The organism is Flavihumibacter fluminis (genome assembly GCF_021491375.1).
Taxonomy (GTDB): Bacteria; Bacteroidota; Bacteroidia; order Chitinophagales; family Chitinophagaceae; genus Flavihumibacter; species Flavihumibacter fluminis.
The window spans coordinates 288,356-519,041 of record NZ_JAKEVY010000004.1 but is presented as its reverse complement, the minus strand read 5'-3'; the positions used below and the strand labels follow the sequence as shown (position 1 = coordinate 519,041).

Here is a 230,686-nt window from a genome sequence, read left to right as displayed (position 1 = left end):
ATTCCGTTGGGCGTCCGGTTTCTCACACGCAGTGAACTGGTTTGAGGAATCGGCGCCTTATCTTTACGTATGCGAATTACAATTCAGAATGAACGCGTACGGGCAGTGATTCATCCGATTGGGGCCGAATTACAGGAGTTAAAAGACCTGCAGTCAGGAGTTAATTACCTATGGAGCGGTGACCCTGCCTATTGGGGCAAGTATTCACCCGTGCTGTTTCCGATAGTTGGAGCGCTAAAAGAGAATACCTATTTCTATAAGGGGCATCAGTATTCCTTGCCCCGTCATGGATTTGCACGCGAAAGAAGTTTTGAATGCATTGATCAGTCGCCCGAGAGTGCCAGTTTTTTGTTAATAGCTGATGCTACAACACGGGAAGTATATCCATTCGACTTTCAATTGGTGATCCGGTATAGTTTATTGGATAACCTGTTATCCTGCACCTATATGGTAACGAATCCGGGTAAGGAAGACTGCTATTTTTCGTTAGGTGCACATCCGGCTTTTGCGGTTCCTTTCGGGACTTCGGTTGCCGATCAGCGATATGAAGATTATTATTTGGAGTTTTCAGACTCTGATTCGCTTCTGCGATATACATTGGACAAAGGTTTGATTGGTAAAGGGACTACTGAAATACCGTTGCGGGATAAAAAACTGCAACTGCAAAAAGAATTATTCCGGCAGGATGCGATTGTCCTGAAAAATCTGCCTGATACGGAAATCCGGTTGCGGTCTGATAAGCATGCACATGGGCTTGATTTCGGGTTTCGGGATTTTCCCTTTTTCGGAATCTGGGCAGCACCGGATGCGCCTTTTGTTTGTCTGGAACCCTGGTGTGGTATTGCGGATAGTGTTGACCATAACCAGCAACTGACAGAAAAGGAAGGCATCATTCGTCTGCCTCCGAATGAAATTTTCGAACGTCAATGGACGGTGCGCATTTATTGAACCTTGCTAACGGCAATGGACCAGTTGGATCCGGAAAATTTTGCGTTCTGTGTTAATTCGTGACTGTTCATTTCTAAAGTTTCAATTTTTTAAGGTGTCTTTGCACTTCACGTTCTACCTGGTCAAAGTTGGGAAGGTCTTTTATTTGCTCACTCATGGAGCTTTTCCACCTGCCTTTGTATTGCGGTAATCTTTCATCTAATTTTTTTGGAAAATCGGTGTGCAGTAAATCTTTGCATTTGCATTTGGCTTCAAATTCACTCACATAAAAATCTACATCCATTTTATGTACTTCAAGCAAATACCAGATGTCGTAGAAATCTCTTGCTTGCATGCGTTGCATTACCGAACGCATTTTTTCAACTAACACTTCCTCTAATAGATAACACAATAATTGATGTTCTTCCAAATCAGAATAGTCAATAAAAACGTCTTTCATTATCGGTTCAAAAACCAGTTGTTCACTACGTGAAATATCAACTTTTACTTTTTTGTTGTTTCCTTGTCCGCCAAGCGGACCAATGTAATTAATGTAAAAGTTGATGCTGCCGTCTTCATGTTCATTGTTATCAATAATGTCAAGCGGAATGTTGGCTTCATCTTTTATGAATTCAAAAACCTCTTTGAACCATGCGAAAATTTGTTCATTCGATATTTCGGCATTCAGTAATGTGAAATCTAAGTCCTCCGAAAAACGGTAATCTTCAAAATAGACTTTCTTTAATACTGTTCCTCCTTTGAAAACGATTACTTCAGAAAGTTGCTCATGTTTTGAAATTCCAAACAGAATCCAAGAAAGAATATAATCCTTTTCGATTTGCTGGTCACGAACACCAATGGTATTTGCTTTTAGCTGTATTTCTCCCGGTTTAATCATGTGTAAAAAGCAGATTTAATAGTTTCGGTTTCCAAATTTTGTTGAATACTCCACCGGCTTATTCGCTTTCCCGTTTTAGGCAATTCGGTATCAAGCACCACATACGAAGTGGTTTTCATTTGTTGTAGTTCCTTAATAATAGGGGTATTGATGTCTAATATTTCCAAAAGAAACCCCAATCGTTTAATTACTGCTTGCGAATCAAATTTCTTGGCGTATTCAAGAAGTGTATCGTATTTTATTTTGTCTTTAGAAGCGTAGATTGCTCTTGCCACTTCAACAATTCCCCCCGCATAATCGGGTTTGAATAAGCAATCAATAAAAGTTTTTTCTAAATCTGAACACAGCACTTTATGAAAGCTGTCAATCCAGATTTTCTTTGAACCAAAAAAATGCTTGTCGTTGTGATAGATAAATTGAAAGAGAACTTCTTTAATTTTTATTTCCGATGGTCGTATTTGTTTAGAAACAACGATTTGTTCCTTTAATGATGGCTGTGTAATTAGGTTGTGTATTTGCAAAGCAGAATAATAGCCGATGTAATGTCTGGCATCATTCACCAGATGTTCAGCTATCAAATGCCAGTCTGGCATAAAGGTTTCCGCATTTTGCTCATAAGGTATAATGTAATAAACACCATTTTTCAAACGCATCAACAAACCTCTTTTTGTCATGTTGCTAAGTAGCTCTCTCACCGTGCTTGCGTTAGAGTCAGGTAGGGCTTTGTATGCCAAAGAATAGTCAAAGCAATTTCTGTTCTGTCTGTTGAAATAGGACAGAATCTCGTTTGATTGTGTTGAGATGTATTTATTTTTCATAGTAATACTGTCAGGATAAACCTGACATAAATGATACGAAAGATAATTAATTAATGGTCATGAATTGTTAAAATAATTATTATTTATAGTTTAATTGTCAGGATAAACCTGACATATATGATATGAAACATAATTAATCCCATTAATCTGTCTACTACAGAAACCACTACCGTTCCGGCGGGCCAGAAAGGAATTGTTTGTCTCAGGCGGTAGGCGGCTGTCCAGATATAATAGGCCGGGATTTCATGCGTCAGATCGTACTGTGCCAGTTTGGGTGAAACGCCGAAGGCAACGCCTTTCATCGCAGCAACAGCCCCGTCTTTCAATCAGAAATCAGTCTGGTGAAAAGGAGAACGGATAAAAGGAGGAAAGGAGGAAACGATACATAAGCATGGGTTCAGCCATCTAAAGGTAGGAGAAAGCTCGCCCCAATTGCACTATCTTTACGACTTAACGAAATGAGATTTATAAGTGAAGTTTACTGATTTGAACCTTGATCCGGGACTGATGGAAGGAATCGAAGCATCCGGATACATTACCCTAACACCTGTACAGGAACAGGTTATGCCGGCCATTTTAGAAGGAAGAGACCTGATCGCTTCTGCGCAGACCGGCACCGGCAAAACCGCTGCTTTTTTATTACCGATACTAAGCCGATTGATCGAACATCGCCACGAAGGGCATACCAGCGGGGTGATCATCGTGCCAACCCGCGAGCTGGCTGTGCAGATTGCGCAGCATGTAGAGGGACTATCCTATTTTACGCCAATCAGTTCATTGGCCATTTATGGTGGTGGTGATGGAGGGGCTTTTGTGCAGGAGAAACAGGCATTGCGCAACGGCGTTGACCTGGTGATCTGTACGCCTGGCAAACTGATCGCTCACCTGAATATGGGTTATGTGGATTTCAGCCAGGTACAGTTCCTGGTGCTGGATGAAGCAGATCGCATGCTGGATATGGGATTTCATGATGATATCATGCGCATCATACGGCATCTTCCAGAAAAGCGACAGAGTCTGCTGTTTTCGGCTACCATGCCGGAAAAAATCCGCAGCCTGGCGAAAAAGATCCTGAAACAACCGGTGGAAGTGAACATTGCCATTTCAAGGCCACCGGAAAAGATAGTTCAGCGCGCTTACGTGGTATATGAACCTCAGAAAAAAGCCCTGATTCAAAAGATTATTCAGGATACACCGCATCGAAGCCTGATCATATTCTGCAGTCGCAAGCATACGGTAAAAGAACTAACGCAAACCCTTAAGCGAGCTAAGTTCACCGTAGCTGAAATTCATTCTGATCTGGAACAGTCGGAACGGGAAGATATACTGGGCGGCTTTAAAAGTGGCCGTATTCCGGTAGTGGTGGCAACCGATGTATTGAGCCGTGGGATTGATATCGATACCATTGATGTGGTAGTCAATTACGATGTGCCGCATGATGGAGAAGATTATGTTCACCGGATCGGAAGAACTGCCAGGGCGGAAAAAGATGGGAAAGCGTTTACGCTTGTCAGTGAGGCGGAGATGCATCGCTTTGGCCGCATTGAACAATTGATTGGGAATGAAGTGCCAAAGCTGGAAATTCCTGCTGAACTGGGACCTGGTCCGGAGTATAAGCCCGGTGGGGGGAAGAAGGGAGAACGGAGAAAAGGAGACGGGAAGCATGGACAAGGGAAACGGGGGGAAAGGAGGCAGGGGGAAAGGAAGATGGAGGAAAGGAAGAAGGGGAACCAGCCTGTGTCTAACGGAGAACCTAAAGCGAAGATTAAGCTGGAAAAGAAAAGCAACAATCCTGGTCCTACAGAATAATAGCATGCATACTTTGAATCGAAATTCCTGGCTGGCTGTACTTGTTTCAATAGCCTTGATCTGGGCCTGTAGTCCGAATCCTTATAAGGTTACCAATCGTGTTCATAAAAAGCAGGTTCGGCAGTTTGCGAAGCACCTCAAACAATTTCCTCCGGCTCAATCCATGTCTACTGCTCCGTATTGGGTAGGTACTACTAATTTTGGAATGCGCAAGCCGAATTTTGTGATTATCCATCATACGGCTCAAAATAGTTGTGATCAAACGCTGCGAACCTTTACTTTGCCTCGTACCAAAGTGAGTTCCCATTATGTGATTTGTAAAGATGGAACCATTCATCATATGCTGAATGATTACCTGCGTGCGCAGCATGCCGGAGTGGGAAGCTGGGGTTATGATGCAGATCTGAATTCATCCAGTATTGGTATCGAGCTCGATAACAATGGCTTTGAATACTTCGATGATCGGCAGTTGAACAGTTTACTAACGTTGCTGGACACACTAAAAAAGCGTCACAATATTCCTGCAGGTAATTTTATTGGCCATGGTGATATTGCTCCAACCAGGAAAAATGATCCGAACTGGCGTTTTCCCTGGAAACAATTGGCAGATCGCGGGTTTGGAAAATGGTTTGCAGATACCACGGGAGTTGAAGTACCTGAAGCATTTGATAAGGTTATGGCTTTGCGTTTGGTAGGGTATAGTGTAAGTGATTCGGTTGCTGCCAGACAGTCGTTTAAGCGGCATTGGTTGCAGGATACCACAGCAGGGTGGACGCCCGAGGCAATAAAGATACTTTACCAATTGAGCAGATAATCTCCAGGAGCCTGGATTTAAGAGCTGAGCCGTTGTGATAACTTAACCAGGTGTTCTTCTTCTGCTACGATTCGTGTTGGCATTCCGTCTTTTTTTGACCACTTCACCAGTCGGATATAGCCGTCGGCAATTTCGAGTCCGGTTATGGTGCCATCATCAAAACAGCAACATCCTGCATTGAAATAACTGGGTCGCATGGTGTGGTACAGGTGACTCACATGATCATATTCCCGCTTCCTTCTTGGAATTTCAGCTTTGATTTCCTGGATTTTTTGGTGATCCTGGTTTTGTTGTGCTTCTTCCAATTGGAGGTACAATCGTTCCAGGTGGGTTAAAGAATTGAACACAGGCTGGTGGGTATGTCCTGTTATCAATACCAGGTTTTGCTGAGCCGCACTCCATTCGTACATATATTGATTGTGCAGTGATTTGAGATTGGAGTTGGAAGAGGGAGAATTGGTATTGACTTCAAGGAAAGCCTGCAGGGGACCCCAGATATAACTGACAAACCATTTGGAAAATGCGTTGCCATCACTCTGTGCATCACCCTGGTGCCCATGGGTGCAGAAAAAATCAAGGTGACCATAAGGCAGTTCTGCTCTTAAAACCGCGCCGGCAAAGGCTTTTACAGGCAGGCCGTAAATGGATTTAAGAAAACTCGGAGCAAGGGGATCGTTTCCCCAATAAAGATCGTGGTTGCCAAAAATCTTGACAAAAGCGTTGCGATTTGCGAATTGGATTTCCTTTTCAAAATTGGTTTTATTGTATTTGATAACATTGGGCAGTATATTTTCCCATAGTTCTTCACTATCGCCCAAATTGATATAGTAAAAATTTCGTTGCAGGTAATAATCGAGTGCTGCCAGGTAATTGTCTTCACAGATAGCAAAATCATCTGCACCATCGCGGGTGCCTTTGTGCAGGTCGGTAAAAATGATGACAGGATGTTCATCGGGACGGAAACCAACCAGGGGGCCCATTTTGCCAGGCTCCGTTATGATGGAACGATATAACTCTGATAGTGCCAGGTTAACATTGGTCTGTTTGGGTGCGGAGCTGAACCTGGCAACCGCCCAAAGGACCGGTTTTTTCAAGATGAATTGAAGGATCAGCCGGATCCACTCAAAAATGGCCAGGAAAATTTTTCGCATATGGAAAGTTACAAACTGGCGTGGAATCCATGCAAGGCTCTTTATCTTGCTGTAAAAAGAAATGGATTTCGGACGGGTATTACCGGAACAATTGGAGCGCGTGGATTTTACATTGCCACCTGATCCATTCCTTACACAACAGGTTTTGCCAGGGAAACGGGCGACTGATCCTAAATTATTCCTGGGTGCAACAAGATGGACAGTAGCTGAATGGGCAGGTAACCTGTATCCGCGTACTACAAAGCCACCCGGATTTTTAACTGCCTATGCCCGACAATTGAATACGGTGGAGTTGAATGCTACGCATTATAAAATTTATTCGAGGGAAGAGTTGCGGAAATGGGTTCAGCAGGTTGATGATGCCGGTAATTCGGTTAATCATCCAGGTGAATTTGTGTTTTGTCCGAAGCTTTACCAGGGAATCAGTCATCGCGGAGCATTAAAAGGAAAAGAGAATTTGGTGCAGGAATTCAGCTCGGCTGTCCAGGTTTTTAATGAAGGAAAGTTTACAAAACTGGGACCAATATTCATTCAGTTCTCAGATTCGTTTGCGCCTGGCCGACAGGTTGAATTGCTGGAGTTTCTGGCATCGCTCCCGGCTTCGGTTCAATGGATGATTGAATTAAGGCATCCTGCCTGGTTTGAGGCAAGCTCAAGAATGCAGGATTTTTTTGGGATGCTGGCTCAATTGAAAATCGGATTGGTGATTACGGATGTGGCAGGCCGCCGCGATGTGAACCCGATGTTGCTGACAGTCCCCAACGTGATGATCCGGTTTGTGGGCAACCAGGGGCATTCGACTGATTATAGCCGGATGGAGGCCTGGGCGAAACGGTTGGGACAATGGTTTGCATGCGGACTTGAAACTGCGTATTTTTTTCTGCACCTGGGAGAGGAGGCATTGGTTCCGAAATTTTCGGTGTATGCAGGGCAGTTGTTGAAGCAGAAAACAGGAGTGGGAACAGCGGTTCCGGTGTTGGAAGAGGAGCCGAAGCAGGGAAGTTTGTTCTGATGCATGGAAAGGGAGACAAAGGAGGCAAAGGAGGCGGGAGACATGGAAGAGGGAACAATGGAGGATGGAAGATGGAGGAAAGGAAGAAGGCTGGGGAAAATTGGGAATTCTTCTCAGGTTTGACATCTCACATCTGACGTCTCACTTCTCACATCTGACGTCTCACGTCTCACGTTTGACGTCTCACATCTCACATCTGACGTCTCAAGACACTTGCGGGAGGTCTTTCCAGGAGGTAGTATAACGGGGGCTCATTTGATCCTGACGCATAGTCCAGGTTGGTTGGAGACCGGTAGCCCCGAAATGAATAGTGTTGGCTCCCTGGCTGAAATTGATATTATCCAGCGCTTTCATGAGATTTTTAGTTGTTGGTTCATGAACCTCATTGTTTTCAGCGGAGTGTATAAACAGGTTTTCCTGTAAACTGGAAGCAGGAACCAAGCCAGATAGTTGCACACCCGCTTTCAGGTATTTTCTTTTTCCCTGGTAGATCAGCGGCAGGAGCGGTAGCGCATAGGTCAGTAGTTCATTGGTACCTGAGCAGGGTTTGGGCAAGCGCAGAGCGGTGCTGAATTTTTTCGGATTATAGGTAAACTTATTTTCATCTGCGGCTACAATATAGAGACCAATTTCAGTGGCGGCACTGTCCTGCCTGCGAAGTTTTTCGGCTGCCCTTGCCAGGTAGGTCGCAACAGCTTCGCGGATCTCTTCCAGTTCATAGACTGGTCGGCCAAACATGCGACTGCTGCCGATCATTTTTTTCTTTTCCAGAGGATCTTTCAGATCAATGCAGGGAATTCCATTCAACTCTTTGTGCAATCGTACCCCAACTACGCCACCCATGTTTTTTTGCACCCAGTTAATAGGGAGGCGGCTGAATTTCAGGGCATCGGTAATGCCTAAGCGGCGCAATTTTTCCGCATATTGGTGGCCGATACCCCATACCTCTCCGATTTCTGTTTCTCTTAAGGCCATTTCAAGTTCGGCAGGTTTTTGAAGAACGAGTGCACCCCTGGTTTCCTGTTTATTTTTTTTAGCCAGTCGGTTGGCCAGTTTGGCGAGGACTTTAGTAGGTGCTATACCTACTGAAACCCGGATGCCTGTCCAGGTTTCTACCCTTTGTTTTAATCCGGATGCTATTGACGTAAGCAGCTCAGTGGGAACCTGTGCAAGTTGCAGGAAAGCCTCATCTACGGAATATACTTCCACTTTTTCAGCACCCACGAAGTTGCGCAGGGTGTCCATCACCCGCATGCTGAGTTCGCCATAAAGCTGGTAATTGGAGGAGAAAACCGCCACCCTGTTTTCATTAATCTGGGATTTGTACTGAAAATAGGGGGCACCCATTTTGATGCCAATGGCTTTTGCTTCATCACTGCGTGCGATGATGCAACCATCGTTATTGCTTAACACAACCACGGGCTGGTTCTCCAGATCCGGCCGGAACAGCCGTTCACAGGAGCAATAAAATGAATTACAATCTACCAGTGCAAACATCTCTTTGGAATTTTGTCATTTCTCATCTTCCCTTCCTCCCTCCTCCCTCCTCCTTGTCTCCTTTCTCCCTTGTCTCCTTTCTCCCTTGTCTCCTTTCTCCCTTGTCTCCCGTCTCCCTTGTCTCCTCTTCCATACCTTAAAAGCTGTGAATTGTATGCGTCACCACTCCCCAAATTGAAAAACTCTCGCATGCGGGGTCAATATCAATCGGTGCGAGGCGATTTGTTTCGGGAATCAATCGCATTTTATTGAATTGTTTTTCGTACCGGCGAATCAGCATTTCACCATTGAGATTGGCGATTACGATATGGCCATTGCGCGGGGTGATAGATCGGTCTACAATTACCAGGTCGCCCTGGTGAATGCCGGCACCTTCCATTGATTCTCCCCGAATGCGGAGAAAAAAAGTGGCCGGTTTATTCCGGATCAGAAAATCATTCAGGTCGAGCGCGCGGGTTGCATAGTCGTCGGCAGCAGCTCCGAAACCGGTGGCATTTGCATTTCGAACATCCTGTTGTTCAAAAGATTTGGTACCGGTATAAGCCGCGGCATAAGCATTATCGAGTTCCATAAAAATGATTGTGGTTAAAAATTAGTAAGCAGACAACAAAAATATTTGTTTTTGCTAAATTAATTAGTATTTTTATGCTAAATAAGTTGGTTTAAAATCCGAAGCGATGAGCAAACCTGAAATCTTCAACAAACCGGCTGGACAAGAAGGTGCGGCCAGCAAGGGGGAAGCAGCCTGGAACGAGGCATCCTCGGCAAGGAAGGAGGCAGCGGCCAGCAAGGGGGAAGCAGCCATGGGTGTGGGCGGCGGATCCTATGCAAAGAACTATGAATTGAATGTAAAGCTGCCGGAGACGATTCTGTGTGCGGTGGCAGAAACGGCTGCAGAGCTGGAGGGCCTCAGAAAAGCACAGTTAGTTAAGCTATCAAGGTCGGTCCTTACAATTGCACGTTTCCAGGCAAGGGAAGAGATGGAAGGCACGCTGTTGCGCTGGATCAACCGCATACTGAGCAGTCAATCGGGTTTCCGATTTGCATTCAATAATTATGGAAGCATGCCGGGTAAACCGTTGTATTGGCGTGTACAAAATGCGGAACCTTTCCGGCGACTAACGGATAGTTTCCGGGTGCTGGAAGGTTGGTTGCAGGGAAATGGATGCCATGGACTTGAATTATTTTCTCACCCAAGGCTCCATTTGCTGGATGAACTGGATAGTAGTATTGAGCGGGAGGTACTAATGGCTTTTTCAGCCTCCACTTTTTATGAAGTTGTTGAATTGCAGGAAGTAGAGTTATTGGTAACCGAGCAGTGGGCGAATGAATACCGGTTGGTTTCGAGGTTCTCCCTGCTGCCTGAGGGATTTAAACAAGCGAGTAGTAATCATTAAAATTCTGGATATGCAAGTGCATCAGTCGATTGGTGAAAAAAGACAGGAAGGTTTTTTTCGGTATTCATCAATGCCGGGGTACCAGGAGCATGAATACCAATTGGTATGGTCTATTCCGGATGCGGTGAAGGAGAAAATCAGAAAAATCCGAATGGGTTTACAGGAGAAATATCCGATGCCCTATGGCGCTGGACAACAGGTTTTGTTGCCATTGGTGAAATTCAGGCAACGGCAATTATTGGAAGAACGGGTAAAGCAATCCATTTATCAATTAGCTACTGGTTGGCGACCATTTCAAATCCGGCTCCAGGATTTTGCGGCGCAACCTTCCCACAGTATTTATGTTCCGGTTGCTACGCGGGCGAGTAGTTACGGTAATGCAGGATTCGCAGGAATAACACGTGATTTGAAATCAATTCAATTGCTGTTACGGCTTGACAAGGAACATACCCCCTTCTTCATAACAGAGCACAAAATCCTGGTTGCGGGGAAACTGCCCTCTCATGTATTTGACAAAGCCTGGCTGGAATATTCTCAAAAATCATTTTCAGCCCAGTTCCTGGCAGATGCCTGTCTGCTGTTAAAACGATCGGCAGGAAACCCCAACTGGCAAATCATCCAACGGGTGGAATTAAGAAATCTTCCTGTGGGTGTGAGGCAACAATCCTTATTTGAGGCCTGATTCAAAAGAAGTAAATAATCAAGCGGTTCATGAAGAAAGTAGCAGAAAAAGAAGACGGGAGCTTGCCGAAAATGCGGGGAAGAGGAGCCCAGATCAATCCATCGAACCGTTTTGATGCCACTCATACTGCACGTTTGGAGGAAACTGCCATTGATGAATGGGTGGATGCCGATAGTGCCACAAAATACCTTGAACAGGAAGCCAAAAGCCTGGTCAATAAAGTGGATAGTCCGGATGTAAACATGTTTTACAGCATGAATCCCTACCAGGGTTGTGAGCATGGTTGCATTTATTGTTATGCGCGCAATTCACACGAGTATTGGGGGTATAGTGCAGGATTAGATTTTGAGCGAAAGATCATCGTGAAGCGAAATGCGGCGGAATTGCTGCGGAAGTTTTTGATGCGACCTGCCTGGGAATGCCAACCTATATCAATAAGCGGCAATACAGATTGCTACCAGCCTGCAGAACAACGTTTCCGATTGACCAGAAAGTTATTGGAGGTGTGCAGGGAATTCAATCAGCCCGTAGGTATTATCACAAAAAATGCGGGTGTTTTAAGGGACGCTGATTTGCTGGCATCGATGGGAGAAAAACGCATGGCATCTGTGCTGGTTTCAATCAATAGCCTGGATGAATCCTTACGCAGGCAAATGGAACCCCGCACTACTATTGCAGAGCAACGACTAAGAGTAATTCGTGAATTAAGCCGGAAAGGAGTACATACAGGGGTAATGATTGGGCCGGTAATTCCGGGTTTAAATGATCATGAACTGCCCTCTATTCTTGAGCGTGCAGCAGCGGAAGGAGCAACATTTGCTGCCTATACGTTTGTCAGATTAAACGGTGCAGCTAAGTTGATCTTCCATGATTGGTTATACGCCAATTTTCCGGATCGTGCCAACAAAGTATGGCATAGTATTGAGGAAGGGCATGGAGGAAAAGTGAATGATAGCCGGTTTGGAACCCGGATGCGGGGAGAAGGACAACAGGCAGCCATCATCAACCAGCAATTTAAAAAGTTCCGTCAGTTGTATGGATTGGATGGAGAAAGATGGAGCCTTGATACCACCCAGTTTTCGCGTCCCGGCCAACAAATGAAACTTTTTTGATAGCAGCGTTCTTATATTTGACGCCTACTATGGAACAAATAATTGAACGCATTGATCAGCTCTGGCAGCAGTTTTCAGGGCAAGCGGCTGCTGACATCAGCAAATTGCCACAGTCGGGGAGCGACCGCATGTATTTCAGAGTGAAAGGCGCAGAGGATGCAGTTGTTAATTCAGCGATTGCTACCTATAATCCGCATATCAAAGAAAACGAAACCTTTCTTTCTTTTACCGAATCACTGAAAGCGGCGGGTGCACCGGTGGCCAATGTGTTTGCAGTAAATGAGGAGCATGATATCTATCTGCAGGAAGATTTTGGAGATCGTTCACTTTTGAATGAACTGGAAGAAAAAGGATTTACAGCCGATGTATTTGCGTTGTTTCAGCAAAGCCTTTCCAAACTGGCACACCTTCAGATAAAGGGAGGAGAAAATATTGATTATTCAAAATGTCTGACGGCCCGGGAGTTTGGAAAACAGGCAATCCTGAGTGACCTGTTGTATTTCAAATATTATTTTCTTGACACGCTCAAGTTTCCTTACGATAAACAGGCCTTGCTGGATGATTTTGATGCCCTGAGCACTTATCTCACGCATACTGAAAACAAACATTTCATGTTCCGGGATTTTCAAAGCCGGAATATCATGGTGAAAGACGGACAGGTGCATTTCATCGATTACCAGGGCGGTATGCTTGGAGCCCTGCAATACGATGTGGCATCCATGTTGTGGCAGGCAAGGGCCAACCTGCCTGAAGAATGGAAAAACAGCCTGCTCGAATATTATATCGGAGAGGTAAATAAAATTTTACCAAATCCGGTCGATCCGGTTATGTTTACCATTCAATACAATGGATATGTCCTGATCCGGTTATTACAGGTGCTGGGTGCATATGGTTTCAGGGGCTTCTTCCAGCGAAAAGCACAATTTCTGACAAGCATTCCGCAAGCCTTGAAAAACCTGAGCGCATTTACAGGCAATAGGAAGATGGGTATCGCTGTTCCCGAATTTGATAAATGTCTTCAATTCTGTACCAGTGCAGAAGTGATGTCAAGATTTGAACCCTTACGGGCGGATGAATCAACTCCGCTTATTGTCAACATTCATAGTTTCTCCTATAAAAAAGGAATTCCATCAGACCCAACTGAAAACGGTGGCGGATTTGTATTTGATTGCCGTGGAATTTTTAATCCGGGTCGTTTCGAAGAATACAAAACTCAAACAGGCAGAGACAAGGCGGTTAAGGATTTCCTGGAGCAACGTACTGCCATGCCCGATTTTCTAAACAGTGTATTTGACCTGGTGGATATCAGTGTGGCTGAATACATCAGGAGAGGATTTGCGAGCCTGCAGGTAAATTTTGGTTGTACCGGCGGACAACACCGTTCCGTATATGCAGCCGATGCACTGGCTCGTCACCTGCGGAATAAATTCAAGGTAAGAGTAGAAGTGAAACATATCGAACAGGAAGCTAAAAATTGGATCAACCCATGAAAGCAATGATTTTCGCAGCCGGATTGGGAACCCGTTTCAAACCCTGGACTGATCAGCATCCCAAGGCACTTGCCCCTGTGAATGGGAAGTCGTTACTACAACGGAATATCGAGTATCTCCAACGGTATGGCATAATCGAAGTAGTCGTGAATGTGCATCATTTCGCCAACCAGATCCTGGAAGCCGTGGAAGAGGCAAATGGCTGGGGTAGTAAAATTCTGATCAGTGATGAGCGCGATGAAGTGCTGGAAACGGGAGGTGGTTTGCTTAAAGCAGCGCCTCTTCTTGGAAACGAACCATTTGTTACCATCAACGCGGACGTGTTAACGGATCTGAACCTGGATGCGCTTCTACAGTTTCATCAACAGGAAAAAGCCCTGATTAGTTTTGGCGTCAGCAACAGAATAAGTACGCGAAACATCCTCTTTGATAAACAGAACCGGATGCAGGGTTGGGTTAACCTGGCAACCAATGAATTCCGATTCCCCCCGGAATCGGCATACTCAGCAGACAATGCTTTACAGGAATTGACTCCAAAGGCTTACAGCACCGTGGTGGTGTTTTCTCCGGAGATATTTTCGCTGATCTCCAGGACTGGAAAATTTTCGCTGATTGATGTTTACCTCGACCTGGCAGGAACGCATAAAATCATGGGGTTTGATCATAGCGGAGATCGGTTCATTGATGTAGGCAAGCCGGAAAGTGTGGCCCAGGCGGAAGCGCTTTTTGATTGACCTCTTTTCTTTCTGGATTTACGCAAAATCTTATACTATTTTGGCATGGCTTGAAAGGGTGTTCTTTTTGGCGTGGGAATAAGTTAACTTCAGTAAGATTAGTAGACGATTCCTGCCATGCAACGATTGATCCGATCAAATAAAAAAGCGTTTATCCTGGCTGCGGCGCTCGTAGTCATTCTCAGCCTATCCTGGGTGATCAGCCGCTCTGCCCGCGACCGGGGTGCCCCGGTTGATTTCAGTACGGAAGTCAAACCCATCCTTAATAAACATTGTATTTCCTGTCACGGTGGTGTGAAAGCCAAAGCCGGTTTCAGTGTGCTTTTTGAAGAAGAGGCATTTAGTCCGACTGAATCCGGCAAACCAGCCATCATCAAGGGTGATCCCGATGCCAGTGAGATGATTCGTCGGCTTACCCTGGACGACCCTGAAGAGCGCATGCCCTATGAGCACGATCCGCTTTCACCGGATGAGATTGCGTTGTTGCGCCGCTGGATCAAACAAGGTGCGCCCTGGGGAGATCACTGGGCTTACCTGCCGGTAAAGGAGCCAAAGGAAAAGAAAAGCATTGATCAGCATATTCAACAAGAGCTCGAAAAACAAGGCATGAAAGGATCGCAGCGTGCGGAAGCACCCGTATTGCTTCGAAGAGTAAGCCTGGATCTGATCGGTCTCTATCCTGAAAAAGAGCAGACGGAAAAGTTTTTAAAAGCCGGTGGGTCACCTGCAGCATATGAAGAGCTGGTAGATAGTTTGCTGGCATCGCCCAGGTTTGGAGAGAAATGGGCCAGTATGTGGCTCGACCTTGCCAGGTATGCAGATACCAAGGGCTATGAATCGGATGGACATAGGGATGCCTGGCCCTATCGCGACTGGGTGATCAAGGCCTTTAATCAGAACATGCCCTATGATCAGTTCATTAAGGAACAAATGGCGGGCGATTTGCTGCCAAACCCCACCGATGACAATTATATCGCCACTGGTTTCCATCGCAATTCCATGACCAACGATGAGGGTGGAACGGATAATGAGGAATTCAGGGTAGCTGCAGTAATGGATCGCATCAACACCAGTTGGGAAGCGATCATGAGTACGACTTTTTCCTGCGTTCAATGCCATAGTCACCCGTACGATCCATTCAAACACGATGAATATTACAAGTTCCTGGCTTATTTCAACAATACCCGAGACGAAGATGTACCGGGCGAATACCCGCTGTTGCGGAGGCTGACTCCGGAGATGGATAAGGAGTTGGAGTATGTGATGGGGTGGATGCAGGAAGGGGGGAATGGAAGAAAGGAAAATGGAGGAAAGGAAGAGGGGGTAAAGGAAGATGGAGAGTGGGTGAGGGATATGATCAAGTTTTATCAGCCGGCGGTGAACTCCACTACAGCCGATAAACTCGACAACGCTGTAATTGCCAATATGAACGGCGGACTGATTTTTAAGAATAAATCCACTGCAAGATTTAAGAACATTGACATGGAGGGGACTGAACAGATGATCTGGCAGTTTTATTGCAACAAGCCAGGAGGTACCCTAACGCTTCGGTTGGACACACCTGATGGGCCGGTTATTGCGAAAACTCCTGTTCAGGCAAAAGATCAGTGGCGTTTTGAAAGTATTTCATTTGCAAAGCAGCAGGGCGTACACGATCTCTATATTCAATATGAAAGAACTCCGCTTGCTTCCGAAAAAGATGATTTTACCATCAGCTTCAACTGGGTCTCCTGTGTGCCTGCCTTCCCGGGAAAAGACCGTCCGGGTTATGCAGATGCATACCAGCGGTATTGGAAACTCCTGACAACCTATGTTCCGGGCATGCCGATTTTGTATGAGAATCCGGCCAGCCTCAAAAGATCCACCCATGTATTTGAACGGGGTAACCGCCTCACTTTAGGTGCTGAAGTGAAACCTGCAGTGCCGGCATCACTCCTTCACAATATGCAGGTCAAGGAAACGGATATGCCCAAAAACCGGCTGGAGTTGGCCGCCTGGATGACGGATCCCCGCAATCCGCTGGTATCCCGCACATTGGTGAATCGCTTATGGGAGCAACTCTTCGGAACCGGCCTGGTGGAAACACTGGAAGATATGGGTACACAAGGGGCTAATCCTACTCATCATCAACTGCTGGATGAATTGTCGTGGAAGCTGATGCACGACTACAAATGGAATATCAAAAAACTATTGAAAGAACTGGTGTTGAGCGCCACCTATCAGCAGGATAGCCGGGTAACAAAAGAGCAGTTGGATAAGGACGCAGCCAACAAATACTATTCGCGTGGACCGCGGATCCGCCTGAGTGCAGAGCAATTGCGCGACCAGCACCTGCAGGTGAGTGGAAAGCTGAGTACTAAAATGTATGGTCCGGGGGTAATGCCCTGGCAGCCGGAAGGCATTTGGTTATCTCCGTATAATGGTGCCCGTTGGACAACGAGTGAAGGGGAAGACAGGTACCGCCGGGCGGTTTATACGTATTGGAAACGTACTGCGCCCTATCCGAGTATGATCAATTTTGATGGGGCGCAGCGGGTCGTTTGTAATGCTCGCAGGATCCGGACGAATACGCCGCTTCAGGCACTGGTGACGCTGAATGATTCGGTGTACGTGGATCTGGCTGCGCATTTTGCGAAGAGAATGGAGAATGGAGACAAAGGAGACGAAGGAGAAAGGAGACGGCATGGACCAGGAGACAAGGGAGACAAAGGGGGCATGGAAGATGGAGGAAAGGAAGAAAGGAAGGTGGAAGAACAAATTAAATGGGGATACCGGCAATTGTTGTTCAGTGAAATAAAAGAGGAGCAATTGAAGGCGATGATGGGGCTGTATGCGAAAGCGCGCGCGACATATGAGGCCAACCCGAAGGAGCTGGAAGCATTTAGGCAGCCAACAGCCCATGCCGCGGCGATGGTAGTGGTGGCGAATGCCCTGCTGAACCTGGATGAAGTAATCGTAAAAAATTAAATGCAACCAATAGTGAGCTTATGACAAGAGATGAATTGCATGCACAGAAACTGTTGAAGGAAGCCGAGCAGGCGCATCTTCAACTGCATACCCGCCGGCATTTTCTGAAAGAAAGTGCAATGGGACTTGGCGCACTGGCAATCGGTTCGCTGTTAGGGAGCTGCGGCCAGTCGGCTTTGGATAAAATGGCCAAAGAGGCTGCCAATACTGGTTTTGATCCGCTTCGCGATTTTGATCCCGCGCGACCCTTGTTGCCTAAGGCGCCACCCTTCGCAGCCCGTGCTAAGAGTGTGATTTATTTGCACATGGCGGGAGCGCCATCGCAACTGGAATTATTTGATTACAAACCCGAGTTGATGAAAATGGACGGGCAGGATTGTCCGCCTTCTCTGCTCGAGGGTAAGCAGTTTGCTTTTATCACCGGGGTGCCAAAAATGCTTGGACCCCAGGCTACGTTTAAGCAAAGGGGTGAGTCTGGTGCCTGGATCAGCGATCACCTGCCGCATTTTTCTACCATGGCCGATGAAGTGAGTTTTCTGAAAGCAGTAACCACCGACCAGTTCAACCATGCACCGGCGCAACTGCTGATGCATACGGGTACTCCGCGTTTGGGCCGTCCGTCTATGGGATCTTGGGTGACTTATGGATTGGGTACCGAAAACCAGAATCTCCCCGGGTTTGTGGTGCTGACCAGTGGGGGAAGTTTTCCGGATGCTGGTAAAAGCGTTTGGGGAAGCGGATTCCTGCCATCGGTATACCAGGGCGTGCAATGCAGAAGTGAAGGCGATCCGGTATTGTTTATTAATGATCCAAAGGGGATGAGTCGCGATTTGCGCAAGGCCAGCATTGAAGCGATCAACCAGGCCAATGCTGCCACCTATAAAGAATATCAGGATCCTGAGACACTGAGCCGGATATCACAATATGAAATGGCATTCCGGATGCAGATTACAGCGCCGGAAGTGATGAATATCAATGATGAGCCGGATTATATTCATGAGATGTATGGCACACAGCCAGGCAAATCCTGTTTTGCGAACAATGCCTTACTGGCGCGGAAGCTGGTGGAAAAAGGAGTTCGGTATGTGCAGTTGTTTGATTGGGGATGGGATGCGCACGGTGATCATGCGGGTAATAGTTTGAACCTGGGTATCATCAATAAATATCGGAGCGTGGATAAAGCGATGACAGCACTGTTGCTGGATCTCAAACAACGTGGTTTACTGGATGAGACACTGGTGGTTTGGGGCGGCGAATTCGGTAGAACACCCATGATGGAAAACCGGAATGGGGTACAGAATCCATATAAGGGTCGGGATCATCATACCGATGCATTTACCCTCTGGATGGCTGGCGGCGGCATCAAAAAAGGCTTTACTTATGGCGAGACGGATGAGATCGGTTATAGTCCGGTTAGCGGTAAAGTAGAAGCTTTCGATATCCAGGCCACCATTCTGCATTTGATGGGCATCAATCACGAAGAGTTTACCTATCCCTTCCAGGGTCGTCCGTTCAGATTGACGGATGTTGGAGGAAGGGTGATAGAGGAGGTGGTGGCATAGTATGGAAGATGGAGGAATGGAAGAGGGAACGAAGGAGAATGGAGACAAGGGAGACGGGAGAATGGAAGATGCGCATCTGACCTGATTATAAAATGTATAATTGCAATATATGAGAGATCCATAATTTTAGTGTGAGCGTTGCGGTTTTTAGTCTTCTCACATCTCACATCTCACGTCTCACTTTTCACCATTTTTCACCTTTCACTTTTCACTTCCATGCTTGGCAACTTCCATCCCGTCATCGTCCACCTTCCCATTGGTTTTTTATTATTGGCGATCCTGTTTCAATGGATTGGACGAAGGGCTTCCTATGCACATCTGCGGTTATCGGTACCTGTTATATTGGTGTTGGGAATGATTAGTGCGCTGCTTGCCTGCGTAACCGGATTGGCGATTTCAGGATCCGCAGACTACCCGGAGGAGTTGCTGGGTTGGCACCAGTGGATGGGGATCGGTACTACTCTTTTGTCGCTGGGGATGTTCTGGGCTGTGCAGCGTAAAGAGGCAAAGATGACCAACTTGTTTTCTGTTTTACTGCTTGCGGGTGTAACGGTGACCGGGCACCTGGGAGGTACACTTACTCACGGTGAAGATTTTCTGTCCTTTGGAAAGGCGGAAGCAAAGCCAACCCTGGCGCCGATTGCAGATATTCAATCGGCCCATGCCTATAACGATCTGGTACAACCGATTTTTGAAGCTCGTTGCGTGAGCTGTCATGGTTCCGGAAAACAAAAGGGTAAACTGCGACTGGATCAACCTGATTATATTTTAAAAGGAGGGGAAGACGGAGCGGTAGTGAAGGCCGGCGATGCGGAAAACAGTGAACTAATTAAACGCTTATTGCTGCCGGGCGATGCTAAAAAACACATGCCTCCAATCCAGGAAGCACAGTTGACCGATACGGAAATCAGTTTCCTGCATTGGTGGATACAATCCGGATTAGGGTTCAAGCAGTTGGTGAAGGATTTGCGTCAAACGGAGGCTGACAAGGCAGTTTTGCTGGCTCTTCAACAGCAATCGCAGCAAACGGAGGACGATGCAGCAACTGCCGGGAAAGGAAATTCCAGTGGCTCGGGAAAACTCAGTGCCACAAGCAAAACTGCAGCTTCGGGGGCTGGAGTTAAACCGGTGTTTACATTGGCGGCATCCATTCCGGCAGAAGCAGTAAAACCGGCAGATCCCGCGCTGGTTGACCGATTAAAAGCCAATGGAGTGGTGGTTTTACCTGTGAATGCGTCCTCTAATTATTTATCGTTGAATTTTGTGACAGTTGACAAACAGGTGCCTGATAGCCTGCTGAACCTGCTGGCAGGCATCCGCGAACAATTGATCTGGCTGAAGCTGGATGAGGTGGAGGTTACGAAAGCAGGATATGCAGCAATCGGGAAACTGGACAAATTAACCCGGCTGCAAATCAGTCGCGGGAACCTATCGGATGAAACGATTAGCGCTCTATCCGGGTTAAAAAATCTTCAATGGCTGAATATCGCCGGTTCCAGTGTTTCGCTTGAAGGCTTTCGGCAATTGGGTAGTCTTACGAACCTGAAACAACTATTTCTGTATAAAGGCGGCCTCACGGACAGTGAGTGGTCCGCACTTCAGCAACTATTCCCGAAGGTGCAAATCGATACCGGCAATTACCGCCTACCCTTACTTCCCGGTGATACTTCTCTTGTAAAATAATCACCGGTGGTACCCGGCTGGTGGAGGTTATACCCTGACGTACCAGCGGCGTTTGTTCATGTACCAGGCAATGGCCCAGAGCAGGAATACCAGTGAGACTGAATACAAAAGGGAGGCTGTTTCGGGGCGACTGGTAATTGGTTTACAGATATTTTGAAAGTACCAGCCAAGCGGATGGGTGTATTTGATTTCACCAGCCTCATTGAGACCATTTGGAATGCGGATTAGCCAAAGGGTTTTGGGCAGCACTCCACTCAATACATAAATGAACAGCGGGTTTTTACCAAAGGCGTCAAAGAAATTGGGCACCACCCCTTTCCAGCCACGGAATTCAATGAGTTGCACCAGGGTAGCCAGCAGCATGGTTGCCAGTCCAACTGTATATAAAACATAGGAACTAGTCCAGATTTTCTTGTTGATCGGGAAACTGAGTCCCCATGCCATTCCCGCCAGCCAGAGCACCACTCCGGCCATAAACAGGTTGGCTACCATTTCAGCATTTTTCCCTTTCTGCCGGATGTAATCGCCAATCAGAAAGCCTAAAATCACCTGTGCGATGGAGGGTATGGTACTGGCTATGCCTTCCGGATCAAATGCGACACCTTCCCCTTTGTACATATGCGCTTCCCCAAGGATTACACGGTCCAACTCTGTACCCCAGAATCCTTCCAGGCTATAGGGGTCTGCGGGGTTGCCGGCCATTGCAGTAATGACCCAATAACCCAGCAGTAATAAAGCGGCAATATAGAAGGCCATTCGGGCTTTAAAAAAATAGATGATCAGGGCGCCAAAGAGATAAGCAAGTGCGATTCGTTGCAGCACTCCAAAGATTCGAAGGGTTTCAAAAGGCTTTCCGACCAGTTCATTGTTTTCCCATTTAACAAAAGGAAACCAGTTCAGCAAGAGGCCGATCAAAAAGATCAGTAATCCGCGTTTTACAATTTTCCAGACAGCAGCGGATCGGTCCATGGCTTCCAGCCGGGGTAAAACAAAGGCGATTGCATTACCAACCGCAAAGAGAAAAAACGGAAAGACAAGATCCGTTGGCGTGCAACCATGCCAGGAGGCATGTTGAAGCGGTGCAAAGGCCTTACCTGCCTGGTTGTTCACCAGGATCATAAAGGCTACGGTGGCACCTCTGAAGACATCTAATGAAAAAAAACGCTGTGATGAACCTGCAGCAGCAGAGAGTTGGTTGGCTGTCAATGTGCTTGATTTAGGGTGAAAATTAGCATATTTGTTAAAATCCACCACATGGAAGAAGCTCAAATGTATCCGGGAGTCAGCATTCATGCCACCGCTGTTGTAGATAGTGGGGCTAAAATTGGCGCAGGTACCCGGATCTGGCATTTTTGCCACCTAATGCCGAAAGCCAGGGTGGGTGAAAACTGCATCCTGGGGCAGAATGTATTTGTAGATAATCAGGTCAGCATTGGGAAGGGGTGCAAGATTCAGAACAATGTATCGCTTTACAATGGAGTGCAACTGGAAGAAGAGGTTTTCATCGGCCCTTCGGTGGTATTTACCAATGTGATCAATCCCCGGGCATTTATAGAACGTAAGCAGGAATTTAAACCCACTATTATAGGAAAAGGAGCCAGTATCGGGGCGAATGCCACCATCGTATGTGGGATACGGATTGGTGCATTTGCATTGGTGGGTGCGGGGGCGGTAGTAACCCGGGATGTGCCTGCATATGCGAAAGTAGTCGGCAATCCGGCAAGGCAGATCGGATGGGTTGATAAAGAAGGGAATAGCGTTGACAATCAACCGGTCTAATAATAGTTTTCCCCTATATTTGTTGATAAATGGTGAAGTACCCACCACCATTGCGAGGACCCTTAAAATTCAACCTGTGAATCAAGTGCTGGCATTGTTGGCGGTAGTTCTGATTACAACATATTTTTGTTGAAGGCAAGGAGGTCGAAATATGGGCTCCCTTGCCTTTTTTATTGCATGTGGGTAAGGAAAATTTCAGTCCGATGGGACTGAGGAGGCGAAGCTATGCCTAAATTGCAGGGTTGAAAAACCTGATACCTATGACCAAGCAGAAAAACTGGTACGCACTTTACACTAAACCGCGCTGGGAGAAGAAGGTGCATGAATTGCTTCTTCAGAAGGGGTGGCAGTCGTATTGCCCGTTGAACAAGGTCCGTAAAAAATGGAGCGATCGGTATAAAGTAGTGGAGGAGCCCTTGTTCAAAAGTTATGTTTTTGTGCGGGTAACAGACGAAGACAGAGCAGATGTGCGTTTTGTTGACGGTGTGGTAAATTTTGTTTACTGGCTGGGAAAGCCGGCTCAGGTAAAAGAAATTGAAATCGAGCGGATCAAACGTTTCCTGAATGAGTTCGAAGATGTGGAGGTGGAGCAACTGCCGGAACCGAAACCGGGTGACCAGGTGATCATCACTTCCGGGGTATTCATGGAGCAGCAGGGGCGAATTCTGTCGGCTGATAAAAAACGCGTGGAAGTGCTGATTGAGAGCCTGGGCTGTAAGCTGGTAGCTACGCTGGATAAAGAGAAGGTGGTTGTAAAGTGATGCAGACAATTTTGATACTTAACCAATACTATACATGCTGAGAATGCTATACCAGGGTGCAGCAATGGTTACTGCACTTTTTTTGTTAATTGCTTGTGGTGCCTCGCAGAAAAATCACCAGCAACGAATTATACTGCAGGGAATTGATACGGCGGAAGAGTTAAGTTTAAAAATCCCGAATCCGGTAATAAAAAAGGGAGACCTCTTAACGATTTTGATTTATAGTGACAACAAAGAAGCTACAGAACAATTCAATCAGGCACAATCAGGTGGGAGTACAAGTGCTACAATGGCAAATGGTTCTCAGATTTCTGCAATGGGAAGAGGGTATTTTGTTGATAATAATGGGGAGATACTAATTCATAAAATTGGTCAGATAAAATCGGCGGGGCTGACCTGTCAGGGATTAGCTGATGAACTCCAAAAGCAACTCAGTTTATATCTGCTTAACCCGTATGTAATTGTTCGATTTGCCAATGCACGAATTACTGTTTTGGGGGAAGTTACCCGTCCGGGTGTAATTGACATGCCCGGAGTAAAAGTATCGGTGTTTGATGCAATTGGATTCGCAGGTGATTTTACCAATTTTAGCAGAAGGGATAATATTCTTGTGGTTAGAGAAATTGATGGTAAAAGGGTATCAAAAAGACTTGATCTTAGAAGTCCGGATGTTTACAGTTCAGATTTTTTCTATCTGGCTTCAAATGACCTGGTATATGTTGAACCTACCAGAAGAAAGCCGACCGGTAATGAACAGGTTTTATTGCGTAATGTGACTATCGGAAGTAGTATCGTGTCTGTGCTTGTATTAATAATATCTATCATCAGACGTTAATAAGTAAGATGGAATTTAATACGGATCAATTTTACAACAACAAATCGGATATTTCCCCGTATGAGTTATTGCAGCGAAATCTGAAGTATCTACCCTGGATTATTTTATCCGTTTTACTGAGTATTCTTATTGCATTTATATATCTACGTTACACGCCAGAAGTATATTCTGCTGATGGGCAAATGATAATCCGTAATGAAAATCCTATCAATTCCGAAGATGAAAAATTTAACCGGCTGTTTCTCAATGATGCAGGACCTAACCTGACCAATGAAATGGCAATCCTCAAATCCACTTCCTTTATTCAGCGTGTTATTGAAAGAAAAAACTGGAATATTATTTATGAGGGAATAGGAAAAGTTAGGTCTGCGCAACTGTATGAAGATAATCCCCTGCAAATGGAGGTTCTGGGGAAAAAAGATTCGGTTGTTTATGTGTTAGATATAACTGTACTAGATACAATTAGTTTTCAATTGAGCAATGGTGAAAAATATAAGTTTGGGGAAACATTTACGTTGCCAAATCAGGGTGTTTTTCGTTTACATCTTGTTAATAAACATATTAACGACTTTGAGACATTGAATTTCAAAATAAAGATTTATCCACTGGATTTGGCGGCAGAACTCATGGTGCCACATCTTGACGTGAAATTAGTTACCGATATGGGTAGTATCATCAGTATCTCATTTCAATCCATGAATAAGCTACTAGCATCGGATTTTGTTAATGAATTAATGGTAGAATATCAGCGGTTGACAGTAGAAGATAAAAGTTCAATTGCAAAAAATACAATTGAGTTTATAGATGAAAGATTAGATTCTCTCAAGTCTGAACTATCGGGAGTTGAAATGGCCATTCAGCGTTTTCAGGAGAAATCGGAATCGCTCTCCCCTGTTGAAAGTTCTACTTTCCTGGCTACAAGTAGTAGGGAACTTGAAACCAGGTATGCAGAGATGCAAAATCGAAAGCAGATTCTGCAATGGTTACAAGATTATATATCAAAAGCGGAAAACAATAATTCAACCGTTCCGGTAAATTTGGGTGTTGACGAACCTACTCTTGGACCATTGATTACTGCATATAACGACCTTCAACTTAAAAGAGCTACCCTGTTGAAGTCGACTACTGAATTGAACCCAATCGTGACAGATCTTAATGCAAGTATAGAAAAATTAAGAAGGGATATACAGGAGGCGTTAAAAAGCGTTGGTAGCTCATATGATATTACTGGCTCTCAGATAGCTCGGGAACTCACTTCAACGAAAAAGAAGGCGATTGGTATACCCGGGCAGGCAAGGCAGTTATTAAATATCGAACGTCAGCAAAAAATTAAAGAGGAGTTATACCTGTTCCTTTTATCCAAAAAGGAGGAAGTGGCAATTGGGGCATCCGCTGTTGTTACAAATGCAAGCATTCTTGAAAAAGCAACGATCCGTGCAAAACTGGTTGCTCCCTTACCTAAATCTGTGTTTATTAAATTTTTGTTAGGAGGTTTGTTTCTGCCTGTTTTTATTATTGCAGTTATCAATTTGTTAAATGATAAAATTAAATTCAGGAGCGATATAGAGAAAGTTTTGGACGTGCCTATTGTTGGAGAAGTGTCAAGATCAGATGATCCAAATCCGTTACTTGTCAATTTGCAAAATCGAACATTTATTACCGAACAGTTCAGGACTATAAGAACCAATATGTCCTACATGCTATCAAGTTCTACAAAACCGGTATTGCTTGTTACTTCTTCCATGAGTGGTGAAGGCAAATCCTTTCTGAGTACAAATATTGCTGCTGCATTCGCACTTGCGAGCCGCAAGACGCTCATACTGGAATTTGATATCCGAAAGCCTAAGATTGCATCAAATTTGGGTTTGGGTACCCATAAAGGACTTACATCATTTCTGATAGGTCATGGTGAATTAAGCAGCCTTGTTAAGAAAGTTGATGGGCTGGACAATCTTTATATATTGCCTTGTGGATTAATTCCCCCTAATCCGGCGGAACTCATGTTATTGCCAGCAATGGAAGAGTTGTTTTCCTGGGCTAAAGTAAATTTTGATTTAATTATTATTGATTCAGCTCCGGTTGGAGTTGTAAGTGACAGTATTACATTAGGAAAATTTGCCGATGCAACAATTTTCGTTGTAAGACAGGGTTATACAGTAAAAAAATCACTGGATTATATCAAGGCGTTGAAACAAGAAAAAAAACTGCCGAATCTTTCAGTCGTTTTAAATGATGTAAAAGAATCTTCAGGTTATGGATATGGATATGGTTATGGATATGGACATAAAAAAAATATCGAAGTTTACTTTAATGAAGAAACTAAAGGTAAAAAAGGAATATGGAGTCGTTTATTTGGTTCCAAAAGTTAATGATTAGTAGAAGTAATATCCATGAAAACTTTCAGGCTGGCTATCGTTTCACCCAATCAACAGCAATATTCAGAAACATTCATTCAGTTTCACAGAAGCAGAATTCCCGCATCTGTTTATTATCTGTTTGGTGGATTTTTGCCAGTTGAATCAGAAGATGGACAATATTGCTACAAGCTAAACAACTGGACATCCAAGCTGAACAGGTTTTGGCAAACGTTATTTCCGGGTCTATTATGTCCCCACGAAAAAGCCTTGGCGAGATATCTAAAAAGAAATCAGATTCAGGCAGTACTTGCTGAGTATGGAATGACAGGCGTTGCGGTTCAAAAGGTTTGTGAACGGTTGGATATTCCCCTTTTCGTACATTTTCATGGATATGATGCTACCAATCGATTGGTGGTTGAACCGCTGCGTGAAAAGTATAAAAAGATGTTCCATTTTGCCAGTGGTATTTTTGTCGTCTCGAATCATATGAAAAATGTGCTGGAACGCATGGGATGTCCTCCGGAGAAAATGATTCTGAACCATTATGGACCAGCTGATCACTACTTCCAGGTAAAACCGGATTACAACTGTCAGGCATTTCTCGCAGTTGGAAGATTTGTTGAGAAAAAAGCACCTGAGCTAACTATAAAAGCATTTTTCGAGGTATCTAAAGAATATCCAAATTCAACACTATATATGGTTGGATCCGGTGAGCGATATTCATCCTGTGTTGCACTTGTCAATTCATTAGGAATTTCAGATAAGGTCCATTTTTGTGGAGTTCTGAGCAGTGAGCAGATTGCAGAACAGATGCAACATGTCAGAGCCTTTGTGCAGCATTCCGTTACTGCTGAAAATGGCGATTCCGAAGGAACTCCGGTAGCGATACTGGAAGCGTCAGCAGCGGCATTGCCTGTTGTTTCAACCTTGCATGCAGGAATTCCGGATATCATCGTGCATGGAGAAACCGGTTTGTTGTGTGAAGAACATGATGTGAATTCCATGGTTCTGAATATGAAAACCATTCTTGAAGATGCATCATTGGCAAGGCAGATGGGGGAGCGGTCCAGATCCAGAATTGCAGCCAATTTTTCATTGGAACGTCATATTCAATGCATCTATAAAACCATTGAATCAGTTGTGAATGTGAAACCAGGTAATACGCCGTGAGCTTATCTGAAACAGTGTTTAAAGGGGTTAAATGGACGGGGTTGGCTTCCTTCGCCGGCGTTCTTTTTCAACTTATTCAAACCTCCATCCTTGCCAGGATGCTGACTACTTCAGATTTTGGCATTATGGGACTGGCCCTGGTGGTGATAGGTTTTTCCCAGCTGTTTCTGGACGCTGGTTTTTCTGCAGTAATTATTCAAAAAAAAGATATCAGCCAGGAGCAATTGTCTTCTTTATTTTGGCTGAGTCTTTTTATTGGGATTTTCCTCTTTGCACTATTAATGGTGATTGCACCGGTTGTGGCTGCTTTCTACGAAGAGCCCAGGCTGGTGCCTGTAATTCGGATTGTTTCATCCGGCTTTCTTTTAATTCCGGTTGAAAGTCTTTATCTCAGCCTGATCCAAAAACAGTTAGAGTTTAAAAGAATTGCTCAGCGTGATATTCTGGCCAGATCTGTGTCCTTTTTGGTTGGGATTTGGGCCGCATACAATGGTTGGGGAGTATACTCACTAGTACTACTTCATATGGCAGGAATCGTTATTTCCTGCTTTTTTATTTTCCGGATGGGAAGTCGCTATTTCAGGCCTACCGGCTTTTTTGCAATAAAGTCAATCCGTCCCTTCTTTTCATTCGGATTATTTGTTATGGGGGATAACCTGATCAATTTTATAAACCGCCAGGTGGATGTATTACTGGTTGGAAATTTTTTGGGTATTCAATTATTGGGCGTATACAACCAGGGTAAAAACCTGATCATGCGACCTTATATGGTCATTAATCCAATTTTGACACAGGTTAATTTTCCTTTGTTAGCAAAATACAAAGAAGAAGTTCCTATCATGAGATCACTGTATCTGAAAACCTTGCGCTACCTGTCTCTCGTCAATTTTCCTGTTTACGCATTTTTGTCTGTGTTTGCCAGTGATATCGTATTGGTGCTGTTTGGTGCCAAATGGACTGCCGCAATTCCGGTAGTACAAGTACTTTCCCTGTATATTTTAATACGCTCAATTGTAAATCCTATGGGTGGCCTGTTGCTGGCAACGGGTAAACCTAAATGGGCATTTTTCTGGAATTTAACTATCCTCTGTATTACGCCGGTAATCTTGTTGCTGGCAATGCCTGGGGGGATGTTCTGGGTTTGTCTGGTTCAGTTTATTTTTGGATTATTTTTAATTGTGGCGCATGTTCACTGGCTGGTTGGCCCAATTCTTTCTATCAATCTAATTCAGTTTTTGAAACCGCTGTTACCATCAATACTCTATTCGGCTTTAGCAACATCGGGTTGGCTGGTTATTCATCAGTTGAGTGAACTGAACCCATTTGCCCGCTTGCTATTGGCAGGTGTTCTTTTTTTCGGTATTTATGCGCTTGCTTTATTGGTTTTCTCAAAAGATATCGTGAGAGAGTTATTATCTGTATTTAAAAAGAAATCAGCTGCATGAGAATCGGAATTGTGTATACTAAATTCTACCCGCTTTCCAGCAGCGCGTCTGTTCATGGCTACCATCTTTTTCAATCATTAAAGGATCAGTCTGTAGAACTGCATTCAATTGGGCTTGGCCCCAATTCCATTACCATTGATCACCCGAAATCAATTAGGGGACTCATTCGGTTCATACGATCCATTGATGTTATTTATATAAGAATAAATCCCTGGTTGTGGAATGATTGGTTCACCCTGTTGAAACTGGTTTCATTTGGACGTATAAAGGTGATATGGGAGTTGAACGCGCCAGTTGAAGAAAGACTGGTTGACTATCAGCAATCAGTACCGAAAAAAGTGAGCCGATGGATTCGATTTCAGCACCGTAAAAGAAAATGGCTGGCAAAATTCTGTGATGGATGCATCGGAGTGAGTTCCATTCTTGAAAATTATGCACAAACGGCCCTTTCAATAAAAAATACAACCACTATCCCCAATGCTGCCGATCCTGAAACATTCCGGCGTATGGAGCCGAACAGGAATAACCCATTGCGCGAAATTGTCAGGGGTAAATTTGTGGTGAGCTGGGCTGGAAATGGCGCCATCGCATGGCAGGGAACCAATATGCTGATGAAACTGGCTGCCCATTATGCCGAGCGGGATCCGGACTTGCTGTTTCTCGTATTTAGTAACCGGTCAGTTTATAACCAGGAATATTTACCGAATGTATTATCGATGGGGGAAGTGAGTCATGATCGTTTGCCTGAATTGTTGCAGCTTAGTCATGTTGGTTTGTGTTTATACAATAGTTACGACTGGTGTAAATATGGCTTTTACGGATCTTCTTTAAAACTTTTTGATTACCTGAGCCTTGAATTGATTGTGCTTGCCAATAATATGGGACAATTGGCTGAGATTGTTGAAAATGGCAAAACAGGATTCCTGGTTAATAATAACCTGGATGAACTTATTGAGAAAATTGACTATTGCAAGAACAACTACGAAAAATTACAGGAGCTCAGAAAAAATGCCCGGCAATTGATTGTGGAAGAATACAATTGGGTGAATGTGGGCCGAAAAACAAAAGTATTTATTGAACAAGTCTGAAATGGTTGAGGTTTCAGTTATTATCCCTTGTTACAATAGTCTGCAGTTTGTAGCAGATGCCATCGATTCCGTTTTACAATCAACTTTTACTTCCCATGAAATACTGGTTGTTGATGACGGAAGTGCTGAACCGGTAGCGCCGTATCTTAAAAATAAATACCCCGATGTTCAAAATCTCCATTGCATACGGCAGGACAATCGGGGACTTTCCGGCGCCCGAAATACCGGGATAGCCCATGCTTCAGGCAAGTACCTGGTATTCCTGGATGCGGATGATGTTATTTTACCCGATAAACTATCGGCTCAACTGGACTACCTGCGTTCCAATCCGGAAACTGATATCGTATACAGCTACTCTGAATGGTTTGAAGCAGGTAATTTTCAGGCAACATTCCCGGTCCAATTCCCGATTTATGAAGGGCAAATTCTCCGGCATCTTTTATTTGGAAATTTTATTCACGTTAATACCATTTTGATTCCAAAAGAAATTGTTCTTGAGCAGGGTGGTTTTGATGAATCCCTGCGCGAACTCGAAGATTGGGATCTTTGGCTCCGCTTGTCTCTATCTGATAAAACATTCGGATGTCTTCCCAGGGTATTATCGAAAGTTCGTGTGCATTTCGGAAGCATGACCAGTAACCAGTACAAAATGAATGCTACAATGGTCAGGGTATTATTGAAAAACAAACCCTTGATTCTGCATAAAAGCAAAACAGTTCATGGTCTCAATAAAGAATATTATACCTCCCTGTTGAATTATTGCATCCTGGCAAAGCAGTCAAAGGAGTTTCGTAAAAACATTTATGAAGCATTTTCTGCCCTGGGTTTTGGATTTTTTTACCATGGGAGTAAACTATTGCTAAAAAAAGCCCGTTCGTTCTTTTTCACGCCGGTAAACCAAACAACTAAAGCCTTAGAGCATGTCTGGAAAGACAAAAAGACCGTCCGTTAGTTTTGTGATCGTTAGTTATAATTGTGCTGACTTAATAGTTGATTGTGTTAAGAGCGTACTGCAATATGGGGAAGGCAACATTATTGTTATCGATAATGCTTCAACCGATACTACCAGAGAATCTCTCCTGCCATTTGCTGACAAAATCAAGTTGCTACTGAACGACAGGAATCTGGGTTATACCATTGCCTGCAATCAGGGCATTCGGGCTGCGGAAGCTGATTATATTTTTTTATTGAATCCGGATGCTTTTCTGAAGGATGAAAGCTGGAAAAAGCTGATTGATATTCTTGGGTCGGATCCATCGGTTGGTGCCATAGCTCCCAACCTGTATTATCCGGATGGTGGCATTCAAAATTATATTCGTCGTTTTCCTTCCATTACTGCCTTGCTGGTTGAGTTTTTTGTACCGGCAAAATGGTGGACCCGGTTTAGCTCCTATCGAAGCTATACCTGCATGGACCTCGATCTTTCAAAAGCACAGCCCTTAGAGCAGCCGGCCGGAGCAGCGCTTCTGTTTCGCTCCGATTACCAGATGGATGAACGTTTTTTTATTTATGGTTCTGACCTCGAATTGTGTCGGCGAATCTGGAAGGATGGTCGGAAAATTTTATTAGAACCATCAGCAGCCGTATTTCATCATCAGTCAAAAGGTGGTACAGGAACAGGCAACCCGGCTGTCAGAATGTGGTTGCAATTGGATGCCTTGTATGGTTATGGACTTTTTTTCAAACAATACACGGGGTATGTCTATTATTTAGCTTACAAAATAATATTTGCGTTTTGTTTAGGCATCGTAGCCATGCAATACTGGCTATTGCGGAAACCAGCCCGAAAAATTAAATGGGCACGTTTTACCGGTTTTTTATTCAACCGGAATTTCCGGCATTTTAACGTGTAATCAGGTGAAACTTTATTCAGTTATTGTTCATTATAACACATCGGAGGATGTCATTCGACTGGCATCTGAACTGGTGAATTGCACTATCAGGGAGCATTCGATTCTGGTAGTGGATAACCTTTCTGAAGCACCGGCTTTGGAATTACTTCAGAAAGAACTAACTAAACTGCCTGGTGTTCAAGTCTTGCCCCAGCAAAAAAACGGCGGCTTCGGGTATGGTGTCAACCGGGCAGTAGAATATATAGCAGCAAAAGAGGAAGAAGCCCTGGTTCATGTCATTAATAGTGATGCCGGAATTTTGAACCGCGACTATCTGACGGTGTTAGCCGAATTTTTAAGTTCCAATCCGGCCGCTGCCATGGTAGGCCCCAGGGTATTGGAGCAGGACGGAAAAACGGTCCAGAACACCATTTTGCCCATTACAACGGTATCGGGAGTTTTTTCCTTCCGAAAAAAATATTCAGCTATAAATCAGAGCGCAGTTGCCAACAAACCTGTGCAGGTTGATTGCCTGAATGGTGTTTGCTTTATGATACGCCTATCTGCCTATTTGAAGGTTGGTGGGTTTGATGAGCAATATTTTATGTACAATGAAGAGCAGGATCTATGTTTTAAACTCAACCAATCCGACCAGGCTATTTATTTTTTGCCAGTAGACAGTATCGTTCATGAAGGCGCAAGTTTAGATGCTCTGGAAAAAACAGATTGGCGATTTCTCTATAAACGCAGAAATATTGTTTTGTTTTTAAAGAAGCACCAGTCAAGACTGGCTTCCATTTTTATTGCATTCGTTTTTTCAGTTAGTTCCATTCCGAAATTTCTTAAACGGAATGGATCCATTCGCTGGATAGATTTTGTAAAAGCCATATGGTCGGTCGCGTAATTATTCTGGTTGTACTTTTTGGGTTAAGCATTTCTTGTCTGGCGCAGGTAAAAAAACCTGTAGCTCAATTTGACTTTAGTAAAGCAGACTATAAGAAAGGTCGGCCAGCATCGCTGGTGCTGCGTTCTGCCGGTGGTGCCTGTACTATGGAACCTGTAACTGACAGTAATAGGGAAGCTATCCGGATTGAGGGCGCTAACTGCCTGGTATCAACGAATATGCTCAAGGCAATAAAAGGCGATGCATTTGCACTGGTTATTAGTTTTCGGGGAAAAAGTTTCGAGTTTATCAGTTATCCCAGGCAAGATTTTTCAGTCACTTTCAACTATCCTTATTTCAGTTTCACTACCAGTGCTCTTAAAGAAGGGAAAAATATCCGTTCCTATTACCGGGCCAATCTTACCGGTAGCGGACCTTATGGGTACGACTATTATAATGATGGCAACTGGCATACGGTTGTTTTTAATTTCAGCAGTCGCCTGGGAAGAAGAGAAATATGGGCGGATGGCGTATTAATTAATCCGAAGGAAGCTGCTATTCCTTCCGGCAACAGCGCTTTATTGGAGGCTTCAGATGGATTTAAAGGGAGTATTGAGCTGGATGAAGTTAGTTTGTACGACCAATACCTGGATAGTTTTACGATACGAAAGCTGACTCAATCATTGAATGGGACTAATAGCAAACGTTCAACTGATTTCAAATCAAGTTTTGCGCTTGATACAATGCAGTTCGCGCCTGGTTTTCCGCGTTATACGGTTTCTTTACCGGACCAGTTAAAACAGTTTCCTTCTCCCCGATATGCCAGGGGGCATAAACTTTCCCGCAATGTTTCCTGGATGGATATTAATTATCTGAGTGAGCGGTCGGCCCCTGCTGCTGTTGAAATAGAAACGGAGATGTATAAACGCTGGAATTATTGGCTGGATATACCCTTGTTAAGAGAGAATGCCCAAACTGCCGGCCGTATATATGGTGATGCCAATACTGTTCCGGGTGCACTACTTAAATTGGCACAACAAGAGCCGGGATGGGGATATTCTGTAATATCGATGCAGGCTCAAATTCAGCCTCGTCATGCGGGTTATAACTCAGATAAACCGTATGTGTTTTCCCAGCAGCTGGCTTCAAAAAATTACCTGTCAAAAAAACAGGGGCAACCCATTCTCGTAAACGGGAAGAAGCAACTCTCTCCTTTGATGGACCCGCAGATCATGGAGCAGGATGCAGAAACTGTTCGGTTTTATCTGTCTCAGTTAACCAGTAGGTTAAAACGCGCTCCTGCGCTCATCAACGAGAATGGAGAAGTATTTGGTACTGCTTACAGGGAAACGCTGCTAAAGCAAGATCCTGTAGTATGGAAAGATTTTCAACGCAGCGGACTGAACAGAACACAGTACTTCGGAAGATTTCAAACTAAAATGGAAGAAAGATTCAGATCCATTGTCTTAAAAGACCTGCCAGCTTCAACGATTTTTTCTTTCTTCCAGGTATCTGCTGTTCAGCCTGATTTTTGGGGGGCCTATGAATACCGTAAAAAAGTAAATCGTATGCCTGATGGCAGTATCCGGTCTACGCCGGATTTTTATCCATTTACTCCTTCCAACTGGCAACTCGCAAATGGGCCTTACAATGGGTATGGCATGATTGCAAAAGGACGTGCAACCGAAATCCCGGCAGGGGATAAAAATTTTTCACCCTTTGTTGCTGCTGGCTGGCAGGAGGAAAAGGAGAATATTCGTCCCGCTCAATGGCTGGCACTTTTAAAATCAATGGTCATGCTGGGAGCTGATTTTTTTTACGTGGGATATTTTAATGTTACTGGTCCGGGTGGCAAATGGCCCAATGGAATCGGTCCGTATGATCCAAAAGGCTACGCATACCAGGTTGCCATCCCCGCTTATGCACAGGCTATCCGAACCCATGCTCCGCATTTTTTTGAACAGGGAGAATTACTGAATGCTGCTTCGCTGTTTCGGTTTGAAGCTTCTGCCCCAAATGATCTGGTAATAGTGAGGAAATGGAAGAATGAATGGCTGATATATGGAAGTATCCAACCGAATAGCAACCAGGCGGGAAATGTACCTGATAAGAGAACTACCAGCATTCTGTTGGACCAAAAAAGAATCAGTTTCCCGATTACGAGACAGGGAAGTCTTTACATACTTAAAGGGTTAGATAAAGACAATCCCGTATTTTATCAACTCGATGCCTGGCATCAGGTAGAACATCCTTTTTTCTGGTCTTCTGCATTGAGTGTTGAAGCAGAACTATTGAAAGTTGAAGAAGGCACAGCAGAAATCATAACCCAGGCGCATAAGCCGCTTGATTATTCGCGGTTCACCAGTTTTCGCAGGCTATTACCAGGGGCGCGACTGAGTTATGATTTTGAAGGATTGGAGCAGCAAAAAATCAGCGCTGTGGAATTGGTAGTAGTTGAAAAGAACAATGCTCCTGTTGAACTGGAATGGAAACAGGGTGATGTAACAGGGCGTTGGAAAGGCTTGCCAATCGGTAGTATACAATTAAAGCTGGAGGGTAGCGGAAAGTTTGAAATCAAAGTAAAGAGTGGAGAATTGAAACTGGATAAAATCGTTCTGAAACCATGAAAAGATCCTATCTGTTTCTATATACGGAGCTTGCCGGATATACAATCGCCTGCCTGAAGGCATTAAGGAAATTGGATCCGGATGCCAGGATAACGGTGGTACATTTTCCCATCAATAAAGAAGCTCCGTTTCAGTTTGATTTTGCTGCTATTGGGAGTTTTCGGCCGGTACAGGAGTTTGTCTCCTACGCCGACTTAAAAGGATTTTCCAACGAAATTCAGCCTACTCACATAATATGCTCAGGCTGGATCAATAAGGACTATGTGCGGCTTTGCTATGCCTGGAGAAAAAAAGCCATTACGGTACTTTGTTTTGATAATCACCTCCTGGGAAACCTGAAGCAGTGGATATGGAAATTTACCGGAGCCCCTGTTTTAAAAAGGAGCTTTCGATACCTTTGGTTACCAGGCGAAAGACAGGCCGCGTATGCAAGGTTTCTTGGTTTTCGGAAAGAGCAGATCCGGAACCATTTTTATTCCTGCGATCTGCCGGTATTTATGGAAAAAGGAAAGTGGGGATTAGCGTTAAAAGCAAACCGGTTTCCAAAAGTATTTTTATGTGTAGCCCGCTATATTCCTGAAAAAGCCTACACAGAACTCTGGGATGCTTTTGTTAAATGGCAGGAGCTAGAGCCCTCCGAATGGGAGCTTTGGTGTGTGGGAACGGGCCCGGGTTTTGAAAGCAGAATACTACATCCTAAAATCAAACATCTTGGTTTTATTCAGCCCGATCAATTGGATGCTGTTATTGAGCAGGCCGGTGTGTTTGTATTGATAAGTAAATTTGAACCCTGGGGTGTAGCGGTTCATGAGTTTGCTGCGGCAGGTTTCCCACTTCTGCTTAGCCCGCAGGTGGGAGCAGCTGATGCCTTTCTGAACGAAAGCAATGGCTGGCTGATTTCCTCTCATCAGCAATCCGATATCCTTTCAGCATTTCGTTTAATAGCGGCACAATCAGATGAGGCATTGCTGGATAAAGCAACTAACAGTATGCAACTGGCAGCACGTATTTCACCCCAAACCTGGACTCAAGCGCTGCTTGATATGTAGTACCGGATTGTTTACGAGTAATCTGTTGGAAATATAATACATGAAGAAAAAGAAAAAGAAACCAACATTGATGTAGTTGCCATTTCGAATCAACCCCAACAGAATATAAATGAAGATGGCATAATTAATAGCTGCGATTTCTTTTCCTGCAGCAGACCGGATAGCTGATTTAGGCGCGAAGAAAATAATCACGAAAAGCAAGAACAATACGGTGCCCATAAGTCCGGTTTCAGATAACAGTCGTAAGAAACGTGAATTGGCATCCTGCTGGTTCTGGGCTCCGTAACCTTTCAGGTAGTTCGGAGGAAAGTATTTCAAAAAAGTGTTTTCATAAATGAGCGGGTGCGATCCAAGACCCGATCCGAATAGTGGATTTTCAAGAAAAGAATCCCGCGCAATAATGAAATTGGAATAAAGCGCGAACGTACTGGAGTTGGATTTGCCTGCTTCTTTAACATCAATATCTTTTGACAAAAAGAGAGAAGTAGTATCATAGTACCGTTTGTTGAACAAGCTGATGGTATCAATCAGGTTCACAATCAATAATACGATCGGAACTATGATTAAAGGGGCAAATACAAAGCGGTTGCTTCGGGCATTGAAAAAATTATTCAGATAAAGCGCAAAAAACACCGACAGGCCAATACCCATCAGTGCAGTGGATGAATAGGTGACAAGATAACAGGCCAGTAAGACCAGGTACCTGAATTTTAACTGCTTCCAGGTTCGTTGAAAATAACAGGTGTAATATGCAAGGGCTGGGGTAATGGCCATTGCCAGGTAGAAAGGTTCCCCCATGATTCCATATTCCCGGATAATTAAAGGGCTAACTACTGAATAAGGTGTCAGGTGTATGCCAGCGATGTGTAAGAGATTATCTAACACAGCATGAAGCGCAACCAGGAAAGCAAAAAACAGGTAATACTCGAAAATTCGCTGAATATCGAATCTGAAAACCACAAAAATATTATAGGATACAAGACTCGTGAATACAATGCCAAGGAGTTGTTTCAGGTATTCAAACCCCAGCAATCCGTTGTAAATTGTTACAAATAAACTTGCGATGGCCACTGCACCAAACCCCAGGTTAAACCATTTTGGAGGAAGAAAAATCTTCCGGTTCTGATAAACAAGAGATACCAGAAAGGCAATAAAAGCGATATAGTAATAGTAAAAGTCAAAGGGTAGCCCTGCTCCCCGAATAGCTTTATCCAGGAAGACAGAAAAAATACAAAGCACTGCCAGCTTTTGAGTCAGATCCAGTTTTTGTGATGCTTGTTTCATGCCTGGCTTGCAAATTAAACCTAATTAGTATTCAAATTTCCAGTAAATGTGTGGCATAGCAGGCATTCTTTCTTTCACTGATTCGAATCCATTGGAGGAGCAAATCCACTCTATGACGGATGCTATCGCCCACCGGGGGCCGGATGCGGATGGGCATTTTGTAGAAGGCCGTATTGCCCTTGGACACCGCCGCCTGTCGATCATTGATCTGAGCCCATCCGGCAACCAGCCGTTTAGCAGTGCCAACAATCGCTACCAGCTTGTATTTAATGGTGAGCTCTATAATTTCCAGGAAGTAAAAGCGACGATAACAGATCATTCCTTCAAAAGTACCGGCGATACTGAAGTGCTGGTGGAAGCCTGGAGCCGCTGGGGATTAGCGGCCCTTCCCAAATTCAAAGGAATGTTTGCTTTCGCCATCTGGGACCGCCAGGAGGAAACACTCTGGTTGGTGCGTGACCGCCTCGGGGTGAAACCTCTCTATTTTGCTGAACAATCTAACTGCCTCCTTTTTGCTTCGGAAATTCGATCTATACTCGCAAGCGGATTGGTAAAAAAAGAATTGAATACCGATGCGCTGGCCGGTTATTTTCGCTACCAGTCAGTTCCCGGCCCAAATACGATTATTAAAGGCATCCAGGAATTAAAAGCCGGTTGCTGGATGAAAATCAAGGCAGGTAAAATTGAAACTGGCAGCTGGTGGGATATACAATCCCGAACTGCTTTTACCCCACCTGAATCAAGACAGCAGGCACAATCGGAAATCCTACGCCTTCTTCGCTCAGCAGTGGAACAGCGCTTGGTGAGTGATGTACCTGTTGGTGCTTTTTTATCTGGTGGCATTGATTCCAGTGCAGTGGTCGCGCTAATGGCAGAGGTGAGCAGTCGCCCTCCTGAAACCTTCAATATCAGCTTCAGTGAAAAAGGCTTTGATGAAAGCGGTTATGCAGAACTGGTAGCAAAAAAATTCAATTCCCGGCATCACACCATTTTACAAAAGCCGGAATATATGCTGGACAACCTGCTGCCGGCGCTTGCTGCTATGGATACACCCAGTGGCGATGGTATTAACAGTTATGTGGTTTCCAAAGCTATCCGGGAGGCTGGAATCACGGTAGCACTCTCTGGAATAGGGGGAGATGAATTGTTTGCAGGTTATCCGTTTTTCCGGCAGTTCAGACAGGTACAAAAATATAAAAGCGCCTGGGCATTGACGACTCCTGTTCGTACCTTGATGGCATCCCTGTTGGGCAGTGGGTCCAGCCGCAAAGACCGCCTGAAACAACTGCTGCAGGTTCCATCACCGCAAATTGAAAACCTTTATCCCATATTCAGGCAGATCATTACGCCCGCTGGCCATCATAAATTTATTCGCATCGGGTTACCTGCCGCAGATCCCGTTCAACGGGCGCTTCAAAACCTGGAACGGCTGCACGATTTTCCGGAATACTCACAGGTATCTATAGCCGAATACCTGGGCTATACGCAATATACCTTACTGAAAGATACGGATCAGATGAGCATGGCCGTTAGCCTGGAAGTGAGGGAACCATTTTTTGATCACGAATTGATTGAATATGTATTGCAGATTCCCGATCAGCTGAAAGAACCTGCATTTCCAAAGCAGTTGCTGGTAGAATCACTGGGGGAACGCCTGCCCCATGAGGTTGTTCATCGCCGTAAACAGGGATTTGTTTTTCCCTGGGAACAGTGGATGAAAACGGAGTTGCGCAGTTTCTGTGATGCGGAAATCCAGGAGTTGTCGAAACGCGATTTTATCAATGGGCCGGCACTTCAAGTGCAATGGCAACAGTTTCTGAAAGGAGACCCTTCGATCCGGTGGATCGAAGTTTGGTTATTTATTATTTTATCGCACTGGCTGAAAAAAAATGAACTCTGACAGGCCCGTTGTGCTTTTATTTACCGACTGGTATTACCCTGGTTATAAAGCCGGGGGGCCTATCCAGTCCTGTGTCAACCTGGTGCAGGCGATGTCATCTGCCTATCAGTTTTATGTGATCACATCTGACAGGGATTTGGACAGCGAAACAGCTTACGACCAGGTTCCATTGAATCAATGGACCAGTGGCATTTTTGGTGAACAGGTATTTTATGCATCGCCAGGTTTTATCAGCCGGAAATGGTTGAAACAACTCTTTGAACAATATCCTACCTGTAGGATTTATTTGAATAGCATGTTTTCTTTTCCTTTTACCCTTCTGCCATTGTTGGTTTCCCGTTCGTTCAGGAATCAAAAAATAATTCTTGCGCCACGGGGGATGTTACATCCAGGTGCATTAGGACTCAAATCAGGCAAAAAGAAAATCTTTCTGACCCTTTTTCGCTGGATGGGTTGGCAGAAGCGAATTATTTTTCAGGCAACAACAGAAGAGGAGGCTGGATACATAAAGCAACATTTCCCAGGTGCGGACATAAGGGTGGTAGGTAACATTCCGGCATTCAGAGAACAAAAGCCTGCTACGCTATCGAAATCACCGGGGGAATTAAAACTGATATTCCTGGGTAGGCTCCATCCCACCAAAAACCTGGATTATGTATTGGACCTGCTGAAGCAAAACCGGAAGAGACAAATTGAATTGCACCTGATTGGAGAACCGGGGCCATCCGGATATGTTGAAAAATGCAGGGAGATGATAAAGGAACTTCCTTCTAGTGTACAGGTCAGGGAATACGGGGCGCTACCTCAGCAGGAATCCTTTGAAAAAATGCTGGATGCCCATGCGTTGGTATTACCCAGCCGGGGTGAAAACTTCGGTCATGCTATCTTTGAAGCCCTGATCAGTGGGAAGCCGGTACTGATCAGTGATCGTACGCCGTGGAGAAAGCTGGAAAGCCAACAGGCGGGCTGGGATCTTCCATTGGAGTTGCCGGAGCAATTTGCTGCAGCTATCGGACGATTGCTGGAGATGGACCAGGAAACCTATAATCAGTGGTCGGAAGGTGCATACCGGCTCGCAAACAATTATTTTGAGAATGCAGCGTATAATACAAACTATCGCGAACTATTTAAATGAGCAGGACAGATCTTTCCCGGTATAATAATGACTGGTATCCGCCTACCATCGGTGCCCCCGCCTGGAAGCGCCTGCTTTGGTATTATACAAGTCTTGTTTTCTTTGAATCGGCCTGGCTACCGCTGAATAGCTTGAAAATTGTGCTGCTCCGGGCATTTGGTGCGCAGATTGGAAAAGGGGTTGTTATCAAGCCCCGGGTTCAGATCAAGTACCCCTGGCTGCTTAGCATTGGCGATTACAGCTGGATTGGTGAAGGCGCGTGGATTGATAACCTCTGCCGGGTGCAGATTGGTGCACATGCCTGTTTGTCGCAGGGAGCCTATCTGTTAACCGGCAATCATAATTATAAAAAGGCTTCCTTCGATCTGATGGTGGCACCCATTACTCTCGAAGACGGGGTTTGGATTGGAGCGAAGGCTGTTGTTTGTCCGGGTATTACCTGCTACAGTCACAGCGTTTTAAGCGTCGGTTCCATAGCCACCACCAACCTGGAAGCTTACACGATTTACCAGGGAAACCCTGCATTGCCTGTAAAAAAAAGAACGATCGAATAGTGAAGATGGAACCACTCGTAACGATTATTACAGCAACCTATAACAGCGCGGCTACCCTGGCCGACACCCTGGAAAGCGTTGCCAGTCAAACCTATCCGAGGATTGAACACCTCATTATTGATGGAGTATCTATAGATGATACAGCAGCTATTATAGCCCGATATCCCCATGTGGCCCGGTTTGTTTCCGAGCCGGATAAAGGCCTGTATGATGCTATGAATAAGGGTATAAAGCTGGCGTCAGGTGATATCATCGGTATTTTGAATTCAGATGATTTTTACGCGGATAACCGGGTTATTGAAAAAATCGTGGAGCTTTTCCAGAATCCCGATACCCTGGCAGTTTATGCTGATCTTCAATACGTTGATGCGGAGGATACCAGCAAGGTTATTCGATACTGGAAAGCCGGTACCTACGACCAGCAGGCCTTTTACTATGGCTGGATGCCTCCCCACCCAAGTTTTTTTGTTCGTAAACAATTGTATGAGCAATGCGGCGTTTTTAATACCAGTTTTCGGCATTCGGCTGATTATGAACTGATGTTGCGCTTCCTCCTGCGTTACAATGCTCCGGCTGCTTACCTGCCGCAAGTGGTGGTGAAAATGAGAATGGGTGGACAAAGCAATGCCAGTTTCAGAAATCGCTGGAAAGCCAACCGGGAAGACCGGAGAGCCTGGACTGTCAACGGTTTGACCCCGTATTTTTTTACCATACCTTTGAAACCGTTTAGAAAAATTGGACAATTCCTTATCAAATAAACTATAATGTCGAAAGTTGCTTTAGTTACCGGCATCACCGGACAGGACGGTGCCTACCTCGCGGAACTCTTATTAAGTAAAGGTTATATCGTGCATGGCATTAAGCGCCGTGCATCCCTCTTCAATACTGACCGGATAGATCACCTTTACCAGGATCCCCACGAAAAAAATGTGAAGTTGCACCTGCATTATGGTGATCTGACCGATAGTACCAACCTGATTCGAATCATCCAGGAGACTCAGCCGGATGAGATTTATAACCTGGCTGCGATGAGCCATGTGCATGTGAGTTTTGAAACGCCTGAATATACTGCCAATGCCGATGGTATTGGTACCCTGCGGATACTGGAAGCGGTTCGATTGTTGGGATTAACCAAAAAAACCAAGGTATACCAGGCATCCACTTCTGAATTATACGGGCTGGTGCAGGCAGTACCCCAAAGTGAAACGACGCCATTTTATCCCCGTTCGCCTTATGCAGTAGCAAAGATGTACGCCTACTGGATTACAGTGAACTACCGTGAAGCTTATGGCATGTTTGCGGTGAATGGGATCCTCTTTAACCATGAATCTCCGCTGAGAGGGGAAACTTTTGTGACGCGCAAGATCACCCGTGGTGTAGCAAAGATTGCCCTTGGAATGCAGGATAAGATTTACCTGGGTAACCTGAATGCGCGGCGCGACTGGGGTCATGCAAAGGATTATGTGGAAGCCATGTGGCGGATCCTGCAGCAGGATACTCCGGAGGATTATGTCATTGCAACTGGTGTAACTACTCCGGTTCGGGAATTTGTACGGATGGCATTTGCGGAAGTAGGCATTGAAATTGAGTTCAGCGGATCTGAAGCCGGTGAAGTAGCCAAAGTGGTAAGCTGTTCCAATCCTGAATTCCAGCTGGAAGCGGGTAAGGAAGTGGTAGCTGTGGATCCAAGATATTATCGTCCGACTGAAGTGGACCTGCTGATTGGTGACCCCACTAAGGCGCAGACCAAACTGGGATGGAAACCGAAATATGACCTGGCCGGACTGGTAAGTGAAATGGTAGCCGCGGATGTGGACAGCTTTAGAAAGGAGAAGCTGCTGAAGGAGAGTGGGTATTATGTGAAGAATCAGTATGAATAGGTGAGACGTCAGACGTGAGATGTGAGATGTGAGACGAAGAAAAATAATGAAAAAATGGAGTTAACAAGTAAGATTTATATAGCGGGGCATAGAGGGATGGTAGGATCGGCGATTCAGAGAAGACTGCAAGCCGCAGGCTTTACTAATTTTATAACCCGTACCTCGGCGCAGCTGGATTTAAGGAATCAGCAGGCAGTGGCAGATTTTTTCGCGGCAGAGAAACCGGATTATGTGTTTTTGGCAGCCGCAAAAGTGGGCGGTATTCATGCAAACAATACCTTTCGCGGAGAGTTTCTGTATGATAACCTGATGATCCAGAACAATGTGATCCATCAGAGTTATGTAAACGGCGTGAAGAAATTACTGTTCCTGGGCTCTTCCTGTATTTATCCTAAACTGGCGCCTCAGCCATTGAAGGAGGAATACCTGCTGACCGGGGAGCTGGAGCCTACGAATGAACCATATGCCATTGCCAAAATTGCGGGTATAAAATTATGTGATGCCTACCGCAGCCAGTATGGTTGCAATTTTATTTCGGTGATGCCTACCAATTTATATGGCCCGAATGACAACTATGATTTGAATAACAGCCACGTATTACCGGCACTGATCCGGAAGTTTCATGAGGCAAAGGTGGCGGACGCACCCTCGGTAACTATGTGGGGTACGGGAACACCCAGAAGGGAATTTCTGCATGCGGATGATCTGGCAGATGCCTGTTATTACCTGATGGAAAACTACAATGAACCCGGACTGGTAAATATTGGGGTGGGGGATGATATCCCTATCAAGGAGCTGGCCTTGTTAATTAAAAAAGTGGTGGGTTATGAAGGAGAAATCGAGCATGATTTGACCAAGCCTGATGGAACACCGCGTAAATTAATGGATGTCAGCAAGTTGCATGGGTTTGGATGGAAGCATAAAATCGAACTGGAAGAGGGGCTTCAAAAAGTTTATGCAGAATTCGTTGCAGATTACGGTAAATAACCAAAAAATAATGGTAGCCAGCCCAGTTCTTTAAAGATTGGCCCGATTCTCCCTTATTTTAGTGATATGAATAGGGACCTTATCCGAATTGGAATTATTGAAGACAATAATTACCTATTAGAAAATTACCGGGAATTTTTCTCGCATTACAATGATATTGAGTTGCTCTTCAGTTTTCAGAGCCTGGAGGAATGGGAGGTGAACGGGAAACAGGAAGATAATCCAGATGTGATTTTATTGGACCTGGTATTACCAGGTAAAGATGGTATGGAAGGAATAGGCCTGCTTCGGCGGGCCTTTCCATTGGTGAAAATCCTGGTAATATCCGGAGACGACCGACAGGAAGCAGTGGTTGAAAGCCTCAAACTGGGGGCAAATGGCTTCCTGGTAAAGCCTGGGCAGTTAGCGGAAGTTTACCGGGCGGTGGTAGATGTTTGCCGCGATGGAGCTTATTTATCCCCAAAAGCGGCATTGCGGGTAGTAACACATATTGGTAGAAGGGTGGAGGACCAACTGGCTAAACGACTGACCAAAAGAGAATTGGAGCTGGTTTTGTTATTACAAGAAGGATTAACATATAAAGAACTGGCAGAGAAGATGTTTGTCTCTGTTTATACCGTTAATCACCACCTGAAAAAAATCTATCAGAAACTAAACGTCGAAAGTAAGAGTCAATTAATAAGCAAAGTGTTGAATAAGAATTTTTAGATAGTATTTTTGTTCAATATTACTTGAATGAGTAGTAATTGAAGGGATATGTGGCAATACTTTTGCACGGTCGAAAAACGCATGCCGGAACCTGTTGATTATCACCAGATTTAAGGGGGAACTAGCATTGCTGGCTACCTTGGTAGCCAATTGAAAATCTATTGTTTATACTTTACCCTGGTTGCACCTGATGTGACTGAGGAGGCGAAGCTATACTTAAACCAACCATGAATACAGACAGAAAAATTGCGGTTATCGGCCTGGGTTATGTGGGCCTTCCGCTGGCTGTGGAGTTTGCCAAAAAATTCCCTACCGTAGGTTTCGACATTAACGAAAAAAGGGTGAACGAGTTAAATGAAGGCAAGGATTTTACCCTGGAAGTATCCGATGAGGATCTGGCTGCGGTAAAAGGGAAATTGCAAATTTCCTGCAACCTGGATGACCTCAAGGATTGTACCCGCTTTATTGTTACAGTACCTACGCCGGTGGATCGGTATAACCAGCCGGATCTGACTCCATTGAAAAAAGCCAGTGAAACTGTGGGGAAAGTATTGAAGAAGGGCGATATCGTTATTTATGAATCAACCGTTTACCCGGGAGTAACGGAGGACTATTGTGTTCCCGTTCTCGAGAAGGTAAGCGGTTTGTCATTTAATAAAGATTTTTTTGCGGGTTATTCTCCTGAGCGGATCAACCCCGGTGATAAAGAGCGTACACTGACTAAAATCCGTAAGATCACATCCGGTTCTACTCCGGAAGTGGCGGCCGAAGTAAATGATTTGTATTGCTCCATCATTACAGCAGGAACCTTCCAGGCGGCATCCATCAGGGTTGCGGAAGCTGCCAAGGTAATAGAGAATGCCCAGCGTGATATCAATATTGCCTTTGTAAATGAGCTGGCCAAGATTTTCAACCGGTTGAATATTGATACCCGTGCGGTACTGGAAGCGGCGGGTACCAAGTGGAATTTTCTGCCATTCCAACCCGGATTGGTAGGTGGCCATTGCATTGGGGTGGATCCTTATTATTTGGCGCAAAAGGCACAGGAAACGGGGTATCATCCGGAGATTATATTGGCGGGTCGCAGAATCAATGATGGGATGGGAGAGTATGTAGTATTACAGGTGATACGCCATTTAAACCGCAGGGGGTTACCGGTTGTAGGAGGAAAAGTGCTGATTTTGGGACTGACATTTAAAGAGAATTGTCCGGATATCCGGAATACCAAAGTGGTGGATATTGTTTATCATTTAAGGGATCAGGGAGTGGATGTTGACATTTACGATCCATGGGCAAGCAAGGAGGAAGTGGTGCATGAGTATGGATACGATATCTTTACGGATGCTGCCGAATTGGGTCAGGATTACGATGGTGTTATCCTTGCGGTAGCTCATAAGCAATTCCTGAACGGAACCGATTGGCGCTCGAAATTGAAGTCGAATGGTGTCTTGTACGATGTAAAAGCTGTGTTGCCACTTGGAGTAGCAGATGCGAGATTGTAATAAATAAGATTAAGAATAAAGAATGAAGTTATTAGTAACAGGAGGAGCCGGCTTTATCGGGAGTCATATAGTGGAAGGCCTGTTAAAGCGGAGAGATGTTACAGGTGTTCGGGTGTTGGATAATTTAAGTACGGGGTATTTAAAAAATATTGAAGCCTTTAAGGAGGATGATCGTTTCGAATTTATTGAAGGCGATATCAGGTCGGTAGCTGATTGTACGAAAGCTGCAACCGGAATGGACATGATAAGCCACCAGGCTGCATTAGGATCTGTACCGAGAAGTATCAAGGACCCAGCGACCACCCACGATGTAAATGTGAATGGTTTTTTGAATATCCTGGATGCTGCACGGGGGGGTGGTATAAAAAAGATGACATATGCTTCTTCATCATCGGTTTATGGGGATTTGCCTGATAGTCCAAAGGTGGAAACAAAAACAGGGCGTGTATTATCGCCGTATGCTGCAGGAAAAATGGCGAATGAATTATATGCAGAGGCTTATGCACGTCAATATGGAATTCAGTTAGTTGGATTTCGTTATTTCAATGTGTTCGGTCCGCGCCAGGATCCAAACGGGGCCTATGCTGCAGTAATTCCTTTATTTGTAAAAGCGGCGTTGGAAGGAAAAGCTCCAGTAATAAATGGAGATGGAAGTATTACAAGAGATTTCACTTATGTTGAAAACGTAGTCAATGCTAACCTGAATGCGTTATTCGAATTTGAACAGCCTGGCACGCATGAGGTTTTCAATATTGCCTGCGGACAAACAACGAGTTTGAATGAATTGTGGCGGTTGATTTGTAAGTTATGTGAGATTGAAATACAACCGATATATGGTCCTGTGCGCAATGGTGATATTTTACAAAGTCTTGCTGAGATAAGCAAAGCAAAAATGAAATTAAAGTATACTATTTTGAAAACCTTAGAACAAGGAATTGAGCAGACGATAAATTGGAGTCATGCTATTCAAGTTAAATCATGAAAAATGAATAGAATAGCTTTTTTACTAATAATTGTTTTCATCAGCTTAGTTGGCTGTACTTCTTCGCGAGATATTGTCTATCTGAATAACACGAAGGGTGATACTGCGAATTTGAGCAGTTTGCTAAATTCTAAGTTGGAATTTGAAACCCCAATTCAAAAAAATGATCAATTGTGGATAACCGTTGGTGGGCCAAATGCGGCTGATTTAATTGCATTGAATTCAGCTATGGGTATGGTAGGTGCTGGTGGCGGAGCAATGATGCAACAGGGCGGCGCTCAAATATTGGGTTATTTGGTAGAAGCAGATGGTACAATAAAAATGCCTTATGTTGGTAAAATTAAGGCAGTTGGTTTAACAAGAATTCAGTTAGAAGAATATTTGCAAAAAGCATTTTCTGATTATACAAAAGATCCGATTGTTAATGTTAGGTTCATGAATTATCGGGTTACTGTATTAGGAGAGGTTTCAAAACCTGGCACATATACAATACCTACAGAAAGAATGACGATTCTTGAAGCTATTGGAATGGCTGGAGATTTAACAATCTTTGGCAGGAGGAATGAGGTTTTGGTTTTAAGGGAAATTGAAGGCAAACGAGAGTTTGGCAGGGTTGATCTATTGTCTCGGGAAATCGTGAATTCACCATATTATTATTTAAGAACCAATGATGTGGTTTATGTAGAGCCAGCACCTGCAAGGTTTTTTGCCAGAGAGAGATTGCCTCAATTTTTGACGGTGGCAAGTGGAGCTTTATCTATTGTTGCCATAATTATTAGTCTTACAAAATAAAATAATTTGACAAAAGAGCACTTGGGACCGATAAATAGATCTCAAAATAAAGGTCTTTCACTTGATGTAATAATTAGGAGGTCAATTCCATATTGGCTATTGCTGATTCTTGCGGCAGCATTGAGTTATTTTGCATCTTACTTGTATTTGAGGTATACCCCTAAAGTATATAGAATACAGTCAAGGGTAATTGTTAATGATGATGATCAAGAAAAGAGTAATAGTAATTTACTTAGGTTTCAATTAGATGGATCAGGGTTATACAATGAAATAGAAAAGGAAGTTGAGATACTAAAATCTAGAGATTTAATTGGCCAGGTTGTAAAAAAAATATCACTCTGTGCGAATTTTTCCAAGTCTGGAAAAGTGCGCGTGTCTGATGTTTATGGAAGCCAATCTCCAATAAAGTTGGAAATTTTCGAACCTGAAAAAATTAAGGATACTTACTTAGGAAATGTCAATCTAACAACTCAAGGAGAAATTGAGTATTTAGGAAAAGTGTATCCGGTTGATAGTATAGTAATGAGTCCTTTTGGAAGAATCCGCTGGACTTTAACGGGGACAGTTTCTTCTGAATCAACTATTACATTAGAGGTATCTACAATAAATAAGAGCATATCAAAATTCAAATCAAAGCTATCTGTTAATCCAATAACATCACAATCCTCCATAGTAGACATAACTATGATGGAAACACAGCCTGAGCGTGCAATTGATATCTTAAATACGCTCCTAGAAGAATACAGCAAAAACTATGTTGGATTTAAAAGAAGAATTGGGCAAAATACCCTTGACTTTGTTGATGAGAGACTATCTCTTGTTGCCTCTGAATTGACAAATGTTGAAAAAGATCTGGAATCGTTTAAGCGTAAAGAAGGAGTTGTTGATTTATCAGCAGAAGGACAAATATTCTTAAACCAGGTAAGCGAATTAGATCAACAAGCAGCACAAATTGATGTCCAATTATTGGTATTAAAAGATTTAAGAAAGTATGTAACAAAGCGAAATGACGAGAAAGCCCCCGCGCCCGCTACTTTGGGATTATCTGATCCGGTTTTAATAGAATTGTTGAATCAGTTGTTTCAAGCTGAATTTGAATTAGAGAGCGCTAAGCAGATGACTGGGATAAAAAATCCCAAAATTGAAATTATTGAAAGTTCAATAGCAAAACTTAAGCCAAGTATATTAGAAAGCATTAATAATCTTGAGTCATCATTGCAAAAGACTCGTGCAGGAATCAGGTCAAGCGCTTTAAACAGAGAAATGGCGCTTAAAAGAATTCCGCAAAAAGAACGCATGCTGCTTGATATTAGCAGGCAACAATCTATAAAGAATACTATTTATACTTTTTTGTTACAAAAGAGAGAGGAGGCTGCTATTCAATATGCTTCAGTTGTTCCAAATAATAGGATAATTGATCAGCCAATAACCTTTGGCATTGAAAAACCAAAAGCATTATTAGCTCATTTGATAAGTTGGTCATTCTTTTTTGCAATTGTTCTAGCTTATGTTTACTTAATGGAGTTTGCAAATCCGCGCTATTTGTATAGAAAAGAAATTGAGGAAGATTTGCTAATGCCGGTTGTTGGAGAGTTGATTTTTATTCCAGATGCTGATCGCGAAGAAGGTATAGTAGTCAAAGAGAATAAACGGGATATCATAAATGAACAGTTTAGAGAATTAAGAACAAATATTTCATTTTTGAAAAAAGGCGATTCGAGTCAGACAATTTTATTTACTTCATCAAAGAGTGGAGAAGGCAAAAGTTTTGTTTCGGTTAATCTAGCTATCAGTTTAGCTCAAACTGGAAAAAGTGTTGTAATTGTTGAACTCGATTTAAGAAAACCAAAAGTGATTCAATATTTGGGTCTCAATAGAGAAAATGGAATCAGTAACTATTTATCAGGAAATATTGAGAAGGAGCAGATTGTTCGGGTAGTAAAGAAAATTCCTAATTTGTTCGTAATTGGTGCTGGTCCACTTCCTCCAAATCCTGCAGAACTGATTCTGAATGAAAGAATGGAGATTTTATTCAATTATCTGAAGAGCAATTTTGATTATGTATTAATTGATGCACCTCCCGTTGGAATGGTTACTGATGCCAGATTATTAGGACAATATGCTGATACTTGCCTGTATATAATACGATCAAACTATACTGAAAGAAGCTATGGTGATTTAATCAGTGGTTTGAATGAGAAGGGTGGTCTGCCAACTATTAATATCGTGTTTAATGGTATTCCATTAAAAAGGCTTGTAGGTTATGGATATGGATACGGTTATGGCTATGGTTATGGATACGGATATGGTTATCATTCAGATCAAAAGAAAATAACTTCCACTTTTTATACCAAAATGTTGCGCTTTTTTAAGCGATCTTAATTTATTATCGTGATAAGAATTATTGAATTACCTAAAATTGCTGATCCAAGAGGTAATCTTACATTTATACAGAATCCGGATCAATTACCTTTTCCAGTTAAAAGGGTTTTCTGGATGTATGATGTGCCCGGAGGTGAAATCAGAGGTGGACATGCGTACAAAACACAACATGAATTGATTATTGCTTTGAGTGGTAGTTTTGATGTAGTTATCACTGAAAAAAATAGTACTCAAAAAAAGTATCATTTAAACAGGTCTTATTTTGGTCTGTATTTGCCTCCTAATACATGGAGGCATATGGAAAACTTCTCCACTAATTCTATTTCTTTACACTTGTCGTCTTCATTTTATAATGCAGATGATTACATACGTCAATTTGATGAGTATAGAAAGATCTGAAATAATGGGTACATCAACTGTATTTGATTGTACAATTTTGGAGTTACCCAAGATTTCTATGGATTCCGGTTCAATAACTTCAATTAATAATAAAATCGATATACCATTTAATGTTGAGCGGGTTTATTATTTGTATGATGTCCCAGCGGGTGTTGAAAGAGGAGGGCATGCACATAGAAATTTATATCAATTAATTATTCCAATTGCAGGTTCATTTGATATAGTTCTTTCTGATTCAAAACACAGACGTACTTTTTCAATTAATCGTCCAAACTATGGATTATTGATTATACCTGGAATCTGGAGAGAACTTAATAATTTTTCTTCTGGATCTATTTGTATTGTATTAGCATCAGCTGCATACGATGAAAATGATTACATACGATCTTATGAAGAGTTTTTGAATATTAAGAGTAAAATATGAAAATTCATCCATTATCTGATGTCCAATCAACGCAAATAGGTGCAAACACAACAGTATGGCAATATGCTATTATTTTAAAAGAGGCGAGAATTGGTAAAAACTGTAATATTAACTGTCATACATTCATAGAAAATGATGTTATAATTGGCGACAATGTAACTATTAAAGCCGGGGTATATCTTTGGGATGGCATTAGAATTGATGATAATGTTTTTATAGGTCCAAATGTTTCTTTTACTAATGATAAATATCCCAGGTCTAAAGTATATCCATCAAGTTTTCAAAACACTATAATTGGAAGGTGCGCATCGATAGGAGCTGGAGCTATAATTTTAGGTGGAGTTACGATTGGAGAGTACGCCATGGTTGGTGCGGGAAGTTTGGTAACTAAAGATGTACCACCGTATGCTGTAGTTTACGGGTCGCCAGCTAAAGTTGTTAGATATATTAATCAGTAATAGTTATTACGCGGAAAAAGTTTTAAATGAAAATACCATTTCTTGATTTCACTTATATGCATTCAGGTTTAAGGGAGGAAATGATTGATGCATTTGCTGAAGTTTATGATAGTAATTGGTTTATTCTGGGTAAGAAGGTTGATGCATTTGAATCTGAATTTGCAAGATTTTGCGGTTCGCGATTTTGTGCTGGAGTAAGTAATGGATTGGATGCACTTAAGTTGGCTTTAATGGCATTAGGCATTAAGGAAGGTGACGAAGTAATCGTTCCATCCAACACCTATATTGCAACGCCATTAGCGGTTTCATTTGTAGGCGCAAAACCTGTTTTTGTAGAACCCAGCCTAAAGACTTATAATATAGATCCTGATTTAATATCAGATATAATAACCGAACGTACAAAAGCTATTATACCCGTCCATTTGTATGGGCAAGCTTGTGAAATGGAGCAAATCATGGATATTGCCCATAAATATAAATTGTTCATTATTGAAGATAATGCGCAGGCGCAAGGGGCAATGTTTAATGAATGTTTAACTGGTAATTGGGGTGATATTAATGCTACTAGCTTTTATCCAGGGAAAAATCTTGGTGCATTAGGCGACGCGGGGGCGATAACAACAAATAATTCAGAACATTATGAAAAAATTCTAGCATTACGTAATTATGGATCAAAAGCCAAGTATGTTCATGATTTTATAGGTTATAACATGAGGCTAGATGAAATTCAAGCTAGTTTTCTATCTGTAAAACTGAAAAAACTTAATGATTGGAATAAGCAACGAAGTGAAATAGCTCAACGCTATAATGAAATGCTTGACGGTGTAGGCGATGTAGTGCTTCCTAAATTAGCCAATAAGGCTACCCATGTTTATCATTTATATGTTATCAGAACAAAGTATCGTAACAAGTTACAAAAATATTTATCAGATCAGGGTGTTTGTACGCTAATACATTATCCAATTCCACCGCACTTGCAAAATGCATATTCCCATCTTAATTATTCAAAGGGTGCATTTCCTATTGCCGAAGAATTGGCAGATACATCTTTGAGTTTACCTATTTGGCCTGGTTTGAATTTAAAGCAAATAGAAACCATTTCCATGCATATTAAAGCTTTCTTTTCTGCCCAATAGCAACTTAAATGGATAACAATAGAACCGTTCAAGCTTTATGGGTAGGCCTCGGATCTTTAAGCACATTTGCATTGAGTTTTGTAAGTGCCGCTATTTTATCTCGATATTTTAATAAACACGATTATGGTACGTATAAACAAATATTATTTGTTTACAATTCGTTATTGATATTTTTTTCTGCTGGACTTCCTCGTGTATATAGTTACTTTTTACCTAAGTATTCTGTCGAGGAAGGTAAATCGATAGTCAATAAAATTGGAGTGGCCCTAGCAATTTCAGGTCTGCTGTTTGGTGTTGTTTTATTTTCATGTGCCGAAGTAATTGGTTATGCGCTACGCAATCCAGATATTTCAATTGGCTTAAAATATTTCTCTTTAGTGCCGGTTTTTATGTTTCCTACATTTGGCGTAGAGGGTATATTTGCAACCTATCAAAAAACAAAATACATAGCTGTTTATCAAACGCTAACGCGTTTCTTGATGCTTTTCTTTATTGTAGGGGCCGTTGTGTTTTTTGAAGGCACTTATTTAAACGCAATCTATGGTTGGGTTATTGTTTCAATTCTCTCTTTGATTATAGCGTTATATTTTAAATCAATACCTTTTAAGGGTGTAAAAAGTGTTTCTACTAATTTAACCTATAAAGACTTATACACGTATAGCCTTCCGATTGTACTAGCTAGTATTGCTGGAGTTGCTATTAAATCTGCTGATCAATTTTATATTAGTCGTTTTTTTGGTTCAGAAATATTTGCAGAATTTTCAAACGGATTTATTGAACTTCCTTTGGTAACTATGATTACCGGGGCTACATCCGCCGTTTTAATGCCACTATTTTCAAGAATCAAAAGTAAACAGGTTGATTATAATGAGATATGCGTTGTGTGGAAAAGTGCTTTGTATAAATCTGCTACTATAATTTATCCATTAGTGATTTTTTTCATGTGGTTTGCTCAAGATATTGTAGTCTTATTGTATTCAAATGTTTATAGCAATTCTTCACTTTATTTTCAGTTGGCACTAGTTATCAATTTTTTTAATCTGATTATTTTTGCTCCACTTTTATTTGCTTTTGGAGAAACCCAATACTACTTCAAGCTTCACTTAATAATTGCTTTATTAGCGTGGATAGGTGGTGCAATTGTGTTATTTATTTTTAATAGCCCAATTGCTATATCTATTTTTTCTGTTTGCCTTAGCATATTTAAAATAGTTTTGGGAATGATTAAATCTTCTGAATTGTTGGATACAAAAGTTTGGAATTTATTCCCTTTTCGAACTTTGATACCTATACTAATTCAAAGTATATGTGTCATTCTTCTTGTATCATTTACAAGGCAGATCTATTTTGGTGATCTGCATATTGTTATTCGTTTGCTGGTTTGTTTTATACTATATTCTGGATTAGTTTTAATTACTTCGCGCTTTTTTGGAATAGATTATTTGACAGTTATTTCCCCCATAATCAAGCGTTTGATTTAATTGATTATTAAACGAAACTGTTTAATCTACCTAATTGTCAAATAAAATATATTTAATTTAATGATGTTCGAGTATAGATTTACAGTATTTACACCTTGTTTTAATTCAGAAAAATTCTTACACAGAGTTTTTGAAAGCTTGCAAAATCAGACTTTTTTAAACTTTGAATGGCTTGTTATTAATGATGCTTCTACCGATGGTACAGATGATTTGATAAAAAGATACATTGACGAGGCAAAATTTCCTGTTCGGTATTTTAATTTGACGAAGAATCAAATGATCGCTGCTAATTATAATTTGGCCATCAAGGAGAGTAATGGTGAATTTTTGATTCCCTTTGGGCATGATGATAGAATTTTTCCAAATGCATTAGAAAGATTTGATGAAATATTGAGACAATACGATGGCCCGAACATTAGTGCGGTATATTGTTTGTGTGAAAATCAGCATGGTCGGCTTGTTTCTGACAAGTACCCTGAAGATTTTCAAATATCTGATTATTTTACAATGTTTTTTAGCTTAGGGAATGAGGCTGAAAAATTTCAGTGTTTCAAAACTTCAGTATTAAGGCAGTATCCTCCTTTGAGAGTGGATATAGGTAGTGGCATTCCTGCAGCATGGTTATGGGGTATGGTGGGTTGTGACTTTAAGGCAATTTTTGTAAACGAAATTTTGCGGGTTTATTATATTGAAGACAATAACCCCAATTCACTATCAAAGTCAAAAAGAACCAAAAACCCAGAGGCTATTTGGTACTATTATTTGTATTGGGTCAATAAATTTCAATACAAGATTAATAGTAATTATAAAAGAAGGCTTAGAGGCATTTTGGGTTATGCGTCTTATGGGTTGTATGCAAGAAAAAGTATTGCTCAGATGTTAGAACCAATTACAAGACTGGAAAATAAACTCATAATCCTTTTGTTAGTTCCACTTGCTTATATATTGAATTGGAAAAATTCATAAAATAGTATTTTGAAAATTTGTATAGTTTCCAGGTTTTTTTTTCCAGAAATTAGTCCAAGGGCATTTAGGACTACGGAGTTAGCAATAGAGCTTGCACAACAAGGGCACGATGTCCTTGTTGTGTTACCAGATTTAGGAGTCGACTTGTCTTTTTTTAGTAGAGAATATAATATCACTTTTAAATATTACGGTAAGCTGTCTTGGAAAGGATTTCAATTCGGAAATGGAGTAATAGGCTCCCTTTTGCAACGAATTCAATTTCGTATACTGAATAGTGCAATTGATTTCCCTCATACGGAGTTATTTTTTAAAGTAAAAGATTTTTTAAAAGATAAAAACGGATTCGATATTTTAATTTCTATTGCTAGGCCTCATCCAATTCATTGGGGTGTTGCAAGAGCGATAACTAAAAATCCTACTTTGTCAAAAACATGGATTGCTGATTGCGGCGATCCATTTACTGGTGCAACAGTTGATAAGTTCAAAAAATGGTTCTATTTACGATGGATTGAAAACTGGGCATTTAAAAAAGCTACATTCATTACAATTCCAATTCACTCATCAATTACTGCCTATAGCCATCGATTTCGTAATAAAATTCGAATAATACCACAAGGCTTTAGGATGGATGAAAATATTTCAACATTATTAAGGCCTGAGAAAGTTGTTCCTTCATTTGCTTATGCCGGATCTTTTATTCCTGGTTTAAGAGATCCAAGATTGTTTATGAATTTTTTGCTAAAACAAAATATTGATTTTCGATTTTATGTTTTTACAAATTCGAAAGAAATTTTAGCTGATTATATAACAAAGTCCAATGGTCGAATTAAGCTGATGAAAATATTGCCAAGAGATGAATTGTTGCAATTTCTTAAGGGTATGGATTTTTTGGTAAATTTTGATAATAATACAGCAGTTCATTCACCTAGTAAATTGATAGATTACGCTATTACACAACTCCCAATACTGAATATTACAAATAAATTGGAAGAAGAAATTATTGCTGAGTTTCTGCATGGTAATTATCATAACAGATATGTTGTAGAAAATTTGGATCAGTTTAATATAAAAAATGTTGCAAAGCAATTTTTGGAATTGCATACAAAAAATTGAACCTAGGTAACGATGTATTGGATTTCAAGTAAACGAGCACCAATCCTAGCATTTTTAATTTCACCTTTTTTGTTGTTATTATATGTATTTAACAACAAGGAAATGGTGTGGGCAAAAAATGCTGTTTGGTTGTTTGTAATATATTACGGGGCAACATTTGTTATCTCAAATCCTGGTATGGATGCCTATTATTATGCAAATCAATTGGAAAATATGCATAATAGTGGGTTGTCTTTTTCAGAATTAATTAAATATGATTATGGGCAAAGTTCTTCTACTTTTGATATTATTCAGCCAACCATTACTTATATAGTTTCCAGATTTACATCCAATTATTCAATACTATACGCTGTATTTGGTATAATATTTGGTTTTTTTTATTCCCGCAATATTTGGTTTGTATTAGATAAAATAGAGACATCAAAATCAAAAATATTTATATTACTAATTGCGCTTCTTGTTCTGATTATTCCTTTTTGGTCATTGAACGGTGTGAGAATGTGGACTGCTGCGCATATGTTTGTATATGGATTATTTAATTTCCTTTACTCCAAAAAGTGGAAATATGCTTTAATCATTTTTTTGACAATATTTATGCATTTTTCATTTGCATTTGTCGTTTTAATTTTTGGATTATATCTTCTTTTGGGTAATAGGGTGCATTTCTATTTTATTTTATTTTTGCTATCTATTCTTGTTTTTCAAATAGATTTGGATTTCTTTAATCAGTTTATAACTTCAAATCTTCCGGAAAAACTAAAAGTAAAAGCTGGTGCTTACACAAATGAAGATTACATAAAGGCACAGGCAATTAATACTTCAAAAACAAATTGGTATGTACAATACTATGCTCTTTTATTAAAGTGGAGCATATCTGCAATTCTAATTGGAATATATTTCAGATTTAGATCCTTTTTGGTAGAGGATAAGTTTTTAAAGTCTTTATTTAGTTTTACTCTTTTATTTTATTCCTTTTCAAATTTCACTGCATCACTTCCATCTTTTGAAAGATTTATTACCATAGCTAATTTAATATCAATTTCACTCATTTTATTAATATTGTCAAATAATATAAATGATAGATATATTCGTAGATTATTGTATGTTTTCCCTCCGATTATTATTATCTACTTATTAGTTACATTTCGAATTGGTCTTGATACAATTTCATTATTAACAATTTTTGGAAATCCAATAGTTACTTTGATTGCTGGGGATGATATTGCATTAATTAGTTTAATTAAATGAGTGAGTTATTTAAATCTGTTCAAGCCGATCTTTTTAGGATAAATGGCGAACATTTTAGTTTAGGTGCTCTTTATCGGGGATTAAAATCAAAGGGGTTTAGATTTTTGCTATGCTACAGATTTGCAAGTCTTTCCAATAATTTTGTGATTAAATTAGTTTCGCGAATACTTATTAGGCACTATACATTTAAGTTTGGTTTTCAAATTCCTTTGCAAACTAAAATTGGTAAAGGTTTTTTTATTGGACATTTTGGAACAATTGTTATAAGTGCGAACGCCACAATAGGAAATAATTGCAACATTGCCCACAATGTTACAATTGGTAGTGCAAGAGGTAAAAGATCTGGTGCGCCAATTATTGGCAATACTGTATGGATAGGTACAGGTGCTGTATTGGTAGGTAAAATTACTATTGGCGATAATGTATTAATTGCACCAAATGCTTTTGTGAATTTTGACGTACCTGCACATTCAATAGTTTTGGGTAATCCTGGAAAAATTATTCCTCGAAATGATCCTACTGAATTCTATATAAATAATATTATGAATTTCTCATGATTTTGCAGTATTTTTTTCAGAAATATCAGGATTATTTTAGTTGGAAAACTAAATGTAAAATTGTGGTGTTTGAATCTGATGATTGGGGGACAATAAGGATGCCTAGTACAGAGGCAATTAAAGTTTTGGGTCAAAAAAATAAAAAGCTTTATAATGATCCATATTCTCTATATGATTCTTTAGAGAATAGCTTAGACTTAGAATCTTTGTTTGATGTATTACAAAAGCATAAAACTAAGAATAATCAAAGACCTATTTTTACTTTTAATACAATTGTTGCTAATCCCGATTTCGAAATGATAAGAAATTCTAATTTTAATTCTTATCATTTTGAGAGATTTACTGACACTATTTCCCGACTAAACAGTAATGATAATGTATTGAGGTTATGGAAAGAAGGGGTTGATCAAAACTTTATTTTTCCTCAGTTTCACGGTCGAGAACATGTTAATGTATTAAGGTGGTTATCTGAATTGAGGAATGGGAATAAAAATCTACTTGAAGCATTTGATTGGTCGTGTTTTTCAGTGCCTTATTTTTCTGAAAAAAATTTTAGAAAAAATTTAATGGCCTCTTTAGATCATAATGGCATTGAAAGTGATTATTATTTTCAAGAGAGGTTTATTAACGAGGGCCAAGCTTTATTTAAATCAATATTTGGTTTTAATTCAAAATCTTTTATCGCACCTGCTTATATATGGGATTCTTTGTTGCATCAAACAATGTATAATGCAGATATTCGATACCTGCAAGGAATAGCATTTCAGTACATTCCTTCACGCGGCTCTAATTTTAAACGTGTCCTTCATTATAATGGTCAATCATTAAGTAAAGGACTTAAAGCATTAGTAAGAAATGTTTTTTTTGAGCCTTCATTGCATAAGAATTTAGATGTTGTTGGAACTTGTTTAAAAAGGATTAATAAATTATTTAATCATAATAGACCTGTAATTATTGGATCCCATCGTCTTAACTACATAGGGAGTTTAAATGAAAAAAACAGAATAAATAACTTAAATAAGTTAGATGAATTACTTGGGGAAATATTAAAAAGATGGCCAGACGTATTGTTTTTATCTTCTGATCAGCTTGGTGATTTGATTTCAAATAAGAATATCGATTCAGAATATTTTAGAAATGCAATTTGAAAGTTGGTTCAAAATAATGTTAATTTCTAATAAGAATAATTATTGAAATACGTGAAGTATTTATTTGTTACAGGATCTCTTAACCAGGGTGGTGCAGAATATCAGATTATTGCTTTAGCAAAACTATTAAAGGACAATTATTGTGATGTATTAATTGTATCATTGACTGATCACTCATTCTTCAAACAATTTTTAATTGAAAATGATTTAAAATTTATTCAGTTTTCCAATGAAGATTCAAAATTAATTAGGTTTAAAAAATTAATAAAGGTCATAAAAAAATATCGTCCTCATTATATAGTAAGTTATCTAAAAATACCAAGTCAATTCACCTTATTTGCTAAGCTAGTTTCAAATCACAGATGTAAATTTATATCGGGTGATAGAACTTCTGCTGAACTTGGAATCCATGATTTAGTATATTTTAATTTAATGAGATTTTCTGATCATGTTACAGTCAACTCTTTAAGAAAGCTGGATTATATTAATAGGCGTTTCTCTTTTTTGAAAGATAAAGTTTCATTTTTTCCAAATATTATTGATACAATTAAATTTTCACCTTCTAATTCAATAGATAATAAACTGGAGTTAAACGTATGCTATGTAGGTAGGATTTCTCCTGAAAAAAATTTGGAAAGTTTAATTTATGCTGTTAACTCTTCATTATTGAAGGGTTATAAATTTAAATTCACTATCTATGGGGATCAAAGAAATTTAAGCTATTATCAAAAATTATTATCACTCGTAAACGATTTGGAATTAAATCAAGCTATTTTATTTAAAGGAAAATCAAATAATGTATTGTCTATTTATCATGAAGCTGATTTAATTTGCTTAGTTTCTTTTTATGAAGGATTTTCCAATGTTATTTCTGAAGCTATGGCTTGTGGTGTACCTATACTTGCCAGTGACTTAATTGAAAATGAATATTTAATTACGCATGGAGAAAATGGCTTTTTAGCTAATCCAAATTCTATTGAATCGATAAGTGATTGTTTAGACAAGTTTTTTAGCCTTTCACCAAATGAAAGAGCAAAAATCGGCATTAAAAATAGGGCAAAAGCAATTGAAATTTTCGATTCAAAATCCATCTTCAAAGATTATATGAAGCTTTTTAAATCATTATGAAAATTGCACGAGTTTTTCCAACATTTCAAACAGATTTTAAATACACAGAACATTACCTTGCTAAAGAGTTAAAGAAAGAGGGGCATCAAACAATTTTTGTAACTTCTGATAGATACCTGAGCTCCTGGAAGAAGTATTTAAAATCTGTTAATCCTGCCGGGGTGTACTCTTATGAAGATTATATTGTTTATAGGCTTAAGTCTTTTTTTCCGGGGGAAAAAGCAATATTTAAAGAGATATCGAAGTGTTATAATTTAATTTTCAAGAATAGTGTTGATGTAATTCACATATTAGGAATTGGGACCTTTACAACTGCCCTGGTACTTTTTCTATCAAAATTCAAACATGGAAGTAATGCAAGAATTTTAATTAGTGATCACACTGATGTAAGAACGCATACTAGGGAAGGATTGTTTGCTAATATCTATTATAAAGTGCTTCGTCTTCTATTTAATTTATTAGGAGGTAAGGTTTATAAAATTATCACATTTAGTAATGGTAGCGTTGAGGTATTATCAAAGAGATTTGGTATTCCTAAGAATAGATTTTCAGTAATTCCATTAGGTTATGATCAGGACAAATTTTATTTGAAGCGTAACAATTCAAAATCTAATAAATTTACTATTGGTTTTGCTGGTAAAATAGACCCTAAAAAACGAATTGACTTTCTTTTGAATTGTGTCAATGAACTTCCATTTGCACACGATGTTCATATAATTATAGCAGGTATAACAAGTGACTCTTATTCTCAAAAAATCAGATCAATCAGTAAAAAATCAATATTTAGCTCTGAGTTAGTTCCTTTTTTTGAAACGGAACAGTTAGCTGATTTTTACAATAGTATTGACTTGGCGGTTTATCCTGGCGGTATAAGCATTACAACTATTGAAGCGAGTGCATGCGGCACTCCTGTGATTATATTTAAATCCATTGAGGGACTCGAGGAGAGAGTAAGTTTCGGTCGGGGCTTATTATTTGAATCTGAAGATGAATTAAAAAATGCTATTTCACATTATTATCAATTATGGAAAAATAGTGAGATTGACAATAAGAGAATTTCGGAAATAACAAAGGAATTTTATTCTTGGAGTAACATTAAAAATAAATATTTGGAATTTTATGGATAACGGTTTAAATAAAAAAGTAAGATTTGGAATCATTGGATGTGGACGAATTGCACAAAGACATGCAAAGCATATTCGTAAGGTTGGTGAATTAGTTGCTGTATGTGATATAATTCCAGAGAAAGCTATTTCTTTAGCCAAGGACCCTGCTTCCGTTGCGTATTTTGATATAGAAGACTTCTTAGTAAAAAATGCCGGAGAAATTGACGTTGTTTCAATCTGTTCTCCAAATGGTTTGCATGCAAGCCATGCAATTATGGCTCTGAATGCAGGTTTTAATGTTCTTGTGGAAAAACCAATGGCAATAAAGGTTAGTGATTGTGGTGAAATGATAAAGGCGGCTGAAAGAGCTAATAAAAGGTTATTTGCCATTAAACAAAATCGATTCAACCCTCCAGTGGCCGCTGTAAAAAAGGCAATTGATGATGGTGTGTTTGGAAAGATTTATAGTGTACAATTGAGTTGTTTTTGGAATAGAAATGCGGATTATTATGAAAATTCATGGAAAGGTTCATTAGATCTTGATGGTGGAACTCTTTATACTCAATTCAGTCATTTTATAGATTTATTATATTGGATTGTTGGAGATGTGAGAAGAGCATTTGCATTAACAAATAACTTTGCACATATTGATATCATAGATTTTGAAGATACAGGGGTTGTTGCACTTGAATTCTATAACGGCGCCTTGGGTACTATTAATTATACTGTAAATAGTTATGGCAAAAATATGGAAGGTTCATTAACGATTTTTGCTGAGAATGGAACCGTCAAGATAGGGGGCCAATATTTAAATGAACTGGAGTATCAATCTATCAAGGATTTTGAATTCACAAATTTGCCTAAGGGAAATACTGCAAATAATTATGGTACTTATATGGGATCTATGAGCAATCATGATAAGGTGTATGAAAATCTTGTTGAAGTTTTACTTGAGGGAAAAGCAATCTCTACCAGCTCTTTTGAAGCTTTGAAAACAGTTGAAATAATTGATAAAATATATCAATCTGCATTAAATAATAATTAATCAATTTGTCTTGAAGATTCTTAGTGTTAGTTTACGTGATGTCCAACTTGGAAATAATGTAACAATAATTGAACCTTGTAACATATATGAGTGCCAAATAGGAAATGACAGCTTTGTGGGACCATTTACAGAAATTCAGCGCAATGTTACAATTGGAGAAAAGTGCAAAATTCAATCACATTCTTTTATTTGTGAGTTTGTAACAATAGGTAATCAATGTTTTGTTGGACATGGTGTAATGTTTGTGAATGATTTGTTTAAAGAGGGTAAACCCGCAGGTGGTGATAAATCTAAGTGGAAATCAACTCGTATAGGTAATAATGTTTCAATAGGAAGTAATGCTACAATATTGCCAGTTGAAATTTGTGATAATGTTGTCATTGGTGCCGGATCTGTAGTTACTAAGAGTATAACAGTACCTGGTATTTATGCTGGTAACCCGGCATCTTTAATTAGAACAATTTAAATTTTATTGTGTGAAAGTTCCTTTTGTGGATTTAAAAAGACAATATCTGTCAATAAAAGATTCAATTGATTTGGCGATTGAATCTGTAATTGACAATACTGCATTCATAGGTGGAAAATACGTGAATGAATTTGAAGCTGAATTTGCAAAAATGTATGGCGTAAAGCATTGTATTAGTTGTGCTAATGGAACCGATAGTCTATACATTATTATGAAAATGCTTGGAATTGGTACTGGTGATGAAGTTATTACTGCTGCAAATAGTTGGATTAGTAGTAGTGAAACAATATCACAAACAGGGGCAAATCCTGTTTTTGCGGATGTTGATTATAACTTTCTTACCATAAATATTCAAGATTTAGAAGCAAAAATAACTAATAGAACAAAGGCAATCATACCTGTTCATTTAACTGGTCAGGTTTGTGATATGGATAAAATATTAGAACTCGGAAAAAAATATTCTATCCATGTGATTGAGGATTGTGCTCAAAGTCATTTTAGTGAATTTAAAGGGCATAAGGCAGGGACAATGGGTATAGCAGGCTCTTTTAGTTTTTATCCTGGTAAAAATCTTGGAGCTTATGGAGATGCTGGTTGCATTATTACCAACGATAATCAACTTGCTGAAAAATGTAGAATGTATGCGAGGCATGGAGCTTTAATAAAGCACCAACATAAAATGGAGGGTATAAATAGTAGGTTAGATGGGCTACAAGCAGCAATTCTTCTGGCTAAATTACCTCATATTTTAAAATGGACAGATGATAGAATTAGAGTGGCCGCACTTTATGAAAGGTATCTTCAAGAAATTAAACAAATTAAAACTCCGGTTGTTCGTGCAGACTCAAAACATACATTTCATTTGTATGTAATAGTTACAGAAGATCGAAATAATCTTATGCAATATTTAAAGCAGAAGAATATAGAAACTGCAATTCATTATCCAACAGCCTTGCCTTATATGGAGGCTTATCAGTATCTGGGTTATAACAGGGAAGATTTTCCAGTTGCAAGCGATCTGGAATCTAAAATATTAAGTTTACCCATTTTTCCAGAAATAACTGAATCTGAAGTTCAGTATGTTGCTCAATCAATAGCCGAATATTTTGAAAGTACTACAGGTTAACACTACGATAAATTCTGGAAGCACTGGGCGGATAGCTGAGGGAATTGGAGAAGTTATAAGAAAAAGTGGTGGAGATAGTTATATTGCTGGTTCTGTGGGGAGTAGTGTATCGTCACAATCAAAAATTGTTGGCAATAAATTAGATAAAACAACACATATCCTTCGGTCTTTATTTTTGGATCAACATGGATTGGGTTCTCAAAATTCGACAAAAGAGTTTGTAAAGTATATTGAACAAGTTCAACCTGATATCATACATCTCCATAATGTTCATGGATATTATTTAAATATTCAGATATTATTTAATTTCTTAAAAACTTATAATAGGCCGTTAGTATGGACATTTCATGATTGTTGGCCTTTTACCGGACATTGTGCCTATTTTGATAGAGTCAACTGCAATAAATGGATAACCGGGTGTAATAGGTGTCCGTTGATTCATAAGTATCCTGCTAGCTTTTTCTATGACCGTTCAGAGAAAAATTACATGTTAAAAAAACAACTCTTTCAAGGGGTTAATAATTTAACAGTGGTTACTCCATCTAAGTGGTTAAAGAATTTTGTTGAACAATCCTTTTTTAAAGAGAATAAAGTTATAGTTATTCCAAATGGTATTGATACTGTCCAGTTTTCTCCAAAGGAAGAATTACACGATTCATTGGTAAAAAAGTATAGGCTGCCTTCAAAAAGAATTGTTTTGGGGGTGGCAAATGTTTGGGATGACAGAAAAGGGTTAAATGATTTTATAGAATTGTCTGCATTAATAGATTTAACGTATGTTATTGTTTTAGTGGGGTTAAATGACAAGCAAATAAAATCACTTCCACATAACATAATTGGAATAAAACGAACAGAGAGTATTTCAGAGTTAGCGGGTCTATATTCGATAGCGGATGTGTTCATAAATCCTACTAAAATTGACAATTTCCCAACTACTAATCTTGAAGCAATGTCCTGTGGTACACCAGTTATTACTTATGATACAGGTGGTTGTAAAGAGGCCATTAATGCTGAAACAGGTTATGTTATTCAAAAAGGAAATATAGATCAGCTATTGGAGTCGATTCATAAAATAAGTGATGTAGGAAAAAAGGCGTACTCTGAAAATTGTATTTCACACATTCATAGCAATTATAATAAACACGATAGATTTAGAGATTATTTTCATTTGTATGAATCTTTAACTTAAAGAAAGTAGCAGAATATAGAATGATCTTTTCAGACTTACAGTTTAAATTAAATTCCAATCTTAAAAATATTTTAGGAAAACGGGTTTCCGATAAATATGTAATTATAGAATGCGATGATTGGGGTAGCCAACGTATGCCATCGAGTGATACGTTTGATTACCTTACTAAAAAGGGTTTAGACATTAATGATGGTCGCTATAATTTATATGATTCATTGGAAAATCCTGAAGATCTTGAAGCCTTGTTCTTTACTTTAAAGAAATACCAGGGTTCTGATGGTTCTTCTCCTGTATTCACGGCATTTACCAGCTTGACAAATCCAGATTTTATTAAGATAAAAATGGATAATTTTAATAATTACCACTATTATAACTTAGATAAATCTTATGATTTGTTTTCAAATTCTAAACGGATGCGTGAATTATGGAGACAAGGAGTATCTGATGGAATTTTTGTACCTCAGCTTCATGGTAGAGAACATATTGCTGTTCAGTTTTGGTTGAAGCAATTAAAAAAGAATAACCAAGATTTGCTTGATGGTTTTGAGAAAGGTTTTGTTTTTGTAAAAGATAAAACGGTTTCGCAAACTATTCGAAACTTTCGTGCCGAATTGTATTACGAAAATGATCAGCAAAAGGAATTTATTAGAAAAAAATTGTTTGATGCGATAGTACTTTTTAAAGAATATTTTGGGTTTAATGCAACGGCTTTTGCAGCGACTAATGGGATTTTTGATTCTGATTTTGAGCAAGTTCTAGTAGAATCTGGAGTCTCATATCTTGCTTCTCCATTATTTCCAAAAAAGGAGACAGGAAAAAGCAGATATGATGGTTTGATTAGGAAATTCGGCCAGATAGGTGCATCAGGAATGATTTATTATTTAAGAAATTGTGCATTTGAACCAAATGGACCCGAGTATAAAGGTATTGAGCAAACTTTGCAACAGGTTGAAGCAGCCTTTAGGTGGGATAAACCAGCTGTAATTAGTACTCATAGAGTTAATTTTGTAGGTGGACTTTCAGTAAAAAATAGAGAATCTGGTTTGAATGAATTAAAAAAATTGTTATCGGCTATTTTGATTACTTGGCCAGATGTAAAATTTACCACTGTTGAATTATTGTGCAAAAAGGAATCTATAGGAAGTTGATTGGTTTATGAAAAGAATTGTTTTTGTTAATCAGGCGACTGGATATTTAACTATTGATATAATAAATGATTATTGCAACTATTATGATGAAGTTGTTTTGATTGCTGGTAGTATTAGAGTGCAAGATATTCCATTAGATAAGAAAGTGAAATGGCAACGAATTTGCCTCTATAATCGTGGTACTCCAGTAAAGAAGTTTATTTCTTGGTTATGGGGCTCAATTCAAATTTTATTTTTGCTTTTACTAAAATATAGAAAGCATGAAATATTCTATTTTACTATCCCGCCATTTTCATATCTCAGTTCATTAATATTAAAAAGAAAATTCAGTATTCTGGTTTATGACATTTATCCTGATGTTTTGACTATTTATGGAATCAGTTCCAAAAATATAATATATCGGATTTGGTCTAAATGGAACAAAATTGTTTTTAATAAAGCATTTCGTGTATTTACTATTAGTGAAGATATGAAGCGAGCTCTTAGTAAATATATTGACGATTCAAGAATCTATTTTATTCCTCTTTGGAGCGGTTTACATAATATTACTCCTATTAATAAGGAAGATAATAGTTGGTTAAATAGGTTTGATTTTAGTGAAAAATTTATAGTTCAATACTCAGGCAATATTGGGTATACACACAATGTAGAAATTATAACAACTATTGCGAGATGTCTCTTACATGAGATAGATGTCCATTTTCTTATTATCGGGCGAGGGGAAAGGTTCAATGCAATTCAACAAATAATAATTGAAGGTAATTTGACAAATGTCACTTTACTTCCCTTTCAGCCTGATGATGTTTTAAACCTATCGCTCGCTGCTTCTGACTTAAGTGTTGTTATTCAGGATGAAAAGGTCGCAAGTGGAAGCTTGCCAAGTAAAATATTTAATATACAGGCAGTTGGTAATCCAGTACTTGGTATTTCAAGTGAAAGTTCTTCGTTAAATGAACATTTAGCAAAATACGATATTGGTAAATGCTTTCATAAAGATCAAGTTAACGAGATTGTGAGCTTTATTTTAGAATTAAAGAATAATAAATCTAATCATAATCAATTGAAAGAGAATTCTAAAATTGCCTCTACTTATTTCACGAGTAAAAATGCAACACTTTACTACTCAAGTTGAAATTTTTGATGATAAGGACAGATTTTTACAATAAATACGGCAAAAGACTAATAGACATTTCCGTTTCATTTTTTCTTTTGATTATTTTTTCTCCCCTTTTTCTAATTGTATCCATATTGCTTTATTTTCAGAATGATGGATATGTATTCTTTTTTCAAGAGAGACCAGGAATCAACGCAACTCCCTTTAGGATTATTAAGTTTAAATCGATGAATGATAAACGAGATAAAAATGGGAATTTGTTGCCTGATAATATTCGATTGACCAGACTTGGAAGAGTTTTGAGAAAATTATCTATTGATGAACTACCACAACTAGTTAATGTCTTTGTTGGGGATATGAGTTTGGTCGGTCCCAGGCCTTTATTATTTAAATATTTAGAACTTTATAATGAGGAACAGAGAAAACGACATAATGTCAAACCAGGTATAACAGGTTGGGCTCAGGTAAATGGTCGAAACGCGATTTCGTGGAAGAGGAAATTTGAATTAGATGTTTTTTACGTCAACAACTGCAGCTTTAGATTGGATTTTCAAATTCTTTATTTGACTTTTTTAAAAGTAATTAGGAGGGAAGGAATAAATCAATCTGAATCAAGACCAATGATGCCTTTTACTGGAAATGAAAATGATTAAAGAATTATGAAAAGAATATTGTATTTGATTTATTATCTGAAGGATTCAGATTATAAAAAATTGTTTGAATTTCTAAATTATGCAAGTATTAATACTGGTAAGAATAAGTTTAGTTTATTGATTGATTGTGTTTATTCTTCAATAAAATACAATATTTCTTTGATGGATTATTTTTATTTCAAATTTTATAATTCAACAAATAATATCAGAAAACAGTATGCGGGAACCGGTTTTATGTATGAGTATCAACTCAAAATGAATCCTTTAAAAGTTCGAGATATTCTGGAGAATAAGATTTTATTCCTTAATCATTTTTCTGAGTTTATAAACAGGAAATATTCTACTTATTCTAATTTGAAAAGAAATAATTCAGAATTTAATAAAATTTTGAATCCTTTTTCTGATTATATCGTCATAAAAGGTTCAAAAGGACAGACCGGTAAACAGGTAAGTGTAATAGAGACGAAAGGATTGACGAGAGATGGTTTATTAAAAATTATGCAGGATTCAAATTATGATCTTGTTGAAGAATTTGTTGTCCAACACAGGTCTTTAATGGAGTTGTCACCTTCCGGGTTAAATACAATTCGTTTATTTACTCAGTTAACTAACGAAAACCAAGTTGAATTTCTGGGGGCTCGATTAAGAATAACTATCAACTCTAAAGTTGATAATATGGCAGCAGGAAATCCAGCTGCAGAAGTTGATTTGAAAACTGGTAAGGTTATTGGTTCTGCTTATTTTAGTGATATACGCAAGGATCCAGTTTCTGTACATCCAATTACTAAAGTCTCTATTGATGGATTTGAAATACCGTATTGGTCACAGGTTATTGAAATGGTGACCATGGCTTCTTTGAAGGCAGCTGGAAACAAATCAATTGGTTGGGATATTGCAATTACTGAGAAGGGACCTGAATTAATTGAGGGCAATCATAACTGGTGTAAAATTTTGTGGCAAATCCCAGTGGAACGAGGGTTAAAACATCATCTTTTGAATTATTTATGAATGATTTAGTGTATATAATTGGAGCAGGTAGTGTGGGAGGTTTCATTGCAAATAGCATTGATGAATTTAACGTACCCCTTAAAATTGGTGGTTTTTTTGATGATGATACCTCAAAAGCTGGTTTAGAATTATTTGGTTATAAAGTTTTAGGTTCAACTATGGATTTAATGAACCTACCTGAAAAAGCCAACTTGATTTTTGGTATAGCTTTTCCTGAAGTAAAAATGAATATTTATAAGAAGGTTACGAATTTTAAAGATTTTAGGTTTCCAAGTTTAATACATCAAAGGGCATGGATATCTAAAAATGTTAAAATAGGCAATGGTTCAATTATTTATCCAGGATGTTCAATTAACTATGGTTCAATAGTTGATGATTTTGTTGTAATGAATATGAATTGTTCAGTAGGGCATGATTGTTATATTGATAAATTTACAAGTCTTGCCCCTGGTGTTAACCTCGGTGGTCACACAAAAATTGGCAAATTAACACAAGTAGGTATTGGAGCATCTTCACGCCAGTTTGCAATAGTTGGAGATAACGTTATTATCGGTGGACAGTCTATGTTCTTTGGTAATATTCCAGATTACGCGAAAGTTAAAGGGGTACCTGGAAAAATCTATCAATGAAACGAAAGCATTATTTCTTTATTGGTTTTCTGTTTGGTATTATAATTTTTTTATTATCAATTGGTTCATTACTAGTAGCTAAAAATGAGCCAGTAAAGGCTGATGCAATTGTTATACTTATGGGGGATTTGGAAGAGCGCGGGAAGTTTGCGGCTGATCTTTATAATAGGAAATATGGAAATAAGATATTTATTGCAACTCCTTCAAGCTATAAAAAAGATTTCTTAAATAAATATGGAATACATGTTGAAGATGATATTGATGTAATGAAGAAATTATTAATTAATCTTGGTGTTGGGCAAAATGATATTTATTGCTTAGATCAGATTACTGAGAATACAATTGGTGAAGCTAGAGTATTACTTGATCATCTTCATAATGATACTTCTATAAAATCTGTTTTAGTTGCTACTTCTTCTTATCATAGTGCAAGAGCTAAACACATCTTTAATAGCTATGCCAAATCAAAAAATAATGAAATAGAAGTATGCGTTCCATTAAATAAGTATAGCACTTATAATTTTAAGTATTGGTTTTATTCTAAAAAGGATATTCAGATTACTTTTTTAGAATCCACTAAATGGCTTGTATATATTTTATATTATCAATGGACATTATAAAATATTGAAATGAAAAAAATATGGTTATCCTCCCCTCACATGGGCGGAAAAGAAATGGACTTTATTAAGGAAGCTTTTGATACGAATTGGATTGCTCCTTTAGGACCCAATGTTGATGGGTTTGAAAAAGATGTCAGTGAGTATTTGGGTAATCAACATGTTGCAGCTTTATCTTCTGGAACCGCTGCACTTCATTTAGCATTAATACTTCTTGGTGTTGGAAGTGAGGACTATGTAATTTGTCAAAGTTTGACATTTTCTGCTTCCGCAAACCCAATTTTGTATCAAAATGCCACACCCGTCTTTATTGATAGTGAGCCAGATACCTGGAATATGGATCCTGAGCAACTAGAAGCTGGTATTAAATATTGTTTGTCGCATGGTAAACTTCCCAAAGCTATAATTGTTGTCCATCTGTATGGAATGCCAGCTAAAATGAGAGAAATTAATTTAGTGGCATCAAAATATGGCATACCAATTATTGAAGATGCAGCAGAAGCACTAGGGTCCCGTTTTGATGGTATTAAATGCGGTGAATTTGGAGTTATGTCGATTCTTTCTTTTAATGGAAATAAAATTATAACAACAAGTGGTGGAGGCGCGCTTGTAAGTAGAGTTGAGGATTATATAGTAAAGGCTAGATTTCTTTCAACTCAAGCTAGAGATCCGGCACCTCATTATGAACATAGTTCTGTTGGTTATAATTATAGAATGAGTAATATATCAGCTGGAATTGGCAGAGGCCAAATGCTTGTTCTTGAAGAACGAATTAAAAAGCGTCGAAGTATTTTTGATTTTTATAAATCTGAATTTTCTGATTTGGAGTCAATTTCTTTTCAGAATGAGGATATCAATTCCTTTAGTAATCGCTGGTTGACTTGTATAACAGTTGATGATAAATCTTGTAAAACAACTAACGAATCTATTCGGATTGCTCTTAATAATGGGAATATTGAATCTCGCCCTATTTGGAAACCTATGCATCTTCAGCCCGTCTTTCGTGGATTTGCAAGTTTTTTAAATGGTACCAGTGAATATTTATTTAAACATGGTTTATGCCTTCCATCTGGAAGTAATCTGGATGAAGCTGACCTAAGGAGAATTTCTTCTATAACCAAGCGGCAATTTATTAAATGACGAAACGGTTATTTTTAATAGGCATATACTATTTGTTTGCCTTTTTGGTAATCCCAAACATTCTTTTTTCCCAGAATAAAGTCTATTCAATTGCTGATCTAGTATCAGTAAAGGATACAAATAGTCTTGTTTATGTGGCGGAAGCAAAACGTGGTGGTTTATTTTATTATAGGGGATTAGCAGAATTTGAAGATGGAGGGACAGTTTTCAAATCCAAATTTGAAGGCTATTGGATTAGGGTTGATAGAGAATCTAATGAAGCGAGTCCCTTATGGTGGGGTGCAATGGGTGACGGTATAAATGATGATATACAAGCAATTGAAAATGCTACTGATTATTGTCTTAGAAATAATAAAGTTCTAAAATTTTCTTCCGGAATATTTCGGATAAGCCGTCAATGGATTATTGGAGGAAAGCCTGTACATGAAAGGGATATTTTTTCACGACAGCTTGCAACTGCACCCAGCTGGAATATCCGGCAATATGAAAAAAGTAGATTTTCAAACCCAATTAAGATTGTTGGTAGTAGTCAAACTTTTATTTACGGAGATTTTGATAATTCAACCATAGAAGCCATATTGTATTTTGGAGTAATAAGTAATGGAAATTCAAATCGACCGAATCCTCAATTCTATACTTCAGAAATATCCGATATAGGTTTTTATGGACGAGGATCATTTAATAAAGGGAAGTTTAATCAGACTGCTTTATCATCAATATCAAATCAACAAATCGGATTATTAGTTTACCGATCACAAAGTATCAGAATAAGTGGTTGCAAATTCTATGGTTTAAAGTTTGGAATTGTTGCACAGGATGTGTATTTCTCTGAAATAAGTAATACAACATTTTCTACTTGTTTATTTGGCTTTCAAGGCATAGGATTCAATGCTAATAAATTAGATAATGTATTAGCTGATAATTGTAAAGTTGGAATCAAAATTCTTGGCAGTGTTGTTGTATGCCGATTATTAAATTTTGAATTTTGTGAGACTGGAATAGAGTTTTCTGGAGAGGGTTTGGTAATAAATGGAATGTATTGCGAGAATGATAATCTTAAAAAGCCAAACAAATTTCAAATAATTTTTAATAATGCATCTGGAGTTCAGGTTAATTCCGCCAATTTGACTTCTGGAAATAGAGATATTATTTTTTTGGATGAAAAGACGAAAGATGTTACCATAACTTCTTCAGCCCTATATGGTCCAATAAAAACAAGTCATCCTGACAACATATTGACTATAAAATCAACAAAAGGCAATTATCGTAAGTCGGGACCTGGTAAAACAGGCGGTTTCAGTAATTAATTCTTTTATTACTCTATATTTCTTACGTAAATCTTGCATTTTTCATTTTTTTTATTCTTGGATTAAGTCAGATTATTTTAAAGTTTTGTCATTTATTTCGAAATAGCAATATATTTCGTATATAAAATATCATTATCTTAAAACTCATTATTTTAGTTTTAAACTTTATCTATATCAAATAATGCCAATTATAAAATTTGCTAGGTTTCTTCCTTTCAGTTGGAGGCGATGGGTTCTTAATTCAATTAATAGATATCATTTTAGAAAATCAATCTCTGAATTTTCACAATTGGAGGATCCCTTTACGGTTAGCGATGAATTACTAAAAAAATTGATAGTTGGATGGAGTAATCAGGGTTATTCCGGTCAAATAACATATTTGAAAACCTGTCTTCAATTTGCAAAGACAAATAGTGGTTCATACCTGGAATGCGGATCTGGACTTAGTACTTTATTACTTGGAATAGCCCTAAAAAAATCAGGCGTAAATTATATTGCTTTTGAGAATAATGATTTTTGGTTCAATAAAATGAAGGAAGTCCTTTTTAAGTTCCAATTAAAAAATGTAAACCTGTATCACACTCCATTGGTTCAAAAGGAAGGTTATGATTGGTATGATCATACCAATGTCCCGCTACCGGAGACATTTTCTCTAATAATATGTGATGGACCTCCTGGCCAAACGAAAGGTGGCCGGCTGGGGCTCGTTCCCGAAATGAATAGCAAACTTCTACCAGGTACAGTAATTCTTTTGGACGATACCGTGAGAGAGGAAGAAAGGTCGGTTATTGAAAAATGGAAATCATATAAAAAATTTACTGTGCTTTTTAATGATTTACAAGATCAACATGCAATTATTACAATTCAAGCTTAATGTAATATGACAGTTCTCTTCATTTCTTAGGCGAATCAAAAAATGTATGCACTTTGGCCGCAATTTTGCATTCACCCTAGTTCCCTGGACTTTAGTAGAATTACGATACCTAATTTTAGTTACGCCGCCTCAAAATAAAAAATCTTTTATTTGACATTTATTACTACTTATTTAAGTAGATTTAATACGTAAAGGATTGTTATTTTTGCTGTGGCTTTCCGTGAAACCTTATTATGCAAAATCAACTACTTAAAGAGCTGACACCGAGGTGGATCCTGTTCCTTATTGAAACTTTTTTCCTCGTGTTTGCTTTCTGGAGTGCAATCTATCTCTCCAACAGATTAAGTATTTCCCTTAGTACCCTTTGGGAGTATAAATATGCTTTCCTATTCAATGCAGCGATTGGTATTACCGGTATGTGCCTCTTTCATACCTTCTCAGGTATTGTCCGTTTCTCAGGTATCCGGGATATTACCAGGGTTGTGAGTTTTGCCCTTTTCCAGCTCGTTTCCTGGCTGATTATCAGTGCTTTAACTGCCTCCGTTGGCATCTTTGATAATGTGCGGTTGGAGCTTCTACTGATCAATTGCTGCCTGGTTACCTTCCTCTTTACCGCTTTTCGCATCTTCGTAAGAGAGGTTTTCCATATTTCCGGCAACTTTCACAAAAGCAAACAACGCAAGCGTCGTATTATGATTTATGGCGCTGGTGATATCGGTCTGGCTACCAAGAAAGCACTTGAAATTGACCAGGATACCAAAATGCAGATCATTGGATTCCTAGACGATAGCTATTCCAAAGTGGGTAAAAGTCTGGACGGTATCAAAATTTATTCCCCAGAGCTGGCTTTTCGTAAGCTAATGGCACACCACAAAGTGGATGAAATGATTCTGGCTATCCGCAGCCTGCCTGCTGAACGCAAAGAAAAACTATTTGAATTCTGTTCTGCCCGTGGAGTAAAAGTTACTGTAATCCCACCCCTGCAGGAGTGGATCAATGGTATTTTCCGCATCAATCAGTTAAAAGAACTTACCATCGAATCCCTGCTCGAGCGAGATGAAATAAGTATTGATAACATCAGCGCCAAGCGGACTTATAATGAAGCTGTAATGCTGGTTACCGGTGCTGCAGGGTCTATCGGGAGCGAAATCTGTCGCCAATTGCTGAACTACCCGGTGGTTCAGCTCGTATTGCTTGACCAGGCTGAATCTGCCCTTCACGATCTCAAACTCGAACTGGAATGTCTCAATAAGAATGTCGATATCTGTGTTGAAGTGGCTTCCGTTCGTGATAAATACCGGATTGATAGCATTTTTGATCGCTATCGTCCAACTTTTGTATTTCATGCTGCGGCCTATAAGCATGTTCCTATCATGGAATATTTCCCCAGCGAATCAGTGTTGACCAATGTGAAAGGGACCCGTATAGTTGCCGACGCCGCGGTCAAATATGAGGTGAAGAAATTTATTATGGTATCCACCGACAAGGCAGTAAATCCCACAAATATCATGGGAGCCTGTAAACGTGTGGCGGAAATGTATATTCAGAGCCTTTCCGATCGTTCCAAAACTACCAAATTCGTTACCACCCGGTTTGGAAATGTGTTGGGCTCCAACGGCTCAGTAGTGCCATTGTTCAAAAAACAAATTCTGCAGGGTGGCCCTGTTACGGTTACGCACCCCGATGTTACACGTTACTTCATGACTATTCCCGAGGCCTGCCGTCTGGTACTGGAAGCTAGTGTAATGGGGCAGGGAGGCGATATTTTTGTATTTGATATGGGCAAACCGGTTAAGATTATTGACCTGGCCCGTAAAATGATCCGCCTCGCAGGCTATACACCCGGAAAGGATATGGAGATCAAATTCACCGGCCTGCGACCAGGTGAAAAGATGTACGAGGAATTGTTCAAGGAGTCTGAAGAACTCCTGGCAACCCATCATCCGTTGATCATGAAGGCTCGTAAAACCAGTATTGATCAGGTTTGGTTGGAAAAAGAGATCAACGATTTGATAGAATCAGCTATTCATCACCGCCAACAACGGATCCGCCAGCAGATTAAAGCCCTATTGCCAGAATACCAGGAGCAGGAGTTAATTACTACGGCTTAATCATAAAAGCAATCTTCTTACGAATAATAAAGGACGGAAAATCTCCGTCTTTTTTTATTTATATCATGTTAGCTTTACAGGAGTTGAATTAAAATTTGAAGATGAACTCAGTCAAAGACTTCTATAATAATTTCGATAATCGCTTACTCAAAGATTTTATTTCCAATAATCCGAGAGTCGTTGCTGCTCTGGAATTCGTGAGAGATTACTTCGGTCCAAATCCGCCACAAGCTATATTGGATATTGGTTGCGGCATTGGCTGGTCTTCCTATGAATTCAGCCGGCTTTATAAAAATGGCAGGGTAAAAGGAATCGATCTGAGTGATCGGCTGATCACTGTTGCAAAACAGATTTTTACCGCTCCAAATCTTAGCTTTTCCGAAAAAGATCTTACGGATAGCAGTATGATCGCCAATGAACAATACGATGCCGTTGTAATGATTGACGTGTTCGAACACATTCCTGCAGATAGCAGATCTAATTTTTACCAGGATCTTAAAAAAGTACTCAGCAAAGAGTTCAGTATTCTTCTCACCTGTCCAACTAAAAAACACCAGGAGTTTCTTCGTTCAAATAATCCGCAGGGTTTACAACCCGTAGATGAAGATATCGATGCCCGGGTTCTTCAGGATTTTGCATCTTCTCTTGGAGCTGAACTGGTATTTTATACGCATCGTTCCATCTGGCGGACCAATGATTACCTTCACGCAGTTATTTCCAACAAAATTACCTACCAGGATATCCCTGCAGCTGATAAAAAAATGAGCCTGATGAATCAAAGTGAGAAGAAAGCCTTACTTGTTAGAAAAAGAATTCCTTTGGAAGGGGTTACTGAATTTTTCGGACAATCTTTCATAAAAAGGATTAAAAAATCACTCCGCTAACCGTATGTTTTCCTTTTTCAAACGCAACAAAACAAATGCTGCTGTAGATCTCTCCGGGATTTGTACCGATATGCATTCCCATCTCCTGCCAGGCATTGATGATGGCTCGCCAGACCTGGCCACCAGTTTGCATTTATTGAAAGGATTGCAGGATCTCGGATTCCAAAACTTCATTACCACCCCACATATTCTCTGGGATCTCTATAAGAATACCAATGCCACCATCGAACCAGCCAGACTGGAGTTGCAACGCGCGCTGGATGTAGATGCCAACCAGGCCAAATTATCAGCTGCCGCGGAATACATGATTGATGATTATTTTTCAGGCCTGCTTCAGCAAAAAGCTCCGCTGCGATGCCTTAAGGGAAATTATGTGCTGGTGGAATTTTCCTTTATCAACCTGCCATTCGACTGGAAACAGGTTTTCTTTGATATGCAGATCCAGGGTTATCAACCTGTGCTGGCACACCCCGAGCGCTATCCCTACTTATTTCAAAAAAACACCATCCTGGATGAAATCCTGGATATGGGAGTATTGTTGCAGGTCAACCTAAACTCACTGACCGGTTATTATGGAAAAGCTATCCTGCAGCAGGCACAGGTGCTGACGGCTAAAGGAATTGTTTCCTTCCTGGGTTCTGATCTGCACCATGAGCGGCATTTGACAGCCTTAAGAACCTCTTCCACGCTGATGCCCCTGGTAAATAAACTGCTCGATTCAGGCAAACTGCTGAACCCCTCCCTCTGATCATTTCCTTCATTTTTGATCGCACAGCTGATGGAAACCCAGGAGTTGTGTTTAACCTGTTACGCACATTTCTTCAACATTTTTTTGAGAAAACCGAACATTTATTAGTTTGTTTCTGTTTAATTATTTATCTTTAAAATTAAACAAGGAAACCCCAAGGTTATGAATGCGTTTACCATTAAAGACCTTGAAAATTTATCAGGAATCAAGGCTCACACCATCCGGATCTGGGAACAGCGGTATAATTTTTTAAAGCCTGACCGCACCGAAACCAATATCCGGAAATATTCCAGTGAGGAATTAAAAGCTGTACTGAACATCGCTTTGTTGAACAAGTACGGCTACAAAATCTCACATATTGATAAAATGAGCCCTGATGAGATCCGGGACCGGATCGTATCCCTGGGTAATATCCAGGCACAGCAGGAGCGGATCGTGAATGAACTGATTCAGCACATGGTAGATATGAACCTGGAAGCGTTTGAGCAGGTGCTGGATGAGCATATCAGAGCTCGCACGATTGACAAAACCATCACGCAGATCATCTTTCCGTTCCTGGAGAAAATCGGCATTCTTTGGATGACCAATCATATTAATCCGGCCCAGGAACACCTGGTAACCAATATCATCAGGCAGAAACTGATCGTGGGCATTGAGGGAGCTTTCTCGCACATAAAATCCAGCCAAACCGGACTCCTGTTCCTGCCCGAAGGGGAGTACCATGAAGTAGGACTCTTATACATGTATTACCTGTTGAAGGGAAGGGGGATCAATGTTCTGTACCTGGGGGCAAATGTGCCGCTGAAGGATGTGGAATTTGTAGCCAATCTCAAAAAGCCCGATTTCCTTTATACCCACCTCACATCGGTGGCCAATAATTTCAATTTTGAGAAGTTTCTGAACAATTACCAGCTGCGTTGTTCCGCCCATACCCTGGTTGTTTCCGGACTCCTGGCACAACAATATAAAAAGAAAGTTCCCGAGAGCGTGCGCTTCAAAAAATCACTTTCCGAAGTGATGGAATTCATAGCCGCTATTAAATAAGTTTTAACAAAAATTCGTGCCCAAATTCGTTGGCGAAACAATGAATTCTGTTTAAATTTGGATACCTAACAATTAAACATACAACCATGTCTAACGTAGATTTTAATGAGATGCTGGTGGACAATGCGGAGTTTCTGCGCCCTTTCGCAATCACGTTAACGAGGGATAATGAAGCGGCACAGGACCTGTTTCAGGAAACCATGTACCGGGCAATTGCCAACCGCGAGAAATACAATGTGGGAACGAATATCAAAGCATGGTTATATACTATCATGCGGAATATTTTCATCAATAATTACCGCAGGAAAGCTAAACAGAACACCATTTTTGACCATACACCCAACGATTTTCTGCTCGACTACAACCAGGTTACAACAGCCAATGCTGCCGAAGCCAACCTGAAGATGAAGGAAATCCACGGATACATCCATAAACTGCCGGAAATTTTCCGGAACCCCTTCCTGCTTTATTTTGATGGGTTCAAATACCATGAAATCGCCGACATGCTGGGCGAACCTCTGGGTACCATCAAAAGCCGGATTCACTTTGCGAGGAAATTGCTGAAAGCGCAGATAGAGAGGTGAGACGTCAGACGTCAGACGTGAGATGTGAGACGTGAAACGTAGCACATTGGATTCCGGATTATTAGGGTATATTCAACAAAATTTATTTTCTAACTGCCATTCAAATTATTTTGACGTGAGCGTTATGACGTGATGTTTTTCTTCTTTTCACGTCTCACGTCTCACGTCTCACATTATGCCTCATGTAATCATCATCGGTGCCGGTTTCGCCGGCTTGTCCGCAGCAAGTTTTATGGCGAAAGCTGGCTGGAAAGTTACCGTGCTGGAAAAAAACGATCAGCCCGGTGGTAGAGCCAGGCAGTGGAAAACCGATGGTTTCACTTTTGATATGGGGCCCTCCTGGTACTGGATGCCCGATGTTTTTGAACGCTTTTTCAACCAGTTTGGAAAATCCGTTAGCGACTATTATGAACTCGACCGGCTGGATCCTTCCTACCAGGTGGTTTGGCCAACCGGTAAGATGGATATCCCGGCAGGATTACCAGCTTTAAAAGACTTGTTTGAATCCATTGAACCTGGTGCCGCCAACGCCCTGCAGCAATTCATGGATGAAGCTTCCTATAAGTACAAAGTGGGAATGCACAAGCTGGTACACAAGCCCGGACAATCCCTTACCGAATTCATCGACTGGGATCTAATGCGAGGGGTATTTAAGCTGGATGTGTTTACTTCGATGCGTGCACATGTTCACAAGTTTTTTAAAGACCCGCAGCTTCGCCTGCTCATGGAATTTCCGGTGATTTTCCTGGGAGCCATGGCTGAAAATACACCCGCCCTCTACAGCCTCATGAACTATGCCGATGTGGTTGGAGGTACCTGGTACCCCAGGGGGGGTATGTACTCCATCGTAAATGCCATGTACCAGTTGGCACAGGAACAGGGCGTGGAATTTCATTTCAATGAAGAAGTAAAAGAAATTACGCTACAACACTCACGCGTAACCGCAGTTAATACAGATAAGGCTACATATATAGCTGATGCGGTTATTGGTGGGGCGGATTATCACCATATTGAAACACAGCTGCTGCCCGCGAGTCACCGTTCCTACTCAGATGCCTATTGGGACAGTCGTGTTATGGCACCAAGTTGCCTGCTTTATTTTGTTGGCCTGAATCGTAAGCTGTCTAACATTCATCATCATACGCTGTTTTTCGATACCCCGTTTGAAAGCCATGCAAAAGAGATTTACCAGGATCCTGCCTGGCCTACAGACCCGCTCTTTTATATGAGTGCGGTTTCTGTTACAGATCCGGGATCCGCACCTCCCGGTTGTGAAAACCTGTTTTTACTAATCCCAGTGGCAGCCGGATTGAAGGACGATTCCCCTGAAATCAGGGAGCATTATTTCAATGTGCTGATGGATCGGCTGGAAAAAAAATTGGGTCAGCCGGTTCGTGATGCGGTTATTGTGAAAAGAAGTTTTGCACATCGTGATTTCGAACAGGATTACCATTCGTTTAAGGGAAATGCCTATGGACTGGCTAATACTCTTAAACAAACTGCGATTTTAAAGCCTTCCTGTAGAAGTAAAAAGGTAAATAATCTCTTTTATACGGGACAATTAACAGTTCCTGGTCCAGGTGTTCCACCCAGTTTGATCAGTGGAGAATTGGTAGCAAAGGAAGTTATTCGGAATTTTTAATTAACTTATAAAAAAAGCCGGATCTACGCTTATGATGCATTTGTTTCATTTAGTCTGCGAACAGAGCAGTAAAATTACGACCGAACGATACAGTACATCGTTTTCGTCGGCTATTAAGTTATTGCATAATGATCTTCGTCAACCGATTTTTAATATCTACGGTTTCGTGCGTTTTGCGGATGAAATTGTAGATACTTTTCATGAGTTCGATAAGCTGACGCTGCTGAAAGAATTTAAGCAGCAAACCTATGAGGCAATTGAACGCAAGATCAGCCTCAACCCGATCCTGCACAGTTTCCAGGCAACTGTCAACCGGTATAATATCGATCATGAATTGATTGAAGCTTTTTTCAGAAGCATGGAAATGGACCTGGATAAAAAAGCGTATGACCATCAGGGTTATATTGACTACATCTATGGATCTGCGGAGGTAGTGGGATTAATGTGTCTCTATGTTTTCTGCGAGGGAGACCAGTCGCTATACCAGCAGCTAAAGAGCTCCGCCCGCTCCCTGGGTGCAGCTTTTCAAAAAGTGAATTTCCTTCGGGATTTGAAGGCTGATTTCAATGGCCTCGACCGGATTTATTTCCCCGGATGTGATTTTACCAATTTCACTCAATGCGATAAGTCGAAAATCGAAGCAGATATCCAGCAGGATTTCGACGAAGCTTATAAAGGCATCATGCAATTGCCGGTTAAAGCGCGGTTCGGGGTCTATGTGGCCTATAAATATTATCTTTCCCTCTTCAAAAGGATCAAGCAGGTGAAACCCCAGCGGATCCTGATGGAAAGAATCAGGGTGCCCAACTACCGGAAAGCCGCCATCGTGGTGCGCGCCGGACTAAAAAATCAGTTGGGAATGATAGGGTAGGGAATGGAAGATGGAGGAAAGGAAAAGGGAAGAATGGAAGAGGGTCTCACGTCTCACGTCTGACGTCTCACTTCAAAACAAGTCATTTATGGAGCAAAAAAATATGCTCGTTCTCGTTAATGAGCAGGATGAGCCGAGGGGTACGATGGAAAAAATGGAAGCACATCGCAAAGCTGAACTTCATCGCGCCTTTAGTGTTTTTATTTACAATGCGGCAGGAGATATGTTGCTTCAGCAAAGAGCGTTGAATAAATACCATAGCGGTGGATTATGGACCAATGCCTGTTGCAGTCATCCTTATCCGGAGGAGGCACCAGCCGCAGCAGGCAAAAGGCGGTTGAGGGAAGAAATGGGCTTTGTGACTGATATCCAGCCGGCTTTTGAATTTGTCTATAAAGCTTCTTTCGACAATGGCTTAACGGAATATGAATATGATCATGTTTTCGTTGGAGAATATGATGGCCCCATTCATCCCGATCCTGCTGAAGTAAACGATTACTGCTTTTTATCACCTGCGGAAATTGAGGCTGCATTGGCATCCCATCCTGCACGGTTTACAGCCTGGTTTCACCTGGCATTTCCTAAAGTTCAGCAATGGAGAAAACAATCTGAAGTATGCATTGGTTAATTTATCTCGGAATCGTTCTGATTACTTTCCTGATTATGGAAGGCGTTACCTGGCTCACGCATCGTTATGTGATGCATGGATTTCTTTGGTACCTGCATGAAGATCATCATAAGAAAGGGCCTGGTTTTTTTGAGAAAAACGACTGGTTTTTTGTGATTTTCGCTGTTCCCAGTATAGGTATGATCCTTTGGGGAACATTGGACCCATCCATGTGGTGGATACAGGCCATCGGTTTTGGTGTGATGTTATACGGGTTCGCTTATTTTATGGTGCATGAAATCATCATTCACCAGCGCTTCAAGCTTTTCACCCGCAGTAATAATATTTATATCCGCGCCATTCGCTGGGCGCACAAGATGCATCACAAACATTTGGATAAAGAAGATGGTGAATCTTTCGGCATGTTATTAGTCCATCAAAAATATTGGGCCAAGGTTAAAAAAGACCGTGAAAACACCCGGAATAAAAAGGGATAAGCTGTCTATCTTGCTGCCAGCTAAATCACGGTGAATGTCCACACATCTCTTTCAATATAAGCCCTACGATTATCGCTATGAATACGACTATGTGTTTGCGGGGGCAGGTGCAGCCAGCATGAGCCTGTTGCTCAGGATGCTGGTATCCGGGCGGTTTAGTAATTCAACTTTCCTTGTGGTTGATAAGGACCGGAAAGATAACAATGACCGTACCTGGTGTTTCTGGGAAAAGGAGGATGGTTTTTTTGAAAAACTGGTGTATAAATCATGGGATCATCTCTGGTTTCATAGCCCGGGTTTTTCAAAAAAATACAAGATCAAACCATATCGGTATAAAATGATCAGGGGGATCGATTTTTATTCCTTCTGTATTGACTACCTCAAAAAGCAGCAGAATGTTCAATTGCTTTTTGAACCGGTACAGCGCATCGAAACCTTAAAAGAAGGTGCCCGCCTCACCATTGAAAACGGGGAAGTCTACCACGCTAAAAAATATATTTTTAATTCTATCCCTTTTGATCAACCCAAAGAAGCACCCGGCAAACATATGCTGCTCCAGCATTTCAAGGGATGGGTTATCGAAACGGAAACAGATTTTTTTGATCCTGCTGCCTGTACACTAATGGACTTCCGGATCAGCCAGGAACATGGTGCATCCTTCGTTTACACGATGCCGTTAACTACCCGGAAAGCACTGGTAGAATATACACTCTTCAATGAAGGACTGTTAAAAGAGGAGGAGTATGAAGATGGTCTGAAATCCTATATGCGGGATTTTCTCAAACTGGACCAATATACCATCCTGGAAAAGGAATTTGGCATCATTCCTATGACCAATCGTGTTTTTGATGCGGGTAAAGGGAATATCGTAAACATTGGTACAGCAGGCGGACAAACAAAACCTTCCAGTGGTTATACCTTTCAGTTTATTCAGCGGCACAGTGATGAAATAATTTATTCTATGTTGAATCATGGTCGGCCCCGACCAACCCAGGAAAGCCATGAAGGCCGATTTATGTTTTACGATTCCGTGCTTCTGGATGTACTGGTACATAAAGAATTAGGCGGAGCGGAAGTTTTTACAAAACTCTTCAAACGAAATTCAGCTCAACGAATCTTCCGCTTCCTGGATAACCAAACCTGGATTCCGGAAGAATTGCTGCTGATCAGCAGTCTGCCGGTAGGTCCCTTCCTGCGCGCCGCCAAACGCCAGATGTTTTGAGGAAACTTGCTTAATATTGAAGGGCAAAGCAAATTCCAACTATGACCCTCAATATTGATGAACTGCTGACGGTTAGTTTCACCCTGTTTGCGGTGATTGATATCCTTGGTTCTATCCCGCTCCTGATTTCCTTAAAAACCAAAATGGGTGAAATCCGTGAGTTCCGGGCCACCTTAATTTCAGGGGCGCTCATGATTCTGTTTCTACTGGTAGGAGAACGGTTCCTTGGTATTCTCGGAGTGGATGTTGGCTCCTTTGCAGTAGGGGGATCTATCGTGATTTTTATACTCGGACTTGAAATGGTGCTCGGTATCGAATTTTTTAAAAGCGAAGGCGATCCTAAGTCCGGCACCCTTGTACCCATCGCCTTTCCCCTGATTGCAGGCTCCGGTACGCTCACCACCATCATTTCCCTGCAAGCCAACTATCCCGTGTGGACAGTTGCCCTGGGTATCGTGCTCAACCTGGTGGTCGTATACATTGTGCTGCGTTCCCTGAACTATATTGAACGGTTAATCGGAGCTGCCGGCCTCATTGCCATCCGAAAGTTCTTCGGAGTAATCCTGCTTGCTATTGCTGTAAAGATTTTTGCTACGAATGCAAGTGGACTCATAAAGTGAGACGCATGGAAGAGGAGACAAAGGAGAAGGGGGAAAAAGGAGAAGGGGGAAGGAGGCGGGAGACGGCCCTCAATTCATACTTCATAAATCATACTTCATACTTGTTCTATGTTTCGGATCTTTTTTCTGCTGTTCATACCGGCTTTCCTGCAGGCGCAGGAACAACTCAAAACGGAAGTCTTGGTTATTGGTGGTGGTACAGGTGGTACGGCAGCTGCTATCCAGTCAGCGCGACTCAAAACCAGGACCATCCTGGTAGAACCGGGACCCTGGTTAGGAGGTATGTTAACCGCGGCCGGAGTTTCTGCTACAGATGGAAATCATCGCCTGCCATCTGGCTTGTGGGAAGAGTTTCGGCATGCGCTGCGCAATCATTATGGATCGGCTGACGCATTAGCTACCGGATGGGTTAGCAATACCCAGTTTGAACCACATGTGGGTGATAACATCTTAAAAGCAATGGCCTCCCGCGAAAAGAAACATCTAACGGTAATGCATGGTTGGGAATTTGACAAAGTGCTCAAAGAAGGCAATCGTATCCTGGGTGCACAATTCCGGAATGTAAATGGGAAACTGCTTATCATTCGTGCCTCCGTTACTATAGATGCTACCGAACTTGGCGATGTACTGGCTGCAGCCCAACTGCCCTATAGCCTGGGTATGGAAGCAGAATCCGAAACAGGAGAACAGGTAGGCGTGGATAAAACTTCCAATATTGTACAGGACCTTACCTACGTTGCTATCTTAAAAGATTATGGAAGAGGCGTGGATTGCACAATAGTTAAACCAGCTGGTTATGATCCCGCAGAATTCGATGGCGCCTGCACGGATTTCTATCTCAATACCAGTTTGCCCAAACCTTCCGTAAATGCTGAAAAAATGCTGGAATATGGAAAACTGCCTGGAAACAAATACATGCTGAACTGGCCGAACCAGGGCAACGATACCTACCTGGAACTGGTTGAATTATCTCCTGCAGAACGAATCAAAGAATTGGAAAAAGCAAAAGCTACTACACTGCGATTTATTTATTTTATTCAACACCAGCTGGGTTTCAAACACCTTGGATTGGCAGTGGATGAATTTCCTACAGGAAATGGATTCGCCCTGATGCCTTACCATCGCGAAGGCAGGCGGGTAAAAGGTGCTGTTCGTTTTACTATCAATCATATCGCTGATCCTTACGGTAATGGACAACCGTTATATAGGACCGGAATTTCGGTGGGGGATTACCCGATCGATCATCATCATAAAAAAAATCCGGCTGCTCCCCAGCATTTATATTTTTACCCGATTCCTTCTTATGCAATTCCAATGGGAGCTTTGATTGCTCCGGGAATCGAAGGCTTTATTGTGGCAGATAAATCGATCAGTGTTAGTAATGTAGTGAATGGTACCACCCGGTTGCAGCCTGTTGTTTTATTAACCGGACAAGCTGCTGGCGCGATGGCTTCCCTTGCTGTGAAGGAACGCAAAGCTCCTGATCAACTTTCCGTTCGGAAAGTCCAGCAGCTCCTGCTCGATCAAAAGGCAATGATCCAACCCTTCCTGGATGTGCCTCCTTCTCATCCTCAATTCCAGGCGATACACAGGGTCGGGGCAACAGGTTTACTAAAGGGAAAAGGCATTCCTTTTCAATGGGCTAATCAAACCTGGTTTTATCCGGATAGCACTATCCAGGCACAGGATTTTCTCACGGCCTGGAAAGAGTTTAAGGGACAGCAATTCGCGAATTCCTTATGGCTTGAAACGGAGGAGGGTGTCCTCACTATTAATACGGCATTTTATATCATTCAAGCTGGTGACCTGGCTAAGATGAAGAGCTATTGGAAAAAATGGGGCTTGCAAAATTTTGACCCAAATCGCCCCATCACCAAAAAAGAGTTGGCGGTTTTGCTGGATCAGTTGATTAAGCCATTTGAACGCCCGGTTAACCTTAAGGGTGAATGGTGAATTCGAGTAAGCCTCCCCGTAAGAGTTGCTCGTGCGTTACCGACTGAACCGGTATGGATTTACCATTCAGTTTTATGGAGCGTACACCTGTCCTGCCTGACTTATTGATTTTTTTTGTGCGTATTTCCAGGGTTTTACCATTTGGTAATTGTATGCGTGCTGCATCCACCAGGGGAACTCCGATAGTGTATTCACCGCTCACCGGGTTCATAGGGTACATGCCCAATGCAGACCATACCAGCCAGGCACTCATCTGTCCGCAGTCGTCATTGCCACTCAAACCATCCGGACCGGTTTTATACATACTGTCTACTGTAAGCCTGATTTTTTCGGCTGCCAGATCCGGACGACCCAGTGCCGTATACATATAAATGATATGGTGACTCGGCTCATTTCCATGTGCGTATTGGCCAATGAGTCCGCTTACATCTATGGATATATTATCACCATGCATTTCGCTGGGTGAATTAAAGAGCGCATTCAGTTTCTCTACCAGGTTGTTTTTTCCGCCATAGAGTGCTGCCAATCCAGCCACATCATGTGGTACAAAAAAACTGTGCTGCCAGGCAGTGCCTTCAATGTATTGTCCTTCAAACCCATGTTCTGATAATAAAGGATCAAAGGGTTCGATGAATTTGCCGGTACTGTCTTTACCACGCATAAATCCGGTTGAGGGATCAAATAGATTTTTGTAACTGGCGGCGCGTTTCATGAAATAAGCATAATCGGCTTTCTTTCCCAGCTTTTTTGCAACCTGCGCGATGCAGTAATCATCAAATGCATATTCCAATGTTATGGTAACACTCCATCCATGTTTGTCCTGGGGCAGGTAACCGAAACGAATGTATTCCGGTGTTCCTCTTTGTTGCTGGTAAGCGCTTGCTTTCATTGCTTCATATGCCAGGTTTACATCAAAGCCGGGAATATTCTTTAAAATGGCATCTGCAATTACCGGAATAGCATGATATCCGGTCATGGTATTGGCTTCCCAGGAACTGATATCCCAAACCGGCAACAATCCGTTATCACGATAAAAACTGAGCAGGCTGTTGATGAATACCGGTACTTTTTCAGGCTGCGTGAATGTATAAAGCGGATTTAATGCTCTGAAGGTGTCCCATAAAGAAAATATGGTGTACTTAGGTTGATCATTTAGCGACTGCCCGATTTTCCCATCGTGATTGCTATAACGTCCATCCTTATCCGATAATAAGACCGGTGCTATACAGGTGCGGTAAAGAGCTGTATAAAAACTGGTAGCCAACTCTTTGTTGGTGGTTTGAATTTCAATTTTTTTCAGTTCTTTTTCCCAGGCTGCAGTTGCAAGCTGATCAACTGCATCAAATGACAAGCCGGCCGTTTCATTAAGAGCTGCCAGCGCTCCTTCAGTGCCTACGCTGCTGATGGCCACCCGCACCTGCAGAGGGACGTTCCCTGTTTCAAATTCCAGCAGCACTTTACTTTGTTTGCCGATTGCTTTTCCATCACTGAATTCTTCCAGGTTCAGATAACGGGAATGGGTAACTGCTTTTGAGAAACGGGCTGCAAAATATACCCGTTGGTTTTTGGCCCAGCCGGTGGAGAGGCGATAGCCCACAAGGGTAGAATCGTTCAGCAATTGCAGGTTGGCAGCAAGTGGAGCATCCCAGTTGATTGCGAATCCCATGTCAAATCGCAGCCAGCCTTTGTTGCCGGGGAATTGATAGCGATGATAACCAACCCGCTCGGTGGTGGTGAGCTGGGCCTTTACCTGGTTGGAGAGTTGTACTTCGTAGTAACCGGGACGAGCTTTTTCCTGGTCGTGACGAAAAGGAATTTTTATCAGCGGGGCAGTTGCTCCATTGGTATCGGCCAGGGGCAATACAGAGATATCACACCAGTCGCCAATACCGGTTCCGCTCAGATGGGTATGACTGAATCCCGCGATGGTATTGCTACTGTAATGGTAACCGGCCACCCAGTCCCAGCCCTGGTCGCCATTATCCGGACTCAACTGTACCATGCCAAAGGGGTAGGCTGCTCCCGGGAATACGTGGCCATGGCCGCCGGTCCCTAAAAACGGGTCCACATATTGGGTAAGTTGTTGCGCGTTGCCTGTTACTGAAATTACCAGGCATCCTGCCAGTAAAATTCCTGCTGCTTTCATAGGCTGAAATTACAGCATTTACCCGTCCGGTGCCACCGGTCGGGTAAATGCAGCGTTTTTAGATTCATGTGGTGATTTGAAAGAAACTCATAAAGAAGAAATAAAAATAAATCCGTAAAATACTTTCTAAGTATTTGAAAAAGTAGCCTAAAATTGTATTTTCAGGATAATTGGAAATGGCGGTAAACGATATTGAATTGCTAAGGCGATTAAAACAGGGAGATACTGTTGCATTTGATCATATTTATGATCTGTATTATAAACCCATCTGTTTCTTTAGCGAGAAAATTCTCACCAACCAGCTTCTGGCTGAGGATATTGCCACAGAAAGCTTCGTAAAGCTGTTACAAAAAAATCCTGAATTTGATACGATACAACAACTTCGGTCCTTTTTGTACAGAACAGCGAAGAATGCTTGTATTGATGAATTGCGTTCTCAAAAAAGGCACCTACAGTCACATGAAGAAATCAGGTCAATAAGTCCGGTGGCAGAAGACGTAATTGAAAAGGCCCTTATAACTGCGGAATTATTACAATTTATCTACCTGGAAATCGAAAAGTTACCAGAGCGGTACCGGAACGTGGTCAGGTTGGCTTTGGTTGAGGGAATGGAGAATGAGGAAATTGTTGAACGAACCGGACTAGCCAACCAGACCGTAAGAAATCATAAAGCTGAAGGAATCAAGCTTTTACGATTAAGTCTACTGCACAACAGAGGCGTTTCGCCAATTCTCCTCCTTTGCATCCTCTCTTTCCTTAGCGAAAAAAATCTATAAAAATTTTACCTTTTTGCGGGTACAATCAGTTTAGTTATTCGTTTCCTTTTAAGGAACGATTAACTAAAGATTGTTTTTAAATCAAGTTCCAATTACCAAATCCTATTTCATGAATGAGCAAATTTTCCATTTAACTGATCTCGTAAAAAGAAAAATAAGGGGTGAACTAACGGAATCTGAGCATCATGAATTAGATAGCTTACTCAATAAATCTGCCCTGGCGAGGGAGGCAATAGAACAGCTATCAAACGAGCTCATTCTAAAGGAAGGGTTGGAGAAGTTGAATGGTTATGACCTGGAAAAAAATCGGGCTTATTTAAAGCAGATCTTGTATGATCGAATCTTGGCGGCATCGGAACATGTACCTAAAGAAGTGGTGATGCCTGTTAAACGGCTCTGGTGGAGAAGAATGACTATAGCCGCGACCGTTGCCGGAGTGCTGCTGCTCGCTCATTTTCTCTTTAATAAGGAGAGTCAATACCCGGCAAGCAAGCCAGCAGGTTCAAATCATATGGTTCAGGATGTTCCTGCGCCTGATAAAAACCGGGCACAGATTAAATTATCCGATGGTTCAATCTTGTATCTGGACAATGCGGGAAATGGTTCAGTTGCGGAGCAAGCCGGTGTTGAAATCATAAAAATGGCAGATGGGCGTATTGAATATATTGTTGATGATGGCGCTTCCAGTGAAGCTGTTACTGCCTTGGTATATAATACATTAGAAAACCCTAATGGCAGTAAAGTAATTGATATGCAACTGGCGGACGGATCTCATGTATGGCTGAATGCCGGAAGTTCACTCAGATATCCTGTTCGCTTCAGCGGACAGCAAAGAAAAGTTTTGATAACAGGGGAAGCATATTTTGAAGTGTCGAAAAATGAGAAAGCGCCTTTTGTGGTGGATGTAAATGGAACATCCATACAGGTTTTGGGAACGCACTTTAACGTGAATGCTTATCAGGAAGAAGGAGTTGTACGAACTACGTTACTGGAAGGTGCTGTTAAAGTTAGCAGGAATGGCGCTGAACTAAAGTTAGTTCCCGGGGAGCAGGCTGCTGAAAAGAACGGTGTGTTAACAGCTGTGAAAGAGGTGAATCTAGAGCAGGTAATGGCTTGGAAAAATGGAAGTTTTTATTTTGATGATGTGGATATTGAAACGGTGTTGCGTGAAGTGGCAAGATGGTATGATATAGAAGTAGTGTATGCTGGAAAGATTCCGGAGGGGCACTACCGCGGAAAGCCATCGCGTAGTCTCTCCCTAACACAGATATTGAAAGTGATAGAGTACAGTGGCGTTAAATTCAAGCTTGAAGATAAAAAACTAACAATTTTAAGTAACGGATAAAAGTAGAACCCCAAAAAAAACCGGAAGTGTTGCGACCACTTCCGGAACTAGTAGGGTTAACCGAACAAAAATTATTGGCATAACTGCTTATTGATTAACCAAACACAACAAATGTATGCTTTTTGACCAAAACGCGTATAGGCCATTTTCTTTTCAATGGAGAAGGAGCCGCCTGCCCAAAATTTTGCTGCTAATGAAATTGACGACTATCCTGTTGCTTTCCACTTTTTTACAGGTGAGTGCAAGAACTTATGCACAATCCGTCACTATTGTAGAAAAAAATCTTCCTCTTGAGAAGGCGTTTTCAATGATTGAAAAACAAACAGGTTTTACATTTTACTATAAAGTGGAGCTGTTGCGTAATGCCAAACGAGTTGATTTAAACATTAAGAATCTTAGTTTGGAAAAAACGTTGGAATTATTATTCCGCGACCAGCCGCTTAGTTTTGCCATTATTGAAAAAAATATTGTACTAAAAGCTAAAGAGGCAAGTAGTATAGCAAAAACAGAAGAGCCGGAGGCACCTGTTAAAATTGATGTTCGGGGAGTGGTAATGAGTGATAATGGAGTAATTCCAAATGCTTCTGTTATAGTTAAAAGAACAGGTAGGGGTGTTAGTGCCAATGCCAGGGGCGAGTTTTTCCTGATAGGATTGGAAGAAAATGATGTGTTGATTTTTTCGGCAACGGGATACCAGCAACGAGAGGTACCGCTGGAAGGAAGAACGACACTTGCTGTAGTTCTGAAAACGGCAGATAATCGCCTGGATGAAATAATTGTTCGTCCATATGGCCAGCTTACCAATCGCAGATTAAATACGGGTTCTATTTCAAAAGTTTCGTCAGAAGAAATACAACGTCAGCCTGTAACGAATTTATTGTCTGCTTTGGCCGGTCGGGTTGCTGGTTTAACAATTTCTCAATCCAGCGGAGTAAGCGGCGCTGATGTATTTTTCAATATCAGGGGTCGTAATTCACTATCTGCGAATGATTATACAGCAGCACCACTTGTAATTGTAGATGGTGTCCCTTATCCCAATATTCCTATTAACAATCCTGCGCAAAATGGAGGGCCGGTTTCTGATATTGAAGCGAATGAAAACCTTGGTTATGGTAGTCCACTCTATATGTTAAATCCGAATGATATCGAGAGTGTGGAAGTGCTTAAAGATGCAGATGCTACTGCAATTTACGGGTCCAGGGCTGCTAACGGGGTTTTATTGATTACTACCAAAAAAGGAAGACAGGGGAAAACCAATGTTACTGTAACCGCTAATTCAGGTTTTGCAGTGAACAACAGGCGCACGGAAATGCTGAATACACAGGAGTATATGCAACTTAGGAGAGAGGCATTTCGTAATGCGAACTCCACCCCAACTGCCGCAAATGCACCGGATCTCTTTCTTTGGGACAGTACAAAAAATACCGACTGGCAGGAAAAATTGACCGGGTTTACGGCCCGCACCAATGATCTGAGCTTTAGTATTAGTGGCGGTCAGGGGGGGACCTCATTTTTGATTTCTGGTAGTTACCATGATGAAAGTGGAATTTATATCGACCGTAGAAAGTCAAGTAAGGGAGGATTTCATTTTTCCATCAATAATAGTTCGGCAAATGGCAAACTAATGATAGGATTAAGTGGGATGGTCAATTATACTAAAACAGTAGTTCCTACCACTAATTTTGGTTCTGCAGGCTTCCGTATGCCGCCACACTGGGAGCCATTTGACGAGCAGGGAAATTTGAAATGGGATTTTGGTGGATTCAGTCCGTATAATCCATACGCAGGGTTGCTTCAAACATATTCAAACAATGGTTTAAGTTTTACCTCCAACCTAGATGTGAAATACTCCATTTTACCAGGATTAGATGCTAAAATTAGTTTTGGATACTCAAGGTCAGAGTCTGACGAACGTTATTTACGGCCCAGGATTAGTTTAGATCCTGGAGTGGTTGCGTCAAGAGCCGGTGAGCACAAAATGACTAGGAGTTTGCAGCAGTCAATCAACTTTGAACCGCAGATTTTGTATTCCAAATATTTTTCCAATAGCAAGTTAGATGTTGTTGCCGGTGCAACTGTTATGAAAAGTGTGTATGAAATGCCCTTTTATGTTGATGCCAGTAATTTTAACAGCGATGCATTTATTGATAACTGGCAACTTGCCAACACTATATTTACAAATTTTGGCTACAATTCTTATCAGTACGCATCATTGTTTTCAAGAGCTACCTATAATTACAAAGATAAGTACCTGGTAAATGGTTCCTTTAGAAGGGATGGTTCCTCTCGTTTCGGGCCCAATAACCGGTTTGGAAATTTTGGAGCGATCGGTGCTGCATGGGTATTCAGTGAAGAGAAAGCAGTTAAGAACATGGGTGTTCTGAGTTTTGGAAAACTACGCGGAAGTTATGGAGTAGTAGGTTCCGATAATGTGGCTAACTATGCTTACTTCGGCACCTATCAATCCTATTTGTACCGTTACAACGGGAGCGTTGGGCTGATTCCTTCCCGATTGGTTAATCCTGATTTTCAATGGGAAAAGTCTGATAAACTGGAAGCTGCACTGGAACTGGGGTTCCTTAAAGACCGATTACTTGTTTCAGCATCAACGTATAGAAACCGGACTGGTAATCAGTTGGTTAACTACCCAACCAGTGGTCAAACCGGATTTAGTGGTTATGTTGCTAATCTGGATGCTGCTGTTGTACAAAATAATGGTTGGGAATTCGATTTAAATACGGTGAATGTAAAGTCAAAAAATTTTACCTGGAATACCTCATTTAACTTAAGTCTTCAGCGAAATAAATTACTGGAGTTTGAAAATATTGAAAATACCACCTATGTCAATCAGTTTGTGGTAGGTAAGCCCCTGACTTCTTATTTTGGCCTTCGTTTTACAGGTATAAACGAAGCGGGTGTTCCACAATATGAAGATGCAAATAAGGACGGTGTTATTGACTATACCGGAAATGGGCTGGAAGCCTATGGTAAAGGGGATAGAGTTTTCATCGGGAAGTCGAATCCTGATTACTATGGTGGTCTTACCAATAGTCTCAATTATAAGGGACTGCAACTTGATTTCACTTTTCAATTTGTAAAAGGATTGCTCAAACCTAATTATTTAAGAAGCATTAGCACCCCTGGTAACGTAACTAATGTGCCTAAAAAGGCAGTGGAAGATTTACGTGACTTAGGTATAGACAAAGCGATGATTAGGCCTGGTTTTGGTTTGCAATGGTTATATTATACATTATTCAGTGATGCTATTTATACCGATGCTTCTTTTATTCGTTTAACCAACGTTGCGTTATCCTACAGACTCAACGAGAGCATCGTTAAGAAGATGAAGTTAACTTCTGTAAGGTTTTTTGTAAACAGTCAGAATTTGTTTGTGATTTCCAATTTTGACGGATTCGATCCCGAATCTGGTGCGGTTGCTATTCCGCCATTGCTCAGATTGGTAGGAGGAATTCAAGTTTCATTTTAAAATCTACATGTATGCTCATTTTACTCAAAAATTTATCTAAAAGAATACTGCCCTTGGCTGCTTTATTTTTTCTAGCTCAAGGTTGCACTAAGTTTTTGGAACCGGAATACAGAACTCAGGTAGGATTAGAGGATGTTTTTGCAAATGACGCCAATTTGGAAATTGCTTTGACCGGACTTTATACCAACCTCATTCATGAAAATTCCGGATTCAGTGGTGCTATTACCAGGATGTCTGGCTTTTCTGCATCCGAACTTCGCTACGCATTTAATGACGGTATTATTGAACAGTTTATTAATCATGATGTACAACCAAACAATTCCCAAATTCTCCAATATTGGAATGCCATCTATAAAGATATTTATAACAGTAATTCCATCATTGAGGGTTGTGAAGCATCAACCGGATTAACTCCCGGTTTTAAAAAGCAGGCTATTGGTGAAGCGAAATTTATAAGAGCATTTTCTCATTTTTACCTGATTAATCTGTTTGGAGATGTGCCTCTCATTACAGTTACCAATAAAGATGTAACTGGGCTTATGCCCCGCACACCAGTAGCTGAGGTATATCAACAAATTGTTGCAGACTTAAAAGACGCCTACAATATTTTGGCCCCTGATTACAGTTTTGTGGGCGGTAAAAGAATTCGGGTAAACAAATGGGCCGCTGCCGCCTTGCTGGCAAGAGTATATTTATTCATGAAGGACTACGTTAACGCAGAGTCGCTTGCTTCCGAAGTAATTGCCAACAATGCACTTTACCAGCTTGATACAAATCTTGATAATGTATTTAAAAAGAACAACGGAGAATCCATTCTTCAAATGGAGCGCGCATTCAATAATACAGGAGAAGGGGATTCTTTTTTATTTTATTTCAAAGTTCTGGGATTTGCTGATAATATTATGACCGACGATCTGGTTGGCAGCTTTGAATCAAATGACGAGCGAACCAGCAAATGGATGGCTTTTGCCTTGTTTGGATACATTCCTTATAAGTATAAGTCTCCAGACACTAATGAAGAGAATTATGTTTTTTTACGGTTGGCAGAGCAATATCTGATTCGTGCTGAAGCCCGTGTTCAGCAGAATAAATTCAGCGAAGCGCAAACTGATATTAACACCCTTCGCACCAGATCTGGATTAGCTGAAATTAATAACATGATTGATAAATCTAGTTCCATGATCGCAATTGAAAACGAAAAAAGACACGAATTCTTTTGCGAATGGGGGCACCGTTGGTTTGATCTGAAACGCTGGCCTAGTTTAAGATCAAACGGCAAGTCCAGGGCAGATGATATTCTTGGTGCCATTAATCCTGAATGGGAATCAACAGACCAGCTTTACCCCATTCCAGAGGATGCGATTTTTAAAAATCCAAATCTAACACAGAATCCTGGGTATTGATCAGGAGACTACATCTCTCAACTTATCTAGTTAATCAAACAAAAAATGAAGTATTTATTTTTGACTGTTGCTATTATGGCAACGCTGTCCTCCTATGCCCAGAAAAAAAAGGTTGAAGTTGACAGTACAGAAATTAAAGCAGCAAAGGCACTGGACTCTATTTTAAACGGTGTAGCAGGAAAGCCCAAAAAGTATAATGAGATAATTACTGAAAAAGCGGTTACCCAAAAGGGGTTTTTTCATGTGCATGCTATTGATCAGAATTATTACTGGGAAATACCAAAAGGTATGTTGGGTAGAGAAATGTTAATTGTTTCCCGGTTTGCCAAAACACCTGTGAATGGTATTCTTGATCCAATTCCATATTATCCCGGTGATCAGTTAAATGAGAGAATTGTCACTTTTGAAAAAGGGCCAGACAATAAAATTTTCCTCAGAACGGTATCATCAATAGTGAGAAGTTCGGATAGTTCTGGAAATGGTATGTATAAATCGGTACAGAAATCTTCCTTACGCCCTATTTTAATGGCTTTTCCAATTAAAGCCTTTAATGAGAAAGATTCAGCAGCAGTTATAGATGTTACTGATTTGATTTCTAATGATCATTCACTAATGACGATTCCAGCTTTATTCAGGCCCAAATATAAATTGGGGGTATTTGCAAAGGACAGGTCCTATGTAATTTCAGTAAAACCGTTTTCTAGAAATTTGGAAATCAGGACCCTCAAAACTTACATGTCTCTAATGGATCCTGGAGGTGATGCTGCCACGTTTGAGTTTGCTACGTCATTGGTTTTGTTGCCTGAGAAACCAATGAAACCCAGAATGGCAGATAGTAGAGTGGGTTATTTTGCGGGTGGATATGTTGATTTTGATGGAAATCCGCAGGGTGTTAAGGAAACTTATTTCATTAACCGCTGGAGACTTGAACCCAAAAAAGAAGATATGGTAAGGTATTTCGCGGGTGAACTAGTTGAACCTGAAAAACCTATTATTATCTACATAGATCCATCCACTCCCAAAAAATGGGTACCTTATCTGATTCAGGGTGTTAATGACTGGCAAGCGGCGTTCGAAAAAGCAGGCTTCAAAAACGCTATCATCGCAAAAGAAGCACCTGAAAATGATAGTACCTGGAGTTTGGAAGATGCTATGCATTCTGCAATTGTGTATAAACCTTCACTTACTCCAAATGCCATGGGACCTCATGTAAATGATCCGCGTAGTGGGGAAATTTTGGAAACCCATATTCACTGGTATCACAATGTGATGGCATTGCTTCGAAATTGGTACATGATACAGGCAGGTGCTATTGATCCGCGGGCTCGTAAGCTGGAGTTTGATGATGATTTAATGGGGCAATTGATCCGTTTTGTATCTTCTCACGAAGTGGGTCATACATTGGGACTTGCGCACAACTTTGGCTCTTCCGCTAGCGTTCCTGTGGATAGTCTCCGGGATAAAAAATGGGTAGAAGAAAATGGTCATACTCCTTCCATTATGGATTATGCCCGTTTTAACTATGTTGCACAGCCAGAAGATAACATCTCTCCCAAAGGTATTTTTCCGAGAATTGGAGACTATGACAAATGGGCTATTGAGTGGGGCTATCGTTACTTGCCGGAGTTTAAAAGCAAGGAGGAGGAACAAACCTTCATGAACAACTGGATCATAAATGCAACAAAAAACAAACGGCTTGTCTTTGGTGCACAAACAGTTTTTACTGTTATTGATCCGCGAAATCAAAATGAAGACCTGGGTGATGATGTTATGAAAGCAAATAAACTAGGAATAAAAAACCTTAAGAAAATTTTACCTCAATTACCAAAGTGGACAATGGTTCCCAATCAGGGGCATGGTAACCTTAAAGAAATGTATAGTGCATTGGTTTCTCAATATTTACATTATGCTACCCACGTAATAAACAGCATTGGAGGATATTATACTGATAGTAAAACTGCGGAACAGGGTGGTAAAGATTATAGGGCAATTTCAAAATCGAAACAAAAAAATGCAATGACATGGTTGAAGGATGAAGTGTTTATTACCCCTAAATGGTTATTGGATCGAAATGTCATTGATAACATTGATCCTACTGGTAAAACAGTCCATGAAGTTGGTATGGTAACGCTTTCAAAACTAATGACCCGAATGTTGGTACTGGTAAATACGAACCGCATGTTTGATTCAAAAGAGAATTATGAATTAATTGAATTCCTGAACGATATGAAATCTGCTATTTGGTCTGAAATTACTACAGCCAAAGCTATTGATTCCTACCGCAGAGACCTTCAAACGTTTTATATAACCAATTTACTTGGTTATATAAAACATCCAATGTTTGAAAAACCCGATACTCAAACAGGCGATTTTATAGCACTCTTGAATAGCCATGCCCAGGTACTGCTTATTGATTTACAAATCGCTCAGTCCCGGTATGCTGATCCCATAACCCGTTCTCACCTGAGGTTTAATATTGACCGCTTAAAAAAAGGCTTGGATCCCAATGCGAATCTAAGTATCGACAACAGGGTGAAAACTCCTGGTTTTAATATTGATCATTTGAATAAATCTCTTTTCTCGTGTGAACACTAGGTGCATTTAAGTGCTGCTTAGTCTTGTGTTTAGTTTCTTTCGTGGACGGCGAGTTCCTTTGATTGGTTAATGCTTTTAATGTTCAAAGGGCTCGCTGCCCGAAAGTTCTTTCCAATACCACCCACTCTACAATCCTTCCACAGCCGGATTCCGCCAGTGATCTACCAGATACAACTGGTGCGCGATTATGATCACCGTTATCCGATTGCAATAAACCAGTTATGTTATAAGCTGCTGTTGTTTATAACAAACACCTGTAAAGCATGGAGAAAAATCCACAACGCCTCCTTTGCATTTACTACCTAATGAGAACCTGGTGTATTACACCTGAAGTTCAATAAAAATCTGTCATCTGAAACTGTCCCTGGATCTACTTTGCAGCGCAGGAATTGCAACTTGTAGCCGGATAAGAATGCTTTTTATCAAATCCGCCAGCTGTGCAGCATCCCGACCATACAACGCATCGAAACATACCTGGCGAACGGGTAGCTTCAGTTCTTCAACTGTACCATGCCAAAGGGGTAGGCTGGTAAGTTGTTGCGCCTTACCTGTTCCTGAAGTTACCAGGCATCCTGCCAGTAAAATTCCTGCTGTTTTCATTGGCATTTACCCGACCGGTGCCACCGGTCGGGTGGAGTGGTATGATCTTTTTACTACAGCCGAAAAAAGCATATGAAACAGATTTGTATATTGTTAAGCGCGGCATTTTTATTTGCCTGCGGGAATGCAGAACAGCATGATTCAGATGATGTGATGGTGAATCCGGAAGACACTTCCTTTACCAGCTATCCTCCTGGTAATACACCGGTTCCTCCAACAGTGGAGACTGCAGCAGACAGCACGCGATCAGCCGCAGATTCATTAAACCGCCCGCATTAAAATATGTGCCTGATCTCCTATCATGCCTTACATGAACAATTCGGTCCGGTTGAATTGCTGGACTATGTTCAAAAGGCAGCAGCAGGGTTCACCGCGATTCACTCGTCAGATCATTTTCATCCCTGGAGTAAACGGCAGGGAGAGAATGGGTTCACCCTGAGTTGGTTACCGGTTGCTATGCAGGTTTGCAGTTTGCCATTCAGTATGGTATGTGCACCCGGACAACGACTGCATCCCGCTATCGTTGCACAGGCACTTGCAACCATTTCACTAATGTTTCCCCATCGCCTGATTGTGGAATTGGGAAGTGGTGAAGCACTGAATGAATCTATTACTGGATAGGAGTGGCCTGAGAAAACTATTCGAAATGAACGGCTGCTGCAATGCAAAGAAGAGATGGATGCCCTGTTCAAGGGAGAGCAGGTTGATTTTAATGGGCATATCCGGGTGCGCAAAGCGCGATTGTATTCCCGGCCGGCAAAACCACCGCCCTTATTCTGTGCAGCCTTATCTAAAGCAACGGCAGAATGGGCAGGTAATTGGGCGGAGGGATTATTAACCACTGTGGATGATAACCTGGAGGAAGCCTCAGCTAAAATAAATGCGTTTAGAAAACAAGGAGAAAACAAACCCGTTCACCTTCAACTCTCTTTTTGTTATGCACGCTCCTGGAAGGAAGCAGTTGAGCAGTCGTATGAACAATGGCGATCCAATATGGTAGGCCTGGATAAATTAGCCAATCTCTCCAGCACGGAAGAATTTGACGTAGCAGGAGAGGAGATCACGCGGGAATACATAATTGGGAATATGATTTTGATCACGGATATAAAGGGTCTCAAACATCGTATTGAAATGATTAAATCCTTGCAACCGGCTCGCATCCATCTGCATAATATCAGTAAAAATCAAACTGATTACCTGGAAGATATCCGATCCATTCTTATCCATTAATGATTTCACCACCATTGGGATGAAGCACTTGTCCGGTCATAAAACTATTTTCTTTCAATGCCAGAAATAAATAAGCTGGTGCAATTTCATTTGGTTGTCCGGCTCTTTTCATTGGTGAATCACTTCCAAAGGTTTTGATCTTTTTCTGATTAAAGGAAGATACAATTAGGGGCGTCCAAACGGGTCCGGGTGCTACAGCATTAACTCGTATACCCTTATCCACCAGGTTGGCAGCAAGGCTCCGCGTAAAAGAAATGATAGCGCCTTTGGTGGATGCATAATCAACCAGCGCATCACTTCCCCGGTAGGCTGTTACCGAACTGCTGTTGATAATGCAGCCGCCTTTTTTCATGTGAGGAAGCGCGTATTTCGTTATCCAGAAATACGAAAACACATTGGTATGGAATGTTTTTTGGAGTTGTTGGGTACTGATGTCAGTGAATTTTTTCTGCTCCCAGTGAAGTGCTGCATTATTGATAAGAATATCAATACCTCCGAATACTTTGATTGTTTTCTCTACAACCCGCCTGCAATTGACTTCTCTGCTGATATCTGCTTTTATAAGCAGGCAGTTCACTCCGTATGCCTCCACTTCTGCTTTGGTTTCAACTGCATCAGTCGTTTCATTTAAATATCCAAGGGCCAGCTCCGCTCCCTCACTCGCGAATAATTTGGCTACTGCTTTTCCAATTCCGCTATCGCCGCCTGTTATCAATACCCGCCTGCCTTTCAGTTTTCCTGATCCAGTACTCATTGGATCCGTTTCCGGAATAGGGTTCATGTTTCCTTCCTTTCCTGGTCGGCGTTGTTGCTGAGCAGGATGAATGGTTTTTTTGGGATTGGCTTTTGGCATGATTCAGGCTTTTCGCAACTGCCTAAAAAACTATACCATGAAAATATCTCTATCCTCCCAATACCGTCCGCCAGTCTTCTTTGGTCATGTTGCTGAAAAAGGCCTTCCCGCTTTGTACGAGTCCGGCGGAAAGTTCTCTTTTACTTTGCTGGAGCTGGCGCATTTTTTCTTCAACCGTACCCGGACAAATCAACCGCACCGCCTGCACATTCTGGTGTTGCCCGATGCGATAGGCTCGGTCGATGGCCTGGTCTTCTACTGCTGGATTCCACCAGGGGTCTACCAGGTACACATAACTCGCTGCAGTCAGATTAAGTCCTACACCACCTGCTTTCAGGCTTAACAGAAATACCCGCACTTCGGCATCCTGCTGAAAGCGATCCACCGCCGCCTTCCTGTTTTTCGTAGCTCCGGTAAGTGTTTCATATACGATGCCCAGTTTGTTCAGCTCAATGGCAATCAGGTCGAGCATCGAAACAAATTGAGAGAAGATCAGGATTTTATGCCGGGGCGATTTGTTTTGCACCTGCTCGATCAGCACGTCAATTTTCGACGAACCTTCTCCCTGCAACTGATCGGCCTGCAATAACCGCGGATCATCACAGATCTGCCGGAGTTGCGTTAAGCCACGCAATACATGAATGGAATTGCGCAGGATGTCATCTTCCAGTTTATCTTCCAGGTAATCACGCAGGTCTTTTTCGTACGCTGCATACACTGCACGTTGCGCCTCACCCATGGGGCAATACAGGATCTGTTCAATTTTATCGGGCAGTTCCTGGATCACATCTTCCTTGGTGCGCCGGAGCAGGAAGGGCCTGATTTTTTGTTGCAGCTCCTCTGAACGCTGGCGGTTTTCGAACCGGTCGATAGGAGTGGAATAGATATCCTGGAAATATTTTTTATTCCCCAGCAAACCCGGACAAACAACTGAAAACTGCGCATACAGGTCCATGGTATTGTTTTCAAAAGGAGTACCGGTGATGGCTAATCGATTTTTGCTTTTCAGCATTTGCACAGCCTGGTAGCGTTGCGAGTCGGGGTTCTTGATCTGTTGTGATTCATCAAGCAATACATAGCCAAACTGAAACCGGCGCAGGTAGGTGATATCAGTTAAAAGTGTTCCATAAGAGGTGAGGATGATATCGTACTGATCAAATTCTTCTGTTTTTTTAGTGCGATTGGCACCATGCAGGATCAGGCATTTCAACGAAGGTGCAAATCGTTGTAATTCTACCTGCCAGTTAAAGAGCAGGGAGGTAGGTACTATTAATAGATGCGTGGATTTATTTCCTGTCTCTTTTAAATGAAGCAGAAACGCAATCACCTGCACTGTTTTACCTAAGCCCATATCATCTGCGAGTACACCACCGAATTCGTTTTCATGCAGAAAGTGCAGCCAGTTCAGTCCTTCTTTCTGGTAGTGACGAAGCTCCGTATGCAATGTTGAAGGAACCGGTACCGGTTCAATGGATTTGATATCGGTTAATCGTTCCCGGTAGTTGCGAATTTTTTGTTGAACATCCTCATCCAGTTCCTCCTGTGCAAATAACATACTCACTTCTTCAAACCGGGTTCCGGGCATTACCAGGTCTTCTCCCATTACCGAAGCGCCAAAGAAAAATTTTGAAAAACGTTCAATCCATTCTTCCGGTAACAATCCCAGGGTTCCATCATCCAGTTGCACATACTTGCTTTTATTGCGGATGGCTTTTTGAATTTGCGGAAGGGAAGCCTGCTGATCGCCGTATTTGGCATTGATCTTAACATTGAACCAGTTGAGTCCGGATACCACTCGTACGGTAATGGTTCCCTTATGTGCACTTTTTTTATTTTCTTTCAATTGGTTGAATCCGAAAATAGAAATTCCTGCTGCCCGCCACTGCGCAAAGGCTTCCAGGAACCAGTCTTCGTCCAGGAAGCGATCTCGATGAAGGTAGAAATAGGGCAATTCATTTTCCAGTTGTTCCATGAAATGCGGATGTTGCTTCAGTACCATCGCGAGGAAAGCATTCTCGGCGGCATCATCACGTTGCATGGCCAACAGCCTGCCTTTGGTGTCGGGCAGGTAAACCATTTTTTTACTGCGCAGTGGCACTTCCATACTTCCATAGCGCATCATGGGTTGGATGGTTACATATTGCCCGAGATCAGCCAGGTAGATCAATCGTTCGATCGCTCCTTTCCATCCGGCTTCCTTCAATTCTTCTTCTGCCGCGAGCTCTATAAAATGCCGTTCAACCCGGATCTTGTTCTCCAGTTTGGAAAGGATTTTCTCTTCAAAAGCCGCGAACTGGTCTTCATGTAATTGCAGGTGTTGCCGGGTTGCAAACACCTGCAGTAGTTTCAGCACAGTCAGATTCGCAGCCAGCATAAGCTGGTTCTCCTGTAGCAGGAAGAGCCCGTATTTTAAAGGGAATTGCTGTGGATGAAATTTTTGTTTGCAAAGTTCCAGTTCGGGACTCACCCTGTAAAACGGACTTGCTTTATAAATATGCAGGGAAAGCTTTTCAACTAACCCGCCTACCTGCACTTCCCTGAGCGAACCGGCACTTACATTTTCAGAAAACTCCGGGTCGTGATAGAAAAATCGGAGTCCGGCAGGATTTTTAATAATGGTACGCAAACTGCGTATATCGGTGTTGGTTATACTGTTAGCCGGACTTGTCTGGAATCGGTTGATGGCAGCATAAAATCGAATCTTATCCACCTCATTGTCTGCCAGTTGGGCGGCATCTGCTGCGCTGATAGGGGATAAGGGGTTCCTGATTTTACCTGCCTGTGTAAGCGGTGCATCATAGAGTTCAATGCACAGTGATTTATGAAACCTGAATTGCTTCAACACCACGATGCGGATACAGTTGCCCTCAGCCGTTTGCGGCGGCTGTTCCTCGGGCACTAATAAAAGTTCTTCCAGATCGCGGATAGAGTCCATTCTGCAATAATACGGCTTCGCGGGTTCTGTTTATAATCCGCCATAAGTTTGTAAAAAATGATAGTTGTGGCGGATTATAAAAAATAATACTACGCCATAACCATTCGATTTTGTATATTTATGGCGGATTATACAATCGGTATGAATGAAATAATAGGACGTATTGAGGAAAAATCACTCCTGACAGAGGCATTAACTTCCAGAGAAGCTGAATTGATAGCGGTATATGGAAGACGGCGGATCGGTAAAACCTATCTGATTAGAAACCACTTCCGAAAGCAACTCGTATTTGAATTAACCGGCGTGCATGATGCCACACTGTCGAATCAGTTGAATAATTTTAGTCTGGCGCTACAGGAGGCCATGGGGATAGCCGTTCCTCCAGCTGTTCCCTCCAGCTGGATAGATGCTTTTCAGTTGTTAAGTAATTATTTAAGAACGGCAATAAAGAAGGAGCCTGTAGTATTATTATTTGATGAAATGCCATGGCTTAGTACAGCAAGGTCAGGTTTCTTGCAGGCATTTGCTCATTGGTGGAATACAGTTGCATCCAGGAATCCGCTAATAAAAGTTGTTATTTGCGGCTCTGCGGCTTCCTGGATTATCCGCAAAGTAATAAATGATCGGGGTGGATTGCATAACAGGGTTACCAAACGTATTCGGCTGCTTCCCTTTACACTGGAGGAAACAGAGCATTATTTGAGATACCTCGGCGTGCAATTGGACCGATTTCAGATACTGCAACTTTATATGGCAATGGGAGGGATTCCTCATTATTTAAAACAGGTTAAAAGAGGGGAGAGTGCGGCGCAACTAATTGACAGATGTTTTTTTGCCAAAAACGCGCCCTTAAAAACGGAATTTAAAGAGCTGTATAAATCACTTTTTGCTAATTCAGCAAATCATGAAGCGATTATTAGGGCTCTTTCGAAAAAAGCAAAGGGACTTAGCAGGGCAGAGATTATTGAGGAATGCGGATTTAAAACGGGTGGATGGGTAACTGAAATTATTGATGAACTGGAACAGTCTGGATTTATCACACAATACATACCTTTTGGTCGCACCTTCAGAGATACGCTCTATAAATTAACGGATGAGTATAGTCATTTTTATTTAAAGTTTATTGAAGGTGCCAGAGCTACGGGAACAGGCACCTGGTTAAAAATATCCCAATCATCCTCCTACACAAGCTGGTCTGGTTTTGCATTTGAATCCATTTGTCAAAAGCATGTGGATCCCATTAAAAAGGCAATCGGAATAGCGGCGGTTTATACGGAAGTATCAACCTGGCGTTCTATGTTAGCAAAAGGAGAAAAAGGGGCTCAAATTGATCTGCTGCTTGATCGGGCGGATCATTGTATCAATCTTTGTGAAATAAAATTTTCCGCTGAGGAATTTGTCATTGACAAGAAATATGCAGCCGAACTTGACTATAAAGTGCAACGATTTAAAGAACAGACGGGTACCAGAAAGTCGATCTTCCCTACTATGATAACAACCTATGGTGTCCGAAAGAATCTTCACTCTACCGGTCGGGTCATTGCTGAAGTCACTATGGATGATTTGTTTTCGAAATGAAATTTGTATTCATAACCCGCACCGTCTGGGTGCTTTCTCTTGTCAGTCTGCTTACAGATATGGCCAGTGAAATGCTCTACCCGGTGATGCCTTTTTACCTGGAGCGTATCGGATTTTCAGTTTTACTGATTGGCTTGTTGGAAGGCATGGCAGAAGCGATTGCCGGTTTGAGCAAAGGTTATTTCGGCAAACAATCTGACCATAAAGGCAAGCGGGTTCCTTTTGTGCAAATCGGTTATGCGTTTAGTGCGATTTCCAAACCCCTGATGGCGGTGACTGTTTATCCCTTGTGGGTGTTTTTTGCGCGCACCCTGGATCGCCTGGGTAAAGGCATCCGAACCGGCGCCAGGGATGCGCTTTTATCAGATGAAGCAAGTCCCGCCACCAGGGCCCGTGTCTTTGGCTTTCATCGATCGATGGATACATTGGGTGCAGTTGCTGGTCCCGCTCTGGCATTGGTCTACCTGTATTTCTATCCCGGCCAGTACCGAACGATGTTCCTGCTGGCCTTTATCCCCGGATTCTTAGCCATTGTACTGACTTACCTGCTTAAAGAAAAACCAAAACCGGCACAACCGCACACTCAAAAAATTTCTTTCTTTTATTTTTTCCGCTACTGGAAAGAAGCACCTGTTGCGTATCGGCAACTGGTAGTGGGCTTGTTGATCTTTGCATTGATCAACAGTTCGGATGTGTTTCTGTTGTTGCGGGTCCGGCAGGCGGGATTATCAGATGTCCAGGCAATTGGGGCCTATATTTTTTACAATCTGATTTATGCGTTGGCTGCCTATCCGTTTGGAATATGGGCAGATCGCATTGGTGTTAAGCGCGTATTCCTGATTGGTCTGTTATTGTTTTGTATCGTTTATGCAGGTATGATCGTAGTCAACACTCTGCCCGGATTTGTATTCCTGTTTTTTATCTATGGATTATTTGCCGCCGCCACCGAAGGAGTAGCCAAAGCCTGGATCAGCAATATCACTCCCAGCACCGAAACCGCCACCGCCATCGGTACCTACACCGGATTTCAAAGCATCTGCGCCTTACTCGCCAGCCCCCTTACTGGTTGGATCTGGTTTCAATTTGGCGCCGGCATGGCATTCGGTATTACTGCAGCCACCACCGCGCTGTTGGTTGGATATTTTATGTTGTTTGTTAAAGCGCCGGTATATCATAATGTAAAGAAGTAGAAAATTCATTTGTACGGAAAAAATACGTACATTAGCATGTATAAAACAATTTAAAAGATGAAAACCAGCTTAGCCAGATTTGACACTCGGCTTCCTGAAGATCAAAAAGAATATTTTGAGTATGCTGCCGGTTTGGGTGGATACCGCACACTTACTGAGTTTGTAATAAGTTCAGTACAGCAAAAGGCGGATGAAATTGTAGAAAAACACCGGATATTTTTGGCTACGGAAAAAGACCAGAAAACCTTCTTTCATGCAGTTATGAATCCTTCTCAGCCAAACAAGCGATTGGTTGCTGCTGTTAAAAAATATAACAAGATTAAAGAGAAGAAGTGAGTTTGTTAACGGTTATATTATCCGGCTCTCATAACAAAGAAAGCTTTAGTTGTGGTAACATTCTATTGGATGCTTATTTGCATAAACAGGCAAAGCAGGATGTAAAAAGAAAGCTCGCAGCCTGTTTTGTACTGGCTCAAAAAACTGTTATAAAAGGTTACTATACCTTATCGGGACTTTCTATTAATCAAAATCTCTTACCGGCAGAGATGCAAAGAAAACTGCCTCCTTCTTATTTGAAATTACCTGCAACTTTGCTAGGTAGACTTGCAGTAGATAGTAAGCATCAGGGACAGGGTATTGGTGAATTGCTTTTAATAGATGCGTTAAAAAGAAGTTATCTCGCTTCCTCCGAAGTTGCTTCTATGGCCGTAGTAGTTGATCCCATTGACGCAGCCGCCTTTAAATTTTATCAGAAATACGGTTTTCTGGAACTCCCTGAAAGCGATAAATTATTTTTACCAATGGCAACAATCGCCCAATTGTTCTGATCTTCCATTTCTCCCTCTTCCATTCCTCCTTTCTTCCCTTCTCCTTTGTCCCCCTTCCATACGTCTCACATCTCACGTCTCACGTTTCACATTCCGAACGGCATTTGATACAATCTTTTTCCCGTCGCCTTATAAATCGCATTCGCCAAAGCCGGCGCATACGGTGGCACCGGAGGTTCACCCACACCAGTTGGTTTATCATTTCGCTCCATAATATACACATGAATTTCTTTTGGCGATTCCGGCATACGAATCAACTGATATCCATCAAAATTGGTTTGCTCAACAATGCCATTTTTTACCGTGATCGCACTCTTCATAGCCAGGCTCGTTGAGAACTGCGCACCTCCTTCGAATTGTGATTTCACCCGATCCGTATTTACTGCCAGTCCGCAGTCCACGGCATAATGCACTTTGTTAATCGTTACTTTTTTTGCAGCATCTACCTGCACTTCCACCACACAGGCTACATAGGTGAGGAAACTTTTGTGCGCAGCAAATCCCATTCCGGTTCCTTTCGGTAATTGTTTACCCCAGCCGGATTCTTTGCGCACTCTTTCAATCACTGCTTTCATTCGTCCCGTATTCCAGGGGTATTGTGCGATGTCTTCTCCATAGTTGGGATACCCGCCGCCATTTACCATCTCTTCTGCAAAGGTGATATTGCGATCTTCTCCTAATAATTCGAGTGCCTGTTCAATCGGATCTTTCCCTCTCGCTTCGGCTACTTCATCCATCATGGTGCAAATCGCGAAAGCCTGTGGAATATTGCGAACCGAACGCAGCCAGCCAATCCGCAGATGTGCTTTGGCATCATGTGTTTCAATTCGTATAGCAGGAACATTATAGGGATAATCACTCGCGCCCAACATCAGTTCTCCATCATCGGGTTGCAATGCAGCAGGATTTTCTGTTGCTCCAATAGAGGGATTGGCGATATGATGATTCCATCCGCTTAACTGGTTGTTCTCATCAATCGTTGCCACCAGGTGTTGCACACTCATGGCATGATAATAATCGTGTTGAATATCATCTTCCCTGGTCCACTGCACTCTGATAGGAAGACCTGATTCCTTCGCCAGATAGGCTGCTTCCAGGATAAAATCCGGTTTGGATTTGCGTCCGAATGCACCTCCTAAGAGAGTGATATTTACTTTCACTTTGTCTGCACCCAGACCAATATAAGCAGCCACGGCATCTCTTGCTCCCTGCGGATTTTGCGTAGGTGCCCAGATCTCACAACTGCCATCTTTCACAACCGCCAAGGCACAGGGTGGCTCCAGTGTTGCGTGTGCGAGATAGGGTGCCACATAGGTATGTTCGATCACTTTTTTTGCGCCCGTCCTGGCAGCTTTGAAATCGCCCCGGTTCCTGCGAAGGGTGCCTTCTTTGGTGATTTCTTTTTTAAGCGCTTCAATGTGTTCGTCCGAATTATAAGTAGCATTTGGCCCCAGATCCCATTCCACTTCCAGTGCTTCTCTTCCTTTGATCGCAGCCCAGGTGTTTTCTGCAATCACCGCCACTCCGGCAATAGGCTTGGATAGCGTTGCAGGCAAGCCGGCTCCTTTGATCGTGATCACCTGTAACACACCAGGAATCGCTTTTGCTTTGGTATCATTTACTGATTTTACTGTACCGCCGGTAACCGGACAATGTTTGATCACCGCGATCTTCATACCTTCCAGCCTCGCATCACTGCCAAATCCTGCTTTACCGGTTACGATATCATGCAGGTCAATGATGGGCGTGTCTTTACCAATTAACTTGAATTGATTGTCTGCTTTGAGTTGGAGACTTTCAACCTTGGGTACAGCAAGCCCTGATGCAGCTCCGGCAAATTCTCCAAAGCCTGCTTTCTTATCGGATCCTTTGTGAATCACCTGTCCATTTTCGGTATCGAGTTCTTCTATTGGAAGTCCCCATGCTTTGGCAGCTGCCTGCAACAACATTGCCTTTGCAAGCGCGCCGGCTTCCCGCATGGGTTTATAGAACATCCTGATGGAAAATGAACCATCTGTATTCTGATTGCCGTATTTATTTTCATCTCCTTCTGCCTGGATGATTTTCACAGTGCTCCAGTCGGCGCCCAGTTCATCGGCCACCACTAATGGGAGAGAGGTTCGAATACCCTGTCCCATTTCCGAACGATGTGCCACGATGGTTACTTCACCGGTATCACTGATGCTCAGGTAGGCAGTTGTGGAGAGCGTGCCTGTTTTTTTTCCTGCTGAATCGCAGGACCAGAAACTCACGCCCAGAATTAATCCTCCGGAGAGAATACTTCCCAGTTTCAGGAAATCTCTGCGGGAAGCATTGAATATTTTAGATTCAACTTCCTCAATATTACTTGTATAGAAAGGAGCGGTCTTTTTCATGATCGGGAGCTTTGAATTAAGGGAGTGCTGGTTTTCCGGAAGCAGCTAATTGGATGGCTGCCTTGATACGATTATAGGTACCGCATCTGCAGAGATTGCCCTGCATGGCCTGGTCTATTTCCTGGTCGGTTGGATTGGGTTTTTGTTTCAGCAACGCCACCGCGGTCATGATTTGTCCGGTTTGACAATAACCGCATTGTGGCACTACCAGTTTTTCCCAGGCCTCCTGAACAGGATGATTGCCCTGCTCCGACAAGCCTTCAATGGTGGTAATACTTGCGGTTCCAACTGCCGAGATAGGATAACTGCAGGAGCGAACAGGGTTTCCATTTACATGTACAGTGCAGGCGCCGCAGAGGGCTTTGCCGCATCCGAATTTGGTGCCGGGAAGGTTCAGCAGATCTCTAATTACCCAAAGCAGCGGCATGTCTTCCATTGCTTCTACGGTTTGGGATTTGCCATTAACCTGGATGGTATAGGTGGCCATGTTAGTATTGTTTTAGGCGGATAGAAGCTACGATAATTTTTTGGTATTTTGGAAATGAATTGTACTTTCACCATACTTGCGATGCCGCCTCCGGCACAGATTTCAGCCTCATTTTTAGTTTCGTTCGTTTTTTGCCTCCTTGAATAGTGTCAGTTTTTTACGTGCGATTTTATCAATTTAAAACAAGCATTTATGAAACTATCTGAATTCATTGCATTAACGGAAGATCAAAAAAGATCAACTGTTTTATCGAAAGGTGTTGTGCTTGCAAAAAGAAGTTTTAACGAGCAGGTTATTTTTCTCTTTCAGTTATCTGAATACTATGTTGAGATTTTCTGCTGCGGTACGAGTAAAGAAGTGCTGGAATACAGGGCCTTTGGGGATACCAGGGAATTGGCTCTTTACCTGGATGAAATCCCGATACATGACCTGATTAACAATACCTGAGTACTTCTTATTGTTGTTTAAAACTGGTAAACAATGGCATTGATATTCATGCCTGCGCCAACCGATGCAAACACAACTTTGTCGCCGGGTTCAATCTGCTGGTCTTCCACTTTATGCTTCAGGATCAGATCCAGTAAGGTTGGAATCGTTGCCACTGAACTGTTGCCAAGGTAGCTGATGGTCATGGGCATAACAGCCAGATCTGTTAAGGGTAGTTCATACAAATTGTACAGTCGTTCCAGGATGGCGATATCCATTTTTTCATTGGCCTGGTGGATCAGTACTTTTTTTATTTCAGATAAATGCACCTGCGCTTTATCAAGGGTTTCTTTTATAACCAGGGGAACATGGGTTAATGCAAATTCATACAAGGCTCTGCCATTCATTTTCAAGTAGAGATTGGCATCACCGTTTTCAATATTGTAGGAACTATCCATTCGTAATAAAAGGGCGTGTTCGCTTGCATAGGTTCGGCTGCCATGCGCAATTATTCCAACTGTTGAATCAGGGGTTGCTTCAATAATAACAGCACCTGCTCCATCTGCATAAATCATGGAATCCCTGTCATGATCATCAATTACCCTGGATAGTGTTTCTGCACCGATAATCATACAACGTTTGGCATCTCCGGACCGGATATAGGAGTCGGCCTGAATGACACCCTGGATCCAACCCGGACAACCAAATACCAGATCATAAGCGACGCAGGAGGGGTTCTTGATTTGGAGTTTGTATTTCACCAAAGAGGCCAGAGAGGGCACCATAGTAGTGCGGTTGGTGCCTAGATGTACATCACCAAAATTATGCGCTACGATCAACAGGTCGATGGATTCTTTATCAATAGCACTACTTGCTAATGCATCTGCTGCAGCTAAGCTGGCAAGGTCGGAGGTAGTTTGATCAGGACGGGCATATCTGCGCTGGTCAATCCCGGTTATATCTTTAAATTTTTCAATATTTCGTAGAATGGTGCCCGGCACGATGTTGCCATCCTTTTGCAAAAATCGGTTGGCAAGAAAGTCTGCATTGTGTATGACTCTTTCCGGAAGTACGCTCCCCGTGGCTTTTATAACTGATCTCACACCTTTCATTTGTATAAAGGTAGGGTGCAAAAAAATGATATTTTTATAAAATTAAAATTGTTATTCAATAAAAGTTGTTTCATTATACTGCCTTCTATTGGTATCAATTCTGGTTGCAAATTCTTTATACGGTCAGCAACCAAAATCGATAATAGCATGTATTGGTAATAGTATAACTTTTGGAGCAAGACTCGATGACCCTTCAACTGATTCCTATCCGGCTATTGTTGCAAAAACTTTAATGGATAAAGGATTTACAAATTATGAGGTACTGAATTTTGGCATTGGAGGTGCCACCATGCTTCGATATGGCAAACCCAATTTGTGGCGATTGCTCGATTCAATTAATACATACAAGCCGGATATCATGCTCATTAAAGCAGGCACCAATGAAACCGTCAGCGAACCCTTGTTTAATTGGGAACAAATGAAGGATTTTGAAGCTGATTACAACCTGTTTATTGATTCAGTGAAAAAAATGATTCCGAATTGTACCATAATTCTGTGCAGTCCGCTGGATATGGTACTGAACACACCGGAATTATCGAAAGAACGGTTTGACAATCTCACGCTGCGAAGACCAAGAATCTGGGAGCTACGCGACAGGGTCAGTAAGATTGCTGCTGCTGCAGGACTCTATTTTTTGGATTTGACTCCATCTTTTTCAAACAAACCGGAATACATGACAGTGAAAGATGGAGTGCATCCGAATAAAAAAGGTTACGCGTATTTAGGACATTTAGCGGCTGACTATTTAATCAGAAATAAGATTGTTTTAAAGTGACGATGCAGTCTTTTATGACCGTAATGGCAAATCCGGATACCGGATTATTTGGATCGATTTTGAAAATACTATCGATATACTGGTTCATTTGCTCTTTCAGTTGGGCATAATTCGGAGTATTCCAACAACTTATAGCAAGTGGCAGCAGTAGTTTTTTCATAATACCGGTTAAGCTAGTCATATTGATGCTTCCTTTGTATCACCTGATCAGGGTATTTTTTGGGGAGATGATATATTTTATATTCAGAATTCTCCTTTTTTGAAGGGTAATCTGTAAATAAGCTATCGTGAAAAAAATTATTGTTTATTCTTCCATACTGATGCTGCATTTTTCTTTGAGTTATGCTCAAAGCAAATCAGCTTCTTTGCCTGGTACTGATTTTTTTCACCTGGATCTTGTTGTGGATGCGGAAGATTTTGAGCAAATCCGGACAGACAAATTCTGGAGTGAAGTGTTTGGGAATATTTTTGTGGACAGTTCTTTCATCAATGGGAAACCTAGTACGGAGATTTATTTGCTGGGACAGGAAACATTTCTGCACATCAATCTGAACCAGGGCTATTGGGAAAACAGAACAGGGGGTGGTGGCATTGTTTTTCAATCCCGTTTCCCGGATAACATGGATTCAATCACCAATGCCTGGCAGCAATTTTATCCGGATTCCATCCTTATAAGGAAGGTTAAATCCGGTGCAGGTGATGAAGTTTCTGAAGTGGCTATCTATTCCAAAAGAGACAGCGCAAGTCCGGTTGTTCCTTCTTTCTATCCGTTTTTTTGAGCTTTTCGCGGCCAAGTTATTTGAGCTGGGGTTTTACGAATGAAAAAATCAACCAAGGTATCTCGATGAAAGAATATATGCACAGTTGGGATACCAGTTTGCACAGGAAATTATTTCGTAAGATCACCGCCATTCATGTTAGGGTGACTGAAACTGAACGGCAGTGGTTAGAGTCTGGATTACAAACAGCAGGTTACCAGAAAAAAAAATGTCTTTACTCATACTGATGGCCCCACGGTTTTTATAGAAAAAACAAATGCCCCTGTGTTGCCCAGGATCAACAGAATGGATATTTTGCTGGCTTCTGCTGTGGAAGAAAAGAATCTCCGTTTAGGCAAACAATACAGGGCAGAAATAAAAGGTATGATGATGCAATTACGGGCTACCAGGAAATGATTTTTTACTCCCCCACAATGTCGTTCAGAACCACTTTTTGTTCATTCATCCTGGTTTTTTGTCGATTCGCGAACTTTATTTTTTTGATTGAAAATTGGTTTCTAATCTTGTTTTGTCATTCAGAACTAACAGAGCAACTACCGGTTACGCCCGACCGCCTTATGGAGCAACGGGAGATAAGGCCCCAATGCTTCTTCGGGATAAATCAACTTTCACTTTCTGTTGCTTTCTTCTGATGACAGTCCCCGGCCCCTGGTCCTGTGTTTGGCTTGCCGGGTGATGGCCTCCCTACCCAATCCAAAAAAGCATCGGTGCATTTTTCCGAATGGTCCGGAACGGCTCCAGAACGGTTCACTGACGGTTCCATAACGGTCAAACAGTGGTCAACTAGTGGTCACGAAGTGGTGCCTGAACGGTCAAAAAAAATCTGCCTGCTTTTACGAGGTCAAATTCCGCCTGCCAAGCTTTCCAGTCCAGCCCCTTCTTTAATCCGCTTCCCATTTTTTAAATCTATTAAAACTCAAAAAAATGGCACGTTCAACGAACAATGTCCTAACTCGTAATTACACCGGTACAGTAGCCGGACAGTATTCCCTTCGCATGAAAGGCGATCAATCCATCATCGCTGGTCTCCCAAAGCCCCGCAAGGAAAAAATCAAATAGTGAAAAACTGATGGCTGTTAAGTGCAAGTTTTCTCTCGCAATTATCTATGGGAAAAAAGCAATCGCCAACCCTGAGCTTAAAGCCACTTACCAGGCTATTGCTAAAAAGAACCAGTCAGCCTTCAATGTAGCTGTGCTCGATGCACTCTAAGGCCCGGAACTCGCAGATTTGCGAACAGATGGATACTCCGGTGCAGCCGGACACGCACTTACTGTGCAGGCGACTGACAACTTCCGCGTTACCAAAGTGAGCTTCGGTCTCTATGCTCCCGATGGTGGCCTGCTCGAAGAGGGAGATGCTGTTATGGATGAAAATGGGTTCGACTGGATTTACACCACGAAATCTGAAATCCCTTCTCCCGCCGGCACCCTGATCCGGGTGAGCGCGGAGGATGTCCCTAAAAACAGAACCCTACTGGAGGTAGTGATCTAAGTTGTTCCAAAAAAAGACAAAACCCCTGCCGGGTTTTCCGCGCAGGGGTTTTATCTTCTGACGTCTCACTTCTCACTTCTTCTTGTGGCCTCGCCAGGAATCGAACCTGGATCTGGAGCTTCGGAAACTCTTATACTATCCATTGTACTACGAGGCCGGCCTAAAAGGAGTGCAATATTACGGCATTTTCGGGAATTTCCACCTTCACTCCCCCTTTGGAGGCTGGCATTCGCCAAAGGCAGACTAATGGAAAAATTTACCTTTAGGCAGGCAACCCGGAGCAACCCGATCCCGTATAGGCCCCAGGACATGGACATCACGGCACCCACAGACAACCTGCTGAAGCAACTGGTTGAGGGATGTGTTTCCCTTAAACGCCAGAGCCAGAAACGCTTTTACGAGCACTTCTATGGCTATGCCTATTCGGTTTGTCATCGTTACATTACCAACGAAGAAGAAGTGGTGGAGGTGATTAACGATGGATTCCTGAAGATTTTCAGAGAAATGGAACGATTCCAGCTTCGCTATGATTCCTACGAAGCCTCCCTCAAAGCCTGGATCCGACGAATTTTCATCAATACGGCTATTGATCAGCTCCGGAAAAAACAACTGAACCTGGTGGCTATGCCTACAGAATCCGAGGAGCAGGCATTGTTGCCTTCTATCGCGCCAACCGAACTTTCCAACATCACCCACAAAGAATTACTGGCAATGGTCCGCCGGTTGAGTCCGGCTTATGGCCTTGTTTTTAATCTCTATGTGATGGATGGATATACACATGAAGAAATTGCTGCCATGCTGAAAATCAGTGTAGGCAGCTCCAAATCCAACCTGTCAAAAGCCCGTGCCAGATTGCAGAAAATGCTGGCAGAGGAACTACATCTAAACCATAACAATGAACGAAAAGCTATTCAATCTTAACCAGGGAGAAGAAGGTCTGGACGATCTCTTCCGCAATGCCGCTGATGCTGAGCAGCCGGCCGCGCCTGCCCATGCCTGGTTAAAAATGAATCTGCTCCTGGATGAAGAAGAGCAGAAACGCCGCCGTGGGTTCGCCTGGTGGTGGTTGCCGCTTTTATTGTTTATGGCAGGTCACCGCCATTTTGTTCCACAACCCGGACCCCTGGAGGTTGAGAAAACTAAATCCTTCAGCCGCCAATTGTTGCCACATGAGTCATCAGGAAAAGAATCTTCCCCAAAGGAAGCTGCTCATACAGCTGCGACTGGTACTCAACAATCAGCTGATCAAAAGAGGGACGCTTCGTTTATTCAACTTGAAAAACAGCACTTAAATGCAACGCCTTCCAGAAAGTTTGTTTCGGAAATAAGTACCCCAGAAGTTAGCGTGAAGAAAGAATTAAATCAACCTATCCTGGAAATGTCGCCTGAGTCGGCATTAACTAAGGAGGAATCCATGACCCTTGTAGTATCTAATGAATTAGAAGATAAAGCCCTCTATCCAGCATTGCCTAAAAAACAGCAGTTGTCCATTCCTGTTAGTGTGTCAAATACAGATCCTGCGATACCCGGACAAACCATTGTGTCAACCCCCAAAAAGCAACCAGTGACCTATCGATTCTATGTATATGGCGGCGGTGGCCTTGATAGAGGGTTTGTAAGTGGCAATCATGAATCTGAATTAAAACCTGCTTATGGAGCAGGACTGGGTCTGGAGCTCAATAAACGATGGGCCATGCAAGTTGGATTCACACAAACCAGGAAATTATACGAAGCTCCCGGTAATGCCTACACGCCTAAAGCGGGATCCTATTATGATAACCCCAACTTCGTCATACAGGAAGTGTATGCCGATTGTGCTATTCTGGAAATTCCTATTAGCGTGAGGTATAATTTTTTACCAAACCAGCAACACCAGGTTTTTGGAATGCTCAGTATGCAAAATGCAATCATGCAAAGAGAATCCTACGATTATTATTATACCCGGTTTGGACAACCGGCTAAGGGATATTACACCTATCGGACCAAAGCTCTCGAACTGTTTTCAGGAATTGGTTTAAGTGTAGGATATGAATACCGTATTAGTGATCGGCTGCATGTTCAGGCTGCACCCTATTTCAATATTCCTACCAAAGGTATTGGTGAAGGATCAGTAAAACTCCGGTCAGCCGGACTCTTTGCAGGGCTTCGTTACTCTTTCTGGAAGAAAAAATAAAATCAAGGCAACCCTTTTTAATTCGGATACGAATAGGTAAGTAATCATACCACGCGCAACGCGCACTAACTCTATCATTATGTTGACAGCAACCTTAAGTTGCCGGCGAATGACATTCGTTGGCCTGGCCCTTTTATTCTTCTTATCCTGCAGCAAAAGCGGTACAGATGAACCAGCAAATCCTTGTGAAGGCCTCACCATAGTAGTAAATGGAACGGTTACCAATACAGCTGGTCCGGGTAGTACAACCGGTTCCATTGCAGCTACTGCAAAAGGTGGTTCCGGCTTTACCTTCAGCCTGAATAATGGTCCGTTTCAGGCTTCCGGAACTTTTTCCAACCTGGCTGCCGGTACCCATACGATCCGTGCAAAGAATAGTGATGGTTGTATTGGAAGCGGAAGTTTTACAGTGTCCGATGGTGATCCATGTGCCGGAAAAACAATCTCGGTAACGGTTGATGTCAGTTCGTCTGAAAAATGTGGGAAAACAGGAACCATCACCGTTACCGCTTCCGGCAGTACTGGTTTTACCTATCGCCTGAATGCAAGTGGAACCTACCAGGCATCCAACAACTTCACCGGACTGGAACCAGGTAACTATACCGTATATGCGAAAGATGCAGCTGGATGTGAAACTACCAAAGCAGCAACGGTGGGTGCTGTTGCAAATGGCCCTTTGTTCACTGCTGTAGTAACACTGATCAATTCCAAATGCAGTGGCTGCCATACCGGAACAAATCCCACCAGTGGTATCAGCTTGGGTACCGATTGTGCTATAGTTGAAAAGAAAAATAGTATCAAGAGCCAGGCAGTGGATCTCGAAACCATGCCAAAAGGCGGTCCGGCTTTAAGTGCAGCAGATAAAAAAGTCATCACCGATTGGATCACAGCAGGAGGCAAAACCAGTGATTAAGAAATTGCTATACGGAATCCTTGTGCTGCTGTTGGGTGTAGGAGTAGTAGGTTATTATCTGTACCAACAAGAACCTTCCAGCGCCGATAACCAGGATGCTGCTTTCAGTTTGACTGCTACTGACTTATTGGAGGCCTTTCAACAGGATGAAGCATCCGCTAATTCCATGTACCTGGGGAAATGGCTGGAAGTACGGGGAGCCATCAACCTGATGGATGCGGAGCAAGCTATGATCTACCTGGGTGAGCCCGCCGCAGCTTCCTCTATAAGTTGTTTGCTTGATTCGGGGTTACAATCAACTATCACAGCATATAAGCCTGGTGATTCGGTTTCGGTTAAAGGATATTGTTCTGGTTACCTGATGGATGTGCAACTGACAAGAGCACAACTATTACCCTAATTAATATTGAATGATGATGAATTATTTAGCTGGATGCCTGCTTTTTGTTTTAACCTGTGCCTCACCGGTAGTTCATGCCCAACGATATGCTTCCAGGTTGATGAACATTCGTTTTGAATCTGTCACACCTTTGGAAACCATTCGTGCCGAGAATAAAAATGGCGTACTGCTGCTGGATCTCAAATCAGGTAAAGTGGAAGCCGCTGTTCTTATAAAAGGATTTTTATTTCGGAAAGCCCTGATGCAGCAGCATTTTAATGATTCCTATATGGAGTCCGATAAGTTTCCCAGGGCGATTTTTATCGGACAATTTGATCCGGGTTCTGTATCGATTGAAAAATCAGGTAAACAAGCTGTGGTGGTAAATGGCCGGCTTACCATTCACGGTGTGGAACAACCGCATACTTGTACAGCCCTGCTGGAATTCAAAGACAAGGATTGTGTGGCTATTACCAGTTTTCATATTAAACCAGCAGATTTTTCTATTCGAATACCTGCTTTGGTGCGTGATAACATCAACAAAGAACTAGTCGTGGAACTCAACAGCGGCTGGATGAAACCAACGAATTGATTATATGAAAAAACTATGTTTGCTTTTCCTTATTTGCGGGGGATCAGTGTACGCCCAGGAGCCATCTGTTGACTCGTTGTTGGAATCCGGCCCCGGAAGCGCGTCTCCAAAAATAACCGGGACCTTCCATTCCACCCGGGTGATTCACGCACAATCGGTTGAAATGCTGGACAAAGGTGCGCTGGATGTGCGGATCCTGCACCGGTTTGGAAAATTGTCGGATGGGGTTAAGGAATTGTTTGGCCTGGATCAGGCATCCATGCGAATGAGCTTTGATTATGGATTGAGTAACTGGCTAACGGTAGGGGTTGGTCGAAGTACCTATCGGAAAGAATACGATGGGTTGGTTAAGATCAGGATAATCCAGCAATCAAAATCGGCACCGATATCTCTTGTAGGTGTTGCCGGTGTGATGATCCGTACTGCTGATGAATCCAGTTCTACCGGATATAAACCCAGTACCGGAGACCGTACTTCCTTTTATGCCCAACTCATTGCAGGCAGGAAGTTTTCTTCCGGATTTTCAGCGCAATTAAGTGCTACCCTTTTGCATATGAATTACGTACCCGATGAAAGCTGGCAAAATACCAATCTTGCTATAGGTATTGGACTGCGCCAAAAACTAAGCAAACGATTTGCCATCACTTTTGATCACCAGGTGGTGTTGACACAATTACCAGATGAATACTATTTCCCGCTGGGTATCGGATTTGACATTGAAACAGGCGGACATGTATTTCAACTCCATTTCAGCAATGCGATCGGCATGAATGAACGGGCTTTTCTGGTTGAAACAACCGATCGTTTCTTCAAAGGTGAAATCCGTTTTGGCTTTAATCTTTCCCGGATGTTCTAAGCTTCACCCGTCCGGTGGCACCGGACGGGTGAAGCTTAAAGACTTAGGCAAAGAGCAACCAATACCGGATAGAGTACCCACTTCACTAACCGCCTGGTATTGCTGTGATAGAAAGGTGGGTTAGCTGTTTTGCCTTCAAAGTTGAAGCGCAGCCCGATTTCCTGCAACTGGCCGCGGGAGAGAGAACCCTGCAATAAGCCCATCTCATAAATGAAACGCAGCCCGATCCCGTACACTATTACAGCAGGTGAAAAAGATTTGGATCGCTTGATGATCTGGATGCCGGTTGCGATGGCTTCAATCACCAATACACCCAATATAAAATACAGGGCGGCTGTCCAGCTGATGAATCCCAGCAGTATCAAAACCGGTAGCAACAGGAAACTGACCAACAGTGTTTCCGGTGCTGTCAGGAAATCATAATAGGCATAAGCAGGATGACGGTTGGGTAAGTAACTGTTTCCAATTCCATAGCGGAAGGGCCGGCTCCATACAGGTGTTTCATTGCCCCACCAGGGATGCGTAACCGATGCACCGGAAATGCATTTCAATGATTTGCGATGATTGCGATCCCTCACCTGGTAACTGAAGTCCACATCCTCGCCACCTCCCAGTTTAGGAAATGCTGCCGAAAACCGAAGGTTGCCGATCGCTTTCCGGTTGAACAGGATATTGGCAGTGGCGCCCCAGGCAAACCCTTCTTTCACCCGCGCGATTCCAAATATGTCCATGGAGCCATTGGCAATTACAGCCTTGTTAAAGGGATGTTTTGGTGCAGGTAAATCAATCGGACCAATAAATCCAATTTCCTCCGGATGGTTGCGGATGCCTTCAGCATAACGCACCAGTATGTCCTCAGCCGGTATGATATCATCATCCAGGAATAAGATCCAATCTGCCAGGCTCAGATCAATTCCACGGTTACGGGTAGCCGAAACACCCAGGTTCACTTCATTTTTGATAAACTGTACGCCCGGTTGGGAGCAGGCTTCTTTTAGTGCAGCACTTAATTCTGCATTTGGATTGTCGCACATCAGGAAGAACTGAACGATCGCATCATCCGGATGTCTGAGATTCAGGATGGGTAAAAGAATTGCTTCGTTCATTCGGAAGCTGGGTATGATCACATCTAATGTCAGCATAACTCTTGTGTCAGGATGCCTGGTAATATCCATTCGGACAAACCCAGTGCGGGTTTTTAGTTGTTTCAATAAACAGGATTTCATTGTCCTGAAGCTGCTCCCGACTTGAACTGGCATGGTGCAGGTGATAGGCAACTCCGGCCATCTTCAATCTTTTTTTCTTACATCCCGCCTGCAACAAACGGGTGGCGAATTCTACATCCTCCCATCCCCATCCTGAAAACTCATTGTTGTACCCATTTACCAATACATAATCCGCCCGCCAGAAGGCAAGATTGCAGGCTTTGATGTTTTGATTGCTGCTGGTTTTTTTTCCAAATAAAAAAGCCAGAAGGGGCAGGTGTATCGCATTGATGCGATTGCGGATACCCTGGCTCCAGGGATGAAGCGGAACTAATCCTGTTTGAATGAGTTGCTTTGTTAAGGATGCATCCAGCAGCACCCTTGATCCCTGAACAAAACAATCCCTTCTTGCTGCCCTCAGGTGATCAGCAATAAAACTGCGATGCAGGATCATATCCCCATCGATCTGTATAATATAATCGCAACTGGTTTGCCGGATGGCTTTGTTGATGATCAGGCTTTTTCTGAATCCTTTATCCGGCTGCCATACATGTTTAATTGGTAAGCGATAAACAAGCTGGTAGTACTCCACTACCTGGCGTGTAGCATCATAAGAGCCATCATCCGCTACCAGTATTTCATCCGGCATTTTTGTTTGTCGTACTACAGACTCTAAAACCAGTTCCAGTGCGGATGGCCAGTTGAAGGTTGAGATCACCAGGGCTACCTGTTTAATAATTGGTTTCATTGCTTGAGTCGTTTAATTAGATTGTAACAAAATGTTCTTTCAGCGTTCGCTCTGCCTGCTGCTGCAGTATTTTCCGCTGGATAATGGAGGCTACTCTTTCATCATTGATCAGGTTGGCACAATCGAAGTGGCGCTTCGGACAGGCTGCTTTACCATGATTGCCACAGGGTCTGCAGGATAACTGCGCTTCTGCCTGAACGATATACGATTCATCTGAAAGAGGCGTAAAGCCAAATCCGGGAATAGTAGAACAGAACAATGCAATCACAGGCGCATTCACTGCAGATGCAATATGAAGCGGTGCAGAATCATTCACCAGGTTAAAGAGGGCGCCTTGCATCAGTGCAGCCGACTGTAAAATACTGAGTGATCCGGCCAGCGATTCTATATTGGTATAGGCAGGCAATTCATTTAGAATGGCAGTTGCCACCGCCTGCTCTTTTTTTGTTCCTATTATGTAAATCTTCTGACGAATGGGCAGGCGTTTCAGGATGGCTGTCCACTTGGAAACCGGTACCTGCTTGGTAAACCAAACTGATCCGGGTGCAAGAACAAGATAGGGTTCCTGCTGAAAGCGGCGAATAGAGGAATAATCTGCGGGTGATGGATACAAACCTGGTTTAGTTACCGGAGTACTTGTGATGGTTTGTAATAACTGGTTGCATCTTGCTGTTTCATGAACCGGTTCTGCTGCTGTTCCCGCTATGTGTTTTACTTTTTTAGTGAATAAAAAAGAGAGTGGGTTTTTATCATAACCAACTATGATTTTACCACGGGATAATCCGGCTAACAGGCCTGTTGCAGCATATCGCTGTACATTTATAACAAGATCATATTGTTCTTTGCGTACTTGTTTTAGTAGCGCTAACAGGCTGCGGTATTTACCCTTTTTCTTATCCCATGTTAAAACCTTTCGTACATACGGATGCGATTGCAGTACTTCTTCATTACCCTTCCTCACCAGGAAATCAATACGGGCATTCGGATAATGCAGATGCAGGTTTTCAATCAGAACGGTGGACAGGATAAGGTCACCAATGAAGGCAGTTTGGATTAATAACACTGATTTCATACACGCCGGCAATTTGGCCGTACGCACTTGACAGATGGTTATTACTTACCGTTGTATCGGATTTCTTAATTCGTAAATAAAATTTTTTTTGACAGGTTCGCCATAGTAAGCAACGTCCAGCTCACCGGTTTTAATCGCGCCGAATTTTTCAATGGATCGTTGTGATCTGAAATTGGTAGCGCCAATATGAAAGCGAATAATATTTACAAATTGAAATGCATGTTCTACCATCAGTTGCTTCAATTCCTGGTTGTAGCCTTTGCCCCAAAAGGATCTGCCTATAAAGGTGTAACCTATCAATACACTTTTATCAGATTCATCATAATCATAATACCGGGTGCAGCCCATGGTTAGTCCCAGGTTCTTTTCAATGATGCGATACGCACCTCCGCTTTTAAGGGCGCCCTCAAAATAGTTGTTGAATTCCTCCGGCTGGTAACGATTCTTATTGGGGTGCTGCTCCCAAACCAGGGGATCGGATGCTACAGCATAGACTTCCTTGAAATCTTCAGCCTGCAACGGTTGTAAAAATATTCTTTCGGAACGTAAGATGGTTTGTGTCCAGGACATACTGCTAATGTCCGGCAATCTTAAAGATTTTCCGCATATCTTTTAAAGTTATCAAGTATAGCCTGCCAACCATTTTGCTGCATTTCCAGAGGATTGCTGTTTTCAGCATCAAACTGGGTTATCACCCTGGTGCCTGATTGTATTGGCAGAAATTCTACCCGCGCAGTTCGGCCATCTTCCATTTTATAAGCAAAAGAAGTCAGCGGTACAACTTCTGTGTATTCTCCTGCGAAATCAAATCCAAAACTCCCGTCGCGGGCTTCCATCCGATAGGAAAAGCTGCCGCCAGTTCGCAGGTCATTGCTGGCCCTTGGTGTATGCCAGTCGGGGGATGCAGCATTCCAGTTAACAATATGTTCTGGTGTGTTAAATAATTCCCAGGCTTTTTCTACCGGCACTTCCACCTCTGCGCTTACTTTTAATACAACTGTATTGGGTTGTTCATTCTTTTTCATTTGGATAAGTTTTATTTTATTTATTAAACAAACTTATACCCTTTTTATGGCTATGCAACAGTGGGCTTTTGTCAATTTCGGGGGGTGAATGCGTCAACTATTTTAATATGTCAATCGTTTTGTATTATAGTAAAGAATTGATACTATGAAATTGCTTGCTGGTCTAATTTTATTCGTCATGACATCAACAAGTACCCAGGCTCAGTCTGCCGCTGATCAGATTTTAGGTATTTACTGGACCCCACGGAAAGATGGTAAAATGCAGGTCTTTAAAAGTGGTGATCGTTATTTCGGAAAATTGGTATGGGGTAAGAACAGCCGCCTGGATGAGAAGAATCCCAACCCCGCAGAACGTACAAAGCAATTACTTGGAATGGTAATTCTGAAGAATTTCCTCTTCAAGGAAGGAAAATATTCAGACGGACAGATTTATGATCCGGATAGCGGCAAAACCTATGATTGCACGATGTGGCTGGAAGGATTGAAACTTAAAGTCCGAGGTTATGTAGGTGTATCCCTGTTTGGCAGAACAGAAACCTTCGAGCGGGTCGAATGAGTTTCTGTTCTGACAGGTTGTTTTATGGTATGATGATTTTTCTTGTTTGATCCATGCCATCTGCACTTACAATTTTCAATACATATATACCCTTGCCCAAACGAACACGGCTGAGGTCAATGGATTGAGGCTGACTGGAATGCAGTTGTGCAACATGCTGGCGAATCAGCACCCGGCCCGATAAATCAACCAGGTTGATATCTACATTTTTGTGACTGGAACCTGCTTTCACCTGTACCTGGTTGCCGGTTACAACAGTTGGGTAAACCTGTAGCTCATTGCTGTTTGAAGCAGCATTCAGATGAACGGTCAGTGTTTTGGAATAGGTAACCGTCCTGTCAATATCGACCATCTTCAGGCGATAGTAAAACTGATCTCCTTTAGCAGTTTTATCAGTAAAACTGAACCTGGTTTTGCCTTCTCCCATTTCGGGTTCAATGGTTCCGATGGAACTGAACTGACGATTATCCGTACTTCTTTCAACAATGAAGAAATCAGGGGTACTGTTCGCAGTGATTACCCAGTTTAATACCGGCTGTGAATTTTTCACCACGGCTTTGAAATCAACCAGGTGGATCGGCAACAGAGTAATCACACTCATATTGAAACTTACCCTGTTGGAGCCTCCGTTTTCATAATACTCCAGTACCATATCATAGTCGCCATCCATACTAACCGGTGTTGAGATCGTAGTATTATAGGACTGGTCGTTCCAGCGGTTGATGATCCAGGTAGCGCCTCCATCCAGGCTTAACCGGTAACCATCATCTCCGCCAACTGTAAACTGGTAGGTGCCGGGCAGGAAGTTTTTGCGCAGCCGGTACCGGACACTGAAGGTTTCAGTAGTAGTAGCACAACTGCTGGTATTCAAAGTAACATTGCTGCCTCCAAAGCTCTCATCGAAATTGGGACTGCCCGCACTGCCATTTTGTATTCTGCCTACATAACTGCTGAAGTTGGTGCCATCATATACATACCCATTCCACACATTTCCTGTTCCAAATACTGAGGTATCTTCTGTGCCCATACAGATAGAACTAACGTTGAAGGATACCCTGTTATCACCGCCGTTCTCATAGTATTCTATCACCAGGTCATAGGTGCCATTTAATACCACATCATAGGTGGTGGTTTGGTAAGGATGATCTGTATAATTATTAATTACCCAGGTTGCTCCGCCATCCAGGCTGAACCGGTAACCATCATCACCACCTACAACAATGCGATAACCGCCATTGGTGAAGTTCCGGCGCAGTTTAAACCGAACACTGAAGGTGTTGCGGTCCACATTACATCCATTGGTGCTGAAATTGCCATTATTACCGCCGAAATCTAGGTCAAAATTTGGGCTACCCGCAGTTCCGGCATTTATGAATCCCCTGTAGGTGGTAAAATTCATATTGTTATATGCATACCCGATCCAGACATTCCCGGTTCCGAAACTTGTCTGGTCCCCCGCAGGAGTACAGGGTTGTGCCTTGACCAGCGTTGCTGCCAGTAAAAAGACAATAAGTAAGTGTAAATTTCTAATCATAAACAGCCTATCTGGACAAATAACGAGGTCGTCTAAGTATTATTATGTAGTCATTTATAAGGGTAAGTTTCTAAGTAGTTTATTGTATGCCGGTAATTGACTCAAAACCATCGTTAATCCGCCACTGTTATACGTTTAATGGAAATTGCGGCCTCCTGAAGATTTTTTTAAATCTTGATTTAGGTCAATACTATTTTAACTTGCAAACAAAAATCCATGCAACAAGTCCTGTTGATTCTGGTAGCCATTCTGGCCGGCATGTTCCTTCCGCTCCAGGCCTCCCTGAATGCCAAAATGGGGGCGGTGGTCCAGAATCCCCTGCTGGGTAGCCTTATTTCCTTCCTGGTCGGAACCCTCGGATTGCTGGTGTATATCCTGATGAGCCGGGTTCCGCTCACCAATCTCTTCCAGGCTAAATCAGCACCCGGATTAGTCTGGATTGCCGGTTTGCTCGGCGCCTTTTATGTTACTGCTATCATTTTGCTGGTGCCCAGGCTGGGAGTGGCGTTAACATTCGGACTCGTGATTGCCGGACAGATGTTTGTCAGCATCCTTTTTGATCACTTCGGACTCCTGGGAACCCCTGTTCATCCCATCAGCTGGATGCGATCCCTGGGTGTAGTCTTATTAATTGCAGGCGTATTGATCATTCGCAAATTTTAATAATATGAAACAACTGATAAAGGGTCTGCACCATGTTACCGCGATGGCTGATGACCCTCAACAAAACCTTGATTTTTATGCGGGCATACTGGGGCTCCGGCTCGTCAAAAAGACCATCAATTTTGATGCCCCTGACGTATACCATTTCTATTATGGAGATGAGGATGGAAAACCTGGTACTATTCTGACATTCTTCCCCTATAAAGGGCTGCACCGCGGTCGGCAGGGCAAGGGACAATTGACCACCACTTCTTTTTCCATCCCGGCTAACAGCCTGGGTTACTGGACGGAACGTTTGAAACGTTTCAATATTCCCTTTTCCAATCCACAGGAGCGCTTTGAGGAAGGCTTTATATACCTGGAAGATCCGGACGGATTAGGTATTGAACTGATTGCCAACGACCGCGATACAAGACCAGGTTTTACTTATGGACAAATTCCCCTCGAACACGCGGTGAAAGGTTTTCATAGCATCACCCTCAGTGAGAATGGCTATGAAAAAACTGCCGGCTTCCTGACTACTTACCTGAACCACCAGGCTGTTGCTGAACAAAGCAATCGCTTCCGGTTCAGTGCCAGTGGAAAAGTAGGCGATTTAGTAGACATTGTATGTGAACCCGACAGGTTGAGAGGGCTTGGTGGAAGTGGAACAGTGCATCATGTTGCATTCGCAACCGATAATGACCAAACCATCCAGGAAATGCAGGAAAAACTGGCTTCCAAAGGGATGAATGTTACCACTGTACTCGACCGCCAATACTTTCACAGCATCTATTTCCGGGAACCCGGAGGCGTTCTTTTTGAAGTGGCAACCTGTGATATAGGCTTTACCTACGATGAACCCCTGGAAGAACTGGGACAAGCACTTAAATTACCACCCTGGGAAGAAAAGAACAGAAGCCGCATTGAAAGCGGACTTGAACCCATCCTCCTGGACTGGAAAAAATTCGTTTAAGCATGGAAGTTAAAAAGCATAGCAAACAGGTAGTAACTGATGGACTTCCTTTGGCATCAGCGGAAAAGGTGATGATATTGGTGCATGGGCGCGGCGCATCCGCCGATTCCATTCTAACTTTGAAAGATCACCTGCTGGTGGATGGATTCGCCTTGCTGGCTCCACAGGCCACCAACCATACCTGGTATCCCTACAGTTTTATGGCACCGGTTGAACAGAATGAACCCTGGCTAAGCAGTGCTATTGAATTGCTTGAAAGCCTGGTGGAGGATTGCCTGAAGGCTGGCATCAAACGGGAGCATATTCATTTGCTGGGCTTTTCACAGGGTGCCTGTCTGACACTTGAGTTTGCAGCACGTACTGCTTCCCGTTATGGTTCGGTTACTGCGTTTACAGGAGGATTGATTGGTGAAAAAATTGATCGATCCAATTACAAGAGGAAGTTTGAGGAAACACCTGTCTTTATTGGATGCAGCGACCGCGATATGCATGTGCCGGTGGAGCGCGTATATGCATCCACCAATATTCTAACTGAAATGGGCGCCCGGGTTACAGAAAAGATTTATCCGGGCATGGGGCATACCATCAATGAAGATGAGATCAATATCGTCAATCAGCAATTGAGTGGTTCAGGTAAGGATAAATAGTTCCGGCAATTTTTAATTCCCGATTTTCCTATTATCTTGGCGGCTGAACCTAAACCGTCTTCATGAAAAAAACGGCGCTCGTATTAGTGCACCTATTCCTATCGACTCTGCTCTTTGCCCAAAATCAGTCTGCCGATGGCGAAGGAACCAGCCAGGCTACTGCCCTCAAAAAAATTGACAAGGAGGCTGAATATGGCACCCACCTCGCGGTAAAACAAATCAGTTTCAGTACAGGTAAAGGACTGGATGGAATGCCTGTTGTGGTAGCCAATGAAAAAGGCTCGATTGATATGGTCTCCATCGGCTCCAATGTATTTATGGGGCATTTGCTTCCGTACAACAACTTTGTGCAACTGCGCGACTATGATTTCGAGGTTTTTTATAAAAACAAATTTCGCAGTCAGAAATATCCGCCAAGAAAAATCTCCCTTACTGATGATGCCATCTTCTTTGATGATAATTATGGACTCTTCTATGGTATGGAGGCAACCGAATCCGGGCAGCGTTGCCGTTTCCTCTACAACTATCAATATGCAGATGCAAGATACCTGACCCGGCTATTTTTCCATAGTTCCCAGCCGGTGAAGGAACATAGCATTGAACTGGCAGTGCCCTCCTGGCTGCAACTCGAACTCATTGAAAAAAATTTTGATCCGGTGTATAAGATCAAAAAATCAAAACGTAAAGAAGGAGATCTTACCATTTATACCTATACGGCACAGAATCTGGGTCCGGTTAAACAGGAGCCGGCTGCACTGGCCCGACCTTTCTACCTGCCCCATGTGATCGTATCTATCAAAACCTTTAAATCGGATAACAAAACACATGCTGTCTTTAATACGATGGACGACATGTATGGATGGTATAACCTGCTGTATAAAAAAGCAAAAAATGAAACAGCTACAATTAAAGCAATTGTAGATAAAGAAGTACAGGGCAAAAAATCGGACGAAGAAAAAATCAGGGCCCTGTATTACTGGGTACAGGATAATATCAAATACATCGCGTTTGAAGAAGGCTATTCAGGGTTTATTCCCCATACGGTTCAGGATGTTTTCAAAAATAAGTATGGCGACTGTAAAGGGATGGCAAACCTGCTGACTGAAATGCTGAAGCTCGCCGGTTTTGATGCTCATTTTGCGTGGATTGGTACCCGTGAGATCCCCTACGACAGAAAGGAAGTGCTTTCACTATGTGTAGACAATCATGCGATATCTGTGTTGTATCATGGCGGCAAGACCTATTTTCTGGATGGCACGGAAAAGTATGCACCGCTGGGTGTGAATGCCTATCGCATCCAGGGTAAATCGGTATTGGTTGAGCATGGAGATCAGTACAAAATTGAAATGGTTCCACAGGCAAAACCGGAGGATAATACAATGGCAACCGCTGCCAGCCTGAAACTAAATGGAAACAAAATAACAGGCCATGTTAAGCTGACATTTACGGGTGAGGCTAAAAACTTCTTTCACTATATCTACAATGCCATTCCTTCCAATAAAAGAAAAGAGTTTATAACTACCCTGATCGAACTCAATAACAGTGGTGCAGATGTGACCAATGTAAAGACCTCTGATTTCAGCAATCGGGATATTCCATTGGTGCTGGAGGGAGATGTAGAGATAGCCAACCGGGTTACAATCGTAGATAAAGACTGTTATACAAGTATTGATTTTTATCCGGCCAGCTTTGCCAGTTTTTCGCCGGATGAAAAAAGAAAAACGCCTATTGACCTGGATCACGTGCTGTATGCGACGGACACCATCCGGTTGGAACTACCTGCAACGGCAAAGGTGAAATCTTTGCCTCCCGTTTTCGAAACAAGTTTTGCGGGAAACAGTATGAAAGCGGTTTACCAGCAGGAAAAAAATCAACTCATACTCACCAAGCAAATGAAATTAGAGGCTCCGGTTATTCAACCTGCACAGTTTACTGAATGGAAAGCCTTCCTTCAAAAGATTCGTGATTTTAACCGTACAACGATTAGTCTCCAGCTTTAATGATTTTTAAGAAATCTTTCATGAGAACAACCATCTTGATGGCAGCCTTCCTTTTGGTAACTGGAACTGCCGGTAGCGCTTTTGCTCAACAACGAATCGGGAGTAAGGAGCTTGAACTATTAAAGAAAAATGCAAAAGCAAGTCCATTGCTTCTTGATACAGATACCGATTTTAAAGAAAATACCTCCAGTCAGTGGCCGGATGAAAGTGGTGTTATTTTATGCCAGAAAACCAGCTTTGATTTTGATAAAAAAGGATTGAGCGTGGGTAAGCGAATTGGCAGGAACCTCTGGGGTGCTCTCTTTGCTCTTCCAACCATGGGGTCTTCCATCTACTGGGCCAATGCAAGAAATGATACACGCATGCTGGTAGAAGAAACAGAGCGACGGAAAATTCTGCTTCGCGATAAGTTTGCTGTAGAACAATATGCCGTACTGTATTTCAGGTTGTTTATGGATTCGGATGCATTTGAAGCGAGAGTGATCAAGCGCGACGGAACAGTACAGCCACTTGATTTATCAGACGCCATTGAATTGGCTGACCCAACCAGTACGCCGGGCATATTCAGGGGATATACAGATGCACGGTTTAGCTCAACCTATCGCCCGGATTATTATAAGATTGCTGTACCGGATTTGCAGGAAGGAGATATCATTGAATATGCTTTCCGACATTTGAATACCCGGTCGTTCAGTCATAATCCTAACTACAAGGAGTTTGATCCGGTTTATTATCTCTGTAACAGGGAATTGCCGGTTGCAAGGCAGGCATTGGAGATTATTACCCAGGATCAGAATTATTACCTCGGTTATAAGAACCTGAAAGGGGCTCCGGATTTTTCCGTGTCACAGGAATCAGGAAGAAAAGTATATAAATGGGTGGATCAGTCGCGTGATAAAAGAACAGATACCCGATTCGTCAATGAATACCTGGAAATGCCTTCTCTTAAATTCCAGGTGATTTACGCCCGCAATTCCGGCAAGAATTTTATCTGGATTCCGGATGATGCTTCATCCAAAACGGATATCACGCAGGAAGATTTTGCAGGGAAAGCCCGGCAGATGTGGTTTGCTCCGGCAAAAATTCAGGAGTCGGGTGAGTATACGCGCGGATTGCCGGCACCTCTTAAGTCAACCGTGGATGAATTGTACCGGTTGTTGCGTAAGCGAGGCGCCTATGATGGATCTGAAAAGGATTATGTGAATAAAGCCTATTATTCCATTCGCTCCATCACCATGTATAACAACTGGAACGACTATGGATTTGCTAAAGTGTTTTCTTCTCTGCTGACCAGGCGGGGTATCGATCACCAGATTATTGCAACCACCGTAAACAGCAGAACTGCTATTGATAAAATATCCTTCAACCAGGAACTGGCCTGGGTAGTAAAATACAAGGATACCTATTATGTAAATCCGGATGATCACCTCAATCCGGATGAGATGCCAGCTTATCTGGCTGGTAATCGCGCCGTTCAGTTCAGCAGCAAGGAGACAGATCAGAAAATGGATAGTATCGATCTGCCCATTGCAGACACATCTGTAAATACCTATAAAATTTTACTGGCAGTTGCTTTGAACGAAGACAAATCCGGCTTTGTAATAAAAAAAGAAGCCGAAGCTGCAGGACTTGTAAAATTGCGTGCGATTGATGAGTTGCTGGCACTTACGCCTTATATGGAACAGGACTACCGGAACTATGGTGGTGATGGTCCCTGGGATGTGCTCAGTGCAACTGAACAGGAAAAAATGATCGAACAATTCCAGGAGGCTAAAACAAAATGGAAAAAAGAAAAGCCGGATTTCATGAAGGAATTGGCGGAAAGTTTATATGGTCATAAAGTGAACAACTATAAATCGTTCCGGATTGTGAACGATGGCCGCAATCTGAAAAAACCAGGCATTCGTTATGTGGAGGAGTTTGAACTTTCGGAAATGACTGCGCATGCAGGAGAAGATCTAGTTATTTCTCTCCCGGCATTAATGGGGCAGCAGCAAAAAGTGGAGAAAAAAGAGCGCAATCGTCAGTTGCCGGTTGATATCGGTTATCCGGCCAAATACCACTGGAAAATAGTGATGGCCATTCCGGAAGGATATGTGGTAAAAGGATTGGAGAATCTTTCCAAAGTGGTGGAAAATGAGGCGGGCAGTCTGGTTACAATTGGCGCAATTGAAAATAACCAGGTGCATCTGAGCATTACGAAAAAGTATAACCTGCGGCACCTGAAACCTACACAATGGGCACAGTTGCTGGAATTGCTGGATGCGAGTTATGCGTTGTCTGAAACCAGGCTTATTCTTGCCAAGCCCTGATCCTGATTGTTAGGAGGGGAGTTTTACAATATTGAACCAGAAATTTTCCAGCTGGACTACAACTCTGAAAAACTCCTCTACTTCCACCGGCTTGGTGATATAACAATTGGCGTGATTCAGGTAGGAACTGTTGATGTCTTTGAAGGAAGAGGAAGTAGTCAGCATGATAACCGGTATATGCTTATATGCTTCAGCTGTTTTAATAAAATGCAGTACTTCATGTCCGTTTTTTTTCGGCAGGTTGACATCCAGCAGGATCAGATCAGGGAGCATGGTCGCTTGAAACGGGGCTTTTTTTTCGAGGAAATCAATGGCTTCTTTTCCATCTCTGGCAATGCTGATCTGGTTGACCAGTTTTCCTTCTTCGAGTGCTTCTCTGGTTAAAAGTATATCCCCTTCGTTGTCTTCAACGAGCAATACATGAATTGATTTCATCGGAATCAGGCGGTTTTGAGAATAGTAAATGTAAGTATTGTTCCCTTATTCTCACTGCTCTCAATCCAGATTTTTCCCCCGTGTTGTTCGATGATGCGTTTACAGGTAGCGAGCCCCATTCCTGAACCACTGTATTCATGTTTGGTATGAAGTCGTTTGAATAACTGAAAAACTGCTTCCCTGTTTTCGGGGGCAATACCAATACCGTTATCCTTAACCGAAAACTGCCAATGCGTTTGTTCATCTGATGCCTTGATTTCGATAATGGGCCGGTTTCCTGTTGACTGGTATTTCAAAGCATTGCCGATCAGGTTTTGAAATACCAGTTTCAGTGGTGTCTTTCTTGCCTGTATGGTTGGAAGCATACCAATTTGCAGGTCGGCCTGTTGCTCTTCGAGTTGACCATGAAGCAACTCTTTAATATCCTGTAACAACTTGTTGCAATCTATCCATTCAGGTTTTCCTCCCTGCACACCACCTGCATGCGCAAAGGCCAGCAACTCCTGGATCATTGCTGACATACGCTCTGCACCATCCATTGCGTAATGGATATATTGGCGGGCTTTTTTATCCAGTTGCTCACTGTAGTTTTTATCCAACAGTCGCATGAAACTACTGATCATCCTGAGCGGTTCACGCATTTCATGAGAGGCTACTGAAGCAAAGCGGGTCAGTTCTTCGTTGGTTTCTTTCAGATGCGTAATGTCTACATGGGTACCAAACATCAATAATGGATCCCCTTCTTCAGACGACTTTACAACTTTGCCCCGGTCCAGAATCCAGACCCAATGACCATTTTTGTGCCTCATCCGATAGGTAGCTTCATAAAACTGGGAATGATCCCGCAGGCATTCACTGACTTTTTTATTGACTTCTACCATGTCTTCCGGATGGGCAAACCGGGAAAGGGTTGACTGATCGATGGGTTGAATTTCATCCAGGGTATAGCCAATCAGGGTTGCCCAGGTTTCATTATAGGTTAGTTGTCCGTTTTGAATATTCCATTCCCAGGTGGCGGCATTGGTTCCTTCCAGCACAAAATTCAGCCGGTCTTTTTCACGGATCAGGTCTTCCTGTACCAGGCTTTTATCCCGAAGGGTTTCTCTCAATAATTGCATGGTCTGCCGATCCTGCTCCTGTAGTTTGCTTAGTTTATACCGCCTTTTGAATTGCAGGATATTAAAGACAATCAGGAAAAGTACAGAGCAGGCTAACATCGCTATGCCAAACCGGTTGATTAAGATATAAGTCTGGTCAATTTTTTCCAGGTTGGTCAATCTGCGGTCATTTTCCAATTGGTTGGAAGCCCGGTTCTGAATGACCCTTAGCTCTGTGATTGGAATTTGTTGGGTAGAATCAGCAGTTGGCGCCAGCTCCAGTAAGTGCTCCAGGTTTGCCTTGCGTAGTTCCGTATTGGCGGCTCTAATGAGTGCTATTTCCTTGTTTACCTGCTGGTGGTTAAGATAATTTCTGAGAAAAAAGAAGAGTCCGGCTACCATTAAAAGGATGGAACCAATCAAAACAGGCAGGGTAACCGGGTAACGTTTCATTTTATGTAAGTGGTACACAAATTAACGCTGACTCGTCTCCTGGTGGTGTGAAATACCCGGTTTTGTAGCATTTTCGATTAATTACGAACTATTTCCTAAGGGTTTTCAGGTACCTGTAAACATTTCAAAAGAACCACTGTTATAGTTTTTCTGACTATTTATACTCTTTTGTATAAATAGATCTTACCTTTGTGGCCAATTTTAGCAACTGAATAGATTTTGCAGTATGAACGACGGATTAAGCACTATTGAACAACAGATTACCAGTGATTACAAATATGGATTCACCAGCGATCTGGATGCCGACCAGGCGCCGAAAGGACTGAATGAAGACATCATCCGGTTTATTTCCGGAAAGAAAAATGAGCCCGAGTGGATGCTGGAATGGCGCTTGAAAGCCTATCGCCACTGGTTGAAAATGGAGGTTCCTGAGTGGGCGAATATCAAGTATCCACCTGTTGATTTCCAGGATATTATCTATTATTCTGCCCCCAAGCAAACCAAAAAATTAAACAGCCTGGATGAGATTGATCCGGAATTACGCCGGACTTTCGAAAAGCTGGGTATCTCCCTGGATGAGCAGAAGCGCCTCAGTGGAGTAGCTGTGGATGCGGTGATTGACTCGGTTTCAGTTGCTACCACTTTTCGGGAGCAATTGGGAGAATTAGGAATTATTTTCTGTTCCATGAGTGAAGCTATCCAGGAGCACCCTGAACTGGTTAAAAAATATATCGGTTCGGTAGTGCCCATGACGGATAACTTCTATTCAGCCCTGAACTCAGCAGTATTTACAGATGGTTCTTTCTGTTATATACCCAAAGGAGTGCGTTGCCCGATGGAACTCTCTACTTATTTCCGGATCAATGCCCAGAATACCGGTCAGTTTGAACGCACCCTGATTGTTGCGGAAGAAGGCAGTTATGTTTCCTACCTGGAAGGTTGTACAGCTCCCATGCGCGATGAGAATCAGTTGCACGCAGCGGTGGTGGAACTGATTGCGATGGATCATGCTGAAATCAAATATTCAACTGTACAAAACTGGTATCCCGGTGATAAAGAAGGGAAAGGCGGGATTTACAATTTTGTAACCAAAAGGGGTATCTGTGCCGGCGTTCATTCAAAAATCTCCTGGACCCAGGTAGAAACCGGATCAGCAGTAACCTGGAAATATCCCAGCTGTATTCTGAAAGGTGATCACTCCGTAGGTGAGTTTTACAGCGTGGCGGTAACCAACCACCACCAGCAGGCTGATACCGGAACCAAGATGATCCACCTGGGAAAAAATACCCGCAGCCGGATTGTATCCAAAGGTATATCTGCAGGAGTTAGCCATAATAGTTACCGCGGATTGGTAAGTGTGGCTAAAAATGCAACCAATGCCCGGAACTTCTCACAGTGTGATTCCCTGTTGTTGGGAGATCGCTGTGGTGCTCATACCTTCCCTTATATAGAGGTTAAAAACAATACAGCCCAGGTTGAACACGAAGCTACCACTTCCAAAATCGGAGAGGACCAGATCTTCTATTGTAACCAGCGGGGTATTGATACAGAAACTGCTGTGGCCCTGATTGTAAATGGCTTCGCGAAAGAAGTTATGAATCAATTGCCGATGGAGTTTGCAGTGGAAGCACAAAAATTACTGGCCATCACCCTCGAAGGAAGTGTTGGTTAAACCTAATCATCAAATTTGAAATAACACAATATGTTACAGATAAAGGATCTACACGCAGGTATTGAAGGAAAAGAAATTCTTAAGGGTATTAATCTTACGATTCGTCCGGGTGAAGTACACGCCATCATGGGACCCAACGGTTCCGGCAAAAGTACCCTTGCATCCGTGCTGGCGGGAAGAGAAGATTATGAAGTAACCGGTGGTTCTGTGGAGTTCCTGGGTAAGGATCTGCTGGAGCTGGCTCCGGAAGCCAGAGCTGGAGAAGGACTGTTCCTTGCTTTTCAGTACCCGGTAGAAATTCCAGGATTAAGCACCATCAACTTCATGAAAACAGCGGTGAATGAAGTTCGCAAATACCGTGGCCAGGAAGCACTGGATGCTGCAGAATTCCTGAAGCTCATGAAGGAAAAAATGAGCCTGGTAAATATTGATAAAAACCTGCTCACCCGTTCCCTGAATGAAGGGTTCTCAGGTGGTGAGAAAAAGCGCAACGAAGTATTCCAGATGGCGATGCTCGAACCCAAACTGGCTATTCTGGATGAAACGGATTCAGGTCTGGATATCGATGCCATCCGTATTGCTGCAGCCGGCGTAAATGCCATCCGCAGCAAGGAAAATGCAACACTTGTAATTACACACTACCAGCGACTGCTGGATTATATCGTGCCTGATTTTGTGCATGTACTGTACAATGGACGTATTGTAAAATCCGGTGGTAAAGAGCTTGCACTGGAACTGGAAGAGACAGGCTATAGTTTTCTTAAAAATGAGATGAATATTGCATGAGTACGATAACTACGATAAAAGATAAAGCACAACAACTGGGAGCTGCTACACAGGATGCCCTGCAGCCCGTACGCGCTGCTGCATTGGCAGCTTTTGACCAGTTGGGTGTACCTGCCGTGAAACACGAAGAATGGAAATATACCCGGATCAGTCAGCTGTTTAATCAGCCCTACCAGTTAGGTGTTGATCATTCCAATGCGGATGCAGCCTGGCAGGCTTTTCGTTTGCCTGAATATGAAACGGCGAACGAATTGGTATTCATCAATGGGGTATACAATGCAGCAGCATCTACGGTTCGGTCAGCCGGACTGGTAGTGTTACCCCTGGAAGAAGCTGCAAAGGGTGAGTATGCGCAGATTGTAAGTAAACACCTGGGGCATAGCGGCAAATACCTGAAAGACGGAATCAATGCACTGAATGCATCTTTCCTGGTGGGAGCTGTATTCATTGGCGTGAATCGATCCACTGAAATTGAGCATCCGGTTTATATTTATAACATTACCGATGGTCGCGCTGGTAACGTATTTGCACAACCGAGAACACTGGTACATGTTGCTGCCAATGCAGGTGTGGTGCTGGTTGAAACTTACGGTAGCATTGGGGTAGCAGACCATTTCACCAACCAGGTAATGGAAGTGGTGGTGGAGCAGGATGCCCGCGTAGAATATTACAAGGTTCAGAATGATAGCAATCGTTCCAGCCTGGTAAGTACCACGCATTTCCGCCAGGTAGGTAAGAGTTATGTGCATGCCGTTACCATTTCACTGAATGGTGCGATGGTGCGGAATAACCTGAATATGGTGATGGAAGCAGAACATTGTGATTCCAACATGTTCGGTTTGTATTTCACTTCCGATTCCTGTCATGTTGATAACCATACCATCGTAGACAATGCCAAACCACATTGCCTGAGCAATGAATACTACAAAGGCATACTCGACGGTTCCTCTACCGGCGTATTTAATGGTAAGATCTTTGTTCAGCAGGATGCGCAGAAAATCAATGCCTTCCAGTCGAACAAAAACATTCTCTTGTCTGACAATGCGAATGTTTATACCAAACCACAGCTGGAGATTTTTGCAGACGATGTGAAATGTTCTCATGGTTGTACGGTTGGAAGGCTCGATGAAGAAGGACTTTTTTATCTCCGCTCCCGTGGTGTAACAGAAGCAAGTGCGAAATCACTGCTCCTGCATGCTTTTGCGGTTGATATTCTTGACCAGATTCGTCACGATGCCCTCCGTTTTTATGTAGACCAACTTATTTCTGAACGTTTAGGAGCATAATATGGAAACGCTTACCCGATCTGAACTGTTATTTGATGTAGACTCTATTCGGGAGGAATTCCCAATTCTGAAACGAAAGGTGAAAGGAAAGCCATTGGTCTACCTGGATAATGCGGCTACTACCCAAAAACCGCTCGCAGTGATAGAAGGGTTAACGCGTTACTATTCGGAATACAATGCGAATATCCATAGAGGTATTCACAGCCTTGCTGAGGAAGCTACAGCTGCTTTTGAAGCAAGCCGGGATGCAGTGAAAGAATTTATTGGTGCTGCTCACCGGGAAGAGATCATCTTTACCAGAGGTGCTACGGAGGCGATCAACCTGGTTGCGTATACCTGGGCGCGAAAATTTGTTGGAGCCGGTGATGAAATACTGGTATCGGGGATGGAGCACCACAGCAATATTGTTCCCTGGCAGATCATTGCCGAAGAGAAGGGTGCTAAAGTGGTTCCGATCCCGGTGTTGGAAGACGGAACACTGGATATGGAAGCCTTCCAGCGCGTACTCACGGAGAAAACAAAACTGGTGGCCATAGTGCATGCTTCCAATTCGCTGGGAACCATCAATCCGGTGAAATTTATCGCAACGCAGGCGCATGCAATCGGTGCTAAAGTATTGGTGGATGGATCCCAGTCGGCTGTTCACCTGCCCATTGATGTGCAGGATATTGATTGCGATTTCTTTGTATTCTCTGGTCATAAAGTGTATGGTCCAACAGGTTCCGGTGCACTCTATGGAAAAAAAGCCCTGCTGGAAGCCATGCCGGTATTTCATGGGGGAGGAGAGATGATTAAAGAAGTATCCTTCGAAAAAACAACCTACAACGAATTACCCTATAAATTCGAAGCAGGCACTCCAAACATAGCTGATACAGTGGCATTGAAATTTGCCCTGGATTTTGTGAAGGAAATCGGAAAGAAAAAAATCCATCAGTATGAGCAGGGCTTGCTGGCATATGCTACGGATGCACTGGAACAGATTAAAGGACTTCGGATCATCGGAAAAGCACCTGAGAAAACCAGTGTGATTTCATTTGTAGTAGAAGGTGTGCATCCGCAGGATTTAGGTATTCTGCTGGACAATAAGGGTATTGCGGTTCGGACAGGTCATCATTGTACACAACCCCTGATGGACAGATTTGGAATTCCAGGTACAACCCGTGCCTCTTTTGCACTGTATACAACCTATGCAGAAATTGATGCACTGGTGGCAGGTTTGGAGCGTTCCATTAAAACTTTATTATAGAAAATGACAGCAAGGCCAAGAATAGAAGAACTGGAAGAAGAAATTGTTGAGAATTTTTCGCTGTTTGATTCCTGGGATGAGAAGTACGAGTACATTATTGATCTGGGAAAAAAACTGCCGGCGCTCGAAGAAGAACATAAAAAGGATGAGAATAAGGTAAGAGGTTGCCAGTCCACCGTATGGCTGGTTGCGGCGTATAAAGATGGGCTGGTTGAGTTTAAGGCAGATAGCGATGCGGTGATTGTAAAGGGACTGATCAGTATGCTGATCCAGGTATTATCGGGGCATACTCCTGATGAAATTATTCAGGCCAAACTTGGGTTTATCGACAGGATTGGCATGACAACGCATCTGGCTCAAACAAGATCAAACGGACTGGCAGCGATGGTAAAGCAGATGAAAAATTTTGCACTGGCTTTTAAATTACAGAACGAAGCTGCAAAGCACTAAGAACATGGAAACAGAAGCTTTAAAAGAAAAAGTGATTGATTGTATCAAAACAATATACGATCCGGAATTACCGGTGAATATTTATGAACTGGGACTTATTTACGAGGTGGATATTCTGCCGCTGAACAATGTCCAGATCGTAATGACGCTGACAGCACCCGGATGTCCTGCTGCGCAATCACTTCCCATTGAAGTGGATCAGAAAGTGCGTCAGATTGAAGGGGTGAATGATGTGCATGTGAGTGTGACCTGGAATCCGCCCTGGAATAAATCCATGATGTCGGAGGCTGCACAATTGGAATTAGGTATGTTTTAAAAGGTATCTATGAAGATTACAGCACAGGAAGAAATCGGTTTAAGAATTATGTTACGCGTTGCCAATTGCGGCAATGAAAGCGGACTCAGCATTCCCCAGCTCAGCGAGGCGGAAGGAATCAGCATTCCCTATGTTGCCAAGCTTACACGCTTGTTGCGACAGCAGGGATTTCTCAATAGCACACCTGGTAACAAAGGTGGTTATGTGCTGGCAAGACCCGCCAATGAGATTATTGTAAATGATCTGCTGAAGGTATTAGGAGGAGCACTTTTCGATACGAGTTTTTGTAATCTGCATAGCGGTGGTATGAAACTGTGTACCAACTCTGTGGATTGTTCGGTTCGTTCACTCTGGAAAATGATGCAACTGGTGCTGGATGAACTCCTGCAGCATCTTACCCTCAGTGATCTCTCCAATTCCGAATTGGAAGCCCAACGTATTATTTCGCGGGTATTTGCTCCAAAACAGGTAGTTTAAACTGGACCACCAATTCACATCCCTTTCCAGGCGCGGTATTTATTTCTATCGTGCCATTAAAGAGTGCAGCGCGGGTCTTCATGTTCATCAGTCCGACACCATTGCTTTTTTTAGCCTTGTCAAATCCTATCCCATCATCTTTGATGCTTAATTCCAGATTTCCGTTCCGGTTGCCAAGGTAGAAATTGATCGTATTTGCTTTTGCGTATTTCGTGATATTGTTAAACTGTTCCTGGCAGATGCGATAAATGGCCAATTTGAAATTGTCTTCCATAAACTGTTCTTCCAACTCTGTCATGTTGTGGTAAATGGTAGTTCCAATACCGCTTGCAACATTTTCAAATAATTGAAGAAGATTATCTTTTAGGTGTCCTTCACTTAATGTTGGTGGAATAAGCGAGTGGGAGAGGGTTCTGATTTCATCAATGGCCGACTGTATCAGTTCATCCGATTTGCCCAGGTAAAGTGATTGTGAATCGCCGGCTGTTTTACCAAGTCCCAGGTATAAGCGGGCGCTGGCCAGTATCTGGTTGATGTTGTCATGCAATTCCCGACCAATTTCCTGACGCTCTGATTCCTGGGCAGAGATAACTGCATTGGTCATTTCTTTCTGCGCCTTGACGCGTTCCGCTTCCAGTTGTTTTTCCAGCATCACTCTTTCGGTAACATTATTGCCCAGGGCCATGATACAGGGCATTCCCATATAATCTATGCGATGTGATACGAATTCGATATAGATCTTATCACCCCATTTGCTAATAATCCGGGTAATATGTGTTTCTCTGAAACTTTTATCTTTTAATGCTTTCTCGGCAAGTCCATGAACAAGCTCCACCCGCTCTGCCAGTCCCACCGTTAGAATGGATTTCCCTTTCAGATCTTCCCTTTTATAACCTGAATGTTTTTCAGTTGATTCGTTTATTTCCAGAACGGTAAAATCTTTCAGGCTCCAGATGATGATAGCAGCAGGATTGTTTTCAAAAAGATAGCGGTACTGCTCTTCGGATTCTTTTAATATTCTTTCGGCTTCCTTGCGGGGCGTGATATCTTGTGTGGCACCGATAAAACGAACTGCTTTGCCCTGCTCATTTCGGATGATATATCCTCGATCCTGCAAATAAGCATAATCTCCATCAGCTCTCAGAAAGCGGTATTCCAATTCAAATTGCTGGAAGGATGGGTTCTCTTTGAATTGATTAATTTTCTTTATTACGTCTTCTCGCTCGGAGGGATGTATCTGTTTCACCCATTTTTCCTCTGATCCGAATTGAATGGGATTATAATCGGTTTTAAAGATTTTCTTCCAGCCTTCCGGATTTCGGTATACCTCACCCGTCTGCAGGTTAAGATCCCAAACCATGTCATTGGTGGCTTTGCTCACCAGATCGTATCGTTCATTACTTTCCTGCAATGCCTGCAGGTTGTTCATACGTTCGATGGAATAGAGGATGGTTTTTGATAGCAGTTTTTCATCAAAATCGCCTTTGATCAGGTAATCCTGTGCCCCGAGTGTAATCGCATCCAGGGCGGTATTCATATCCGAAACGCCAGAAAGAATTACAATCGGGGTATACCCTGCATTTTCCCGTATGGATGTAAAAGAGTTGATTCCAAAACTGTCAGGAAGGGATAGGTCAAGCAAAATAATATCAACAGCTTCCGACTTCAGGACTTCATGCGCCTGTTTGATGGATTCTACTGTAAACAGTTCCCGGATTTTTATTCCGGAACTAAGTAAGAGTTCCTCCAGCAGAAACTGATCTCCGGGATTATCCTCCACCATCAGGATCGTCAGTTCAGTTGAATGTATCATGAAGTACCGGTTTAGCTATTAGGGAGTTGTGCTGTCTTCATCCAAAATGATTCCATAGACTGGATCACTTTCATAAAACTGGAATAATCAACGGGTTTGGTTATATAACAGTTGGCATAATGGGTATAGGCCTCGAGGATATCTTTTTCAGAAGCAGAAGTAGTTAACACAATTACCGGAAGGCTGCGTAGTGCCGGATCCTGCTTAATTGTTTTCAACACCTCCTTTCCATCAACTTTTGGAAGATTGATGTCCAGCAAAACCAGATCAGGAACCTGGGCATTCTCATGGGTCCCGGTCTTAAAAAGAAAATGGATCGCTTCCCTGCCATCTCTTACAACCGAAATATCTTTTACTGCAGTTACTTCGCGAAGTGCTTCTCGTGTAAGAATGATGTCGCCTTCATTGTCTTCCACCAATAAAATGTGTAAGTCTTTCATACGTTTTGGGTAGTTTCAATAGGTACTGGATTCTTAATGAATATAAAGATTTATTTTTTGATGGTAAAATAGAAGGTGGAACCTTCATTTTCTTTGGAATAAACCCAGATTTTACCTTTATGCTGTTCTACAATTTTTTTACAGATTGCCAGACCAATTCCTGTTCCGGAATATTCTGACATATTGTGTAACCGCTGAAAAATGACAAAAATCTTTTCAAAATAATCCGATTCTATTCCAATGCCATTATCCTTTACAGCAAACTGCCAATGATTATCTTCTTCTTTTGCACTAATCCGTATCTCTGGCTGTAACTCACTTCGATATTTAATGGCATTTCCAATCAGGTTTTGCAATAGTTGTACCAGCCCGGAGAAATTGCCGTTACTTAGTATCGGCATTGGATTAATGGTTAGAATGGCATTGTTTTCGGCAATGGTTTCCTGCAAATTATTGGCAACCTCGTTAAGCACCTGATTCATATCCACTTGAGTTAATTCAACTGCAGTGTTTTCCAGCCTGGAATAAGCCAGCAGGTCGTTGATCAGTTTTTTCATTCGCTCTGCACCGGAAACAGCATACTGAATGTATTGTTTACCTGCTTCATCCAGTTTGTCCTTGTATCTTTTTTCCACCAATTGAAGAAAACTGCTTACCATTCGAAGTGGTTCCTGCAGATCGTGCGAAGCTATAAAAGCAAACCGCTCCAATTCGGCATTGGATCTGGACAGTTGTTCTGCCCTCTCTGACAATTCCTGGTTCGCTTTTTCCAGGGCCTGTTCGTATAGTTTTCGCTGCGTGATATCCTGCACTGTGCCACTATACCGCATGGGTTTGCCATGCTGATCTTTAAACAGGTTGCCCCTTTCATGTACATACCGGATAGTGCCATCGGGTAACAGAATACGGTGTTCAAAATCCAGTGAATCATTTCCGTTTAAGACTTGTGCTCTTTTTTTGAGGAAAGTTTCCCTGTCATCCGGATGGAGGGTTTCCAGGAACAGTTCAAAACTCGGCTGAAAATTGGAAGGGTGCCTGCCCCAGATCGTATACACTTCATGGGTCCAGAAGAGTTCGTTGGTTTTCATGTTCAGCTCCCAATAGCCCAGTTTGGCCAGTTTCTGGGCCGTTTCCAGCTTCTGATTCAGCTGCCATAATTCCGATTGGTACTTTCTGTTTTGGGTGATATTTCTGGAATGACAGGCAACTCCTACAATTTTCTGCTCTTCCCGAATCGGATTGAAGCTGGTTTCCCACCAGATCTCTTCACCAGGTTCCGTATAAACATCAAGGCTTTGCATGTGAAAGGATTCGCCGGATAAAGCGCGGTTGTACAGGGTTTTCCAGTATTGTATGTGTTCCTTGGGATAAGATGATTCCAGCAACATATTATCTCCAACCTGTATAGACACATTGGAGGTTCGCTCGGTAGTTTCAATAAAACTGCGGTTGGCTGCAAGCAAGTTATACCCTGCATCAATACTCCAGATCATATCGCTGGTGGTATTGATCAGTGCAATTTTATTACGTTCCTCTTCTTTTTTTTGAAGTTCCAGTTTCAGGCGATCTGTAATATCGTTGGAAAGTATAAGGGAAGCCAACTTGCCATTGAATTCTATCTGATGGGAAGTGATTTCAATGTCAATGATTTCGCCATTCTTTTTGATGTGTTTCCATCGTCCTTTATGGACCAGGTTATTGCCTTCCCTGATTCGTTGAACTTTTTTAAGGCGTTCACGATCTGCTTCCGGGCGGATATCATGCGCAGTCATCTGAAGAAATTCCTCCCGGCTGTAACCATAATGATTGATTGCTTTTTCGTTCACTTCCAGGAATTGTTTGGTATCCGGATCAATGATCCACATGGGAAGAGGATTGTGATGAAACAGATTTCGGTACCAACGTTCCGACTGTTCAAGTCGTTGCTCATTTTTGACCCGTTCGGTTACATCCCTTCCGATGCAGAAAAGAGCTTGTGCTGATTTGTTCCAATTAATCGACCATCGGATCGTGATGGATTGTCTGTTTTTAGAAATCACTTTGTTATCAAAAAAGCTCACCGGCTGACCACTAATGGCATTGGCCAACATGGCGACAGTTGCCTGCTGATCATGCTCCTCAATGAAACTCAGGTAAGGTTTGCCAATCAGTTCTTCTGTGTTATATCCGAGGATTCTTGTAGCTGCAGTACTGATACGCGTAAACATGCCATCCCTGTTCATGGTACAAATAATGTCCAGTGAAGCGTCCATGATCCGCTCATATTCTTCCAATATGCCTGATTCAAGCTTGCTCATAGTTATAAGGTGATCAGAAGATCAGTGAAAAAAAGGAAAAAACCAAAAGGGTACAAAATTTTCTCAAATGAGAAGTTTTCGCACCCCTGGCTCATTAACCTTTGATAAAAAACTCCGCTACTAACCGGTGTCTGGCGTTTGGACGGTTCGGTTTTGAAAAGGATATTGGATACAGAATAGAAACGGGCCACTTACAACACAAAGATGCATACAAACCAGGTCTGCAGACAATAGACAAACTTGGCAATTCCTGTAGAAAAAAACCTACATTCATACAGTATTTTTATTAATTTGTATGTATGAAACATTTTCTTCTCATTGACGATCACGAAGTTGTGAGAACCGGTATTGGTCATGTACTGGCTGAATTGTTTCGTCCCTGCACCATACATGAAGCCAGCAATGAAGCATCTGCACTTGAAAAATTAAAAGAAAGAACCTTTGACCTGATCATAATGGATGTTTATATGCCGGGCTCCGATACGTTTGGTATTATGGAATTTATTAAAGTGCGGTTCCCGGAAGCCAAAGTGCTGATCTTTTCCATGAGTGCTGAAAATATCTATGCACCCCGATTGATCAGGGCTGGTGCAAAAGGTTTTTTATCTAAAAACACAGGTATCCAGGATCTGAAAAAAGCAGTGGAAACCCTGTTGAACAATAAGATGTATATAAGCTCGGAACTGGCACTTCAACTCGCAAGTGGTTTACAGCAGGAAGAGCCTGCTAATCCGTTTGAAAAACTGAGCAGCAAGGAATTCGAAATTGCCTCCCTAATGATGGAAGGTAAATCCCTGACCGAAATCTCCATGATTTTGGGTACCAGCACCTCAACGGTGGGTACCCATAAATCAAGGTTGTTTAAAAAACTGAACTGTAATAACCTGCTGGACCTGGTTGAACTCGGTAAAGCCTACCATATCAGTAGCAAGCGACACTAATTACCTACCATTTCCAAATGACTCCTGCCATCATATTGAATCTTCGCGCGTTGTATCCCGCCACGTCAAAATACTCCTGATCGGTAATGTTCCTAAAATCAGCATAAAATGCAAGTTGCGGCAGTAACTGGTATTTCGCATATAGGTCCAGGTTATAGTATTGCTTCAGATCGGCCAGTTCTGTACTGAATGTATTGCTGTTGTAAAAAAGATCCTGTCTTTTATCTACCCAGCGGTAGTGAATGCCAATAATCAGAGAACTGGTTAGCTGGTAACCGCTATTGATATTGAAGCTGTGTTTGGGGCGACGATAAAGATTGAAATAACTGGTGTCTTTCCCATTAGCAGTGGAAGTGGATAACTCGCCATCTACAAAAGTATAGTTGGCACTAAGGCTGATTTTTTCAATTGGTTTCCACCTTACTTCAAGTTCGATGCCATGGTCTGATTGCTTGTCTCCATTCTGATACTGCCCATAAGGGGGAACAGACAGCGGAGCAAAAAGGATGATATCTTTTATGTTTCGGTTGAAGTAAGTGGCACGGGCAAAAAAGCGATTGGAGGTTGCGTTATACTGAACTCCAAGTTCCTGCTGGGTGGATCGCTCCGGTGCCAGTGCAGGATTACCATATTCACTCGCGAGGTTGTATACAGAGGGAGCTCTGAAAGCGGATCCTGCCGAGGCGAATATTTTCAATTGTGCAATTGGGGAATAATAGGGGTTCAATGAATAAGTAAATGCGTCTCCAAAATCCTGGTGCTGGGTAAAACGACCACCCAGTTCAATTCCAAACCGGTTGTTTTTGTGGAGGTGACCTGAAATATAAGCACTCATCATGCTGGCTTCCAGTGAATCCTTGCTCAGACTGCTTCCGAAACCGCCAAAGTCGGTAACGATATCAGCCTGGTTGCGCCTGTAATCAACACCGCCCAGTAAACTGAACCAGGGTTGAATCGTACTATTGAGATAGGCTTCGGCAAAAAAAGAATTGCCTTTGTAATTACCACTGCTAGGATCGAAATCAGAAGGACCTGCCGGAACATTTACAGGATCTCTGTAATCACGGTTGATCCGGTTATAATTACTGTGAACAACAAACTGTCCTTTTGGTAACTGCAGGATTGATTTGACGCCAATCACTTGTTGACGATTATAAGCTGTTCTGTTTTTATCATCACTGAATGCGGCATCATCCAGATCGGTTTTGTAATCACTATACTGATAATAGCCCTGCAGTTTCCAGTTTGCAGTTGCCTGCAAACCAGCCGCCAGGTTGATAAGGTTCTGCTTTTGCCCATCCTTATCAAAATTGTTTGTCCCTGAAGCATCAGTTGCAGAGGAGAATCCCTTTGACTGAAAGCGGTTATACTGGGCGCTGTAGTTGATTTTACCCGACTGTCCGCTTATTCCAAGGTTCGCTTTATACGTATTAAAACTGCCTGCCGCAAGTTGCCCGTTACCACCAATTTTTCGGTTACTCACATTCTTCCGGGTGATGATATTGATTACACCGGCAACCGCATCTGATCCATACAGCGTGGATTGCGCACCTTTAAGAATTTCAATCCGTTCAATCTGATCCACCGCAAAATGGTTGATATCAAACTCGATGGAAATACCGGATGCATCTGTTACGGGCATACCGTCAATCAGAATTAGGGTGTTCGCACTTCCTGCCCCTCTCAGGTAGAGATTGGGAACAGTGCCCGGGTTGTTTTGAGAGCCGGATAGAAATAATCCGCTTTGTTCATTCAATACCTGTGCAAGAGAACGACCGGCATTTTGCTCCAGGGTTGCACGATTGATTACCTGTACAATTTTTGCTGTGCTGTTTTGTTTCTGCGAAATTTTGTTAGCCGTAACAATAACTTCTTCAAGAGGAGAGGAGCTGCTGTGTGTTGGGATTTGCTGACTCCAGAGCGGACTGCTGAATACTGCAGCAGTCACGACAATCAGGGTTCTTTTCATGTTGGTGAAAAAGATTAACGTGACTGCTTCCGGAAAAGGATGGTAGAAATATAAACGACCTGGTACCCGGCCTTTTATATCCCTGCTTTTCTCCCGAAAGCGGAATATGGTTTCCTGTAAGCGGCAGGTCTTCTGGCTCGTTTTCTGCAAACCCCCTTCCCGTTCACCAAAGCATTTAGCAGGCGTACAGTGGTTATGGATCTGCAGCAGGATACAATGATCCTGAAAACATTACAGCTACGGGGATAGCGCCGGGATCAACCGGACTTCCCTTTTAATCCTGTTAACAGTAAGTCTGTCAACAGAAACCGATTACGGCGCGAATATAGTCATTTTCATTACTGGAGCCGAATGCCCGCAAAATAGTTTCGGCCAGCAGCGGCATTGAAATAGCGGCCTCCTATGGCATTGATATCATTACCCAGACTATAACGTTGATTCATTAAATTGTCTGCCCCGGCAAAAATGCTGAGGCGCTTAAAAATCCGGGATTCCAGCCTGGAACCTACTAATTGATAGGCATTTGCCTTAGCGGTGTTGGCATCATTCAGCCATATCGGATCTACATACTGGTAGGTAATATGAAGTTCCAGCATCAGCAGGTACAAATCCAATCCGGCTGCCACAGTTTGCCTTGCGATACCAGGAATGCGCTTTCCGCTGAAATCCTGTTCCACCTGACGAAAATCCTTATAGGTAAAAGGATGGAAAGTATAGCTGATCCAGGGCTGCCATCGGAAACCAAAAGTTTGCTTGAGTGGCTGGTAACGGGAAGCAATTTCAATACCCCATTGCCTCGTACTACCTGCGTTGGTGAAAAAGTCAGCACCGCTTGCATCTCTTCTCTGCACGATGGCATCGTTTAACTGGAAGTGGAAAATATTTGCATCTAACCATAACCGTTGTTTCGCAAATCTGCCACGCATACCCAGTTCATAATTCCATCCCCCTTCAGCTTTTAAGGAAGTATTGATTACACTGGTAGAAGGCAGCAGTTCGGAACTGGTGGGAGGAGAAAAACCTCTGGCTGCCAGCCCATAAACCAGAACGGATCCTAATTTTCTTGAGATAGAAATACGCGGTGCCCATTCTGCCTGTTGGCCCGTGCTGAACCGATAATTAGGTACCACCGATTCGCGTATAATGCGGATTGTATTATTATTCCAGCTTAAGCCGGCATTGATTTCCCAGTTAGCATCCGGCTTCCATTGCGCCTGCCCAAAAACCAGGGCGTTACCAGGTGTAAGAGCATCAGAAGTTTGCAGGGTATCCTGTTCTCCGCCACGATTACCGAAAACGTTGATCTGGTAATATCCTTTTTGCCATTCTCCTCCTGCTGTGAATGTTATACTTCCGCTGGATAACGGTGCGGTATAAGCGATTAATGCACGTGTTCCGAAAGAGGGCTCAGATCTTCTTTCAAAATTCCGTATGGCAGGATTGGTAATTCGGTTATACATTCCATATACAGTAGCCTCCATCCTGAGCCTGGAACCGGGCATGTATTGCTGATACAATCCGCCATAAAAAGATTGCTGATAAAAAGCAGCTTTTGCAGCTTCAGCTGAAGGAAAGGGGCCTCCTGCCGGCCGCGACTGCCTGGGATTAGCATTGTATTGCGCAAGTGTTAGTCCCCCTGGTGTTTCATACTGAAGGTCACTATAAAGCACCAGTGATCCGATTGTGTATTTATCCGATACCTGTCTTTTATTATGCCAGCTCAGAAAATTTCTGCGAAGCGCACTTTGATTGCGGTATCCCTGTGATTGCTGATGATGCACTTGTACCCGGTTGAAACGCTGTTCATTTCCGGTGAGTAGCTGACCATCCAACTGGAAGAGACCATAACTGCCTCCCATAACACTTAATCGAATTGGTGATTTGTTTTCGGATGGCCTGGCGCCTGTTGCCAGCAAGGCACCTCCTGAGCCGGATCCATAAACAGAAGCTGCCGGTCCTCTCAAAATTTCCATCTGCTCAATAGCAGTTGGCGCAAACAGGTTCAGATAGGTGTTTCCTCCCGGATCTGTTATTGGAAACTGTTCATAATAAAAACGCACATTTCTTACGCCAAACGGAGAGCGAAGTGAACTACCGCGAATGGCTATACGATAACTGCCGGGTGAACGCTCTTCCATTCTTACCCCTGGAAGCGTATTCAGAGCTGGTACTGAACTTGCCGGAGAAAAACGGTTCCATTCAGCAGCTCCGGCAATAGATACTGCGGCAGGTGTTGCAGCAAGCGGACTTCTTTGTACAAATCCCTGCACAATAACCGAATCCAGTTGTCTGTTGGGCAGGGTATCTGTTGTAGGGGATAGGGGAAGCTGAAATCCGGTGGCAACAAAAACAAATAAGAGGTTCATTTTTTATTTGTGGGCTTGGCTTTTGGAATTATATTGGGTAAAGATCGGAACTAACATGCAAAACAATTCAGGCAAAAACAATCAGTTAAGATTGTTTGATCTTACCATGATTGTAGTTGGTCTTGTTATCGGTATGGGTATATTCAGGACTGCTACCGATGCCGCCAGCGCCTCACTTACGCCCACAATTTATTTTTCGGCCTGGATCGCCGGAGGTATTATCGCGCTTTGCGGTGCACTCACGTATGCTGAAATTGGTTCAAGGTATCCTGTTACAGGAGGGTACTACAAAATCTTTGCAGCCTGTTATCATCCTTCTGTTGCTTTTGCAATTAATTGTATTATTCTTATTTCTAATGCAGCGTCTTTATCCGGAGTGGCATTAATAGGCAGTGAATACCTGTCGCAGTTGATTTTTGATGAGCCCGCTTCCGACCTGGTGAAATCCCTGATCGCCATGTCGGCCATCATGGTTTTTTATTTTGTCAACCTGGCCGGATTGCGCATGAGTTCACAAACGCAGAATATTCTGATGCTGATCAAGATCCTGATGGTTTTGGTACTCATTAGCGCACTCTTTTTTCCCGGAGCCGACCCCTCCTCCCTTCCCCCATCTTCCATTCCTCCATCTTCCATTCCCCCCTCTTCCCTCATCTACTCCTTTGGCGTAGCCCTGATTGCGGTTTCTTTCACCTACGGTGGGTACCAGCAAACCATCAATTTTGGTGAGGAAGTAAAAGATGCCCGCAAAAACCTGCCGAGAGGAATTGTGATCGGCATTCTGATGATCATCGGACTTTATTTGCTGGTGCAGATGGCTTATGTACACAGTATTGGTTTTGAAGCTCTGAAATCCACCAGAGGAATTGCAGCAGTAGTGGCGGAAAAAATGTTTGGTCCAACTGGTAAAACCATTTTTACACTCCTGCTTTTCCTGGCTGTACTGGCTTATGTGAATGTATTGCTACTGAGTAATCCCAGGGTTATGTATGCCATGAGTAAAGATGGTATCCTCCCCGGTATGTTTGCCAAAACCGATGAAAAGCGTGGGGTACTCACCGTTAGTCTGACCGTGTTTGCTGCTATCTGTATCATCGTCCTGTTTTTTGCCAACACCTTTGAGAAAATTCTTGGATTTACGATTTTCCTGGATTCAATTGGTATGGCAACATCTGCAGCAACGATTTTTATCCTTCGCAAACGAACCAAACACCTGGATGGAACCGGTATTTATACCATGAAATGGTATCCCGTATTGCCCCTTGTTTTTATGATTGCCTATACCTTTGTCGGAATCAGTATTGCGATCAACACACCTGTTCTTGCATTAACCGGGCTAGCGGTATTCGCTGTATTCCTGGGAATTTATTTCCTGGTGGTTCGGAAAAGCAAGGGCATAAAACATAGTTAAGATGGATCTTTCTTACATAATAAACGAACTGGGAGAGGAAAGAGAGCAGTATTTCAATGCCATGTCCCCACCGATTATGCAAACCAGCAATTTTGTGTTTCGGAAAGTGGATGATTTGTCGGCTGCTTTTGCTGATGAAATGGGAGGGTACCTCTACAGCAGGGGCCTTAATCCGACAGTTGATATCCTTCGAAAAAAACTGGCAGCACTGGATGGAGCGGAGGACTGCCTGGTTCTCAACAGTGGTGCGGCCGCGATCTTTGCATCTGTATTTGCCAATATAAAAGCCGGGGATCATATCGTTTCAGTGCGTAAACCTTATACCTGGGCAGAGAGGCTGTTTTCGGTTGTACTTCCCCGTTTCAATGTGGAAACTACCTATGTAGATGGTGGATCAGTGGAACAATATGCAGATGCACTTCGACCTGATACCCGACTGATTTACCTGGAATCCCCCAATAGCTGGAATTATGCGATCCAGGACCTTAAAGCCATTGCAGACCTGGCCAGATCTAAGGGGATTGTCACAATAGTGGACAACAGTTATTGCACGCCATTGTATCAGCGACCGATTGAACTAGGGATCGATTTGTCTATTCAATCAGCTACCAAATACATAGGCGGACATTCAGATACCGTTGCAGGAGTGATCAGCGGTTCTGCAGCCATGATCCGCAAGATTTTTGAATCCGAATACCTGACTATTGGTAGCGGGATTCAGCCTTTTAACGCCTGGCTGCTGATTCGGGGCTTAAGAACACTGCCGATGCGGCTGAAACAGGTAAGTGAAACAACCCGGCTGGTACTTGCCTACCTAAGGCAACATCCGAAAGTGGAATCCTGTCTTTTCCCACTGGATCCTGAATTTTCTGACTATGAGCTGGCAAAGAAACAGATGAGTGGTGCCTGTGGATTGCTCACTTTTATATACAGAACGGAACATCGGGGGGAAATCATTCGGTTCTGCGAGGCACTCCGGCACATATTTATGGCTGTAAGCTGGGGTGGTCATGAAAGCCTGATCATTCCTAAATGTGCAGGAATCAGGCCTGAGCATTTTCGTCCGGAGAAAAAAGAACACCGGATGCTTCGGTTATACATTGGCCAGGAATCGGCCGATTACCTGATTGCAGATCTTGAGCAGGCCTTTTTGTCCGCTTCTGGCGGTTGATGGGGAGTTTTTTCACGATAATTATATGACCGGTCGGCAGGATGCCATTGAATTCTTTACTTTTAACCCCTTAACCAATTTGCATGCGATTTTTTAAACGGTTATCCTATTGTTTATTATTGGGAATGGGACTAGGGCTTGAAAGCCAGGCACAGGAAGAGTGGGATTTGAGGCGTTGTGTGGAATATGCCATCGCTAATAACATTTCAACAAAACAGGCGGATGTACAGCGTCGGATCAGTGAACTTTTATACAAACAAGGTAAAAAAGCCTGGGTACCCTCTGCTGATTTTAATACCAATACTGGTTACCAGTTTGGTCGTTCCATTGACCCTACCACCAACCTGTTTACCAATCAGCAGCTGCTTTTCCAGGGATTCCAGTTTAATACGAATGTGACCATTTTTAACTGGAACAGGATTACCAATACGATGCTGGCTTCCAAATTCGAGGCTGAAGCTGCCCTGGCTGATGTGGAAAGAAACAAAAATGACCTGGCCCTGAATGTAGCTACCGCTTATCTTACTGCTCTTTTATCTAAAGTGCAGGTAGATATTGTAGAAGTTCAGGTGAAACAGAGTCAAAGCCAGTTGAATGATACCCGGAAAAGAGTTGAGGCCGGAACTGTGCCGGAGCTCAATGCGGTGGATCTGGAAGCCCAATTGGCAAGGGATAGTTCTTCCCTGATCACGGCTCAGTCGACCTATGAATTGAACCTGCTGTCTTTAAAAGCCCTGCTGGCATTGGATGCCGGAGCTCCTTTTGCTATTTCGGTACCACCGGTGGATAGAATTCCGGTTGATCCGATTGCAGAGCTGGAACCGGAAATGGTTTACCAGATGGCCTTGCAAAATCAACCGGTAATCAAGGCAAATGACCTGCGTAAAAAATCACTTGAATACAATATAAAATCTGCAAAAGCAGGTTTATATCCCAGCTTTTTTGCCTTTGGTGGACTGGCTTCCAACTTTGCGAGTTCCAACCGAAAAATAACTGGAGCTAATTTCCTGGGTTATAATGCTCCCAATCCTGCAAATGGCGCAGTGAATGTAAATGGTACCCTCGTGCCTATACAATCGCCCAATGTACAGATAACACAAGGCAATAAAAATTTTGGTGAATTATGGACCGGCTGGGGAACACAGATGTCAAATAACTTTCGTCAAAATATCGGGGTAGGTGTAAGCATTCCAATTTTGGGTGGCTGGCAGGCAAGGACCAATTATGAAAGAGCGAAACTCAATCTGGCAAATGCTGAACTGGTAATTGACCAGGGAAATCTTCAGTTGAAAAACAATATTTACAACGCTTATACCAGCGCTGTAGCCGCCATGCAAAAATACAATGCTGCACGTAGTAGTGTCAATGCGGCGGAACGCTCCTATAACTTTACCCTTCGTCGTTATGAACTGGGATTACTCTCGACACTGGAACTGATCACTTCACAAACCAATCTGACGCGATCCAAAATCGACATGGTCAATGCCCAATTCGATTATGTATTCCGGATGAAAGTACTTGAGTTCTACAAAGGCCAGGGTATAAAATTATAATCAATCAAGCACAAGCACATACGATCTATATGAACAAGAAATTAGTTTGGATACTGGTAGCCGTGGTGGTACTGATTATTGCCTTATTCGGTTTGAAACAGGCAGGTATAATTGGAGGTGAAGAGGGCATAAAAGTAACCACGGAAAAAGTCGCAAAGCGCACGATCATTGAAACCGTTAACGCCAGCGGAAAAGTGTATCCGGAAGTTGAAGTAAAAGTAAGCTCTGATATCTCGGGAGAAATTGTGGAACTGATGGTGGAAGAAGGTGATAGTGTTCGCAAGGGACAGGTACTTGCCAAGATTTTTGCAGACATTTATCTGACTCAGCGTGATCAGGTTGCGGCCAGCGTTCGCCAGCAGCAGGCACTGGTAGATAACAGCCAGGCACAGCTGGAAGCCCTTCAAAGTGCTTTATCTCAGGCTGAAGCGCAGTTCCGTCGCCAGGAGCAACTCATGAAGGAGAAAGTGATTTCTCGTGCAGAATTTGAGCAGGCGGAAAATGCATACAATACAGCAAAAGCCAACTACAATGCAGGTTTACAAACCATCCGTGCCAACCAGGCTTCGGTAGCAAGTACCCGTGCCAACCTGGAAAGTGCCAATAAGAACCTGGGCAGAACAACAATATTGGCGCCTATGAACGGCGTGGTATCTCTTTTGGCTGTTAAGAAAGGTGAAAGGGTGGTTGGTACAGCCCAAATGACCGGTACGGAAATGATGCGTATCGCTGATATGGATAAAATTGAAGTTCGGGTAGAAGTAGGAGAGAATGATATTCCCAAAGTACATCTAGGAGATTCCGCCCTCGTAGAAATTGATGCATACAATGACCGCAAATTCAAAGGTATTGTAACGCAGATCGCTAGCAGCAGTAAAGCCTTGTCTTCTGCCACCGCCACTGCTGTAACCAATGATGTTACAAACTATGAAGTGCGGATCCGCTTGCTGAAAGAATCTTACCAGGATCTGATTGATCCAACCCGCCCGAAGAACTTTCCTTTTCGTCCGGGTATGAGCGCCAGCGCAGATATCCAGACCAAACGTAAAATGGATGTACTTGCGGTACCGATCAATGCGGTTACCACCCGTGAAAAAGATTCTGATAAAGCTGTGAATGAGACCCGTACATCCACTGCAGAAAGTGGTAGCAATAACAATGAGCAGCAGGAGAATCGCAGGTCTATCAGTACAGAATTGGATGAAGTTGTGTTTGTACTCCAGGCTGATAAAACAACAGTGAAGCGGGTTAAAGTACGCACAGATATCCAGGATATCACTTACATCGAAGTGCTGAGTGGTTTAAAAGAAGGAGATGAAGTGGTTACTGGACCCTACTCGCTGGTTTCCAAGACACTTAAAAACAACGATAAGGTTAAAGTAGTCAAGAAGGAAGAGCTCTTCGAAAAGAAAAAGTAAATCCATGCAGCTCGGAATCATAGGGAGTGGTAGCTGGGCAACTGCTTTGGCCAAAATCGTAACTGATAACGGTAATCCGATTCATTGGCTGGTTCGCAGTGAATCCATTCGGCAGCACTTAATTCACCGCAAGCACAATCCGAATTATTTATCAGCAGCCAGTTTTGATATTACGAAGCTTCACTTACATCTATCCATAACTGAAATGGTGAAAGCCTGTGATTGCCTGGTCCTGGCTGTTCCTTCTGCTTATATTGAAGAAACACTAACCGGATTAACAGCTGCCGACCTGGAGGGTAAGGTGTTGGTTTCAGCTGTTAAAGGCATGATGCCGGACCGAAATATTCTTATTAATGAATGGTTGCTGGAACGCTTTCAATTACCACTTTCTTACTATTATACGGTTATGGGGCCCTGCCATGCTGAAGAAGTAGCCAGAGAACGTTTGTCCTATTTGACCTTTTCCGGCCTTTCGGAAGAAAAGGCACATGAGGTTGCTTCGAATTTCAAGACCTGGTACATCAATACCCTTGTGAATACAGATGTGATAGGGGTGCAATATGCAGCCATTCTTAAAAATATTTATGCGCTTGGGGCCGGTATTGCACACGGACTGGAATATGGAGATAATTTTCAAAGTGTATTCATAGCGAATTGTGCGGATGAAATGGCTGGTTTTTTAAAAAAAGTAGGGGTTCAGCGCATGGAAGTTGGCTCTCACCAGGGCGAAGATCCGATTACTCATAAAAAAGATGCAAATTATGCTGCATCAGTTTACCTGGGTGACTTGCTGGTAACCTGTTATTCTCTTTATAGCAGAAATCGAACCTTTGGTAACATGATCGGTAAAGGATATTCTGTAATAAGTGCCCAACTCGAAATGAATATGGTGGCGGAAGGTTACAATGCAAGCAGAAGTATTTTTCTGCTTAATCAACAGGTTGGTGCCGATATGCCCATTGCTTCGGCCATCTATCGCATACTGTGGCAGCAGCTTGCCCCTTCAGCCGGTTTTAAACTTATTGAAGAGGTGCTAATCTAGTTGTCAGGCAGCTGTTAATACATATCTCACGCCTGTGCAACGTATCACTTGAAAAAGTTATCTTTAATGTAATGCCTGTAAGTTTCTCAATATACGGTTCTGCCATGCTGGTGGTTTTGGTAATTGTCCTTGTACGACAGGCCTGGCTGCATATTTCCAGTGAAAAAAGCAGTTCCTGATTTTCAGACGTTTCATTTTTAGAAGAAGAAACTGGCAATTCCGTCAGCAAAAAGTTTTCCCTCATCTGTAAGTTGTATCCTGTCGCTGCTAAAAACAAGACGGTCTGGCCCTTCTTTTCTGGTTAATTCCAGGTATTGATTAAGTTTTTTTTCGAGCAATTTCGTTTCCGACAAACCATATTGGTCGGTATAATATTTCATATCAAGGCCCTCAACTGTTCGGAGAGCCGTCATAATATATTCATGTCGGCGGTTTTCTTTGGTAAGCACTTCTTCCTCATGAAAGTTTTCTCCCGTTTCAATCGCTTTAATATAGAGCGCATTGTTGGAAATATTCCATCTTCTGCTGTGGCCATCAAAGGAATGTGCACCCGGTCCGGCACCCAGATAAAGTTTCCCGCTCCAATAGGAACTGTTGTGGCGACTGCGGTATCCGGGTAGGGCAAAATTGGAAATTTCATAATGCTCATAGCCTGATTTGCGTACGGTTTCCATCAGCAACAGAAAATGCCGGCTCTGTTGTTCCGGGTCGGTATCTGGCATGCGTCCTGATTTGACCAGGTGTGCCAGGGCTGTTTTCTCTTCTACGGTTAAAGCATAACAGGATAGATGCGGAACCCGGCTACTGATGGCGATCTGCAGGTTTTCCATCCAGGCTTCATCTGATAACCCGGGCGTACCATATATCAAATCGATACTGAAATTTTCAAAACCGGCCGCCTGCACCCGTTTTAAACCTTCCCTTGCTTCCACTGCAGTATGGGCCCTGTTCATCCAGCGTAAATCCGTTTCATGAAAAGATTGAATGCCGATACTTAGGCGGTTGATTCCAGCCGCTTGCCAGGAATCGAGTGCAGGGGAAGTAAGGTCATCCGGATTTGCTTCCAGTGTAATTTCAGCTGTTGGGGATAGATTAAACTGATCGCGAACCACGCTCAGTAAGGTGTTTAATTCTTCCTGACTTAAAAGAGATGGTGTGCCTCCTCCGAAATACAGGGTTTCAATCGGATGAGCCTGCCAGATGGGAGCCCGTTCCGTTAACTCCCTGGCAATTGCATTCGCCATCCGCAGTTTGTTATCCAGTTGCGTGGAAAAATGAAAATTGCAATAGTGGCAGGCCTTTCGGCAAAAGGGGATATGTATATAAATTCCAGCCAAAGTTGATAGTAACCCGCAAAGTTAACCATGCCAGGGCAATTCAGATTCCTGCTAAAACGTTATTTTACTGCCGAGATGAGGGGATTACTATTGATGAAGATCGTATGCCGCAAAAAGATCCTGCTTTTGGCAGGTTGGATGCTATTCGCCATTTCAGTGGCTGCCCAACCTGCTTCACATCAACTGCAGGTGAAGCGCATCGATTCTTCCAGCTCCATACAAATCCCAGGATCTATCAAAACCAGTTTTCCAGATCGGGTTAGCTGTTTTCAATATGTTTTAAAGCTGGATTCCCTCCTTGCTCTGCAGGGATTTGCTACTGCATCCATTGACAGCATCCGCGAATCGGACAGCCTGACAACCGTCTATCTTTTTCTTGGTCAGCAATATCATTGGGGAGCCATTCGGGTGGAAGGAATGACAGCAGGGGAGTTGCTTGCTGCAGGATTGGAAATGGATTCCCTGACCCGTAAACTTCAATTATCCTTCCAGCGTAACAGGTCGGCCAGATCATCCAGAACAGCCACCGTTTTTTCCACGGGTCAACTTGAATCTATACAGCAAAAACTGCTGACTCATCTCTATAATAATGGTTATCCTTTTGCTTCCGTTCAATTGGATAGCCTGGAATTGAATGAAGCAGGTCCGGATACTGCATATGTTGGCGGAAAACTGACTATCCAGAAAGGGTTGCCCTATAAACTCGATAGTATCCGTGTGCTTGGGAAGGCAAGTATTTCGGAAAACTTCCTGCACCGGTACCTGGATCTTCCAAAAGGAATGCCCTTTCGAAAGCAGTCATTTGAGAACGTAAGTATTCGAATTCGGGAATTACCCTTTTTGCAGGAACAAAAACCATGGGCCATCCGTTTTGGTGGAAATGGTGCGATTCTCGATCTGTTCCTGGAACCCCAAAAAAGCAGCCAGATCAATGTACTTATTGGGTTACTGCCCACCACCAATACAGCCGGACAGAATAAATTCCAGGTAACGGGAGAAGCGAATCTGAATCTAAAAAACGCGCTTGGAAATGGCGAAACGATTGGTGTGAACTGGCAGCAATTACAGATTCAATCGCCCCGCCTGAACCTGCTTTATCAACAACCTTATTTATTTGGATCCGCTTTTGGAATCAGTACCCAGTTTGACCTCTTCAAGAAAGACAGCTCTTTTCTGAATATTAATGCCCAGTTGGGTGTTCAATACGCTGTTTCTTCTCGTCAGACAGGAAAAGTTTTTTTACAATTATTCCGGACCAACCTGGTAAATGTAGATACCAACCGAATTAAAGCAACCAAACGCCTGCCGAATGATATCGATATGAGTATCGTAAATCTGGGTGTGGATTATGAATTGTTTACAACCAATTACCGCAGGAATCCGAGGCGCGGATGGGAAGTATTTGGATCTGTTACTGCAGGAACCCGAACCATAAAACCCAGTAATGCGGTGTTGGACATCAAAGATCAGTCCTTTAATTATGCATCCCTGTATGATACGATTGATTTAAAGTCGTACCAGTTTCGGATCAGGGCCAGGCTGGCAAAATTCATTCCTCTTGGCAGGCAGGCTACCCTTCAATTATTGAGTACAGGTGGCTGGGTGCAGAGTCCATCATTGTATCGCAACGAGCTCTTCCAGATAGGTGGCTACAAACTGATGAGAGGCTTCGATGAGGAAAGCATTTTTTCTTCCCGTTATTTGGTGAATACCCTGGAATACCGGTATCTGGTTGGCGTAAATTCTTATTTTTTCGGATTTGCGGATTTGGGGTTCACTTCCAATAAAAGTTCATTGGGGCAAAGCAACAACCGGCTTCTGGGGGCAGGCCTTGGACTCGCATTTGAAACTGCAGCCGGATTTTTTAATCTCTCGCTGGCGGCCGGAAAACGGGATGACAGTCCGTTTAACCTGCGCCAAACCAAGATTCATCTGGGCTATGTGAATTATTTCTAAATTGCAGCCTGATCATCATGCGATTCCTTTCCCCTCTTTTTATTTGTTGCTGGATGCTGCTGGCAGGTGTGCTACAGGCACAAGACAGTTCTGTTATCGTTCGGCCGGACAGCCAGCAGAGGGTGTCCCCGGTTATAACTGATTCGGTTATTGTTCCTATCATACCTCGAATTATGGAGCCCCTTGATTTTAGTAGTTCAGGTTATCAGAAAGTGTTGCAATCGCACCCCTATTTCAATTTCGTCAAAAAGGGAGTGTATAGGACTATAATTCCCAAAAAAGAAAGAGGGAAGGATGGTTTGTTTTATTTACTGGCTGGTTTACTGTTACTGCTGGCACTGGTCAAACTTAGCTTTGGAAGGTACCTGGACAATATGTTCAAAGTGTTTTTCCGTGCCTCTTTGAAAGCTAAGCAGATCCGCGAGCAGTTATTGCAGACGCCGCTTGCCAGCCTCTTGCTGAATATTCATTTTGTAGCCTCAGCCGGCTTGCTGGCCGCCATGCTGCTCCACCAATACCAGAAGGATCCTGTAAATCCGGGTTTTTGGAAACTTTACCTCTACGCTCTCCTTGCCATTTCTGTGATTTATGTCGGTAAAAATTTAATTCTTCAATTTCTCGGATGGAGTTTGCGTATGAAGGATACCACTGATACCTATATTTTCATTGTATTTCTTTGTAATAAAGTCCTGGGAATCTTCCTGTTACCCTTGTTGATGCTAATTGCCTTTGCCAATGAGCCCCTGGTAACCGTGGCTACCACCATAGCCTATTTGCTGGTGGTTGCAATTTTCCTTTACCGCTATATAAGTGCCTATGGATTTATTACCCGGGAACTAAAAGCCAGCCGTTTCCACTTTTTTTTATACCTTTGTGCCTTCGAAGTAGCACCCTTACTGTTGATTTATAAGGTGTTAACGAAAATAGTGTAGGTGTTAATTAACTTTAAGAACGTTTAGCTTAATAACAAATGCTAAAGAACGAGGCTAAGAAGGGAGCTGGAGCTCCTGTAATCAAGAAAATCCTGATCACCCAACCTAGGCCTGAAAGTGACAAATCTCCTTACTTTGAATTAGGTAGGAAATTTGGTGTGACCTTAGACTTTCATCCCTTTATCAGCCTGGAAGGAATTCTGGCTAAAGATTTCAGGAAACAAAAAATTGACATCGCACAGTTTTCGGCGGTCATCTTCACCAGTCGAAATGCCATCGATCATTTTTTCCGGATCTGTGAAGAAATGAAGGTCAGTGTATCACAGGATACCAAGTATTTCTGCATTACCGAGGCGGTAGCGCTTTACCTGCAAAAGTTCATCCTCTATCGCAAGCGGAAGGTATTTTACGGTGCAGACGGTACCAACAAGAGTATGTTTGATGTCATAAACAAGCACAAAGAAAACGAGCAGTTTTTATATCCCTGTTCTGAAAATCAGCAGGACAATGATATAGTGAACTGGCTGAAATCACATAAATGTGAATTTGCGACTCCGTTTATGTACCGGACTATTTTCAATGACCTGAAACCTATTCTTGGTTCTAACGAATATGATATTATCTGTCTTTTTACGCCAAGTGGTGTAAAAAGCTTGTTGAACTATGAAGGGTTCAAGCAAAATGGAACACTGATCGGTGCATTTGGAAGTAATACTTCTAAAGCCGTTGAAGAAGCCGGATTAGCACTGGATATAAAAGCACCTCAGCCTCAGGCTCCTTCGATGGTAGCAGCGCTGGAGCAGTTCTTGGCGAAGAAAGTAAAAGGTGAAAAGTGAGACGGAAGATGGACAGAGGAGGATGGAGGAAGTAAGAAAGGCAACTAAGTGATTAAATTATATGTTGGTACCGGAGGTCCGGTACCTTTTTTTATGGGCATGGATGTTCCAACATCTTTTGCCTCTCTTCTTTCCTCCATTTCTCCGTGTTCCGTTGCCCCATTTTCCATTTTTCCATCTTCCATTCCCCCGTCTCCTCTGTCTCCCCGTCTCCTTTGTCTCCTCTGTCTCCTTTGTCTCCCGTCTCCTCTTCCATACCTTTACTCCTTAATACATTTTTATGGCAAACCGTTTGGCGAAAGAAACTAGCCCTTACCTGTTACAACATGCCCACAATCCGGTAGATTGGTATCCTTGGGGGGAAGAAGCGCTGGAGACTGCCAAAAAACTGGACCGGCCTATCCTGGTGAGTATTGGTTATGCAGCTTGTCACTGGTGTCATGTAATGGAGCGGGAAAGTTTTGAAAATCCGGAAGTGGCGACTCTAATGAATGACCGATTCATCAATATCAAAGTCGATCGCGAAGAACGACCGGACATCGATCACATTTACATGGACGCACTTACCTCCATGACAGGCTCGGGTGGGTGGCCTCTCAATGTTTTTTTAACACCGGAAGGAAGACCGTTTTATGGAGGAACTTATTATCCTCCCGAAGCATTTCATAATCTGCCTTCATGGACCGATGTGATTCTGGCTATTTCAAAAGCCTGGCAGGAGAGGCGTGGAGAAATGTTGCAACAGGCTGAAAATCTAACCCAGCATTTGGTGCAGGCCAACAGGATTGGCGAGGGAGCCGGTTCGGGTCCGGATTTTCATGTCGAACAGCTCACCCAGATGGCGCAGGTACTTTTAAAGAATGCTGACAAAACCGATGGCGGATTTGGTCGGGCTCCCAAATTCCCTCAGACTTTTTCTATAGCCTATCTCCTTCGGTATGCTGCCCGTTTTATGGATAAATCCTCCCGTTTTACCAGTAAGAGGAAAGTCGAAAGCATACATTGGAAAGATGGAGCCTTTGAGTTAGCAGCAGAAGACGCTCTCCGGCAGGCTCTTTTAAGTCTTGATAAAATGATTGAAGGAGGAATTTATGACCAGTTAGGTGGTGGTTTTGCCCGCTATTCCACGGATAATAAATGGCTGGTTCCTCATTTTGAGAAAATGTTATACGACCAGGCATTATTGGTTTCGGTACTGGCAGAGGCGTATCAGTTAACAGGTAAAACTGAATATGCCGTAACCATTCGGGAAACAATTGGTTTCCTGGAGCGGGAACTGATGTCTTCCGAGTTTGGTTTTTATTCTGCTTTGGATGCGGATTCGGAAGGGGAAGAGGGGAAATTTTATGTTTGGGAGAAAGGAGAAGTGGAGGAATTGCTTGGAAAGGATGCTGCCTTCGCCTGCGACTGGCTGGGTATCACCAGTGAGGGAAATTGGGAAGGAATTAACATTTTGACAAAATCGCGCAAGAGGCAGGAATTGTTAGAAATGGGATATTGTGATCAGGATCAGGATAAGTTGAATTTTCGCCTGGAGGAAATCCGTCAGAGATTGCTGGAAGCAAGAAAAAGCAGAATTCGTCCGGGATTGGATGACAAGCAGTTAGTATCCTGGAATGCCCTTATGAATTCAGCTCTTTCAAAAGCATTTGCTGCCACTGGAGAGGAAAGGTATCGACGGCTGGCAGAGGAAAATATGGCCTGGATATTACGCGTTTTTGTGGGGCCGGACAACGGCATTCTGCATACCTATAAAATGGGGAAGGCACAGATACCCGGTTTTTTGGATGATTATGCATATCTGGTACAGGCTTTGATAAATCTGCAGGAAATCACTGGAAGAACGGAATTACTGGAAGAAGCAAAAAAATTAACAGAAGTTATATTTAGGGATTTTAGCTCGGAAGATAGCCCATTATTTTACTATACGAACCAGCAACAGACAGATGTGATCGTGCGTAAAAGAGAAGTATATGACGGAGCCCAGCCCTCTGGAAATGCGGTTATGGCCTTCAATATCAGGTACTTAGGTGTGATATTTGAACGGCCTGACTGGTCTGGGAGGTCGGCATCCATGACAAGTGTAATGGCAGGTTCAGCAGTAAGGTATCCGGGTTCTTTTGGTTGCTGGGCGATGGAAATAATGGGTTGGGTAGATGGATGTGCAGAAATTGTGGTCGTGGGAGAGAAGGCAGACGTACTACGAAATGAAATTATGGCTAATTTTATTCCGTACAAAGTACTTCAATCCGCCACCCGGGAAAACCCCGCTTACCCGCTTTTGCGCCACAAGCCCTCCGCCCCTGATACACTAATCTATCTATGCCAAAGCTATAACTGCCTTCGGCCGGAAAGCGCTGTAGACAGGTTTTTGGAACATTTGTAGGTGATTTTGGACTGAAAACGAGGTTATTTGGCAAGATTTTATTGGGGTGCAAAACAATAATCCCCTTTTATAGACCGTTAATTTTGTCACGGGAACAAGCAAAATCAGTTCCTTGACGTAAAATATAAACTAAAGAAGCTGATGTTGACAAAGCATTATATTTGCCCACTACCCTTTAATATTATGAAAATGAAAAACCTGTCCACGTTGTGCACGCTTGCAGCCGTATCTATGTTGGCAAGCTGCGGAATGTTTGGAAAAAACTCCAACAAGGGAGGATTACCAAACGATGGTCAGTTGCACGGCGTAGCGCCTGGCAACAAGTACTCTATGCCAAAACCTCCGGGAATGGTGTACATTCCACCCGGGACATTCCACATGGGTCCAAGTGATGAAGATGTCAACTATGCGTACACTGCCCGTAACAAGCAGGTATCCATTAATGGCTTCTGGATGGATGCCACTGAAATCACCAATAACGAATACCGCCAGTTTGTAAACTGGGTTCGGGATTCTACAGCTGCCAAGTTGATGGGATTTGTGAAGAATGTTGACGGGGTAGACCAGGTGGACTGGGCAAAGGCAAAAACCATCAAGTGGGGCGATAAAGCTACCATTGAAAAGATCGACCAGTTGATTCTTTCTCCTGAGAACCGCATCTTCGGTAAAAAGGAACTGGACGCATCCAAATTGGTGTATCATTCTGAAACTTTTGATAATAAAGAAGCTTCCAAGCGTGAAAATGCAGGAAAGCCCCGTTCTCAGTTCATCGTAAAGAAAGATGTGCGCATCTATCCTGATACGCTGGTATGGATCCGTGATTTCTCCTATTCCTATAACGAGCCCATGACCAAGCGTTATTTTTCTCATCCGGCATTCGGAAATTATCCGGTTGTGGGTGTAAGCTGGGTACAGGCTACCGCTTTCTGTGAGTGGAGAACTCATTACCTCAACTCTTTCCTGGAAAGTAAAAAACGTGCTCAGGAGTCTGATTTCCGCCTGCCTACAGAAGCAGAATGGGAATATGCAGCCCGTGGCGGTCGTTCACAATCTATGTTCCCCTGGGGTAACTACTACCTGAGAAATAAAAAAGGATGTCTGCTGGCTAACTTTAAGCCTGGCCGTGGTAACTATCCGGAAGACGGTGGTTTCTACACAGTTCGCGCCGATGCCTACTGGCCTAATGATTTTGGTCTGTATAATATGGCTGGTAACGTAGCAGAATGGACTTCTTCTCTTTACTATGAAGGTGGTTACAATTTCCAGCACGATATGAACCCTGATATCCGTTACAACGCGAAGGATTCTGATCCTCCCCGCATGAAGCGTAAGGTATTACGTGGTGGTAGCTGGAAAGACGTTGGTTATTTCCTGCAAACCGGAACCCGCTCTTACGAGTACCAGGATACGGCTAAATCGTACATCGGCTTCCGCTCTGTAATCGATCTTCCACCTACACAGGGAAAAGGCAAAAAATAAGCGTATAGCAAATTTCTAAAGACAACATCTTACTATTAATTATTTGATTGAAAAATCGAACTGGCACTCTTTTATCTAAAATCTAATATCTATATCAAACAAGTATCTAAACCCTTATTCAAACTCAAAAATTAACAACTATGGCTGGTGCATCTAAATCTACTGACAAACTCGTGAATATCTTCGTATGCGTGGGCGCTGCGGTGGTAATCTTCGGAGCATGGGCAAAAATCCTACACCTTTCTTTTGCCGACATTATGTTGACCGTTGGTCTTCTGACGGAAGCCCTGATCTTTATCGTATATGCATTCTTACCGCCTCCCGGTGGTGAAATGGCTGCGCTGGCTGAAGCTCTGCCGAAACTGTCTACCAGTCCGGCTGGCAACCCTGCCCTGAACAACCTCGATAAAATGATGCAGGAAGCGGATATCACTCCAACCAATCTGAAAAAACTGAGCGAAGGTTTCAACAAACTGGGCACTACCGTTAATCAAATGAAAGACGTTTCTGATGTTGTAGCGGCTACTAATGATTATGCTGCTAAAACAAAAGAAGCTGCCGGTGCGCTCGGTCAAATGAAAGATGCGTATCAGAAGAGTGCCTCTACTATGGCAGTTTTCAACGAAGCATCTGAGAGCACCAAGCAGTTCCATAATCAGGTACAGACCCTGACCAAGAACCTGGGATCTCTGAACACAATCTATGAACTGGAACTCCAGGATACGAACAACCATCTGAAAGCGATGAACAAGTTCTATGGTAATCTGGCCCAGGCTTCCGAAGCAATGCAGGGAAGTGTGGAAGATGCCAAGAAAACACAGGATCAGATCGCTGCACTGGCGAAAAACCTCGGCAATCTTAACCAGATTTATGGTAACATGCTGAACGCCATGCAAGGTCGCGCTTAAGCCAGGTTGATCGTACCCTTTATTGAAACTGTGAAAAACTAGATTGACAACATTTAAATCCCAGATCCATGGCCTTACCTAAAGAGCCCAGGCAGAAGATGATCAACATGATGTATTTGGTGCTTACCGCGCTACTTGCATTGAACGTATCATCTGAAATCCTGAACGCATTCAAAACCGTTGATGAAAGCATCCGTACTGCCAACTCGGTAGTGGATGAGAAAAATAAGACGACTTACGAGTCGTTTGAAGCCAAGCTGAAGAAGGCAGAAACTGCAGAAAAAGCAGGTATCTGGTATCCGAAAGCGCAGCAGGCTCAGAAACTGTCTGCAGAAATGTCTAAATACATTGACGATCTGAAGACTGAACTGAAAAAAGAATCCAAAGGAGAAAACATCGGTACTCCCGAAGAGAAGTTCTCTATCGATAACCTGGATGCTTCTACCCGTATGCTGGTGGAAGGTCCGAAGGGAGATGAGTTACTCAAAAAACTGACCGATTTCCGCACTCAAATGCTGGCGATCGTTCCTGAACAAAAGGCAAGTTTTGAAAAATCACTGCCCCTGGATCTGAGCATTCCGAAATCTCAGACAGGAAGCACTGTTCAGAACGACTGGAAGTCTGCCTATTTCCGCATGACTCCAACCATCGCGGCCCTGACTATCCTGAGCAAATTCCAGAATGATGTTAAGAATTCGGAAGCCCAGATCGTTGATTTCTGTCACAAAGAAATCGGTGAAGTAGAAGTAGTGTTTGACGAATTCCAGGCTTTTGCCGGAACAAACTCTACCTACCTGATGCCTGGCCAGGAACTGGAAATCACTGCTGGTGTAGGCGCTTTTTCAAAAGCGGCTAAGCCCTCTGTATCAATCAATGGTGCTCCTGTAGCACTTGGTGCTGAAGGAACTGCAGTTTACAAAACCACTGTAAACGGTGCTGGTGAGAAGAGCGTAAACGTGGAAGTTAAGTTCAAGAAGCCAGATGGAACAGATGCTGTTCTGAATAAGACTATCAAGTACACCGTGGGTGTTCCTTCCGGAGCCTCTGTATTCCTGGAGAAAATGAACGTGGTTTACATTGGTGTTGACAACCCGGTAATGGTATCTGCTGGTTCTGCCGGTAAAGAAAAGATGAACGTAAGCTTCACAGGTGGTGCAATCACTTCTGCAGGTGGCGACCGTTATATCATCAAGCCGAACAAAATGGGACCTGCGGAAATCAAAATCACTGTAGAAGGTAAAACCAGTTCTTTCCCAATGCGGGTAAAGTCGCTGCCTGATCCTACTGCAATGGTAGGCGCCAATAAAGGTGGTTCAATGCCTGCTGCCCAGTTCAAAGCAATGGGTGGTCTGCTGGCCAAACTGATGGATTCTGAATTTGACGCAAAATATGATGTGATCAGCTATGTAGTAGGTGCAAATGGTGGTGCATTCCAAACCTATCAGCAATCTGCAAATGACGGTCCGCGTTGGAGTGGCGGTGCTGCTGCAATTATTAACAAAGCAACACCAGGATCCAGCATATTTTTTGATCAGATTCGTGTAAAAGGTCCGGATGGCCGCGTACGTGAACTTCCCGGTATCTTCTTTAACTTGAAATAAGCAATTGACTAAAACAGGATAAAATGAAAAACCGTATCATCCAATTTTGTTTGCTGGTGGCTGTGATTGGCTTCAGTGCAGAAGGTGTACAGGCACAGCGTAAGCCGAGCCGTACCTCTTCCAAGCGAACCAGCACCAAGAAAACCAGCACCAACAAAAACAATACTGGTAATGCCGCCGCGTTGACGCAGGCACCAGCCGTTGACACTACACCGGCAGCACCAGTGGAACCGGAATTGAAACTAGGCGAAACGCGCAAATCACTCAGGAATGATAATGCCATTGAGCGTAACCTCGTGAAAGAGCGTATTCCCTTGTCATATGAACATATCCGGGAAGATGATGCGGTGTATCGCCAGCGTTTGTGGAGGGAAATCGATGTTCATGAAAAAATGAATCTTCCCTTCATGTACAAAGCGGATGACGATAATGGTAACCAGCGTTTCATCAATATTTTACTTGGCTCTCTGAAGAGTGGTGAGATCACTGCCTTCAACCCGGTAGATGATCGGTTTACTACCCCTATCACATTGAAAGAAATTACCAAGCAATTGGTGGGCGAACCTTTAACCATTCAGGTTCCTGATTGGTCCAAAGACCCTGACGGATCACTTGGTATTTTGAAGGACAGTGTGATTGTAAATGAATTTAATCCTGAAGAAGTTGAAAAATACTGGGTGAAGGAAGAAGTGGTATTTGATAAAGAGTCTTCCCGATTGCATGTCCGCATTCTGGGCATTGCTCCGCTCAAGACTATTAAAAATACCGACGGTTCTTTCCGTGCAGTAACTCCGCTTTTCTGGGTTTACTATCCTGATATGCGCCCGCTGCTAGCCCGATATGAAGCTTACAATGGTAAAAACTTCGGTGCCCGTATGAGCTGGGAAGAATTGTTCGAAAGCCGTATGTTCGCCAGTCGGATTATCAAATCCACGCTGGATAACCCAGGCGATCAGTTCATCGAAGCTTTCATCAAGGATCCCATTCTTCGTTTGCTCGAGGGTGAGAATATCAAAGAAAAGATTTTCAATTACGAGCAAGATCTCTGGTCATATTAAGACTGGAGGAATGGAAGAGGGAGAAAGGAAAAGAGGAGTAATTGAAATACATAAAAGAGGAAAGGAGAACGCCAGCGTTCTCCTTTCCTCTTTTATGCTGCCACAGCTTTTTGCAAATAAAGTGGGTGCCGAATTTCCGGTACCCACTTTATTTTGAAATCAATTTTCTCCCTGCCAGCTTTCTACCATCTTCCATTCCGCCTTTCTTCACTGCTTCCCGTCTCCTTTGTATCCCGTTTCCTTTCTTCCATTCTCCCCTTCCTCCATCTTCCATTTCCTGCCATTCGTCGAAAATGGAAAAAATACCGCTATCCGGGTATTGGAAAAAATAAAATTTCCTCTACCTTTAACTCGGTTTTTCATAGGATATTGGATTTTAAAAACGGGGCTGGATTTCTATCCTGGCCCCTTTGTTTTTTATTACAGGTGAACATTTCTTTTCCAGAACTCAACCAGTGCAGCTACCATTTTGCTGAATTCTTCAGCTTCTGTTGGTTTGGTAAGATAGGAATTAGCATGCGCCTGGTAGGCTTTTTGAATATCCAATGGAGCGGAGGAGGTGGTTAAAATCACCACCGGAATTGAGGACAGATATAGCTGATTTTTGATAAAAGCAACAACTTCGTGGCCATTCTTTCGGGGCAGATTAATATCAAGCAGTATAAGATCAGGTTTTTTAAGCAGCGGATCTTCCATATTGGATTGAAGTTTCTCAATTGCCTCCTGCCCATTTCTGGCAACTTCTATATGGCAGCCCGGATCATACTCCTGGATCGATTCAGAAGTCATCAGAATATCCCCTTCGTTGTCTTCTACCAGTAAAATGTGAAACTCTTTCATGCGGCATTATTGGTCTTTAAATAGATCAGCCCCTGTTTTCGGTAATGTAAAATAAAAGGTACTTCCTTGTCCTGGCTCAGATTCCACCCAAATCTTACCGCCCTGCCATTCAATAATTTTTTTTGCAATGGCCAGGCCCATACCGGAACCTGGAATATCCGGTGTGTAATTTAGTCGTTGGAAAATAACAAAAATCTTATCATGAGCATCAGGTTCAATGCCAATTCCATTATCCTGGACTGAAAACTCCCAATACGATTGTTGATCGGAAACAGAAATCAGCACCTCAGGTTTTCTGTCAGGGTGACTGTATTTTATCGCATTGCTTACAAGATTTTGCAATACCTGTTGCAGGGGGATTTTATAGGTTGCTAACCTTGGTAATGGGTTAGTATTGATAGTCGCGGATTTTTCTTCAATCTGATTTTGTAACAATTGTTTCACTTCCCTTATCAGTAATTCTAGGTTTACAAGTTCCAGCGTCGTATTCATCCTGCCGACTCTGGAATATTCAAGGAGATCAAGTATGATTCCCCGCATCCGCTTCGCCCCATCAACTGCGTAATAGATATACTGATTCGCTTTACTATCAAGTTGTGGGCCGTATTTTTTCTCCAGCATGGTAAGAAATCCGGTAATCATTCGAAGCGGCTCCTGTAAATCATGTGATGCCACAAAAGCAAACTGTTCCAGTTCCGCATTGGAACTTTTTAGTTCCTGGTTGATTCGGTTCAATTCCAGATTCAGATTCTCAAGAGAGGCTTCATACAGTTTCTTTTCATGTATGTCCTGTATACTTCCATAAATCCGGTCACACCGGCCGTTTTTAAAGCTGGCCTGACCTATCAAACGTACCCAGCGGGCGGATCCTTTGGCAGTATCAATTTCTATCTCAATATCCCAGGGTTCCCGGTCAAAAATGGCAGCTTGTAATAATCTCCGAACCTTCTCCTTGCTGTTTTCCCGAATATATTCAAGCCGGCTATTGAGTTGTAATTGCTGATTGGGTTTTAGTTCCAGGATATCACGGGTTATTTTTGAGCAAAAGATTTTCTTATCCGCCATATTAATCTCCCAACTGCCTACTCTGGCTAACTTGGAGGTACTGTCTATCAGTTCCTCCAATTGTTTCATCTCAGTAATGTCTCTTCCATAGGCAAATGCCTGGTTTTCATCTCCGAATGCTTCTGAGGAACTCCAGGAAATCCACCGGTGCTCACCGCTCCTGGTAACATATCGATTTACAAAATTGGTAGCCTTTTCATCAATGATTAGTGTTTCACTGAACGTCCTCAACGAATATTCCAGGTCGTCGGGATGAACAAAATAGTGGAAGGGTTTGCTAGTCAATTCCTGTGCAGAGTAACCCATGATAGTACAAAATGCCGGATTCACACGGGTGAAATATCCATCAGGAGAAATTATTGCGATAATATCTGGTGAACTCTCAAACATCAGGCGCATTTCATCCTCCTGTTGTTTGCGCCTGATTTCAGCGCCTAATGAATGCTGGACTGCTTCAATAATGGATACAGTAAAGGCCTCTTCTCCTGTATTCCAGGTGCGGCCAAATACAACAGCGCCGATTAATTGATTATTGTCATTAAGTGGTATACCGGAAATGGATTTAATGCCCGCCGCTTCAGCTTCCTGTGCACGTACAAATTCTTTTCTTATCTGTGCTGTGCTCCAATGTTCTGGTTGCCTGGTTTGCCAGATTTTTCCAATAAAACCCTTCCCTTTTTTTATTTCTTTTACTCTTTTGTTTTCCAGATAGAAATGTGGGGCGGTTTTTGAATTCCAATGATAAGCGATTAGGCGCATTTTATCTTGGCGGCTCGAACAAAGCCAAATCTCCGATAACTCAAAGTATCCTAATTGTGCCAGATAATCCACTACCTGTTGAAGGATCTCATTAAGCGGCCTTGTGGATCTGAATAATTGGGTGATATTTTGTTCCAGTTGTTTTCTGTTCCGTGCAAGTTTGGCATCCGAAATATCTCTAACAGTGCCGATCATGCGAATTGGATTTCCTGTCTTATCACGTATCAGATAGGCAATTTCCTCTACGTAGGCATAACTTCCATCCGCTTTTCTGAACCGGAATTCATTGGTCCAGCTGTTCTGGAATGGATCGTTCCAAAAATTATTCCATCGCTGTTCATGTATTATTACATCCTGGTGATGTGTTAGGGCAATCCAGTTCGATAAGCGGAATGGTTCTCCTGTTTCGGGATAGCCAAACAAGCGGTTAAAGCCATCGCCCCAGTAAAAGATATCCTCTGGAATGTCCCAGTCGTACAAAGCATCCTTGCTGGCTTTGGAAATCAGCTGGTATCTTTCATTGCTTAATTGCAATTCCTGTTGTGCCTGAACCAGTTGGGTTATGTCCATACTGGTTACAACTATGGCTTTACCAGGATCGGTCTCTAGCAGATTGGTACCTACGCTTTGCAGCCAGCACCAGCTATGATCTTTTTTAAGGAAACGAAAAGGTGGTGCAAAAACGCTTACTTCCTGTTGAAGCCGCTGAAAATTCTCTTTTACTATTTTACGGTCTTCCGGATGTACCAGTTCAAAAACATTGGTGCCAATGACATCCGTGGTCTTGTAGCCCATGATCTCCGTAAATTGATTCGAAACACTCAGGTAATTCCCTTCCTTGTTTAGTATTACACAGATATCACCGGCATCTTCAATCAGCGGTTTGTTCTCAAATTGAACGGTTGTCTGGTCAGGGATTTGCAGCACAGCCAGAATGAATGGTTCTGCCGACTCTTTAAGGACGGTAAATTCAATTTGCAGTTCCAGTTCTCCTGATGACCCGGGTAAATGTATCGTTTGATTTCCTTTTATTGGATTATCCGGACTCACCTTATGAGTTGCCGCCAATAACTGAAGACAATAACCAGCAAGGTCCGGGTTATCGGTAAAAATCCTGTCTTTGTAGGAAAGCTGGTTAAATGCGTTGTTGCTGTAATGGATAAACAGTTTTCCCTCCTCCGGGATATGCAATACCGCGGCGGGTTTGGGTATTTCATTAAGGATGGTTTTAAACATTACAATGCAATGTACAATTTGAGTTTTAAAGCACATAGTGCTCTCAGGCTTTATGGAAATATTCCCAAACCAGTTTTGCCCTTGCTCCGCCGATTTCCTGGCCTAGTTCTTCCAGGCTTTGGTTTCTTATATTGGAAATGCTCCTGAATTTGCGCAGCAGCTGGGTTGCTGTTGTCTTACCAATACCAGGAATACCTTCCAATTCATTTTTAAATGTGCCTTTACTGCGCTGATTCCGATGAAACGTGATCCCAAACCGATGCACCTCGTCCCGGATGCGGCGGATCAGTTTGAGCGATTCGCTGTTATATGGTAACCGGACTGACTCCGAATCACCCGGAAAAAATAGTTCTTCCTCGTTTTTTGCCAGTCCCACCAGGGTCATACTACCAGTCAGATCCAGTTCCCGAATCGCTTCCATTGCTGCCCCTAATTGGCCTTTTCCCCCATCAATGATAACCAGTTGCGGAAGGGGGCTTTGTTCGTCTTTCAGACGTTTGTAACGCCTGGTTACCACTTCCTTCATAGTGGCAAAATCATTGATCCCTTCCACCGTTTTCACATTAAAGTGGCGGTAATCTTTTTTACTGGCCACTCCTTCTTTGAAACAAACCATCGCACTTACGGGAAATGCCCCCTGGAAATTCGAGTTATCAAAACATTCGATATGCACGGGTAGTTCGGGAAGCTGCAAATCTTCCATCAACTGAAACAGCACCTGTTTTTTTTCTTCTTCGGATTTTCCTTCCAGGTGGAGTGTTTTTTTACGGCGAATTTCATCCTGGAAATAATTCACATTCTTGAGGGATAGCTCCAGCAGCTTTCTTTTATCACCACCTTTAGGAACAGTAATCAGGAATTCTTTCTCGTCTATGGTTTCCTCCTGCCAGCCAGGTAATTCAAAGGGGACAATAATTTCTGTTGCCAGACTGTTGAAAGATGCCCGTAATTGACCAATGGCATAAAGCAGTACTTCTTCCTGGTTTTCATCCAGGTGAGTTTCCAACTGTATAGTGTGGGTTTGTACGATAGTACCATGCTGTACCATCAGATAATTTACATAGGCCGTGTCACCATCCTTGAGTATGGAAAATACATCCAGGTTGCCGAGATGTTTGCTAACAATGACGGATCTTGCCTGGTATTGTTCCAGATAATCCAGTTTGCGTCGCATCATCTCCGCTTTTTCAAACTGAAGGGCTGCTGCGTAGCCCTGCATTTCCTGTTTGAATTGTTGCATAACCGGGCCCAGGTTGCCTTTCATCAGATTCCGCAATTGTAGCAGCCCTTCCCGATATTCCTCTTCCGATTGAAGTCCTTCGCAGGGCCCTTTGCAGTTACCAAGATGGTATTCCAGGCAAACTTTATATTTTCCTTTCTGGATGTTGGCAGCACTGAGGTTGAGCTTGCAAGTGCGGAGTGGTATGGTTAGTTTGATGAAATCCAATAGTTCCCGCACTTTTCCTACGGAAGTAAAAGGCCCGAGGTATTCTGATCCATCGTTGATCTTACGGCGGGTTAGAAAAACACGTGGGAATGGTTCCTTTTTGATGACTAAATAGGGATAGGTTTTATCATCCTTCAGATCGATGTTATAGCGAGGCTGAAATTGCTTGATGAGCGCGTTTTCGAGTAGGAAAGCGTCCTGTTCGGTGTCTACAATAGTAAACTCAATCCGGGCAATCCGCTGAACCAGTTCATGCGTTTTATAACTGGTGAATGTTTTAGAAAAATAGGAACTGATCCGTTTGCGAAGGCTTTTGGCTTTGCCCACATACAAAAGGGTATTTCCGGCATCATAGTATTTATAAATGCCGGGAGAAAGCGGGATAGTAGATGAGATTTGTTGAAATTCAGTGGCAGTCATTCCTTATTCAGTTGGATCCCATACAACCTTCACCTGGGAAAGTGTGGGAGGTGCGGCACCGATTCTGCTGGTTCTCAAAATCTGATAGTAATGATCATTGTTCCAGAACAGTTTTTCTTCAATGAGCGTATCCCCGCTGGAATACATTTTTTCCATGTATATAGTTCTGACTTTCTCTGCGAGCGCCGGATCAGGATGCAGCACCACATCCACTCTCTTCAATGGCAGTTTTTCATCCTTAGTGCTATAATTGAAGGTTACACTGGGAATGGATTGATCCGCGAAACTGGTTTCGGTAAACTTTGACGCAACGGCTGGATCGGTAATATCAGGATCCTGGAATGGTGCTGCCATTTCCAGGCATTCCTTCGTTGAAAGTTGCAAAGTGTCGGATCTATTTTCACCCGAACGGTAAAGTGTAACTGGCAATTGCAAAGAGTCAATCACATGAAGTTGTGAACGAACATAATCAGCAACCGGGAAATATTGTTTTTCTTCTGATGCAGGATTTTTACCGGTGTCTTTACAACCCAGCAATAAGGATATCATTAACCACCCGCCAAGCAGTTGTTTACAAGTTGAAAATCGCATATGCAAAATTAACGGATCGGCCGGGTTATACCGATTTTAAGTCCGTACTCCATCAGGTTTTCCTTGATGGGATAGGCTTTTTTGAAGGTGGAAAGCAGGTTATAGCGGAATTGGGGACCAATCTGCCAGTTGACTTTACCGGTATTATAGGTAACAAAAACTTCCATGCTGCTGGCGATGTTCCAGCGACGCAAGAGGGATGGCTCACTAACATAGTTGCTGAAATCTGCACTCAACTGTACCTGGTTGGTGTTGAGCAGATAACTGGGTTGTAAACTACCCCCCAGGTTTACCTGAAGACGATCGTCGCCAAATAATTTCAGCTCTGCTCCAACGGGCATGGATACCTGTAAATAGGCGTTGTGTACGCGTTCAGGACGATTGCCCGCTAGGTTCCTGAGATTGGAAGTGGCAACCATGGTATCCGGGCGGAAGCCCAATTCAGGGTTCAGTGCAACCGTAGTTTTTTCTGTGGCGTGAGAGAATGCGCCAATACTGTAACGGGTAAGATTCAGTTGCAGTCCGGTTTTCAATACCAACGCTTTGTTCAGCCGGTAACGAATCCCTCCTCCAAGTTCAAAGCCGATGGCAGGTTTATGATCCACAAACTGATTTACATTCAGGCGGCTTACCATAAGCGGAGAGTTGCCATAAGTAACCCAGTTCTTACTGTCAAACAAATTTCGGTAACCAACAGAGGGGACAAAATGCATGGAACTTTCCCATTTTGTCTTCCGTTCAGTTTTTACTTTAACCGGAATAAGGCCTGCATATGAAGTAGTGCTGCTAGAAGGTTTGGATAAACTCTCTTCGCGAAGTGATGGTTGCGAGGAAGCGGGTTGATGCGGCACAACAATAACCTCCTGTGCAACAATTTCTCTTGCCGCAACACCGGATGAAACCAATTCGGGGTGATCTACTACTTCTGTTGTAATGGTTGAAATGCTGGTTTCAACTGGTGCGACTACTTTTTTGAATGGCACGCTGCTCAGGTCATATACAGGTAAATTCAGTCGGGGTAAAACCAGGTCCCAGTGCGACATAGAGAACTGATCTGCATATCCAAAATTAGCGGAGAATACGGTTGGGATGGAAACCAGCGATGGTCTGAGTTCTCTGCGAATGCCCAACGGTTTCAGGGCTACGGGCGCCTCAATAGTGAGGGGAGGCATAAAGGATTTTGCTCTTAGTTTGGCTATTATATCATCAACTGTGACAGAGGGAAAATGATCGTGATAAGTAGATTCCTCAATAAGAGTTACAGGGGCTGTTTTGGATTTGGAAACCGGTAGTGCCGAGGTGGTAAAAAGCCAGTACATGCCCGAAAGAATCAGTAACAGCAGTATGGCAATCATCAGTCTGCGTTTCCCCGGGTGAAATTTCCGGTATACGTTGGTCCACACCGCTTCAGAAGGATACATCCTGTGCTGGTCAGCATTTTCACGAAGAAACTGCTCAAATTCGTCCTCAAAAAAATGTTGCTCCATTACGCTTCCGGTTAGGGACTCCTAATTTTCAAACCCTACCCCATACTAAGAGTGCTATTAGCGTCCAAACGCTGCTAACAGGGACACTTTCTCCTGGGGTTTTGCCATAATTTTTCGCTTAACCAGGATTTCTTCCAGCATCTGACGGGCACGGGTATATTGAGAACGACTTGTACTTTCTTCAATGTCCAGCACGGTCGCAATCTCTTTGTGGGAATAACCTTCCAGGGCATAAAGGTTGAGAACGGTCCGGTAGCCGATGGGCAGCATCCGAATGCATTCAATAACCTGTTTGGCCTGTACTATGGATGGTATAGACTCCTCCCGAACCTGCAAACCGGTGGCATGGATCAGATCTACATTTTCATTAAACTTCTTGTTGCGCTTGAGGTGGTTGATACAGGTATGCACCATGATTCTCCTTATCCATCCTTCCAATGCGCCCTGGGAGCGAAAAGTGTGGATCTGCGAGAATACCTTGATAAAACCTTCCTGCAGCATATCTTCCGCATCCTCCCGATTGTGGGCGAAACGGTAACATACCGCCAGCATCTTCGAATTGTACTTCTGGTACAGTTCTTTTTGTGCCATCGGCTCATTATTAATACAGGCTTGCAGGAGTGCTTCTTCCGTCATATGAGGGATTATACTATCGTAATTTAGGGAATTTTTCTTGTTCCAACACTATGTTCAAAAAAGAAGGCGGGACCTGAATCCCGCCTTCTACAAGGCTTCCGGCCAATAATACCTTAAAAAGACGCCCTCAGGCTGGCAACCAGGTTAGAACCGGCAGCCACTATTCCACTGGAGTAGGGGCGGTATCGCTGGTTGGTCATATTTTCCCAGCCCAGGCTCAGAACAAATACCGGAGTAACCCGATAACTTCCCTTCAGATTAAGGGTATACCATTTCGGGCTGTACGGGTTTCCATTTCTGTCAGCCGCATAGATATCGGTTTTAGCCTGCTCTGATGGTGCCAGGTTTTCAGCACTGATTGAACTGTTATACACCAGGGTGGCTTCCATGGTAAATGCGGATCGGTTATACTGGATGGCCAGGTTGCCGAAAAAGGGCGGTGCATGGCGTAACGGAACCTGTTTATCCGATCCAATGGCATCATCCGTTTCCCGGCCCCAGGTATAATTGGCATTCATTCGCAGTATCCACCAGCGATGCAGGGGAATGGCGGCAGCCGCCTGGACACCCCAAACAGTTGCCCTGGCCAGGTTCTGTAGCGCATTTACCTGGCTATTCACTCCATCAAAAACAAGGGAATCACGGCCATTGAACTGAAATGGTCTAAGTGCGATGGCATTTTCGAGGATTGTATAAAAGCCTGTCAGTTCCAGTCTTCCAGCCGGCCGCTGCTCCGGAATAGCCTGGATATCATAGGCAACTCCCATTTCCATATTCCAGGCATATTCGGGTTCAAGTCCAGGATTGGGTACCGTCAGGTTCCCGGGAGCGGATTCAAACAGTTTTCCGATATCGTCAATATTCGGCATACGATAACCCCTTGAAACATGGGCATGCAATTGCCAGTTGCCGGTTGGACGATAAACGGTTCCCAGATTGAAAATAAAGGCCCCTTTTTTTATAGCCGCTTTTTCGTAGGGGAAAGGGATGAATTGATTGTTGAAGCGTGCATTCAGGCCATTGTAACTGTAACGGATACCCGAAGTTAAGGTAAGATCTTCCCGTAAGTTGATTTTATAACTTCCATACAAGCCAGCCGTATACCAGTTGCTGTTATCAGGATACCGACTTACGGAAGAAGTAGTTTCCCCTGTTTCAATATCCGTTGTGTTGCCGGTTGATCCTACTTTGTTGTATACGTATTCGGCGCCCCAGTACAAATGACCCTTTCCGACTGATTTGACCGCGTCCAGATTGGCGGAGACGGCATCTACCATTTCTTCCTGTCGATTCCGGATGGTTCGGTTGAATGTACGATCCAGGCGGCTCTCTGCATAATTCTGGTACCCTGCGGTAATTCGCAGGTTATCATAAAGTGCTTTTTTTTGATTACTCAGAAAATGCAGCGTATGCATTCGCCAAAGCATGGGCCCATAATTCCATTCTGCAAAGCGCAACCTTCCGGAACGGTACTGTATCAAACGATCATAACGGGGATGGGTACCTGTACCTCCATAGATAAAACTGTATTGAAGTCTCATCTTATCTGTGATCCGGTAGTTTAGTTTCTGCATCAGGTTCCATTGTTCATATCCTGAAAACCGCTGAATACGGGGATCCGAGTTGGTCAGAATGGTATCCCGGTTATTTAGACGGATGACATACTCCGGGCGCAGGTAGCTATCCTGTCCGCCATGTTTTCCCATTTTCAGATCGTCGAACCTGCTGTAGGTGACGGATGACAACCAGGAAAGTTTTTTCCCGGCTATATTCCAGTCGGCATGTATTGTATTCTCATTGTTCGCGCTGGAGTAACGTGCCTGCACAGCACCTCTCACCAGCAAGCTTGAATCTGCACTGAATCGGGGTTCCAGTGTATGAAAATCCATTACACCTCCTATGGCATCGGATCCGTAAATCAGGCTGCCCGGACCAAAAACCACTTCTGCTGCCTCCAGTGTAAGAGGGTCTATACTTATCACATTCTGCAGATTTCCGCTTCTGAAGATGGCATTGTTCATGCGAACTCCATCCACTACCAATAGTACCCGGTTCGTGGCAAATCCCCGGATCATAGGGCTGCCTCCTCCAAGCTGGCTTTTCTGGATGAATACGGATCCGCTTTGAGCCAGCATATCCGCTGCCGTTTGTGGTTGCTGCAGCTGGATCTGGGTCCGATTGATTTTGGTAATTTTGTTGGGAACCTCATTCAGCTGCTGTTCCCATTTGTTGAAGGAGATCACCACTTCTCCCAGTTCATGTATTTTTTGTGTGGTGTCTTTATTTTGTTGAGCAACTGCAGGCTGATAGAATAACGGAACTGTTCCTGATACTACAACATATAGGAATAGCCGAAAGATTCTGCCAGCCTTTTTTGTGCTGTGATCTTTCATGTAACTTATTTAATGTGAACAACCTTGATTAGCTCTGATACAAGGTGGCCCAGGGTGGGGGACAATCTGTTGGAATCATACAATCAGTAATGTTGATCCGGACTAAAGAATATTGAACTGTCTTTTCGATTATCCCAGGTGAGGTGGGTGTCCATTCTGTTGGAAGCTGGCACCAGATTGACCAGAAGCCGGCTATTGCCTGCAGGGAACGGTCTTCCTGGTTATGTTCCTTATGAAGCAGTCGAATGATCTTCATATGGAGTTTGGTGTCTTCAGGGTCGTATAGCCCCAGTACTTTCCAGGGTAAACTGCTGGAGTCAATGGAGAGTACATCAAAAAAACTGTTGTTCAGCCAGATCTCTTTTCCAGGTTTGAGCCACCTGAGTTCTTCCGGTTGCAACAACACGGTAGTAAGTTCCGTACCCTGCAATTCAGCCTGCATTTTATACCTGACCGATTGTTGGTGTAACTGATGAAACACCGACAAAAAAAGCGGCAGCATGAGCATTAACAGTCCGGCTGCAGCGATCCATCGTGATATGGATGGAATTGCTTTCAACCTGCTACTTTTTTATAAGACTGTCCAGCGGATACTTGCTTTTCATATCAGCGATTAGCTTGTCCGCCCAGTTTATCAATTGCTGCCTTTGTTCAGCTGTGAGGTCGGCGTCTTTATGAATCCAGGTATAGGAATTCAGTGGCATTTCTTTTTCCTTAACCTGTTCAACTACCTCCTCCAGCTTATGGTATTGCCTTCTGAGAGAATAGGTGGTGAATTCATCAAAATTGAGCTCCTTCTTGCCTTCGTTCACGTGGTCGTCCAACCACCAGCCAACAGGTTGTATGTGCGAGTACCAGGGATAAACAGTTGTATTACTATGACAATCGTAGCAACTGCTTCGCAGGAGCTGATCTGTTTCTTCAGGGATACTGGTTATGGTGGCAATGGAATTCGTAACAGCTCCACTTTTGTTATCCAGTTTGGGGCGTATCACCTGCATTACAATAAATGCCGCTAATAAAACTAGGAGGATCTTCCTTATCATATTGGTAGAATTAGGGTTTTGCCAGGCAGTTTCCAGTCATTTCAGCAGGCACGGGAAGTCCCATAAAGGTTAGAATAGTGGGGGCAATATCACCGAGTTTACCCGGACTAATTTCACCTTTCCATTCCTTATCAATTATGAAAAGTGGCACGGGGTTCAGGGTATGGGCGGTATTCGGACTTCCATCTTCATTCACCATATAATCTGCATTACCATGGTCGGCAGTCAGGAAAATGGTATATCCATGTTCCAGCCCGGCGGTTACAACCCGCTCCACACATGTATCAACAGTTTCCACTGCTTTGATGGCTGCCGGGAAAATTCCGGTATGGCCAACCATATCCGCATTGGCATAATTGAGACATATAAAATCAGCGGATTCTGCCTCGATTTCAGGGAGCAGGGCATCTGTAAGATCAAATGCACTCATTTCCGGTTGCAGATCGTAAGTGGCAACTTTTGGAGAAGGTTTCAGGATACGCGATTCACCCTCAAAAGGAAGTTCCCGTCCGCCACTGAAGAAAAAGGTGACATGCGGATATTTTTCTGTTTCAGCGATACGGATCTGCTTTTTACCATGAGCTGCCAGTACCTCGCCAATTGTATTATTGAGGTTATCGGTTTCGAAAATTACCTGTACATTTTGAAAGGTCTTGTCATATTCCGTCATGGTAGTGTAATGCAATTGCAGGGTATGCATTCCATGATCCGGGAAATTCTTTTGTGATAAGGCTTCCGTGATTTCGCGGCAGCGATCGGTCCGGAAATTGAAACAGATTACGGCATCACCGGAATGAATGGTTGCCAGTGGTGCACCTTTCTCATTCGTGATGATAGTCGGCTTTAAAAATTCATCGGTAATATTATTGTCATAGGAAGCCTGAACAGCAGACAGGGCATTTGTTGCAGTTTCCCCGATTCCTCTAACCAGTGCATCATAGGCTAGTTTCACCCGCTCCCAGCGTTTGTCGCGGTCCATTGCATAGTATCTTCCACTAACAGTTGCAATTTTGCCTGTAGTCTGATCCAGGTGTGCCTGCAGACCGGTAAGGTAGGAAAGACCACTTTTGGGGTCGGTATCGCGCCCGTCAGTGAAAGCATGAATAAAAACATTTTCAAGTCCTTCCTGCTTGCAAACGCTCACAATTGCTTTGAGGTGATTGGTATGAGAATGCACTCCCCCATCACTTACAAGCCCCAGCAGGTGCAGTGGTTTGTTGTTTTCTTTCGCATACCGGATGGCGTTAAGAAGGGTTGGGTTCTGTTGAAACTGCCCATCCCGGATGGCTACATTAATTCGTTGCAACTCCTGGTAAACGATTCTGCCAGCACCCAGATTGAGGTGGCCTACTTCACTATTGCCCATCTGCCCATCCGGGAGTCCGACCGCTTCTCCGCAGGTAATTACTGTGGTGTGTGGGTATTTTTTATATAAACCGGAGACAAAAGGTACATGTGCGTGCTGGATGGCATCACTTGAAGCTACTTTGCCAAGGCCCCATCCATCCATGATTATAAGGATTGCTTTTTTCATTTTTTTATTCGGTTCTGCTTGTTTCTGGTTCGTAAAACTAGGTAAAAATCAGGCATCTGGAGGAGAGGTAGTGGGATTTTGCAAGTTGGCACACTTTTGGGTAATAGTTGGGTATTCGTAATTATTCCGATCCCCTCTGAAATACTGCGACCGTAAAAAGTTCAGGTATGAAAGCATTTTATACAATTATCCTATTGAGTACCATGGTTCTGGTATCCGCGTTTAAAACCGGTGCCGAACTGGATTCCGTTCTTGTGGCATTGAAATTGGGGGATGCTGCACAGTTATCCCGGTATTTTGATTCCAGGGTTGACATCACCCTTCCTGAAAAAAGTGATAATTATAGCAGAAGTCAGGCGGTGATGGTAATTAAGGATTTTTTTACTTCAACCGGAGGAGTAAAAACCTTTGAATTGAAACATCATGGAGAAAACAATGGATCCAATTTCCTGATTGGCGTTCTTCAGACCAATAACGGCAGTTATCGAACCACCCTGTTTCTAAAACAGAAGGGAGAAAAGGCTTATTTGCAGGAAATGAGGTTTATGGAAGAATGAATGGAAGTAAGAAGTGAGAAGTATGAGTTAGACCTCCATATATATGTAGATACAATATTCTGATTGAAAGCTGTGATCCCCGCTTCGTGCGGGGATTTTTTATGCCCGCTTCCTTCACTGCACCGTTTAGTTGGTATCTGTCTTGGTGGAGTGGCACCTGCCCCGGCGGGGTGGGCTGAGGGAACTAAGTCCCTATCTTTGAGGCTATGAAGAATTTTGATGCCTTGTTTGAAAAACTGGTAAAAGATGCTTTGCAGGAAGATATTGGTACCGGTGATCATTCCACGCTATGTTGCATTCCTCCTACGGAAAAGGGAACAGCTGTGCTCAAAATCAAGGAGGATGGAGTGTTGGCTGGTGTAGAGGCCGCAGAGCGAATCTTCAAATTAGTTGAACCGGATGCTGTCTTCAGGCTTTTTAAAAAAGATGGGGATATTATGCGGAATGGTGAAATCGCCTTTGAAGTAGACGCGCGTGTACATACGATTCTGCAATGTGAGCGACTGGTACTAAACTGTATGCAGCGGATGAGCGGGATTGCTGGATTAACCCGTCAATACACTGAAAAATTGCAAGGCTATCATACAAAGGTGTTGGATACCCGAAAGACAACTCCCAATTTCAGGTTATTTGAAAAATGGGCGGTTGCCATCGGAGGAGGAGTGAATCACCGGTTTGCCCTTTATGATATGATTATGTTGAAAGATAATCATATTGATTATTGTGGAGGTATAACAAAGGCCGTAGAAAAAGCCTGGCAATATGTTCAGGATAAGGCACCCGGACTGCAAATTGAAGTGGAAACAAGGAGCTTGGCGGATGTGGAAGAATTGGTGGCCTGCGGGAGAGGAAAAGTATTTCGAATCATGCTCGATAATTTTACTCCGGATATGATAATAAAGGCACTGCCTATGATAGGAAAGGATTTTGAAACAGAGGCGAGTGGAGGAATCAATCTTACTAACTTACTTGAGTATGCAAAAACCGGGGTAGATTATGTAAGTGTTGGTGCCTTGATACACCAGGCGAAAAGTGTGGATTTGAGTTTGAAAGCGATGAGGAACTGAGACGTGAGATGTGAGACGTGAGATGAAAAAAACAACTATGAGTAAGAAACATAAAGGAGATAAATTCGGGTTTGTTTATTCGACGGATCCGAATTTCAGGATGGAGGAGGAGCAGCATTCCCAGGAAACACTGGCTCCTTCGCAACAGGTATTGCGGGTTCGGCTTGAAACCAAGCAGCGAGGAGGAAAGGCGGTAACGGTGGTTACGGGCTTTATTGGTACCGATGAGGATCTTGAAAGCCTGGGAAAACAATTAAAAAACTATTGTGGAACGGGCGGCTCCGCAAAAGAAGGTGAAATCCTGGTGCAGGGAGACCAGCGGGATAAAGTACTGGCCTGGTTGCTGAAAAACGGATATGCCAAAACCAAAAAAATGGGTGGCTGATCAGCCTGCCGCAACTCAATTATTTACATGAGCTTATTAAAAATCTTCTTGTTAGATGCCGGAGGAGCGGCCTGGGGACTTTACCAGCTGATCTTCGTTTGTGCCGTACTGTTATCGTTGTATAGTGGTTATACCTGGTATGAGGGTAGACGTGACAAAAATCCGGAAGTTGAACGAAGAGGTCGTTTGTTGCTACTCCTGGCTATCATCACGATGGTAGCGGTTTCCTTTGTCTCCTTCGCCATTACCCGCAAATTACCCTTCTGATTGGTTTTCAATTAAAAATGCCGGCTCCATCAAAACCGGCATTTTTTCACATTTCACGTCTCACGTCTCACGTCTCACATTATTGTCCCTGCGCAAGGCTGTAAGCCTTCTTGCCATCCCACATGTTCAGCAATTCAGTTGAACAGATTTTAAAATCAACCATGAGACGCTTGTATAATTCCAGCACATCTATTTGTGTAAGTGGTGCTTCTCCAATACTTTCGAAACGGCAGCGATATTGGTTGATAAGATTGGTGAAGACAGAGCCTTTAGGCCAAACCTGGGTGCCCCGGTTGCTAATGGTAACCAGCTTAAAAAGGTCGCCGGTATGCTTCAGGCATTTATCTGCAACTTCCTGGGGCTGTTCAAAGCTTTCAATGAACATATCCACCCCTACAATCATTTCATTTTCCAGTTCTTCCGACATGATAAGCGGGTTCTTCTCCAACTTGTAAACGGTTTGGGTTACCGGTTTATTCGGCAGAATTGGACGGGCACCGTGTGCAGGAGTTTTACCGATATTGCCGATAATCGCGTCAGCAAATTCTGTGGTATTAACGGAAGGTTTGGTTTTGTCGCCGAAATCACCCGTATGCACACCTGATTCCAGCGTGTACAACAATGCGTTTTCGATTACAGCTGCACTTTCCATAAGTCCAAGGTGACGAAGCATAGCGATGCCACTTAGCAAAAGGGCTGTTGGATTGGCAATATTTTTTCCTGCGATATCCGGAGCGGTTCCATGAACTGCCTCGAAAATACAGATGTGATCACCGATATTGGCAGAGGGGGCAAACCCAAGTCCGCCTACCAGTCCGGCACACAAATCACTCACAATATCTCCTTGAAGGTTGGTCAGTACCACCACGTCAAATTCATTGGGGCGGCTCACCAGTTTCATACAGAGATCATCTACAATAACATCATCGGCTTTCAGGTGCGGATACTGTTTGGCAACTTCATAAAATACCTCCAGGAACAATCCATCGGTAATTTTCATAATGTTTGCCTTGTGACCACAAGTAATCCGGCGGGCGCCGTTTTTGCTGGCCATTTCAAAGGCATATTTAATAACCTGCAGGCTTCCGGGGCGGGTGATGAAACGGCGACTGAGCGCCACATCATGAGTTAGCATATGTTCGATGCCGCCATAGGTATCTTCAATATTCTCACGAACGATGGTGAGGTCAATGGGTATTCCAGCTTTGCTGAATACGGTATCCACGCCATGAAGTGTTTGGAATGCTCTTTTATTAGCGTAAGTGTTCCAGGTTTTACGTGCGGTAACATTCACGCTTTTTACCCCTTTGCCCTTGGGGGTTTCCATCGGGCCTTTGAAAAGGATTGAAAGATTTTCGATTGTTTGCTGGGCTTCCGGTGTCATTCCGTTGGAATAACCTTTGTCAAACACCCATTTACCCATTTCAACAAATTCATATTCGAGGGGAACCTGGTTTGCATCAAAAATGCGCAAAACGGCATCCATGATTTCCGGGCCTATTCCATCACCTTTGGCTACAGCTATTTTCATATGTTTACAATTGAAGAATGATTGTCAGGTGGCGCAAAGGTACATCGGGACGCGCAGGAAATTGCCAATAAATGAACAAAAACTGGCACCAGCGGTTGATTTTATATACCTTTAAACAAATTCTTCGGAATGAACAGTATAACCACACAAGGTATAGAGGTGAGTGTGGAAACGTTTTATCAGCCCGACTATTCTAATCCGATGTCGGGTGAATACATGTTCGCTTACCGCATTACCATTGAAAATCATAATAGCTTTCCTGTTAAGCTGCACCGCCGCCATTGGTTCATTTTTGATTCCAATGGCGAGCACCGCGAAGTGGAAGGGGAAGGGGTGGTTGGTGTTCAACCCGTCCTTTATCCCGGTGACCGATACCAGTACGTAAGTGGTTGTAATCTTCGCTCTGAAATGGGCCGCATGTCTGGCACCTACCAAATGGAAAACCTTGATTCCCGTAAAAATTTTTCCGTAGATATTCCGGCATTTGAGATGATTGTTCCCTTTAAGAACAATTAGGAATTGTGAATTAGGAATTATGAATTATTTGGTGCCTTTTCACATGCATTCCTTTTAATTGTTTTGACGGAGCTGGTAAATATTGCCGTAAGTTGAAACGCTTCAGATTTAAGGAGCGATATTTCTGAAAGTTTAGGATTCAAAACTTCCAACAGGTCAAGCCAGAACCAAGATTCGTCTGCTTCCTCAATTACCACCCCCAGTCTTGCTGTAAACTCTTTCAGAGATCGGGATTTGGTTGATGCACGATAGTTGGCAGCCATTCCGGTCGCAGATCTTACCAATTGATTTTTAATTGTTTTATTTCCTATTGAATCAGGTAGTTTGTCTAAAATTTGAATAACATTCAAAGCAAACTCTCTCGTTCTGAATAATAATTCCTTTGCTCCCATATTTTTAAAATAGAAAGAAAAGGGGCAACAAAAAATGTTGAAAAAACCCAGATTTTAAAATGAATTGAGAATTATGAGTTAAGAAATTAGTTATTAGGGTACATAATTCTCAATTCAAAATTCATAACTCATACTTCCGTTTTCTCGTGCATCATCTTCTGCAACTTCTTGGTTAATCCAAAGAGGATAAGTGAGGCAGCGCCCGCCATTCCAACGAAGAGCAGGAAGAAATCGTAGTTGTTGGCGATTTCATATCCGAGGAAGAAGGTGCTTTTGCCATCGGGGTAGAGGGCGCTCAGTACGCCGGCAAATTTATTGGCTACGGCGTTCGCGAGAAACCAGACTGCCATTAGCAGACTTGCATATTTCAGCGGAGCTAATTTGTTTACCAGGCTAAGTCCGATTGGAGACAGACAAAGTTCACCCCAGGTGTGCATTGCGTACATGCCGAGCAGCCAGATCATGCTTACTTTAATGCCGGGTTGAACCCCATCAACACCCTGTGCAATCCAGAGATAACCCAGGGCAAGCAACATCAGACCAATAGCCATTTTGGTTGGAGAGGAGGGCTCACGTTTACCCATTTTAATCCATAACCAGGCAAATACAGGTGCGAAAGTGACAACGTAGATAGAATTCAATGAGGCGAAAGCACTGGCCGGTATGGTGCCAATGAAGATGGAAGCGGTTCCGTTGGTGGCTACCTGGAATAATAAGTAAACGATCGCGCCAATAGCTGCAGCCAGTAATACCTGAACGGTTATGCGAAGTTGTTTATCAAATGTTCCTGCTAATGCCGTTGTGGCTTTTTTCAATACAAGACCAAGGTAGACAACAAGTGCTATTCCAAGGAGATAAATAATCCATTTTGGGATATCCCAGTTCAAATCGCGATTGGTTTGTTCGTCTGCAAAAAAGGTAAGTGAAGCGCCAGCTTGTTCAAATGCACTCCAGAAAAAGATCACAAAGAAGGAAACGATGAGAATCACAATAACCCTTTCTTTTTCAATCTTGGTAAGTGTTTTGTCAGACAGTATAAAAACGATAATAAAAATTGCGGAGGCCAGCAACAAGTAGGTTAGGAAGGAGAATTTAGTGGCATCGATGTATAGCAATCCTATCATCAGTGCCGATAAAATAGCTAAACCGGTACCTACGAGCAATGGGTTCGAAAATGATTTAGGAGAGTCTGCTGGTACCAGCCCGAGTGATTTTCCCTGGGGATCCACAACATATTTTTCCTGAAAGATCCATTGAACAACCACACTGAGCAACATGGCGATACCGCCTGCGAGAAAAGCCCATTTGAAGTCGGCTGGATTACCAGTATCTCCAAGGAAGGCACAAACGATCGGTCCTAATGCCCCACCCACATTGATTCCCATATAGAAAATGGTATAGGCGGCGTCTTTACGACGGTCTCCATCGGGGTATAACTGGCCGACCAGCGAAGAAATATTCGGCTTGAAAAATCCATTACCAGCAATCATAAAACCGAGTCCCGAGAAAAAGAGTACACGCGATAAGTCCGGACTGGAGGCATATAAGCTACCACAAAAAAAGAGGATGAATTCGCCCATGGCCATCAATAATCCCCCTGCGATTATGGAACGCTTGTTGCCCCAATAACGATCCGCGATAAAGCCGCCGATTAAGGGAGTGAGGTATACCAGACCTGTGTAGGAACCATAAAGATTGGAGGCAAATGCCTTTTCAAAAAGCAGGGCTTTAGTCATGAATAGTATCAGTACGGCGCGCATTCCATAGTAATTGAAGCGCTCCCACATTTCAGTGGCAAAAAGAATGTAAAGCCCTTTTGGATGACTTTTTTGGGCAGCAATCTGCGTTTGACTCATGAGTTTGTCGGTTTTATTGGCTGTAGTTCAGGGCCGGAAAATAAGGATAAAAATGGGAAACCGGCGGGCTGGCACCATTTCCCTATTTTCGCACCCTGAAACGAATAGTAAATCATGAATATATTATTGCTCGGATCTGGTGGCAGGGAGCATGCCATGGCCTGGAAACTTAATCAAAGTCCGCTTTGTGATACATTATACATTGCCCCGGGAAATGCTGGTACGGCAAATTGCGGTATAAATGTTCCGCTTTCCATCACTGATTTTCCTGCCATCCGCCAGTTTTGCCTTGATAATGAGATTCATTTGATTATAGTTGGACCGGAAGAGCCGCTGGTGAAAGGTGTGGTTGATTATTTTAAAAACAATCCGGTTCCATTGAGTACGGAAGTCGCCCAGGAACTGAGATTGGATTCGGTACCAGTGATTGGTCCGGCTGCTTTTGGTGCTCAGCTGGAAGGATCCAAGGCTTTTGCAAAAGCGTTCATGGAAAGGCACGCCATCCCCACAGCAGCATACCGCGAATTCAATGCGGATAATTTTGAAGCCGGGATTGAGTATATCCGTCAGCACAGTTTGCCGATAGTATTGAAGGCAGATGGTCTGGCAGCGGGTAAGGGCGTTCTGATTTTGAACGATCAGGAGGAAGCCATCCGGGAATTCACTTCCATGATCCGTGAGAGCAAGTTTGGAGATGCCAGCAAAAAGGTGGTGATAGAAGCTTTTTTGTCAGGCATCGAATTATCTGTTTTTGTCCTGACCGATGGGAAAGATTATGTGTTGCTGCCAGAGGCGAAAGATTATAAAAGAATTGGTGAGGGCGATACCGGGTTGAATACCGGAGGAATGGGAGCTGTGAGCCCGGTTCCGTTTGCCGGAACGGACTTTATGCAGAAAGTGGTGGATCGGGTGGTGAAGCCAACAGTGAAAGGGTTGAAGGAAGAAGAAATTGATTATAAGGGATTCATTTTTGTAGGCCTGATAAAGGTAGGTGATGATCCATATGTGATTGAATACAATTGCCGGATGGGAGACCCTGAAACGGAAGTTGTGATGCCCCGTTTAAAGAATGACCTGGTAGAACTGATGCTGGCTACCGCCCGCCAGGAGCTTGATCGTCAAACTGTAGAACAGGATTCACGGGTAGCCTGCACTGTTATGGCAGTGAGCGGTGGATATCCCGGTGATTATGAAAAGGGCAAAAAAATTAATGGGTTAGAGCAGGCAACCGGTTCTGATACCTTGGTTTTTCATGCGGGTACAGCTGAGAAAAATGGGGAAGTGTTGACCAATGGGGGCAGGGTTTTATGTGTTACTTCCTATGGCAGTTCTGTTAAAGAAGCGGTTGGTGCCTCTAAGGCTGTATTGGGTAGAATTTCTTTTGAGGGCATGTATTTCCGGACCGATATCGGTTATGAATTCAACTAATCTGATTGCAATGAAACCTGTGCACTATTCTGATTATCTGCAGTTGGAAAAGATTCTGGGAGCTCAGCAACCTGAAAGTGAATTGCAGCAGCAGCCAGCACATGATGAAATGTTGTTCATCATCATTCACCAGGCCTATGAATTGTGGTTCAAGCAGATCATGTATGAAGTAGATAGTGTGCATGCGATTCTGCAACAGCCATCCCTAAACGATAATTCTCCTGAACTGCAAACCGTAGTTCATCGGTTGCAGCGCACGGTAACCATCCTGAAGTTGCTTGTTCAGCAGATTGACGTGATGGAAACGATGACTCCTATGGATTTCCTGGATTTCAGAGACATGCTGCGACCGGCATCTGGATTTCAGAGCTGGCAATTTAAGGGGCTGGAAGCCAGGCTGGGACTCCGATTCGAACAGCGGCATGGCCAGGAATATTACTTGTCGCAGTTGCGTCCGGAGCAGGTAGCCCTGATTAAACGAATTGAGTCTGAACAATCCCTGATCAGTTTACTGAATGAATGGCTGGAGCGGATGCCATTCCTGGAGCAGGCCCCTGGCTGGTTTGAGGAGTATGCGGCTGTCTACCGTTCAAGTTTATCCGAAAAAGAGCAGGGCAACCTCGATGCATTTGCCCATATGTTTGGGACGGTGCAAAAGCAGGATTCGACCGATCAGCAGAATCGTCAATTATCTCCAAGGGCATCCAGGGCTGCATTGTTTATAATGTTGTACAGGGGGTATCCTATTTTGCAATTGCCGTTTCAGTTACTGAATGTATTGCTTGAGATGGATGAGCAGCTGAGTACCTGGCGTTATCGTCACATGAACATGGTACATCGTATGATCGGAACCAGGATTGGCACAGGAGGCAGTACGGGTAAGGATTACCTGAAAGGTGCAGTTGATAAGCATTATATCTTTCGCGAAATCGCTCAATTAACGAGTTTTCTGGTAGAGCGCCGGCACTTGCCAAAGCTGGATACAACAATGGAGAAACGTCTCGGTTTTGGGGGAATGTAAAGTGAGACGTGAGATGTGAGACGTGAGAATTCTTTCACTTTTTACTGCTAGTAAGATTCTTCCAGTTTATGCTATTGTATGTCGGTTTCTGAGAAATCCAGGGGAGTTTTTTCGTTTACGTGGTCTTTTTAATCGTCCATTGTCGTTGAGCAGTTGAATCATCTGCCTTAAAGAAAATTACCTATTTGCCAGATCGGGCACAAGAAGGATTGATTTTGAGCAAGGTTGTAACCTTGGTAAAATATTGGACTGAATAAGGAAAATCGAAACAGCCTCATCGGTATGCATCCTGTACATTAGCCGTTGAATTGAATCAACATGAAAAAAGGCTACTGGAAAAGAACACTAACAATTGCTATGCTTGCTACATTGAGTGGAACGATTTCCCTCCAGGCGTTACAGGCTCAAACAGGAGTAACCGGACTTACTCCCCAACAACTACAACCCGGTGGAGACACTGCAAAAATGGCCTGGTTTGGCGATGCCAGGCTCGGTATTTTCATTCATTACGGGATGTATGCAGTAAACGGCGTAGACGAAAGCTGGAGTTTTCATAATAAGAAGATCAGTCACGCTGAGTACATGAAACAAATGAAGGGATTTACTGCCAGTAAATACAATCCGGATGCGTGGGCTGCTCTTATCAAGGAAAGTGGTGCCCGATATGCCGTGATCACCACCAAACACCACGACGGACTCGCCCTTTGGAATACAGCCCAAAAACATTACAGTACAGTAAAAAATACACCTGCAAAAAGGGATTTACTAACACCGTTCTTCCAGGCGCTGGACAAATACGGGCTTAAAAGAGGCGCTTATTTTTCTCTAATTGACTGGTCTTATCCTGATTATCCCGGATTTCTGAAGGATAGCAGTCGATATAAAGTTGCACAGGATACTGCCCGCTGGAACCGTTTCAGCCGATTTAATAAAGCCCAGATCCAGGAAATCAGCCAGCAGTTCAAACCGGATCTCTGGTGGTTCGATGGAGATTGGGAGCATAGTGCTGAGGAATGGGATGCGGCCGGAATCCGGAAAATGATCCTGGAGTCAAAGCCGGGTGCCATCATTAATTCCAGGTTGCAGGGATATGGCGATTACGCTACACCCGAACAAAACACCCCGGTGCACCGACCAAAGGGTCGCTGGTGGGAGCTCTGTATGACCATCAATAACAATTGGGGATACCAACACAGTGATACCAACTGGAAAACGCCTGCGGAAATCATTTCAATTTTTGCAGATGCCATCGGCAGCGGTGGAAATTTGCTCCTGGATATCGGGCCAATGGAAGATGGAACTATCCCCCCGCAGCAGGTTACCGTTTTGAAAGAACTTGGCAAATGGAACCGCAAACATGAAGAAGCCATTTTCGGTACACAGGGCGGTATGCCACACGGGCATTTTTACGGTCCCTCTACGATTTCCAAAGATTCTACCAAATTGTATCTTTTTCTGGCTGGAAAGCCATCCGGAACTGTTTGGATCAAAGGCCTGGTAAATAAGATCAAATCAATTCGGGTGGTAGGCACCGGACAGGAGTTGTCCCATAAGGTAGTGGGTAAAATCTCCTGGAGCCAGGTACCCGGACTAGTATATATTGACATTCCTACCAACGTCAAGGACGATTATATGTCGGTTCTGGCCCTTGAACTGGAAGGACCGATCAAATTATATGCAGGTCATGGCGGACTCTGATAGATGACATCTGCCACGGCGGAGTGAAATTCAGTATATTGTGGAAAAAATAGTGATAATCAAAGTGTCTTACTTTGATTTATCGAATTATTTGCATCAATTTTGCTGACATTATATCCTGACTAAAATCTTGACCTCAACAACATGGGATTATTCAACTTTCTGACCCAGGAAATTGCCATGGATCTGGGTACAGCCAATACCCTAATCATACATAACGATGAAATTGTAGTGAACGAACCTTCGATTGTTGCCCTCGACCGGAACAACCCGAAGAATGTGCTGGCCGTTGGCAAGCGTGCATTGATGATGCATGAAAAAACGCATGAAAGTATCCGCACGGTAAGGCCACTGAAAGATGGAGTAATTGCCGACTTCAACGCCGCCGAGCTTATGATACGGGAAATGATCAAAATGATCTATCCCAAAAAACCGCTGTTCCCACCCAGCTGGCGTATGATGATCTGTATTCCTTCTTCCATTACGGAAGTAGAGAAAAGAGCAGTGCGCGATAGTGCGGAACAGGCAGGAGCCAAGGAGGTTTATCTCATTCATGAGCCCATGGCGGCCGCCCTGGGTATCGGTATCGATGTAGAAGAACCCGTTGGTAACATGATTATCGATATAGGCGGTGGTACCACCGGCATTACCGTGATCGCACTGGCTGGTATTGTTTGCGACCAGAGTATCCGTATCGCCGGGGATGAATTTACCGCTGATATCATGGAAGCGCTTCGTCGTTATCACAGTCTGTTAATCGGTGAGCGTACTGCCGAGCAGATCAAAATCCAGATCGGAGCGGCGATGAAAGACCTTGACAATCCACCAGATGATATCCCGGTAAATGGTCGTGACCTGGTAACCGGGATCCCCAAGCAGATCATGGTGAGCTTCCAGGAAATTGCTGAGGCGCTGGACAAGAGCATTTTTAAAATTGAAGAGGCCATCCTGAAAGCTCTGGAAACCACTCCGCCCGAGCTGGCTGCTGATATCTACCGCAGAGGGTTGTATATTACCGGTGGTGGTGCCCTGCTACGCGGTCTGGATAAGCGATTGAGTCAGAAAATCAAACTGCCCGTACATGTGGCGGATGATCCGCTGAAGAGCGTGGTTCGTGGTACTGGTATTGCGTTGAAGAATTATGACCGCTATCCCTTCGTGATGCGTTAACAGATATGCGAAATATCTTCCTGTTTATCCGGCGTTACTTTAATTTTTTGTCCTTCCTGGCATTGCAGGCATTGGCACTGTCTTTCCTTTTTCGGTATAATAAATTCCATGAAGCGGCATTTGCAGGAGTTGCCAATGAGATCACGGGTAGGGTAAATGAACAGTACAATACGGTAGACTATTATTTCAAGCTGAAAAAAGCGAATGAAAACCTGGTAAAGGAAAACGTAGCACTCAGGGAAATGCTGCGATCCAATTACCAGTCGCCCGATACTACGCAAAAGCTGATCGTGGATTCCATCCGGCTTGATTCACTGAAACCCTTTCAGCGCTATGTCTACCGGGAGGCCAAGGTCGTAGGTAGTTTTATCACCACTCAAACCAATTTCATTACAATACATCGGGGTTCTGACCAGGGTGTTCGGCCAGATATGGCGGTTATTGGTTCAAATGGGGTAGTAGGCCGCGTGGTGAATACAAGTGCCAATTACTCAACTGTAATGACCATGATCAGCCGGCAGTTCAAAGTGGATGGTAAACTGAAAAATTCAGGAGAACGTGGTTCGATCGGCTGGGACGGACTGAATCCCCGTATTGTACAGATGCGGAATATCCCGAAAAGTGTGAAGATTCAGAAAGGAGACTCTGTGCTGACCAGTGAACTTTCTTCAATTTTTCCACCCAATATTTTGATCGGAACGGTGGATAGTATAATGAATGATCCCAGTACAAATTTTTACAACCTGCGGCTTAAGACAGGTACCAATTTTTCAACGGTGCAGTTTGTCTACGTAGTGCAGAATACACAGCTGGAAGAACAACAGAAACTGGAAAACGCAACCCGCAATACGAATGAGTGATTTTGTGAAACATAGTCTGCGAGCAATGCTCTTTCTGCTGGTTCAGGTTTTTATCCTGCACAAGATCCCGCCATTACATCAATTCATTGTTCCGTATCTCTACTTTCTATTTATTCTCTGGCTCCCATTTAATATGGGCAGAACCTGGCTGATGGTGGTAGCCTTTTTGTACGGCCTGACACTGGATTATTTCCTGATGTGGCCGGGGTTACATGCAGCGGCCTGTGTAATGATTGCTTACCTGCGCCCCTTCCTGGTGAATCTGCTGATCCGACAGGAAGGAGCAGAACAGAGTTATGGTGCTCCATCCATTAACAGCATGGGCTGGGCACCCTACATGGTACTCGTGGTGGTGTTAACACTTGTTCACCATGGTTACCTGGTTTTCCTGGAATGGATGAGCTTCGGCAACTTCTGGTATTTCCTTGGCAAAGTAGGAGCTTCTACCGGAATTAGTCTTTTGCTGATACTTATAACCGAGATGCTCTTTTACAGGAAGGAGCGATTTCGCACCAATATGTAAGAAGTGAGACGTGAGATGTGAGAAGTGAGAAGTTGTTTTTGCGTCTCACATCTGACGTTTCACGTCTCACGTTTTCCCTACCTTTGCCCATATAATTCTCCATTTCCCATTCCCATATGTCTGTGTTTAACCAATCGCGTTCAACTGTTATCCGTCTGATTGTGGCGGGCGTGTTTCTGATCATTGTGGCACAGTTGGTAAACCTGCAATTGTTTTCCAGTAAATATGAGGCCCTTGCCTTTAACAATGCGGTATACCCCAAAGTGCGGTATCCCGATCGTGGTATCATTTACGATCGTAAAGGAAAGGCTATTCTGAACAATACAATCATGTATGATCTGGAAGTTACGCCTTCTCAGATCAAGGGAGTTGACACCAGTTTCCTATGTAAACTGGTGGAAATTGATACGGCAGAATTTAAAAAGAGAATAGTAACAGCCATACTGAAAAACGGTCGCTATCGGCCAAGTATATTCGAAGATCTGCTCACTCCGGAAATGCACGCTAGGCTGGAAGAGAATATTTATAAATTCCCGGGTTTCGCCCTGGTGGAACGCCCGGTTCGGGTGTATCCATTTAAAGCAGCCGCCCATATTATGGGTTATATCGGTGAGGCCGATTCCGGTAATATCAAACGTTCGAATGGATTTTACCGGTTGGGTGATTACATCGGCAAAACCGGACTGGAGGCCTATTATGAACGCGTGTTGATGGGCAAACGGGGGGTAGAGTACCTTATCAAGGATAATAAAAATCGGCTGGTAGGCAAGTACGAAAACGGGATTTATGATACTGCAGCCGTTGCAGGAAGAAATCTGCATACTTATATAGATATAGAACTGCAACAACTAGCCGAGAAATTAATGCAGGGCAAAGTAGGTGCTGTGGTTGCCATTGAACCCAAATCGGGAGGGATTTTATCGATGGTATCTGGACCGAATTTTGACCCCAACATGTTGACGGGTCCCAATAAGCAACAAAACTTCAACAAGCTTTTCCTGGATGTGAGTAGTCCGCTCCTGAACCGCGCCATTAAAGGACAGTACCCTCCGGGCTCTACCTTTAAACCATTGGGCGCATTGGTGGCATTGGATGAAGGTATTATCACACCATCCTTTGGAATTGGATGTAGTGGTGCATACTATGGATGTTCGAGACCTGTAAAATGTACCCATTCCAACGCCGGACATGCGGCTAACCTTCGGCTGGCGATTGCCAATTCCTGTAACTCCTATTTCACACATATCTACCGGTTATCAGTAGATGCAGGCAAATACAAAGGGGTGAAAAACGGTTACCAGAAATGGAAGCAATACATGAATGCATTCGATCTTGGGGTTCGGGTAGGAGTAGATCTTCCAAGTGAAGACCGGGGCAACATTCCGGACAGTTCGGTGTACAATAAAGTGTATCGCAACAGTTGGAACAGTTGTACTAACCTGACCCTGGGTATTGGGCAGGACATGATGCTGGCTACTCCGTTGCAACTGGCCAATTCCATGTGTATCATCGCAAATAAAGGATACTATTATACCCCTCATTTTGTAAAAAACATTGATGATGAAACGCCCGCTGATTCCATCATGAATCCATTCCGGATCAAACATGAACCGCTGACAAGTATCCCGGATGATGCTTATGAAGCGGTGATTTCAGGTATGCAGGATGTAGTGGAAATTGGAACAGCACGGGTAGCCAAACTGCCTGATATTAATGTCTGCGCAAAAACCGGAACGGCTGAGAACTATCGGGTGATTGATGGAAAGCGAACCAAACTGAAAGACAACTCGGTATTTGTATGCTTCGCACCAAGAGAGGATCCGAAAATAGCGATTGCTGTGATTGTGGAAAATGCGGGATATGGTGGAACCTGGGCAGGACCAATTGCAGCGCTGATGATGGAAAAATTCCTGAATGATACCTTGCGTACAGAACGATTGAAGGAAGTAGAACGGATCGCTGCGGCCAACCTGATGCCAGGCTGGCTGGTGCGTGAACAGTATAAGGCCGACTCAACTCGAGCCTATAACTGGTTCAAGATGACAAAGGATTCCAGTGCGATCAAGCGTTTTTTAAGAAGGGAATATAAAAAGGACAGCCTGCAGCAAAAAGAAAATTCGCCATCTCCGATTCGGGATATCCGTACAACCTGGCAGCGACCGGAAGCCATTGTTCCTGAACAATATTCTCTCACCCATCCTGTAACTGCCTGATTATGAACGCAAGAAATTCATCAAAAGGTATTGACTGGTTATTGGTAGGCCTTTATATGATGCTATGTGCCATCGGGGTGATAAGCATATTCGGTGCTACCTACAAGGAGGGTGAACCCATCCTGCAGTCCTTTACATCGTTCAAAACCGATTACAGCAAGCAATTGATATTTTGGCTGCTGGCCATGGTCATCGCAGTCATTATCATGGTAACGGATTCAAAGTTTTTTACTGCGACGGCCAATTTGTGGTATGCATTTGGTATTGTTTTGTTGCTGCTCGTATTTCCTTTCCATACAGAAATCAAGGGTACAAGGTCAATCATTCGCTTTGCGAGTTTCCAGTTGCAGCCAGCGGATCTTTGCAAAGTATTTGTGGCACTTGCACTGGCTAAATATTTAAGCCGGGTTGAAACAGATTTTTCAAAAACAAAATCACAGTTAATTGCAACCGCGATAGCACTCACACCTGCCATACTCTCGATACTGCAGCAGGAAACCGGGTTGGCATTGGTTTATTTTTCTTTTTTCCTAGTCATGTTTAGGGAAGGTTTACCGGCGGGTATATTGATTATCGGATTTTCTTTTGCAGTACTGGTTGTTGCGACTCTCCTGATGGAGCCGAACACACTGGCAATGATACTTACCGGTATTGCATTGGCAGCGATTTATATTTTACGCAGACAAATTAAACGTAGAAAACAAATTCTCATTACAATTGTCGGTATCTGGATGGTATGTGTGGGTATTCAACGTTTCCTGGTACCCTATGTGTTTGAATCAGTTTTGCAGCCCTACCAGGTTAAACGAATCTACGATACCATTGGAAAGGATTATGCGCCCAGTGGAGGCACAGCTGTACTGGAAGAAGCACCTGCCAAGAAAAAGGATGATGGAGGTGATTACAACGTAAAACAAAGCAAGATCGCAATTGGTAGTGGAGGATTGGCCGGAAAAGGCTTGCTAAAAGGTACACAAACCCGTTACGATTTTGTACCCGAGCAAAGAACCGACTTTATATTTTGTACGATTGGTGAAGGTTTCGGGTTTATAGGAAGTTTTATCCTGATGGCCATTTATTTTTTACTATTAATGCGGATCATTACAGTGGCAGAACGACAACGAAGTGTCTTCAGCAGGGCTTATGCGTATGGAGTAGCATCCATCCTGTTTTTTCATATTGCGATTAATATCTGCATGACCATCGGGCTTGCTCCGGTGATCGGAATTCCTCTACCGTTTATTAGTTACGGTGGAACCTCTTTAATCACTTTTACTGCTGCCTTGTTTATATTAATCCGATTAGATGCAGACCGGCAGATGGTACTGCGTTAAATTCAAAAAATATGCGAGTAATCCCTCTTTCAGAAGGAAGTTTCACGATTGATGGTACCAAACAATTTGTGCCCTTTGATCACCACGAAGATGAATTGAATGATCGTCCGACTGGTAGTTTGTTGGTAGAAGTTCAGCCCTTTGTAGTAATAACCAGTGAAGATGTATTATTACTGGATGCCGGGCTTGGATTCGAAGTAGATGGGCGTCCACAGTTGTTCAGCAACCTGATGGATGCCGGGATTAATCCAGGTGAAATCACGAAGGTATTGATGACCCATTTGCATAAAGATCATGCAGGAGGAGTAAGCCATCGCAATCATGAAACTGGAAAGATAGAGTTGTCCTTCCCGCAGGCAACCTATTATGTACAACGTAAGGAACTTGACTTCGCTTTTGAAAAGGGATTCCCCTCTTATATACCGGAAGAGTTGGAATGTTTGCGATCTGCGCCTCAGGTAGTGTTGCTGGATGGAGATGGGGTGATCGACAGTTATATTCAGTATCAATTGGTAGGCGGGCATTGCCCATTCCACCAGATATTTAGGATCGTGGACGGAGGAAGTACTGTGTTTTTTGGAGGTGATAATGCGCCCCAGTTACAGCAAATGAAGAGCAAATTCGTTGCCAAATACGACTTTGATGGGAAACGTGCAATGGAACTTCGGCAGGAATGGTGGAAAACCGGCCAGGAAAACAACTGGAAATTCCTTTTTTACCATGATGTCAAAATACCAACTTACGGTTAAGCCATCACCTCGCCAAGGCCGCGTGAGTTAGTTATCACGAAAGCGCGCCCGGTTATCCTGGCGCTGTTGCCGGCGTTCCTGTAGTTCTTTTTGAACGTATCCGTAGAATTCTTTTTCGGCCTTAAAGAATTGATTCGCCCGGTCAGGGGATAATGCCTTGCTAAAGGATGCCTGGTACTTCTTTCTGACCTCCAGTAGCTTCTCTTCGCGTTTGAGTTCATCACCCCCACGGTTCTCCTGCCGAACTTTTTTTAAATCGGCCATATATTCATTGTATATAGGCCAAAATTTCTGCGCCTCTTCCGTATTTAGATTAAGCTTCTTGGTCAGGTAGGCTACTTTCAGCGCTTCCAATCGTTCCCCGTCGCGCTGTTGCGCCTGGGTTACCAGTTGAAATGAGCCTATAAAAAAAAGAAGTGTAAAAATATATTTCATGCCTTTCCCTTTAGTTCATTGAATTTGCGTTTTTGCCATTGAATTCCTGCAGGTATTGTTGCAGCGCTTCGTCGCTAACATCTCCGAGGAGATCATGTACTTCAGATCCGGATAATTCGCCCGGAGTAAGCACGGCTGTTCCATAATAGATTGTACTGGTAGGATTCGTAAACTCCAGTATTTCCTCATCACTGATCTCCCTGATTTCCTTGTCCAATTGCTTTACGAAAGCCGGATTAACACCCAAACTATCGGATGCCGGGCGGAAATACAACCAGCCAGCCAGGGCAATCACTGCAGTAACTACAGCGGCAGCAGCGTATCGTATCCAGGACCTGCCCAGTGAGATTACTTTAGCGCCGGAACTTGAAGGAGCTGTATGAGTAGCATTCCCTATGTTGTTGCCCGCCTGAACCTTGCTTAGCATTCGTTGAGGTAGTTCTTCAAAATATCCGGCAGGTACTGTATATGGGATTTCTGTTCCAATTGTATTCAGGGGTGAAGCAGGGGATAGTTCGAAATACCCTTCCGGTACCGTAAACGGCATTTTTTTTGATAAGCCGGCCAGCAGGGGAGAAATAACTTCAATTTCCTCCTTTGCTTCATCCTGTTTTACCAGTTGAAGCATTCTTTGAGGGAATTGTTCAAAAAACCCGACAGGTACATCATAGGAATGCAGGGACTGCTTACCAATGAGTGCCGGAGCTAACTCCCATAATTCATTTTCTATGTTCTGATCGGGCGTCATCGTTTATTAGACCCTGCCAACTGGCCCAGGTTTAATGATTTAGTAAATAGTCTTCAATTTTTTTAACTGCATGGTGATACGATGCTTTCAGTGCTCCTTCGGAGGTATCCAGCACCCGGCTCATCTCTTCATATGGCATTTCGTCATAATATCTCAAGCTGAATACAATCCGCTGTTTTTCCGGCAGTTTTTGAATGGCAAGTTGCAGTTTCCATTCAATTTTCTGTGCATCAAAGTCTTTTTCAGCCCGAACCTGGTTGATCAGTCCTTCTTCTACATCAGAAAGCGAAACCGATGCTTTTTTCTTCTGTTGTTCCAGGAAGCTCAGGCATTCATTGGTTGCCACCCGGTATAGCCAGGTATAAAGTTTGGAATCTTCCCGGAAGTTATCGAGGCCATTCCATACCCGGATAAACACATTCTGGAGCACATCGTTCGCATCTTCATGGTTTACGACCATCCGACGGATGTGCCAGTATAGCCGTTCCTGATATTTCCTGACAATAGAAGTGTAAGCACGCTCCTTTGTTTCAGGTTGTCTGAACTGGGCCAATAATTCTAGATCGTCTGTTGCCATAATTGAACCGGTCGGGTGGTTCCGGTAAGTTTATTTTCGGGAAATTACTTTTTTGGCGGCTTCCACGATATGATCGGGGCTAAGTCCGTATTTTTCGAGCAATTGGGCAGGTGTTCCACTTTCACCGAAAGTGTCCTGAGTGCCAACCATTTCGATGGGAACAGGATGGTGTTTTGCGGTAACCCGGGCAATACTTTCACCTAAACCGCCTAAAACATTGTGTTCTTCCGCTGTAACGGCACAACCCGTTTTCCGGATAGAGGCCAAAACGGCTTCTTCATCAAGTGGCTTGATCGTATGAATGTTTACGATCTCCACGCTTAGGCCTTCTGCCTCCAGTTTTTTACCTGCTTCGATTGCATTCCAGACCATATGTCCGCATGCGAATATGCTGACATCCGTTCCCTTGCTGAAAAATTGAGCTTTGCCGATTTCAAAAGGCAGCCCTTCGGTGAAAATTGGCCAAACCGGGCGACCAAACCGCAGGTAAACTGGTCCTTCATATGCCGCAATGCCCAGGGTGGCCTGACGTGTTTGCTCATAATCGCAGGGAACGATGACCGTCATACCCGGAAGCATTTTCATCATGCCGATATCTTCCAGAATTTGATGGGTAGCACCGTCTTCACCAAGGGTAAGGCCTGCATGGGAGGCGCAGATCTTTACATTCTTGCCGGAATATGCTACGGATTGCCGGATCTGGTCGTAGACCCGGCCGGTAGAAAAATTGGCGAAGGTGGTGGTAAATGGAATCTTGCCGCCGATTGTTAAGCCAGCTGCTATTCCAACCATATTCGCTTCCGCAATCCCACATTGGATAAATCTGTCGGGATTTTCTTTGATAAAGGTTCCCAGTTTCAGTGAGCCAGCCAGGTCGGCGGTAAGAGCTACCACATTTGGATTGGTCCTGCCGAGTTCCGTAATGCCATCGCCAAAGCCGCTGCGGGTATCTTTTTTTCCTGTCACCTGGATTTCCTTCAACATACGCTAACTGTTATTTTGCTAAGATACTTAATTCAGATTGGCCTGCTGTACCTGGAAAAGGTTCTCGTCCTCCTTCAGTTTTTTCTCCCATCTCCAGGCTGTATCCATCATGTCTTCCAGGTTATATTTTAGTTCCCATTCCAGTTCATTCACCGCATGTTCGTTGTTGGCATAAATTGCGATGACATCACCCGAGCGGCGGGGACCGATCGAATAATTGAGTGCCTGTCCGCTTACTTTCTCAAAAGCACGGATGGCTTCCAGTACGGTAACCCCATTTCCTGTACCGAGGTTAAACACTTCACAGGATTTTTTTCCTTTTCCTTTTATCAGGTATTGGAGAGAGAGCGTATGTGCATGGGCGATATCCGAAACATGGATGAAGTCGCGCAGGCAAGATCCATCTCTTGTATCGTAATCGTTTCCAAAGACAGTCAGTTGCGGTATTTTACCGATAGCCGTCTGGGTGATGGCAGGTACCAGGTTTGCCGGCCGGCCAATTGGTAATTCTCCGATCTGAATACTGGGGTGCGCACCTACCGGATTGAAATAACGAAGCAGGATACACTGGGTTTGATTCACTTTCGCAAATTCACTGATAATTTGTTCTCCCATCTGTTTGGTATAACCATAAGGAGATTCGGCCGGTTTTGGTGGAGTGCTCTCTGTAACGGGAATTTCATCAGGGTTGCCATACACCGTGCAGGAAGAGGAAAATACGAAATAAGGAACTTTGAATTCCTGCACACATTTCAGCAGGTTGAGGAGGCTGACCAGGTTGTTCTCAAAATAGAGGAGGGGCTGCTCCACAGATTCACCAACCGCTTTGTAGGCTGCAAAATGGATGATGCCGGCGATATCGCTGTTCTCTGCGAAGATGGCATACGTGTCATCAAAATTGCAGAGGTCTACTTTGTAATTTTTGATTTTTTTACCAGTGATTTTTTCTACTCCTTCAAGTATACGAGGCGTAGAACGGGAGTTGTTATCGACAGAAATGACTTCAAATCCGTTTTCAACCAAATCAACCACGGTATGTGAACCGATATAACCACATCCACCGGTAACCAAAATCTTGCTCATGGGATTGTTTTAGGTTAATGATATATCTTATAGTGTCAACCTTCTTTTAGAACGGTCATAAGGTATTGTCCATACCCGCTCTTCAATAAAGGTTGTGCAATTTTTTCAAGTTGTTCGTTGTTAATAAATCCTTTTCTCCAGGCTATCTCTTCAATACAGGCTACTTTAATGCCCTGTCTTTGTTCAATAACCTGCACAAATTGTGCAGCCTGCATCAGCGAATCAAAAGTTCCGGTATCCAGCCATGCAGTGCCACGATCCATAATGGAAACTTTGAGCTTGCCTCTTGTCAGGTATTCTTTGTTCACATCCGTTATTTCGTATTCTCCCCTGGCACTTGGTTGCAGGTTGGCGGCAATTTCAATCACGGTATTATCATAAAAATACAATCCAGGTACAGCGTAATTACTTTTTGGCTGGACAGGTTTTTCTTCAATGGAAATCACCTGGTTGTTTTTATCAAATTCTACCACACCATACCGCTCAGGGTCGCTTACACGATAGGCATATACAATTCCACCTTCTGGATTTGTATTATGCGCAAGTTGTGTTCCAAGGCCTGCACCGTAGAATATGTTATCTCCCAGTACAAGTGCAACTTTGTCTTTTCCAATAAAAGGTGCTCCGATTACAAATGCCTGGGCCAGTCCGTTTGGTGTAGGTTGTTCCGCATAGCTGATTTCAAGGCCCAGTTCATTTCCGTTGCCTAATAATTTTTTAAACAGAGGCAAATCGTGTGGAGTTGAAATAATCAATATTTCCCTGATTCCGGCCAGCATCAGCGTGGAAAGTGGGTAATAAATCATTGGCTTGTCATAAACCGGCATGATTTGCTTGCTGATGGCATAGGTAATTGGATGCAGCCGGGTGCCTGAACCCCCGGCAAGAATAATTCCTTTCATAGTAGCATAAAATAGTCGGCAATATAAGCCAAATTCTCTATGTGTGCATGAAAAAGGGGTGCCGACCGACACCCCTTTTGCTGGCTAAGTAATTTCTTAGAATATTGCCTTAATAATAAAATATACAATTGCTGCAATGATGGCCGACACAGGAATAGTGAGGATCCAAGCCCAAAGCAGATTAATGGTAACGCCCCACCGAACGGCCGACAAACGTTTGGTGGCACCTACACCGATGATAGCGCCAGTAATGGTATGAGTGGTACTAACGGGAATCCCCAATGCTTCCGTCAGATAGAGTGTTGCGGCACCTGCGGTTTCTGCACTAACTCCTTCTAGTGGTGTAACTTTTGTAATTCGGGTACCCATCGTCTTAACAATCTTCCATCCGCCACTCAATGTTCCAAATGCAATCGCCGTAAAACTTGCAACAGGTACCCACCAGTAATCTTCCACAAAATGAGAAAAGCGGTGTGCGGAATCCAGCGTTGTGTAGGCAGTATTTCCGTTTTGAACTTCGAAAAAGATAACGGCAGCGCCTATGATACCCATCACTTTTTGCGCATCATTTCCACCGTGACCCAAACTGAATAGGGCTGAGGATACTAGCTGCAATCGCCGGAACCATTTTTCAGCTTTGTACGGCACTGCTTTCCTACAAATATTCAATATGATTACAGTTATAATGTAGGCTATAATCATTCCAATTACCGGAGCAAGGAATATGAAGAGAAAAGTGGGTAATACTTTTGCGTAATTGATTACATCTTCCCCATTTTTAACCATTCCGCCTGCATGTGCTACTGCTGCACCCATAAATCCACCGAGTAATGTGTGGGATGAACTCGAGGGAATTCCAAACCACCAGGTTAACAGGTTCCAGGTAATGGCGGCTATCAGGCCGGCAAAGATCACTTCCAGCGTGATAAAATTCTCATGGACTGATTTGGCGATGGTATTGCCAATTTTGAATTCTCCAATCAGGTATTTGGAAATGAAGAATGCGGCAAAGTTGAATACGGCTGCCCATAAAACTGCCTGGAAGGGTGTCAGTACTTTAGTTGATACAATGGTTGCTATTGAGTTAGCTGCATCATGGAAGCCATTGATATAATCAAATATCAGGGCTAACACAATGATGATTACCAGGAAAGTCATGGACGGAAGTATGAGTTATGAATTATGAAGTATGAAGTAGGAAGTAAGAAGTGTAAAGTCTCACGTCTCACGTCTCACATCTCACTTAGTTGTTTTATGCATATTTAATGATGATGCTTTCAATTACATTGGCGGCATCTTCACATTTGTCGGTAACGATTTCCATTACCTGGTAGATCTCTCTTTTTTTAATTACTTCCTTAGCGTCTGGTTCGGTTTCAAAGAGTCGATCAATGCTCAGATCAAAAATATCGTCCGCCTGGTTTTCAATGCTGTTCACTTTTACCAGTGCATCGGTGATCTGGCGCATGTTTTTCATGTTCCGCAGTTCAATTACTGCATTTTTGATATGCTCTGCTCCCTGCTCAATCAGGTCAGCCATTTTCTGGATGCCGGGATCATTCGGGTTCACCTTATAGAAGTTGATCTTTTTGGCTGACGCGAATATATAATCACAAATGTCGTCCAGTGCCGTTGCCAGGTAGTGTATGTCCTCGCGATCGAATGGTGTAATGAAATTTCTGCCGAGCTCAGTGAAGATTTTATGGGTCAGATCATCATTCACATGTTCAAGATCCTCCATTTTTGAAATCAGCCCCGCTCTCTTGTCGAAGTCCGATTCACTCACCACATCTTTCATCAGAGCGCCCATTTTGGCAACAGTATTTGCTACTTCTTCAAAAAGAGAATAAAAGACTTTATCCTTGGGAGTGAACAGTTTCAGGATCGAGGACAGTGCCATAACTAAATTTTGCGCAAAAATAGACCGCTTTACCCTGTTGAAGGGTGTCGGGGGCTTTGGTAATAATTTCTTAACATTGCGTACCCGCCCCGCCTGTATTTGACGGGTACCTTTGCCGCCGTTAATAATTTGGTAACATTAAATTAACTCCAGTAAATGGCTTCGTTTTACCGTGTTTTTGGCTTGATTCTGATTGGGTTGACTGTTTTTTTTAATGTGTCGGGCCAGGATTCGGTGACAACAGTAGCCGTTACCAAGAAGAAGTGGTTTGAGACATTCACGATCCGGGGCTATGTTCAAACACGGTACAATCGCCTGCTGGAAACCAATCCTAACTTAAAATGTGAGCAATGTGACCGTAGTTGGGGAGGTAATGGAGGATTTTTTCTTCGCAGGGTCCGGGTCATAATCCAGGGAAATATTTCTGATCGGGTGTCTATATATATACAACCTGATTTTGCCTCCTCTGCCGGTGGAGGACTCAATTATGGTCAGATCCGCGATGCCTATTTTGATCTTGCTTTTGATGAAAAAAAGACCTGGCGCATTCGGGTTGGTCAAAGTAAAATTCCTTACGGATTTGAAGGTATGCAGAGCAGCTCCAATCGCTTACCCCTGGATCGTAGCGATGGTATCAACTCCTCTTTTGTTAACGAGCGGGATATCGGTGCTTTTTTATATTGGGCCCCTGCAGAAAAGCGAGAGTTATTGAGTCGTCTCACGGAGGATGGACTCAAGGGCTCCGGGGATTATGGCGTTGCAGGTTTTGGCGTGTTTAACGGACAATCTGCCAATCGACCCGACCAGAATCGCCAGGTGCATGTGGTCGGCCGGTTTTCATGGCCTACCCAATTGTCCAACGGGCAAATCATCGAAGCTGGCATTCAGGCTTACACCGGAAAATACACTGTTGCCGATACCACCCGCGGCGTCAAACTAATTAACCCCGAGGCAAGTTATAAAGATGAACGGGTTGCCGCGTCATTTACATTATACCCACAACCTTTTGGTATCCAGGCAGAATATAATGTTGGAACAGGTCCAGAATATGATCCGGCCACTAATACAATTCAGCAAAAAAAATTGCAGGGAGGTTATTTTATCGCTAACTATATGATGAAGCCGGGTAAAATGGTGTTGATTCCTTTCGCGCGTTACCATTATTATCAGGGAGGTAAAAAATTTGAGCTCGATGCGCGTAGTTACCAGGTGAATGAACTGGAACTGGGTGCCGAATGGCAGATCAACCGAAATGTTGAGCTGGTAGCTATGTATGTGTTTTCTAATCGCCGTTACGAAGATGCGGCCAATCCTGATAACAAACAAAGTGGTCGTTTGCTGCGCCTGCAGGCGCAATTGAATTTCTAAATCCTTGTAGGATAAGGCCTTCAGGCCTCCTTAATATTCCGGTAACATTGGAGTTACAATTCGTTAACGCTCCAATAACAGGGCGATAATATTGCCCTTCTACTTTTGCCCGCAAATAAATCCCTTAGTTGTGAGCAAAAAATTTACCTACCTGTTGTTGTTGGTGTTGATGACCGGACTGCATGCCGCAGCACAAACAACAATCAAACTCAGTGGTAAAGTAATCAATACCCAAAATGAACCTGTACCCGGTGCCACCATTGCAATTGAAGGTGCTCAACAACGGGTTGCTGCAGATGTGGAAGGTCGGTTCAGCCTCAACCTGGCTGCAGGGAAAAAATATGTATTAAGAGTATCCAGTGCAGGTTATAATACCAAACTGGTTGAGGAGGTTGAATTAAAAGAAGGTGTAGAGAACAATGTTACCATTGTGCTTGAAACGAAATCAGAGTTGGGAGAAGTAGTTGTAAGAACTTCCGTACGTCGTGAAACTACTTCTGCACTGATTAACCTGCAACGTAATAATACAGCAGTATCGAGTGGTATTGCTGCCGACCTGATCAAAAGAACACCCGACCGTACAACTGGTGAAGTATTGAAGCGGGTGAGCGGTGCTTCTATCCAGGATAATAAATTTGTTATCGTTCGGGGTTTGAGTGATCGATACAACGCGGCCTTTATCAACAATGCCCAGCTTCCTTCGTCTGAACCAGACCGTAAGGCCTTCTCTTTCGATGTGATTCCTGCCAATATGATTGATAATATCATTATCAACAAAACGGCTACTCCTGAGCTGACCGGTGAATTTGCAGGTGGTTTGATCCAGGTACAAACAAAAGATATTCCTACCAAAGATTTCCTTTCTGTTGGCGTTCAGTTCGGATTCAATACCAACTCTACGTTTAAGGATTTTATCAGCAACCCCAGAACATCCACTGATTGGCTGGGTTTTGATGATGGCACTCGTAAATTTCCTGCAGGTTTCCCGGGCTCTCCCCAGGAATACCGCGGACAGAATGTGAACGATCAGATAGGAGATTCAAAGCTGTTCCGCGATGATGTATATGCACAGCGCAACACTACGGCACTTCCCATCATGACCTATAATATTGCCTACGGTAGTTCCAGAGTCTTGAAAAATGATGCCAAACTGGGTTTGATTGCCTCTGTAGTGTATCGTAACTCAATGATTCGTTACAATGTAGATCGCCAGTTTACGCAAAATGACGGAACCCCGATTTTCCAGTTTGAAGACCGTCAGAATCGTTACCAGACCAACCTGGGAGCCCTGATCAACCTGACCTATTCACAGAAAAAAAATAAAATTTCCTTTAAGAATATTTTCAACCGTTTCTACGATGACAATTACTTCATACGGGGTGGTGTGAATAATAACCGTAACCAGAATGTGGACTTCTACTCTTCCTTCTTAAACCAGCGTAACTTTTTCAGTAGCCAGTTAGAGGGTGATCATCAACTATCAATTGCTAAAGCAAAATTCCGCTGGAACGCCGGGTATTCACTGGTTACTAGGGATCAGCCTGATCTTAGAACGCAGCAGTACACACAGGCATTTGGAAGTAATGTGAAACAAATCGATCCGGATGATTCCCGTCGTTTCTGGTCAGATCTGCAGGATCATACGGTAACAGCTTCCGGTGCATTTACCATTCCCTTCGAACTTTTTGGTGAGAAGCAGAATTTCAAATTAGGTGGTTCTACGATTGTACGCTTCCGTGATTTCCAGTCTAGAATTTTCCGGTACCGCGAAGCGAGCCTACCGAATTTCAATGATGATCTCGTGAGTTTACCATACGACCAGATTTTTAACCGCAATAATTTTGGTATCAATGGTTATGTTGTGGATGATTTTACCGGAAACTCTGATAAGTATTTTGGTATATCAGCTATCAATGCCGGGTTCCTGATGTTCGATAATAAATTGAGTGATAAAGTTCGTTTGGTTTGGGGTGGCCGTCTGGAGTTTTTTGAGCAGTATCTGACATCGAAAGATGTAACTGCCAAACGCATCGATGTGAATACAGAAACCTACGACTTCTTACCTTCTGTAAACCTGACCTATTCAATCAATACCACTCAGAACCTTCGTTTTGCCGCATTCCAAACTGTTGCCCGTCCGGAGTTTCGTGAGATTGCTCCCTTCCAGTTCTTCGATTATGAGTCAAACTATGGCGTTTCCGGTAACCCGGATCTGAAGCGAACCAAAATCCTGAACCTGGACCTTCGTTATGAGATTTATCCAAGAGCGGGAGAAGCCTTTACAATTGGTGCTTTCTTCAAGCGTTTCACTGATCCTATCGAATTCCGACTGGATCCGGGTTCCAATGCCGACCGCCGTTTATACTTCTATCAGAATGCTGCTGAAGCGAATACTTATGGTGCAGAATTGGAGATTCGCAAAAACATGGATTTCCTGGGGGATAGCAAATTCTTCGATAACATGACGGCTTTCGGAAACTTCACTTACCTGTTTTCGGATGTAAGCTTCCCGGATGCAACATCAACTGGTCAAACTATCAGTTCTAACCGTCCGATACAGGGACAATCTCCCTACCTGATCAATGCCGGGCTGCAGTATTCAACCGATAAAGGATTAAATGCAACAGTATTGTATAACCGAATAGGACCCCGCCTTGCATTGGTAGGTAACGGTGAGTTCCCGGATATATATGAGCGTCCCCGTCACCTGCTTGACTTCCAGTTATCCAAAAGGATATTGAAGAAAAAGGGAGAATTGAAACTAACCTTCTCAGACATCCTTAACAATGAGATTTATCTCTTTGAGAATGTAGGAGGTAGCAAAGAATTCAATAAAGGGAATGGAGATCGACTCTTTAGTTCTTATCGTCCTGGTACCAATATTTCAATTGGCTTCACCTATGATTTCGATTTAAGAAAATAAACAACTATAAACACTACTCAACTTTTTAAACTGTATAAAATGAAATTGGTAAAACAATTTGCCCTCATCGCGATTAGTGCGGTAACTATTACTTCCTGTATAAAGGTAGAAGTGGGTGATACAATTAACAATCCAGGTGGCGGTACGGATACCACTGCCCGTGTTTTAAACGGTACCATTGATGAAAGCGTAACCCTGACTCGTGGAACCTGGACCCTGAAAGGATATGTGTATGTAAACAATGGCGCTGTGCTGACTATCGAACCAGGCACCATAATTAAAAGTGATGTAAGCGATAAAGGTGCCCTGATCATTGAGCGTGGTTCCCGCCTGATTGCTGATGGTCGTCCTGATGCTCCGATTGTATTTACTTCCGGCCGTCCTGCAGGTGAGCGTGCGCCTGGCGATTGGGGTGGAATCATCCTGTTGGGTAATGCACCAACTAACCGCCCGCAGTCTCCGGCTCCAATTATCGAAGGTGGTGTTAACCGCCCTTATGGTGGTACCAATGCTGCTGATAATAGTGGAACTCTTCGTTATGTGCGTATTGAATTTTCTGGTATTGCTGCCGAGCCAGGATCCGAGATCAATGGATTAACGCTGGGTGGAGTAGGCTCCGGTACAATTATTGAAAACGTACAGGTTTCTTATGGTGCAGATGATGCATATGAGTTCTTTGGTGGTACAGTAAACTGTAAAAACCTGATCGCTTTTGGTACCATGGACGATGACTTTGACTTCGATTTTGGTTACCAGGGTAAAATTCAATTTGCAGTATCTCTGCGTGATAAACCAGCTGATACTGACCAGGCCAATGGGATCGAGTGTGATAACGATGGATCAGGTTCCAATGCTGAGCCGTTTACCCGCCCTTACCTTTCCAACCTTACTTTGATCGGACCTTATGATACAACCGGTTCTAATTCAAACCATGGATTTTCCAATCGCTGGAGAAGAGCTACCCGTTTTGTACTGAACAATTCTTTGTTGATTGGTCATCGCCGTGCTGGTTTCTCAATGGAATCTGCAGCAACTGCCCAGGCTTATAAAGATGGCTTATCTGAATTCAAGAATAATATTGTGGCAGTTTACACCAGACCTTACAATGTACAGGATGATGGTGCTAAGACAGTATTTGCTACAAATGATATTCTTCAGACAAAAGCAGAATCAGAGGGTAACAGAACATTAGCATCCCGTGAAGCAGTTCAGTTAAATGATCCGTTCAATTTAACAGCTCCTAATTTCCTACCCAAAGCCGGTTCTCCTGCCTTGACAGGTGCAAGCTTTACCGGTATGGACAGCTTCTTCACCACCACTTCCTATATTGGTGCTTTCGGAACTTCCAACTGGGCGCAAGGCTGGTCCAGCTTTAACCCGCGTGCGAACGTTTATTAATAATTCCTAAACTCTTTTTGCCGCTTTGTGAGAAATTGCAAAGCGGCAATTTATTTTTGGATATATGAAATACTGCCTGTTTTTCGGACTTCTGATCACATTTCTTTCCTGTACCGAAAAGAAAAATGCAATAGGAGACAGCCTGTTTCCACAAATGGCTGCGGTTGACAGCATTCAGGTGCTTTTCTATGATAAGGAAGATGAAGATCGTTTTTTTACCTACCTGGTTAATTCGGATCCTTCAAAAATAAAAGCTTTGATCAACGATCTGCGTTATGATACCATTGCGCCAGTATCCTGCACCCGGCAGGGTAAAATCTATTGCTTTATTGATGGAGCAATTTACAATACCGTTTATTTTAACCTGGATTGCCAGGTTCCTCATTTCAGGTACATTAAAAATGCGCGGCTTTATCATTTTCCCATGTCGGCTTCAAACCGTCAACAATTGCAGACCTGGAAGAAAGAAGCGATTGCGCCTTAGTTAGCTGATGTTTACTTAACCTCTCATTCATAATTCGGTAATAAGAGATGCTGAGATTTGTGTCTCAGTTGTTGTGTTTTCAATAGCAGCAAGATTTTCTCATGCAGTTTAGACCCGGACTATTTCTATAGTCCGGGTTTTGTATATTGAGTGATGTTCACCAAAAAAGACTGGTTAAGCGCTTTTTATGCGGCACTGATTGCGTTTTGCCTCTATTCCAGCCTGTTTGCCTTTCGTAAGGCATTTAATGTGGCAGCTTTTGAAGGGTTTAACCTGGCCGGACTCGATTATAAAATTGTCCTGGTCATCACCCAGGTTGCCGGTTATATGGCCAGTAAATTTTATGGTATCAAGTTCATCGCTTCCATGAAAAGAATGGGAAGGGGCAGACTGATTCTGATCCTCGCCGGTGTTGCCTGGCTTTCCTGGCTCGCATTCGGACTGATACCCGCCCCTTATAACTGGCCCTGTCTTTTTTTTAGCGGATTTCCACTGGGGATGCTTTGGGGGGTAGTGTTCTCCTATGTTGAAGGCCGGCGTATGACCGATTTTATCAGTGCAGCGCTCGCAGTGAGTTTTATTTTCGGATCGGGACTCGCCAAGTCCGTTGCTTCCTTTGTGATGGAACAGCTCGGCGTTTCGGAATACTGGATGCCTTTTGCCACCGGTGCCATTTTTGCCCTGCCACTGGTTTTTTTTGTGGTACTGATGGAAAAAATTCCACCTCCATCCGAGGACGATATCCGGCATCGTACGGTGCGCTTGCCCATGACCGGTAGTCAGCGTATGGAACTGGTTAAAACCTATGGCCCTGGTTTGTTTTTGCTGGTGCTGGTTTATTCATTGGTGACCATTCTCAGAGAGGTGCGCGACAGCTTTATGGCAGATATGTGGCGTGATTCAGGGGATCAATTTAACCTAAGCGTTTTTGCTCAAACCGAAACGATTATTACTGTTGTATTGTTGGTACTTATTGCTTCCATGGTACTGATAAAGCAGAACTTCAAAGCCCTGATGCTGACTCATTGGATTATGGGAATCGGTTTTTTACTTAGCCTGCTGATCACCATTGCCTACAGGCAGCAGACTGCATCCACTTTTTACTGGATGTTGGGAGTTGGGTTAGGTCTGTATCTTGTATATATTCCGTTCAACAGTATTTTATTTGACCGGTTGATTGCCAGTTTCCGCATAACCGGCAACGTTGGATTCCTGATTTACCTGGCAGATTCGTTTGGTTACCTGGGAAGTGTTACTGTTTTGCTGAGTAAATCAGTATTTAATATTCAATTGTCCTGGTTGAATTTTTACCAGGAACTGGTTCTTGTATCAGGAATTATTGGATTGATAGCAACTGCTGCTTCCATGTTTTATTTCAGAAATAAATTCAAGAAGAGGGAACTGGCTCCACCATTCTGAGTATCAATCATCAAAAAATAATCCTCTAACTTCAATTTCCGAAATCAACTGGATTCCTGCTGAAAACCATCAAATACAAAATAACTTTAGCAGGCAATAAACAGAACAACATGAAAAAAACAAGATTAGTGGTTTTGCTCTGTATGCTGTTAGCAGGTTTCCTGGTGCAGGCGCAAAATCTGGTTACAGGCAGCTTTAATATCCGTTATGCTAATCAGAATGATACGGGTAATCTTTGGGTCGACAGGGCTCCTGTTTGTGCAGCCCTTATTCGCTTTCACCAGTTTGACATTGTTGGTACACAGGAAGGCTTACGCCACCAGTTGGATGATTTGCAAAACGCTCTTCCTGGTTACGCGTTTTATGGACTAGGTCGGGATGATGCCAAAACAAAGGGCGAGCACTCTGCTATTTTTTACAAAAAAGATCGTTTTCTGGTAAAAGACAGTGGTGACTTCTGGTTATCTGAAAAACCGGATGCACCCGGCTGGGGTTGGGATGCCAAACACAATCGGATCTGTACCTGGCTTAAATTGGAAGATAAAAAAGCGAAGAAAATATTTTATGTGTTTAATGTCCACTATGATCACCAGGGAGTAGTTGCAAGAACTGAAAGCAGCAAACTGATCTTAAAGAAAATCCAGGCTATTGCCGGAAAAAATCCGGTCGTTTTGATGGGCGATTTTAACGGAAATCATCAATCTGACTGGTATTTACAGATTCAAAACAGTTCGAATCTGAAAGATACCTATACCCTGGCTAAAGACCCCTATGTAAACAATGGAAGCTTTAACAGCTTCCGTCCTTTCCCCAAATCAAAAGATATTATTGATCATATCTTCATCAGCAAGCCATTTAAAGTGATCCGTTATGGTGTCCTGACAGATACCTATCATGGGAAATTTCCATCTGATCACTACCCGGTATTAGCAGAACTCAGTTATTGATTTCCACCGTTTTTCTATGCTGCCTTACGCTACCGCGTAGGGCAGTTTTATTTCCTATCCTTCTCCTCTTGTAGACGAAAGTGTGAATCCAATGGTGGTTCCAACGTCCGGTTTGCTTCGTACGTGCATGGATTCGCCATGAGCTTCAATAATATGTTTACAGATAGCAAGGCCCAGACCTGTGCCGCCTTTATCGCGACTACGAGCTTTATCAGTACGGTAAAACCGTTCAAAAATGCGCGGCAAATGTGCTTCTTCGATTCCAATTCCGTCATCGCTTACCTCCACCAATACTTTAAACTCATCTGTATTGTACACACTGATAACTATACTGCCGCCAGGCTTGCCGTACTTGGTGGCATTGGATATCAGGTTAATCATAACCTGACGGATCCGCTCCTTGTCTGCAAAAACATAAACAGGCGCCTCACACCCTTTTTTAATAGAAGCTGTAATTTCCTTTTGACTTAGTTTAATGGAGAGTGATTCAATAACTTCGCGGATCAGTTCCTGCACCACAAAATACTGTTTGTACAATACCTGCTCTCCGCTTTCTAAACGTGATATTTCATCCAGGTCATTCATGAGGTTTACCAGGCGATCAACATTTCGGCTGGTATTTTCCAGAAAACGTTTACGAACATCCGGGTTTTCCATCGCGCCCCCTAGAAGTGTATCGATATATCCCTGTATAGCAAAAATCGGAGTCTTGAATTCATGTGCCAGGTTCTGTAGAAACTCCTTTCGAAATGCCTCATTCTTACGTAATACCTCGATCTCTCCCTGCCGCTGTACCGCCCATTTCTCCACGTCTTCCTTAACCTCATCAATACTTTTCTGAGGTATAATGTATTTGTTATAAAACTCCTCCCTTTTGGTTGCCTTGGTCTGGTAAATGAACTTATAAATAAGCTTGATCCGGCGATAGATGAATTGCTGCAAAAAATAAAAAATGAGCAGGTAGGCAACCAGAAATAAAACTGCAAAGGAGGCAAGCGCGATCAGCCAGTCGTCCACCAGGATGAAATTAGCGAGCCCCACTAATGCCGAAATGGCAAATGCCAGCACAGCACTCACCTGCCTTGGTGATAAATTTTTGAATTGGATCATAAATCAAACTTGTATCCAACCCCTTTCACGGTGGTAATACAATCTAATCCCAGTTTTTGCCGGATTTTACGAATATGCACATCAATGGTGCGGTCTCCTACGATCACTTCATTGCCCCAAACCTGGTTCAGGATTTCGTTCCGAAGGAATACCCGACCCGGACGGGAAGCGAGTAAATATAATAACTCAAATTCTTTTTTGGCGAGGGTTATCTCCTTGTCGTCCACCATTACCACGAACTTAACGGGATCGATCACCAGATTGTCCATCATCAGCACACCGGTTCCGGCTTCCTCTTTTTTGGTAACCCGGCGGAAAAGGGCATTCACCCGGCTGGTTAGTAATTTCGGGCTAATGGGCTTGTTTATATAATCATCTGCACCCGTGTCGAGCCCTTTCAACTGGGAGGATTCATCACTCAGCGCTGTAAGAAAAATGATAAGGGTATCCTTGTAGGCCGGTTGGGATCTAAGTAACTCACAAACTTCCACCCCATTCTTTTTGGGCATCATGATGTCCAGAATAATCAGGTCGGGTTTGATCTGTTTGGCTCTCATCAGGGCTTCATCACCGTCTTTGGCAGTGTAAACGGTGTATCCTTCCGCCTGCAGATTGTACTGGATGATTTCTAAAATATCCGGTTCGTCATCGGCGATGAGAATCTTTTTATCCCTGTTATCCATTAATAATTTGTTTACGCAAAGTTAATGCTGCCTGATAAGCAGCCAATTTTCAGCCGATTATGAAATTGTTAAGGGCAATTTTAGTGTTACTGAAACGTTATGCAGGTGTTGCATTGTGTAAATTTGAATCCAAGGCTCCTATCTATGAACAAACTGATACCCTTTTCCAGCCTGGTTTTAGCCAGTCTGGGTTCGATCGCACAGACCTCGGCATCTGGCTTCCAGGCCATGCCGGTTGCCACTTATCCGGTGGAGCGCAGCCGTGTGATCTTTCATGAAAACATCGATAAAGAACAAAAGAAACTGTTTCAGCAGCCCGGCTCTTATGTGAAAGGCTATATTCCACTGAGTAAGGATGAGACCATTAATACAAGTGTACGGTATGCGATGGTTGACCAGCTGGATGCTATCCAGAAATCGGTTGAGCTGGATTCTCTACTGAAGGATAATGAAAAAATTAAATATTTAAAAGGGCTGGAAATCCTTGCCAGGAATTTTGGTTCGGGTGCCCGTGCCCGTCAGATCCAGCCTGCACTGGCTCCGGAAATGATTGAGCATTTCAGCGAAGCCATGTCGTTGGATAAAAAAAGTAAGGGTATTGATCCTGTGGTTGCCAAATCTCATTATTGGGTAGGCAAAATCATTGTGGATTGTTTTTCCTATCCGGAGAATATTGGGGTAAAAGCCAGTAAAGATATCCTGCAGATCAAATACCTGCAGCTATATCCTGAGCGCACCATGCCTTTCCTGAAAACCAATTTTGCTTATCCAAAGCGCGATAGCCTGATAGCTGCCGAAGCTCGCCGTGATCCGCGTAAGGTCTACGATTATGCAGCTTCGAATGATGCGCTGGCCCGGTATATCCGCATTCACCCTGATCCAGTGGTGAAAGTGATTGCGGAAATGGCTTCCAGTCGCAGTGGTCAGTTATACTTTCCCTTCATTGATGAAATTTACCGTGGTAAAATGACTTTTGAAGAGGTTGATAAGGTGAAAGACAACGACCTGGAATATTACCGCCTGATGGTGAAAACACGCCTCAACCACACAGAGCGGATGCTGCAGAAAGATACCCCAATGGAGCGGAAAGCCCTTATTGAACGCATGGATAACAAGGCCCGCCAGTATTTTATCAGCCAGATCAACGGATTGCATAATTCCCCTGACCCGGTTCGGTTTAAAGTGGTGGAGTCTTTGAATCCGCAAGAGCTCTATTATCTCTGTGTGCTGGGGGAAGATGAAATTTATACTTCCAGCTACCGGGGCGTTTTCAAAAGGATCATTACCAAATTGAAAGGAACTCCAACCGATAGTTTGTTCATGAGTATGAATTTTGACTATTTCAGGAAGTTCATCAAAATGGCTGCGGCATATAATGAATTAGATACCCTGCTTAAACTGATGCCGGATTCCAACGCAACAGTGCTGATGAAATCTTTCATGTTTGGCCTGGAAAAAACAACCAGCCTGAATAATGTGGAGGATGCGGTAGATGTGGCAGATGCCTATTCCAGCATCTTTGAAAAGAATAAAGTGCTGGCAGCTAATATGCTGGAAGAAGCCCGTTTGAACTATGAACGCAATGTTCAGAACGGTGATCTAAATGGGCAGAAGATTTACCAGATTGAAAAAACGTTGTTTGAATCGGCGGATACTACTTCGAAAGTCGATTTATCAAAAGCTTTGGGCATACCTCCGGTATATACCGTACCGTTTGAACGTCTTGCAGACTCAGCCGGTCGGGTTATTCAGCAGGTCTTTTTCTACGGCGATGACGATAAGGATGGCCAGGTTTCCTTCGCGAATTTCATGACCCTGTTCAAGGGAAAACCCGAATGGGCGGTTACCGAAAACAAGGATTTTGTTACCATCAAATCCACCAAAGGAAAGCCGGTATGGATTTTTGCGAACAAGCCGCTATACGGATTGGATGATCCGGATGCCAAAGCCCAGGCCAAATTGCAGGAATACCTGGATCAGAATCAGTTGTATCCAACAGTGTATATCCATCGCGGACATAGTTATCATGTGAAGTCTTCACTTGGTCAAATTACTCCTAGTGCGCGCATTGTAGTGCTGGGGTCCTGTGGTGGTTACAATAACCTGAATGACGTCTTGACGATTAGTCCGGATGCCCATATCATTTCCTCCAAGCAGATAGGTGCCCGCGCGGTGAATGAACCTATATTGAATTCTATTAATACTTCCCTTAGAAATGGCGCTGCTATTGAATGGATGCCCATGTGGACGGAGCTTGGCAAGCTTTTTACAGGGGAGGCAAAAGAGCGCTTTGATGATTATATCCCACCCTATAAAAACCTGGGTGCGATCTTTATCAAAGCCTACAGAGGGGTGGAAGAGGAAGAATAATATCTTTGCGCCATGTCATCGACCTCTGGCAATAAGAAGATATTTGACTGGACATTGTTGAGAAGGGTATTCAGCCTTGCCGCACCTTATCGGAAAAAAGTGATGTTATCACTGGGTTTGGCAATCTTGCTGGCCTTACTAACACCGGTGAGACCCTGGCTGATCCAGATCACAGTAAATAATTACATACGGAACGGGATGCTCGATTGGGTAATCCGAATCACCTTGATTCAATTCGGATTGCTCCTCGTGGAGACCCTGTTCCGTTTCTTTTTTACATTCACTACTTCCTGGCTTGGACAAACGGTGGTGAAAAACCTGCGGGTGCGTGTTTTCAATAAGGTAGTGGGATTGAATCTCTCCCAATTTGACGCAACACCCATTGGTACACTTACCACTCGTACGATCAATGATATCGAATCGGTAAATGAAGTTTTTTCAGACGGACTGATTCCCATCATTGCTGATTTCCTTTCCATTTTATCAATATTATTTGTCATGTTCTGGGTCGACTGGAAACTGGCCCTGATCAGCCTGGCGCCTTTTCCATTCCTGATTCTGGCAACCTATATTTTTAAGGAAAGTGTAAACCGGTCTTTTATCCGGGTGCGGAATGCAGTGGCGGCGTTGAATGCCTTTGTACAGGAGCATTTGACGGGGATCCAGGTGGTGCAGACGTTTGCGGCGGAGGAAAGGGAGTTTGACAAGTTTAAAAAAATCAATAAAGAACACCGGAACGCCAATATCAATGCGATTTTTGCCTATTCGGTCTTTTTCCCGGTGGTTGAAATTGTACTGGCAGTCTCCACCGGACTGCTGGTTTGGTGGGCGGCGAGTCATGCGTTGCAACTGCCACCCGAGCAGGGGGCTGAGATGGCAGGTAAAATGATCTCTTTCATATTGTTTTTGAACCTGCTGTTTCGTCCGCTTCGGGTGATAGCAGATAAATTCAATGTGTTGCAGATGGGCATGGTGGCCAGTGAACGGGTATTTAAGGTACTGGACAATGAAGATTATATCCAGACCGAAGGAAGCTTTGCACCGGATAAAGTGGCGGGTAAAATAGAATTTGACCATGTCTGGTTTGCTTACAAGGATGAGCAGTATGTATTAAAGGATCTGAATTTCACGGTGGAACCTGGCGAAACAGTAGCCCTGGTGGGGCATACAGGTAGTGGCAAGACTTCGATCATTAGCCTCCTGAACCGCTTGTATCATATCAATAAAGGCAGTATCAGGATTGATGGAGTAGAGGTGGAGGAATACCGGTTGGAAGCATTGAGACGGCAAACCGGTGTGGTGCTTCAGGATGTTTTTCTTTTTTCCGGATCGGTACTTGAAAACATTACTCTTCGCAATCCAGCCATCAGTCGCGAGCAGGTTGAACGTGCTGCTAAAATGATCGGGGTGCATGAATTCATAGAGTCACTACCCGGCGGTTATGATTATAAAGTGATGGAGCGGGGTGCAACGTTGTCATTAGGTCAGCGGCAGATTTTGTCTTTTATCCGGGCACTTTTATATGATCCAAGCATTTTGATCCTCGATGAAGCCACTTCCAGCGTGGATACGGAAAGTGAGCAATTGATTCAGCAGGCGATTGAAAACCTGATATCGGGCCGTACGGCGATTGTAATTGCGCACCGCCTCAGTACGATCCGCAAGGCAGATAAGATCATTGTATTGGATAAAGGGGAGATCCGGGAAATTGGTTCTCATGAAGAATTGCTGGAGCGGAAGGGCTATTACCACAGTTTGTATGAGTCGCAGTTTGAAAAGGGGTAGGGAAGAGGAGACAAAGGAGAATGGAAGAAAGGAGAATGGAAGAAAGGAAGATGGGGGAATGGAACGGGAGACAAAGGAGAATGGAGGAGGGAGAATGGAGGCGATGGAGACGGGAGACGGGAGGAGGATGGAAACAAAACCTGCGAAATAAATCTGCGGTTCCAATTTTTTGGAAGTTGGAGATGTGGTATGTTGGATGGTTATTGATTTTAAGTTTTTGATATTCAATAATTTATATATTAAATCGGGGCACTCCCTTCCTTACTGGAATGCCCCTAAATGAATCCTTATTATCTATTTTACCGGTTGCTGCTGTTTCCCGTCTCCTGTTTCCGCCGTCTCGCGTATCCTGTCTTCCTTTCCGCCGCCTCCTGTTCCCTGCCCCCCGTCTGCCCCCTAGTCCTTAAACTTCATAGTTCATAGTTCATAATTCTTACTTCATAATTCCCCCTTCCTCCCTATCTTTGCGCAAAATTTTGAAACGGCATGGCAAGGAAAAGCGTCAAATCTTTACTGGTAGCGACTTTCAGCGCATTTTTGGTATGTTTCGGAACCGCTGTTCTGGCCAATGAGGGCGGTGGCAACGGGAAAGCTGAAAAATTTGACGCCGGTAAAGCCATCCTGCATCACATTGCTGACTCACACGAATGGCATTTTTTCACAATTGGAGAAACACATGTAACCCTGCCGCTTCCTATTGTTGTATATTCTCCGCAACGCGGACTCAGCATATTTTCTTCCTCCAAATTTCACCACGGTGAAACCATACATGAGGGGTATAAACTGGATCATGATCATATCGTGCCGGTTGATGCCAGCGGAAATGTGGATGCATCCGTTAAGGTCTACGATTTTTCCATGACCAAAAACGTGGTTCAGATGTTACTGGCAGTAATTACACTGGTGCTTATTATGACCAGCATCGCAAAAAAATATGCTGCCAATGGTGCGAACAAAGCACCCAGTGGATTGCAGAATGCGGTAGAGCCAGTGATTACCTTTGTAAGAGATGAGGTGGCAAAACCCAACCTGGGACATAAATACCAGAAGTACCTGCCCTACCTGCTGACTGTATTCTTCTTCATTCTTATCAATAACCTGTTTGGCTTATTGCCCGGTGCTGCTAACGTAACCGGTAATATTGCTTTCACCATGCTGCTTGGTTTGGTTTCCTTCATCGTAATTATGTTCAGCACCAATGGTCATTTCTGGGGACATATCTTCTGGCCTCCGGGTGTACCCTTCCTGGTGAAGCTAATCCTTATACCAGTGGAACTGTTGGGTGTATTTATCAAACCCGCTGCCTTGATCATACGTCTTTTTGCCAACATGACGGCTGGTCACATTGTAATCCTGAGTTTTGTATCCCTGATCTTCATATTTGGACAAATGAGTACAGTGGCTGGATGGGGCTTCTCTCCCGTATCCATCGCGTTTTCTGTATTTATTTATGTGATTGAATTACTGGTTGCCTTTATCCAGGCATTTATCTTCACCAACCTAACTGCCGTTTTTATTGGTCAGGCAATGGAAGGTGAACATCACCACGAGGAAGCTCATGGACATGAAGCGGCAAAAGCACACTAAACTGATTTGAACTTTTTTTTATAAAACACAAAACACAAATTGTATGTCTATCATGAACATCCTGTTGGAAGTAGGTCAGGCTCAGTTGGGTGGTGCTATCGGCGCCGGACTGGCTGCGATCGGTGCTGGAATCGGTATCGGTCAGATCGGTAAAGGTGCGGTTGAGTCAATCGCTCGCCAGCCTGAAGCTGCCAACGACATTCGTGGAAACATGATCCTGACTGCAGCGTTTATCGAGGGTGTTGCCCTTTTCGCTGTAATCGCGGGTCTGCTGGCGGTATTGACCACCGGATAATCCACGCAAAAAAATTAGCTGGTCCGGAGCAAAGGGCCGAGGACCAGCCAATTTTAAAGTGAGACGTGAGATGTGAGACGTGAGATGTGAGACGTGAGATGTAAAAAAAGAAAATAAATTGACCTTTTAATTTAATAAAATGGAATTATTACTGCCTGCTTTAGGTTATTTCGTTTGGACCCTGGTAGCTTTCCTGATTGTTTTCTTCATTCTGAAGAAATTTGCCTGGAAGCCCATCATTTCCTCTCTTTCTGAAAGAGAAAAAAATATCGCTGATTCCATTGCGACCGCTGAAAAAGTGAAGCTGGAAATGGCCCAGATGAAGAACGAAAATGAAGTGCTGATGGCCAAAGCCCGTGAAGAACGTTCACAGTTGCTGAAAGAAGCGAAGGAACTGAAAGATAAAATCGTAAACGAAGCGAAAGAGCAGGCCAAGGTGGAAGCATCTAAAATAATGGCAGATGCCCAGGCTACCATAGAGCAGCAGAAGAATGCAGCGCTTACGGATGTCAAGAATGTAATCGGTAATATGGTAATCGAAGTAACGGAGAAGGTTATTCGCCGTGAACTGGCTTCCAAAACTGAGCAGGAAAATTATATCCGCAGTCTCGCTAATGAGCTGGGAACTGCATCACGTAATTAAGTCAGCATTCCACTGAGTTTAGGAATCAAGGAATACAATTTGAAAAAATAAATTATGCGCAATACACGTGTTGCCAGAAGATACGCAAAAGCCCTGATGGACATTGCAGTTGAAACCAACCAGGTGGAAACTGTTAAGAAGGATGTAGATCTGCTGAAGGTTGCTACAACTGGTGAGTTGGATCTTGTCCTGAAAAGTCCGATTATTCGTCAGGATAAAAAACAGGCTATTTTCTCAGCAATATTTGAAGGAAAAGTAAGTCAGCTTACCAGTATGTTCTTCAGCTTATTGTTCGAAAAAGGCCGCGAAATTGTACTTCCTGAAATTCTGGACGCATTCAATGCAGCATATCGTAAGATGAAAGGAATTGAAATTCTGGAACTGACTACGGCGGTTGCTGTTTCCGATGAGGTGAAAGCAAGCATCGTTGACAATTTTAAAAAGATGCCGGAATACAGTGCCAATACTTTTGAGGTTAAAGAAAAGCTGGATGAATCCATACTTGGTGGCTTTCTAGCTCAAATCGGTGATAAGCTGTATGATGCCAGCATCCGGAATGATTTGCAGGCAATCAAAAAGCAGTTCGTTGAGAACATGTATATTCAGAAAATCAGATAACAAAACAAACGTCTAAATAAAGTTATATGGTAGACATTAAACCAGATGAAATATCAGCGATACTGCGCCAGCAGCTGAGCAACTTCAACGCTTCTGCCGACCTGGAAGAAGTGGGTACCGTTTTGCAGGTGGGTGATGGTATCGCCCGTGTATACGGACTGAGCAACGTGCGCGCAGGTGAGCTGGTTGAATTTGCCAACGGAGTGAAAGCAATCGCCCTGAACCTGGAAGAAGATAATGTGGGTGTAGTATTGATGGGTGAGTCATCCGAAATCAAAGAAGGTGATAAAGTAAAAAGAACCGGCCAGATCGCTTCCATTAAAGTAGGTGATGGATTGGTGGGTCGTGTTATCAATACCCTGGGCCAGCCGATCGACGGTAAAGGTCCGGTTACCGGAGACCTCTATGAAATGCCACTGGAGCGTAAAGCGCCGGGTGTAATTTTCCGTGAGCCGGTAAAAGAACCGCTTCAGACCGGTATCAAAGCAATTGACGCGATGATTCCGATTGGTCGTGGTCAGCGGGAATTGATCATTGGTGACCGTCAGACAGGTAAAACTGCTATCGCGATTGACACCATCATCAATCAAAAAGAATTTTTCGATGCGGGCAAACCCGTTTATTGTATATACGTTGCGATTGGTCAGAAAGCTTCTACCATTGCAGGCGTGATGAAGACCCTCGAAGAAAATGGTGCGATGCAGTACACTACCATCGTAGCAGCTTCTGCATCTGACCCTGCTCCTCAGCAGTTCTATGCTCCTTTTGCTGGCGCAGCTATCGGAGAATTCTTCCGTGATACCGGTCGTCCTGCCCTGATCATTTATGATGATCTGTCCAAGCAGGCGGTAGCTTATCGTGAGGTGTCCCTGCTGCTTCGTCGTCCTCCTGGTCGTGAAGCATATCCTGGTGACGTATTCTATCTGCACAGCCGCTTGCTGGAGCGTGCAGCAAAAATCATCGGAAAAGATGAGGTTGCCCGTAATATGAATGATCTGCCTGAAAGCATCAAACACCTGGTAAAAGGTGGTGGTTCCCTGACTGCTCTGCCAATCATTGAAACACAGGCGGGTGACGTATCTGCCTATATTCCTACGAACGTAATTTCAATTACCGACGGTCAGATCTTCCTGGAAGGTAACCTGTTCAACGCTGGTATTCGTCCGGCGATCAACGTAGGTATTTCGGTTAGCCGTGTGGGTGGTAATGCGCAGATTAAATCCATGAAAAAAGTTGCTGGTACCCTGAAACTGGACCAGGCACTGTATCGTGAGATGGAAGCGTTCTCCAAATTCGGTGGTGATCTGGACCCGGCTACCAAACTGGTACTGGATAAAGGTGCCCGTAACGTGGAGATCCTGAAGCAGCCCCAGTTTGCTCCATTCTCAGTTGAGAAGCAGGTAGCGATTATTTATCTTGGTACACAAGGTCTGCTGCGGGATGTGCCTGTAAATAAAGTAAAAGAGTTTGAAGAGCAGTTCCTCCATGAGATGGAAGCCAAACTGCCGAATGTACTGGCTGAATTCAAGAAGGGCGGATTGCCTGAGGATGGCCTGAACAAGATGGTGGAACTGGCGAAGGGAATTGCAGCGCAGATGAAATAAGAAGTGAGACGTCAGATGTGAGATGTGAGACGGGAATGCCCGTTATTTCATACTTCACACTTCTTAATTAATATTTCCAAAAGGGGGTGTATCGACTGATACATCCCCTTTTGCTTTGCAGGTCTCACATCTCACATCTCACATCTCACGTCTCACATCTGACGTCTCAATTCCTCTTATTGTTCCATTCGTCGAAATAATTTTCCCAAGCCCTTGCATATGTCAAAAAGGGATGCAATCTTTGTTCTGCGTCTGACATGATCCAATCCTGCTGAATGGCTGTTATCCAGTACCTATGGGCATTTTGATAATCCACCCATAGTTGATCATGAAAAGAACGTACCCGTCGATGTTACCCGCATTGACAATTCTATACAGCAGCCTGTTTTTATTGGTTGGTACCTCTCAGGCCCAATCACCCCAGGCAACAACTCCTTTGTATTTTCATCATCCTGTTTTGATCGAAGGTCAAGCCGGTCAGGTAGGATCTGCTTATAAGTTTACTGGCGTTATTTCAGCTTCCAATGGCCAGCCACTGACAGATTGTGTAGTTCGGGTAGAGGCTATGTCGGAAGGAGTTGAGTTGCAATCAATTGATCAGGAGGAAAGTAATCAGCTGGCGGCATTTGAACCTGTAGTGGAACATCAGCAAACCATTGGTGCAGCGTCTGTAAGTTTCAGTTTTGAGTTTGTACCGCATGATCCTGCTACTAATACGGAGGGTAAATACATTTTTCCAGCACTTGCTGCTTCTCTCTCCGGTTTAAAAGGACTAGAAGATGCACAGGCGTTCGCCGAATGTGCTATCGGTAAAAATGGTCGGGTATGGGTAAACCGGGATTCGAAAAATATTATGTTAGCCAGGAGCGGAGATGCTTTCCGAGCTCAGTATAAATGGAGTAATGAAGATGAAACATTGTCAGTAAATGCTACACCGGTAGTATTTGCTAACCAGGATGTAAGTGGCTTTAGAATAAAAATGGGTGTAAACAGTAAAGGTAGTCCCTATAAAGGTCGCTCCGTTTATAACCTTTTGCTGACGGAATCTGTTCCAGTTAGTCAGGCTGGAAACGCTGTTCACTTTGCTTCCCTGGTAAAAAAAATCGACATGTTACCGGAGTGGATAGGAGATGAAACAGTTGTAGTTGTGCAGGATACCAGCAAGGTTAAAACTTTAAAAAAGGTACAGCTTTCCAATGATCTGTTGGTGTTTATTCCGGATGAAATGGTGCAAAAGAAAGTTGTAATAAATATCTATAACCAGAAAGGGGAATTAAGAAGAAAAATTATTGAAGAAAAAGCTCCCCAGCAATTGTTGGTTGAAATCGGAGATCTGGCAGCAGGCTCCTACAAAATAGAAGTACAATCTGATGATAAAAAGTTCACTATGCTGACCATCCGGTCTTCACAGTTGTAGTAAGGTTTTACATTCTTCTCTCCACTCCTCTGAATTACACATCCCTGATCGTTCCAATGCCTGTGGGTTCCGATTTGTTAACCCCAACGCATTAAAATGAAAACGTCGTACCCCCTGAACAAACAGTTCATGCTGATAGGCATGCTGTTACTTAAAATGCTGGCAGTAAGCGCTGCTGATCGTATCGGACTGGAAAATTTTTCGGCCAAATGGGAGAAGAACCAGGTCGTTCTGAAATGGACTGCAGCAGTAGAACAAAACTTTAGTCATTTCGCAATTGAAAGAAGCGTAAATGGTGAGGAGTTTAAGGAAGTGGCACTCTATTTTACGGAAGGTGATCCCCGGTTAAAGTGCAGTTATGCCTATACCGACAAATTCCTTCCGAATAAAAATAAGTTTTTGTATTACAGGTTAAGGTTGATCAATAAAGATGGAACCATCCAATATTCTTCTCCGCAACAGGTAAGCCTGGAAGCAGCTGAAACCATGCGCCTGCGTCTTTATCCCAATCCGGTACAACGTACTGTGGTCGCTGCAATTCCGCAGCAATGGAACCAACAGGAAGTCTTACTGGAATTGTATAACGGAAATGGACAGTTGCTGAAAACCAGGATTGAGAAAAGAGCTTCCGTAACACTGAGTATGGATCTTGATGATCTGGCGCCCGGTTGGTATATTCTAAAAGCCCGGACCGCTGCTGAGTCGATACATGCCCGGCTGGTGAAGATTAAGTGAGATGTGAGAAGTGAGACGTCAAACGTGAGAAATAAATTGTAGGAACCACTAAACCGAACCGTATGGACCTGAACCGAACCTCAAAAAACGGTTCTGTGCCGGAAGAATACCGCCTGCCTTCTTCCCCACAGACTGTTGTAAATAAATGGATCACCATTGGAGTATTGGCTGTGATTTGGCTTAGCCTGGTTATCAGTCTGCTCCAGAAATAAGAGCGTATAGTTTTAAAGGGTACGATCAACAAGGCCTGGCTAGTCTTAGTCGGGCCTCTATTTTTTTTGTTTGGTTTATATTGTAAACTAGTTTACATTTGATGAAAATTAGCGCATTGAACCACCTTATCCTGCTTCTTCTGCTTTTAATCAGCCAGCTGGCTGCCCTGGGACAAACAACCGTCAGGGGAAGACTACTCACGCCAAAAGGCAAACCGGTACCGGGCGCCAGTTTGGCAATAAAAGATAGTTACGATGGAACTACCACTGATTCCACCGGCCGGTTTCAGTTTGAAACCACAGAAAAGGGAAGACAACTGCTCCAGGTTACGGCTATCGGGTATAAACCGGTTGAAGAATGGCTGGAACTGAATGGAACCCCTGTTGAACTTAAATTAACCATAAAAGAAGCCATAGATGAGTTAAAAGCAGTTGTGGTTACTGCAGGAAGCTTTGAAGCCAGTGATACGAAACGAACTACGGTATTAAGTTCAATTGATGTGGTTACTACTGCCAGTGCTAACGCAGACGTAACAGCTGCTCTTCGCACCCTGCCTGGTACGCAACAGATAGGAGAGCGGGAAGGCCTGTTTGTTCGGGGTGGCAGTGGTGAGGAAGCTAGGGTTTTTATTGATGGCACACTGGTCAATAATTTCTTTTATTCGGCGCTGCCGGACCTGGCAACCAGGGGCCGTTTTTCTCCCTTTCTGTTTAAGGGAACGGTGTTTAGTTCAGGAGGATATTCCGCTTTATACGGTCAGGCGCTTTCAGGTGCACTGATCCTTGAAACCATCGACCTGCCTGATCAGAGTTCAGCTTCCTTAGGTATATCATCCGTTGGTTTAAGCGGAGGCTATCAACACCTTAATAAAAAGAAAACAGCCAGCTGGGGTGCGAATTACGGCTACACCAATCTTTATCCATATTTCCAATTGGTAAAACAACGGCCTGATTACTTTAGAATCCCGGCATTTCATGCAGGGGATGCCAATTTCAGGATCAAAACTTCCAAAACCGGCATGCTGAAATTTTATAGCACTATACAGGCCAATCAGTTGGGTATCCGAACACCCGATATTGACTCCGGCAGTCTTAAAAATTCATTCGGACTAACCAATTATAACATTTACACGAACCTTGCCTGGAAGGAACGGTTAGGAAAAAAATGGAAATTATTTCTTGGTACTTCCTATAGTTTAAACCAGGATGATATCGAAAATCGGTTACAGGACCAGGACAATAAAGACCAGTTAATCCGAGAGCAGCCTTATGTTTCCAAGTCTTTTGATGTGGATGCACGTGGCAGCCTTTTGCAGGTTAAAACAGTATTTGATCGACGCCTTGGTTCAGGTTTATCGGTACTTCGCTTTGGCGGGGAGTGGCTCTATTTTAAAGACGATGTGAAATTCAGGGATACCATCGCCCGTAACAACCTGCAAGAAGACCAGTTCAAAGCTGGTTTTGCTGAAGTGGATGTGTACATTACCAATAACCTGGCCGCTAAGCTGGGTACCCGG

General features: G+C 43.1%; 210 protein-coding genes, 1 tRNA gene, 1 pseudogene and 1 riboswitch (2 of these 213 cut by a window edge). Of the genes and pseudogenes, 157 read left to right on the top strand and 55 right to left on the bottom strand.

Annotation, left to right across the window (positions count from 1 at the left end):
* Both L0U88_RS17485 and L0U88_RS17480 read left to right on the top strand, forming a co-directional pair.
* Positions 1-45: the final stretch of a DUF779 domain-containing protein gene (locus tag L0U88_RS17485; protein ID WP_234867638.1), read on the top strand. 282 nt of this gene lie to the left of the window's left edge; only the last 45 of its 327 coding nucleotides appear in the window; its start codon lies off the left edge, out of view; it ends in the stop codon at positions 43-45.
* A 24-nt stretch (positions 46-69) separates the two neighbouring features.
* Positions 70-948 (top strand): aldose 1-epimerase family protein, encoded by an 879-nt coding sequence (locus L0U88_RS17480; protein ID WP_234867636.1) that lies wholly within the window; start codon positions 70-72, stop codon positions 946-948.
* 73 nt (positions 949-1,021) lie between these two features.
* On the opposite strand, the gene L0U88_RS17475 is transcribed toward L0U88_RS17480, so the two are convergent.
* The 3 genes from L0U88_RS17475 to L0U88_RS17465 all read right to left on the bottom strand — a co-directional run bounded on the left by L0U88_RS17475 (position 1,022) and on the right by L0U88_RS17465 (position 2,969).
* The gene (locus tag L0U88_RS17475) at positions 1,022-1,825 is read right to left on the bottom strand and encodes a nucleotidyl transferase AbiEii/AbiGii toxin family protein (protein WP_234867634.1); all 804 of its coding nucleotides are present in this window, start codon (positions 1,823-1,825) and stop codon (positions 1,022-1,024) included.
* Positions 1,822-2,499: a type IV toxin-antitoxin system AbiEi family antitoxin domain-containing protein gene (locus L0U88_RS17470; protein WP_234867632.1), complete on the bottom strand. Its 678-nt coding sequence runs from the start codon at positions 2,497-2,499 to the stop codon at positions 1,822-1,824. Before L0U88_RS17470 ends, L0U88_RS17475 begins: the two co-directional genes overlap by 4 nt.
* Before the next feature lie 227 nt (positions 2,500-2,726).
* Positions 2,727-2,969, bottom strand: a complete 243-nt coding sequence (locus L0U88_RS17465) for an SAM-dependent chlorinase/fluorinase (protein ID WP_234867630.1) — start codon at positions 2,967-2,969, stop codon at positions 2,727-2,729.
* 160 nt (positions 2,970-3,129) lie between these two features.
* Here L0U88_RS17465 and L0U88_RS17460 point away from each other — a divergent pair, with 160 nt between their 5' ends.
* Both L0U88_RS17460 and L0U88_RS17455 read left to right on the top strand, forming a co-directional pair.
* Positions 3,130-4,452, top strand: coding sequence for a DEAD/DEAH box helicase (locus L0U88_RS17460; RefSeq protein ID WP_234867628.1), 1,323 nt, complete (start codon positions 3,130-3,132; stop codon positions 4,450-4,452).
* A gap of 4 nt (positions 4,453-4,456) precedes the next feature.
* The gene (locus tag L0U88_RS17455) at positions 4,457-5,266 is read left to right on the top strand and encodes an N-acetylmuramoyl-L-alanine amidase (RefSeq protein ID WP_234867626.1); all 810 of its coding nucleotides are present in this window, start codon (positions 4,457-4,459) and stop codon (positions 5,264-5,266) included.
* Between the two features lie 17 nt (positions 5,267-5,283).
* On the opposite strand, the gene L0U88_RS17450 is transcribed toward L0U88_RS17455, so the two are convergent.
* On the bottom strand, positions 5,284-6,417 hold the full coding sequence (locus L0U88_RS17450; RefSeq protein WP_234867624.1) for a metallophosphoesterase: 1,134 nt from the start codon (positions 6,415-6,417) through the stop codon (positions 5,284-5,286).
* A gap of 61 nt (positions 6,418-6,478) precedes the next feature.
* Between L0U88_RS17450 and L0U88_RS17445 the strand changes: the two genes are divergently transcribed.
* On the top strand, positions 6,479-7,429 hold the full coding sequence (locus L0U88_RS17445; protein ID WP_234867622.1) for a DUF72 domain-containing protein: 951 nt from the start codon (positions 6,479-6,481) through the stop codon (positions 7,427-7,429).
* A gap of 204 nt (positions 7,430-7,633) precedes the next feature.
* On the opposite strand, the gene L0U88_RS17440 is transcribed toward L0U88_RS17445, so the two are convergent.
* Positions 7,634-8,926, bottom strand: a complete 1,293-nt coding sequence (locus tag L0U88_RS17440) for a Y-family DNA polymerase (protein WP_234867620.1) — start codon at positions 8,924-8,926, stop codon at positions 7,634-7,636.
* A gap of 136 nt (positions 8,927-9,062) precedes the next feature.
* Positions 9,063-9,497 (bottom strand): LexA family protein, encoded by a 435-nt coding sequence (locus L0U88_RS17435; RefSeq protein ID WP_234867618.1) that lies wholly within the window; start codon positions 9,495-9,497, stop codon positions 9,063-9,065.
* 106 nt (positions 9,498-9,603) lie between these two features.
* Between L0U88_RS17435 and L0U88_RS17430 the strand changes: the two genes are divergently transcribed.
* The 8 genes from L0U88_RS17430 to L0U88_RS17395 all read left to right on the top strand — a co-directional run bounded on the left by L0U88_RS17430 (position 9,604) and on the right by L0U88_RS17395 (position 20,553).
* The gene (locus tag L0U88_RS17430) at positions 9,604-10,323 is read left to right on the top strand and encodes a hypothetical protein (protein WP_234867616.1); all 720 of its coding nucleotides are present in this window, start codon (positions 9,604-9,606) and stop codon (positions 10,321-10,323) included.
* Positions 10,324-10,333: 10 nt separating this feature from the next.
* Positions 10,334-11,005 carry a hypothetical protein gene (locus tag L0U88_RS17425; protein ID WP_234867614.1) on the top strand — a complete coding sequence of 224 codons (672 nt, stop codon included), beginning with the start codon at positions 10,334-10,336 and terminating at the stop codon, positions 11,003-11,005.
* Between the two features lie 29 nt (positions 11,006-11,034).
* Positions 11,035-12,117, top strand: a complete 1,083-nt coding sequence (locus tag L0U88_RS17420) for a PA0069 family radical SAM protein (protein ID WP_234867612.1) — start codon at positions 11,035-11,037, stop codon at positions 12,115-12,117.
* A gap of 29 nt (positions 12,118-12,146) precedes the next feature.
* Complete coding sequence (locus tag L0U88_RS17415) at positions 12,147-13,607, top strand: RapZ C-terminal domain-containing protein (protein ID WP_234867610.1); 1,461 nt, start codon at positions 12,147-12,149, stop codon at positions 13,605-13,607.
* The gene (locus L0U88_RS17410) at positions 13,604-14,341 is read left to right on the top strand and encodes a nucleotidyltransferase family protein (protein ID WP_234867608.1); all 738 of its coding nucleotides are present in this window, start codon (positions 13,604-13,606) and stop codon (positions 14,339-14,341) included. Before L0U88_RS17415 ends, L0U88_RS17410 begins: the two co-directional genes overlap by 4 nt.
* 117 nt (positions 14,342-14,458) lie before the next feature.
* Complete coding sequence (locus L0U88_RS17405) at positions 14,459-17,308, top strand: DUF1553 domain-containing protein (protein ID WP_234867606.1); 2,850 nt, start codon at positions 14,459-14,461, stop codon at positions 17,306-17,308.
* Between the two features lie 20 nt (positions 17,309-17,328).
* Entirely contained in the window at positions 17,329-18,870 is a 1,542-nt protein-coding gene (locus tag L0U88_RS17400; RefSeq protein WP_234867605.1) for a DUF1501 domain-containing protein, read from the top strand.
* Positions 18,871-19,086: 216 nt separating this feature from the next.
* Positions 19,087-20,553 carry a c-type cytochrome domain-containing protein gene (locus L0U88_RS17395; protein ID WP_234867603.1) on the top strand — a complete coding sequence of 489 codons (1,467 nt, stop codon included), beginning with the start codon at positions 19,087-19,089 and terminating at the stop codon, positions 20,551-20,553.
* 27 nt (positions 20,554-20,580) lie between these two features.
* On the opposite strand, the gene L0U88_RS17390 is transcribed toward L0U88_RS17395, so the two are convergent.
* A complete protein-coding gene (locus tag L0U88_RS17390; protein WP_234867601.1) occupies positions 20,581-21,759 on the bottom strand; it encodes an acyltransferase family protein in 1,179 nt (392 codons plus the stop codon).
* A 48-nt stretch (positions 21,760-21,807) separates the two neighbouring features.
* Between L0U88_RS17390 and L0U88_RS17385 the strand changes: the two genes are divergently transcribed.
* The 12 genes from L0U88_RS17385 (at position 21,808) to L0U88_RS17330 (ending at position 36,379) form a co-directional block, all read left to right on the top strand.
* Positions 21,808-22,332, top strand: a complete 525-nt coding sequence (locus tag L0U88_RS17385) for an acyltransferase (RefSeq protein ID WP_289623317.1) — start codon at positions 21,808-21,810, stop codon at positions 22,330-22,332.
* Positions 22,333-22,592: 260 nt separating this feature from the next.
* On the top strand, positions 22,593-23,093 hold the full coding sequence (gene nusG / locus L0U88_RS17380) for a transcription termination/antitermination protein NusG (RefSeq protein ID WP_234867599.1): 501 nt from the start codon (positions 22,593-22,595) through the stop codon (positions 23,091-23,093).
* A 34-nt stretch (positions 23,094-23,127) separates the two neighbouring features.
* Positions 23,128-23,928, top strand: a complete 801-nt coding sequence (locus L0U88_RS17375) for a polysaccharide biosynthesis/export family protein (protein ID WP_234867597.1) — start codon at positions 23,128-23,130, stop codon at positions 23,926-23,928.
* Positions 23,929-23,936: 8 nt separating this feature from the next.
* On the top strand, positions 23,937-26,297 hold the full coding sequence (locus tag L0U88_RS17370; RefSeq protein WP_234867595.1) for a GumC family protein: 2,361 nt from the start codon (positions 23,937-23,939) through the stop codon (positions 26,295-26,297).
* Positions 26,298-26,318: 21 nt separating this feature from the next.
* Positions 26,319-27,455, top strand: a complete 1,137-nt coding sequence (locus L0U88_RS17365) for a glycosyltransferase family 4 protein (protein WP_234867593.1) — start codon at positions 26,319-26,321, stop codon at positions 27,453-27,455.
* On the top strand, positions 27,452-28,900 hold the full coding sequence (locus L0U88_RS17360) for an MOP flippase family protein (protein WP_234867591.1): 1,449 nt from the start codon (positions 27,452-27,454) through the stop codon (positions 28,898-28,900). The genes L0U88_RS17365 and L0U88_RS17360 overlap by 4 nt, the downstream gene beginning before the upstream one ends.
* Entirely contained in the window at positions 28,897-29,988 is a 1,092-nt protein-coding gene (locus tag L0U88_RS17355) for a glycosyltransferase (RefSeq protein ID WP_234867589.1), read from the top strand. Before L0U88_RS17360 ends, L0U88_RS17355 begins: the two co-directional genes overlap by 4 nt.
* Before the next feature lies 1 nt (position 29,989).
* Entirely contained in the window at positions 29,990-30,940 is a 951-nt protein-coding gene (locus tag L0U88_RS17350; protein ID WP_234867587.1) for a glycosyltransferase, read from the top strand.
* Positions 30,909-31,841, top strand: coding sequence for a glycosyltransferase family 2 protein (locus L0U88_RS17345; RefSeq protein ID WP_234867585.1), 933 nt, complete (start codon positions 30,909-30,911; stop codon positions 31,839-31,841). Before L0U88_RS17350 ends, L0U88_RS17345 begins: the two co-directional genes overlap by 32 nt.
* Positions 31,842-31,845: 4 nt before the next feature.
* Complete coding sequence (locus tag L0U88_RS17340; protein ID WP_234867583.1) at positions 31,846-32,724, top strand: glycosyltransferase family 2 protein; 879 nt, start codon at positions 31,846-31,848, stop codon at positions 32,722-32,724.
* Positions 32,709-35,330 (top strand): LamG domain-containing protein, encoded by a 2,622-nt coding sequence (locus L0U88_RS17335; protein WP_234867581.1) that lies wholly within the window; start codon positions 32,709-32,711, stop codon positions 35,328-35,330. Before L0U88_RS17340 ends, L0U88_RS17335 begins: the two co-directional genes overlap by 16 nt.
* The gene (locus L0U88_RS17330) at positions 35,327-36,379 is read left to right on the top strand and encodes a glycosyltransferase (RefSeq protein ID WP_234867580.1); all 1,053 of its coding nucleotides are present in this window, start codon (positions 35,327-35,329) and stop codon (positions 36,377-36,379) included. The genes L0U88_RS17335 and L0U88_RS17330 overlap by 4 nt, the downstream gene beginning before the upstream one ends.
* Here L0U88_RS17330 and L0U88_RS17325 read toward each other — a convergent pair.
* Entirely contained in the window at positions 36,341-37,663 is a 1,323-nt protein-coding gene (locus L0U88_RS17325; RefSeq protein ID WP_234867578.1) for an O-antigen ligase family protein, read from the bottom strand. The two genes, L0U88_RS17330 and L0U88_RS17325, sit on opposite strands and share 39 nt — an antisense overlap.
* 46 nt (positions 37,664-37,709) lie before the next feature.
* Between L0U88_RS17325 and asnB the strand changes: the two genes are divergently transcribed.
* The 48 genes and pseudogenes from asnB (at position 37,710) to L0U88_RS17085 (ending at position 86,748) form a co-directional block, all read left to right on the top strand.
* Complete coding sequence (asnB, locus tag L0U88_RS17320; protein WP_234867576.1) at positions 37,710-39,563, top strand: asparagine synthase (glutamine-hydrolyzing); 1,854 nt, start codon at positions 37,710-37,712, stop codon at positions 39,561-39,563.
* Positions 39,553-40,698 carry a glycosyltransferase gene (locus L0U88_RS17315; RefSeq protein ID WP_234867574.1) on the top strand — a complete coding sequence of 382 codons (1,146 nt, stop codon included), beginning with the start codon at positions 39,553-39,555 and terminating at the stop codon, positions 40,696-40,698. Before asnB ends, L0U88_RS17315 begins: the two co-directional genes overlap by 11 nt.
* Complete coding sequence (locus L0U88_RS17310) at positions 40,695-41,252, top strand: WcaF family extracellular polysaccharide biosynthesis acetyltransferase (protein WP_234867572.1); 558 nt, start codon at positions 40,695-40,697, stop codon at positions 41,250-41,252. The genes L0U88_RS17315 and L0U88_RS17310 overlap by 4 nt, the downstream gene beginning before the upstream one ends.
* Positions 41,253-41,257: 5 nt before the next feature.
* On the top strand, positions 41,258-42,010 hold the full coding sequence (locus L0U88_RS17305) for a glycosyltransferase family 2 protein (RefSeq protein WP_234867570.1): 753 nt from the start codon (positions 41,258-41,260) through the stop codon (positions 42,008-42,010).
* Positions 42,011-42,016: 6 nt separating this feature from the next.
* A complete protein-coding gene (gene gmd / locus L0U88_RS17300) occupies positions 42,017-43,132 on the top strand; it encodes a GDP-mannose 4,6-dehydratase (protein ID WP_234867568.1) in 1,116 nt (371 codons plus the stop codon).
* Positions 43,133-43,186: 54 nt separating this feature from the next.
* Positions 43,187-44,119 carry a GDP-L-fucose synthase gene (gene fcl, locus L0U88_RS17295; protein ID WP_234867566.1) on the top strand — a complete coding sequence of 311 codons (933 nt, stop codon included), beginning with the start codon at positions 43,187-43,189 and terminating at the stop codon, positions 44,117-44,119.
* A 66-nt stretch (positions 44,120-44,185) separates the two neighbouring features.
* Positions 44,186-44,827, top strand: a complete 642-nt coding sequence (locus tag L0U88_RS17290; RefSeq protein WP_234867564.1) for a response regulator transcription factor — start codon at positions 44,186-44,188, stop codon at positions 44,825-44,827.
* Positions 44,828-45,054: 227 nt separating this feature from the next.
* Positions 45,055-46,329 carry a nucleotide sugar dehydrogenase gene (locus tag L0U88_RS17285; protein ID WP_234867562.1) on the top strand — a complete coding sequence of 425 codons (1,275 nt, stop codon included), beginning with the start codon at positions 45,055-45,057 and terminating at the stop codon, positions 46,327-46,329.
* 22 nt (positions 46,330-46,351) lie between these two features.
* Positions 46,352-47,311: an SDR family oxidoreductase gene (locus L0U88_RS17280; RefSeq protein ID WP_234867560.1), complete on the top strand. Its 960-nt coding sequence runs from the start codon at positions 46,352-46,354 to the stop codon at positions 47,309-47,311.
* Positions 47,312-47,314: 3 nt separating this feature from the next.
* Positions 47,315-48,103, top strand: coding sequence for a polysaccharide biosynthesis/export family protein (locus tag L0U88_RS17275; RefSeq protein ID WP_234867558.1), 789 nt, complete (start codon positions 47,315-47,317; stop codon positions 48,101-48,103).
* A 6-nt stretch (positions 48,104-48,109) separates the two neighbouring features.
* A complete protein-coding gene (locus L0U88_RS17270; RefSeq protein WP_234867556.1) occupies positions 48,110-50,485 on the top strand; it encodes a GumC family protein in 2,376 nt (791 codons plus the stop codon).
* 9 nt (positions 50,486-50,494) lie between these two features.
* A complete protein-coding gene (locus tag L0U88_RS17265) occupies positions 50,495-50,884 on the top strand; it encodes a sugar 3,4-ketoisomerase (RefSeq protein ID WP_234867554.1) in 390 nt (129 codons plus the stop codon).
* 4 nt (positions 50,885-50,888) lie between these two features.
* Complete coding sequence (locus tag L0U88_RS17260) at positions 50,889-51,308, top strand: sugar 3,4-ketoisomerase (RefSeq protein WP_234867552.1); 420 nt, start codon at positions 50,889-50,891, stop codon at positions 51,306-51,308.
* Complete coding sequence (locus tag L0U88_RS17255) at positions 51,305-51,766, top strand: acyltransferase (protein ID WP_234867550.1); 462 nt, start codon at positions 51,305-51,307, stop codon at positions 51,764-51,766. Before L0U88_RS17260 ends, L0U88_RS17255 begins: the two co-directional genes overlap by 4 nt.
* Positions 51,767-51,792: 26 nt before the next feature.
* Complete coding sequence (locus L0U88_RS17250; protein ID WP_234867548.1) at positions 51,793-52,902, top strand: DegT/DnrJ/EryC1/StrS family aminotransferase; 1,110 nt, start codon at positions 51,793-51,795, stop codon at positions 52,900-52,902.
* A gap of 8 nt (positions 52,903-52,910) precedes the next feature.
* Complete coding sequence (locus L0U88_RS17245) at positions 52,911-54,383, top strand: oligosaccharide flippase family protein (RefSeq protein ID WP_234867546.1); 1,473 nt, start codon at positions 52,911-52,913, stop codon at positions 54,381-54,383.
* Between the two features lie 60 nt (positions 54,384-54,443).
* The gene (locus tag L0U88_RS17240; protein WP_234867544.1) at positions 54,444-55,349 is read left to right on the top strand and encodes a glycosyltransferase family 2 protein; all 906 of its coding nucleotides are present in this window, start codon (positions 54,444-54,446) and stop codon (positions 55,347-55,349) included.
* A 9-nt stretch (positions 55,350-55,358) separates the two neighbouring features.
* A complete protein-coding gene (locus L0U88_RS17235) occupies positions 55,359-56,462 on the top strand; it encodes a glycosyltransferase family protein (RefSeq protein WP_234867542.1) in 1,104 nt (367 codons plus the stop codon).
* A gap of 12 nt (positions 56,463-56,474) precedes the next feature.
* On the top strand, positions 56,475-57,710 hold the full coding sequence (locus L0U88_RS17230) for an EpsG family protein (protein ID WP_234867540.1): 1,236 nt from the start codon (positions 56,475-56,477) through the stop codon (positions 57,708-57,710).
* Positions 57,707-58,267, top strand: coding sequence for a serine O-acetyltransferase (locus tag L0U88_RS17225; protein ID WP_234867538.1), 561 nt, complete (start codon positions 57,707-57,709; stop codon positions 58,265-58,267). The genes L0U88_RS17230 and L0U88_RS17225 overlap by 4 nt, the downstream gene beginning before the upstream one ends.
* The gene (locus L0U88_RS17220; protein WP_234867536.1) at positions 58,264-59,415 is read left to right on the top strand and encodes a hypothetical protein; all 1,152 of its coding nucleotides are present in this window, start codon (positions 58,264-58,266) and stop codon (positions 59,413-59,415) included. Before L0U88_RS17225 ends, L0U88_RS17220 begins: the two co-directional genes overlap by 4 nt.
* Before the next feature lie 51 nt (positions 59,416-59,466).
* Positions 59,467-60,543, top strand: coding sequence for a glycosyltransferase family 4 protein (locus L0U88_RS21125; RefSeq protein ID WP_234867534.1), 1,077 nt, complete (start codon positions 59,467-59,469; stop codon positions 60,541-60,543).
* Positions 60,540-61,670 (top strand): glycosyltransferase family 4 protein, encoded by a 1,131-nt coding sequence (locus tag L0U88_RS17210; protein WP_234867532.1) that lies wholly within the window; start codon positions 60,540-60,542, stop codon positions 61,668-61,670. The genes L0U88_RS21125 and L0U88_RS17210 overlap by 4 nt, the downstream gene beginning before the upstream one ends.
* The gene (locus tag L0U88_RS17205; RefSeq protein ID WP_234867530.1) at positions 61,663-62,694 is read left to right on the top strand and encodes a Gfo/Idh/MocA family protein; all 1,032 of its coding nucleotides are present in this window, start codon (positions 61,663-61,665) and stop codon (positions 62,692-62,694) included. The genes L0U88_RS17210 and L0U88_RS17205 overlap by 8 nt, the downstream gene beginning before the upstream one ends.
* Before the next feature lie 10 nt (positions 62,695-62,704).
* On the top strand, positions 62,705-63,160 hold the full coding sequence (locus L0U88_RS17200) for an acyltransferase (protein ID WP_234867528.1): 456 nt from the start codon (positions 62,705-62,707) through the stop codon (positions 63,158-63,160).
* 10 nt (positions 63,161-63,170) lie between these two features.
* Entirely contained in the window at positions 63,171-64,286 is a 1,116-nt protein-coding gene (locus L0U88_RS17195) for a DegT/DnrJ/EryC1/StrS family aminotransferase (protein ID WP_234867526.1), read from the top strand.
* On the top strand, positions 64,267-65,475 hold the full coding sequence (locus tag L0U88_RS17190) for a glycosyltransferase (RefSeq protein ID WP_234867524.1): 1,209 nt from the start codon (positions 64,267-64,269) through the stop codon (positions 65,473-65,475). The genes L0U88_RS17195 and L0U88_RS17190 overlap by 20 nt, the downstream gene beginning before the upstream one ends.
* A gap of 20 nt (positions 65,476-65,495) precedes the next feature.
* Complete coding sequence (locus L0U88_RS17185) at positions 65,496-66,623, top strand: hypothetical protein (protein ID WP_234867522.1); 1,128 nt, start codon at positions 65,496-65,498, stop codon at positions 66,621-66,623.
* Between the two features lie 7 nt (positions 66,624-66,630).
* A complete protein-coding gene (locus tag L0U88_RS17180; protein ID WP_234867520.1) occupies positions 66,631-67,755 on the top strand; it encodes a glycosyltransferase family 4 protein in 1,125 nt (374 codons plus the stop codon).
* Positions 67,756-67,763: 8 nt separating this feature from the next.
* Entirely contained in the window at positions 67,764-68,390 is a 627-nt protein-coding gene (locus L0U88_RS17175; protein ID WP_234867518.1) for a sugar transferase, read from the top strand.
* Positions 68,391-68,396: 6 nt separating this feature from the next.
* Positions 68,397-69,398 carry a sugar-transfer associated ATP-grasp domain-containing protein gene (locus tag L0U88_RS17170; protein WP_234867516.1) on the top strand — a complete coding sequence of 334 codons (1,002 nt, stop codon included), beginning with the start codon at positions 68,397-68,399 and terminating at the stop codon, positions 69,396-69,398.
* Positions 69,395-70,027 carry an acetyltransferase gene (locus L0U88_RS17165; RefSeq protein ID WP_234867514.1) on the top strand — a complete coding sequence of 211 codons (633 nt, stop codon included), beginning with the start codon at positions 69,395-69,397 and terminating at the stop codon, positions 70,025-70,027. The genes L0U88_RS17170 and L0U88_RS17165 overlap by 4 nt, the downstream gene beginning before the upstream one ends.
* Complete coding sequence (locus L0U88_RS17160) at positions 70,024-70,647, top strand: YdcF family protein (protein ID WP_234867513.1); 624 nt, start codon at positions 70,024-70,026, stop codon at positions 70,645-70,647. The genes L0U88_RS17165 and L0U88_RS17160 overlap by 4 nt, the downstream gene beginning before the upstream one ends.
* A gap of 9 nt (positions 70,648-70,656) precedes the next feature.
* Positions 70,657-71,784, top strand: coding sequence for an aminotransferase class I/II-fold pyridoxal phosphate-dependent enzyme (locus tag L0U88_RS17155; RefSeq protein ID WP_234867511.1), 1,128 nt, complete (start codon positions 70,657-70,659; stop codon positions 71,782-71,784).
* Entirely contained in the window at positions 71,781-73,091 is a 1,311-nt protein-coding gene (locus tag L0U88_RS17150) for a right-handed parallel beta-helix repeat-containing protein (protein ID WP_234867509.1), read from the top strand. Before L0U88_RS17155 ends, L0U88_RS17150 begins: the two co-directional genes overlap by 4 nt.
* Positions 73,092-73,380: 289 nt before the next feature.
* Positions 73,381-73,965, top strand: a complete 585-nt coding sequence (locus L0U88_RS17145; RefSeq protein ID WP_234867507.1) for a class I SAM-dependent methyltransferase — start codon at positions 73,381-73,383, stop codon at positions 73,963-73,965.
* Positions 73,966-74,198: 233 nt separating this feature from the next.
* Positions 74,199-76,076, top strand: coding sequence for a polysaccharide biosynthesis protein (locus L0U88_RS17140; protein ID WP_234867505.1), 1,878 nt, complete (start codon positions 74,199-74,201; stop codon positions 76,074-76,076).
* 101 nt (positions 76,077-76,177) lie between these two features.
* On the top strand, positions 76,178-76,960 hold the full coding sequence (locus L0U88_RS17135) for a class I SAM-dependent methyltransferase (RefSeq protein ID WP_234867503.1): 783 nt from the start codon (positions 76,178-76,180) through the stop codon (positions 76,958-76,960).
* Between the two features lie 4 nt (positions 76,961-76,964).
* Complete coding sequence (locus L0U88_RS17130; protein ID WP_234867501.1) at positions 76,965-77,708, top strand: tyrosine-protein phosphatase; 744 nt, start codon at positions 76,965-76,967, stop codon at positions 77,706-77,708.
* A 162-nt stretch (positions 77,709-77,870) separates the two neighbouring features.
* A complete protein-coding gene (locus L0U88_RS17125; RefSeq protein WP_234867499.1) occupies positions 77,871-78,752 on the top strand; it encodes a MerR family transcriptional regulator in 882 nt (293 codons plus the stop codon).
* Positions 78,753-78,838: 86 nt separating this feature from the next.
* Complete coding sequence (locus L0U88_RS17120) at positions 78,839-79,336, top strand: RNA polymerase sigma factor (protein WP_234867497.1); 498 nt, start codon at positions 78,839-78,841, stop codon at positions 79,334-79,336.
* Between the two features lie 169 nt (positions 79,337-79,505).
* Positions 79,506-80,978: pseudogene (crtID, locus tag L0U88_RS17115) on the top strand (bifunctional phytoene desaturase/3,4-desaturase); the annotation flags it as partial.
* A 31-nt stretch (positions 80,979-81,009) separates the two neighbouring features.
* Entirely contained in the window at positions 81,010-81,849 is an 840-nt protein-coding gene (locus tag L0U88_RS17110) for a phytoene/squalene synthase family protein (protein ID WP_234867493.1), read from the top strand.
* Between the two features lie 88 nt (positions 81,850-81,937).
* On the top strand, positions 81,938-82,477 hold the full coding sequence (gene idi / locus L0U88_RS17105; RefSeq protein ID WP_234867491.1) for an isopentenyl-diphosphate Delta-isomerase: 540 nt from the start codon (positions 81,938-81,940) through the stop codon (positions 82,475-82,477).
* Positions 82,465-82,953, top strand: coding sequence for a sterol desaturase family protein (locus tag L0U88_RS17100; RefSeq protein ID WP_234867489.1), 489 nt, complete (start codon positions 82,465-82,467; stop codon positions 82,951-82,953). The genes idi and L0U88_RS17100 overlap by 13 nt, the downstream gene beginning before the upstream one ends.
* Positions 82,954-82,987: 34 nt before the next feature.
* Positions 82,988-84,175, top strand: a complete 1,188-nt coding sequence (locus L0U88_RS17095; protein ID WP_234867487.1) for a lycopene cyclase family protein — start codon at positions 82,988-82,990, stop codon at positions 84,173-84,175.
* 41 nt (positions 84,176-84,216) lie between these two features.
* Complete coding sequence (locus L0U88_RS17090) at positions 84,217-84,795, top strand: MarC family protein (protein WP_234867485.1); 579 nt, start codon at positions 84,217-84,219, stop codon at positions 84,793-84,795.
* Between the two features lie 108 nt (positions 84,796-84,903).
* Positions 84,904-86,748, top strand: coding sequence for an FAD-dependent oxidoreductase (locus L0U88_RS17085; protein ID WP_234867483.1), 1,845 nt, complete (start codon positions 84,904-84,906; stop codon positions 86,746-86,748).
* Here L0U88_RS17085 and L0U88_RS17080 read toward each other — a convergent pair.
* The gene (locus tag L0U88_RS17080) at positions 86,732-88,894 is read right to left on the bottom strand and encodes a GH92 family glycosyl hydrolase (protein ID WP_234867481.1); all 2,163 of its coding nucleotides are present in this window, start codon (positions 88,892-88,894) and stop codon (positions 86,732-86,734) included. The genes L0U88_RS17085 and L0U88_RS17080 overlap by 17 nt on opposite strands.
* 176 nt (positions 88,895-89,070) lie before the next feature.
* Between L0U88_RS17080 and L0U88_RS17075 the strand changes: the two genes are divergently transcribed.
* The 6 genes from L0U88_RS17075 (at position 89,071) to L0U88_RS17050 (ending at position 98,806) form a co-directional block, all read left to right on the top strand.
* The gene (locus L0U88_RS17075; protein ID WP_234867479.1) at positions 89,071-89,670 is read left to right on the top strand and encodes an RNA polymerase sigma factor; all 600 of its coding nucleotides are present in this window, start codon (positions 89,071-89,073) and stop codon (positions 89,668-89,670) included.
* Between the two features lie 109 nt (positions 89,671-89,779).
* Positions 89,780-91,015, top strand: coding sequence for a FecR family protein (locus L0U88_RS17070; protein WP_234867478.1), 1,236 nt, complete (start codon positions 89,780-89,782; stop codon positions 91,013-91,015).
* Positions 91,016-91,208: 193 nt separating this feature from the next.
* The gene (locus L0U88_RS17065; RefSeq protein WP_234867476.1) at positions 91,209-94,502 is read left to right on the top strand and encodes a SusC/RagA family TonB-linked outer membrane protein; all 3,294 of its coding nucleotides are present in this window, start codon (positions 91,209-91,211) and stop codon (positions 94,500-94,502) included.
* Positions 94,503-94,513: 11 nt separating this feature from the next.
* A complete protein-coding gene (locus L0U88_RS17060) occupies positions 94,514-95,905 on the top strand; it encodes a RagB/SusD family nutrient uptake outer membrane protein (protein ID WP_234867474.1) in 1,392 nt (463 codons plus the stop codon).
* Between the two features lie 45 nt (positions 95,906-95,950).
* Complete coding sequence (locus L0U88_RS17055; RefSeq protein ID WP_234867472.1) at positions 95,951-98,500, top strand: zinc-dependent metalloprotease; 2,550 nt, start codon at positions 95,951-95,953, stop codon at positions 98,498-98,500.
* Between the two features lie 78 nt (positions 98,501-98,578).
* Entirely contained in the window at positions 98,579-98,806 is a 228-nt protein-coding gene (locus L0U88_RS17050; RefSeq protein WP_234867470.1) for a hypothetical protein, read from the top strand.
* Positions 98,807-98,848: 42 nt separating this feature from the next.
* Here L0U88_RS17050 and L0U88_RS17045 read toward each other — a convergent pair whose 3' ends face one another.
* Positions 98,849-99,100, bottom strand: a complete 252-nt coding sequence (locus tag L0U88_RS17045) for a hypothetical protein (RefSeq protein WP_234867469.1) — start codon at positions 99,098-99,100, stop codon at positions 98,849-98,851.
* Between the two features lie 72 nt (positions 99,101-99,172).
* Here L0U88_RS17045 and L0U88_RS17040 point away from each other — a divergent pair, with 72 nt between their 5' ends.
* From L0U88_RS17040 to L0U88_RS21115, 3 genes are read left to right on the top strand one after another with little or no spacing between them, the layout of a single operon-like run.
* Complete coding sequence (locus L0U88_RS17040; RefSeq protein ID WP_234867456.1) at positions 99,173-99,379, top strand: hypothetical protein; 207 nt, start codon at positions 99,173-99,175, stop codon at positions 99,377-99,379.
* A 3-nt stretch (positions 99,380-99,382) separates the two neighbouring features.
* A complete protein-coding gene (locus L0U88_RS21120) occupies positions 99,383-99,721 on the top strand; it encodes an LLM class oxidoreductase (protein ID WP_353620671.1) in 339 nt (112 codons plus the stop codon).
* Between the two features lie 54 nt (positions 99,722-99,775).
* A complete protein-coding gene (locus tag L0U88_RS21115; RefSeq protein ID WP_353620670.1) occupies positions 99,776-100,330 on the top strand; it encodes an LLM class flavin-dependent oxidoreductase in 555 nt (184 codons plus the stop codon).
* Here L0U88_RS21115 and L0U88_RS17030 read toward each other — a convergent pair.
* Positions 100,320-101,183 carry an SDR family oxidoreductase gene (locus L0U88_RS17030; RefSeq protein ID WP_234867454.1) on the bottom strand — a complete coding sequence of 288 codons (864 nt, stop codon included), beginning with the start codon at positions 101,181-101,183 and terminating at the stop codon, positions 100,320-100,322. The genes L0U88_RS21115 and L0U88_RS17030 overlap by 11 nt on opposite strands.
* 49 nt (positions 101,184-101,232) lie before the next feature.
* On the bottom strand, positions 101,233-104,118 hold the full coding sequence (locus tag L0U88_RS17025) for a DEAD/DEAH box helicase (RefSeq protein ID WP_234867452.1): 2,886 nt from the start codon (positions 104,116-104,118) through the stop codon (positions 101,233-101,235).
* 141 nt (positions 104,119-104,259) lie between these two features.
* On the opposite strand from L0U88_RS17025, the gene L0U88_RS17020 reads away from it, so the two are divergent.
* From L0U88_RS17020 to L0U88_RS17005, 4 genes are read left to right on the top strand one after another with little or no spacing between them, the layout of a single operon-like run.
* Positions 104,260-105,696: an AAA family ATPase gene (locus L0U88_RS17020; protein ID WP_234867450.1), complete on the top strand. Its 1,437-nt coding sequence runs from the start codon at positions 104,260-104,262 to the stop codon at positions 105,694-105,696.
* On the top strand, positions 105,693-106,886 hold the full coding sequence (locus L0U88_RS17015) for an MFS transporter (protein ID WP_234867448.1): 1,194 nt from the start codon (positions 105,693-105,695) through the stop codon (positions 106,884-106,886). Before L0U88_RS17020 ends, L0U88_RS17015 begins: the two co-directional genes overlap by 4 nt.
* A gap of 57 nt (positions 106,887-106,943) precedes the next feature.
* Positions 106,944-107,222 carry a type II toxin-antitoxin system TacA family antitoxin gene (locus tag L0U88_RS17010; protein ID WP_234867446.1) on the top strand — a complete coding sequence of 93 codons (279 nt, stop codon included), beginning with the start codon at positions 106,944-106,946 and terminating at the stop codon, positions 107,220-107,222.
* Positions 107,219-107,713, top strand: a complete 495-nt coding sequence (locus L0U88_RS17005; protein WP_234867444.1) for a GNAT family N-acetyltransferase — start codon at positions 107,219-107,221, stop codon at positions 107,711-107,713. Before L0U88_RS17010 ends, L0U88_RS17005 begins: the two co-directional genes overlap by 4 nt.
* A gap of 86 nt (positions 107,714-107,799) precedes the next feature.
* Here L0U88_RS17005 and L0U88_RS17000 read toward each other — a convergent pair whose 3' ends face one another.
* Both L0U88_RS17000 and L0U88_RS16995 read right to left on the bottom strand, forming a co-directional pair.
* Positions 107,800-110,088, bottom strand: a complete 2,289-nt coding sequence (locus L0U88_RS17000; protein ID WP_234867442.1) for a xanthine dehydrogenase family protein molybdopterin-binding subunit — start codon at positions 110,086-110,088, stop codon at positions 107,800-107,802.
* Between the two features lie 16 nt (positions 110,089-110,104).
* Positions 110,105-110,575 carry a (2Fe-2S)-binding protein gene (locus L0U88_RS16995; protein WP_234867440.1) on the bottom strand — a complete coding sequence of 157 codons (471 nt, stop codon included), beginning with the start codon at positions 110,573-110,575 and terminating at the stop codon, positions 110,105-110,107.
* 192 nt (positions 110,576-110,767) lie between these two features.
* On the opposite strand from L0U88_RS16995, the gene L0U88_RS16990 reads away from it, so the two are divergent.
* On the top strand, positions 110,768-111,022 hold the full coding sequence (locus L0U88_RS16990; protein WP_234867438.1) for a hypothetical protein: 255 nt from the start codon (positions 110,768-110,770) through the stop codon (positions 111,020-111,022).
* A gap of 17 nt (positions 111,023-111,039) precedes the next feature.
* On the opposite strand, the gene L0U88_RS16985 is transcribed toward L0U88_RS16990, so the two are convergent.
* A complete protein-coding gene (locus tag L0U88_RS16985) occupies positions 111,040-112,104 on the bottom strand; it encodes a 3-oxoacyl-ACP synthase III family protein (protein WP_234867437.1) in 1,065 nt (354 codons plus the stop codon).
* 97 nt (positions 112,105-112,201) lie between these two features.
* Between L0U88_RS16985 and L0U88_RS16980 the strand changes: the two genes are divergently transcribed.
* Positions 112,202-112,888, top strand: a complete 687-nt coding sequence (locus L0U88_RS16980; RefSeq protein ID WP_234867435.1) for a GDSL-type esterase/lipase family protein — start codon at positions 112,202-112,204, stop codon at positions 112,886-112,888.
* Here the strand turns inward: L0U88_RS16980 and L0U88_RS16975 are convergent.
* Positions 112,863-113,048: a hypothetical protein gene (locus L0U88_RS16975; protein ID WP_234867433.1), complete on the bottom strand. Its 186-nt coding sequence runs from the start codon at positions 113,046-113,048 to the stop codon at positions 112,863-112,865. The genes L0U88_RS16980 and L0U88_RS16975 overlap by 26 nt on opposite strands.
* 127 nt (positions 113,049-113,175) lie before the next feature.
* Between L0U88_RS16975 and L0U88_RS16970 the strand changes: the two genes are divergently transcribed.
* From L0U88_RS16970 to L0U88_RS16960, 4 genes are all read left to right on the top strand, one after another.
* Entirely contained in the window at positions 113,176-113,667 is a 492-nt protein-coding gene (locus tag L0U88_RS16970; protein WP_234867431.1) for a hypothetical protein, read from the top strand.
* 924 nt (positions 113,668-114,591) lie between these two features.
* On the top strand, positions 114,592-114,726 hold the full coding sequence (locus L0U88_RS20940) for a hypothetical protein (RefSeq protein WP_255723176.1): 135 nt from the start codon (positions 114,592-114,594) through the stop codon (positions 114,724-114,726).
* 10 nt (positions 114,727-114,736) lie between these two features.
* Positions 114,737-114,877 (top strand): hypothetical protein, encoded by a 141-nt coding sequence (locus tag L0U88_RS16965; protein ID WP_234867430.1) that lies wholly within the window; start codon positions 114,737-114,739, stop codon positions 114,875-114,877.
* An 18-nt stretch (positions 114,878-114,895) separates the two neighbouring features.
* Positions 114,896-115,159 carry a hypothetical protein gene (locus L0U88_RS16960; RefSeq protein WP_234867428.1) on the top strand — a complete coding sequence of 88 codons (264 nt, stop codon included), beginning with the start codon at positions 114,896-114,898 and terminating at the stop codon, positions 115,157-115,159.
* 85 nt (positions 115,160-115,244) lie between these two features.
* Here L0U88_RS16960 and L0U88_RS16955 read toward each other — a convergent pair.
* Positions 115,245-115,316, bottom strand: a tRNA-Arg gene (locus L0U88_RS16955).
* 89 nt (positions 115,317-115,405) lie between these two features.
* Here L0U88_RS16955 and L0U88_RS16950 point away from each other — a divergent pair.
* The 6 genes from L0U88_RS16950 (at position 115,406) to L0U88_RS16925 (ending at position 120,072) form a co-directional block, all read left to right on the top strand.
* Positions 115,406-116,080, top strand: coding sequence for an RNA polymerase sigma factor (locus L0U88_RS16950; RefSeq protein WP_234867426.1), 675 nt, complete (start codon positions 115,406-115,408; stop codon positions 116,078-116,080).
* Positions 116,055-117,332: a putative outer membrane beta-barrel protein gene (locus L0U88_RS16945; protein ID WP_234867425.1), complete on the top strand. Its 1,278-nt coding sequence runs from the start codon at positions 116,055-116,057 to the stop codon at positions 117,330-117,332. Before L0U88_RS16950 ends, L0U88_RS16945 begins: the two co-directional genes overlap by 26 nt.
* A gap of 109 nt (positions 117,333-117,441) precedes the next feature.
* Positions 117,442-118,245: a hypothetical protein gene (locus tag L0U88_RS16940; RefSeq protein ID WP_234867423.1), complete on the top strand. Its 804-nt coding sequence runs from the start codon at positions 117,442-117,444 to the stop codon at positions 118,243-118,245.
* Positions 118,238-118,645, top strand: coding sequence for an OB-fold protein (locus tag L0U88_RS16935; RefSeq protein WP_234867421.1), 408 nt, complete (start codon positions 118,238-118,240; stop codon positions 118,643-118,645). The genes L0U88_RS16940 and L0U88_RS16935 overlap by 8 nt, the downstream gene beginning before the upstream one ends.
* 10 nt (positions 118,646-118,655) lie before the next feature.
* Positions 118,656-119,216, top strand: coding sequence for a YceI family protein (locus L0U88_RS16930; RefSeq protein WP_234867420.1), 561 nt, complete (start codon positions 118,656-118,658; stop codon positions 119,214-119,216).
* 4 nt (positions 119,217-119,220) lie between these two features.
* Positions 119,221-120,072, top strand: coding sequence for a DUF5777 family beta-barrel protein (locus L0U88_RS16925; RefSeq protein ID WP_234867418.1), 852 nt, complete (start codon positions 119,221-119,223; stop codon positions 120,070-120,072).
* Positions 120,073-120,107: 35 nt separating this feature from the next.
* Here the strand turns inward: L0U88_RS16925 and L0U88_RS16920 are convergent, their stop codons facing one another.
* Genes L0U88_RS16920 through L0U88_RS16900 form a run of 5 tightly spaced genes read right to left on the bottom strand, consistent with a single transcriptional unit; the run spans position 120,108 to position 124,122 of the window.
* On the bottom strand, positions 120,108-121,214 hold the full coding sequence (locus tag L0U88_RS16920; protein ID WP_255723174.1) for a glycosyltransferase family 2 protein: 1,107 nt from the start codon (positions 121,212-121,214) through the stop codon (positions 120,108-120,110).
* A gap of 10 nt (positions 121,215-121,224) precedes the next feature.
* On the bottom strand, positions 121,225-122,025 hold the full coding sequence (locus L0U88_RS16915; RefSeq protein ID WP_234867414.1) for a glycosyltransferase family 2 protein: 801 nt from the start codon (positions 122,023-122,025) through the stop codon (positions 121,225-121,227).
* A gap of 16 nt (positions 122,026-122,041) precedes the next feature.
* Positions 122,042-123,097, bottom strand: coding sequence for a glycosyltransferase family 9 protein (locus L0U88_RS16910; RefSeq protein ID WP_234867413.1), 1,056 nt, complete (start codon positions 123,095-123,097; stop codon positions 122,042-122,044).
* Positions 123,098-123,142: 45 nt separating this feature from the next.
* Positions 123,143-123,667, bottom strand: a complete 525-nt coding sequence (locus L0U88_RS16905; protein WP_234867411.1) for a GNAT family N-acetyltransferase — start codon at positions 123,665-123,667, stop codon at positions 123,143-123,145.
* 20 nt (positions 123,668-123,687) lie between these two features.
* A complete protein-coding gene (locus tag L0U88_RS16900; protein WP_234867409.1) occupies positions 123,688-124,122 on the bottom strand; it encodes an SRPBCC family protein in 435 nt (144 codons plus the stop codon).
* A 178-nt stretch (positions 124,123-124,300) separates the two neighbouring features.
* Here L0U88_RS16900 and L0U88_RS16895 point away from each other — a divergent pair, with 178 nt between their 5' ends.
* The gene (locus tag L0U88_RS16895) at positions 124,301-124,678 is read left to right on the top strand and encodes a DUF2147 domain-containing protein (protein WP_234867408.1); all 378 of its coding nucleotides are present in this window, start codon (positions 124,301-124,303) and stop codon (positions 124,676-124,678) included.
* Positions 124,679-124,700: 22 nt separating this feature from the next.
* On the opposite strand, the gene L0U88_RS16890 is transcribed toward L0U88_RS16895, so the two are convergent.
* On the bottom strand, positions 124,701-126,212 hold the full coding sequence (locus L0U88_RS16890) for a T9SS type A sorting domain-containing protein (RefSeq protein ID WP_234867406.1): 1,512 nt from the start codon (positions 126,210-126,212) through the stop codon (positions 124,701-124,703).
* Between the two features lie 216 nt (positions 126,213-126,428).
* Here L0U88_RS16890 and L0U88_RS16885 point away from each other — a divergent pair, with 216 nt between their 5' ends.
* The 5 genes from L0U88_RS16885 (at position 126,429) to L0U88_RS16865 (ending at position 132,789) form a co-directional block, all read left to right on the top strand.
* Positions 126,429-126,875, top strand: a complete 447-nt coding sequence (locus L0U88_RS16885) for a DMT family transporter (protein WP_234867404.1) — start codon at positions 126,429-126,431, stop codon at positions 126,873-126,875.
* Positions 126,876-126,879: 4 nt separating this feature from the next.
* Positions 126,880-127,830, top strand: coding sequence for a ring-cleaving dioxygenase (locus L0U88_RS16880; protein WP_234867402.1), 951 nt, complete (start codon positions 126,880-126,882; stop codon positions 127,828-127,830).
* 2 nt (positions 127,831-127,832) lie between these two features.
* On the top strand, positions 127,833-128,477 hold the full coding sequence (locus tag L0U88_RS16875; RefSeq protein ID WP_234867400.1) for an alpha/beta hydrolase: 645 nt from the start codon (positions 127,833-127,835) through the stop codon (positions 128,475-128,477).
* A gap of 62 nt (positions 128,478-128,539) precedes the next feature.
* Entirely contained in the window at positions 128,540-130,477 is a 1,938-nt protein-coding gene (locus L0U88_RS16870) for a transglutaminase-like domain-containing protein (RefSeq protein ID WP_234867398.1), read from the top strand.
* Positions 130,478-130,497: 20 nt separating this feature from the next.
* A complete protein-coding gene (locus tag L0U88_RS16865; protein WP_234867397.1) occupies positions 130,498-132,789 on the top strand; it encodes a DUF3858 domain-containing protein in 2,292 nt (763 codons plus the stop codon).
* Between the two features lie 9 nt (positions 132,790-132,798).
* On the opposite strand, the gene L0U88_RS16860 is transcribed toward L0U88_RS16865, so the two are convergent.
* Together L0U88_RS16860 and L0U88_RS16855 are read right to left on the bottom strand one after the other, a co-directional pair.
* The gene (locus tag L0U88_RS16860; RefSeq protein WP_234867395.1) at positions 132,799-133,224 is read right to left on the bottom strand and encodes a response regulator; all 426 of its coding nucleotides are present in this window, start codon (positions 133,222-133,224) and stop codon (positions 132,799-132,801) included.
* Between the two features lie 5 nt (positions 133,225-133,229).
* Positions 133,230-134,774 (bottom strand): sensor histidine kinase, encoded by a 1,545-nt coding sequence (locus tag L0U88_RS16855; protein WP_234867393.1) that lies wholly within the window; start codon positions 134,772-134,774, stop codon positions 133,230-133,232.
* Between the two features lie 226 nt (positions 134,775-135,000).
* Between L0U88_RS16855 and sufB the strand changes: the two genes are divergently transcribed.
* From sufB to L0U88_RS16820, 7 genes are read left to right on the top strand one after another with little or no spacing between them, the layout of a single operon-like run.
* Positions 135,001-136,446, top strand: coding sequence for a Fe-S cluster assembly protein SufB (gene sufB, locus L0U88_RS16850; RefSeq protein ID WP_234867392.1), 1,446 nt, complete (start codon positions 135,001-135,003; stop codon positions 136,444-136,446).
* A gap of 30 nt (positions 136,447-136,476) precedes the next feature.
* Positions 136,477-137,232, top strand: coding sequence for a Fe-S cluster assembly ATPase SufC (gene sufC / locus L0U88_RS16845; RefSeq protein ID WP_234867390.1), 756 nt, complete (start codon positions 136,477-136,479; stop codon positions 137,230-137,232).
* Complete coding sequence (gene sufD / locus L0U88_RS16840) at positions 137,229-138,518, top strand: Fe-S cluster assembly protein SufD (RefSeq protein ID WP_234867388.1); 1,290 nt, start codon at positions 137,229-137,231, stop codon at positions 138,516-138,518. Before sufC ends, sufD begins: the two co-directional genes overlap by 4 nt.
* Position 138,519: 1 nt before the next feature.
* Entirely contained in the window at positions 138,520-139,764 is a 1,245-nt protein-coding gene (locus L0U88_RS16835) for a cysteine desulfurase (RefSeq protein WP_234867387.1), read from the top strand.
* A gap of 3 nt (positions 139,765-139,767) precedes the next feature.
* Positions 139,768-140,214 carry a SufE family protein gene (locus L0U88_RS16830; protein ID WP_234867385.1) on the top strand — a complete coding sequence of 149 codons (447 nt, stop codon included), beginning with the start codon at positions 139,768-139,770 and terminating at the stop codon, positions 140,212-140,214.
* A 4-nt stretch (positions 140,215-140,218) separates the two neighbouring features.
* Positions 140,219-140,530, top strand: a complete 312-nt coding sequence (locus L0U88_RS16825) for an SUF system Fe-S cluster assembly protein (protein ID WP_234867383.1) — start codon at positions 140,219-140,221, stop codon at positions 140,528-140,530.
* Between the two features lie 9 nt (positions 140,531-140,539).
* Positions 140,540-141,007, top strand: a complete 468-nt coding sequence (locus L0U88_RS16820) for an RrF2 family transcriptional regulator (RefSeq protein WP_234867381.1) — start codon at positions 140,540-140,542, stop codon at positions 141,005-141,007.
* Here the strand turns inward: L0U88_RS16820 and L0U88_RS16815 are convergent.
* From L0U88_RS16815 to L0U88_RS16805, 3 genes are read right to left on the bottom strand one after another with little or no spacing between them, the layout of a single operon-like run.
* Positions 140,970-142,820: a PAS domain S-box protein gene (locus L0U88_RS16815; RefSeq protein ID WP_234867379.1), complete on the bottom strand. Its 1,851-nt coding sequence runs from the start codon at positions 142,818-142,820 to the stop codon at positions 140,970-140,972. The genes L0U88_RS16820 and L0U88_RS16815 overlap by 38 nt on opposite strands.
* Positions 142,821-142,831: 11 nt before the next feature.
* Entirely contained in the window at positions 142,832-143,260 is a 429-nt protein-coding gene (locus tag L0U88_RS16810) for a response regulator (RefSeq protein ID WP_234867377.1), read from the bottom strand.
* Between the two features lie 50 nt (positions 143,261-143,310).
* A complete protein-coding gene (locus L0U88_RS16805) occupies positions 143,311-145,557 on the bottom strand; it encodes a PAS domain-containing sensor histidine kinase (RefSeq protein WP_234867375.1) in 2,247 nt (748 codons plus the stop codon).
* A gap of 299 nt (positions 145,558-145,856) precedes the next feature.
* Here L0U88_RS16805 and L0U88_RS16800 point away from each other — a divergent pair, with 299 nt between their 5' ends.
* Positions 145,857-146,498 carry a response regulator gene (locus L0U88_RS16800; RefSeq protein WP_234867373.1) on the top strand — a complete coding sequence of 214 codons (642 nt, stop codon included), beginning with the start codon at positions 145,857-145,859 and terminating at the stop codon, positions 146,496-146,498.
* Between the two features lie 4 nt (positions 146,499-146,502).
* On the opposite strand, the gene L0U88_RS16795 is transcribed toward L0U88_RS16800, so the two are convergent.
* Together L0U88_RS16795 and L0U88_RS16790 are read right to left on the bottom strand one after the other, a co-directional pair.
* Positions 146,503-148,467, bottom strand: coding sequence for a TonB-dependent receptor plug domain-containing protein (locus tag L0U88_RS16795; protein ID WP_234867371.1), 1,965 nt, complete (start codon positions 148,465-148,467; stop codon positions 146,503-146,505).
* A gap of 105 nt (positions 148,468-148,572) precedes the next feature.
* Positions 148,573-148,795, bottom strand: a riboswitch (cobalamin riboswitch).
* A 10-nt stretch (positions 148,796-148,805) separates the two neighbouring features.
* Positions 148,806-150,833 (bottom strand): TonB-dependent receptor, encoded by a 2,028-nt coding sequence (locus L0U88_RS16790; RefSeq protein ID WP_234867369.1) that lies wholly within the window; start codon positions 150,831-150,833, stop codon positions 148,806-148,808.
* Positions 150,834-150,888: 55 nt separating this feature from the next.
* On the opposite strand from L0U88_RS16790, the gene L0U88_RS16785 reads away from it, so the two are divergent.
* The 5 genes from L0U88_RS16785 (at position 150,889) to L0U88_RS16765 (ending at position 157,428) form a co-directional block, all read left to right on the top strand.
* On the top strand, positions 150,889-152,244 hold the full coding sequence (locus tag L0U88_RS16785; protein WP_234867368.1) for an APC family permease: 1,356 nt from the start codon (positions 150,889-150,891) through the stop codon (positions 152,242-152,244).
* A gap of 1 nt (position 152,245) precedes the next feature.
* Positions 152,246-153,415, top strand: a complete 1,170-nt coding sequence (locus L0U88_RS16780; RefSeq protein WP_234867366.1) for a trans-sulfuration enzyme family protein — start codon at positions 152,246-152,248, stop codon at positions 153,413-153,415.
* Between the two features lie 83 nt (positions 153,416-153,498).
* Complete coding sequence (locus L0U88_RS16775; RefSeq protein WP_234867364.1) at positions 153,499-154,968, top strand: TolC family protein; 1,470 nt, start codon at positions 153,499-153,501, stop codon at positions 154,966-154,968.
* 29 nt (positions 154,969-154,997) lie between these two features.
* Positions 154,998-156,386 (top strand): efflux RND transporter periplasmic adaptor subunit, encoded by a 1,389-nt coding sequence (locus L0U88_RS16770; RefSeq protein ID WP_234867362.1) that lies wholly within the window; start codon positions 154,998-155,000, stop codon positions 156,384-156,386.
* Positions 156,387-156,390: 4 nt separating this feature from the next.
* The gene (locus tag L0U88_RS16765) at positions 156,391-157,428 is read left to right on the top strand and encodes an NAD(P)H-dependent glycerol-3-phosphate dehydrogenase (RefSeq protein WP_234867360.1); all 1,038 of its coding nucleotides are present in this window, start codon (positions 156,391-156,393) and stop codon (positions 157,426-157,428) included.
* Positions 157,429-157,625: 197 nt separating this feature from the next.
* Here the strand turns inward: L0U88_RS16765 and hemW are convergent, their stop codons facing one another.
* Positions 157,626-158,765, bottom strand: a complete 1,140-nt coding sequence (gene hemW / locus L0U88_RS16760; protein ID WP_234867358.1) for a radical SAM family heme chaperone HemW — start codon at positions 158,763-158,765, stop codon at positions 157,626-157,628.
* Positions 158,766-158,858: 93 nt separating this feature from the next.
* Here hemW and L0U88_RS16755 point away from each other — a divergent pair, with 93 nt between their 5' ends.
* From L0U88_RS16755 to porN, 8 genes are all read left to right on the top strand, one after another.
* Complete coding sequence (locus L0U88_RS16755) at positions 158,859-160,721, top strand: ShlB/FhaC/HecB family hemolysin secretion/activation protein (protein WP_234867356.1); 1,863 nt, start codon at positions 158,859-158,861, stop codon at positions 160,719-160,721.
* A gap of 17 nt (positions 160,722-160,738) precedes the next feature.
* Positions 160,739-161,653, top strand: a complete 915-nt coding sequence (locus tag L0U88_RS16750; protein WP_234867354.1) for a DUF4271 domain-containing protein — start codon at positions 160,739-160,741, stop codon at positions 161,651-161,653.
* A gap of 38 nt (positions 161,654-161,691) precedes the next feature.
* Positions 161,692-162,489, top strand: a complete 798-nt coding sequence (locus tag L0U88_RS16745; protein ID WP_234867353.1) for a uroporphyrinogen-III synthase — start codon at positions 161,692-161,694, stop codon at positions 162,487-162,489.
* 280 nt (positions 162,490-162,769) lie between these two features.
* On the top strand, positions 162,770-164,875 hold the full coding sequence (locus L0U88_RS16740; RefSeq protein WP_234867351.1) for a thioredoxin domain-containing protein: 2,106 nt from the start codon (positions 162,770-162,772) through the stop codon (positions 164,873-164,875).
* 189 nt (positions 164,876-165,064) lie between these two features.
* Positions 165,065-166,354: a T9SS ring complex lipoprotein PorK/GldK gene (gene porK, locus L0U88_RS16735; RefSeq protein ID WP_234867349.1), complete on the top strand. Its 1,290-nt coding sequence runs from the start codon at positions 165,065-165,067 to the stop codon at positions 166,352-166,354.
* A gap of 140 nt (positions 166,355-166,494) precedes the next feature.
* Positions 166,495-167,262, top strand: coding sequence for a type IX secretion system motor protein PorL/GldL (porL, locus tag L0U88_RS16730; RefSeq protein ID WP_234867347.1), 768 nt, complete (start codon positions 166,495-166,497; stop codon positions 167,260-167,262).
* A gap of 68 nt (positions 167,263-167,330) precedes the next feature.
* Positions 167,331-168,863: a type IX secretion system motor protein PorM/GldM gene (porM, locus tag L0U88_RS16725; protein ID WP_234867346.1), complete on the top strand. Its 1,533-nt coding sequence runs from the start codon at positions 167,331-167,333 to the stop codon at positions 168,861-168,863.
* Between the two features lie 23 nt (positions 168,864-168,886).
* Entirely contained in the window at positions 168,887-169,921 is a 1,035-nt protein-coding gene (gene porN / locus L0U88_RS16720) for a type IX secretion system ring subunit PorN/GldN (protein ID WP_234867344.1), read from the top strand.
* 207 nt (positions 169,922-170,128) lie between these two features.
* On the opposite strand, the gene L0U88_RS16715 is transcribed toward porN, so the two are convergent.
* From L0U88_RS16715 to gpmI, 11 genes are all read right to left on the bottom strand, one after another.
* Entirely contained in the window at positions 170,129-170,284 is a 156-nt protein-coding gene (locus L0U88_RS16715) for a hypothetical protein (protein WP_234867342.1), read from the bottom strand.
* 57 nt (positions 170,285-170,341) lie between these two features.
* Positions 170,342-170,761 (bottom strand): response regulator, encoded by a 420-nt coding sequence (locus L0U88_RS16710; protein ID WP_234867340.1) that lies wholly within the window; start codon positions 170,759-170,761, stop codon positions 170,342-170,344.
* A gap of 6 nt (positions 170,762-170,767) precedes the next feature.
* Positions 170,768-173,821: a PAS domain S-box protein gene (locus L0U88_RS16705; protein ID WP_234867339.1), complete on the bottom strand. Its 3,054-nt coding sequence runs from the start codon at positions 173,819-173,821 to the stop codon at positions 170,768-170,770.
* 43 nt (positions 173,822-173,864) lie between these two features.
* The gene (gene uvrC, locus L0U88_RS16700) at positions 173,865-175,688 is read right to left on the bottom strand and encodes an excinuclease ABC subunit UvrC (RefSeq protein WP_234867337.1); all 1,824 of its coding nucleotides are present in this window, start codon (positions 175,686-175,688) and stop codon (positions 173,865-173,867) included.
* A 3-nt stretch (positions 175,689-175,691) separates the two neighbouring features.
* Complete coding sequence (locus tag L0U88_RS16695) at positions 175,692-176,279, bottom strand: hypothetical protein (protein ID WP_234867335.1); 588 nt, start codon at positions 176,277-176,279, stop codon at positions 175,692-175,694.
* An 8-nt stretch (positions 176,280-176,287) separates the two neighbouring features.
* Positions 176,288-177,766, bottom strand: a complete 1,479-nt coding sequence (locus L0U88_RS16690) for a hypothetical protein (protein WP_234867333.1) — start codon at positions 177,764-177,766, stop codon at positions 176,288-176,290.
* A gap of 57 nt (positions 177,767-177,823) precedes the next feature.
* Positions 177,824-178,402 (bottom strand): RNA polymerase sigma factor, encoded by a 579-nt coding sequence (locus tag L0U88_RS16685; RefSeq protein ID WP_234867331.1) that lies wholly within the window; start codon positions 178,400-178,402, stop codon positions 177,824-177,826.
* Positions 178,403-178,515: 113 nt separating this feature from the next.
* On the bottom strand, positions 178,516-180,795 hold the full coding sequence (locus L0U88_RS16680) for a TonB-dependent receptor plug domain-containing protein (protein ID WP_234867329.1): 2,280 nt from the start codon (positions 180,793-180,795) through the stop codon (positions 178,516-178,518).
* A 28-nt stretch (positions 180,796-180,823) separates the two neighbouring features.
* Entirely contained in the window at positions 180,824-181,354 is a 531-nt protein-coding gene (locus L0U88_RS16675; protein ID WP_234867327.1) for a hypothetical protein, read from the bottom strand.
* 4 nt (positions 181,355-181,358) lie between these two features.
* Entirely contained in the window at positions 181,359-181,841 is a 483-nt protein-coding gene (locus L0U88_RS16670; RefSeq protein WP_234867326.1) for a heme-binding domain-containing protein, read from the bottom strand.
* 10 nt (positions 181,842-181,851) lie between these two features.
* Positions 181,852-183,375 carry a 2,3-bisphosphoglycerate-independent phosphoglycerate mutase gene (gene gpmI / locus L0U88_RS16665; RefSeq protein ID WP_234867324.1) on the bottom strand — a complete coding sequence of 508 codons (1,524 nt, stop codon included), beginning with the start codon at positions 183,373-183,375 and terminating at the stop codon, positions 181,852-181,854.
* Between the two features lie 167 nt (positions 183,376-183,542).
* Here gpmI and L0U88_RS16660 point away from each other — a divergent pair, with 167 nt between their 5' ends.
* The 4 genes from L0U88_RS16660 to L0U88_RS16645 all read left to right on the top strand — a co-directional run bounded on the left by L0U88_RS16660 (position 183,543) and on the right by L0U88_RS16645 (position 185,651).
* Entirely contained in the window at positions 183,543-183,932 is a 390-nt protein-coding gene (locus tag L0U88_RS16660) for a DUF4783 domain-containing protein (protein WP_234867322.1), read from the top strand.
* Positions 183,933-184,138: 206 nt separating this feature from the next.
* Positions 184,139-184,999, top strand: a complete 861-nt coding sequence (gene nadC / locus L0U88_RS16655; RefSeq protein WP_234867320.1) for a carboxylating nicotinate-nucleotide diphosphorylase — start codon at positions 184,139-184,141, stop codon at positions 184,997-184,999.
* Between the two features lie 37 nt (positions 185,000-185,036).
* Positions 185,037-185,384 (top strand): translation initiation factor, encoded by a 348-nt coding sequence (locus L0U88_RS16650; protein ID WP_234867318.1) that lies wholly within the window; start codon positions 185,037-185,039, stop codon positions 185,382-185,384.
* Between the two features lie 27 nt (positions 185,385-185,411).
* On the top strand, positions 185,412-185,651 hold the full coding sequence (locus L0U88_RS16645) for a hypothetical protein (protein ID WP_234867316.1): 240 nt from the start codon (positions 185,412-185,414) through the stop codon (positions 185,649-185,651).
* A gap of 79 nt (positions 185,652-185,730) precedes the next feature.
* Here the strand turns inward: L0U88_RS16645 and L0U88_RS16640 are convergent, their stop codons facing one another.
* Entirely contained in the window at positions 185,731-187,182 is a 1,452-nt protein-coding gene (locus L0U88_RS16640; protein WP_234867314.1) for an NADP-dependent isocitrate dehydrogenase, read from the bottom strand.
* A gap of 129 nt (positions 187,183-187,311) precedes the next feature.
* Between L0U88_RS16640 and apaG the strand changes: the two genes are divergently transcribed.
* Positions 187,312-187,698, top strand: a complete 387-nt coding sequence (gene apaG / locus L0U88_RS16635; protein WP_234867313.1) for a Co2+/Mg2+ efflux protein ApaG — start codon at positions 187,312-187,314, stop codon at positions 187,696-187,698.
* Positions 187,699-187,715: 17 nt separating this feature from the next.
* Here the strand turns inward: apaG and L0U88_RS16630 are convergent, their stop codons facing one another.
* A complete protein-coding gene (locus tag L0U88_RS16630) occupies positions 187,716-188,090 on the bottom strand; it encodes a four helix bundle protein (protein ID WP_234867311.1) in 375 nt (124 codons plus the stop codon).
* A gap of 128 nt (positions 188,091-188,218) precedes the next feature.
* Complete coding sequence (locus L0U88_RS16625) at positions 188,219-189,946, bottom strand: peptide MFS transporter (RefSeq protein WP_234867309.1); 1,728 nt, start codon at positions 189,944-189,946, stop codon at positions 188,219-188,221.
* 114 nt (positions 189,947-190,060) lie between these two features.
* Between L0U88_RS16625 and purD the strand changes: the two genes are divergently transcribed.
* The 9 genes from purD (at position 190,061) to L0U88_RS16580 (ending at position 200,942) form a co-directional block, all read left to right on the top strand.
* The gene (gene purD / locus L0U88_RS16620; RefSeq protein ID WP_234867307.1) at positions 190,061-191,374 is read left to right on the top strand and encodes a phosphoribosylamine--glycine ligase; all 1,314 of its coding nucleotides are present in this window, start codon (positions 190,061-190,063) and stop codon (positions 191,372-191,374) included.
* A gap of 10 nt (positions 191,375-191,384) precedes the next feature.
* The gene (locus L0U88_RS16615; protein WP_234867305.1) at positions 191,385-192,395 is read left to right on the top strand and encodes a tryptophan 2,3-dioxygenase; all 1,011 of its coding nucleotides are present in this window, start codon (positions 191,385-191,387) and stop codon (positions 192,393-192,395) included.
* A gap of 318 nt (positions 192,396-192,713) precedes the next feature.
* Complete coding sequence (locus L0U88_RS16610) at positions 192,714-194,093, top strand: alpha-L-fucosidase (protein WP_234867303.1); 1,380 nt, start codon at positions 192,714-192,716, stop codon at positions 194,091-194,093.
* Between the two features lie 144 nt (positions 194,094-194,237).
* Positions 194,238-195,263, top strand: a complete 1,026-nt coding sequence (locus L0U88_RS16605) for a rod shape-determining protein (RefSeq protein ID WP_234867301.1) — start codon at positions 194,238-194,240, stop codon at positions 195,261-195,263.
* A gap of 5 nt (positions 195,264-195,268) precedes the next feature.
* Positions 195,269-196,123 (top strand): rod shape-determining protein MreC, encoded by an 855-nt coding sequence (gene mreC, locus L0U88_RS16600; protein ID WP_234867300.1) that lies wholly within the window; start codon positions 195,269-195,271, stop codon positions 196,121-196,123.
* Positions 196,116-196,646, top strand: coding sequence for a rod shape-determining protein MreD (locus L0U88_RS16595; RefSeq protein WP_234867298.1), 531 nt, complete (start codon positions 196,116-196,118; stop codon positions 196,644-196,646). Before mreC ends, L0U88_RS16595 begins: the two co-directional genes overlap by 8 nt.
* A gap of 116 nt (positions 196,647-196,762) precedes the next feature.
* Positions 196,763-198,859 carry a penicillin-binding protein 2 gene (gene mrdA, locus L0U88_RS16590; protein ID WP_234867296.1) on the top strand — a complete coding sequence of 699 codons (2,097 nt, stop codon included), beginning with the start codon at positions 196,763-196,765 and terminating at the stop codon, positions 198,857-198,859.
* Positions 198,860-198,861: 2 nt separating this feature from the next.
* A complete protein-coding gene (rodA, locus tag L0U88_RS16585) occupies positions 198,862-200,193 on the top strand; it encodes a rod shape-determining protein RodA (protein WP_234867295.1) in 1,332 nt (443 codons plus the stop codon).
* Positions 200,194-200,204: 11 nt separating this feature from the next.
* The gene (locus L0U88_RS16580; RefSeq protein WP_234867293.1) at positions 200,205-200,942 is read left to right on the top strand and encodes an MBL fold metallo-hydrolase; all 738 of its coding nucleotides are present in this window, start codon (positions 200,205-200,207) and stop codon (positions 200,940-200,942) included.
* A gap of 27 nt (positions 200,943-200,969) precedes the next feature.
* Here the strand turns inward: L0U88_RS16580 and L0U88_RS16575 are convergent, their stop codons facing one another.
* The 8 genes from L0U88_RS16575 to L0U88_RS16540 form a co-directional block, all read right to left on the bottom strand.
* Positions 200,970-201,377 carry a hypothetical protein gene (locus L0U88_RS16575; RefSeq protein WP_234867291.1) on the bottom strand — a complete coding sequence of 136 codons (408 nt, stop codon included), beginning with the start codon at positions 201,375-201,377 and terminating at the stop codon, positions 200,970-200,972.
* Between the two features lie 10 nt (positions 201,378-201,387).
* Positions 201,388-202,125, bottom strand: coding sequence for a hypothetical protein (locus L0U88_RS16570; protein WP_234867289.1), 738 nt, complete (start codon positions 202,123-202,125; stop codon positions 201,388-201,390).
* A gap of 31 nt (positions 202,126-202,156) precedes the next feature.
* Positions 202,157-202,702, bottom strand: a complete 546-nt coding sequence (locus tag L0U88_RS16565) for an RNA polymerase sigma factor (protein ID WP_234867287.1) — start codon at positions 202,700-202,702, stop codon at positions 202,157-202,159.
* Positions 202,703-202,732: 30 nt separating this feature from the next.
* Positions 202,733-203,686 (bottom strand): transketolase family protein, encoded by a 954-nt coding sequence (locus tag L0U88_RS16560; RefSeq protein WP_234867286.1) that lies wholly within the window; start codon positions 203,684-203,686, stop codon positions 202,733-202,735.
* A 27-nt stretch (positions 203,687-203,713) separates the two neighbouring features.
* A complete protein-coding gene (galE, locus tag L0U88_RS16555) occupies positions 203,714-204,769 on the bottom strand; it encodes a UDP-glucose 4-epimerase GalE (protein ID WP_234867284.1) in 1,056 nt (351 codons plus the stop codon).
* 35 nt (positions 204,770-204,804) lie between these two features.
* Positions 204,805-205,671, bottom strand: a complete 867-nt coding sequence (gene rfbA / locus L0U88_RS16550; RefSeq protein ID WP_234867282.1) for a glucose-1-phosphate thymidylyltransferase RfbA — start codon at positions 205,669-205,671, stop codon at positions 204,805-204,807.
* 96 nt (positions 205,672-205,767) lie between these two features.
* Positions 205,768-206,829, bottom strand: a complete 1,062-nt coding sequence (locus L0U88_RS16545; RefSeq protein WP_234867280.1) for an inorganic phosphate transporter — start codon at positions 206,827-206,829, stop codon at positions 205,768-205,770.
* 94 nt (positions 206,830-206,923) lie between these two features.
* A complete protein-coding gene (locus L0U88_RS16540; protein WP_234867278.1) occupies positions 206,924-207,571 on the bottom strand; it encodes a DUF47 domain-containing protein in 648 nt (215 codons plus the stop codon).
* Positions 207,572-207,727: 156 nt separating this feature from the next.
* On the opposite strand from L0U88_RS16540, the gene L0U88_RS16535 reads away from it, so the two are divergent.
* From L0U88_RS16535 to L0U88_RS16510, 6 genes are all read left to right on the top strand, one after another.
* On the top strand, positions 207,728-208,939 hold the full coding sequence (locus tag L0U88_RS16535; protein WP_234867276.1) for a porin: 1,212 nt from the start codon (positions 207,728-207,730) through the stop codon (positions 208,937-208,939).
* A 130-nt stretch (positions 208,940-209,069) separates the two neighbouring features.
* Positions 209,070-211,862 carry a TonB-dependent receptor gene (locus L0U88_RS16530; protein WP_234867275.1) on the top strand — a complete coding sequence of 931 codons (2,793 nt, stop codon included), beginning with the start codon at positions 209,070-209,072 and terminating at the stop codon, positions 211,860-211,862.
* 39 nt (positions 211,863-211,901) lie between these two features.
* Positions 211,902-213,260 carry a beta-helix domain-containing protein gene (locus tag L0U88_RS16525; RefSeq protein ID WP_234867273.1) on the top strand — a complete coding sequence of 453 codons (1,359 nt, stop codon included), beginning with the start codon at positions 211,902-211,904 and terminating at the stop codon, positions 213,258-213,260.
* Between the two features lie 64 nt (positions 213,261-213,324).
* Positions 213,325-213,744, top strand: a complete 420-nt coding sequence (locus tag L0U88_RS16520; protein ID WP_234867271.1) for a hypothetical protein — start codon at positions 213,325-213,327, stop codon at positions 213,742-213,744.
* Between the two features lie 153 nt (positions 213,745-213,897).
* On the top strand, positions 213,898-215,163 hold the full coding sequence (locus L0U88_RS16515; protein WP_234867269.1) for a DUF5690 family protein: 1,266 nt from the start codon (positions 213,898-213,900) through the stop codon (positions 215,161-215,163).
* A gap of 110 nt (positions 215,164-215,273) precedes the next feature.
* Positions 215,274-216,110 carry an endonuclease/exonuclease/phosphatase family protein gene (locus L0U88_RS16510; protein ID WP_234867268.1) on the top strand — a complete coding sequence of 279 codons (837 nt, stop codon included), beginning with the start codon at positions 215,274-215,276 and terminating at the stop codon, positions 216,108-216,110.
* A 54-nt stretch (positions 216,111-216,164) separates the two neighbouring features.
* On the opposite strand, the gene L0U88_RS16505 is transcribed toward L0U88_RS16510, so the two are convergent.
* Complete coding sequence (locus tag L0U88_RS16505; RefSeq protein ID WP_234867265.1) at positions 216,165-217,220, bottom strand: sensor histidine kinase; 1,056 nt, start codon at positions 217,218-217,220, stop codon at positions 216,165-216,167.
* The gene (locus L0U88_RS16500; protein ID WP_234867264.1) at positions 217,217-217,903 is read right to left on the bottom strand and encodes a response regulator; all 687 of its coding nucleotides are present in this window, start codon (positions 217,901-217,903) and stop codon (positions 217,217-217,219) included. The genes L0U88_RS16505 and L0U88_RS16500 overlap by 4 nt, the downstream gene beginning before the upstream one ends.
* Before the next feature lie 144 nt (positions 217,904-218,047).
* On the opposite strand from L0U88_RS16500, the gene L0U88_RS16495 reads away from it, so the two are divergent.
* From L0U88_RS16495 to L0U88_RS16440, 12 genes are all read left to right on the top strand, one after another.
* Entirely contained in the window at positions 218,048-220,273 is a 2,226-nt protein-coding gene (locus L0U88_RS16495) for a hypothetical protein (protein WP_234867262.1), read from the top strand.
* 12 nt (positions 220,274-220,285) lie between these two features.
* Positions 220,286-222,058 carry an ABC transporter ATP-binding protein gene (locus tag L0U88_RS16490; RefSeq protein WP_234867260.1) on the top strand — a complete coding sequence of 591 codons (1,773 nt, stop codon included), beginning with the start codon at positions 220,286-220,288 and terminating at the stop codon, positions 222,056-222,058.
* Complete coding sequence (locus tag L0U88_RS16485) at positions 222,033-222,209, top strand: hypothetical protein (protein ID WP_234867258.1); 177 nt, start codon at positions 222,033-222,035, stop codon at positions 222,207-222,209. Before L0U88_RS16490 ends, L0U88_RS16485 begins: the two co-directional genes overlap by 26 nt.
* A gap of 335 nt (positions 222,210-222,544) precedes the next feature.
* Positions 222,545-223,645, top strand: a complete 1,101-nt coding sequence (gene atpB / locus L0U88_RS16480; RefSeq protein WP_234867257.1) for a F0F1 ATP synthase subunit A — start codon at positions 222,545-222,547, stop codon at positions 223,643-223,645.
* A gap of 43 nt (positions 223,646-223,688) precedes the next feature.
* Entirely contained in the window at positions 223,689-223,940 is a 252-nt protein-coding gene (gene atpE / locus L0U88_RS16475; protein ID WP_039139733.1) for an ATP synthase F0 subunit C, read from the top strand.
* Positions 223,941-224,079: 139 nt separating this feature from the next.
* On the top strand, positions 224,080-224,583 hold the full coding sequence (atpF, locus tag L0U88_RS16470) for a F0F1 ATP synthase subunit B (RefSeq protein ID WP_234867255.1): 504 nt from the start codon (positions 224,080-224,082) through the stop codon (positions 224,581-224,583).
* 54 nt (positions 224,584-224,637) lie between these two features.
* A complete protein-coding gene (atpH, locus tag L0U88_RS16465) occupies positions 224,638-225,201 on the top strand; it encodes an ATP synthase F1 subunit delta (protein ID WP_234867254.1) in 564 nt (187 codons plus the stop codon).
* 26 nt (positions 225,202-225,227) lie between these two features.
* The gene (atpA, locus tag L0U88_RS16460; protein ID WP_234867252.1) at positions 225,228-226,805 is read left to right on the top strand and encodes a F0F1 ATP synthase subunit alpha; all 1,578 of its coding nucleotides are present in this window, start codon (positions 225,228-225,230) and stop codon (positions 226,803-226,805) included.
* A 328-nt stretch (positions 226,806-227,133) separates the two neighbouring features.
* Complete coding sequence (locus L0U88_RS16455) at positions 227,134-228,222, top strand: hypothetical protein (protein WP_234867250.1); 1,089 nt, start codon at positions 227,134-227,136, stop codon at positions 228,220-228,222.
* Between the two features lie 96 nt (positions 228,223-228,318).
* A complete protein-coding gene (locus L0U88_RS16450; protein ID WP_234867249.1) occupies positions 228,319-228,957 on the top strand; it encodes a T9SS type A sorting domain-containing protein in 639 nt (212 codons plus the stop codon).
* Between the two features lie 62 nt (positions 228,958-229,019).
* Complete coding sequence (locus L0U88_RS16445; protein ID WP_234867247.1) at positions 229,020-229,169, top strand: hypothetical protein; 150 nt, start codon at positions 229,020-229,022, stop codon at positions 229,167-229,169.
* Positions 229,170-229,270: 101 nt separating this feature from the next.
* Positions 229,271-230,686 carry the 5' portion of a TonB-dependent receptor gene (locus L0U88_RS16440; RefSeq protein ID WP_234867245.1) on the top strand. It continues 834 nt past the right edge of the window, so 1,416 of the gene's 2,250 nt are visible here — the first part of the coding sequence; its start codon is at positions 229,271-229,273; the stop codon falls past the right edge of the window.

What these genes read in the sequence shown, in the direction of transcription:
- L0U88_RS17290 (WP_234867564.1), top strand. Translation starts at nt 44,186, where the DNA reads ATGAATAGGGACCTTATCCGAATTGGAATTATTGAAGACAATAATTAC.
- L0U88_RS17045 (WP_234867469.1), bottom strand. Translation starts at nt 99,100, where the DNA reads ATGAAAACAGCAGGAATTTTACTGGCAGGATGCCTGGTAACTTCAGGA.
- L0U88_RS16875 (WP_234867400.1), top strand. Translation starts at nt 127,833, where the DNA reads ATGGAAGTTAAAAAGCATAGCAAACAGGTAGTAACTGATGGACTTCCT.
- L0U88_RS17095 (WP_234867487.1), top strand. Translation starts at nt 82,988, where the DNA reads ATGTCCACACATCTCTTTCAATATAAGCCCTACGATTATCGCTATGAA.
- L0U88_RS17375 (WP_234867597.1), top strand. Translation starts at nt 23,128, where the DNA reads ATGCTGAGAATGCTATACCAGGGTGCAGCAATGGTTACTGCACTTTTT.
- L0U88_RS17325 (WP_234867578.1), bottom strand. Translation starts at nt 37,663, where the DNA reads ATGAAACAAGCATCACAAAAACTGGATCTGACTCAAAAGCTGGCAGTG.
- L0U88_RS16695 (WP_234867335.1), bottom strand. Translation starts at nt 176,279, where the DNA reads ATGCGATTTTCAACTTGTAAACAACTGCTTGGCGGGTGGTTAATGATA.
- L0U88_RS16485 (WP_234867258.1), top strand. Translation starts at nt 222,033, where the DNA reads ATGAGTCGCAGTTTGAAAAGGGGTAGGGAAGAGGAGACAAAGGAGAAT.
- L0U88_RS17170 (WP_234867516.1), top strand. Translation starts at nt 68,397, where the DNA reads ATGAAAAGAATATTGTATTTGATTTATTATCTGAAGGATTCAGATTAT.
- atpF (WP_234867255.1), top strand. Translation starts at nt 224,080, where the DNA reads ATGGAATTATTACTGCCTGCTTTAGGTTATTTCGTTTGGACCCTGGTA.
- L0U88_RS16595 (WP_234867298.1), top strand. Translation starts at nt 196,116, where the DNA reads ATGAGTGATTTTGTGAAACATAGTCTGCGAGCAATGCTCTTTCTGCTG.
- L0U88_RS16660 (WP_234867322.1), top strand. Translation starts at nt 183,543, where the DNA reads ATGAAAGCATTTTATACAATTATCCTATTGAGTACCATGGTTCTGGTA.
- L0U88_RS16765 (WP_234867360.1), top strand. Translation starts at nt 156,391, where the DNA reads ATGCAGCTCGGAATCATAGGGAGTGGTAGCTGGGCAACTGCTTTGGCC.
- L0U88_RS17050 (WP_234867470.1), top strand. Translation starts at nt 98,579, where the DNA reads ATGTTCAAAGGGCTCGCTGCCCGAAAGTTCTTTCCAATACCACCCACT.
- L0U88_RS17135 (WP_234867503.1), top strand. Translation starts at nt 76,178, where the DNA reads ATGAACTCAGTCAAAGACTTCTATAATAATTTCGATAATCGCTTACTC.
- L0U88_RS16450 (WP_234867249.1), top strand. Translation starts at nt 228,319, where the DNA reads ATGAAAACGTCGTACCCCCTGAACAAACAGTTCATGCTGATAGGCATG.
- L0U88_RS16905 (WP_234867411.1), bottom strand. Translation starts at nt 123,667, where the DNA reads ATGTCCTGGACACAAACCATCTTACGTTCCGAAAGAATATTTTTACAA.
- L0U88_RS17015 (WP_234867448.1), top strand. Translation starts at nt 105,693, where the DNA reads ATGAAATTTGTATTCATAACCCGCACCGTCTGGGTGCTTTCTCTTGTC.
- mrdA (WP_234867296.1), top strand. Translation starts at nt 196,763, where the DNA reads ATGTCTGTGTTTAACCAATCGCGTTCAACTGTTATCCGTCTGATTGTG.
- L0U88_RS17400 (WP_234867605.1), top strand. Translation starts at nt 17,329, where the DNA reads ATGACAAGAGATGAATTGCATGCACAGAAACTGTTGAAGGAAGCCGAG.
- L0U88_RS21115 (WP_353620670.1), top strand. Translation starts at nt 99,776, where the DNA reads ATGGATGCCCTGTTCAAGGGAGAGCAGGTTGATTTTAATGGGCATATC.
- L0U88_RS17425 (WP_234867614.1), top strand. Translation starts at nt 10,334, where the DNA reads ATGCAAGTGCATCAGTCGATTGGTGAAAAAAGACAGGAAGGTTTTTTT.
- L0U88_RS17350 (WP_234867587.1), top strand. Translation starts at nt 29,990, where the DNA reads ATGGTTGAGGTTTCAGTTATTATCCCTTGTTACAATAGTCTGCAGTTT.
- L0U88_RS16910 (WP_234867413.1), bottom strand. Translation starts at nt 123,097, where the DNA reads ATGAAATCAGTGTTATTAATCCAAACTGCCTTCATTGGTGACCTTATC.
- L0U88_RS17110 (WP_234867493.1), top strand. Translation starts at nt 81,010, where the DNA reads ATGATGCATTTGTTTCATTTAGTCTGCGAACAGAGCAGTAAAATTACG.
- L0U88_RS16920 (WP_255723174.1), bottom strand. Translation starts at nt 121,214, where the DNA reads ATGCTGACATTAGATGTGATCATACCCAGCTTCCGAATGAACGAAGCA.
- L0U88_RS16580 (WP_234867293.1), top strand. Translation starts at nt 200,205, where the DNA reads ATGCGAGTAATCCCTCTTTCAGAAGGAAGTTTCACGATTGATGGTACC.
- porL (WP_234867347.1), top strand. Translation starts at nt 166,495, where the DNA reads ATGGCTGGTGCATCTAAATCTACTGACAAACTCGTGAATATCTTCGTA.
- L0U88_RS16520 (WP_234867271.1), top strand. Translation starts at nt 213,325, where the DNA reads ATGAAATACTGCCTGTTTTTCGGACTTCTGATCACATTTCTTTCCTGT.
- L0U88_RS16890 (WP_234867406.1), bottom strand. Translation starts at nt 126,212, where the DNA reads ATGATTAGAAATTTACACTTACTTATTGTCTTTTTACTGGCAGCAACG.
- L0U88_RS16835 (WP_234867387.1), top strand. Translation starts at nt 138,520, where the DNA reads ATGGAAACGCTTACCCGATCTGAACTGTTATTTGATGTAGACTCTATT.
- L0U88_RS17370 (WP_234867595.1), top strand. Translation starts at nt 23,937, where the DNA reads ATGGAATTTAATACGGATCAATTTTACAACAACAAATCGGATATTTCC.
- nadC (WP_234867320.1), top strand. Translation starts at nt 184,139, where the DNA reads ATGAAGAATTTTGATGCCTTGTTTGAAAAACTGGTAAAAGATGCTTTG.
- L0U88_RS16510 (WP_234867268.1), top strand. Translation starts at nt 215,274, where the DNA reads ATGAAAAAAACAAGATTAGTGGTTTTGCTCTGTATGCTGTTAGCAGGT.
- L0U88_RS17160 (WP_234867513.1), top strand. Translation starts at nt 70,024, where the DNA reads ATGAAACGAAAGCATTATTTCTTTATTGGTTTTCTGTTTGGTATTATA.
- L0U88_RS17335 (WP_234867581.1), top strand. Translation starts at nt 32,709, where the DNA reads ATGGTCGGTCGCGTAATTATTCTGGTTGTACTTTTTGGGTTAAGCATT.
- L0U88_RS16940 (WP_234867423.1), top strand. Translation starts at nt 117,442, where the DNA reads ATGACATTCGTTGGCCTGGCCCTTTTATTCTTCTTATCCTGCAGCAAA.
- L0U88_RS16915 (WP_234867414.1), bottom strand. Translation starts at nt 122,025, where the DNA reads ATGAAACCAATTATTAAACAGGTAGCCCTGGTGATCTCAACCTTCAAC.
- L0U88_RS17240 (WP_234867544.1), top strand. Translation starts at nt 54,444, where the DNA reads ATGATGTTCGAGTATAGATTTACAGTATTTACACCTTGTTTTAATTCA.
- L0U88_RS16515 (WP_234867269.1), top strand. Translation starts at nt 213,898, where the DNA reads ATGTTCACCAAAAAAGACTGGTTAAGCGCTTTTTATGCGGCACTGATT.
- purD (WP_234867307.1), top strand. Translation starts at nt 190,061, where the DNA reads ATGAATATATTATTGCTCGGATCTGGTGGCAGGGAGCATGCCATGGCC.
- asnB (WP_234867576.1), top strand. Translation starts at nt 37,710, where the DNA reads ATGTGTGGCATAGCAGGCATTCTTTCTTTCACTGATTCGAATCCATTG.
- L0U88_RS17080 (WP_234867481.1), bottom strand. Translation starts at nt 88,894, where the DNA reads ATGAAAGCAGCAGGAATTTTACTGGCAGGATGCCTGGTAATTTCAGTA.
- porN (WP_234867344.1), top strand. Translation starts at nt 168,887, where the DNA reads ATGAAAAACCGTATCATCCAATTTTGTTTGCTGGTGGCTGTGATTGGC.
- nusG (WP_234867599.1), top strand. Translation starts at nt 22,593, where the DNA reads ATGACCAAGCAGAAAAACTGGTACGCACTTTACACTAAACCGCGCTGG.
- L0U88_RS17250 (WP_234867548.1), top strand. Translation starts at nt 51,793, where the DNA reads ATGAAAATACCATTTCTTGATTTCACTTATATGCATTCAGGTTTAAGG.
- L0U88_RS16670 (WP_234867326.1), bottom strand. Translation starts at nt 181,841, where the DNA reads ATGATAAGGAAGATCCTCCTAGTTTTATTAGCGGCATTTATTGTAATG.
- L0U88_RS16860 (WP_234867395.1), bottom strand. Translation starts at nt 133,224, where the DNA reads ATGAAATCAATTCATGTATTGCTCGTTGAAGACAACGAAGGGGATATA.
- L0U88_RS16810 (WP_234867377.1), bottom strand. Translation starts at nt 143,260, where the DNA reads ATGAAAGACTTACACATTTTATTGGTGGAAGACAATGAAGGCGACATC.
- L0U88_RS16645 (WP_234867316.1), top strand. Translation starts at nt 185,412, where the DNA reads ATGAGCTTATTAAAAATCTTCTTGTTAGATGCCGGAGGAGCGGCCTGG.
- atpA (WP_234867252.1), top strand. Translation starts at nt 225,228, where the DNA reads ATGGTAGACATTAAACCAGATGAAATATCAGCGATACTGCGCCAGCAG.
- L0U88_RS17260 (WP_234867552.1), top strand. Translation starts at nt 50,889, where the DNA reads ATGGGTACATCAACTGTATTTGATTGTACAATTTTGGAGTTACCCAAG.
- L0U88_RS17100 (WP_234867489.1), top strand. Translation starts at nt 82,465, where the DNA reads ATGCATTGGTTAATTTATCTCGGAATCGTTCTGATTACTTTCCTGATT.
- L0U88_RS17180 (WP_234867520.1), top strand. Translation starts at nt 66,631, where the DNA reads ATGAAAAGAATTGTTTTTGTTAATCAGGCGACTGGATATTTAACTATT.
- L0U88_RS17280 (WP_234867560.1), top strand. Translation starts at nt 46,352, where the DNA reads ATGAAGTTATTAGTAACAGGAGGAGCCGGCTTTATCGGGAGTCATATA.
- L0U88_RS17020 (WP_234867450.1), top strand. Translation starts at nt 104,260, where the DNA reads ATGAATGAAATAATAGGACGTATTGAGGAAAAATCACTCCTGACAGAG.
- L0U88_RS16770 (WP_234867362.1), top strand. Translation starts at nt 154,998, where the DNA reads ATGAACAAGAAATTAGTTTGGATACTGGTAGCCGTGGTGGTACTGATT.
- apaG (WP_234867313.1), top strand. Translation starts at nt 187,312, where the DNA reads ATGAACAGTATAACCACACAAGGTATAGAGGTGAGTGTGGAAACGTTT.
- gpmI (WP_234867324.1), bottom strand. Translation starts at nt 183,375, where the DNA reads ATGAAAAAAGCAATCCTTATAATCATGGATGGATGGGGCCTTGGCAAA.
- L0U88_RS16865 (WP_234867397.1), top strand. Translation starts at nt 130,498, where the DNA reads ATGAGAACAACCATCTTGATGGCAGCCTTCCTTTTGGTAACTGGAACT.
- L0U88_RS17315 (WP_234867574.1), top strand. Translation starts at nt 39,553, where the DNA reads ATGAACTCTGACAGGCCCGTTGTGCTTTTATTTACCGACTGGTATTAC.
- L0U88_RS16900 (WP_234867409.1), bottom strand. Translation starts at nt 124,122, where the DNA reads ATGAAAAAGAATGAACAACCCAATACAGTTGTATTAAAAGTAAGCGCA.
- L0U88_RS16545 (WP_234867280.1), bottom strand. Translation starts at nt 206,829, where the DNA reads ATGACTTTCCTGGTAATCATCATTGTGTTAGCCCTGATATTTGATTAT.
- L0U88_RS16715 (WP_234867342.1), bottom strand. Translation starts at nt 170,284, where the DNA reads ATGAAAAACCGAGTTAAAGGTAGAGGAAATTTTATTTTTTCCAATACC.
- L0U88_RS16605 (WP_234867301.1), top strand. Translation starts at nt 194,238, where the DNA reads ATGGGATTATTCAACTTTCTGACCCAGGAAATTGCCATGGATCTGGGT.
- L0U88_RS17455 (WP_234867626.1), top strand. Translation starts at nt 4,457, where the DNA reads ATGCATACTTTGAATCGAAATTCCTGGCTGGCTGTACTTGTTTCAATA.
- L0U88_RS16795 (WP_234867371.1), bottom strand. Translation starts at nt 148,467, where the DNA reads ATGAAAAGAACCCTGATTGTCGTGACTGCTGCAGTATTCAGCAGTCCG.
- L0U88_RS16560 (WP_234867286.1), bottom strand. Translation starts at nt 203,686, where the DNA reads ATGTTGAAGGAAATCCAGGTGACAGGAAAAAAAGATACCCGCAGCGGC.
- L0U88_RS17385 (WP_289623317.1), top strand. Translation starts at nt 21,808, where the DNA reads ATGGAAGAAGCTCAAATGTATCCGGGAGTCAGCATTCATGCCACCGCT.
- L0U88_RS17140 (WP_234867505.1), top strand. Translation starts at nt 74,199, where the DNA reads ATGCAAAATCAACTACTTAAAGAGCTGACACCGAGGTGGATCCTGTTC.
- L0U88_RS17275 (WP_234867558.1), top strand. Translation starts at nt 47,315, where the DNA reads ATGAATAGAATAGCTTTTTTACTAATAATTGTTTTCATCAGCTTAGTT.
- L0U88_RS17310 (WP_234867572.1), top strand. Translation starts at nt 40,695, where the DNA reads ATGAGCAGGACAGATCTTTCCCGGTATAATAATGACTGGTATCCGCCT.
- L0U88_RS16750 (WP_234867354.1), top strand. Translation starts at nt 160,739, where the DNA reads ATGCGATTCCTTTCCCCTCTTTTTATTTGTTGCTGGATGCTGCTGGCA.
- L0U88_RS17065 (WP_234867476.1), top strand. Translation starts at nt 91,209, where the DNA reads ATGAAATTGACGACTATCCTGTTGCTTTCCACTTTTTTACAGGTGAGT.
- L0U88_RS17185 (WP_234867522.1), top strand. Translation starts at nt 65,496, where the DNA reads ATGATCTTTTCAGACTTACAGTTTAAATTAAATTCCAATCTTAAAAAT.
- L0U88_RS17085 (WP_234867483.1), top strand. Translation starts at nt 84,904, where the DNA reads ATGTTTCGGATCTTTTTTCTGCTGTTCATACCGGCTTTCCTGCAGGCG.
- L0U88_RS17090 (WP_234867485.1), top strand. Translation starts at nt 84,217, where the DNA reads ATGACCCTCAATATTGATGAACTGCTGACGGTTAGTTTCACCCTGTTT.
- sufD (WP_234867388.1), top strand. Translation starts at nt 137,229, where the DNA reads ATGAGTACGATAACTACGATAAAAGATAAAGCACAACAACTGGGAGCT.
- atpE (WP_039139733.1), top strand. Translation starts at nt 223,689, where the DNA reads ATGTCTATCATGAACATCCTGTTGGAAGTAGGTCAGGCTCAGTTGGGT.
- L0U88_RS17395 (WP_234867603.1), top strand. Translation starts at nt 19,087, where the DNA reads ATGCTTGGCAACTTCCATCCCGTCATCGTCCACCTTCCCATTGGTTTT.
- L0U88_RS16995 (WP_234867440.1), bottom strand. Translation starts at nt 110,575, where the DNA reads ATGGCCACCTATACCATCCAGGTTAATGGCAAATCCCAAACCGTAGAA.
- L0U88_RS17470 (WP_234867632.1), bottom strand. Translation starts at nt 2,499, where the DNA reads ATGACAAAAAGAGGTTTGTTGATGCGTTTGAAAAATGGTGTTTATTAC.
- L0U88_RS16650 (WP_234867318.1), top strand. Translation starts at nt 185,037, where the DNA reads ATGAGTAAGAAACATAAAGGAGATAAATTCGGGTTTGTTTATTCGACG.
- L0U88_RS16815 (WP_234867379.1), bottom strand. Translation starts at nt 142,820, where the DNA reads ATGATACATTCAACTGAACTGACGATCCTGATGGTGGAGGATAATCCC.
- L0U88_RS17025 (WP_234867452.1), bottom strand. Translation starts at nt 104,118, where the DNA reads ATGGACTCTATCCGCGATCTGGAAGAACTTTTATTAGTGCCCGAGGAA.
- L0U88_RS16505 (WP_234867265.1), bottom strand. Translation starts at nt 217,220, where the DNA reads ATGATCCAATTCAAAAATTTATCACCAAGGCAGGTGAGTGCTGTGCTG.
- L0U88_RS17285 (WP_234867562.1), top strand. Translation starts at nt 45,055, where the DNA reads ATGAATACAGACAGAAAAATTGCGGTTATCGGCCTGGGTTATGTGGGC.
- L0U88_RS16830 (WP_234867385.1), top strand. Translation starts at nt 139,768, where the DNA reads ATGACAGCAAGGCCAAGAATAGAAGAACTGGAAGAAGAAATTGTTGAG.
- L0U88_RS17125 (WP_234867499.1), top strand. Translation starts at nt 77,871, where the DNA reads ATGAATGCGTTTACCATTAAAGACCTTGAAAATTTATCAGGAATCAAG.
- L0U88_RS17410 (WP_234867608.1), top strand. Translation starts at nt 13,604, where the DNA reads ATGAAAGCAATGATTTTCGCAGCCGGATTGGGAACCCGTTTCAAACCC.
- L0U88_RS17230 (WP_234867540.1), top strand. Translation starts at nt 56,475, where the DNA reads ATGTATTGGATTTCAAGTAAACGAGCACCAATCCTAGCATTTTTAATT.
- atpB (WP_234867257.1), top strand. Translation starts at nt 222,545, where the DNA reads ATGGCAAGGAAAAGCGTCAAATCTTTACTGGTAGCGACTTTCAGCGCA.
- L0U88_RS16965 (WP_234867430.1), top strand. Translation starts at nt 114,737, where the DNA reads ATGGCTGTTAAGTGCAAGTTTTCTCTCGCAATTATCTATGGGAAAAAA.
- L0U88_RS16445 (WP_234867247.1), top strand. Translation starts at nt 229,020, where the DNA reads ATGGACCTGAACCGAACCTCAAAAAACGGTTCTGTGCCGGAAGAATAC.
- L0U88_RS17480 (WP_234867636.1), top strand. Translation starts at nt 70, where the DNA reads ATGCGAATTACAATTCAGAATGAACGCGTACGGGCAGTGATTCATCCG.
- L0U88_RS17440 (WP_234867620.1), bottom strand. Translation starts at nt 8,926, where the DNA reads ATGTTTGCACTGGTAGATTGTAATTCATTTTATTGCTCCTGTGAACGG.
- L0U88_RS17175 (WP_234867518.1), top strand. Translation starts at nt 67,764, where the DNA reads ATGATAAGGACAGATTTTTACAATAAATACGGCAAAAGACTAATAGAC.
- L0U88_RS16745 (WP_234867353.1), top strand. Translation starts at nt 161,692, where the DNA reads ATGCTAAAGAACGAGGCTAAGAAGGGAGCTGGAGCTCCTGTAATCAAG.
- L0U88_RS17305 (WP_234867570.1), top strand. Translation starts at nt 41,258, where the DNA reads ATGGAACCACTCGTAACGATTATTACAGCAACCTATAACAGCGCGGCT.
- L0U88_RS16800 (WP_234867373.1), top strand. Translation starts at nt 145,857, where the DNA reads ATGAAACATTTTCTTCTCATTGACGATCACGAAGTTGTGAGAACCGGT.
- galE (WP_234867284.1), bottom strand. Translation starts at nt 204,769, where the DNA reads ATGAGCAAGATTTTGGTTACCGGTGGATGTGGTTATATCGGTTCACAT.
- L0U88_RS16740 (WP_234867351.1), top strand. Translation starts at nt 162,770, where the DNA reads ATGGCAAACCGTTTGGCGAAAGAAACTAGCCCTTACCTGTTACAACAT.
- L0U88_RS17000 (WP_234867442.1), bottom strand. Translation starts at nt 110,088, where the DNA reads ATGAAAAAGACCGCTCCTTTCTATACAAGTAATATTGAGGAAGTTGAA.
- L0U88_RS17365 (WP_234867593.1), top strand. Translation starts at nt 26,319, where the DNA reads ATGAAAACTTTCAGGCTGGCTATCGTTTCACCCAATCAACAGCAATAT.
- L0U88_RS16755 (WP_234867356.1), top strand. Translation starts at nt 158,859, where the DNA reads ATGAAGATCGTATGCCGCAAAAAGATCCTGCTTTTGGCAGGTTGGATG.
- L0U88_RS16945 (WP_234867425.1), top strand. Translation starts at nt 116,055, where the DNA reads ATGAACGAAAAGCTATTCAATCTTAACCAGGGAGAAGAAGGTCTGGAC.
- L0U88_RS16690 (WP_234867333.1), bottom strand. Translation starts at nt 177,766, where the DNA reads ATGGAGCAACATTTTTTTGAGGACGAATTTGAGCAGTTTCTTCGTGAA.
- L0U88_RS17415 (WP_234867610.1), top strand. Translation starts at nt 12,147, where the DNA reads ATGGAACAAATAATTGAACGCATTGATCAGCTCTGGCAGCAGTTTTCA.
- rodA (WP_234867295.1), top strand. Translation starts at nt 198,862, where the DNA reads ATGAACGCAAGAAATTCATCAAAAGGTATTGACTGGTTATTGGTAGGC.
- L0U88_RS17405 (WP_234867606.1), top strand. Translation starts at nt 14,459, where the DNA reads ATGCAACGATTGATCCGATCAAATAAAAAAGCGTTTATCCTGGCTGCG.
- atpH (WP_234867254.1), top strand. Translation starts at nt 224,638, where the DNA reads ATGCGCAATACACGTGTTGCCAGAAGATACGCAAAAGCCCTGATGGAC.
- L0U88_RS16885 (WP_234867404.1), top strand. Translation starts at nt 126,429, where the DNA reads ATGCAACAAGTCCTGTTGATTCTGGTAGCCATTCTGGCCGGCATGTTC.
- L0U88_RS16705 (WP_234867339.1), bottom strand. Translation starts at nt 173,821, where the DNA reads ATGTTTAAAACCATCCTTAATGAAATACCCAAACCCGCCGCGGTATTG.
- L0U88_RS16790 (WP_234867369.1), bottom strand. Translation starts at nt 150,833, where the DNA reads ATGAACCTCTTATTTGTTTTTGTTGCCACCGGATTTCAGCTTCCCCTA.
- L0U88_RS16870 (WP_234867398.1), top strand. Translation starts at nt 128,540, where the DNA reads ATGAAAAAAACGGCGCTCGTATTAGTGCACCTATTCCTATCGACTCTG.
- L0U88_RS17255 (WP_234867550.1), top strand. Translation starts at nt 51,305, where the DNA reads ATGAAAATTCATCCATTATCTGATGTCCAATCAACGCAAATAGGTGCA.
- L0U88_RS16625 (WP_234867309.1), bottom strand. Translation starts at nt 189,946, where the DNA reads ATGAGTCAAACGCAGATTGCTGCCCAAAAAAGTCATCCAAAAGGGCTT.
- L0U88_RS16950 (WP_234867426.1), top strand. Translation starts at nt 115,406, where the DNA reads ATGGAAAAATTTACCTTTAGGCAGGCAACCCGGAGCAACCCGATCCCG.
- L0U88_RS16685 (WP_234867331.1), bottom strand. Translation starts at nt 178,402, where the DNA reads ATGACGGAAGAAGCACTCCTGCAAGCCTGTATTAATAATGAGCCGATG.
- L0U88_RS16775 (WP_234867364.1), top strand. Translation starts at nt 153,499, where the DNA reads ATGCGATTTTTTAAACGGTTATCCTATTGTTTATTATTGGGAATGGGA.
- L0U88_RS16630 (WP_234867311.1), bottom strand. Translation starts at nt 188,090, where the DNA reads ATGGGAGCAAAGGAATTATTATTCAGAACGAGAGAGTTTGCTTTGAAT.
- L0U88_RS16455 (WP_234867250.1), top strand. Translation starts at nt 227,134, where the DNA reads ATGAAAAGAACGTACCCGTCGATGTTACCCGCATTGACAATTCTATAC.
- L0U88_RS17075 (WP_234867479.1), top strand. Translation starts at nt 89,071, where the DNA reads ATGGCGGTAAACGATATTGAATTGCTAAGGCGATTAAAACAGGGAGAT.
- L0U88_RS16780 (WP_234867366.1), top strand. Translation starts at nt 152,246, where the DNA reads ATGGATCTTTCTTACATAATAAACGAACTGGGAGAGGAAAGAGAGCAG.
- L0U88_RS16570 (WP_234867289.1), bottom strand. Translation starts at nt 202,125, where the DNA reads ATGACGCCCGATCAGAACATAGAAAATGAATTATGGGAGTTAGCTCCG.
- L0U88_RS17445 (WP_234867622.1), top strand. Translation starts at nt 6,479, where the DNA reads ATGGATTTCGGACGGGTATTACCGGAACAATTGGAGCGCGTGGATTTT.
- L0U88_RS17330 (WP_234867580.1), top strand. Translation starts at nt 35,327, where the DNA reads ATGAAAAGATCCTATCTGTTTCTATATACGGAGCTTGCCGGATATACA.
- porK (WP_234867349.1), top strand. Translation starts at nt 165,065, where the DNA reads ATGAAAAACCTGTCCACGTTGTGCACGCTTGCAGCCGTATCTATGTTG.
- L0U88_RS16575 (WP_234867291.1), bottom strand. Translation starts at nt 201,377, where the DNA reads ATGAAATATATTTTTACACTTCTTTTTTTTATAGGCTCATTTCAACTG.
- L0U88_RS16820 (WP_234867381.1), top strand. Translation starts at nt 140,540, where the DNA reads ATGAAGATTACAGCACAGGAAGAAATCGGTTTAAGAATTATGTTACGC.
- L0U88_RS17245 (WP_234867546.1), top strand. Translation starts at nt 52,911, where the DNA reads ATGGATAACAATAGAACCGTTCAAGCTTTATGGGTAGGCCTCGGATCT.
- L0U88_RS17055 (WP_234867472.1), top strand. Translation starts at nt 95,951, where the DNA reads ATGAAGTATTTATTTTTGACTGTTGCTATTATGGCAACGCTGTCCTCC.
- L0U88_RS17010 (WP_234867446.1), top strand. Translation starts at nt 106,944, where the DNA reads ATGAAAACCAGCTTAGCCAGATTTGACACTCGGCTTCCTGAAGATCAA.
- L0U88_RS17120 (WP_234867497.1), top strand. Translation starts at nt 78,839, where the DNA reads ATGTCTAACGTAGATTTTAATGAGATGCTGGTGGACAATGCGGAGTTT.
- L0U88_RS16525 (WP_234867273.1), top strand. Translation starts at nt 211,902, where the DNA reads ATGAAATTGGTAAAACAATTTGCCCTCATCGCGATTAGTGCGGTAACT.
- L0U88_RS16785 (WP_234867368.1), top strand. Translation starts at nt 150,889, where the DNA reads ATGCAAAACAATTCAGGCAAAAACAATCAGTTAAGATTGTTTGATCTT.
- L0U88_RS17210 (WP_234867532.1), top strand. Translation starts at nt 60,540, where the DNA reads ATGAAAATTGCACGAGTTTTTCCAACATTTCAAACAGATTTTAAATAC.
- L0U88_RS16990 (WP_234867438.1), top strand. Translation starts at nt 110,768, where the DNA reads ATGAAACTATCTGAATTCATTGCATTAACGGAAGATCAAAAAAGATCA.
- L0U88_RS16680 (WP_234867329.1), bottom strand. Translation starts at nt 180,795, where the DNA reads ATGAAAGATCACAGCACAAAAAAGGCTGGCAGAATCTTTCGGCTATTC.
- L0U88_RS17220 (WP_234867536.1), top strand. Translation starts at nt 58,264, where the DNA reads ATGATTTTGCAGTATTTTTTTCAGAAATATCAGGATTATTTTAGTTGG.
- L0U88_RS16610 (WP_234867303.1), top strand. Translation starts at nt 192,714, where the DNA reads ATGAAAAAAGGCTACTGGAAAAGAACACTAACAATTGCTATGCTTGCT.
- L0U88_RS16805 (WP_234867375.1), bottom strand. Translation starts at nt 145,557, where the DNA reads ATGAGCAAGCTTGAATCAGGCATATTGGAAGAATATGAGCGGATCATG.
- L0U88_RS17475 (WP_234867634.1), bottom strand. Translation starts at nt 1,825, where the DNA reads ATGATTAAACCGGGAGAAATACAGCTAAAAGCAAATACCATTGGTGTT.
- L0U88_RS17225 (WP_234867538.1), top strand. Translation starts at nt 57,707, where the DNA reads ATGAGTGAGTTATTTAAATCTGTTCAAGCCGATCTTTTTAGGATAAAT.
- L0U88_RS16710 (WP_234867340.1), bottom strand. Translation starts at nt 170,761, where the DNA reads ATGAAAGAGTTTCACATTTTACTGGTAGAAGACAACGAAGGGGATATT.
- gmd (WP_234867568.1), top strand. Translation starts at nt 42,017, where the DNA reads ATGTCGAAAGTTGCTTTAGTTACCGGCATCACCGGACAGGACGGTGCC.
- L0U88_RS16880 (WP_234867402.1), top strand. Translation starts at nt 126,880, where the DNA reads ATGAAACAACTGATAAAGGGTCTGCACCATGTTACCGCGATGGCTGAT.
- L0U88_RS16500 (WP_234867264.1), bottom strand. Translation starts at nt 217,903, where the DNA reads ATGGATAACAGGGATAAAAAGATTCTCATCGCCGATGACGAACCGGAT.
- L0U88_RS16490 (WP_234867260.1), top strand. Translation starts at nt 220,286, where the DNA reads ATGTCATCGACCTCTGGCAATAAGAAGATATTTGACTGGACATTGTTG.
- L0U88_RS17345 (WP_234867585.1), top strand. Translation starts at nt 30,909, where the DNA reads ATGTCTGGAAAGACAAAAAGACCGTCCGTTAGTTTTGTGATCGTTAGT.
- L0U88_RS16825 (WP_234867383.1), top strand. Translation starts at nt 140,219, where the DNA reads ATGGAAACAGAAGCTTTAAAAGAAAAAGTGATTGATTGTATCAAAACA.
- L0U88_RS17355 (WP_234867589.1), top strand. Translation starts at nt 28,897, where the DNA reads ATGAGAATCGGAATTGTGTATACTAAATTCTACCCGCTTTCCAGCAGC.
- L0U88_RS16535 (WP_234867276.1), top strand. Translation starts at nt 207,728, where the DNA reads ATGGCTTCGTTTTACCGTGTTTTTGGCTTGATTCTGATTGGGTTGACT.
- porM (WP_234867346.1), top strand. Translation starts at nt 167,331, where the DNA reads ATGGCCTTACCTAAAGAGCCCAGGCAGAAGATGATCAACATGATGTAT.
- L0U88_RS16540 (WP_234867278.1), bottom strand. Translation starts at nt 207,571, where the DNA reads ATGGCACTGTCCTCGATCCTGAAACTGTTCACTCCCAAGGATAAAGTC.
- L0U88_RS16975 (WP_234867433.1), bottom strand. Translation starts at nt 113,048, where the DNA reads ATGAAAAAACTACTGCTGCCACTTGCTATAAGTTGTTGGAATACTCCG.
- L0U88_RS16930 (WP_234867420.1), top strand. Translation starts at nt 118,656, where the DNA reads ATGATGATGAATTATTTAGCTGGATGCCTGCTTTTTGTTTTAACCTGT.
- L0U88_RS17430 (WP_234867616.1), top strand. Translation starts at nt 9,604, where the DNA reads ATGAGCAAACCTGAAATCTTCAACAAACCGGCTGGACAAGAAGGTGCG.
- sufC (WP_234867390.1), top strand. Translation starts at nt 136,477, where the DNA reads ATGTTACAGATAAAGGATCTACACGCAGGTATTGAAGGAAAAGAAATT.
- uvrC (WP_234867337.1), bottom strand. Translation starts at nt 175,688, where the DNA reads ATGACTGCCACTGAATTTCAACAAATCTCATCTACTATCCCGCTTTCT.
- mreC (WP_234867300.1), top strand. Translation starts at nt 195,269, where the DNA reads ATGCGAAATATCTTCCTGTTTATCCGGCGTTACTTTAATTTTTTGTCC.
- L0U88_RS17070 (WP_234867478.1), top strand. Translation starts at nt 89,780, where the DNA reads ATGAATGAGCAAATTTTCCATTTAACTGATCTCGTAAAAAGAAAAATA.
- L0U88_RS17150 (WP_234867509.1), top strand. Translation starts at nt 71,781, where the DNA reads ATGACGAAACGGTTATTTTTAATAGGCATATACTATTTGTTTGCCTTT.
- L0U88_RS17205 (WP_234867530.1), top strand. Translation starts at nt 61,663, where the DNA reads ATGGATAACGGTTTAAATAAAAAAGTAAGATTTGGAATCATTGGATGT.
- L0U88_RS16640 (WP_234867314.1), bottom strand. Translation starts at nt 187,182, where the DNA reads ATGAAAATAGCTGTAGCCAAAGGTGATGGAATAGGCCCGGAAATCATG.
- sufB (WP_234867392.1), top strand. Translation starts at nt 135,001, where the DNA reads ATGAACGACGGATTAAGCACTATTGAACAACAGATTACCAGTGATTAC.
- L0U88_RS16855 (WP_234867393.1), bottom strand. Translation starts at nt 134,774, where the DNA reads ATGAAACGTTACCCGGTTACCCTGCCTGTTTTGATTGGTTCCATCCTT.
- L0U88_RS17155 (WP_234867511.1), top strand. Translation starts at nt 70,657, where the DNA reads ATGAAAAAAATATGGTTATCCTCCCCTCACATGGGCGGAAAAGAAATG.
- L0U88_RS17450 (WP_234867624.1), bottom strand. Translation starts at nt 6,417, where the DNA reads ATGCGAAAAATTTTCCTGGCCATTTTTGAGTGGATCCGGCTGATCCTT.
- fcl (WP_234867566.1), top strand. Translation starts at nt 43,187, where the DNA reads ATGGAGTTAACAAGTAAGATTTATATAGCGGGGCATAGAGGGATGGTA.
- idi (WP_234867491.1), top strand. Translation starts at nt 81,938, where the DNA reads ATGGAGCAAAAAAATATGCTCGTTCTCGTTAATGAGCAGGATGAGCCG.
- L0U88_RS20940 (WP_255723176.1), top strand. Translation starts at nt 114,592, where the DNA reads ATGGCACGTTCAACGAACAATGTCCTAACTCGTAATTACACCGGTACA.
- L0U88_RS17040 (WP_234867456.1), top strand. Translation starts at nt 99,173, where the DNA reads ATGAAACAGATTTGTATATTGTTAAGCGCGGCATTTTTATTTGCCTGC.
- L0U88_RS16495 (WP_234867262.1), top strand. Translation starts at nt 218,048, where the DNA reads ATGAACAAACTGATACCCTTTTCCAGCCTGGTTTTAGCCAGTCTGGGT.
- L0U88_RS21120 (WP_353620671.1), top strand. Translation starts at nt 99,383, where the DNA reads ATGTGCCTGATCTCCTATCATGCCTTACATGAACAATTCGGTCCGGTT.
- L0U88_RS17165 (WP_234867514.1), top strand. Translation starts at nt 69,395, where the DNA reads ATGAATGATTTAGTGTATATAATTGGAGCAGGTAGTGTGGGAGGTTTC.
- L0U88_RS17420 (WP_234867612.1), top strand. Translation starts at nt 11,035, where the DNA reads ATGAAGAAAGTAGCAGAAAAAGAAGACGGGAGCTTGCCGAAAATGCGG.
- L0U88_RS16925 (WP_234867418.1), top strand. Translation starts at nt 119,221, where the DNA reads ATGAAAAAACTATGTTTGCTTTTCCTTATTTGCGGGGGATCAGTGTAC.
- L0U88_RS17030 (WP_234867454.1), bottom strand. Translation starts at nt 101,183, where the DNA reads ATGCCAAAAGCCAATCCCAAAAAAACCATTCATCCTGCTCAGCAACAA.
- L0U88_RS17060 (WP_234867474.1), top strand. Translation starts at nt 94,514, where the DNA reads ATGCTCATTTTACTCAAAAATTTATCTAAAAGAATACTGCCCTTGGCT.
- L0U88_RS16615 (WP_234867305.1), top strand. Translation starts at nt 191,385, where the DNA reads ATGAAACCTGTGCACTATTCTGATTATCTGCAGTTGGAAAAGATTCTG.
- L0U88_RS17435 (WP_234867618.1), bottom strand. Translation starts at nt 9,497, where the DNA reads ATGGAACTCGATAATGCTTATGCCGCGGCTTATACCGGTACCAAATCT.
- L0U88_RS17130 (WP_234867501.1), top strand. Translation starts at nt 76,965, where the DNA reads ATGTTTTCCTTTTTCAAACGCAACAAAACAAATGCTGCTGTAGATCTC.
- rfbA (WP_234867282.1), bottom strand. Translation starts at nt 205,671, where the DNA reads ATGAAAGGAATTATTCTTGCCGGGGGTTCAGGCACCCGGCTGCATCCA.
- L0U88_RS16895 (WP_234867408.1), top strand. Translation starts at nt 124,301, where the DNA reads ATGACATCAACAAGTACCCAGGCTCAGTCTGCCGCTGATCAGATTTTA.
- L0U88_RS16565 (WP_234867287.1), bottom strand. Translation starts at nt 202,702, where the DNA reads ATGGCAACAGACGATCTAGAATTATTGGCCCAGTTCAGACAACCTGAA.